Here is a 230686-nt window from a genome sequence, read left to right as displayed (position 1 = left end):
GGTCGGTGCCCACAAGGGCCGGCAGCATTTCCCTCATCCATAGGGAAGCCCTCTCTAAATTCCGATTCAGTAGTGTGGTATTTCCTCAAATGAAAGTGTTGAAAAGTCAGGACATCCTGGCGTTGGGCTTCATGACTTTTGCCCTGTTTGTAGGGGCCGGCAACATCATCTTCCCGCCTATCGTTGGTTTGCAGTCCGGGCCCCATGTCTGGATGGCGGCGTTGGGTTTCCTGATCACCGCAGTCGGGCTCCCGGTGGTCACCGTGATCGCCCTGGCCAAGGTCGGTGGTGGTATGGATGCGTTAAGCAGCCCGATCGGTAAGATCGCCGGTGGCCTGCTGGCGGCGGCAGCGTATCTGGCGGTAGGGCCGCTGTTCGCCACCCCGCGTACTGCGACCGTGTCCTTTGAAGTGGGCCTGGCGCCGTTGACCGGTGAAAGCCCGCTGGCGCTGTTCCTCTACAGCTCGGTGTACTTTCTGGTGGTGTTTTTCGTCTCCCTGTACCCGGGCCGTCTGTTGGACACCGTGGGCCGTTTCCTGGCACCGCTGAAAATCATCGCGCTGTCCATCCTTGGTATCGCCGCGTTTGCCTTGCCGGCCGGTGACGTGGGCGTCGCCAACCCGGAATACGTGGCCGCGCCGTTCTCCCAAGGCTTTATCAATGGTTACCTGACCATGGATACCCTGGGCGCGCTGGTGTTCGGTATCGTGATCGTCAACGCGATCCGTTCCCGTGGTGTCGAATCGCCTAAATTGATCACCCGCTACGCGATCATTGCCGGGCTGATTGCCGGCGTCGGCCTGGCGTTGGTGTATGTCAGCCTGTTCCGCCTCGGGGCGGGCAGCCATGAGATCGCCGCCGGTGCCGCCAATGGCGCCGCTGTCCTGCATGCCTACGTGCAACACACCTTTGGTTCCCTGGGCAGTGGCTTCCTGGCCGTGCTGATCTCCCTGGCCTGCCTGGTCACCGCCGTCGGCCTGACCTGTGCCTGCGCCGAGTACTTCAGCCGGATCCTGCCGCTGTCCTACAAGACCCTGGTGGTGATCCTGGCGCTGTTCTCGCTGTTCGTGTCCAACCTGGGCCTGACCAAACTGATCGCGTTTTCGATCCCGGTGCTCACTGCGATCTACCCGCCATGCATCGTGCTGGTGGCTTTGAGCTTCTGCAAAGACTTCTGGCAGGAGCAGAGCCGCATCGTTGGCCCGGTGATGTTGGTGTCGTTCATCTTCGGCTGCATCGATGCGCTCAAGGGCGCCGGCCTGGCGGGCTGGATGCCGTCGCAATTGGCCAACCTGCCGTTGAGCGAGCAGGGCCTGGCGTGGCTGGTGCCATCGGTGATGATGCTGGTGGCCGCGGTGGTGGTTGACCGCATGCTGGGCAAGCGCAGCGAAGCGGTCGCGTAACCCCCGGCTTCAGGCTGTATTGAAATGCCCCGTATCGATTGATACGGGGCATTTTTTATGGGCGGCGGGCAGTGTCTTTTTCCGTGGGCTAACGTCGAAGGAGTAACGCAAAGCTCAAGCTGGAACTCGGCGCCCACACTTAACCGGGTTCATGAAATCTTTCGTGTATAAGGACCCGCATGCCGTTTATCGAAGCCAACCTGATCCACTTGCTTGCCGCCCTCTGGTTCGTCCTCTGTTGGGGCGGCTACACCCGTTATGCCACCTGGAAAGCCCGCGACACTGCCTGTCTGGCCAGCGTGCTGCACCTGTATCGCGAAGACTGGATGCGTCGCATGCTGCTGCGTGACAACCGCATCGCCGACGCCAGTGTGATTGGCAATCTTGAGCGCAACGCCTCGTTCTTCGCCTCCAGCACCTTGATCATCCTTGCGGGTATTCTCACCGTGTTGGGCGCCTCGGAGCGGGCGGTTTCATTGCTGGCCGATATTCCCCTGGTGCAGCAGGCATCCCAGGGTATGTCGGAGATCAAGCTGCTGTGCCTGGCACTGGTGTTCGTCTACGCGTTCTTCACGTTCAGCTGGTGCATGCGCCAGTACAACTTTGCCGCGGTGCTGGTGGGGTCGGCGCCGATGATCGGTGAGCGGCACGTGTCGGAGCAGGAGCGCAAGGCGTTTGCCCTGCGGGCGGCGCGGGTGATTTCGATGGCGGCTAACCAGTTCAACTTTGGCCTGCGCGCTTATTACTTCGGGATGACCATGCTGGCATGGTTTGTCAGTCCCTGGCTGTTCATGTCGATGAGCGCCGGGGTGGTATTGGTGCTGTATCGCCGAGAGTTTCATTCCGACGTACTGCAAGTGATGGTGTATACGCAGACCGATACGTCGCTGCCGGACGTGGCCAAAGACCCGGTGGCGTAAAGCGCTGCAGGCATAGCGCCGGTTTATCGCACTGCGCGACAACAGCAGACAAAGTAAAGCCCGCTATCTAAGCGGGCTTTCTTTTTGCAGCCAAGCTATTTCAAGCCCCGGTATCAAGAACCGGTTGCTGGGGTAGCAGGTGCTGCTTCTTGTGCTGCGGCTTTGTTCGATTCGGCCTGAGCTTTGGCAGCATCGCCGTTTTCTTTCGCAGCTTCGTTCACTTTATCCTGTGCTGCAGCCATATCTTTCTGAGCTTGCTCAGAGTGCGCGGCGGCATCTTGGGCTTTGTTTTCGGATTTCTTGTCGCAGGCAGCGAGACCGAGGGCAGCGGCCAGCATCATGGAAATAGCTAAAGTCTTGCGCATTGGGTGTTTCTCCTTAGTGAAGATATCTACTGGCCTTTCGAGCACATGGGGCCAGCATTAGTTCCTTATATCCCACAGATATATAAAGCATTTTCCCAAGGAACTTTTTCCGACGGTCCATACTGCGCCGGACCCACATTCATCAGAGTCTGAACCGAATGACCGAAAATCCCTTGTTAGAGCGTGCCAAGCGCTTTATTTCAGCGTTGCGCCATTGCCAGGTGCTGGGCATTACCGTTCATCAAGCCAGCGAGGAGGGGATTACCCTGGTTTTGCCCTACAGCCCGATGATCGTGGGTGATCCCCAGACGGGCGTGATCCATGGTGGCGCGTTGACCTCGCTGATGGACACCGCCTGCGGCATGGCCACCCTGTGCGTGTTGCCGGAGTTCGAGGTGTGCCCGACCCTCGACCTGCGCATCGACTACATGCATCCCGCCGAACCGCACAAGCCGGTGTATGGTTTTGCCCAGTGCTACCGGGTGACCGCCGACGTGATTTTCACCCGTGGTTTCGCTTATCAGGACGACCCGCAACAACCCGTCGCCCACACGGTGGGGACGTTCATGCGTATGGGCAAGCGCCTCAAGGGTGCGCAGGGGCTGGGCAGTACAGTCACGGGAGAACAGGTATGACACATCACTTCAAGACACGTCTGGAGCAGGCCCATGAGCACGGTAACTACAAGGCGCTGCTCGATCTGATCCCCTATGCCAAGCTGATCGGCATCGAATGCACGCGGATAGGCGATGAGCTGCTGTTCCGCCTGCCGGCCAACAAGGACAACATTGGTAACCCGATATTACCGGCACTGCACGGCGGTGTGATTGCAGGCTTTATGGAACTCTGCGCCGCGTTGCACCTGCTGGTGTTCACCGGCGCACCGGGCCTGCCGAAAATTATCGACTTTTCCCTGGATTACCTGCGCGCCGGCCAGTTTCGCGACACTTACGCCAAGTGCCAGGTCTGGCGCCAGGGTCGACGGGTGGCGAACGTGTCGATCACCGCCTGGCAAAGCACCGCGGCCGAACCCATCGCCACCGCCCGCGCGCATTTCAAGATCGGAGAAGTGTCCCGCCCTTGAAATCCTGGTCTTAGCCCCCAACTTTGATGACAACCCGCCGCCAACCCTTCAGGGCGCGGCCACTGCCATCCAATTGGAGTTTGATGACCATGAGTGTGGAAACTCAAAAGGAAACCCTGGGCTTCCAGACCGAGGTGAAGCAACTGCTGCACCTCATGATCCATTCGCTGTATTCCAACAAGGAAATTTTCCTTCGCGAGTTGATCTCGAACGCCTCTGACGCTGTCGACAAATTACGTTTCGAAGCCCTGTCCAAGCCGGAGTTGCTGGAAGGTGGCGCCGAACTGAAAATCCGCGTGAGCTTCGACAAAGACGCCAAGACCGTCACCCTCGAAGATAACGGTATCGGCATGAGCCGTGAGGATGCGATCACCCACCTGGGGACCATCGCCAAATCCGGCACTGCCGATTTCATGAAGCACCTTTCGGGCGACCAGAAGAAAGATTCGCACCTGATCGGCCAGTTCGGCGTGGGCTTCTACTCGGCCTTCATCGTCGCCGACAAGGTTGAAGTGTTCAGCCGCCGCGCCGGCCTTGACGCCAGCGAAGGCGTGCATTGGTCTTCGAAAGGCGAGGGCGAGTTTGAAGTCGCCACCCTCGACAAGGCTGATCGCGGTACGCGCATCGTGCTGCACCTGAAACCCGGTGAAGACGAATTTGCCGATGGCTGGCGCCTGCGCAACATCATCAAGAAGTATTCCGACCACATCGCCCTGCCGATTGAATTGCCGAAAGAGCAGGCCGCCGCCGAAGGCGAAGAAGCACCGGCCGTTGAGTGGGAAACCGTCAACCGCGCCAGCGCCCTGTGGACCCGTCCGCGTACCGAGATCAAGGACGAGGAATACCAGGAGTTCTACAAGCACATCGGGCACGACTACGAAAACCCGCTGAGCTGGAGCCACAACAAGGTCGAAGGCAAGCTGGAATACAGCTCGCTGCTCTACGTACCGGCCCGCGCGCCGTTCGACCTGTACCAGCGCGAAGCGCCAAAGGGCCTGAAGCTCTACGTGCAGCGCGTGTTCGTGATGGACCAGGCGGAATCGTTCCTGCCGCTGTACCTGCGCTTTATCAAAGGCGTGGTCGACTCCAACGACCTGTCGCTGAACGTGTCGCGGGAAATCCTGCAGAAAGACCCGATCATCGACTCCATGAAGTCGGCGCTGACCAAGCGCGTCCTCGACATGCTGGAAAAACTGGCGAAGAACGAGCCTGAGCAATACAAAGGCTTCTGGAAGAACTTCGGCCAGGTCATGAAAGAAGGCCCGGCGGAAGATTTCGCCAACAAGGAAAAAATCGCCGGCCTGCTGCGTTTTGCCTCCACCCAGGGCGAAGACGGCGAGCAGGTGGTGTCCCTGGCCGAGTACCTGGCACGCGCCAAGGAAGGTCAGGACAAGATCTACTACCTGACCGGCGAGACCTACGCTCAGGTCAAGAACAGCCCGCACCTGGAAGTCTTCCGCAAGAAAGGCATCGAAGTGCTGCTGCTGACCGACCGTATCGATGAGTGGCTGATGAGCTACCTCAGCGAATTCGACGGTAAGACCTTTGTCGACGTGGCGCGTGGCGACCTGGACCTGGGCAACCTGGATTCCGAAGAAGACAAAAAAGCCGCTGAAGAAGTGGCCAAGTCCAAGGAAGGCCTGGTTGAGCGGATCAAGGCCTCCCTGGGCGACGCCGTCAGCGAAGTGCGGGTTTCCCACCGTCTGACCGACTCCCCGGCGATCCTGGCCATCGGCGAGCAGGACCTGGGCATGCAGATGCGTCAGATCCTCGAAGCCAGCGGTCAGAAGGTGCCGGACTCCAAGCCGATCTTCGAATTCAACCCGGCTCACCCGCTGATCGAGAAACTCGACGGCGAACAGAGCGAAGAGCGTTTTGGCGACCTGTCGCACATCCTCTTCGACCAGGCAGCCCTGGCTGCCGGCGACAGCCTGAAAGACCCGGCCGCCTATGTGCGCCGACTGAACAAGCTGTTGGTTGAACTGTCGGTTTAACCCCGTTGTAGAAAAACCCGCTTCGGCGGGTTTTTTCGTTCTTGTGCAACCTCAACTGGAGTAAATGATGAGCCAAGTCACTGTGCGTTCCGTGGTCTATCAGATTGATGGCCAGTCTTATGAAAGCCGCCTGGCCTTCGATGCCAGCCAAACCGGCCCGCTGCCGGGCCTGTTGATGGCACCGAACTGGATGGGCGTGAGTGCAGGGGCCGAAGAGATTGCCAAGCGCGTCGCCAGCAAAGGCTACGTGGTGCTGATCGCCGACCTGTACGGGCAAACCGTGCGCCCGTCGAATAACGATGAAGCCGGTGCGGCGATGATGCCGTTGAAGAATGACCGCCCGTTGCTGAACAAGCGCATGCAGGCCGCGTTAGCGCAACTGCAAGGCCAGAGCGAAGCTGCGGTGGATACGTCCAGGTTGGCCACCTTCGGTTTCTGCTTCGGCGGTTGCTGTGCGCTGGAGCTGGCGCGCACCGGCGCAGCGTTGAAGGCTGCGGTGTCGTTCCACGGCACCCTCGACACGCCAAACCCGGCGGATGCGAAGAACATCAAGGGTTCCGTGCTGGTGTTGCATGGTGCTTCCGACCCGCTGGTGCCGAAAGCGCAACTGCCGGCGTTCGAAGATGAGATGAACGCGGCCGGTGTGGATTGGCAACTGCTGAGCTATGGCGGTGCGGTGCATTCCTTCACCGACCCGCACGCCAACGTGCCGGGCATGATGATGTACGACGCGAAGACCGCTGCGCGGGCGTTCCAGTCGATGCATAACTTGTTGGATGAAGTGTTCAAGGGCTAAGTCTCTGGCGTCTGTCCTGGCCTCATCGCGAGCAAGCCAGCTCCCACATTCGAGCGCATTCCTACAGGGTAAACGCGGTTATATGTGGGAGCAGGCGGCTATCTCATCGGCAACTCAATTCTTTCGGTTTCACCGGGCACCGTTGGCCAATCCCCAGCCGCCCAACGCTGCCGGGCCTGCTCGATCACGGCCGGGTCGCTCGCGACAAAATTCCAGTTGATCCGGCGTGGCCCATCCAGCGGCGCGCCACCGAACACCACCAGGTGACAATCGCTGTCGGCAGACAGGGTCATCGCCTGTCCGCTCGGCAACACCACCAGGCTGTGTGCCTCAAGCGGCTCACCGTCCAACTGTACGTCACCCTCCAGCACATACACCGCGCGTTCTTCATGCTCGTCGGGGATCAGCAGGGTGGTGGCCGTCTGCATCTGCACATCGGCGTACAGCGTGGGCGACAGCACCGGCACCGGTGATTTGAGGCAGAAGCCATTGCCGGCGATCAGGCGGATCTGCACGCCCAGGTTGTCGCTGGTGGGCAAGCTGGCTGCCGGATGGTGGCTGTAATGCCCCGGGCCGCTCTCGTGGTCCTTGGGGGAGGCGAGCCACACTTGCAGCCCATGCAGGCTGAACCCCTTGCTCTTGATTGCTTCGGGCGTGCGCTCGACGTGGGCAATCGCGCTGCCGGCGGTCATCCAGCTCACATCGCCGGCCTGCACCATTTGGTCCGAACCGAGGCTGTCCTTGTGCTGCAAGGTGCCTTCGAACAGGTAGGTGAGGGTCGACAGGCCGATGTGCGGATGCTGGCGGATATTCATGCCGCTGCCCGGTGCATAGCGGGTCGCCAGCATATGGTCGAAAAACACGAACGGCCCGACGCTACGGCATTCTCGCGATGGCAGCGGGCGCAGGATGGGCTGGCCTTCGACATCTTCGAGGCGAGGGCGGATCACGGTGAGGGTGGTCATGGTGCGTCCCTGTCGGAGCGGGTTGGATAGCCCTGAGCATAACCCGCTCGACCGGAGGTTGCCGCTATTGGCTGAAGGCACCTTCCGACAATTTCGTCTCGATACTCACCTCGGCGGTGGTCATCAACTTGTGTATCGGGCAGCGGTCGGCGATGCGGTGCAGTTCGTCGCGTTGCTGATCGGTGAGCACGCCCTTGAGCGTCAGCTTGACGTTGAGGTGGTACTTGCCCTTTTGCTCTTCGCTGTCGTCGTGGGTGATTTCCACGGTTACGCCGGTCAGCGGGATGCCCTTTCTCTGCGCATACAGCTTCAGGGTCAGGGCCTTGCACGACGCCAGGGCTGCGTCGAAATAGTCGTGGGGCGAGGGCGCGGTGTCGTCACCGCCCAGGCTTTTGGGCAGATCGGTGAACAACTCGTGGTTATCGATGTTGAGGCTGTGGCGGAAGTTGTCGGCATTCAGGGTGTTGACGGTAACAGGCATGGCGAACCTCTCAAGCGTGGCAGGAAGAAAGTCATGCAGTTATAGAACATGCTGGCACTCAAGTGTTCCAGGATTTTTTCCAGGTAGCGGCGAGCAGGATTCCCAGCATCAGTTCGAGGCAGCGGAACAACACCCGCGTACAAGCGAGGCGACCCCGAATTCAAGCGCAAAAAAAACGCCCCGAACCAGTCGGGGCGTTTTCATCTGATCAAGCTGCGGGGCTTACTTGCCCTGCCAGCGTTTCAGCACCAGGGTGGCGTTAGTGCCACCGAAGCCGAAGCTGTTGCTCATCACGGTGTCGACTTTTACGTTTTCGACGGTCTTGGTCAGGATCGGCATATCGGCCACGACCGGGTCCATCTCTTCGATGTTGGCCGAGCCGGCCATGAAGTTGCCTTCCATCATCAGCAGGCAGTAGATCGTTTCGTGAACGCCGGCGGCGCCCAGGGAGTGACCCGACAGGCTCTTGGTGGAGCTGATGGCCGGTGCCTTGTCGCCGAATACCGCGCGCACGCCTTCCATTTCCTTGGCGTCGCCGACCGGAGTCGAGGTGCCGTGGGTGTTCAGGTAGTCGATCGGGGTATCCACGGTGGACATGGCCATCTGCATGCAGCGGATGGCGCCTTCACCGCTTGGCGCAACCATGTCGTAGCCGTCGGAAGTGGCGCCGTAGCCGACGATTTCCGCGTAGATCTTCGCGCCACGGGCCAGAGCGTGTTCCAGCTCCTCGACCACCACCATGCCGCCGCCGCCGGCGATGACGAAACCGTCACGCTTGGCGTCGTAGGCGCGGGAGGCCTTTTCCGGGGTGTCGTTGTACTGGGTGGACAGCGCGCCCATGGCGTCGAACAGGAACGATTGGCTCCAATGTTCTTCTTCGCCGCCGCCGGCGAACACGATGTCCTGCTTGCCCAGCTGGATCTGCTCAACCGCGTTACCGATGCAGTGAGCACTGGTGGCGCAAGCGGAGGAGATCGAGTAGTTCACGCCCTTGATCTGGAACGGCGTGGCCAGGCAGGCGGAAACGGTGCTGCCCATGGTCCGCGTGACACGGTACGGGCCAACGCGCTTCACGCCTTTCTCGCGCAGGATGTCCAGCGCTTCCATCTGGTTCAGGGTGGATGCGCCGCCGGAACCGGCGATCAGGCCGGTACGCACGTTCGAGACCTGATCGTGGCTCAGGCCGGAATCGGCGATGGCGTCCTTCATGGCCAGGTAGGCGTAGGCGGCAGCGTGGCCGACGAAGCGGTAGATCTTGCGATCGATCAACTCTTCGAGGGGCAGGTCGATGGAGCCGGAAACCTGGCTACGCAGACCCATTTCGGCATATTCCGGGTTGAAGCGGATGCCAGGGCGACTTGCACGCAGGTTAGCGGTGACGGTCTCTTTGTCATTGCCCAGGCAAGAAACGATGCCCAGACCAGTGATAACGACGCGGCGCATGCGGATAACCCTTAAAAGTTGTCAGTGGAAGTGAATACGCCGACCCGAAGGCCTTCGGCAGTATAGATCTCGCGACCGTCGACAGTCACCGAACCGTCGGCGATCGCCAGGTTCAGCTTGCCCTTGAGGACGCGCTTGATTTGAATGTTGTAGGTGACTTTCTTGGCGCTCGGCAGAACCTGGCCAAAGAACTTCACTTCGCCCGAACCCAGGGCGCGACCGCGGCCCGGCAAGCCTTGCCAGCCGAGGTAGAAACCGACCAGTTGCCACATGGCGTCGAGGCCCAGGCAGCCCGGCATGACAGGGTCGCCTTCGAAATGGCAGGCGAAGAACCACAGGTCCGGGGTGATATCCAGCTCGGCGACCAATTCACCTTTGCCGTACTTGCCACCCTCTTCACTGATATGGGTGATGCGATCCACCATCAGCATGTTCGGGGCGGGCAGTTGCGCGTTACCTGGGCCGAACAGCTCACCGCGACTGCAGCGCAGCAGGTCTTCCCGAGTAAAGGCGTTTTGTTTGGTCATGCGAGCTCCTCAATAATCCCATGCGGCAGGGTAGGGCAAATCTTCCCGAACCGACTGAAGCGTTCATGCCTCACATCGGCAGCCTACACATAGACTATTGCGTTGTAGTGAAAGTCACAGCGTCAAGGCACTGAATGTACACTTGTTCACTGAAATTTTAAACCGGGCCTGTTTATCGGTCCGTTCGGGTGCCTAAGACTGCCGCACTTTCGTCTTTCACGCCAGTCGCAGTTGGCTGATGGCGCGGCGCTATTGCACCCAACGCTGCAGGATTTGCTGCAAATCCGTGCGTTTGAACGGCTTGGCCAGGTAATCGTTCATTCCGGCGGCCAGGCAGAGTTCCCGATCGCCCTGCAAGGCGTTGGCGGTGAGGGCGATGATTGGCAGCTCGGCGCAGCCCGGCAGTTGGCGAATCTGGCGGGTGGCTTCGTAGCCGTCGATCAGCGGTAGCCGGCAATCCATCAGGATCGCGGTGAAAATCAGGCTCTCGGCGCTGCGGATCGCTTCGGCGCCGTCGGTGGCCAGGCTGACTTCAAAGCCCAGGCTGCGCAGCATGGCTTCGACCACGGTGCGGTTGACCGGGTTGTCTTCCACCAGCAGCACATGGCGGCCGTCGCCCGCGCTGGCTTTGCCTTCGGCGTTGGCGGCGATGGCCGGCACGCTGTGCTGGTCGATGGCCAGCGGGATTTCCAGGGTGAATACCGAACCGCGACCTTCTTCGCTCTGCGCGCGCAGGGTGCCGCCCATGCGTTCGGCCAGGGTGCGGGCGATGGGCAGGCCCAGGCCGGTGCCGCCGTAACGTCTTGAAATGGAACTGTCGGCCTGCTGGAACGCATCGAACATCAGTTCCAGGCGCTCGGCGGAAATGCCAATGCCGCTGTCGCGCACGGTGCAGGTGAACCACACCAGTTCATGGTCGAGGGGTTGCCAATGGGGCTCGACGCTGACGCTGCCGTGCTCGGTGAACTTGAGCGCGTTGCCGATCAGGTTCACCAGAATCTGGCGGATACGCGTCGGGTCGCCCTGCACGCGCAACGTGTCCAAGCCCGGCGGGATCGGCAGCTCGAGGCTCAGCCCGCGCTGCTGGGCGCTGTGCTGGAAGGCCTGGGCGCAGCTGTTGATCAGGTCCGCGAGGTTGAACGGAATGTGTTCCAGCTCCAGGGCCGCGCGTTCGATGCGCGAGAAGTCGAGGATGTCATTGATGACCTTGAGCAAATGTTCCGTGGACTCGGAGGCCAGTGCCGCATATTCGGTCTGCTCTTCGGTCATCTCGGTGGTTTCCAGCAACTGCAGCATGCCCAGCACGCCGTTCATCGGCGTGCGCAGCTCGTGGCTCATCATCGCCAGGAAGTCCGACTTGGCGTTGTTCGCCCGTTCGGCTTCCTCGCGGGTCTGGATCAGTTGCGCCATGGCCTGCTGCTGTTCGCGGCTGGCCTGGTTGAGGCCTTCGGCAAGGTTGTTGATGTGCCGCGAGAGGTCGCCCAGTTCGGAGTCATCGACAATCGGCAGCGGGGTCTTGTAGTCGCCTTGCTGGATCGCCTTGACTGCATTGCCCATCGCGCTGATCGGCTGCGACAGGCTGGCGGCCAGGCGCCGCGCGAGCAAAAAGGTGAACAGCAGGGCAAACAGCGCGAGTACGCCGGCCTTGAACAGAATCTCCTGTTGGCGCTGGCTGAAGGCATCGTTGGACATGCCGACGATCACCCGGCCCAGGTAGTCGGCACGCGGCGCCTTGGGTTCGTTGAGGTTGTCCTGGAAAAAGTCATTGCCCAATTGAATATGTTGCAGGCGGATCGGGGCCTGGAACACTTTGACCGACAGCGAGCGGTCGTGGTTTTCCGACGGTTGCTCGACGTACACCAGGATGTTCTCGGCGCTGTCCTGGATCTCCAGGAAGCGCACATGGGGCGTGGCCAGCGTCGCGCGCAGCAGGCTGTCGAGCACGTCGTTGTTGCCGGAGATCACCCCGTATTCGGTGGCCGGGGCCAATTGGTTGGCGATCAACTGGCCGGTGTGGTCGAGTTCCTGGCGCAGGTCCTGGATCCGCACGAAGGTGAAGAAGCTGATCAACAGCAACGTCAGCAACAGCGCCGGCCCCAGGGTGATGAGCTGGGTGCGGGTGTTGATGTCCCAACGACGACGTAAGGTCATGGGCGTTGTTCTCCTTCGGCCAGGCGGGCGGCGACGTTGGCTTCGTCGACCTGTTCGATGCCCAGTGAGCGTGCGACTTGCGGGTTGCCCACGACTTTGAAACGCTCCGGGTACACGGCGCGCGGCCAGCCGGCCGGCGGGTGATCGAGCAGGCGGTCGAGCACGGCCAGCCAGTCGGTCTGGTCGCTGTAAGTACTGGCCAGGCTGCCGGCCTTGACGAAGCCGGCATTGGGCCCCACCAGCGGCAGTTGCCGGGCATAGCTGCTCAGCAGCAGGTTCTTCGCGGTTTTCGGGTTGTATAACTGCGGGTCGTCAAGGCCGAGCAGCACATCGCTGTTTCTGAACAAATGCTGCAGCGGGCGACTGTCGTTAATGTCGTCCCAGCGCTGGGGCACGATCTCCAGGCCCATCGGCGCGGCGTACTGGCGCAATTCGCGGAGCAGGAATTCACTGTCGGCGCCGTAGAGCACGCCGATGCGGCGGGCCTGGGGCAGGATTGTGGCGATCAGCCGCAGCTGGCGCTCCAGCGGCGGGTCACTCCACAGCAGGCTGATTTTGCCCGGCACGCCCTGGCCCATGCGCTGGTGGGCCTGCAGGCGGCTGATGCGCAACACCAGGGTCGACGGCCCCTGGGCGTCCTGCAGGCGCCAGTCTAGGCTGGGCAGGTCCAACAGGATCAGGCGCGTATTGGCCGGTAGGCGGCTGGGCACGGGCAGGTTGGCGAGGGGGGTGAAGGTCACACGGTCGTCGGGGCGCTGCTGGGTGAGCGCCTGGACGAAGGCCTGCACCCCGGCGCCGTCTTCGGCGGCGGTCAGCAGGATATCGGCGCTCCAGGCCGGTACGCTGAGCAGCAGGCACAGCAGCAGCAGGCCGCGTTGCCAGCGTCTGGGGAGAGAGAGGAGGGTCATCCGTGACTGAGCGCCCATGTCAGAACTCTAACTCCGCGCTGAAGTAGAGCACTTGGCGATGGTCGTAGTTGTTGTCGGCCCAGGTGGTGGGCTGGTTGTCCAGGCGTTGTTGCAACATGCCGGCCAGTTCCACGTTGGCGTTGCCCAGGGCCATGCGCTTGGCGACCCGCAGGTCGACCCGTTCGAAGCGATAGCGGTTAAGGGCGTCGTCGCCATAGTAGAACAGGGCGCTGGACCAGCCTTGCCCCCATTCGCGCAACCAGCCGGCCGAACCGCTGTTGCGTGCGGTTTGCGCCTTGTCCAGCGGGTTGCTGGTGCTGGCGTCGACGTAAGCGTAGGTCAGCCGCAGGCGGTCGGCGTTGCTCATGCGCCAGTCGAATTGGGATTCCGCGCCGGTAAAGCGCGAGCTGTTGGCGTTGCTGGCAATGTACTGATTGTTGCGCAGCGGCGAACTGATCATGTCGGTGATTTCGTCGTAGAACAGTTTCACGTCCATGTTCAGCCCGATGTCGGCAAAAAAGCCGTTATAGCCCAATTCGCGGGATTTCATCAGTTCTTTGTCGAGGTTGCCCGGACCGCGCGTGACCACGAAGTACTGCCCGGAATTCTGCCCGTAGGCCGGCGAGTCGAGGTTGGTGACGCGATAGCTCCAGTTGACGTTGTTCTCGAACATGTCCGGGGAACGGATCGCCTCGGAGTACACCGCGCGCAGGCCGTGGCGCGGGTTGATCAGGTAGTTGACCGCCACCCGCGGCGTCAGCGAGTTGCCGCTCAGGTGGGTGTCTTCGTACATGGCGCCGCCCTGCAGCAACCAGTGCTCGCTGGCGCGCCATTCAAGCTGGCCGAACAGGCGCCAGGTGGTGTCATCCAGAGTGCCGTTGAAATAGGTGTCGGAGTCGGCGCGGTCATAGCGATAGTTCATACCGCTGACCAGGCGCAGGCTGTCGGACAGGCTCAGGGTGTCCTGGATCTCCAGGTCGTAGCGGCTTTCGCGGGTGCTTTGGTCGATGTCGCCGCATACGCTCTGGCTGGCGCCGTTGCGCCATTGGTCCAATACTTGGTTGCCCAGTGCTTGTTCGTCGGCGCTGCCGGGAGGCGCAACACCTTGGCTGTAGGTGTCCATATGCCGGGCCAATCGCTCGGCATAATTGGGGTTGAGCTGCCACAGCCGGGTCAATTCCGGGCTGAACGACACCTTGGCGTCACAGGCTTTCCAGATCTGCCGGCGGTCCCATTGTTGGGCCGAGCCCTGGATATACAGGCTGTGTTCGGGATTGAAATCGAAATTCCAGCGCAGGGAACCGGCATAGTCCTTGGCGGTAACGTCGGAATTGTTGCCGCCCTCGGTAATCCCGGCGAATACCGGCGTGTAGGTATAAGGACGCTGGTTGGTCCCTTCCTTGGCATTCAGTTGCCAGTCGATGCTCTGTTGTGTGTTCAGCGTCTGGCTCACCGCCAGGCTGAAGCGGTTGAGACGCCGGCCGTCACGACGGTCGGCGCCCACCGCGTTGCTGTCAAAGCCATCGTCCTGCTGCCCGGACATCGACAGGCGCAGGTCGCCGGTTTCCCAGCCTACGCCCTGGCTGGCATAGAAGTCGTTGATCCCGCGTTCGCCGCGTACCACTTTTACCCTTGAACCGTGGCTGTCGGCCGGTGAGCGCGTGAGGATATTCACCACAGCCATCAACGCATTGGCGCCGTAGCTGACGGTGTTGGGCCCGCGGAACACTTCGATGCGCTCGATGTCTTCCATGGCCACCGGAATATCGCTCCAGTCCACCGTGGCCAGGCCTGCGCGGTACACCGAGCGGCCGTCGATCAAGACCTGCATGCGTCGCGCATCGCTGGCATTGGTGCCGTGGTAGTTCACCGCCGCCTGGTTGCCGCTGGTGTAGCCGACCATCATGCCCGGCACCAGCCGCAGCAACTCAGCGATGTCCCGCGCGCCGCTGGCCTTGATCAGTTCGCTGTCGATCACGGTCATGCTGCCGGGCACGGCGGCGGCCGATTGTTTGAGGCGAGTGGCAGTCAGCACCTGTGGCAGCGGTTGGTTGTCGAGGAACAGGTCGTCGGCGAACACCGCGCCGCTGCACAACAGCATCAACCACAACGATGAACGGGGAGGAGGGCCCAAATACACGGCACGGCCTTGATAATTACGGATAGCCGACCATGTTAACCGAGGCCGGGCCATTTGCCAGTCGTCGCCTTTGCAATTACCCCGCGTCGCTATGGCATTTTCCGACAGGCGTGTGAATTGATACGGGGGCTGGCCGCAAGCGGGGGGCTCCGTATAATGCGGCCATCGCCACTGGTATGGATTAACGGATTGCATATGACTGAACAGCGCCCTATTGCGGTCCTGGGAGGCGGAAGTTTTGGTACCGCCGTGGCTAACCTGCTGGCTGAGAACGGTCATGCGGTGCGCCAGTGGATGCGCGATCCCGAACAGGCCGAGGCCATTCGCGTCCATCGAGAAAACCCTCGTTACCTTAAAGGCATCAAGATTCATCCGGCGGTCGAGCCGGTCACCGACTTGCAGGCGACCCTGGAGGCCTGCGAGCTGTGTTTCGTCGCGCTGCCTTCGAGTGCGTTGCGTTCGGTACTCGCGCCTCACGCCGAACGCCTGGCGGGCAAGCTGCTGGTCAGTTTGACCAAGGGCATCGAGGCGCACACCTTCAAGCTGATGAGCGAAATCCTCGAAGAGATCGCCCCGCAGGCGCGCATCGGCGTGCTGTCCGGGCCGAACCTGGCGCGGGAAGTGGCCGAACATGCGCTGACCGCCACCGTGATCGCCAGTGAAGATGAAGCACTGTGTGAGCGGGTCCAGGCCGTGCTGCATGGGCGCACCTTCCGCGTGTACGCCAGTGGCGATCGTTTCGGCGTCGAGCTGGGCGGTGCGCTGAAAAACGTCTACGCGATCATTGCCGGGATGGCGGTGGCGCTGGGCATGGGCGAGAACACCAAGAGCATGCTGATCACCCGCGCGCTGGCGGAAATGACCCGCTTCGCGGTGAGCCAGGGCGCCAACCCGATGACGTTCCTGGGCCTGGCGGGCGTGGGCGACCTGATCGTCACCTGCTCGTCGCCGAAAAGCCGTAACTATCAGGTCGGTTTCGCCCTCGGCCAGGGCCTGAGCCTGGAGGACGCCGTGGCGCGCCTGGGCGAAGTGGCCGAAGGGGTCAATACCCTCAAGGTGCTCAAGGCCAAGGCCCAGGAGGCCGGCGTGTACATGCCGCTGGTCGCCGGGTTGCACGCGATCCTGTTTGAAGGGCGCACCCTGAATCAGGTCATCGAATTGCTGATGCGCGCCGAGCCGAAAACCGATGTCGACTTTATTTCCACCAGTGGTTTCAACTGAGGAACGCGTCATGAACGATCCGAAAGCAGCTCCCAAGTACGAGTCCATCGCCCTGCGCATCTTGTGGATGCTGGTGTTTGCCCTGGTGTGGCAAGTGGCGCAATTCCTGCTCGGTGCGTTGGTGGTGGTGCAACTGATTTACCGGCTGGTCTACGGCGCGCCGAACCTGGGCCTGATGAATTTTGGCGACAGCCTGAGCCAGTTCCTCGCGCAGATCGGCCGCTTCGGCAGTTTCCACACCGAGCAAAAGCCCTGGCCATTCGCCGACTGGCCGACGCCGCGTGCGCCGGAAGGCGAAGCCGCCCACAGCGTGCCGCCAGCACCGCACCCGGTGCGCGATGAAGAGCCAAAACTGTGAAACTGTGGATTTTGCGGCACGGTGAGGCCCAAGCGCATGCCCGCACCGATGCCGAGCGCGAGCTGACCGAGCATGGCCGCGCCGAAGTCTTGCGCAGCGCGGCGCACCTGATCGGCCAGCCCATCAGCGCGATCATTGCCAGCCCGTATGTACGGGCGCAGCAGACCGCGCAGTTGGTGCGTGAAGCGCTGGGCTTCGTGCCGGACATCCGCACCGTGCCCTGGCTGACACCGGACGGCAATCCGCAGCAGGTGCTGGAAAAGCTCGACACGGATGAGAATGTGCTGCTGGTCAGCCATCAGCCGCTGGTCGGCAGCCTGATCAGCTTTTTGCAGCATGGTCATCAGCGTCAACCGCTGCCGATGTACACCGCCAGCCTGGCGGAGTTGGAGGGGGAATGCCCGCTGGCGGGGCTGATGAGCCTGGTCAGTGTGAAACATCCGTAGGCGCTTTCACTGCTTTGTGTGTGCTATATAGTCAGCCGAGCAAGTGCTTGGTTGGCTATCATCGGACCACAAAGGAGCGCGTCCCATGCCCGTCGCTTTTCGTTTGCCGTTGCAGGTCTTCTTCGAACGTGAAGCGCGGCATCCGCGCAAACCCTTCCTGGTGCAGCCCGTCGGCGGCGACGAGGTACAGACCCTCACTTGGGCCGAGGTCGGCCACCAGGCCCGCTGCGCCGCGCATTGGCTGCGTGCGAGGGAACTGCCCCAGGGTTCGCACGTAGCCCTGATCTCGAAAAATTGCGCGCACTGGATCATCGCCGACCTGGCCATCTGGATGGCCGGGCATGTCTCGGTGCCGCTCTATCCCAACCTCACCGCCGATTCCGTCGCCCATGTGCTGAAGCACTCCGAGGCGGCGCTGGTGTTCATCGGCAAGCTCGATGACTGGCCCGCCATGGCGCCCGGGGTTCCGGCCGACGTGCCCACCATCGGCCTGCCGCTGTGTCCGGCGGGTGACTTGGATTTCAGCTGGACCGAGCTGCAAGCCTGTTCACCGATCCAGGATCAGCCGCTACCTGCCGCGTCGGATCTGGCCACCATCATCTACACCTCCGGCACCACCGGCCTGCCCAAGGGCGTGATGCACAGCTTCGGCGCCCTGGGCTTTGCCGCCACCGGTGGCACCGAATTGTTCGGCCTGGGGGAGGGTGACCGGCTGCTGTCGTACCTGCCCTTGTGCCATGTGGCGGAGCGGATGTTTGTGGAATTGGCGGCGATCTATACCGGGCAAACCGTGTATTTCGCCGAAAGCCTTGAGACTTTTCTGAGGGACCTGCGTCGGGCACGGCCGACGGCGCTGTTCGGGGTGCCGCGTATCTGGACCAAATTCCAGATGGGCGTCTACGGCAAGATCCCGGCGACGCGCCTGGAGCGCCTGTTGCGGCTGCCCTTCATCGGCAAACGCGTGGGCCGCAAGGTGCTGGCCGGCCTGGGCCTGGACGCGTTACGCATTGCGCTGTCCGGCGCGGCGCCGGTGCCCGAAGCCTTGTTGCGCTGGTATCAGCGCCTGGGCCTGGATGTGCTGGAGGTGTACGGCATGACCGAGAGTTGCGGCTATTCCCATGTGTGTCGCCCCGGCCAGCAGACAATCGGCTGGATCGGCCTGCCATGCCCGGGCGTTGAAGTGCGTATCGACCCGCTCGGCGAAGTGCAGGTGCGCAGTGGCGCGACCATGCTCGGTTACTTCAAGGACCCGGAAAAAACCGCCGAAACCCTCACCCCGGACGGCTTCCTGCGCACCGGCGACAAGGGCGAGCAGGACGCCGAGGGCCGTCTGCGCCTGACCGGGCGCCTCAAGGAAATCTTCAAGACCAGCAAGGGCAAGTACGTGGCCCCGGCGCCAATCGAAAACCGCCTGGCCGAACATGCACGGATCGAACAGGTGTGTGTGGTCGGCGACGGCCTGCCTGCGCCGATGGGCCTGTGCGTGCTGTCGGCGGCGGGCCCGGCGGATGCGCGCCAGGCCTTGCACGGCAGCCTTGAACGCTGGCTGGAGCAGGTCAACGCGGCGTTGGACAAGCATGAGCGCCTGCGTCAATTGGTGGTGGTGAAAGACAGTTGGGCGGTGGAAAACGGCTTCCTGACACCGACCTTGAAGATCAGGCGCAATGTCATCGAATCGACCTACGGCCCACAGTTTCAGGTGTGGAGCGAGCGCACCGAAGTCATTCTGTGGCAGGATTAGGGCCATCATATAACCAATAGGGACAACGGTATGAGCCTGTGGCGCACCCAACCCAATATCGAACAACTCAACGCTCTGCAGAAAAACACCATCGGTGAAGTGCTGGACATTCGCTTCGAAAGTTTCGACGAAGAATCCCTGACCGCCAGCATGGTGGTCGATCAGCGTACCCATCAGCCCTACGGCCTGCTGCACGGCGGCGCGTCGGTCGTGCTGGCCGAAAGCGTCGGCTCCATGGCGGCCTACCTGTGCATCGATGCGAGCAAGTTCTATTGCGTCGGCCTCGAGGTCAATGCCAACCACCTGCGCGGGGTGCGCAGCGGGCGGGTGACGGCGGTGGCGAGGGCGATTCATATCGGCCGCACCACCCAGGTGTGGGACATCCGCCTGACCAACGATGATGGCAAGTCCAGCTGCGTCTCGCGCCTGACCATGGCCGTAGTGCCCCTGGGCGAGAACCCGCCGGCGCGATAGGCGTGGCGTGAGTGTCATCATTCCTGGCGGTTACGGTCATTGCCGGAACGGTCGGGCGTGGTGACAATCAATGTCTGTTTTTATAGATGGAACCGGTATGTCGCAGCACGTGTTTTTTGCCCACGCCAATGGCTTCCCTTCGGCTACCTACGGCAAGTTGTTTGCCGGCCTGGCCCCGGAATATACCGTCGCGCACCTGCCGCAGCACGGCCACGATCCACGGTTTCCGGTGGACGACAACTGGCAGAACCTGGTGGACGAACTGATCCACCATCTGCAACAGCAGCCCGAGCCGGTGTGGGGCGTGGGCCATTCCCTGGGCGGCGTGTTGCATTTGCACGCGGCCATGCGCTGCCCGCAGTTGTATCGCGGCGTGGTGATGCTCGACTCGCCGGTGCTGACCCGTGCCGACCGCTGGGTGATCCGCGCCGCCAAGCGCTTTGGTTTTATCGACCGCCTCACCCCGGCCGGGCGCACCCTGGGCCGCCGTGAAGAATTCGCCGACCTGGACGCCGCGCGCAGTTACTTCGCCGGCAAGACCCTGTTTCGCGGCTTCGACCCGGAATGCTTCGACGCTTACCTGCAACATGGCCTGTATCAGGTCGGCGATCGCCTGCGCCTGCGTTTCGATCCGGCCACTGAAATCAGTATCTACCGGGGCGTGCCCCATACCAGCCCGGGCCAGGTGCGCCAGTTGAAAGTGCCGCTGGCGGTGGTGCGCGGGCGCCAGAGCCGGGTGGTGATGCGCCACCACGCCAGCGGCGTCGGGCGCCTGCCCATGGGAGAAATGCTCACCATGCCCGGCGGCCACATGTTCCCCCTCGAACGCCCCCAGGACACCGCGATCTTGCTCAAGCAACTGTTCGCCCGTTGGGAAGCCCGCGAGCGCAGTTGCGCATGAGTACGCCGGTCGAAGAAGTGCGCCTGAGCCTGCCGCATATCGAATTGGCCGCGCATCTGTTCGGTCCCGAAGACGGTCTGCCGGTGATCGCCTTGCATGGCTGGCTGGACAACGCCAACAGCTTCGCGCGGTTGGCGCCGAAACTGCAGGGCATGCGTATCGTCGCCCTCGACATGGCCGGCCACGGGCATTCGGCGCATCGTCCGACGGGGGCCGGTTATGCCTTGTGGGATTACGTCCACGATGTGCTGCAGGTCGCCGAACAACTGGGCTGGAAACGTTTTGCATTACTTGGCCATTCCCTCGGCGCCATCGTCTCTCTGGTATTGGCCGGTGCCTTGCCGGAGCGGGTGACGCACCTGGGTTTGATCGACGGTGTGATCCCGCCGACCGCCTCCGGCGAGAACGCCGCCGAACGCCTGGGCATGGCGTTGCAGGCGCAATTGAACCTGCAGGGCAAGCGCAAGCCGGTCTACAGCAACCTTGATCGCGCCGTCGAAGCGCGGATGAAAGGGCTGGTGGCCGTCAGCCGCGAAGCTGCTGAACTGCTGGCCCAGCGCGGGTTGATGCCGGTGCCGGGCGGTTACACCTGGCGAACGGACAGCCGCTTGACCCTGGCATCGCCGATGCGTCTGACCGACGAGCAAGCCATGGCTTTCGTGCGCCGCGTAGGTTGTCCTACTCAACTGGTGGTCGCCGCTGACGGCATGCTGGCGAGACATCCCGAATTGCTTTCCCAGCTACCGTTTACCGTGACGACCCTGCCCGGTGGCCATCATTTGCACTTGAATGACGAGGCGGGCGCGGTCCTTGTTGCAGACTGTTTCAATCGGTTCTTCTCTGCACCTTGACTTGGCGCGGTCAACTGCCGAGGCTGGGCGGATTGAAAGGGAGTCAACCATGAACGATCTCAACACCGATCTTGAAACTGCTGCGACCTCCGATGGCCAGGGCTCAACTATCCGATGAGCGTGCGTAAAGGCTGTATCCGTGCCCTCGGGCTGTGTGTGTTCAGCCCGTTGGTGTTCGCCGCCGATGTGCCGGGTAGCCAGGACTTGCCCGCCGTGGCCCGTCAGGTCGACGCGCAAATCGTCGATTATCGTCCCGCCGAAGAAAAAGAGCGCATCTACCCCATGGGCGCGATCCGCAAGATCAGCGGCCAGTTGCGTTACGAAGCCCAGGCCACCGCGCGCGGCCAGGCCACCGCCATCACCTATGAACTGCCCGCCGAGCACACCTCCAGCGCTGCGTTCACCGCCACGCGCGAAGCGCTGCAGCAGCAGGGCGCGCAGCTGTTGTTCTGGTGCCAGGCCCGTGACTGCGGTGAAAGCAGCCTGTGGGCCAATGAAGTGTTCGGTAATGCCAAGTTGGTCGGCGCCGATGGCCAGCAGGAATACCTGCTGTTGCGTCTGGCCGCCCCGCAGGACAATTCCCTGGTGGCGTTGTACGGCATCACCCGCGGCAATCGCCGGGCTTACCTGCATGTCGAACAGATCGATGCCGACGCCCCGCTCGGGGAACTGCTGCCGACCTCCGCCACGCTGTTGCGCGAACTCAAAAGCACCGGTGAGCTGGATTTCCCGGCTTTGGGTGCAGACCCCGATGCCACCTGGTTGACCCTGATTTCTCGCGGTTTGAACCTCGACACCACCCTGCGTGTCAGTTTGACCGGCCCCCATGCCGAAGCGTGGCGCCAGGCCCTGATTGACAAGGGCGTGCGGGCCGCACGCTTGGAAACCGGTACCGAGCCAGCCAAAGGCCTGCACCTGCATCTGATACGCTGACCGAAACAGGGCGAACGGACCCGCGCCGTTCGCCTAAACTGACTGCCTTCAGCCTTTTCCTAGAGAAACTCCATGCTCAATAACGATCGCCTGCTGGTGCAAATCCTGCTGCTGGTGCTGTTCGGTGCCAGCTTCTGGGTGATGGCGCCGTTCTGGTCGGCGCTGTTCTGGGGGGCGGTGCTGGCGTTTGCCAGTTGGCCGCTGATGGTGTTGCTGACCCGCTGGCTGGGCGGCCGCGAATCCCTGGCCGCTGGCATCCTGACCTTGGGCTGGATGCTGCTGGTGGCGGTGCCGCTGGTATGGCTGGGGTTCAACCTCGCGGACCATGTGCGCGACGCGGTGACGTTGATCAAGGATATTCAGGTCGACGGTTTGCCGGCGGCACCGGCCTGGTTGGGGTCGATTCCCTTTGTCGGAGAACGGCTGGTGGCGATGTGGGACAGCATCGACCAGCAGGGCGCGGCGCTGATGGTCAGCCTCAAGCCGTACCTGGGGCAGGTGGGCAACTGGCTGCTGGCGCGCAGCGCGCAGATCGGCGGCGGCATCCTGGAACTGACCCTCAGCCTGGTGTTCGTGTTCTTTTTCTACCGTGACGGGCCGCGCCTGGCGATGTTCGTCCACCGCCTGCTGGAGCGCTTGATCGGCGAACGTGCCGGTTACTACATCGAACTGGTGGCCGGCACCGTGCAGCGCGTGGTCAATGGCGTGATCGGTACGGCCGCCGCCCAGGCCGTGCTCGCGCTGATCGGCTTCCTGATCGCCGGGGTGCCGGGCGCGCTGGTGCTGGGTATCGTCACGTTCCTGCTCAGCCTGATCCCCATGGGGCCGCCGCTGGTGTGGATTCCGGCCACGGCCTGGCTGGCGTGGAAGGGCGATTACACCTACGCAGTGTTCCTCGGCGTGTGGGGCACGTTCATCATCAGCGGCGTGGACAACGTGCTCAAGCCGTACCTGATCAGCCGTGGCGGCAACCTGCCGCTGGTGATCGTGTTGCTCGGGGTATTCGGCGGCCTGATCGCGTTTGGCTTCATCGGCCTGTTTATCGGCCCGACCTTGCTCGCCGTGGCGTACAGCCTGCTGATGGATTGGAGCGCGACCCAGGCCCAGAGCCGCCGCGAAGACGAACCGCTGTAGCTGATTGACCAAGATTTATGGGGGGGCTGGCGGGCGTTGGCCGTCAGGCGCGGGGCAACCACATCACGGCGGTCAACCCGCCGCCCGGGGTTTCCTCCAGGCTCAACCGCCCGCCCAGGCGTTCCACCGCGTCCTTGGCGATGGTCATGCCCAGGCCCACGCCGCCGGAGTTGCGGTTGCGCGAGCCTTCCAGCCGATAGAACGGTTCGAACACCGCCTCGCGCTTGTCGGCGGCAATCCCGGGGCCGTGGTCAATCACGCGGATGGTCAGGGCCTCGCGGCTGTCCTCCAGTTCCACGCGCGCGCTGCCGGCGTAGCGCAAGGCGTTGTCGATCAGGTTGTTGAGGCATGAACGCAACGCCATCGGCTGCACCTGCAAAGGCGCACAGGTGCCGGCACATTGCACATTGGAACCTTGGTCCTGGGCGTTCTCACTGATCGACTCCACCAGCGCCTGCACATCCAGCCAGTGCCGGCTTTCGCTGGTGCGTTGTTCGTGCAGGTAGCTCAAGGTGGCGTCGAGCATGCCGATCATGTCGTTCAGGTCCTGGCGCATCTGGCCTTGCAGCTTGGCGTCTTCGATCTGCTCCAGGCGCAGCTTGAGGCGCGACAGCGGGGTGCGCAGGTCATGGGAGACCGCGCCGAGCATGCGCGCGCGCTGGCCGACTTGTTCGCGAATACGTTTTTGCATCAGGTTGAAGGTTGACGCGGCCTGCTGGGCTTCGCGGGGGCCCGATTCGTCGAGAGGCGGGCTGTCGAGGTCCAGGCTCAAGCGCTCGGCGGCCTCACTCAGGCGCTGGATCGGCCGGCTCAACAATTTGGCGCCATACCAGGCGGCGATGATCAACGAGAAAAACTGAAACGTCAGCGGCACCACCGGGCCGCCAAACCATGGGCGAGGGCGTTTAGGCAGCGGCCTCATCGTGCCGTCCGGTTGCTCGACGAAGGTGTCCTTGCGCGGTGGCGGAGGCGGGTCATAGTGGTGGAACCAGAAAAATGCCAACGCATGGGCCAGTACAATCGCCAACAGCAACACTCCGAACAAGCGGCCGAACAGCGTGTTGAGGGCGTTGCGCATCAGCCGATATCCCGTGCGTCGAACAGATAGCCTTCACCGCGCACGGTCTTGATCAACTGCGGTGCTTTGGGGTCATCGCCCAGCTTCTGGCGCAGGCGCGAGACCAGCAGGTCAATGCTGCGATCGAAGGCCTCGATGGAACGACCGCGGGCCGCATCCAGCAACTGTTCGCGGCTCAACACCCGGCGCGGCCGCTCGATAAACACCCACAGCAGGCGGAACTCGGCGTTGGACAGCGGCACCACCAGGCCATCGTCGGCCACCAATTGGCGCAACACGCTGTTGAGCCGCCAGTTATCGAAGCGGATATTGGCGCGCTGCTCGGTGCGGTCGTCGCGCACCCGGCGCAGGATGGTCTGGATGCGCGCCACCAATTCACGCGGCTCGAACGGCTTGGACATGTAGTCGTCGGCGCCCAGTTCCAGGCCGATGATGCGGTCGGTGGGTTCGCAGCGGGCGGTGAGCATCAGGATCGGAATGTCCGACTCGGCGCGTAGCCAGCGGCACAGTGACAGGCCGTCTTCGCCCGGCAGCATCAGGTCGAGCACCACCACATCAAAGGTTTCGGCTTGCATCGCCACGCGCATCGCGGTGCCGTCGGTGACGCCGGTGGCGAGAATATTGAAGCGCGCCAGGTAGTCGATCAGCAGTTCGCGGATCGGCACATCGTCGTCGACAATCAGCGCGCGGGTGTTCCAGCGCTTTTCATCGGCGCTCACCGCGTTTTTTTGCTCGTCGTTCAGCGGGACGGAAGTATGCATAGTGCGATCATCTGCCTGGTGGTAGCGGTCAGCATAGGCGCCCAGCCCCATGGCTGGTAGTGCTGGTCGGTGGGTCGTGCGGGCGAGGCTAGCGGTAGGGCGTGTTGAGGGCATGTCGTGAATGTATCTGCTTTGATACAAATAGCCGAAAGGTCCGCCTGAGTGCGCTTGGTCAGTATTTACCGATCATCGGATCCCGCAACGGCGTCGCTTGCGCTACAATCCGCGCCGATTTCGACTTGCCTGAGAGCCCATTCCAATGTCCGTCTGCCAGACTCCTATCATCGTCGCCCTGGATTACCCCACCCGTGACGCCGCACTGAAGCTGGCTGACCAGTTGGACCCGAAGCTGTGTCGGGTCAAGGTCGGCAAGGAACTGTTCACCAGTTGCGCCGCGGACATCGTCGGCACGCTGCGTGACAAAGGTTTCGAGGTGTTCCTCGACCTGAAATTCCACGACATCCCCAACACCACCGCGATGGCGGTCAAGGCTGCCGCCGAAATGGGCGTGTGGATGGTCAATGTACACTGCTCCGGCGGCCTGCGCATGATGGCCGCCTGCCGTGAAGTGTTGGAACAGCGCAGCGGCCCTAAACCCTTGCTGATCGGTGTGACCGTGCTGACCAGCATGGAGCGCGAAGACCTGGCCGCGATCGGCCTGGATATCGAACCTCAGGAGCAAGTGCTGCGCTTGGCGGCCCTGGCGCAAAAAGCCGGCCTCGATGGCCTGGTCTGTTCGGCGCTGGAAGCCCGGGCGCTCAAGACCGCCCACCCGTCGCTGCAATTGGTCACCCCGGGGATTCGCCCGGCGGGCAGCGCCCAGGATGACCAGCGCCGTATCCTCACGCCGCGTCAGGCCCTGGACGCCGGCTCGGACTACCTGGTGATCGGCCGCCCGATCAGCCAGGCGGCGGACCCGGCCAAGGCATTGGCGGCAGTCGTCGCCGAGATCGCCTGATCGATCACCGATCAACCATGTGGGAGGGAGCAAGCCCCCTCCCACATTGACATCTGCTGTGTATCAGCTGACTTTGAGCACCAGCTTGCCGAAGTTCTCCCCGTTGAACAGCTTCATCAGCGTCTCCGGGAACGTCTCCAGTCCCTCCACAATGTCTTCCTTGCTCTTGAGCTTGCCCTGCGCCATCCAGCCGGCCATTTCCTGCCCGGCGGCGGCAAAGTTCGCCGCGTGATCCATCACCACGAAGCCTTCCATGCGTGCGCGATTGACCAGCAATGACAGGTAGTTGGCCGGGCCTTTTACCGCGTCCTTGTTGTTGTACTGGCTGATCGCACCGCAGATCACTACGCGGGCTTTCAACGCCAGGCGGCTGAGCACGGCGTCGAGAATGTCGCCGCCGACGTTATCGAAATACACATCCACGCCCTTGGGGCACTCGCGCTTGAGCGCGGTGGGCAGGTCTTCGTGTTTGTAATCGATGGCGGCGTCGAAGCCCAGTTCATCCACCAGGAATTTGCACTTGTCGGCGCCACCGGCAATGCCCACCACGCGGCAGCCTTTGATCTTGGCGATCTGCCCGGCAATGCTGCCCACCGCCCCGGCCGCGCCGGAGATCACCACGGTTTCGCCGGCCTTGGGTGCGCCGGTCTCGAGCAGGGCGAAGTAGGCGGTCATGCCGGTCATGCCCAGCGCCGACAGGTAGCGCGGCAGGGGCGCAAGCGTGGGGTCGACCTTGTAGAAACCACGCGGCTCGCCGAGGAAGTAATCCTGCACCCCCAGGGCGCCGTTCACGTAGTCCCCGACGGCGAATTTAGGGGTGTTCGAGGCGATCACCTTGCCTACACCCAGCGCCCGCATCACTTCGCCGATGCCGACGGGCGGAATGTAGGATTTGCCCTCATTCATCCAGCCGCGCATGGCCGGGTCGAGGGACAGGTATTCGTTGCGCACCAGCACCTGCCCGTCCTGTGGCGTGCCCACCGGCACTTCCTGGTAGGTGAAGGTCTCCCGCGTGGCCGCGCCGACCGGGCGTTTGGCGAGCAGGAACTGGCGGTTGGTCTGGGCAGTCATGGCAAGGACTCTTGAGAAATGAAGCCTGATTGATAGACCCATACTGGCCTGCGGGCAAGGTCGGCCGAGGGCTGCGAATGCTTGGCGATAGGCTTCGATGATAGTCAGCCGGGCGGTCTTATCATTGTGATTCATGCAGCGCCAACCGGCCTTCTGATAGTGCTGACGCGCCCGTGTCGGGCTTGGCTAGACTCGGCCCACGGCTATTTCTCCCATAGGACATCCCCCATGAGCATGACGTTTTCCGGCCAGGTTGCCCTGGTCACCGGCGCCGCCGCCGGTATTGGCCGCGCCACCGCGCTGGCGTTTGCCGCCGAAGGTTTGAAGGTAGTGGTTGCCGACCTCGACGTAGCGGGCGGCGAAGGCACTGTCGCGCTGATCCGCGAGGCCGGTGGCGAGGCGCAGTTCGTGCGCTGCAACGTCACCCTGGAAGCCGATGTGCAGCAATTGATGGCGCAGACCGTCGCCGCGTATGGCCGCCTGGACTACGCCTTTAACAACGCCGGGATCGAGATCGAGAAAGGCAAGTTGGCGGACGGCACCCTCGATGAGTTCGACGCGATCATGGGCGTCAACGTCAAGGGCGTGTGGTTGTGCATGAAGTACCAATTGCCGTTGCTGCTGGCCCAGGGCGCTGGTGCGATCGTCAACACCGCGTCGGTGGCGGGGCTGGGCGCCGCGCCGAAGATGAGCATCTATGCCGCGTCCAAGCACGCGGTGATCGGCCTGACCAAATCGGCGGCCATCGAGTACGCGAAAAAGAACATCCGCGTCAACGCGGTATGCCCGGCCGTGATCGACACCGACATGTTCCGCCGTGCCTATGAAGCTGACCCGCGCAAAGCCGAATTCGCCGCGGCCATGCACCCGGTCGGGCGCATCGGCAAGGTCGAGGAAATCGCCAGTGCGGTGTTGTACCTGTGCAGTGACGGTGCGGCGTTCACCACCGGCCACGCCCTGGCGGTGGACGGCGGCGCCACCGCGATCTAGGACTCCAAGCCGCACCTCATTCGAAAAAGTTTGAGGTGCTGTGGGGCATTTCCATAGCTGGCAAAACGCCGTGATCCAATGTGTATCAGGAGGTAAATAAGTCAATAAAATCAATACTTTAGTTACTGTTGGCGACCGGTTGGAGCGGGCTTCTGTGCTTAACTGTTTTGGGTTGAATAACAGATAGTTAAGTGAGTGGCTCATGGATTTAGGGATCGATCGACAAGCCCTTGTACCGGTGGTGCAGCAAATCGTCAGCGCGGTGGCGGAATGGATTCGCAAGAGCGGGGTCAGCCCCGGTACACGCTTGCCGTCCATCCGCCAACTGGCCCTCGACAACCTGCTCAGCCAGTCCAGCGTGATCGAGGCATTCGAGCGCATGGAGGCCCAGGGCCTGCTGACCTCGAAGCAGGGCTCCGGGTTTGTGGTGGCGCAGCCGCCAGTGGCTCAGGAACGCCACTGGTATGAAGGCGCGGAGCGAGAGTGGGGCGCTTTCACCGACAGCCCGTTGGGCGAGTTGAAACTCGGCTGCGGTTGGCTGCCGGACGCCTGGCGCGAAAGCGATGACATCAGCTACGCGATCCGCGAAGTCAGCCGCATCGATACCGGCGGCCTGTTCAACTACAGCACGCCACTGGGGCTGCCGGCGCTGCGCGAGCAACTGCTCAAGCGCCTGACCCAGATTCACGTGGCCACCAGCCTCGACCGCATTCTCACCACCCATGGCGCCAGCCATGCCCAGGACCTGCTGATCCGCACCTTGCTCAAGGCCGGCGACACGGTGGTCGTGGAAACCCCCGGTTATGGCAACCTCTTTCGTCAGTTGGCCTTCCACGGCGTCACGCTGCTGGAAGTGCCGCGTACCCAGGGCGGCCCGGACGTCCCGGCGCTGGAAGCCCTGCTGCGTCGCCATCGTCCCAAGTGCCTGTTTATCAACAGCCTGTATCACAACCCCACCGGCACCAGCCTGTGCCGCAAGGTGGCCGAGCGTTTGCTGGCGCTGGCGCACAGCGAAGACTTTCTGATCATCGAAGAAGATGTCTACGCCGACCTGCAACACGCCAGTTGCACGCGGCTCTCGGCGCTGCCCCATGATGACCGGGTGATCTATGTCTCGAGTTTTTCCAAGACCCTCAGCAGTGCCCTGCGCGTCGGCTACCTCAGCGCCAGTTCGCCGATCATTGCGCAATTGGTACACCTCAAGACACTCACCGGCATCGGCACCTCGCGTTTTGCCGAAGCGGTGATGGCCACGTTGCTGGCCAACGGCACCTATCGCAAATGGGTGCAGCGCCTGCGCAAACGCCTGAACGCGCAAATGGCCGCGACCTTGCAGGTGCTGGAGGATGAGGAATGGCAGGTGTTCGCCGTGCCCGCCGGCGGCATGTTTGTCTGGGCGCGGCCTCGCATGGCCGACCGTTCACGCTTGCAGGCGTGTGCGCGGCAACTCGGCGTGTTGATGTCGCCGGGGGCGCTGTTCAGCCCCACGGGTGAACACAGCGAGTGGCAGCGCATCAATGTGGCCTATGCTGCTGATCAGCGGGCCCTGGCGTTGTTCCGCGCCGCGGGGCCTGCCAGATCGACCTCGACCATTCTGAAAACGACGAGTGTGTAGCTTTTTGCCATTATTGTGGCGCCAACGACTTGTGTTCAGGGCCTTGGGGTTGCGAATCTCGCTACTGGGAAACCGGACTTGATGGCATCCGCCATTGCAAGAGGATTCAAGTGCAATGATTTCGGCCGTGCAACGACGTTTCGCCAACCTCGGTATGGCGAAAAAACTGGGTTTGGGCTTCAGCCTGGTGCTGCTGTTGACTGCGTTGGTCGCAGCGATTGGCGTGTGGTCCCTGCAAACCGTTGGCCTGCGTTTCGAGGGCCTCAAGAGCATGTCTTCGCTCAACAGCGGGCTGCTCAAGGTGCGTTTGATCGAGCAGGACTATGCGCTGCACGCCGACCCCAAGTCCGTCGACGCCCTGCATGAGCAAGTCGACGCCTTGGCCGCCCTGGCCGCCAGCCTCAAGGCCGAGTCTGCGACCAACGTGCCGCTGATGACCGAGGTCGAACAGGCCCTGGCGGCTTACCGCAAGGCGTTCGATGAGTTCGTCGAACTGACCCAGACCAAGGACCTGGCACTGGAAATGGCCAGTTGGTCGGTGTCCAGCGTGGCCAATAACCTCGATGTGTTGCAGGCCGGCCTGGCCGACGATGGCGCCTATGGCCTCAAGGAAAGCCAGGGCAAGGAGGGCGCCGAGTTTATCGAGCAGGCGGGGCAGGTCAGCCAGGTTTCGCGGTTGATGCTGCAAGCCATGAACGAGGCCCATGTGCGCCTCGATCAGAGCCGCAAAGGGCAGGAAGACAACGCCGAACAAGGCAAGATCGAACAGGCCGAGCAGGCGCTGGCCCAGGTCGAGTTACTGAAGACCTCGGTCAAGGACGCCGGTTACCAGACGGTGCTCAATGAGGTCGGCGGGCATATCGCTGCGTTCAATGAAAAGCTCGGCGAATACACCGGCCTGCTGGCCCAGGAAAAAGTGGTCTACAAACAATTGCATGATCGCGCCGACCAAGTGGTCGGCCGCGTCGACCAGGCGTATGCCGCCGAAGATCAGTCGATGCAGGCGCAGTTGAAGAAAAGCGCGCTGCTGATTATCGGCTCCTCGGCCCTGGCGCTGTTGATGGGCTTGATTGCGGCCTGGGTGATTACCCGGTTGATCGTCGCGCCGCTGCGCCGGGTGATCGCGGTGGCCCAGCAGATCGCAGCCGGCGATTTGAGTGGGCGCATGGACGTCAGCCGCCGCGATGAAATCGGCCAGTTGATGCAGGCGATGCAACAGATGGGCAGCGGCTTGAGCGATATGGTCAGCAGGCTGCAAGCGGGCATCGAGCAATTGGCCAGTTCGGCGCATTCGCTGTCCAGCGTCACCGAGCAGACCAACATCGAGGTCAGCAGCCAGAAGGAAGAAACCGAGCAGGTCGCCACGGCGATGAACCAGATGACCGCCACGGTCCACGATGTGGCGCGCAACGCCGAAGAGGCCGCACAGGCTGCGCAGACCGCCGATGACAAAGTCGACAGCGGCCAGCAGGTGGTGCGCCAGAGTTTGCAGCGCATCGAACAGCTGGCCACGTCCAGCACCAGCGCGAGCGCCAGCATCGACAGCCTCAGCAGCGAAATCCAGAACATCGGCAGCGTGTTGAGCGTGATCAAAAGCGTGGCCGAACAGACCAACCTGCTGGCGCTCAACGCAGCCATCGAGGCCGCGCGCGCCGGTGAGCAAGGCCGTGGTTTTGCGGTGGTGGCCGATGAGGTGCGGGCGCTGGCCAAGCGCACCCAGCAATCGACCGAGGAGATCGAGCGCCTGGTCGGCACCTTGCGCAGCGCGGCGCAAGCGTCGGTGCAGCAGATCCAGCAGAGCGGCGAGTTGGTGAAGCTGGCCGTCAGCGATGCGCTGGAAACCGAAAGCGCGCTGGGCAGCATTGCGGTCGCGGTGTCATTGATCCAACAAATGAATCAGCAGATTGCGGCGGCGGCCGAGCAACAGAGTTCGGTGGCCGAAGAGATCAACCGCAGCGTCACCAGCATTCGCGCGAGTGCCGATCAATCGGCGTTGAGCATGCAGGGCAATGCCGCGTCGAGTATTGCGCTGGCGCGGTTGGGCGCGGAACTCAAGGGCATGGTGGGGCACTTCCGCCTTTGATCGCCGCCGCCGGGCCGCGATCAAAGGGCCGGGGCGCGATCAGGCGTGGTTGGCGAGGAAGGTCAGCAGCGCTTCATTGACGAAGTCCGGGTTCTCGCGGCTGGAGATATGCCCGGCGTCGGGAATCAGGCTCAGGCCGCAGCCGATCAGGCTGGCCATCTGCTCGGACTCGGCGGGTGGGCGAGGCGTGTCCTGTTCGCCGCACAGCACCAGGGTGGTGTCGGCGTCCAGGCGTGACAACTGCTCCAGCACATCTGCGCGGCTGAAGATCAGCCGACCCAGGGGCACGATGCTGTCCAGCAGGCGCGCCGTGGGGTAGCCCTGCAAGACTTTGCGGAAATCCTGGTACAGCGCCGATGCGCGGTCGATACCCGGGCGGAAAAAGATCGGCGCGACCACATCCAGCAGCGGCTCGGGGATGGCGCCGGCGTCTTCGATCATCTTGAACAGCGAAAAGTAGTGCTGGCGCGTGGCCTCGGGTTCGGCGCCGAGGTAGGTGTCCATCAGCACCAGGCTGTTGACCCGCTCGGGCGCCAGCAGGGCCAGGCGTGCGCCCCACATGCCGCCGACCGACAAACCCACCAGATTGACCTGGGCAATCTGCAACTGGTCGAGCAGTGCCAGGGCCTGGCGCGCCAGGTCGTCCAGGGAGCGCGTGTGCGCCGGCAGCGGCCCGGACTCGCCGTGGCCCCACAGTTCGGGGACGATCACGCGGTATTGCTGCGACAGCGCTTCGATCTGCGGTGCCCACATGGCGCGGTCCCACAGGTAACTCGAACCCAGCAGGACGACCGGGCCGCGGCCCTGGTCAACATAGTGCAGCGGTTGTCCATCAATCACGGCGACAGGCATAGCGGGCCTCTAACTTCACGGAGTGAGGGGGACTTTTGTACGCGAGTCGACGGCGAGGGGATAGATGCTAAATGATGGCATGTGGCGAGGAGCGCTCGCCACATGGGGTGGGGGAGGTCAGTCGTAGATGACTTTTTTCTTCCACTCGGCGTCGGTGTCGGCGACTTTCAGGCCTTCGGTCAGTTCGTTGACTTCATCTTCCGCCGGTTTGCTGTTGGTCAGCACCGTGGAGTTGGCGCGCGCCAATTGACTCTCCAGCAATTGCAGTTGCTCTCTGTAGATCGCCGGCTCAGGCTGTTTGCGCAGGTACTGCACGCCGCGCTCGAAGGCCAGGCGCGCCTGGCCCGGCTGGTTCTGTTGCAGGGCATGCTGGCCAAGGTTGTTGAAGAACTCGATGTGCAGCAGGACCAGGATGTGGCGAATCTCCCTGATCCAGTGCTTGGCTTCATTGGCCGGCAGGAAACCGTCCTGGGCGGCGCGGGTGACCTGACCGTGCAGGGCTTCGAGCAGGAAGCGCACGTCCTTGGCCTTGGCTTCGGTCTGGATCGGGCCGGGCGGGTTGTTGACCGGGATCGATTCGCCCTGGGCCACCAGCGCATTCAGTTCGGCGATCCGCGCCTTGAGCGGTGCGCTGGACTTGTTGAGGTGCAACAAGCGCTGGTTGACGTTGAGTTCCAGGCGGGTCAGCAGCAGCTTGAGTGCCGGAGTCATCAACTGGCCGGGGAAGGTCTCGGTGATTTCACCACAGCGACGCAGCCGGTCATTAAGCTCGATCACGGTGCGTTGCTTTTCCAGTTTGTTGTTTTCCACCACATGGTTCATATAGCCAATGGCGATCAGTATTGCGATCCCGGCTATTACCAGCAGGGTGATCATGAGTGGTGTCACCGGTGCGACCTCTTTATAGGGTTTGCTGTTGAGTGTAGTGACTGAGACATCTGCCGGATAGGACTGTTCGACCAGTTGCCCAGGTAGTTTCTTCTATATACGTAAGCATTCCCTGCGTAGATGCACAATGCCATCAGTTGCTGAGCGAACTATAGCGTCTTGTCGGGCGCCAGAATATAGGCGTCAAGGCGCGGACGCGCAGAATGCCCGCACGGGCCTGGAAAGGGGGGCGAAGTCATTGATTTAAATAAATTTATCCTGGGGGGTTGACGACCTTTCAATCCATCCATAGAATGCGCGCCACTTGCAGCGTAAAGCACACAGCGAAACGCGGCAGGGAGTGAATGTTGTACGTGTGTCCCCTTCGTCTAGTGGCCTAGGACACCGCCCTTTCACGGCGGTAACAGGGGTTCGAGTCCCCTAGGGGACGCCAATGCGGGAATAGCTCAGTTGGTAGAGCACGACCTTGCCAAGGTCGGGGTCGCGAGTTCGAGTCTCGTTTCCCGCTCCAAATTATGATCTACAGAGTTCCGTGGAATTATGTAGGTCTCTGAAATCAGGACCTTAGGGTCCTTTTTTCGTTCCAGCGAGTTCCACTGGAAACCACCGACAGCCACGACTTTTAAGTCCATTTTTAAGTCCATCAATACGGGTGTCACGGTTTCCGGATTGTTGCTGGAGGAGCGAGGCCTGCGCGACAAGTATCTAGTTCTGACCAAGAGTTCAGGAGCTAGAGCATGGCACTCTCGGATCTGGCTGTCCGGCAAGCAAAAGCAACCGGAAAGCCCTACACCCTCGGCGACCTTGATGGGCTGTCCCTGGCGGTGGCGCCTGAAGGCGGAAAGTCGTGGCACTACCGCTACTACTGGGCCGGTAAGCAGAAACGCATGTCGCTGGGCACTTACCCTGAGGTCAGTCTCCGGGAAGCGCGTGCCCTACGCGACGAAGCTCGAGCTCTTTTGGCCAAGGGCATCAACCCCCGAGCACACCGTAAGCAGAAGCGGCAGTCCGTCCGCCTCGCGGACGAGAACACATTCAAGGCCGTGTTTGACAAGTGGGTCGAGCATCGTAGGCTCGTTCTCAAGGAAGGACGGCAGAGCACGCTTTCACAGATCCAGCGCATCTTTGCCAAAGACGTTCTTCCTGTTCTTGGGAAGCGGTCAATCTATGAGATCCAGCGCCCCGACCTGTTGGAAGTCGTTGCAAGGATCGAGCGTAGAAAGGCGCTCACTACCGCCGAAAAGGTCCGTACCTGGTTCCGGCAGATGTTCCGTTACGCACTGATCATCGTCCCTGGGTTACCGCTGAACCCAGCGTTCGATCTGGATGTCGTCGCGTTGCCTCAGCCGCCTGTGCGTCACAATCCATTTCTGCGCATGCCTGAACTTCCGGTCATGCTCCAGATACTACGCAAGTATCCCGGTAAGCTGCAGACCCAGCTTGGCCTTCGGTTGCTACTTTTGACAGGGGTTCGCACTGGGGAGTTGCGACTGGCGACGCCGGATCAGTTTCGCCTTGATAAGGGCCTCTGGATCATCCCCCCTGAAGTGGTAAAACAGCTGCAGCTTGAACTGCGCAAGGAAGGCAAGCGTTCCGGTGATATCCCGCCCTACATCGTGCCGCTCTCTGTGCAGGCGATGGAGGTCGTTCGCCACCTGCTCGATCAAGTGAAGCCGGCGCAGCGATACCTGTTTACTCACTACAGTGATCTGAAAAAGCGCATCAGCGAAAACACACTCAACGCCGCGCTGAAACGGATCGGGTACAAGGATCAACTGACAGGTCATGGCATCAGGGGGACCATTTCCACCGCTCTCAACGAAATTGGCTACCCTAAGGCCTGGGTCGATGCGCAGCTCTCGCACTCTGATCCTGACAAAGTGAGCTCGGCGTACAACCATGCCGAATACGTGGAGCAACGGCGGCGCATGATGCAGGACTGGGCCGACCGGCTGAACCTGTTCGAGCAAAACCAGATCGAGTCAGCCAGCATGCACCTCACGGTTCATCTAGAAAGTGTTCCGCAATTGGCGGATGGTATTGACGAAGTGATCCCGGCAATGACGCCTGCGCCCATCCTGCTGGTGACGAAGTCAGGGAGCACGATGCCAACTCTGCCAGCGACTGTTCAGCGCATATCGGCTGTTTCGGGACCAATGCCTGAGTTTTCGGATATTCAGCGTGAGCGGCTGGAAATGCTGGAGATGTTCAATGCCCCGCATAACCTGCCGGCTGCGGTGTTCGCTGAGATGGCCGGTAAATCACGCCGGAGGATCAGTTACGAGATTCAGGCCAGAAAAGTGCTTGCGCTGAGCCTGGGTAACCAGGGGCAGCGCGTTCCAGATTGGCACCTAGATCCCCTGAAACATAGGTTGGTGCAGGCTGTTCTGAAGCATTCGCAGGACGCTGATTCCTGGGAGATTTACCGAGCATTACTGAATCCTCACCGAATGCTGGAAGACCGCACGCCGATCGGGGCCGTTACGTCAGCGAATTTCCATGAGGCTGTCATGGCTGCGTGTTTTACCTTGAAGAGTGGCGAGAGCTCCTCTCCTCAACGAGCATAGAAAAGGATCGGTCACGAGTTCCGGGCCTTAAGGGAATGGCTGGGAAACTAAATGCAGAACCCGTGGCTTCTTAGCTGAAATTTGTAATCGAAACGATATCGTGGCTGAGAATCTCGACATTTAATCGTTAGCTTGCTATCATAATTATACATTCCGCCATGTTGAGATGCTTGAGAAATTAGAAGCCCTGACGGCCATGAACCGTCAGGGCTTTACTTTGTCAGCTAAATGCTCAACTGGAAGATGGCCTCGGAGCAGAGGGTGGATGTCCAGTGAAATCCATAAGTTAATGGCATGGGGTGCTAGGGGTAGAGTGTTCGAATCACTCCGTACCGACCATATTTTTCAATGACTTAGCCCAATCTTCATCGGTTGGGTGCTTTTTCATGATGCACCAGGCATGGCGCGTTGCGCGCAAGCGCAACCAGCTTGGCTGGCGCAATAGCCCTGCTGTTCGGAGCGCTGATGCCATTGCCGGATCGGCTGACCGCGCGACTGCTGAGCAAAACCGTCAAGGGCAAGGTGTGTCAGATCCTGACGTCGATGGCCGATCCGCTGCGCTTTCCATCCGACGAAATCGTCGATCTGTACAGCCAGCGATGGGAGATTGAACTCGGATTTCGGGAGATGAAACAGACGCTGCTCAACAGCAGTTATACGCTGCGCAGCAAGACGCCAGAGATGATCGAGCAAGAGTTGTGGGGCGTGTTGTTGGGCTACAACTTGTTGCGCTATCAGATGGTGGAAATGAGTCGCCACTGTCCTGGCATTTACCCGTGCGAAATGAGCTTTACCGCCTGCACTTGGGCGATTCTCGGGTTTATCAACAGCGTCTCCGCCGACCGTTCCGGGAACATTCCCAAGTATTTGGCCGAGCTTCATGCTTCAGCGCCGCACTACGTGCTGCCGCATCGACGTGAGGAGCGCGTTTATCCTCGGGCGATTCGGCTGAAATCACCGAAGTATCCGATCAGAAATAAAAATGCCAGTCAGCTTAACTGACTGGCATTAGGCACACGGGTGCCGTCTTTAGACACAGCGAAATACTGCTCGACGACCTCATTGCTGGAATCAAAAAACGTCGGCATGGTTTTCAGCGCTTCTGGCGACTTTCCGATCTCGGCCAGAAACAATGTGGTAGGCGTCAGGTAGTCGGCAGAAGCCAGCCAGAGTTCATGGCTGTACGCGGGGGCTCCGTCGTTCATCGGCCCACTGAGCAATGGACCCAGGGCCCAGTAGACTCTGGGCAACACGGCACCTGCAAGGCAGGCGATGCTCAGTTGGAACAAGCCTCTGAATGGTTGGGCTCAATGTTCGAACAATTTGCCTTCGAACATCAGCAACCCGGGCCATTGCTTGCGGGCCTGCGGCGAAGTGCTCAGCGAAACAATCGCATCCTGGCGCCCCAAACGCTGGATCACCTCGTACTGCGAGCCTTTTTTCAGCGGCATCAGCCAGTGGCGTTCGACGCCTGCTTGCTGCCATTGATGCAATAAACCTAACGAGTAAAAACCACGATCAAACAGCGTCAGCGAGTGATCGGGGGTGGTTTCGATCAGTTGCTCGGCCAGTTTCATTTCGTTGCTGCGGTAGCCGTCAAACGCACTTCCAATCAGCAAATGGCTGGTCAACTCCATTTGGCAGACCATGCGCACCTGAGGAAAACCGGTGTCGCCATGCTGGTTGCTGGCGGAGTCATAGCGCGCCCGATTTTCCGGCGTGTCGGGCGTGCGCCAGACAACGCCATCGACGCCCAACAAACGCAGACCGGCCCAAGTCGGATGGCCGGCCGCCTCATGCCAACTTTTCTGGGTCAAATCGAAGACTTGTCGTACAGCTTCGCTGCCCAATCTCTGACGGGCCTGAACTACGGCGCTGGGGGCCACCAACGGGCGCTGGCCCGGCAACATGATGTTCATGCGACTGACCACATCCCAGGCAGACATGCGCCGGAAGAACGCCATGGAAATCACGCACCAGAGCATCATTTCCAGCGGCAAACGACGCTTGCGCAGCGTCGCCACACCCGCTTGTTCAAGCGCCTGTTCGACCAAAGAAGGATCGATCAAGGCATCCAATCCCTCGATGGCGTTGGGGGTAGAGGCGATGTTGTGGGTCAGTTCCAGTGCCCGAGCGAGACGCATAAAAAAATCCGATGCCAGTGTAGGCATCGGATTTTGATTTTTTGCGGCCAAAGGTCAAGCGAGAAGGCTTAACTGATCGGCATTACCCCTAGGGGCGCCCTTTCTTACGACTGCGCCGAATCAACCTTTCACGGTCTTCGGCGCCTTGCCTTCCTTCATCTGCTGCAACAACGGCGCGCACTGATTGGGCACGTCGCCGCTCGGCGCGACCAGTGCCAGCAACCCGGCAGCCGGGCCGGCGATCACGCCCAGCGCGACCATGCCGGCGCCACGCAGTGCCAGGGGGATGGCTTTCACGCCGGCATTCGGTTTGATGAACGGACCGTTCACATACAGTGGTGAGCGCAGCGAGAACAGGCGGAAGCCTTTCGATTCCGGGGTGATGGTCAGGTCGAGCTGCTCCGAGGCCATGTTCGCCGTGCCATCGATATAGACGATGGCGTTCTCGGTATCGAACACAAACAAGCGCGTGGTCGCGAGCCCGGTCTTGATGCCGAAGTCGGCCGCCGCGCAGTTGATCTTCACTTCCTTGTCGCCAAACAGGCGCCCGACGACGTAGTTGCCTACGTTGAGCCCGACGATTTCCATCAGGCCCCGGCTGATGGCGCCGTCGTTGATCAGCATCTTCAGGTCACCGTTGGCCGAGCCCAGCAACGCCGCCACCGAGTTACCACGCCCGGCAATATCGGCATCGCCGTTGAGTTCGCCAAAGCTGGTTTTCATCGGCTCGAAGGTCGGGAACAACTGTTTGAGCTTGAAGTTGCGCGCGGTCAATTTGGCGCGGCCTTCCATCGGCGTGATGCGCCCGTTCAGGCGGATCTGTGCATCGAGCTTGCCGCCGGCCACGCCGAACCGCAGGGGTTGCAGGCTCAGTTCGCCATCCGTCAGCACCAAGTGCGTATAGAGATCGGTGAAGGGCAAGTCGGTGCTGTGGACGATGCGTTTGCCGGTGAATTCCACGTCGGCATCCATGTCACGCCAGCGCTCGGTGCGGAACGCTTCCACCGGCAGCACTTTGGTCGCCGGTTGCTTGCTCATCCCGCCACGGGCTTTTTGCTTGGCGTTGGAGTCGGCACCGATCAAGGGCGCAAGGTCAGCCATCAGCAGTTGGTTGGACACCAGCGTGCCGCTGAGTTTGGGCCGCGGCTGGCTGGCGACGTAGGCCAGGTTGCCGTGGATGTCGCTGTCGCCGATCTTGCCGTTGAAGTTGTCGTAGCGGAACGTCGCGCCGCTGGCTTGATGCAGTTGCGCGATCAGGCGCCCATCGGTGGAATAGGCCGGCGAGTCCGGCAGGGTGACGCCGGTCAGCGGGTACAGGTTGCCCAGGCTGGCGCCGGCGAGTTTCAGGCGCAGGTCCAGGGCACCGAGGTTGAGCGGGTCGGTCAGGGTGCCGGCCACGGCGATGCGGGTGTCGGCGACGCTCACCTGGGCTTGCAGCGGAAACGGCTTGGCCGCGTCCTGCAAGGCGAGCAGGCCGCCGATCTTGCCGCTGCCGTCGAGTGTCTGCCCGTGGTAACGGCCTTTGACCTTGAGGCCGAACGCATAGTCCTGGGGGGCCGCGCCTTTTTCCAAGACCTTTTTGGCATCCGCATCGCCGACGATTTCGCCAAACGGAATGGGTTTGCCCAGCGGGTCGATGATCACGTCCAGTTGGGTTTTGAGGGTCTGGTCGTCGAGGGTCACGTGACCCTTGTCGAAGCCGATGGCACCGATGTCCACCACCCAGGCGGAGGGTTCGGCGTTAGGGTCCTTGGGATCGAATGTGAACACCCAGTTGGCGCGCCCATCGGCCAGGCGCTGCAACTCGGCGCTCGGTTCGACGAGGTCGATACGCGGGATCACCACGCGTTGCACCAGCAAGGCCAATGGCGAGATACGCAGCTCCACACGCTTGAGCGTGACCATCTGCGGGGTTTTCGACCAGTCGGGGTTGCCCAGGCTCAGGTCTTCGGCAATGACATGGGGCCAGGGCACCCAGGCACGCCAGCCGCCCTCGTCCAGTTCACGGCGCCACACCACCGCCAGGTTGCCATTGATGGCGAACGGACGATGCAGTTCTTCGGAAACCTTGGCATTGAGCGGCGGTTTGATGCGGTTCCAGTCGAAGAACAGCAAAAACAACACCACCACGGCGATTGATAGAACGATGCTGGCGCAGCACCAAGCGACGATTTTACGAGTGCGCGTCATTGCACAGAGCTCCTGAATACGACTGGCTGAGTCACAGCCCTTGAGACAGCTTATACAGCTAGGACTGGCAAACCCTCCCGGGGTTTAACCCAATCAACGTTTTGCCGGAAAAAATCCATTTTTCTGACCACTTCGACAGATTTATCCCACGCCAGCGCACCATTGTTACCCAAGCGCGTGTCGAAAATACCCAGCACGGTGCAAAACCGCGGGCTTGAGAGGCTCGACTTAGAGCCTCCCATGGGAACAATCAATTCCGTTGATTATTACCATTGGGTTTATGAACTTTTATATCGACTTATCGAGAGTAGCATTAGCCCCGTACCCACTTAATCGCCCTCCCAAGGAGCAACCCATCATGAAACGCCAAGTACTCGCTACCGTGCTGCTGTCCGTCCTGGCATCCAGTGCCTTTGCCCTGCCGGCCGCTGAACAAGCGATCCCACAAGCCAAAGCCGATGCCGTTCAATTCAGCCAAACCCTCGCCCGTAGCGGGTCGCAAGAACAAGAGAACCGTGACTACGCCAAAGGCGCCGTTGCTGAAAATGGTTCGGAACAAGCCAACAAACGCGCTTACACCGAAGGCGTGACCGAAAACGGCCACAACCGCCTGGAAGAAAAAGGCCTGGTTGAAGGTGGTGCTGAACACGCCAACAAACGTGCCTATACAGAAGGTGTTGCTGAAGGCGGTGCCGACCGTCTGCAAGACCTGCATCAAGCTCAGAGCTAAGCCTGTGGTGGCCCGGAAAAAAGCCCGATCCCTGGATCGGGCTTTTGACTTTCTGCACAACGTGTCACGTATCCACGCCGCAATGCCCTGCCAAGTTCGACGTCTATGAAGCGGTTTTGCTAGAGTGCGTCGCTGTACTTGCCGACAAAGCCCGCCCGCCATGCTGCCCCGTGCCGAACAGAAGCAACAGACCCGCCTCGCCCTGATGGACGCTGCCCGCCATCTGATGGAGTGTGGCCGCGGGTTCGGCAGCCTGAGCCTGCGGGAAGTGGCCAAGACAGCCGGGATCGTGCCCACCGGGTTCTATCGTCACTTTGCCGACATGGACCAACTGGGCCTGGTGCTGGTCAGCGAAGTCGGCCAGACCTTCCGTGCCACGATCCGCCTGGTGCGCCACAACGAATTCATGATGGGCGGCATTATCGATGCATCCGTGCGGATCTTCCTCGATGTGGTCGCGGCCAATCGCTCGCAATTCCTGTTCCTGGCCCGCGAACAGTACGGTGGCTGCCTGGCTGTGCGCCAAGCCATCGGCGCGCTGCGCGAAGACATCACCAGTGACCTGGCCGCCGACCTGACCCTGATGCCCAAGCTCCAGCACCTGGACGCCGACGGCCTGCACGTGATGGCCGACCTGATCGTCAAAAGTGTGTTCGCCACCCTGCCCGACATCATCGACCCGCCCGCCCACGCGCTGCCCGCCCACCTCACGCCCCAGGCGAAAATCACCCAACAGTTGCGCTTCATCTTCATTGGCCTTAAGCACTGGCAGGGCCTCGGCAGCACCGAGTAAGCCGTCAACCCGCCGTGTGGAAACGCTTGGCGCCGGTGTAGTTCTTGTTCCAGTAGTTGTTGCTCAGCGAATCGATCCGCACATTCTTGCCGGCCCGCGGCGAATGAATGAATTTCCCTTCGCCGATATACAGCCCCACATGGCTGACCTGACCGCGCCCGTTGCCTTTGAAAAACACCGCGTCCCCCGGCTTGAGCTCGTTGCGCTTGACGGTCGCAGCCGTTGAACGGTGCATCGCCGCCGTCGTGCGCGGGATGTGAATGTTGGCTTCGGTCTTGAACAGGTAGACCAGGAAACTACTGCAATCAAACCCTTGCTCGGCCGAGGTGCCCCCCCATTTGTACGGGGTGCCCAGCAGGGCATGGGCGCGGTCGACCACATTCGCCACCGAAGACGTTGGAACACCAGGCAGCGAAGAGCCGAATGTCGATTGGGGTTTCAGGTTGGCCGAGGCCGATGAGATGACGCAGGAAAGACTGAAAAGGATTAAAAAGAAAAGTGACTTGAACATTGATGAATCGCCGTGGTGTTAAGACGGCGCAAATCCTAAAGAAACAGCGCGTAACTTTTTGAACGCGGAATCCGGATGCTGCGTAGGAGAAATCTGAAAAAACACCAGTGCGAATTAGATGAGAGAAATTTCATGCAAAACCGCACACCACATCCACACACAACGCCCCCATCCAGTGCTACACCTCCAGACTCGCACCAAATTGAGGCATAAAGGCACTGACTGACGCCCTATTCGGTGGCATCGCTGCGCTCGCCTTCAGGGAATTCCTACTCCTGCGCGGGATTGGCAAGCCCCTTGCTCTAGCTCTCTTATCGCTCATAGCTGGAAGCCTTCTGATGCTGGTGATCCACCGCCGAATCGCCCCGCAAGCCCTCTGGGCCGCCGAGTTGCTGCTGAACTTCGAAGCACGCAGCAAAAGCCGCCTGCGCTGTTTCAGTGCCGACGGCGAAGACGTCGGCCTGTTCCTGGAGCGTGGCCAGCCGCCGCTGCACGATGGCGAGTTCCTACAGGCTGAAGACGGACGTGTAGTACGTGTCTGCGCGCGCCCTGAACAACTGCTGCACGTCACCTGTCGCAATGCATTTGAACTGACCCGCGCCGCGTATCACCTGGGCAATCGCCACGTGGCCTTGCAAGTAGGCGACGGCTGGTTGCGCCTGCTGGATGATTACGTGCTCAAGGCCATGCTTGAACAGCTGGGCGCGCGGACCGAAACCCTCGAAGCGCCATTCCAGCCGGAACACGGGGCCTACGGCGGCGGTCACCACCATTCACGCCATGGCGATGAAGATTTCAACTACCCGCCGAAGCTGCATCAGTTCGGCGTGCGTTTATGAACCCAGCCTGGGCGCTGCTGCGTCTGGCCAGTCCGCAATTGCCGATTGGCGGCTACAGCTATTCCCAGGGCCTGGAAATGGCCGTGGAGAATGGCCGCGTCTTTGACGCGGCCGGCGCCCGCCGCTGGATCAGCGACCAGTTGCTGCTCAACCTCGCCCGCTTCGAAGCGCCGCTGTTGCTCGCGCATTGCCGCGCCGCCGTGACCGGCGATTGGTCGCAGCTGGCGCAACTGTGCGAGGAACACCGCGCCAGTCGCGAGACCCGCGAGCTGTATCAGGAGAGCCGGCAGATGGGGTACTCCCTGCAGCAACTGCTCAACGGCCTGCCGGAACTGGACGACGCGGCCCGTGATTTTCTCGCACAACACGCCGAGCCGCATCTGGCGCTGGGCTGGGCCCTGGCCGCACGCGCCTGGGGCATCAGCCCCGACGACGCCCTCGCCGCCTGGCTGTGGAGCTGGCTGGAAAACCAGCTGGCCGTGCTGATGAAAACCCTGCCGCTCGGCCAGCAGGCCGCCCAACGCCTGACCAGTGAACTGCTGCCCCTGCTGCAACACGCCCAGCAGGACGCCAGCCACATCGACCCCAACCATTTCGGCAGCGCCGCGTTCGGCCTGTCCCTGGCGTGCATGGCCCACGAGCGCCAGTACAGCCGCCTGTTCCGTTCCTAGGAGAAGCACATGAACACACAACCTCTGCGTGTCGGCATCGGCGGCCCGGTGGGCTCCGGCAAGACCGCCCTGACCCTGGCCCTGTGCCTGGCCTTGCGTGATCGCTACAACCTGGCGGTGGTCACCAACGACATCTATACCCGCGAAGATGCCGACTTCCTGGTGCGCAACCAGGCCCTGGCGCCCGAGCGCATCATCGGTGTGGAAACCGGCGGCTGCCCGCACACGGCGATCCGTGAAGACGCCTCGATCAACCTGGAAGCGGTGGACCAACTCAACCGGCGCTTTCCCGGCCTGGACCTGATCCTGGTGGAGTCGGGCGGCGATAACCTGTCGGCGACGTTCAGCCCGGAACTGTCGGACCTGACCATCTATGTGATCGATGTGTCCGCCGGCGATAAACTGCCGCGCAAGGGCGGTCCCGGCATCTGCAAATCCGACCTGCTGGTGATCAACAAGATCGACCTGGCGCCCTTGGTCGGCGCCTCGCTGGAACTGATGAACAGCGACACCCAACGCATGCGCAACGGTAAACCCTTTGTGTTCAGCAACCAGAAAACCGGCGTCGGCCTGGATGAGATCGTCGCCTTCATCGAACGCCAGGGCCTGCTGACTGCGGCCTGATCACCCCATAAGGAACCTGTCCATGCGCCTGAAAAAACTCTTCGCTGCCGCCGCCCTGCTGCTCGCACCCGCCTTGGCCTTCGCCCACCCGGGTCACGGCGACAACGGCCTGGTGGCGGGTATCAGCCATCCATTGGGCGGTCTCGACCATTTGCTGGCCATGCTGGCGGTCGGCTTGTGGGCCGCCCAGCAAAAAGGCGCGGCGCGTTGGGCGCTGCCCTGTACCTTCGTGGCCACCCTGTTGCTCGGCGGCCTGTTGGGCTTTGAAGGCCTGGCGTTGCCGGCGCTGGAAAGCGGGATTGCCGCGTCGGTGCTGGCCCTGGGCCTGGCGGTGGCGCTGGCGGTGCGCCCGCCGTTGTTCATGGCGCTGGGGGCGACGGCCTTGTTCGCGCTGTTCCACGGCGTGGCCCATGGCTTGGAGCTGCCGGACATGTCCAGCCCTTGGGCGTATGCCGCCGGATTTGTCGGCGCCACCGCTGCGTTGCACGCTGCCGGTTATGCCGTGGTGCGCTGGCTGCCGACTGCGGCGGCGCCGTTGGTGCGGGTTGCCGGGGCGGCTTCGGCGGCGACCGGGGTTTGGTTGCTGGCTGGCTGATTTGCGGCGCGATTAAGCGCCTCATCGGTGGCGCAGACACCACTGATCCCAAGCCTGCTACCATGCGCGCCTACACCCCTGCCGTGACGACGCCAGCCGATGCCCATCGCTCCAAGCTCCGCCCTTCAGCCTTCCTTGAATGCCGTGCTCACGCACTTCCATGACCTGATCGTGCCGCTCTGGCAGGGCCCGGGCTGGAACGCCGAGCTGGCGCTGCCCTACGAGGCGCTGGACGCCGACCACCGGCCGCTGCCGCCGCAACGCTACCGCGCCATGGCCTGTGCCCGGCAGTTGTACCTGTTCGCCAGCCTGATCGGCGAACCCGGCGCAGCCTTTGCCGAAGAACGCGCCGCCGTGTTGTTCCGCTCGCTGCAACGGCATTTCCACGACGCCGAGCACGGCGGCTGGTTCTACAGCATCGACCCCGCCGGCCAGCCGCTGGACAAGCGCAAGGATCTGTACACCCACGCGTTCATCATCTTCGCCTGCGCCCATTACTGGGCCAAGGTACGCGAACCGCTGGTGGAGTCGGTGTTGAATGCGGCGCTGGAAGTGGTCGCCCAACGTTTCGCCAGCGGCGATGGCCTGTACGAGGCGGTGCTGGAGCGTAATTGGTCGTCCCTCAAGTCCGGCCCATTGCAAAACCCGCTGATGCACCTGGCGGAAGGCTTCCTCGCCACCCTGGCGGTGCGTGAAGACGCCGCGGTGCAAACCGCATTGCTGGCCTTGGCGACGGCCATGCAGCAGCGTTTCATCGAGCGCCAGCACGGCGTGATGATGGAAAAACCGCTGGGCGCTGTGGATAACTGGTTTGAGCCGGGGCACCAGTTCGAGTGGTTCTTCTTGCTTGAGTCTTCCGACGTGCTGCGCGGCACGCCGCTGCATGCTTCGCTGACGCGGGCCTTTGCCTATGCCGAGCAAACGGGTGTGGATAACCGGACCGGCGCGGTCAGCGGCATGCTTGCCCTGGACGGCAGCGTGCGCGACGGCACCCAACGCATCTGGGCCCAGGCGGAATACCTGCGCGCACTGACCTTGCGGCCGGGCAGCGAAGCCGTGCTGCAGCGCCAGTTGCTCGCGTTGCAGCAGCACTTCCTGCATGCCAAGGGCTGGAATGAATGCCTGGATGCCCAGGGCAGCGTGAGCCGACGGGATATGCCGTCGACCACGCCGTATCATCTGGCGACCTGTTATCAGGGGTTGGTCAAGGTTCTCGGCTGACCTCAGGGCCTCATCGGGGGCAAGCCCCCTCCCACCTTTGAAGGTGGTTCACAGATATTGATGTGTGAACCCAATTCAGTGTGGGAGGGGCGGTGCGACGATTCGACTTGCCCCCGATGCAGGCGACTCGGTCTAACGCCTTACTTGGCCCCACGCTCAATCGCAAACCCGGCCCAGCTCTGGCTCACCGGCATCAGCTCAAGACGGTTGATGTTGACGTGCGCCGGGGTGTTGAGCACCCAGAAGATGGTGTCGGCGATGTCCTGCGGCTGGATCGGCTCGGCGCCGGCATAGGTGGCGTCGTAGCGCGCCTGGTCGCCGCCGAAGCGCACCAGGGAGAACTCGCTTTCACACAGCCCTGGCTCGATGTTGGTCACACGCACGCCGGTGCCTTGCAGGTCGCAGCGCAGGTTCAGCGAGAATTGCTTCACGAACGCTTTGGAGCCGCCATACACGTGGCTGCCCGGGTACGGGTAGCTGCCGGCGATGGAGCCCAGGTTGATGATCCCGGCACCGCGGCCATAGGCGATCAGGCGCGGCAACAGCAGGTGGGTGGTGGTCAGCAGGCCCTTGATGTTGGTGTCGACCATGGTTTCCCAGTCGTCGAGGTTGCACTTGGGCGCGGGATCGGTGCCCACGGCCAGTCCGGCGTTGTTGATCAGCCCGCGCAGCTTGGCGAACGCGGGCGGCAGGCCGGTAATCGCCGCTTCCATGCCTTGGCGGTCGCGCACGTCCACCACCAGGCCGTGTACTTCGGTCTGCTTGGAAAGCTCTTCGACCAGCGCGTTCAGACGCTCGGCACGACGACCGGTGAGCACCAGTTTCCAGCCAGCTTCGGCAAACCGACGGGCGCAGGCTTCGCCGAAACCTGAAGTTGCGCCAGTAATAAACAGCGTGTTGGACATGGTGTTCTCCTTGCGGGCATCGGAAAAAATAAGCCAGCAGAATGCCCTTACACCGTCGTCGCGGCAACCGCTATGCACATCACGCCATGCACGCCTGATCAGTTTTTAACCAAACCACGCAAAGCCTTACACACCGTGGCCTGCAGCCATATGCGCGCAGGTTATCCACAATTGCGCCCACAGTCTTTGGGGGCAAGTGCAAAAAGCCCAGAGCCGCTGTGTACAAGGCTTTCAGGCGGTTTTGCAAAGTTTTTTGCTTGACCTGGACGAGGCGGTATGTAGGCCCATGCACGAGAGGAAAAACCGAACGATGGCTCCAGGCCAGTCATTCCGGCCTCTGCGGGCGTCTTTCCAGAGTTTAACCACAGACTTATCCACAGGTTGGACAGACATAATCCGGTCATATACCTGTGTCTTTAAACAGGTTGACAAACCCCTCGGCAGGTCGCCAAAAAGCCACTGATCAAAAAACAACCATCACGCTGCAGGCCACGTAATCAAAGGCTTTCAGCCAGCTACTCCCACGTTACCCACAGCCGGTTCCACAGCGGATGGGGACAAGTCAAAACTGTGACAAAACAGCGATTTGCGGCGGCTATCTGTCGCGCTTTGGAAGGTGGCCGGATTTGTTTTCCACAATTTGGGATCGCACTTGTGAACACCACAAAAACAAATGTGGGAGGGGGCTTGCCCCCGATGGCGGTGGGTCAGTATCAGGTGTTCTGACTGATACACCGCCATCGGGGGCAAGCCCCCTCCCACAGGGGGACTGCGTTGTGATTTAGGTCAGTGGCCGCCGAGGTAGGCGTTGCGCACTTCCTCGTTCACCAGCAGCTCCTTGCCGGTGCCTGTCAGGCGAATCTCGCCGTTGACCATCACATACGCCCGGTCTGACAGACGCAGCGCATGGTTGGCGTTCTGCTCCACCAGGAAGATGGTCATCCCGGTGGCCGCCAGTTCGCGCAGGGTGGAAAAGATCTGCTTCACCACAATCGGCGCCAGGCCCAGGCTCGGTTCGTCGAGCAACAACAACTTGGGCCGGCTCATCAGTGCGCGGGCGATGGCGAGCATTTGCTGCTCGCCACCGGACATGGTCATCGCCCGTTGGTTACGCCGCTCTTTGAGCCGTGGGAACAGCTCGAACATGCGCTGCATATCTTCCTGGGCGAACTTGTCACCGATGGGGATGGTGCCCATCAGCAGGTTTTCCTCGACGGTCATGTCGGGGAACACCCGCCGCCCTTCCGGCGACTGCGCAATGCCGTTGGACGCGATGTAGTGGGACGACTTGTGGGTGATGTCGACGCCGTTGTAGAGGATCTGCCCCGACTCCGCCCGTGGCTGGCCGAAGATCGACATCAGCAGCGTGGATTTCCCCGCGCCGTTGGAGCCGATCAGGCTGACCGTTTCGCCTTCGTTGATGTGCAGCGAGACTTTCTTCAGCGCCTGGATCGGCCCGTAGAACACGTCCAGGTCCTTCATTTCGAGGATAGGCCCGTTCATACAAGCTCCTCTTCATCCGCGCCCAGGTAGGCCGCGATCACTTTCGGGTCGTTGCGGATCGCATCCGGCCCGCCCTCGGCAATCACGTTGCCGTGGTCGAGCACCACGATGTGGTCGGAAATACTCATCACCATGCCCATGTCGTGTTCGATCAGCACCACTGTGAGGTCGTGTTCGTCGCGCAGCAGGCGAATCATCGCGCTGAGGGCTTCGGTTTCCTGGGGGTTGAGGCCCGCAGCCGGTTCGTCGAGACAGATGATCTGCGGCCGGGTACACATGGCGCGGGCGATTTCCAGGCGGCGCTGCTGGCCGTAGGAAAGCTCACCGGCCAGGCGGTTGGCGCAGTCCACCAGGTCGACCACTTCCAGCCAGTAGAAGGCGTGGTCGAGGGCGTCGCTTTCAGCCTTGCGGTAGCCCTTGGTGTTGAGGATGCCCGCGAGCATGTTGCGGTTGACCCACATGTGCTGGGCGACCAGCAGGTTTTCCAGCACCGACATTTCCTTGAACAGGCGAATGTTCTGGAAGGTCCGCGCCAGGCCGGCGCGGTTCACCAGGTGGGTGCCGCCGAACATCTTGTAGTACACGCGGCTGAAGAAGCTTTTCGGCGACACGAAGTCGATGGCCTCGAAGCGCTCGCCGAGCAGTTGGATCACGTTGGTCTGCTTGCCGCGCACGTTGAGTTCGATCTTGCCGCCACTGGCTTTGTAGAAGCCGGTGAGGCAGTTGAACACCGTGGTCTTGCCGGCGCCGTTGGGGCCGATCAGGGCGAAGATCGAGTTGCGTTCGACCTTGAGGCTCACGTCGCTCAAGGCCTTGATGCCACCGAAGTGCATCATCAGATGTTCCACGGACAGGACGACTTCCTTGCTCATGGCGCCACTCCTTTACGTGGGGTCACACCGGTACGGCTGATCCGGATCAGGCCGCGTGGCCGCCAGATCATCATCACCACCATCAACACGCCAAACAGCAGCACGCGGTACTCAGAGAAGCTGCGCAGCAGTTCCGGCGCGACGGTCAACACGAACGCCGCGATCACCACGCCCACCGTCGAGCCCATGCCGCCCAACACCACGATGGCCAGGATCAGCGCCGACTCGAAGAAGGTGAACGACGACGGGTTGACGAAGCCTTGGTAACTGGCGAAGAACACCCCGGCCAGACCGGCCGTGGAGGCGCCGATGGTGAACGCCGAGAGCTTGACCAGCACGTGGTTCAGGCCCATGGAGCGACAGGCGATTTCATCTTCGCGCAAGGCTTCCCAGGCGCGGCCGACCGGCATGCGGGTCAGGCGATGCTTGATGTACAGCACGGCCAGCACCACCAGGAACAGCACGATGTAGATGAACATGAACTTGATGTTGGGGTTGTAATCGAGGCCGAAGAACTCATGGAACGGAATCCCGCCGTCCTTCGCTTTGCGCCCGAATTCCAGGCCGAGGAAGGTCGGCGAAGGCACCGGCATGCCGTTTGGCCCGCCGGTGAACGACAGCCAGTTGTTCAGCACCAGGCGGATGATTTCACCAAACCCCAGGGTCACGATCGCCAGGTAGTCGCCGTGCATGCGCAGCACCGGGAAGCCGAGTATGCACCCCGCCAGCGCCGCCGCGATGGCCGCCAGCGGCAGCACCGTCCAGAAACCCAGGCCGAGGTATTGATACCCCAGCGCGAGGCCGTAGGCACCGATGGCGTAGAACGCCACGTAACCCAGGTCGAGCAAGCCGGCCAGGCCGACCACGATGTTCAGGCCCAGGCCGAGCAGTACGTAGATCAGCCCGAGGATCACCACGGTGAGCAGGTACTTGTTGGCGAAGATCGGGAACACGATGGCGATCACGATCAGCGCCGGGATGATCCAGCGCAGCCGCGACTTGTAGTCCGGCGCCAGCACATGGACGCCCGAACCGCTGCTCTCGAAGCCCTGCAGAATCTTCACGCCCTTGGGCGTTTGCAGGAACAGGCTGAGGGCAAAGCGGCCGGCCATCACGATGGCGACCAGGATCGCCACGCGCGCGGGTTGCAGGTTGAAGCTGTAGCCGTCGAGCACCACGCCGACGATCGGACCGAACACGATCAACGCAATCAGCCCGGCGAGGATCGTATCGACCACACTTTTTTTGATATCAATCGATTTGGCAGCAGACATGTTTATACCTTAGCCACGAGTGGGCGACCAAGCAGGCCCTGGGGACGGAAAATCAGAATCACCACCAACAGGGAGAAACTGAACACGTCTTTGTAGTCAGAGTTGATCAACCCCGAGAACAGCGACTCCGAAATACCGAGGATGATCCCGCCCAGCATCGCCCCAGGCAGGGAACCGATGCCGCCGAGTACCGCCGCGGTGAAGGCCTTGATGCCGATGATGAAGCCGGCGTAGAAGTCGAACGTGCCGTAGTTGAGGGTGATCAACACGCCGGCCAGGGCCGCCATGGCGGCACCGATGACAAACACGTAGGAAATCACGCGGTCGGTGTTGATGCCGAGGATCGAGGCCATCTTGCGGTCTTGCTGGGTAGCGCGGCACATGCGGCCGAGCTTGGTGTACTTGATGATGTAGGTCAGCAAGGCCATGCCGGCGAAGGCAGCGACCAGGATGAAGACCTTGGTGTACGTCAACTGGACGAAACCGCTGCCGATATCGACGCGCCAGGCGCCGGCCAGCAGGGTCGGAATGCCTTGTTGCTTGGCGCCCTGGGCGATCTGTGCGTAGTTCTGCAGGATCAGGGAGATACCGATGGCGCTGATCAGCGGTGCCAGTCGGGTGGAGTTGCGCAGCGGTTTGTAGGCGACCCGTTCGATGACCCAACCGTAAACGCCGGTGACGACCACGGTGAAGATCAGGGTGCCAAGAATGAGCAGCGGGAAGGATTCGATGCCGAAATAAGCCAGCAGTGCCAGACTGATCGCCGCGAGGTAAGCGGAAATCATATAAACCTCGCCATGGGCGAAGTTGATCATGCCAATGATGCCATAGACCATTGTGTAGCCGATGGCGATCAGGCCATAGACCGACCCGAGGGTCAGGCCGTTGACCAGTTGCTGCAGGAAAATACCATCCATAACGCAATCTCACGCGGTGAGCACCTGCACACCGGTAGGTGTGCGGCGCTTCTGGAGGAAAAGACAGATCTCAATCACAACCCAGTCCCCCTGTGGAAGGGGGCTTGGCCCCGATTGCGGAGGGTCAGCTATACATCGGGTGGCTGATACACCGTCATCGGGGGCAAGCCCCCTCCCACATTAGGTCTGTGGTACTCAGCCTTACTTCTGCTTTTCCAGCTGGTGGTATTTGCCGTCTTTGTCCCACTGGTAAACCACGTAGTCGGAGACTTTCAGGTCGCCCTTGCCATCCCAGGCTTTTTCACCCATCACGGTTTTTACCGGGTGAGCCTTGAGCCACTTGGCGGCGTCTTCACCCTTGTTGGACTTGGCACCGTTGAAGCCGGCAGCCAGGGCCTGGACCGACGCGTAGGCATACAGGGTGTAGCCTTCTGGCTCGGTGCCGTTTTTACGGAACTCTTCAACCACCGTCTTGCTGTCCGGCAGCAGACGCGGGTCGGCGCCGAAGGTCATGTACACGCCATCCACATATTGCTTGCCACCGGCGGTCGCCACCAGTTCGTCGGTCACGATGCCGTCGTCGGACATGAATTTCACGTCCTTGAGGCCTGCTTCACGAATCTGGCGAACCAGCGGACCGGCTTCCGGGTGCAGGCCGCCGAAGTACACGACGTCGGCGCCCAAGGAGCGGATTTTGGTGACCAGGGCACTGAAGTCTTTCTCGCCCCGGGTCAGGCCTTCTTCCAGCACCGGTTTCACGCCGCGCTTGGTCAACTGGGCAGCGGTGGCGTCGGCCAGGCCTTTGCCGTAGGTGTCCTTGTCGTTGATGACCGCGACTTTCTTGCCCTTGAGCACGTCGACGATGTAGTCGCCGGCCACGATGCCTTGCTGGTCGTCACGCCCGCACATACGGAACATGGCGCCCAGGCCGCGTTCGGTGACCTGCGGGTTGGTCGAGCCCGGGGTGATGGCGATGATGCCGGCTTCGTCGTAGACCTCGGACGCCGGGATGGTGTTGGACGAGCAGAAGTGCCCGACCACGCCGATCACTTTGTCCTGGTCGGCCAGGCGGTTGGCCACGGCCACGGCCTGCTTGGGTTCACAGGCATCGTCACCGGCGACCAGCTTGATCTGCTCACCGTTGATGCCGCCAGCCTTGTTGATGACATCGGCTGCCGCCTGGGCGCCCTTCATGTACTGCTCACCGAAAGCGGCGTTGGCGCCCGTCATCGGCCCCGCTACGCCAATCTTCACATCAGCTTGAACAAACGTAGAAACACCCAGCGCCGCTGCAACGGCGAGGGCCAGAAAACCTTTCTTGTAAAACGTCTGGGACATGAGTGGTGCTCCGAGGTTTTTGTTTATTGGCACTAAGTATTCACTGCAAACCTTCAACTAAAACTTTCACTGAAAGCCCAGAGCAAGCCGCGTGCCATTACGTTTTTATTCTTCAAAAAGACACGGTGTCATTGTTATTGCAGGTGTTTCGGCTCCGTTCGTCGGGACGTGCAACCCTCTAACTTCAATAGGTGCAACCCATGGATCAAAAAAGTACAACCTTCATGGGTCGCACCTGCAACCAGACCGCCAAACGACACTTCCTACAGCTGTAACAATGCACGTAACGGAACTGCACATTTACAGTGCGTGATTGCTACAACTTGCACCAATACAGATTAGTCGTCGGCGAAGAACGTGCCGGCTTCTGAAGGCTATTTCGCTGATCAGATCACGATCCGCAAGCATTGGCCGGCGTGATACAGCGAGAATCCGGCTTCATACAGGCAACTGCGCAGGCCCACCCCGGCCAGCGGTTGCATCGGCGCGAACGGAATCGGCAGAGCCTGGGGATTCTGGTGACACAAGTAGTCGGCAAAGGCCTTGCCGACCACGCTGCCGGTGGTCACGCCGCGGCCGTTGTAGCCGGTCACGGCCACCAGGCCGGGCGCGGGTTCGAACAAGCGCATCAAGTGGTCCGGGGTGAACGCGATGCAGCCGGTCCAGGTGCATTCCCACTGCACCGATTTGAGGTACGGGAAGTAGTGCTGCTGCACCCGATCGGCCCACGCCTTGAGAAACCACGTCGGTTTCTGGTTGCCGTTGCCCAGACTGCCGAGCAACAGGCGGCCATCGGCGTCGCGGCGGATGCTGCTGAGCACCTGGCGCGTGTCCCACGAACCCTGGCCACCGGGAAGGATTTGCCGGGCCGCGTCGTCGGTCAGCGGCGCGGAGGCGACCTGGTAGTAATAGCCTGGGAAGAAATTGCGCCGCAGTTCGGTCCATTCGCCTTCGGTGTAGGCATTCGAGGCGATCACCACTTGTGCAGCCTGCACCGCACCGTTCGCGGTCTGCACCGACCACTCCGCACCTTGGCGTTCCAGGCGCGCAACCGGGGAATGGTCGAAAAGCTGCCCGCCCAACCCCACGGCCGCATTGGCCAGGCCGCTGGTGTAGGCCATCGGGTTCAAGGTGCCGGCACGTCTATCCAGCAGTGCGGCGGAGATCTTTTGAGTGCCGGTGGCTTGCTCGCAGGCCGAACCGGTGAGCAGTTCGACCGGCGCGCCGCGGCGCTTCCATTGTTCTTCACGACTGCGCAAATCCGCCTCGCCCCGGGCGTTGTGCGCCATGTGCAAAGTGCCCTCGCGGCGCAATTGGCAATCGATGTTGTATTTGTCGACCAGGCTGAACACCAGCGACGGCGCCGCGCCCAGCATGCGGTTGAGCTGGCTGCCCACCGCCTCGCCGAAACCGGCTTCGATCTCGTCCGGCGGAATCCACAAGCCGGCGTTGACCAGCCCGACATTGCGCCCCGAGCCGCCATGGCCGGTGCGATGGGCTTCCAGCACGGCGACAGTCTTGCCTTGTTCCAGCAAGTGAATGGCCGCCGACAAACCGGTAATCCCGGCGCCGATCACGCACACATCCACCTTCACTTCGCCCTTGAGCGCAGCGCGATCCGGCCGGCCAGGGGTGAGTTGTTCCCACAAACATGTTTCGCGTAGTGCCATTGCCAGACTCCGATGAGACCTAACAAACATCTATTCCGAACTGCATATAGCTCAACTGTGGGAGGGGGCTTGCTCCCGATGGCAGTGGATCAGCTGGACATCTGTTGACTGACACACCGCCATCGGGGGCAAGCCCCCTCCCACATTTTGACCGCACTTCGACTTAAGGTAATCAGTCGAAGGTAATGCCCTGGGCCAGCGGCAGTTCCAGCGAGTAGTTCACGGTATTGGTCTGGCGACGCATGTACCCGCGCCACGCATCCGAGCCCGACTCACGCCCACCGCCCGTCTCTTTCTCACCGCCAAACGCGCCGCCGATTTCCGCGCCGCTCGGGCCGATGTTGACGTTGGCAATGCCGCAGTCGCTGCCCACCGCCGACATGAACTGCTCGGCCTCGCGCACATCGGTGGTGAAGATGCATGACGACAGGCCTTGCGGCACGGCGTTGTTCAGGCGCAGGGCTTCGGCGAAGTCGCTGTAGCCGACCACGTACAGGATCGGCGCGAAGGTCTCAGTGCAGACCACGTCGCTTTGCTCCGGCATTTCCACAATCGCCGGCGACACGTAATAGGCATTCGGGAATTTGTCTTCCAGTTGGCGCTTGCCGCCGAACACCTTGCCGCCTTCGCTCAGGGCCTGCTCCAGCGCATCCTGCATCGCGTCGAAGCCGTGCTTGTCGATCAGCGGGCCGATCAGGTTGCCTTCCAGCGGGTGGCCGATGCGTACCTTGGAATAGGCGGCCTTGAGGCGCGTGACGATTTCTTCCTTGACCGACTCATGGGCGATCAGCCGGCGCAGCGTGGTGCAACGCTGCCCGGCGGTGCCGACGGCGCTGAACAGGATGGCGCGCACCGCCATGTCCAGGTCGGCGCTTGGGCCGAGGATCATCGCGTTGTTGCCGCCCAGCTCGAGGATGCTGCGGGCAAAGCGCGCGGCGACTTTCGGCGCCACTTCACGGCCCATGCGCGTACTGCCGGTGGCGCTGATCAGTGCGACCCGCGGGTCATCCACCAACGCGGCACCGGCATCGCGGCCACCGATGATCACCTGGCTCAGGTATTGCGGCGCATCGTTGAATTTTTTCAGCACGCGCTCGAACAGCGCCTGGCAGGCCAGGGCGGTGAGCGGGGTCTTTTCCGACGGCTTCCAGATCACGGCGTTGCCGCACACCAGGGCCAGGGTGGTGTTCCACGCCCACACGGCCACCGGGAAGTTGAACGCGCTGATCACACCGACCACGCCCAGCGGGTGCCAGGTTTCACGCATGTGGTGGCCCGGGCGCTCGGAGGCGATGGTCAAGCCATACAACTGGCGCGACAGGCCGACGGCGAAGTCGCAGATGTCGATCATTTCCTGCACTTCACCCAGGCCTTCCTGAGTGATCTTGCCGGCTTCCCAGGAGACCAACTCGCCCAGGTCTGTCTTGTATTCGCGCAACACGTCGCCGAACTGGCGCACCAACTCGCCGCGACGCGGTGCCGGCACCTTGCGCCAGGCCTCGAATGCATGCTCGGCGCGACTGACCTGTTGCTCCACCTCGGCGGCGCCTTCCCAGTTCACACTGCCGATACGGCTGCCATCGATCGGCGAATGCACGGGTTGTTTCCCCGCTTGGTACAGCGCCGGGTTTACCCCGAGACGATCAAGCAATGCGGCAACCATGGGTCACTCCTTCAATCTATACAGAAAAAATTGCGCCGCGGCCCACACGACGATCCAGGGCTTATTTGTAGCTGGCCCAAGACTTGCCAACAAACGACGATTAGGCGAGATATCATTCCGTTTATTCATGCAAAGCATAAAAAGAGGCATGCCGTGCTGAACAAAAGACATTTGCCCTCGATCACTGCCCTGCAGTGTTTCGAAGCCGCCACCCGCCACCTGAGCTTCACCCGCGCCGCCGAGGAGCTGAACCTCACGCAAAGCGCGGTGAGCAAACAGGTGGCGCAACTGGAAGAACTGCTGCAGCACCTGCTGTTTCGCCGGGTACGCCGACGCTTGCAGATGACCCCGGCGGGCGATTTGTATTTGGTGGAAGTGCGCAAAATCCTCACCCAGGTGGAGATGTCCACCCATTACCTGCGCTCCTACGGTGGCGAGACCGAAGTATTACGCGTGTCTACGCCCTACACCTTCGGCGCACGCTGGCTGGTGCCGCGCCTCAAGGGCTGGCGCTTGCGTCATCCGCAAATCCACCTGGACCTGTGCAACGAACAGGAACCGGACGAGCTGCTGCAAGGCAAGGCCGACATGGCGTTCTACTTCGGCCAAGGCTCACGCCCCGGCACCGAGAGCCTGAAACTGTTCAGTGAAGAACTGATCCCGGTGTGCGCCCCGGAAAGCCTGCCCGCGCAGCCGTTCACCGACCCCACGCAACTGAGCAACCTGGTCCTGCTGCAAAACGCCTCGCGCCCCCAGGGCTGGCATGACTGGTTCGCCGACCAGGGGTTTCACACCGAGCACAGCTATCACGGGCCGCGTTTCGACACGTTCTATATGTGCATTCGGGCGGCGCAGGTGGGCTGTGGCGTGGCGTTGCTACCGCGCTTCCTGGTGGAGGAGGAACTGGCCGACGGCAAGCTGGTGATCCCTTGGCAGCATGCAATGCCGAGCCAGGATGCGTATTACCTGGCGTACCCCGAGCATTCGGCGGAGGTGCCCAAGGTGCGGGAGTTTGTGAAGTGGATGATGGAGCAGGTTATTTAGTGCCTGGAATACCGCTATCGGGGGCAAGCCCCCTCCCACATTTGAAACGCATTCCAAGTGTGGGAGGGGGCTTGCCCCCGATAGGGCCAGTGGCCTCACTGAAAAAATCACTGGCAAAACCCCACAGGTCTATGCGCCACTAGCCCCCTTCCTTTCTTGTGCGTAAAGGCCGGCGCCCATCGCCGTCCTGTCTGGAGATTCCCGTTATGAGCGAGAGTGTGTTTGCCGATCGCATCGTGCAGAACCTGCTCGACACCGACTTCTACAAGCTGACCATGATGCAGGCGGTGCTGCACAACTACCCCAATGTGGAAGTTGAATGGGAGTTTCGTTGCCGCAACAGTGAAGACCTGCGCCCGTACCTGGCGGAGATCCGTTACCAGTTCGAGCGCCTCGCCGAGTTGAGCCTGAGCGCGGACCAACTGAGTTTCCTGGAGCGCATCAGCTTCATGAAGCCGGATTTTTTGCGCTTTCTCGGCTTGTTCCGCTTCAACCTGCGCTATGTCCACACCGGCATCGAAAACGGCGAGCTGTTTATCCGCCTGCGCGGGCCGTGGCTGCATGTGATCCTGTTTGAAGTGCCGATGCTCGCCATCATCAGCGAAGTGCGCAACCGCTATCGCTACCAGACCGTGGTCCTCGAACAGGCCCGCGAGCAGTTGTACCGCAAGTTCGACTGGCTGATCGCAAACGCCAGCAGCGACGAGCTCGCCGAGCTGCAGGTGGCGGACTTCGGCACTCGCCGACGCTTCTCCTACCGCGTGCAGGAAGAAGTGGTGAGCGTGCTCAAGCACGACTTCCCCGGCCGGTTTGTCGGCACCAGCAACGTCCACCTGGCTCGCGAGTTCGATATGAAACCGCTGGGCACCATGGCCCATGAATGGATCATGGCCCACCAGCAACTCGGCCCGCGCCTGATCGACAGCCAGATCGCCGCCCTCGACTGCTGGGTCCGCGAATACCGCGGCCTGCTGGGTATCGCCCTGACCGATTGCATCACCACCGACGCCTTCCTCAGCGACTTCGACTTGTACTTCGCCAAGCTGTTCGACGGCCTGCGCCACGATTCCGGTGACCCGGTGCTGTGGGCGGAAAAAGCCATCGCCCACTATCACAAGCTGGGCATCGAGCCGATGAGCAAGACCCTGGTGTTCTCCGACAGCCTGTCGCTGCCCAAGGCCCTGGAGATATTCCGGGCGCTGCGCGGTCGGATCAATGTGAGCTTTGGCATCGGCACCAACCTGACCTGCGATATTCCAGGTGTGGAACCGATGAGCATTGTGCTTAAAATGACGGCCTGCAATGGCCAGCCCGTCGCGAAGATCTCCGATGAAGCGGGCAAGACCCACTGCACGGACCCGAATTTCGTCGCCTATTTGCGACACGTTTTCAAAGTACCTGCCCTTTCCAGCAAGGAGTGAATCATGCAAGCCGTACAGCGTGAGATTGCGCAGCAGCTCAAGGTTCAAGCGCCGTTCAAAGACCAGGCCGCCCTTGAGGCCGAAATCGCCCGGCGCGTGACCTTTATCCAGGACTGCCTGCGCAATTCAGGGCTCAAGACATTGGTGTTGGGCATCAGCGGTGGCGTCGACTCCCTGACCGCAGGCCTGCTCGCCCAACGCGCCACGCAGGAGCTGCGCTCCAGCACCGGCGACGAGGCCTATCGTTTTATCGCGGTGCGCCTGCCCTACGAAACCCAGTTCGATGAAATCGACGCCCAGGCCGCGGTGGACTTTATCGAGCCGGATGAGCGCCACACCGTAAACATCGGCCCAGCGGTGAAATCCCTGGCCAATGAAGTGGCGGCATTTGAAGGCAAGGCGGCGGTGTCCCGCGATTTCGTGCTGGGCAACACCAAGGCGCGCATGCGGATGGTCGCGCAGTACACCATCGCCGGCGCGGCCAGCGGCCTGGTGATCGGCACCGACCATGCGGCGGAAGCGGTGATGGGCTTTTTCACCAAATTCGGTGATGGCGCCTGCGATCTGGCACCGTTGAGCGGGCTGGTGAAGAACCAGGTGCGATCGATTGCGCGGCACTTCGGTGCGCCGGAGTCGCTGGTGGAGAAAATCCCGACCGCCGACCTGGAAGACCTCTCGCCGGGTAAGCCGGACGAGGCGTCACATGGCGTGACCTATGCCGAGATCGATGCGTTCCTGCACGGCGAGCCGGTGCGGGAAGAAGCGTTCAGGATCATTTGCGAGACGTATCGCAAGACCGAGCACAAGCGGGTCATGCCGTTTGCGCCGTGAGGTGAACCAGATAGTGTTGTGTTGATTGTGAGGTAGCCATCGGGGGCAAGCCCCCTCCCACAGTTGACCGAGTTCCCATATGAGAATGCGGTCGAATGTGGGAGGGGGCTTGCCCCCGATGAACGATAATGCGGTCTTACTTGACGACCACAGTACCTTTCATCATCGAGATGTGGCCTGGGAACGAGCAGAAGAACGCATAGTCAGTGCCCGCTTTCAGCTTGGACACATCAAAGGTCACCGCGTCTTTCTCGCCAGCGCCAATGACTTTGGTGTGAGCGATGATGCGCTCGTCGCCGTCTTTCAGGTAGTTCTTGTCGAGGCCGGCAGCCATGCCATCGGTCGCGACCGCTTGCGTGTCGGCTGCGCTGGTCAGCACCCAGTTATGGCCCATGACGTTTTTCGGCAAGCTGCCGGAGTGAGTCAACTCGACGGTGAACGTCTTGCAGCTCTTGTCGATCACGATTTCCTTGGTGTTGTAGGACATCTGGTCGGTAGAGTCGACGGTGACCTTGCACTCTGCAGCAAGCAACTGGCCACTTGCCAGAGTCAGCAGGGAAACAGCAACGAGTTTGGCAAACATGTGATTCTCCAAGGCAGGGTTTAAACAACGCATAGTGCGACAAGGGTGCCCGAGGCAGGCAGAAAGTCTTATGACCTGAATCAACAAATTGTATACAACTTTAGGCTATCAGACTTATCGATACAATCAACCAGCCAAAGTGCCACGCCCCGCCTATGATCGGTCCATCACCCACTGGAGTCCGGACCATGCACCTCAATCATCTGTTCAGCGGTCTGTTGGCCGCATACGCCTGCGGTAAGTGAAGGCCAAGCGCGCCGCTAAGCTGCTACCATAGCGACCCAAGGCAGCTGCGCGCCGCCCACCCTCACCTTCGACCCTAGAGGATCGCCCATGGCCAAACCTAATTACTCCTTCGCCAAACGTCAAAGAGACTTGGCCAAGGAACAGAAGAAAGAGGAAAAGCTGCAACGCAAGAAAGCCGCTGCAGACGAAGAGACCGGCGCACTGAACCCGGATGCGGAAGGCGAAGTGGCAACCGACGACACCGAGACACCGAAAGACCCGGCCGAGTAAGCATCACTGTAGGAGCGAGCGTGCTCGCGAAGTGCGTTAACGATAACGCGGGGTGCCTGGTTCAACGCGGCGCCCTCGGTTTTTTCGCGAGCAAGCTCGCTCCTACAAGAGCGGCATCACCGTCACCCGCACTTCCGGGTCATGGCTGCCTCCCCCCAGAATCACCCCACGCAACGGCGAAACATCGGAGAAATCCCGGCCCCAGGCCAGGGTGATGTGTTCCAGTGCTGGCTGCACATTGTTGGTCGGATCAAAATCCACCCAGCCCGACATCGGGCAGTACACCGAAATCCACGCATGGGACGCATCGGCGCCGATCAGCCGTGGCTGGCCGGGCGGCGGCTGGGTCAGCAGGTAGCCGCTGATATAGCGCGCCGCCAGGCCCCGTGAGCGCAGGCAGGCGAGCATCAGGTGAGCGAAGTCCTGGCACACCCCGCGACGGCGCTCCAGCACCTCCACCAGCGGCGTGGCGACTTGGGTGGCTTCGGCATCGAAGGTGAATTCGCCGAAGATTTTTTCCATCAGGGCCTGAGCGCCCAGCAACAGCGGACGCCCGGGCGGGAAACAGCTTTCGGAGAACTCGACGAAGGTTTTCTTCAGATGCACGTAGGGCGATTCGAAGCGAAAGCGACAGGCTTCGATCAACGCCGGTGACAGCGGTTGGCTGCTGTAGGTCAGGCTGTCGCGAGTCTGGTCCCAGGCCGGCGACTGTTGGAAATCCAGCAGCGGCCGCGCCAGCACTTCCACGGTCAGCCCGGCATTCACCAACAATTCATCATGGGGCCGCTCGAACGCCAGGCGGGTGATCGGGTTGCCGAACACGTCCAGCTCATCGCGGCGCGAGGACGGCAACGGGCTGATATCCAGTTGCTGCGAGGTGCAGCGCTGCCAGGCACATGGCCGTGGCCACAGATGCGCCAACTGCTGGGCCAGGGACACCGGGCTGTCGTAGTGGTAATGGGTATCGTGAAAAATCTGATAGCGCGCACTCATCACACCGACACCGTTTGTTGGCTGACATCATCCACATGGGCAAAATGGCGCAAGGCCAGGCGATCCGACACTTGCCCGCTCTCATCGGCGACCGCTTGCAGCAGGTCGGCCAGGCCGTCCAGCGCGGCACGCACGCTGGCCTCGCCAAACAGCGGGTTCTCCAGGCAACCCAGGTCGAACCGCGCGAGGCGCTCGACCAACGGCGCCAGACCGGTTTCCCGGGGCACCGCGAAATCATCGTTGAGACGACGCAAGGTGCGGCTCACCAGCTTCAACTGGAACAACACGGCGTGGGGGTTCTGCTCATCCAGCAGCAACAGGTCGAGTACCGGAATCAGTTGCGGCACCGCCAGGTAGCGCGAGCGGTAGGTGATGCTGCTGTTGCCCAGTTCCAGCAACCATTCCAGCCCGGCCTGATCGAACACCGCCACGCCGCGCAGGAACGCCGCGAGGCTGCTGCTGAGAAACTGCAGGCGCTCGATGCGCCGGCCCATCATCAGAAAGCGCCAGCCTTCGTCGCGGGTCATGTCGTCCAGGGCAAACCCGGACAGCGCCGCCAGGGACATCACCAGGCGGTTGAGGAAGTCCAGCAACTCGCCAAAGTCGGGGCTTTCGCTCTCCAGTTCCAGCGCTTCGCGTTGCAGCTCCACCAGGGCCTGCCAGTTCTCTCGGGACAACTTGCCGCGCACCTGGGACGCCGCCCACTGCAAGCGCTGCAGGTTGGCGCGCAGGCTCGACGGCCAGTCGTCGCCAAGCAAGGCCGCGAGCAGGCGTTCGGGCAACTCGCCCTCCTCCGGCAACAGGCGCAGGTTTTCGCCCAGTTCGACCGCCGCTTGCAACGCCAGCGGATCGTCGCCGTCGACATAGCGCGCCAACACGATGCGCAGCCAGCGCGCGCTGTTATCGCAGCGTTCACAGTAACGGCCAAACCAAAACAGGTTTTCCACCACCCGCGACGGCAGATAAGGGTCGCGGCGCACCAGGTCATGGGCGCCGATCGGCCGCTGCGCGCGCCACTGCTCGCCGCCGGCGGCGCGTTCGCCGAGCACCCAGGTGTCCTTGCTCGCGCCGCCGCGTTGCATCGACACCACCTCGGCATCGGCCTCGGCAGCCACGCGGGTCAGGCCGCCGGGCAATACCCGGTAACCGTCGGCGCTGGCCACGGCGTAGACGCGCATGCCGATGGCGCGGTGTTGCAGGTGGTCTTCGACGGTGTGCCACACCGGCGCCTGGGACAGCTGCGCCAGCTCCTGGGCGACATACGCGTAAGGCCGCGCGCGCATGCGCTCGGCCAGGGCCTCGCGTTGTGCGTCGTTCAAGTCACGGCCGAAGACCGGGTTGAAGCTCTGTGACGGAAATGCCGGTTTGATCAGCAGCTCGGGCAGTTTCTCCAGCGCTTCGGCAAGCACCGGCGCTTCGCCGCACCACCACGTCGCAATGGACGGCAGGAGCAGTTCTTCGCCAAACAAAAATTCGTTGATCTTCGGCAGAAAGCCCAGCAGGCCGGGGGATTCCAGTACACCGCTGCCCAGGGCATTGGCCACCAGCACGTTGCCTTGGCGCGCGGCGTCGAGCAGGCCGGGCACGCCGAGGGCCGAGTCGGTGCGCAGTTCGAGGGGGTCGCAGAAGTCGTCGTCAAGGCGGCGCATGATCGCGTGTACCCGACGCAGGCCACTGAGGGTTTTCAGGAACACCGTGCTGTCGCGCACCGTGAGGTCGCCGCCTTCCACCAGCGGGTAGCCGAGCTGACGGGCGAGGTACAGGTGTTCGAAATAGCTTTCGTTGAAACGCCCAGGCGTGAGCAGCACGATCAACGGCGGCTGACTATCGCTGGGCGCCTGGCGCGCCAGGGTTTCCTGCAGGGTGCGAAAGAAACCGGTGAGGTGCTGCACCTGCAGGTCGCGGTACAGATCCGGAAAGGCGCGGGACACGATGGTGCGGTTTTCCAGCGCATAACCGGCGCCCGAAGGGGCCTGGGTGCGGTCGGCAGTAACCCACCAGCGGCCATCCGGGGTGCGCGCCAGATCGACGGCGTACAGGTGCAGGAACGTACCGTCGGGCGGCTGGATGCCCTGGCACGGCCACAGAAAATTGTTATGCCCGAACACCAGTTCGGCCGGCAGCAGGCCTTCCTTGATCAAGCGTTGCGGGCCGTAGAGGTCCGCCAGTACCGCGTTGAGCAGCCGCGCACGCTGGGCGATGCCGGCCGACAGGTGCTGCCATTCATCGGCCGCCAGCACATGGGGCAGCAGGTCCAGTTCCCACGGGCGATCAGCGCCCTTGGGGTCGGCGTAGACGTTGTAGGTCACGCCGTTTTCCTGGATCTGCCGGGTCAGCAACGCCTGGCGCTGGGCCAGTTGCGCGGGGGTGCTGCGTTGCAGATGGTCGAGCAGGCGCCGCCAATGGGCACGCACCGCGCCACTGTCGTCCAGCAGTTCGTGATAAGTGCCCGCGGTCAGCGGGTAACGGTCGAGCAAGTCGGACATGGAACGCTCGGCAGGGGCAAGGGGGCTCAGATTAACCTAACAAACACTGCAAATCCTTTGTGGGAGGGGGCTTGCTCCCGATTGCGGTGGGTCAGTCAACTCATGTATCGGCTGATTTACCGCAATCGGGAGCAAGCTCCCTCCCACATTTTGGCTTGCATTCAGTCATTTTTATTGGGGAAACGTCGCAGATCCAGGGTCATCGGTAATTCATCGTTCACCACTACGGTCGGAACCGGCTGCTTGCCCGGGGTATGACCCAGGCGGAAGAACCGCGCCATGCGCCGGCTCTCGGCTTCATTGGCATTCACCGGCAGGCTGTCGTAGTTACGCCCGCCCGGATGCGCCACATGATACTGGCAACCGCCCAGGGAGCGCTGCATCCAGGTGTCCAGCAGGTCGAACACCAACGGCGCGTGGACCGCGATGGTCGGCTGCAGGCAGTTGGCCGGTTGCCAGGCGCGATACCGCACGCCGGCGACGAACTCGCCGATGCGCCCGGTCGCTTGCAGCGGCACCGGGATGCCATTGCAGGTGAGCAAATAGCGTTGCGGTGGCAGCCCGCTCAACTTCACCTGCAGGCGCTCCAGGGACGAATCCACATAACGCACCGTGCCGCCCACCGCGCCCTCCTCGCCCAGCACATGCCAGGGTTCCAGGGCCTGGCGCAGTTCGAGCTCGATACCGCTGACGGCGTAGTCGCCGACTTTGGGAAAGCGGAATTCCAGGTGCGCGGCAAACCATTCGGCGCGCAGCGGGTAGCCGGCGGCGTTGAGTTCGACGATCACGTCGGCAAAATCCTGCTCGATGAAGTGCGGCAACAGGAAACGGTCATGCAGCTCAGTGCCCCAGCGCGCCAGTTTCGGGGGCGCATAGGGTTCGCGCCAGAAGCGCGCTACCAGCGCGCGCAGCAGCAGTTGCTGGGTCAGGCTCATGCGCGCATGGGGCGGCATTTCAAAGGCGCGCAACTCCAGCAGGCCCAGGCGCCCGGTGGCGCCATCGGGCGAGTAGAGCTTATCGATACAGAATTCGGCGCGGTGGGTGTTGCCCGTCACGTCGATCAGCAGATTGCGCAGCAGGCGGTCGACCAACCACGGCGGGCATTCTTCGCCTGGCGCGGGCATTTGCGCGAAGGCGATTTCCAGCTCATACAGCGCATCGTTACGCGCTTCATCGACCCGGGGCGCCTGGGACGTCGGGCCGATGAACAAGCCGGAAAACAGGTAGGACAATGACGGATGGTTGTGCCAGTAGCTGATCAAACTGCGCAGCAGATCGGGACGCCGCAGGAACGGTGAGTCCTTGGGTGTCGCGCCGCCCAGCACGAAGTGGTTACCGCCACCGGTGCCAGTGTGGCGCCCGTCGATCATGAATTTTTCTGTGGTCAGGCGGGTTTGTCGCGCCTCTTCGTAGAGGAATTCGGTGCGTTCCACCAACTCGTCCCAGGTGGCGGACGGCTGCACGTTGACCTCGATCACACCCGGGTCGGGCGTGACCCGGAAGTTGCTCAGACGGTAATCCGCCGGCGGCTCGTAGCCCTCCAGCAGCACCGGGCAGTGCAGCTCTTCGGCGGTGGCTTCGATGGCGGCCACCAGCTCCAGGTAGTCCTCGACGCGCTCCAGCGGTGGCATGAACAGATACAGGCGGCCTTCGCGCGCTTCGGCGCACAGTGCGGTGCGGGTCAGCCAGTCGGCGGACTCGTCGATCTTCGGCAGGCGCTCAACGCTCGGCGCCGCTTCGCCATGGCGTTGCAATTGCGCCGTGCTCGGCAGCTCGGGCAAGTCCTGGTTGGGGTCGGTCGGGTGGACAAACGGGTACTCTGCCGCCGTCACCCAGGGCTGCGAGGCCAGCGGCAGGCGATAACCCAGCGGCGAATCCCCCGGCACCAGTCGGCAGTGATTGTCGCGTAGGTACCAGCGCCCACTCTGCCAGCGGTCATTGGCAGCGGTGCGCGCCAGCGGCAGCACTTGGCCGATGACCTTGTCCAGGCCCTGGCTGAACACTTTGCGCAGACGCTCGCGTTCCAGCTCATCGCTCAGGCGCGGGTCAAGGGCGGTGACGTTTTGCGGCAGCGCGCCTTCGCGCCACAGGTAATAGAAGTTGTCTTCAAAGGCCGGAAACACAAAGCGCGCCGGCAGCTTCAGGCGCTCGGCAACACTGCCCAGGAAACGCCCGGCCAGCACGCCGTCGGCGCCGTAGTCCTGTTGCTCATCGGCGATCAGCGCGCTGTTGTGCCAAATCGGCTCGCCATCGCGGCGCCAGTAACAGTTGAGCGACCAGCGCGGCAGTTGCTCGCCGGGGTACCACTTGCCCTGGCCGAAATGCACCAGGCCCTTGGGCGCGTAGTGCTTGCGCATGCGCTGGAACAGTTCGGCCGACAGGCGACGCTTGTCCGGCCCCAGGGCAGCGGTGTTCCACTCGGCGCCGTCGGGGTCGTCGATGGAGACGAAGGTCGGTTCGCCGCCCATGGTCAGGCGCACGTCGTCCGCCAGCAGGTCGCCATCGATCTGCCGCCCCAGGGCCTGGATCGCCAGCCACTGTTCTTCGGTGTAGGGCTTGGTTACCCGTGGCGCTTCCCAGATGCGCTCTACCGACATCTCGTGGGTGAATTCGCACTCGCACGGCTCCACCAGGCCACTGATCGGCGCGGCAGACGATGGATCGGGACTACAGGCCAACGGAATATGGCCTTCACCGGCGAATAACCCGGAGGTGGCATCCAGGCCGATCCAGCCGGCGCCGGGCAAATACACTTCGCACCAGGCGTGCAGGTCGGTGAAGTCCACCTCGGTGCCGGACGGGCCATCGAGGGCTTTGACGTCGGCGGTGAGCTGGATCAGATAGCCGGACACAAACCGCGCCGCCAGCCCCAGGTTGCGCAGCAATTGCACCAGCAGCCAAGCCGAATCGCGGCACGAGCCGGAGGCATTTTCCAGGGTGAATTCCGGGGTCTGCACGCCGGGTTCCATGCGGATCAGGTAACCGATATCGGCGGCCAGGCGTTGGTTGAGGCCCACCAGGAAATCCACGGCCGGCAGCGGCGTGCGGTCGATACCCGCCAGGTAAGCGGCGAACCTCGGCGTCAGCGGCAAGGTTTCCAGGTACGGCGCCAGCTCGCGCTGCTCGTCGGCGGCGTAGCGAAACGGGATTTTTTCCGCGTAGGGTTCAAGGAAAAAATCGAACGGGTTGAACACCGCCATCTCGGCGACCAGGTCGACTTCGATACGCAGTTCGTCAGTCTTTTCCGGGAACACCAGGCGCGCCAGGTAATTACCCTGAGGGTCCTGCTGCCAATTGATGAAGTGCTGCTCGGGCAGCACTTTCAGTGCGTAGGACAAAATCCGCGTGCGGCTATGGGCCGCCGGGCGCAAACGCACGATCTGTGGGCCGAGTTCGACAGCGCGGTCGTAGCGGTAATGCGTAACGTGGTGCAACGCGACATGAATCGACACGGCGGCCTCCTGCAAGCCAGGGCATGGACACAACGCGCGCAAGACTTATGCCAGAGCGGCAGTCATTGCGCTTTATCGTAAGACCCGGTGCAGTACAGCACCAAAACGGCGCCAACGTTGGTGCAATGGTGCAAGAGCTGCACATATATGTGGCGGGGAGTGGGTGGGGCGGTATCGGTTTTGGGGGCGGGGTGGGGAATTACCTCGATTTCTTTATTCTGATTATTGCGCGCTCGTGTTTGCGCCGCTTTTCAATGGCCACCCTTACCTTCCCGCGCATATGGCGAAGTTCTACGCATTTGGCACGCAGTTCCCGGTGGCGTTTGCTGCGAAGCAGCAGCAGGCCGAGTACCGGCCAAAAGAAGCATTCCGCGTAAATGAATGGGTTCGGTGAAAAATGAAAACCTGGTACAGCGACCAACAGGCAGGCGATGAAAAGGCCATACATGCCCCAGACCCACTTAGGTCGCCCGTAGGCAATCATGAAATTGCAGTGGGTGATAAACCAGGCCAAGAGCACGCATGCACTTTCAGCAGCAGCGTTCGATAACGATGGTAAATAATAGTTTTCCACCAGCACAACAACAGAAGAACTGCCGAAGATGCCCGCTAAAATTACGCCGATAAACACGGGAAAGTAGCGCAAAAGAAAAGGGCGCACCGGTATGAGAGGTTTCCGTCCGAAAAGTCTCACTCTGATATATCCTCATACAGCCCAACCGCGACGATCCGGATGTTCCCGAACAGTAAGTTGTCGGGAATGAGGCAACGCTCCCAATTAATCAAAGCAAAATCACCTTTTTTGTAGCCTGTCAGCAATTTTCTGTATCCGTTTTCGCCTAAAACGAAGTTCAACAAGCTTCCCACGCATCTCACGATGACGCTTGCTGTTGAGAATCAGCAGACCAAGCAATGGCCAAAACAAACTTTCGGCATAGATGAACAGATGAGCGGAATAACGAATGGCCGGAAGAGCGGTAACCAGGCAGGCTCCAAAATAGACAACCATGACCCACACCCAGTCTCGTCGCCCACGGACAATCATAATGTTGCTAAGACTCAAGGCGCATGCCAGAACGACACATGCCCACCACGCTACTTGTGCCGAAATAGCTAAAGAAATGGCTTTGAGATAGTAATTTTGCACTACCACCACTACGGAAGATCCAGCAAAAATGCTTGAAAAAATCCCCCCGAGAAACACGGGTAAATAACGCTTGAGAAAAGGGCGAAGGGGCAGCAGCAATATCACTCGGTCATCTCCTCATAAATTCCGACCGCGACAGTGCGAATATTCCCAGACATCGAACTGCTAGCAACCCCTAAGGCAGCACCTAGAGCGTCTTGAATCTGCAAAACAGTGCCCTGTTTTACTTCTGCGGGCGTAAAACGCTTTGGCATTTTTCCAGCGAGTTGCTTCAACCTGATCATTTTCCGGGTCATTTCCGGGTGCCGAATACTCAACAACTCCTGGGTCAACTTTGCTCGCTCTTGACGACTCAGTCCTTTCAACACCTGCGGCAAAGTTTTTCCGGTAGATTTTCTTGTCGCATTAACCAGTCGTATAGTTGCCAGTGCCGAGACACTAGCGCCCAGTAGCGAAACAGCGTCCAAACCAATCGTCACAGCCTGATACCATGGCTCGCTATCCAGAGCATCGTTAAGAGCCGGGTCAATAATTTCGTTGCGAGTCCTCTGGCCGCCAACTAAGCACTGAATTGAACTGGCTGTTGCTGATGTAAAGCTTATCGCAGCTACCACCCCAGTAACCCCAAAGCTGAACGGACTGAGCGCCGATCCACTCAGTACCACGATCCAACTGATTACCGCAGAAGTACACGCCAAAGCTGTATTCACCGCCTCAAACGCCACCTGCGACTCTCGCGGCTCATTCGCCAGTTGCCGAGCGAACTCCACCCGCCCGACATAGCTGGGCGCCTCGCGCAAAATCACATTCTTCGGCGCGATACTGCAAATCGGCTGAAATTCACGCAGCACAACCATCCGTAGCTGCGCGTCGATGTACACCACGCCGGCACCGACGATGGCCGGATCAGCATCAATCGCCGCAAATAACTTGCGCAGATCAATACTGCTTTCCAGCCGCTGCCGCGTCATGTAATTGGGACTGAGGAAACTGTCTCTGAATACGCTGGAAGTCATCCCTATACTCCTGAGGTTCACAAGAGCGCAGAGGGTAAAGACTGCCTATCCCCGAAAAATGTCAGAAGCTTCGCTTTATCCGGACAGGCACTTCCTGATCGTGATGCCGCACCTTGTAAGCCATATCCCGAATAAGAAAAAGTACGCCCCGCGCCACTACCGGCGCACACCAAAACAGGGAGTGACAATGGCAACTGATATGTTTTTGAAGCTGGGGGACATCAAGGGCGAGTCCAAAGACCAGGCCCATCGCGACGAAATCGAGATCAGCCGATGGGGCTGGGGCATGTCCCAGACCGGTTCGATGCATACCGGCAGCGGCGGCGGTGCCGGCAAGGTCAATATTGAAAACCTGTCTGTCTCCAAGGTCATGGACAAGTCTTCACCCAACCTGATGATGGCCTGCTCCACCGGCAAGCATTACCCGGAGGCACGGTTGGTGGTGCGCAAGGCCGGTGGCAGCAATGCCGTGGAGTATCTGGTGATCACGCTGAAGGAAGTGATGGTCACGTCTTACCAAACCGACGCGGTGACCAGCAGCGATGTGCTGACTGAGGTGATAGCCCTGAACTTCGCCACGGTCGAAGTCAGCTACCAGCCGCAAAAATCCGACGGCGGCAAGGACGGCGGCGCCGTCAAATACGGCTGGAACATTCGCCAGAACGTCAAAATCTGAAACCACGTGCCGAGGCTACAGCCCCGCCTTGGCCGCCTCCCGCAACCGCCGCACTTCAACCAACTTCTTGACCATCGACCGATAGCCCTTGCTGTTGATCAGCAACAACCCCAGCAATGGCCAGAACAGGCTTTCACTGTAGATAAACCAGTGCGGCCGGTAGAGCAGTGTCGGCAGCACGACCAACAGGCACACCGCAAAAAACGCCACCATCGCCCACACGGCCCAGGCTCGGCCGCGCACCACCAGGAAGTTGCTGTTGGCCACGAACAGTGCGGCGGCTATCACCACGAACCAGGACACAGTGGCATTGGTTGCCATGGGCACGTCGGAAAAATAGGTGCTGGCCGCCAGGGAAATCGCCGCCGAACCGCCGAGGCAACCAGCGAGAATCACGCCGATGAATGCGGGAAAATGCTCCAGCAAAAACGGTTTAAGCGAAGGAACACCACCCATCACTCGGCCTCTTCGTACAAGCCAATCGCGAAGGTCTTGGCCTGTTTGTAGTTATCCGAACGCTTCAAGCCCCAGACGCTCAGCCCCGCACTGAAGGCATCGCCCAATTGGACATAGGTGGCGTGCTTGAGCTGGGTCGGCGTAAAGCGTTTGGGCAACTCGCCGCTCAGTTGCAGCAGCTTGCGCATCTTGTTCGACATTTGCGGATCGGCCACTTTCAGCAGCTCTTTGGTGAGTTTCTCCCGCTCCTGCCCGTTCAGGCCTTTGAGCACCTGACGCAGGCTTTTACCCGTGGCCGCACGAGTGACGTTGACCAGCTTAACTGTCGTCAGCGCCGAGGCGCCCACGCCGACCAAGGCGGCACCGTCGAGGACTTTGGTCGCCGTCTGGTACCACTCTTCGTTATCCAGGTAATCATTCATCGACGGGTTGACGATTTCGTTGCGCGTGCGGAACCCACCAACCAGGCACGACACGGTGCTGGCCGAGGCGGCGGTATAGCCGATGGCCGTCACGACCGTGCTGGCGCCGGCGGTGAACGGGATAGCGATGGTGCCGCTCAACACCACCAGCCAGCCAATGACCGCGCCGCCGCAGGACAACGTGGTGTTGAAGGCTTCACTCACCAGTCGCGACTCGCGCGGGTTGTTCAGCACTTGGTCGGCGAACTGCGCCGGGGCGATGTATTTCTGCGCCTCGCGCACAATGATGCGCTTGGGTCGAATGCTGCAGATCGGCTTGAACTCGCGCAGAGTCACGACGTTGAAGTCGGCGTCGATATACACCACGCCCGCGCCGACGATGCCGGGGTCGGCGTCGATGATGGCAAACAGCCGAGGCAGGTCGACTTCACTCTCGATGCGCTGGCGCGCCATGAACTGCGAGCGGTTGGAGTCCATGCCGATGTTGAGCAGGGGGTTGCTCATGGGGGGTTCTTCCTTGAAAAGTTGGGGACTGGACTGACGCCATCGGGGGCAAGCCCCCTCCCACATTTGAAGTGTGAATACATTCAAAATGTGGGAGGGCCGGTGCGACGATTCGGCTTGCTCCCGATAGCGATTTAATGGCCGCCACCTTAACAAACAGACTCCCCTCCGGCTAGAAAGCAAAACGCCAGCACGAGGCTGGCGTTTGGCATATTCAGGCAACGATCAACGCGGTACCACCGGCTTGCGGGCTGGCTTGCCACCCTTGCCCTTGGCCGCATCCGCGCGTTCCTTGGCGGCCTGCTTGTTGCGCGCCATGGCCGCGGCCTTGGCTTGCTCGCGCTTGTCCCACGGGTTGCTGCCGTCGCTGCCACGGGGCGGCAGGCCGGTGTGCTGGGTGAGAATCCTGGTGGTGGTTTCCTTGGCGACCTTGTGGCTGCCGGCCGGCGTCGAGTTCTTGCGACGCGCGCTCTGGTAGCTGTCGGTGGCCGGCTGGTGCAACGGGATCAGTTGATCCTTGCCCGGCCCGATCAGGTCGGCGCGGCCCATGCGGGTCAGTGCTTCGCGCAGCATCGGCCAGCCTTTCGGGTCGTGGTAGCGCAGGAACGCCTTGTGCAGACGGCGCTGTTCTTCGCTCTTGACGATGGTCACCGCGTCGCTCTTGTAGGTGACCTTGCGCAGCGGGTTCTTGCCCGAGTGGTACATCGCGGTGGCGGTGGCCATCGGCGACGGGTAGAACGCCTGCACCTGGTCGGCGCGGAAGCCGTTGCCCTTGAGCCACAGGGCCAGGTTCATCATGTCTTCATCGGTGGTGCCGGGGTGGGCGGCGATGAAGTACGGGATCAGGTACTGCTCCTTGCCCGCTTCCTTGGTGTACTTCTCGAACATGCGCTTGAACTTGTCATAGCTGCCGATGCCCGGTTTCATCATCTGGTTGAGCGGACCTTCCTCGGTGTGTTCCGGGGCGATCTTCAGGTAACCACCGACGTGGTGGGTGACCAGTTCCTTCACATACTCCGGCGACTCAACGGCCAGGTCGTAGCGCAGGCCGGAGGCGATCAGGATCTTCTTCACACCCGGCAACGCACGGGCGCTGCGATACAACTGGATCAGCGACGAGTGGTCGGTGTTCAGGTTCGGGCAGATGCCAGGGAACACGCACGACGGCTTGCGGCACGCGGATTCGATTTCCGGGCTCTTGCAGGCGATGCGGTACATGTTCGCGGTCGGGCCGCCGAGGTCGGAAATCACGCCGGTGAAACCCGGAACCTTGTCGCGGATTTCTTCGATCTCGCGAATGATCGACTCTTCGGAACGGTTCTGGATGATGCGGCCTTCGTGCTCGGTGATCGAGCAGAAGGTACAGCCGCCGAAGCAGCCGCGCATGATGTTCACCGAGAAACGGATCATGTCGTAGGCCGGGATTTTTTCCTTGCCATACGCCGGGTGCGGGACACGTGCGTAAGGCATGCCAAACACGTAGTCCATTTCTTCGGTGGTCATCGGAATGGGCGGCGGGTTGAACCACACGTCCACTTCGCCGTGTTTCTGCACCAGGGCACGGGCGTTGCCTGGGTTGGTTTCCAGGTGCAACACGCGGTTGGCGTGGGCATAAAGCACCGCATCACCACGGACTTTTTCCACCGATGGCAGGCGGATCACGGTCTTCTCACGGGTCATGCGCGGGCTGGCCAGGATCTGCACGACCTTGGCTTCCTGCGGATCTTCAACCGGCCCCTTTTCCTGCTCGATGGCGCAGGCCTGGGTGTCCTGGGTATTCACGTATGGGTTGATGATCTTGTCGACCTTGCCCGGACGGTCGATACGGGTGGAGTCCACCTCATACCAGCCTTCGGGCGTATCACGGCGAATGAACGCAGTGCCGCGCACATCGGTGATGTCTTCGATCTTGTGGCCCCACGACAGGCGCTGGGCCACTTCGACGATGGCCCGCTCGGCGTTGCCGTACAGCAGGATGTCGGCGGTGGCGTCGATCAGGATCGAATTGCGCACCCGGTCCTGCCAGTAGTCGTAGTGGGCGATGCGGCGCAGGGACGCTTCGATGCCACCGAGCACGATCGGCACGTTCTTGTAGGCTTCCTTGCACCGCTGGCTGTACACCAGGCTCGCGCGGTCCGGGCGTTTGCCGGCCATGCCGCCAGGGGTGTAGGCGTCGTCGGAGCGGATTTTCTTGTCAGCGGTGTAGCGGTTGATCATCGAGTCCATGTTGCCGGCCGCGACGCCGAAGAACAGGTTCGGCTCGCCGAGCTTCATGAAGTCGTCTTTGGACTGCCAGTTCGGCTGGGCAATGATCCCGACGCGGAAGCCCTGGGACTCCAGCAGCCGGCCGATGATCGCCATGCCGAACGACGGATGGTCAACGTAGGCATCACCGGTGACGATGATGATGTCGCAGGAATCCCAGCCAAGCTGATCCATCTCCTCCCTGCTCATCGGCAGGAATGGCGCAGGACCGAAACATTCGGCCCAGTACTTGGGATAGTCAAATAACGGCTTGGCTGTTTGCATGACGGTGACCGGTGTTGAGATGAAAAATCGCGGGCGCGGAATATAGCACAAATTTTGACCAATTCCGACGATAACAGTAGGAATTGAACAGAAGGATTATTCGTCGTCGTCGAAGTTGTAACTGCCCGGCGCAAGGTTCTCGAAACGCGTGTATTTGCCGATGAACGCCAGGCGGATAAAGCCGATCGGGCCGTTCCGCTGCTTGCCGATGATGATTTCGGCAATGCCTTTGTGCTCGGTCTCCGGGTGATACACCTCGTCGCGGTAGACGAACATGATCACGTCGGCATCCTGCTCGATCGCTCCGGATTCACGCAAGTCGGAGTTCACCGGGCGCTTGTTGGGGCGTTGTTCCAGGGAACGGTTGAGCTGCGACAGCGCCACCACCGGGCAGTTGAATTCCTTGGCCAGGGCTTTCAAGGACCGGGAGATCTCGGAAATCTCGTTGGTCCGGTTGTCGCCGCTGGAACCCGGGATCTGCATCAGTTGCAGGTAGTCGATCATGATCAGGGCGATATCGCCGTGTTCACGCACCAGGCGGCGGGTACGCGCGCGCATCTCCGACGGGCTGATGCCCGCGGTGTCATCGATGAACAGCTTGCGGTCGTTGAGCAGGTTGACCGCCGAGGTCAGGCGCGGCCAATCGTCGTCTTCCAGGCGACCGGCACGCACTTTGGTCTGGTCGATACGGCCCAGGGACGAGAGCATCCGCATGATCAGCGATTCGCCTGGCATCTCCAGGGAGTACACCAGCACGGTCTTGTCACTGCGCAACACGGCGTTTTCCACCAGGTTCATCGCAAAGGTGGTTTTACCCATGGATGGACGGCCGGCGACGATGATCAGGTCGGACGGCTGCAGGCCGCTGGTCTTCTCGTCGAGGTCGGTGTAGCCGGTGGAGATGCCGGTGATGGCATTGTCGGTGTTGAACAGCGTATCGATACGGTCGATGGCCTTGGTCAGCAGGTCGTTGACGCTGACCGGGCCGCCGGTTTTCGGCCGGGCTTCGGCGATCTGGAAGATCTGGCGCTCGGCCTCGTCAAGGATCTCGGCGGCGCTGCGACCTTCGGGGTTGAAGGCGCTATCGGCGATTTCGGTGCTGATGCCGATCAACTGGCGCAAGGTGGCGCGCTCGCGAACGATCTGGGCATATGCCTTGATGTTGGCGACGGACGGCGTGTTTTTGGCCAACTCACCGAGGTAGCCCAGGCCGCCGACCTGGGAGGTCTGGCCTTCCTTGTCCAGTTGCTCGGCCAGGGTCACCACGTCGATCGGTGAGTTCTGGTCGGCCAGCTTGGCGATGGCGCGGAAGATCAGGCGATGGTCATGACGATAGAAATCACCGTCCGAGACTTGATCCAGCACGCGTTCCCAGGCGTTGTTGTCCAGCATCAAGCCACCGAGCACGGCCTGTTCGGCCTCGATGGAATGCGGCGGCACCTTCAGGGCAGCGGTTTGCAGATCGTATTGCTCAGGAGCTGAAATATCGTTCATGGCCACTTGGAATTAGGGGGTGTGTAAAAAACAAAAGGCACGACCTGTAAACAGGATCGTGCCCGATGTTAACCGCCTGGCACGCGAGGTGCCAGTCAGTTAGGTGCGACTTAAGCTGCTACCACGACAACGCGTACAGTGGCTTCAACTTCAGCGTGCAAGTGCACGGCTACGTCGAATTCACCTACGTTGCGGATGGTGCCGTTCGGCAGACGAACTTCGCTTTTCGCAACTTCAACGCCAGAGGCGGTCAGTGCGTCAGCGATGTCGTGGGTGCCGATCGAACCGAACAGCTTGCCTTCGTCACCGGCGGTGGCAGTGATAGTCACTTCCAGCTCAGCCAGTTGGGCAGCGCGAGTTTCGGCCGAAGCTTTTTTGTCTGCTGCTGCTTTTTCCAGCTCAGCACGACGCTCTTCAAACGCAGCCAGGTTGGCAGCGGTTGCAGCGGTGGCTTTGCCGTATGGCAGCAGGTAGTTACGACCGTAGCCGGCCTTAACGTTCACTTTGTCGCCCAGGTTGCCCAGGTTGGCGACTTTTTCCAGAAGGATCAGTTGCATGTGAAAATCCTCTAACTTTTAACCTTCACCGTTCGCGTTATCGGCGTCTTTCGGCGCCAGACGACCGCGAAAATCAATCAGGCCGTCGACAATGGCCAAAACCACGAGTAACGGATAGATCAGCTGCATGAACAGCATCAGCGTGACGTACAACCCCACCAGCCAGAACCTGGCCAGGCGCTTCTGCGCCACCAGCCCGTGAATCAGGGCCAGCCCGGAGAACACCAGCGGTACGCTGCAAAACAGCAATAACAAGGCCGCCTCTGGACCGAAGTTCGGTCCGACCACCATGCATGCCAGCAGCAACATCGCCGGGCCCGCGGGGATTCTGATACTGCGAAACTCGCGACCAAAACCACCCGGGTTGTACAACAACGCCTGCCAGTAACGCCCAAGCATCAGGCTCAGCACACTGACAATCTGCAACACCACCGCCATCAGGCCGATCAGGGCCGGTGCTATCAGCGCCGCAAGGCGCGCTCGCTCGTCTACCGACAATTGCTGGTAGAGCTCCCCGAGAGCCAGCGGCAGGACCTTGACGATCTCTTGCGCCAGCGCCTCGATTTGCGGGTGGAAAGCCGCGCCGAGCAACACTGAAAACACCAACCCCAATGCCACGCTGACCAGCAGCGTGCGGACCCAGGACTCACTTGCGCGTAAAACCAACGCAAGGCTCGACGACCCCAGCAGCACCATAAGCACTTTGGGTTCGCCCAATTGCAGCCACCAGATCAAGGCGGCCAGCAACCCCAGGGCCAGGACGCCAACGGCATCCTGCAAACCGCGCCGCAGAAGCACAAGGCATCCCGCGGCAGCACCCAACCAATACAACAACGGCAATGCTGCACATCCAGCCACTACCAGAGTGGCCTGCACGCGACCGCGCATGATGAACTCAGCTAAGGCGCGCATGCATTCAATCCCTTACTACTTGTCGACTGCCCGGTCTCAGCGGCCGTGGCTGTCGGTGTAGGCCAGCAGGGCCAGGAAGCGGGCGCGCTTGATAGCGGTGGCCAGCTGACGCTGATAACGTGCTTTGGTACCGGTGATACGGCTTGGAACGATTTTGCCGGTCTCGGATACGTAGGCTTTCAGAGTGTTGAGATCTTTGTAATCGATCTCTTTCACGTCTTCAGCGGTGAAGCGGCAGAATTTACGACGACGGAAGAAACGTGCCATTTGATAGGCTCCTTAAAAGGTCCGTGGATTACTCGTCAGCGTTATCGCTGTTGTCGCTGTCATCACTATCAGCGCTTTCAGCGCCTTCGTGCTCAGGACGGTCGCGACGCTCACGGCGCTCACTGCGGTTTTCTTCAGCCTTGAGCATCTCGGATTGGCCGGTAACGGCTTCTTCGCGACGGATGACCAGGTTACGGATCACAGCATCGTTGTAGCGGAAGTTGTCTTCCAGCTCGGCCAGGGCCTTGCCAGTGCATTCAACGTTCAGCATCACGTAGTGAGCCTTGTGAACATTGTTGATTGCGTAGGCCAGTTGACGACGGCCCCAATCTTCCAGACGGTGGATTTTGCCGCCGTCTTCTTCGATCAGCTTGGTGTAACGCTCTACCATGCCGCCGACTTGCTCGCTTTGATCCGGGTGGACCAAAAAGATGATTTCGTAATGACGCATGAATGCTCCTTACGGGTTGTAGCCTGCCGCTCAAAAACGGTCAGACAAGGAGTGAATGACACTTATGGATCTTGCCGCAGGGAGGCACATCGGTGCCTGCCAGGAAGGCAAGGGGCGCAATTGTAGAGAAGGGGGAGGAAGGGCGCAAGGTAATTGGTGATTATTTGAACAATCTTCCAGGCACCACAAAACAAAAGTGGGAGAGGGCTTGCTCCCTCCCACATTTTGCATCTATGCCAGGCCCGACATTACTTCTTGGTCTTGGCCTTCGCACCGCGCTGGCGCTGGGCTTCGAACAGGCACACGCCGGTAGCGACCGACACGTTGAGACTGCTGACGCTGCCAGCCATCGGCAGATGAACCAGATAATCGCAATGCTCGCGAGTCAGGCGACGCATGCCCTTGCCTTCGGCGCCCATGATCAGGATGGTCGGGCCGGTGAGGTCCTGGTCATAAATGCTGACCTCGGCCTCCCCCGCCGTGCCCACGACCCACAGGCCGCGCTGCTGGAGTTTCTCCAGGGTGCGCGCGAGGTTGGTCACGGCCACCAACGGAATCACTTCCGCCGCGCCGCATGCGACTTTACGCACAACTGGCGTCAACGTGGCCGACTTGTCCTTGGGCACGATCACCGCCAGCGCACCGGCAGCATCCGCAGAACGCAGGCAGGCGCCGAGGTTGTGCGGGTCGGTCACGCCGTCCAGCACCAGCAACAGCGGTGCGCCTTCGGTGCGGTCGAGCAGCTCGTCGAGCATCGCCTCGCCCCATACCTGGCTCGGGCTGACATCCGCGACGACGCCTTGGTGGACGCCTTCAACCCACACGTCCATTTCGCGACGCTCGGCCTGGCCGATCGCCACGCGGTTTTCGTTGGCCAGCTCGACCAGCGCCTGCACGCGCGGCTCGCTGCGACCTTCGGCCAGCCAAACCTGTTTGACGCGTTTAGGGTGATGACGCAGCAGTGCTTCTACGGCGTGGACGCCGTAGATTTTTTCCAGACTCATGACTTGGCCTTAGGTTTACGCGACCCGCCGCTTTTCGCGGGGGCCGAACCCGCTTTTGGCGGGCCTTTACGGTGTTTACTGGGCTTGCTCGACGGCTTTTCCGCCGTGTGGGGCTTTCCCCCAGACGCCGCTTTACCACCGCTTTTGGCTTCGTTGAGCAACTGCTGCTTCAACTCACGGCTTCTGCGCAGTTCGGCGTTTTTCGCCGCTGCGTCGCTTGGGCGGTAGGCCTCGGGAACCTTGTCCTTGGCCGCCGGACGACGACCGGCCTTGGCCGGCGCAGGCTCGGCAACCGCTGCTTTCGCAGGAGCGCCCTTGCCTTGGGTGGCCGGCGCGGCGGTTTCGCTGCCACGTTTTTTACGGCCGATCGGCGCGGCGATGGTTTTTTCAGCCATCTCGAAGTCGATCTTGCGTTCGTCCAGGTCGACGCGCATGACGCGCACTTCGACCGTGTCGCCCAGGCGGAAACTGCGACCGGTACGCTCGCCCGCCAGGCGGTGATGCACAGGATCGAAGTGGTAGTAGTCACCCGGCAAGGCGGTGACATGCACCAGGCCCTCGACGTAGATATCGGTCAGTTCGACAAACAGACCAAAGCCGGTCACGGCCGTGATCACGCCAGGGAACGACTCGCCCACGCGGTCCTTCATGAACTCGCACTTGAGCCAGTTCACGACGTCGCGGGTGGCTTCGTCGGCACGGCGCTCGCTCATGGAGCACTGCTCGCCGAGCTGTTCCAGGGCCGCTTCGTCGTAAGGATAGATCCGCGCCTTCGGAATGGTCATGGCACCGGCGCGCTTGACGTGCGGGGTGTCTTGCTTGGAGTGGATCACGCTGCGGATCGCGCGGTGCGTGAGCAAGTCCGGGTAACGACGGATCGGTGAGGTGAAGTGGGTGTACGCCTCGTAATTCAGGCCGAAGTGGCCCTGATTGTCGGCGCTGTACACCGCCTGGCTCAGCGAACGCAGCATCACGGTCTGGATCAGGTGGAAATCCGGACGGTCCTTGATGCTGGCCAGCAGTGCCTGGTAATCCTTCGGCGACGGGCCGTCCTTGCCTTTATGCAGGGACAGGCCGAGCTCGCCGAGGAAGGCGCGCAGTTTTTCCAGACGCTCCGGCGGCGGGCCGTCGTGTACCCGGTACAACGCAGGAATTTCGTGCTTCTTCAGGAATTCAGCGGTGGCCACGTTGGCCGCCAGCATGCATTCCTCGATCAGCTTGTGCGCGTCGTTGCGGGTGGTCGGGGTGATCTCGGCGATCTTGCGCTCGGAACCGAAGATGATCCGGGTTTCCTGGGTTTCAAAATCGATCGCGCCACGCACGTGACGTGCGCCCAGCAGCACCTTGTACAGCGCATACAGCTGCTTGAGATGCGGCACCACACCGGCGTATTCGGTACGCAGGGCCTTGGCTTCGCTGGTCTTCGGCGTTTCCAGGATGGTGCTGACCTTGTTGTAGGTCAGGCGCGCCTGAGAGTGGATCACCGCTTCGTAGAACTGGTAGTCGGTCATTTCGCCGGTTTTCGAGAGGGTCATCTCGCACACCATGGCCAAACGGTCGACTTTCGGGTTCAGCGAGCACAGGCCGTTGGACAGCTGCTCAGGCAGCATCGGGATCACGCGCTCAGGGAAATACACGGAGTTGCCGCGCACCTGGGCTTCGTTATCCAGCGCCGAACCGATCTTCACGTAGCTGGAGACGTCGGCAATCGCCACGTACAACTTCCAGCCGCCGGAGAACAGGCGCAACTTGCCAGGCTTGGCTTCGCAATACACCGCATCGTCGAAGTCGCGGGCGTCTTCGCCGTCGATGGTGACGAACGGCAGATGGCGCAGGTCGATGCGCTTTTCCTTGTCCTTCTCTTCGACTTCCGGCTTGAGCTTGGCGGCTTCCTTGAGCACGGCTTCGGGCCAGACGTGAGGAATATCGTAGGTGCGCAGCGCGACGTCGATTTCCATGCCCGGCGCCATGTAGTTGCCGACCACTTCGATGATATCGCCCTGAGGCTGGAAGCGCGGGGTCGGCCAGTGGGTGATTTTCACCTCCACGAACTGACCGACCTTGGCCGCGCCATTGCGGCCCGGGGTCACCAGCACTTCCTGCTGGACCTTCGGGTTGTCCGGAATGACGAAGCCGATGCCGCCTTCTTCGAAGTAACGCCCGACGATGGACTCATGGGCACGGGACACCACTTCGACGATCACGCCTTCACGGCGGCCGCGACGGTCCAGGCCCGACACGCGCGCCAGCGCACGGTCGCCATCGAACACCAGGCGCATTTGCGCCGGGCTCATGAACAGGTCGTCGCTGCCGTCATCCGGGATCAGGAAGCCGAAGCCATCACGGTGGCCGGCAATGCGACCCAGGATCAGGTCGAGCTTGTCCACGGGCGCATAGGTGCCACGGCGGGTGTAGATCAACTGAGCATCGCGCTCCATGGCACGCAGACGGCGGCGCAGGGCTTCGAGCTGGTCTTCGGTGGTCAGACCGAATTCTTCAACCAGCTGCTCGCGGCTAGCAGGCGAACCACGATCGGCGAGATGCGCCAGGATCAGTTCGCGGCTAGGAATAGGGTTTTCATATTTTTCCGCTTCACGAGCGGCCTCGGGATCGAGGGACTGCCAATCGGCCATTAGAGAGTTTTCACCTTGTCTATATGCGGGTTAGTTTGGCATACGCGTATTGAAACGGGAAATTTCAGGCGTCAACAAGCGTTTTAAAGCACTTTGTGACCCCCAACACGCACCTTGTACGACCATTGGCGAAATTTTCCAGGCTTTTTTCATGGCAGGGGTTTACAGTTCAAAAGCCACTCCGTATAGTGCGCGCCATCGACGACAGCAACGTTGAAGATACTGCCCAGATGGTGAAATTGGTAGACACGCCAGCTTCAGGTGCTGGTGACCGCAAGGTCGTGGAAGTTCGAGTCTTCTTCTGGGCACCAATTCAAAACTCGAGGTCAGCCTTGAGTTATCCAGAAACCCGCGAAAGCGGGTTTTTGCGTTACAGTCCTTTGATTCTTAACGAAAAACTGATTTATATTTTCGAATCAGGGGTTTACAGATCAAAAAGCGCTCCGTATAGTTCGCTCCATCAACAGCGGCAACGTTGCTTGATAATGCCCAGGTGGTGAAATTGGTAGACACGCCAGCTTCAGGTGCTGGTGATCGCAAGGTCGTGGAAGTTCGAGTCTTCTCCTGGGCACCAAATTCAGATCAAACCCGCGAAAGCGGGTTTTTTCGTTTCCGGGGTGTGAAAACCGCCCCATGGATTTCTCCTTCATCCGCACTTGAGAAGCTTTATCGTTTATCCTTGCAACGATTTGTTGCACTCAAGCGAGGAAACTTCCGGATGATGATCCGTGGCACCCATCTCAAGACATCCCTTCTGCGTGGCCTTAGCCTCACTCTGCTCGGCCTGACCCTGCTCTCGCCCACCGCCTATTGCGCCGACAAGGTTGCCCTGACCCTGTACAACGGCCAACACAAAGAAGTCGGCGATGAACTCGCCAAAGCCTTCGAAGCCAAGACCGGCATTCACGTCAACGTGCGCAAAGGCAGCAGCAACCAGCTGGCCAGCCAGGTCGTCGAAGAAGGCGCGCGCTCCCCGGCCGATGTGATCTACACCGAAGAATCGCCGCCGTTGAACAAACTCGGCGAGCAAGGCCTGCTGGCGAAAATCGACGCTGGCACCCTCGATGTATTGCCCAAGGATTACATCGGCAGCCAGGGCGACTGGATGGGCGTGACCGCACGCACCCGCGTCGTGGCCTTCAACCCGAAACTGATCGCCGAGAAAGACCTGCCCAAGTCGGTCCTGGATTTCGCCCGCCCCGAATGGCAAGGCAAGGTCGGCTTCGTGCCCACCAGCGGCGCGTTCCAGGAACAAGCCGTGGCGATCATCAAGCTGCACGGTCGCGAAGCCGCCGAAGAATGGCTGACCGGCCTGCGCGCCTTCGGCAAGGTGTACAGCAACAATATGGTCGCCCTCAAAGCCGTGGAAAACGGCGAAATCGCCAGCGTGCTGGTGAACAACTACTACTGGTTTGCCCTGAAGAAGGAAAAAACCAACCTGGACTCGCAACTGCACTACTTCACCAATGGCGATGCCGGCGGCCTGATCACCGTGTCTTCCGCTGCCGCTCTGAAATCCAGCAAGCACCCGCAAGAAGCCCAGCAACTGCTGGCGTTCATGGTCAGCGAAGAAGGCCAGCGCGTGATCACCAACACCTCGGCCGAATACCCGCTGCGCAAGGGCATGGAGTCCAGTCGCGGCCTGAAGCCGTTCAGCGAGCTGCAACCGCCGAAAGTCACCCCCGCCGACCTGGGTAACGCGCAAGAAGCCCTGGACCTGGAACGTGACGTTGGCCTGAACTGATGAACCCATCGCTCCGCGCTCCCGCCCTGCGCGGGGGCTACAGCCCGCGACGCAAGCGCCCGTCGATCTGGCTGTTGCTGCCTGTGCTGCTCCTGGTGGGCTTGAGCCTGTTGCCGCTGGCGTATGTCGGGCTCAAGGCCTGGCAAGCGGGCTGGGCGGAGGCCGTGCATCTGCTGTGGCGCCCGTATGTGTTCGGGCTGCTGCGCAACACCCTGGCGCTGATGGTCGGGGTCACACTGGCGTGCGGCGTGATCGGCCTATCCCTCGCCTGGCTGCTGGAGCGCAGCAACCTGCCGGGGCGCCGCCTCTGGGGCGTGATCCTGTGCCTGCCGTTTGCGGTGCCGGCGTTTGTCAGCAGCTTCACCTGGGTGTCGCTGAGCGCCAACTTCGAAGGGCTCGGCGGGGCGATCCTGGTGATGACCCTGTCGAAATACCCGCTGGTGTTTCTGCCGGTGGCGGCGACCCTGCGCAATCTCGACCCCTCCCTCGAAGAGTCCGCGCGCACCCTGGGGCTGAATCGCTGGGGCGTGTTCCGGCGCATCACCCTGCCCTTGCTGTGGCCGTCGCTGTTGGCCGGGGCATTGTTGATCGCGCTGCATATGCTGGTGGAATTCGGCGCGCTGTCGATCATCGGCCTGCAGACCTTTACTACAGCGATCTATCAGCAATTCGAACTGGAATTCAGCAACGCCAATGCAGCGATGCTGTCGGCGGTGTTGCTGGCAATGTGCCTGACACTGCTGTGGCTGGAACTGCGCGTGCGCGGCAAGGGCCGACATGTGCGGATCGGCCAGGGCGCGGCGCGGCATGCGGAACAGGTCCGACTGGGCAAGTGGGCGCCATTGGGGCAGCTGTATTGCCTGGCGCTGGCGATCATCGGCAGCGGCATTCCGCTGGGGATGCTCGGCTATTGGCTGGCGGTGGGCTCGTCGGCCGCGTTCCCGGTGGCCGAGATTGGTGAGGCGCTGCTGTCCTCCCTGGCGCTGTCGCTGGGCGGCGCGGCGCTGTGCCTGGTACTCGCGGTGCCGGTGGGGTTGCTGGTGGTGCGCTACAAAGGCCCGCTGGCGCTCTGGGCCGAGCGCCTGCCGTACTTGCTGCACGCCCTGCCCGGCCTGGTGATTGCGCTGACGCTGGTGTACTTCGCCTTGCACTACGTGCCGGCGCTGTACCAGACGTCGGCACTGCTGCTGATTGCCTATGCGCTGCTGTTTCTGCCGCTGGCCCAGGCGCCGATCCGGACAGCCTTGAACAAGGCGGCACCGCAGCTGGAAGAAGCTGCACGCACGCTGGGTGCGTCGTCGTTCAGTGCCTTTTGCCGAGTGACCCTGCCGATTATTTTCCCGGCTTTGGGGGCGGCATTCGCGCTGGTATTTCTCGATGCGATGAAGGAATTGACCGCCACATTACTGCTCAGCCCGACCGGGCTGAATACCCTGGCGACGGCGGTGTGGGCGCATACCTCGAATATCGAATTCGCGGCGGCGGCGCCGTATGCGGCGTTGTTGATTCTGGTGTCGGGGTTGCCGGTTTATTTGCTCACGACGCGGATGTATCTGAGTCGCTGAAACCGCTATCGGGGGCAAGCCCCCTCCCACAGTTGACTGGGCTCCAGCTTTGGAATGCAGTCGAATGTGGGAGGGAGCTTGCTCCCGATAGCGACGGCACAGACCACACTAAGCCCGGAACTGCCCCAGGCTCGCCTTCAACTGCGCCGCCAAGCCATCCAGCACCTTGCCGCTGGCCGTGGTTTCCACCACAGCCTGTGCGGCACGCTCGGCCTGGGCATGGATCACCTCGACCCGCCCACGCACCGCATGCGCGCCCTGGGCCTGATGCTCGGCCGCACGAGTGGCCAGGCCAATCGCCGCATGCACCTGCTCCACCGAGGCCTGCACCGTCTGCTGCAAGCGCACACTGTCGCGCAGCACCAGCAAGCCTTCGTTGGCCTGGCGCCCGGCCTTGCCAATGGTTTCGACCGCCTCGCGCGCGCCCTGCTGCAACGCCACGATATGTGCCTGGATATCGCCGGTGGAGCTTTGGGTTTTACTCGCCAGCGCACGCACCTCGTCCGCCACCACCGCAAAGCCACGCCCGGTCTCACCGGCACGCGCCGCTTCGATGGCCGCGTTGAGCGCCAGCAGGTTGGTCTGCTCGGCGATGCCATGGATCACCGTCAATACCACTTCGATCTGCTCGCTTTGCGCGGCGAGGCGCTCGATGACCTTGGAACCGGCCTGCACCTGGCCCGCCAGCGCTTCGATCAAGCTGCCGACTTCAGCCGAAGTGCGTGAGTTTTCATCCGTGGCCTGGCGTATATCCACCACCTGCTGCAGCGCGGCCTGCATCGCATGGCTTTCGGCCTGCGCCTCATCCGCCATCTGCGACAACGCGCGCAGGCTCTCGGCCACTTCGTCGCGCTGCAAACCGGCAGCCGCGTCGGCGCCGGCATTGCGCAAGGTCATCGCGCCGATTTCCACACCGGTACGCTGCGCCACATCGCCGGCCTCGCGCACGATGGGCTGCAACTTATCCACAAAGCGATTGACCGCCGACGCCATGTCGCCGATCTCATCTTTGCTGTTGATCTGCACACGCTTGGTCAGGTCGCCCTCGCCCGCCGCCAGATCATCCATGGCCGCGATCAACAGTTTCAGGCGATTGACCACCCGCCGCCCGAGCACCACCGCGATCAACAGCAGCACACCGAAGCCGACCGCCGCGAGCCCCATGCCGATGCGCCAGCGCAAGGTGCCCGCCGCGTCCTGCACGGCATTGGTGGTGTTGGCGGTCATCTGGGTAGCGGTCGCCTGCGCCGACTGCAGCCTTGCGCCCATGGCGGCCGCGCTATCGGCCGCCGCACCTTTGAGGCTATCGCCCACCAACTGATCGCCGCTGGCGATCAGTGTCGCAAAGCGCTTATCCAGCGCCTGCAGGTTGGCTTCCACCGACGCGGTCGAGACCCCCATGCGAACCTTGCCGATCTCGACGCCGTTGGGGCTGATGGACGCTTCGACGTAGTACACAGAAGGGTCCGCCTTGGCGGCGTCCAGCACTTTATCCAGGGCGCGGTCGCCCTTGCCCTTTTCCAGCAGCGCCTGGTTGATCGGGTTTTCCCGGTTCAGATAGCGGGTCAGATGCTCACCGGCGGCGTCGTCGTAGACCACGAACAACACGTTGGGATTGCGCTGGGCCCGTCGGGCGAACTCCGACAGCGTCGGCACATCGTTGTCCCACATGGCGCGAGGCGCCACGGAGGCCAGCAGTTGCGCCATGTCGTTAGCGGAGTCTTGCAGGTCTTTTTCCAGGGTCGCACGCAGTTGCTTCTGCTCTTCCTGCAGGCGCGTGGAAAGCCCGACGGTCAGACGCTGACGGGTACTGCTGGACAAACTGTCCAGGCTGGATGTGACTTCCTTGCCGGCCTGGGCCAATTCGCCGGACAGTTTCTGACTGTCGACCCCGAGGCGATTGCCCAAATCAGCTTCCAGCGCCGTGACTGTGCTCCGAGTAAGAGCGACCGCCACCAGCACTTGCACCAAAAGAGCGATACCTAGGGTAACGAACACCGGCCGCAACAGACGACTTTGTAACAATGAGAGAACGGCAGACATCGGGAATCCCTCCACCACGGGTGCCATTAATTTGATAGCACCGCGAAAGAAGGAAACACAGCAAGGGTCGTGCCGCTTGGCGAACTTAAACGACAAAGGGCTCCCTGAGGAGCCCTTTGCGTTTTACATCAACAGCTTATTAAGCGAACGGGTGACGCAGAACGATGGTCTCGTTGCGGTCCGGGCCCGTCGAAATAATGTCGATCGGTGCGCCGATCAGCTCTTCAACGCGCTTGATGTACGCACGAGCGTTGGCGGGCAGCTCTTCCAGGGTCTTGGCACCCACGGTCGATTCGACCCAGCCCGGTACTTCTTCGTACACCGGCTGCAGACCCACGTAGCTGTCTGCGTCAGTCGGGGCAACGACCTTACCTTCTGCATCTTTGTAGCCGACACAGATGTTGATGGTTTCCAGACCGTCGAGCACGTCCAGCTTGGTCAGGCAGATACCCGAGATGCTGTTCACATCGATAGCGCGACGCAGGATAACGGCATCGAACCAGCCACAACGACGAGCACGGCCAGTAGTCGCGCCAAACTCGTGACCTTGTTTAGCCAGGTGCGCGCCCACTTCGTCGAACAGTTCAGTCGGGAATGGACCCGAACCGACCCGCGTGGTGTAAGCCTTGGTGATGCCCAGGATGTAGTCCAGGAACATCGGGCCAACACCCGAACCGGTAGCGACGCCGCCAGCGGTGGTGTTAGAGCTGGTCACGTAGGGGTAGGTACCGTGGTCGATGTCCAGCAACGAACCTTGGGCGCCCTCGAACATGATGTCTTTGCCAGCGCGACGCAGGTCGTGCAGCTCGGCCGTCACGTCCAGCATCAGCGGCTTGAGCAGCTCAGCGTATTCCTTGCATTCGGCCAGGGTCTTGTCGAATTCGATGGCTGGCTCTTTGTAGTAACCCACCAGCATGAAGTTGTGGTAATCCACCAGTTCACGCAGTTTGTCTTCAAAGCGCGGCATGTTGAGCAGGTCGCCAACACGCAGGCCACGACGCGCAACCTTGTCTTCGTAGGCTGGGCCGATACCGCGACCGGTAGTACCGATCTTCAGCTCGCCACGGGCCTTTTCACGGGCCTGGTCCAGCGCGACGTGGAAGGACAGGATCAGCGGGCAGGCCGGGCTGATACGCAGGCGCTCGCGCACCGGTACGCCTTTCTCTTCCAGCTTGGTGATTTCCCGCATCAGGGCGTCGGGTGCAACCACCACGCCGTTGCCGATCAGGCACTGCACGCCTTCGCGCAGGACGCCCGACGGGATCAGGTGCAAGACGGTTTTTTCGCCATCGATGACCAGGGTGTGGCCAGCGTTGTGGCCACCTTGGTAGCGCACTACGGCGGCAGCATGTTCGGTCAGCAGATCAACGATCTTGCCTTTGCCCTCATCACCCCATTGGGTGCCCAGGACTACGACATTCTTACCCATAACACTTGTCCTCATTCGCGCAAACTTGGTGCCGGCGATGGCCGGCAGGAAAACTCAAGAAGCCAGTGGCGATACTTGCCAAAGCCCGTTCTGCAGAATCAATTGCCGGTCGCAGTCCGCTTCACGGGCGGCGGCCAATGGCTGCCCAGGCAACGCCTGGACGACACGCTGACCCTCACCGCGCAACTGACAAACCTGCTGCCAGAGTGCTGCGTCCGTACTGTCGGGCATCCAGATGCCACCAGACGGCAGCTCGACCTCAGCACGCCCCAGGGTCACCAGGGTTTTCAAATCGGTGGAAAAGCCGGTGGCCGGACGCGCACGACCGAAGTCGGCGCCGATATCGTCATAACGACCGCCCTGGGCGATGGCCTGGCCAACACCCGGCACAAACACAGCGAACACCACACCGGTGTGGTAGTGGTAGCCGCGCAACTCGCCCAGGTCGAAATACAGCGGCAGTTGCGGGAACCTCGCCGACAACTGCGCGGCAATCGCCAGCACGTCATCCAGTGCCGCCAATACTGGCGCCGGCGCATTGGCCAGGCGCTCACGGGCAGCGTCCAGGACTTCGCGGCCGCCGCACAGGTTCACCAGCGCACGCAGCATGTCAGCCAGTTCGGCCGGCACGCCTTCGGTCAAGGCGACGACTTCATCGATTGCCTTGCGCTGCAGGGCATCGAACAACTGTTGCTCCACTTCACCGGACAAACCGGCCGCACGCGCCAGGCCACGGTAGATACCGACGTGGCCCAGATCCATGTGGACATCCGGCACGTCAGCCAGTTGCAGCATGGCCAGCATCAGGCTGATGACTTCCACGTCGCTGCTCGGGCTGGCATCGCCATACAACTCGGCGCCCAACTGAATCGGGCTGCGCGACGACGACAACGCCCGCGGCTTTGCATGCAGCACACTGCCGGCATAGCACAGGCGGCTCGGGCCTTCGCGACGCAGGGTGTGTGCATCAATGCGCGCCACTTGCGGCGTGATGTCGGCACGGAACCCCATTTGCCGGCCCGATTGCGGGTCAATGACCTTGAACGTGCGCAGATCGAGGTCCTGGCCCGCGCCGGTCAGCAGGGATTCCAGGTACTCGATATGCGGGGTCACGACAAACTCGTAACCCCAGCTCTGGAACAGATCCAACACCTGGCGACGCGCTACTTCAATGCGCGCAGCTTCTGGTGGCAGTACTTCTTCGATGCCATCTGGCAGCAGCCAGCGGTCTACCGTTGCCATTACGCCATTCCCCTATGATCCGGGCGGCCAGCCCTCGGCCGAGCCTTGAGTGAAGCAGAAAATGCCCGCCCCCGGCATAAACCACGCGCAAGAGCGACGTGACGAACGGCCTGCAAACGGCCTCGTCGGGCACTTTCCTCGAAAAACCTGTCGCGTCTGCCGAATCAAACATGCAGACGCAAAAAAGCCGGGAATTTCCCGGCTGCCGCATCATACACCCGTTTTCTCAAAGGATCACCCCGCCAGGCGTTTTAGCCGCCCGACGGGAGTGAACAATGAGTTACTTGGACTTTTCCAGGTAGCGGAAGAAGTCGCTGCTCGGGTCCAGCACCATGACGTCGGTTTTGTTCGCAAAGCTTTCACGGTAGGCACGCAGGCTACGGTAGAACGCGTAGAACTCCTGGTCCTGGCCGTAGGCTTTGGCGTAGATCGACGCGGCTTGCGCATCACCGTCACCACGCGCCTCTTCAGACTCGCGATAGGCCTCGGCCAGCAGTACGCGACGCTGACGGTCGGCATCCGCACGGATACCCTCGGCCAGTTCGTTACCTTTGGCGCGGTGCTCACGCGCTTCACGCTCACGCTCGGTACTCATGCGCTCGAACACGCTGCGGTTCACTTCCTTCGGCAGATCGATGGCCTTGACCCGGACATCGACAACTTCGATCCCCAGCTCTTTTTCCGCCATTGTATTCAGCGAACGGGTGATATCCGCCATCAGCGCATCACGCTCACCGGACACCACCTCGTGCAGGGTGCGTTTACCGAACTGGTCACGCAGGCCCGATTCCAGACGACGCGACAAACGCTCGTCGGCAATCTGCTTGAGACCGGAGGTCGCGGTGTAGAAGCGCTCGGCATCCTTGACGCGCCACTTGGCGTAGGCGTCAACCATCACGGCTTTCTTTTCCAGGGTCAGGAAACGCTGTGTCGGTGCATCCAGGGTCATCAGGCGCGCGTCGAACTTGCGCACCTGGTTGACGTAGGGGACTTTCACATGCAGGCCCGGCTGGACGTCTGCCTGGACCACGCGACCGAATTGCAGCAGCACCGCACGCTCGGTCTGAGCGACGATGTAGAAGCAGTTCCAGGCAGCGATGACCACGACGACGCCCACAATCAGGGCGGTCAGCGATTTATTGTTCATCAACGACTCTCCCTGGTACGTGTTTGCTGTTGCAGCAAGTCAGCAGCCGCACGGGCGCTCGCTTCGTTGGCAGCGGCATTCGAACCGGTGGCCGGTGCGCTGGCGCCACTACGTCCACCTTCGATCATCTTGTCCAACGGCAGGTACAGCAGGTTGTTCTGCCCACCCTTGCCGCCGGTCACGAGAACCTTGCTGGTGTTGCTGAAGACTTCCTGCATGGTGTCCAGGTACAGACGCTCACGCGTGACTTCCGGTGCCTTGCGGTACTCGGCGACCAGCTTGGTAAAGCGATCCGCCTCACCCTTGGCGCGGGAGACCACTTCATCGCGGTAACCGTTGGCATCTTCAAGGATGCGCTGGGCCTGACCACGGGCTTCCGGCACGACGCCGTTGGCGTAGGTTTCAGCCTGGTTGCGCGAACGCTGCTCGTCTTCACGGGCGCGGATCACGTCATCGAAGGCTTCCTGCACTTCACGCGGTGCCGCTGCGCTCTGTATGTTGACCTGGGTGACGGTGATACCGGTGCGATAGGTGTCGAGGAACCGTTGCAGGCGCTCCTTGATCTCGCTGGCCATCAATTCACGACCCTCGGTGAGCACCTGATCCATCGCGGTGGAACCCACCACATGGCGCAGGGCGCTCTCAGTCGCCTGTTGCAGACTGATCTCAGGTTGATCGACGTTCAGCACGAAGTCCTGCAGGTTGCTGATCTTGTACTGCACGGTCAGCGGCACTTCGACGATGTTCTCGTCTTCGGTCAGCATCTGGCCCTGCTTGGTGTAGGCACGCTCACGCGTGACGTTCTCCATGTACTTCTTGTCGATCGGCGGGAAGTAGATGTTCAGGCCCGGGCCGACAGTCTCGTAGTATTTGCCGAAGCGCAGCACCACGGCTTGCTCCTGCTCGTCCACCACGTAGACCGCGCTGTACAGCCACACGGCCGCGAGCACGACAAGCCCAAGGCCCAGCAGGCCATAGCCGCCGCCCTTGCTTGTGCGACCGCCATCGTCACCACCGCGTTTTTTTCCACCACCGAACAACCCATTCAGGCTTTCCTGCAGCTTTCGGAAGGCCTCGTCGAGATCCGGCGGCCCCTTGCGGTCGCCATTATTGCGGCGCTTACCACCCCAAGGATCCTGATTATTCGAGTTGCCACCCGGCTCATTCCAAGCCATAGCGCTCTCCATCTGATAAAGCAAAGACGCACCCACGGCGCGCCGACCAATGCTACAGAATGCCTGCTACTGCGGCACAACCGCTTTCTCAGGCTTTTATTGCAAAGTGTGTTGCTCGATGAACTCTGTCGGTACAACGCCTTCGCGACTGACCAGCCGATTCAGCTCCGAGCGCGGCAATCGAACGGCCAGCAAGCTGACGCCATCTTCATCGTGTTCTTCTTTCTGTACCGCGCCCAGCTCGAAAAACTGTGCACGCAGTCGAGCAAAACGCTGAGGCAAGCGCAAGGTGCCGACGAACAAATCGTTGCCGAGCAACTCGGCAATCGCTTGCTCGAGCAAGTCCAGGCCCCGGCCATCACGCGCCGACAGCCAGACCCGCTGGGGCTTGCCGTCCTCGTCGCGCTGAATTTGTGGCTCAACGCCTTCAAGCAAATCGAGTTTGTTATAGACCTCGAGGATGGGCAAGTCCTGGGCACCAATCTCGCCCAGCACCACCATCACCTGTTCAATCTGCAACATGCGATCCGGCTCGGCCGCATCGATCACGTGCAACAGCAGGTCGGAGTTGCTCGACTCTTCGAGCGTAGACCGAAACGCCTCGACCAGCTTGTGCGGCAAGTGCCGAATGAAGCCCACGGTGTCGGCCAGCACGATCGGCCCCAGGTCGGCCAGTTCCAGGCGACGCAGGGTCGGGTCGAGGGTCGCGAACAGTTGGTCGGCCGCGTACACGTCCGACTTGGTCAAGTTGTTGAACAGCGTGGACTTGCCGGCGTTGGTGTAACCCACCAGGGAAACGGTCGGGATATCCGCACGGCTGCGGCCACGTCGCGATTGTTCGCGCTGGCTGCGGACTTTTTCCAGCCGGCCCTTGATCTGACGCAGGCGAACCCGCAACAGTCGCCGGTCGGTTTCCAGCTGGGTCTCGCCCGGGCCACGCATGCCGATACCGCCACCCTGACGCTCAAGGTGAGTCCAGCCGCGCACCAGCCGGGTGCTCATGTGGTCAAGCTGGGCCAGTTCAACCTGGAGCTTGCCCTCATGGGTACGCGCGCGTTGGGCGAAAATATCGAGAATCAGGCCGGTACGGTCGATCACGCGACACTCGAAAACACGTTCGAGGTTACGTTCCTGACTGGGCGTGAGGATGTGATTGAAGATCACCAGATCGGCCTGTTCGGCATGGACCAGGTCGCGCAGTTCCTCGACCTTGCCGCTGCCAATCAGGTATTTGGCGGTTGGCCGATGACGCGGCACGTTAAAAAACGCAACGGTCTCGGCGCCGGCCGAATTAGCCAACTCCTGAAACTCCTGCGGATCTTCGCGCGCCTCAGGGTCCTGTCCATCCAAGTGAACGAGGATCACTCGCTCACCACCACCGTGGCGCTCAAAGAACAAAGGAGACTCCTATCAGGCGTTACCTGGCTCAGCGTCACCCTGTTCGCCATCAGTCGCGCTAGGCAGACGGATTGGACGGACGGGAACGACTGTCGAGATAGCGTGCTTGTAAACCATTTGGCTGACGGTGTTTTTCAGCAGGATAACGAACTGGTCGAACGATTCGATCGTACCTTGCAGTTTGATACCGTTGACCAGGTAGATGGAAACCCCCACTTTCTCTTTACGTAAAGTATTCAAGTAAGGGTCTTGTAGCGAATGCCCTTTTGACATGTGCCGCACTCCTTTAAGGATCAATAATAAAAAATCGGAAAATAAATAGCTTATGGCCGTCACACCCCCAAGGATAGACGGCAATTGCAAGGACTCAGCTCAATATGGAGACCGTTCCCAAGTATTTCAAGGCGCGTGACAGATTGTCGCTGTCCAGGCTGTCCAGCCAGTGCAAATCGCTCCAGCTGCGCAGCCAGGTGAACTGGCGCTTCGCCAATTGGCGCGTGGCAATGATGCCGCGCTCCTGCATTTCGGCTGACGTCAGCTTGCCATCCAGATGATCCCAGACTTGGCGATAGCCTACAGCACGTATCGAAGGCAACCCCGGATGCAGGTCACCTCTTGAACGCAGTGCTACGACCTCCTCCACGAACCCCTGTTCCAACATAATTGTGAATCTTTGTGCAATTCGTTCATGCAGCACCTGGCGATTTGCCGGAGCAATCGCCAGATTCGCCACAGTATAGGGCAATTGTGACCGCCCCGATGCGCCTGCGTCAGCACTTTGCGCAGATTGTCGCTGCCGATGCTCGGTCATGGTCTGACCACTTACCCGCCAGACTTCCAGAGCTCGACTCAGGCGCTGCGGATCGTTGGGGTGGATGCGCGCAGCGGACACCGGATCGACCGCCGCCAGTTGCTCGTGCAGGGCTTGCCAGCCAAGGCGCGCCGCTTCTTCTTCGAGCTCGGCGCGCACCTGGGCGTCGGCCGGCGGCATATCCGCCAGGCCTTCCTGCAAAGCCTTGTAGTAGAGCATCGTGCCGCCCACCAGCAGCGGGATGTTGCCGCGCGCGGTGATATCGGCCATGGCCGCCAGGGCATCGCTGCGGAAATCCGCCGCCGAATAGCTCATCGCAGGGTCGATGATGTCGATCAAGCGGTGCGGATACTGCGCCAGCAACTCCTTCGAAGGCTTGGCCGTGCCGATGTCCATGCCGCGATAAACCAGGGCCGAGTCGACGCTGATCAGCTCGCAGGGCAGCACTTTGCTCAGCTCGATGGCCAGGTCGGTCTTGCCGGCGGCCGTGGGGCCCATCAGGAAGATCGCGGGGGGCAAGGCACTCATCAGCGGCCGCGCAAGAACAGTTTGTCCAGATCGTCCAGGCCCATTTGGGTCCAGGTCGGTCGGCCATGGTTGCATTGTCCGCTGCGCTCGGTGTTTTCCATGTCGCGCAGCAGGCCGTTCATTTCCGGCAAGGCCAGGCGGCGATTGGCGCGGATCGCGCCGTGGCAGGCCATGGTGCCGAGCAGCTCGTTGATGTGCGCCTGGATACGGTCACTGGTGCCGTATTCCATCAGGTCCGCCAAGACGTCGGCCACCAACCGGTTGGCCTCGGCTTGCTTGAGCAACGCGGGAATCTGGCGGATCGCCAGCGTTTCCGGGCCCAGGCGTTGCAGTTCAAAACCGAGTTTCTGGAACACGCTGGCGTGCTCTTCGGCACAATCGGCTTCGCGCTGGCTGACCGCCAGGGATTCCGGCACCAACAGCGGCTGACCGCTCAGGCCTTCGCTGGCCATGGCAATTTTCAGACGCTCGTACATGATCCGTTCGTGGGCCGCGTGCATGTCCACCAGCACTAGGCCGTGGGCGTTTTCCGCGAGGATGTAGATACCCTTGAGCTGCGCCAATGCATAACCCAGTGGCGGAATATCCCCGCCACCTTCGGGCAACGCGACCGCGCTCGGCTCGGCGCCCGGCAGCGGCGCAAAGAATTCACGATAGGCCGCCTGGGCCTCGGCCGCCGGCACCGCCGATTGCGGACGCGGGGTGTATTGATACTGATAGCCCGCCCCCGAACCCGAACCCGGCGCCGTGTAGCTCGGCTGGGGTTGCGGCGACTGCAGCAGGTTGCCCGCCAGGCTCATTTCGCCCTGCGGGCCGAACTCGCCGGCTTGCGGGCCGCTCGGACGAACCACCGCCGTCACGATCGGCGCGGACAGTTGGTCATCCGGGCGCACATCGCCCAGCGCGCGGTGCAAGGTGCCGTAGAGAAAGTCATGCACCATGCGCCCGTCACGGAAGCGCACTTCATGCTTGGTCGGGTGTACGTTGACGTCGACCACCGATGGGTCGACCTCGAAAAACAGCACAAACGTCGGGTGCCGCCCATTGAACAGCACGTCGCGATACGCCTGGCGCACCGCGTGGGCCACCAGCTTGTCGCGCACCGCCCGGCCGTTCACAAAGAAATACTGCAAGTCCGCCTGGCTGCGGGAGAACGTCGGCAGCCCCACCCAACCCCATAGGCGCAGGCCATTGCGTTCGATTTCAATCGGCAGCGCCTGCTCCAAGAACCCCGCGCCGCACACCGCCGCCACCCGCCGAGCGCGCGCGGCGTCGTCGTTGGCTTCGTGCAGGCTGAGGATGGTCTTGCCGTTGTGGCGCAGGTGGAATGCCACGTCGAAGCGCGCCAGGGCCAGGCGCTTGATGACTTCCTGCAGGTGATCGAATTCGGTTTTCTCGGCCTTGAGGAATTTGCGCCGCGCCGGGGTGTTGAAGAACAGGTCGCGCACCTCCACCGAAGTGCCCACCGGATGCGCAGCCGGCTGGACCCGAGGCGCCATGTCGCGGCCTTCGGTTTCCACTTGCCAGGCCTGGTCGGCGCTGCGCGTGCGGGAGGTCAGCGTCAGGCGCGCCACGGAACTGATCGAGGCCAGGGCCTCACCGCGAAAGCCCAGGCTCATCACCCGTTCAAGGTCTTCCAGGTCGCGAATCTTGCTGGTGGCGTGCCGCGCCAGGGCCAGCGGCAGGTCATCGGAGGAGATGCCGCTGCCGTCGTCACGCACCCGCAGCAGCTTGACGCCGCCTTGCTCCACGTCGACATCGATGCGCTTGGCGCCGGAGTCGATGCTGTTTTCCAGCAACTCCTTGATCACCGACGCCGGCCGCTCGACCACCTCGCCCGCCGCAATCTGGTTGGCAAGGCGCGGGCTGAGCAGTTCGATGCGCGAGCCGCTGTTGAGGATCGATTCGCTCATTACTGTGCCGCCAATTCAGTGCCGGGGATGGTCAACACCTGGCCGACTTTCAGCTCATCGGTTTTCAGGTTGTTGGCGCTGCGCAACGTCGCAGGCGACACCTGGAAACGCACCGCCAGCATCGCCAGGGTGTCGCCCGGCTGGACGCGATGGTCACGCGGGCCCTGGGCAATTTTCCCGGAGTCGCGCAGCCAGGCGATATACGTGCCCGGCGGCGGGTTCTGCTGGAAGAACTGGCGCACGCCGGCGCTGATGGAACGCGCCAATGCCTGCTGGTGGCTGGCGCTGGCCAGTTTCGAGGCTTCGTTGGAGTTGGAGATAAACCCGGTTTCCACCAGGATCGACGGGATGTCCGGCGATTTCAACACCATGAACCCGGCCTGCTCCACGCGTTGTTTGTGCAGCGATGTCACACGGCCGATGTTGCTCAGGACTTTCTGCCCGACGTTCAAGCTGGAGGTCAGCGAGGCGGTCATCGACAAGTCGAGCAGTACACCGGCGAGCATCTTGTCTTTGTCGTCGAGGGACACGTTGCCGGCCCCGCCGATCAAGTCGGAACGGTTTTCACTGTCGGCCAGCCAGCGGGCCGTCTCGGACGTGGCGCCGCGATCCGACAGGGCAAACACCGAGGCGCCGAAGGCGGCGGCCGACGGCGCGGCGTCGGCGTGGATCGAGACGAACAAGTCGGCGCCCTTCTTGCGCGCGATTTCGGTGCGGCCACGCAACGGGATGAAGTAGTCGCCGGTACGGGTCAGCTCGGCGCGATAGCCTTTCATACCGCTGACCTGGCGCTGCAGTTCACGGGCGATGGCCAACACCACGTCTTTTTCATGCTGGCCACGCGAACCGGAAGCGCCCGGGTCTTCACCGCCGTGACCGGCGTCGATCACCACGATGATGTCGCGTTTACCCGCTGGCGCCGGCGGCGGCGGTGGCAACTTGACCTGCGGTTGCGACGGGTTGACCGGCACGGCCGGTACGGTCGCCACGCTCGGCGTCGGCGCGGGCGGCGGTGCGGCATCGGCGGCGTTGTCGAACAGGTCGACCACCAGGCGGTTGCCGTACTGGGCGTTGGGCGCCAGGGAGAAGCTCTTCGGGGTCACGGCCTTTTTCAGGTCGATGACCACGCGCAGATCGGTCGGCGTGCGCTGGGCCGAACGCATGCTGGTAATCGGCGTGTTGGCAGTGGAGATTTTCAGCGGCGCGGCCAGGGTCGCACCGTTGATGTCGATCACCAGGCGATCAGGCGCCGTCAGGGTAAAGACGCTGTGCTGGACCGGGCCAGACAGGTCGAACACCAGTCGCGTGTTATCCGGCGCTCGCCACAGGCGAACACTCTTCACCTGTGAAGCAGCCAGAGCATTGACAGTCATTGCCGCAAGCAACACCCCTACGACAGCAACCAACGCGCGAAAGCGCATACCTAACCCCACCAATTATTTGAATTCCAATGCCAGAGCAACGCACCACGACTCACCGCGCGCACCCTGGGGCAACAACTTCAGCCGACGTCCGTGCTCATGCGGCGTAATGGTAATGGTCAGGTCCGGCTTTGGCAAAAAGCCTGTGCCTTTATCTGGCCACTCGATCAGGCACAGCGCGTCATCCTCGAAATAATCCCGAATCCCCATGTACTCCAGCTCTTCGGGGTCCACCAGACGATAGAGATCAAAGTGGAAGGCCCTTGTCGCCCCGATCTCATAAGGCTCGACCAGCGTAAAGGTCGGACTTTTCACCGCCCCAGCATGGCCCAACCCGCGAATGATGCCCCGCGACAGCGTGGTCTTGCCCGCCCCCAGGTCGCCCTCGAGAAAGATCAGCCCCGCGCCGCCTGTCACCTGGGCAATCCGATGACCGAAGGCGACCATTGCCGCTTCATCCGCCAGGAAAAGGTTTACTTCAGACACGGCGACTGTTCCTCGAGCAATTGACGGATGGCAGGTATCAGGTCACTGGCCGCCAGGCCGCGGCCAAAGGTGCCCTGCCGGGCTCCGGCCGTGGCGTGCAGCCACACGGCCAGGCAGCCGGCTTCATAAGCGGGCATGCCTTGTGCCAGTAACGCGCCCACCAGGCCGGCCAATACGTCGCCGAGCCCCGCGGTCGCCATGGCCGGATGGCCTTGGTCACATCGCGCGACGCGACCGTCCGGGCAGGCGATCAGACTGCCCGCCCCCTTGAGAATAGCCACTGCATTGAATTTCTGGCTCAACGCGCGCGCCACGTTAAGACGATCCGCCTGAACCTCAGCTGTCGAAATACCCATCAAGCGCGCCGCTTCGCCCGGATGCGGGGTGATCACGCAGTTGGCGGGAAGGCTGACGCTGCCGGTCGCCAGCTGGTTCAAGGCATCGGCGTCCCAGACTTGCGGCTGCTTGGCGTTGGCGGCGACGGACAGCAGGCTCTTGCCCCAGGCGGCATGGCCCAGGCCCGGGCCAATGACGATAACCGAGATCTTTTCGAGCAAACCCATCAATTGGTTGGCCGAACTCACGCCGACGCTCATGACTTCCGGCAGGCGCGCCAGCGCGGCGGGCACATGTTCAAGGCGAGTCGCCAGGGACACCATGCCCGCCCCGCTGCGCAGCGCACTTTCGGCACTGAGCAACGCAGCGCCGCCAAAGCCTCGGTCGCCGCCGATGACCAGCAGATGACCGAAACGGCCTTTATGGGCGTCCAGGGAACGCGCAGCCAGTTGCGGCAAATTGCCGGGCAACAGGGACTGAACGTCGGTTATTGCGTGTTTTGTCTGCGGCATGCGTCTTCAAGCTCCGATGTCTGGCAGAATTATACTCATCTAACCTGTGGTTTCCCGTGTCTCATGCCTGCTATTACTTCCGATCTGCCCGCGCTCGCCCAATCGATCAAAGACTGGGGCCGCGAGCTGGGCTTTCAACAAGTCGGCATCAGCGGCCTGGACCTGGCCGAGCATGAACAGCACCTGCAACGCTGGCTCGACGCGGGCTACCACGGCGAGATGGAATACATGGGCGCCCACGGCAGCAAACGCTCGCACCCCGACGAGTTGGTGCCGGGCACCTTGCGCGTGGTCTCACTGCGCATGGATTACCTGCCCGGCGACACGCACATGGCGCAACGGTTGGCCCAACCGGAAAAAGCCTACATCTCCCGTTACGCCCTGGGCCGCGACTACCACAAACTGATCCGCAAGCGCGTGCAGCAACTGGCCGAACGCATCCAGGCACAAATCGGCCCCTTCGGCTTTCGCGCCTTTGTCGACAGCGCGCCGGTGCTGGAGAAAGCCATCGCCGAGAAAGCCGGGCTGGGCTGGATCGGCAAAAACACCCTGGTCCTCAATCGCAAGGCCGGCAGCTACTTCTTCCTCAGCGAGTTGTTTGTCGACTTGCCGCTGCCGGTCGATCCGCCCCACGCCACCGAGCACTGCGGCCGCTGTACCGCCTGTCTGGATATCTGCCCGACCAACGCGTTCGTCGGGCCCTACGTGCTGGACGCGCGGCGCTGCATTTCCTATCTGACCATCGAACTCAAGAGCGCGATCCCTGAAGACTTGCGCCCGCTGATCGGCAACCGGGTTTTCGGTTGCGATGACTGTCAGATCGTTTGCCCATGGAATCGTTTCGCCCGCACCACCGCCGAAAGCGATTTCAAGCCACGGCACAACCTGGATAACGCACAACTGGCCGAACTGTTCATGTGGGACGAGGAAAAATTCCTCAGCAGCACCGAAGGCTCGCCCCTACGCCGCGCAGGTTACGAGCGCTGGCTGCGCAACCTGGCGGTAGGCCTGGGCAATGCGCCATCGAGCATTCCGGTGCTGGAAGCCTTGAAGGCGCGCCGGGACTATCCGTCGGAGCTGGTGCGCGAACATGTGGAATGGGCGCTGAAGCAGCACGCCGAGCGTCAGTGAACGTCGTCGTTGTAGATGAACTTGGGCATTTCCCAGTGAAAACGGATCGCCAGCAGGCGCAGGAGAAAGCCGCTGAACAGGGTGAGCATAATCGCCTGCTCGCCCGGCAATTGCAGGTAAAGGCACAGCAAGTAGAACCAAGCGGCGAGGAATGACACGCTGGCGTACAGCTCACGGCGAAAGATCAGCGGGATGTCGTTGCAGAAAATATCCCGCAGGATCCCACCGAACACCCCGGTGATCACGCCGCTGACCGACGCCACCAACATACCGTGACCCATTTCCAGGGCGGTCATGCAGCCGATCAGGGTAAAGGCGACCAACCCCACGGCATCCAGCGCCAGAAACAGCGAGCGCAGGCGGCGCATCAGCGGCGCGATAAAGATCGTCACCAGCGCGGCGACGGAGGTCAGCACCAGGTATTCCGGGTGCTTGACCCAGGTCAGCGGGTAATGCCCGAGCAGCACATCGCGCACCGAACCGCCACCCAACGCCGTCACGCAGGCGATCAGCACCACGCCAAACCAATCCATGCCGCGCCGACCGGCAGACAAGGCGCCAGTCATAGCTTCGGCGGTGATGGCGACGAGGTAGAGCATCAGCAGCATGATGGCGATCCTTACAAAGAGGCGCGCAGTCTAATCATTTGCTGACGGCACCAAAAGAGGGCGCTTGGCGAAAGACCGAGGCGCCCCCAGCATCAAGCCTTGATGAAGTGCTTGCGGTAGTGCTGCAACTCGGCGATCGACTCACGAATGTCATCCAGCGCCAAATGAGTGCTGCCTTTATGGAAGCTGTCTTTGACTTCCGGCGCCCAGCGCGCGGCCAGTTCCTTGAGCGTGGACACATCCAGGTTGCGGTAGTGGAAGTAGCTTTCCAGCGCCTTCATGTGGTTATAAAGAAAGCGGCGGTCCTGGCAGATGCTGTTACCGCAGATCGGCGACTTGCCCTTGGGCACCCACTTTTCCAGGAAGGCGATGGTTTCGGCTTCGGCTTCGGCCATGCTGACACGGCTGTCGCGCACGCGCTGGGTCAGGCCGGAGTTGCCGTGGGTGCGGGTGTTCCACTCGTCCATGGTGGCGAGGACGGCGTCGCTGTGGTGGATGGCGATCACCGGACCTTCGGCCAAGGTGTTGAGGTTGCTGTCGGTGACAATGGTCGCCATCTCGATGATGACGTCGGTGTCGGGGTTCAGACCGGTCATTTCCAGATCGATCCAAATCAGATTCTGTGGGTTTTGCATGGCTTGATTCTCTTGGCACCTTGGCGTAGCTGCGCAGTTTAGCAGGCGGGGCCGTGCTAGACTCGCGACCGTTTCACCCAACCTTTGCATTATCGACACGGAACACCAATGGCCAAACGCCAGCTCAACCGTCGCCAAAACTGGCGCATCGAAAAGATTCAGGGCGAACGCGCCGCACGCGCCGCCAAACGTGAATCCTCCGCCGTGGAAGCGCTCGAGGGCGGCGACCTGGGCCCCGAACAAACGGGCTTGGTGATCGCGCACTTTGGTGTGCAGGTCGAGGTCGAGGCGCTCGAAGGCGAACTCGCCGGCCAGGTCTTCCGCTGCCACCTGCGCGCCAACCTGCCGGCGCTGGTGACCGGCGACCGAGTGGTGTGGCGTGCCGGCAACCAAGGCATCGGCGTGATCGTCGCGCAACTGCCCCGCACCACCGAACTGCGCCGTCCCGACAGCCGCGGCCAGTTGAAGCCGGTGGCGGCCAACGTCGACATGATCGTCATCGTCTTCGCACCGCTGCCCGAGCCTCATGCCAACCTGATCGACCGTTACCTGGTCGCCGCCGAGCATGCCGGCATTCGCCCGCTGTTGCTGCTGAACAAATTCGACTTGATCGACGAACAGAACGCCCCGGCGCTCAACGCGTTGCTGGCGGTCTACCGCACCCTGGGTTACCCGGTGCTGGAAGTGTCGGCCCATCACGGCAATGGCATGGAACAGCTGCAACACCAGTTGGACGGGCGCATCAGCGTGTTCGTCGGCCAGTCTGGCGTGGGCAAGTCCTCGCTGGTCAACAGCCTGCTGCCGGAAGTCGACACCCGTGTCGGCCCGCTGTCGGAGCTGTCCGGCCAGGGCACCCATACCACCACCACCGCGCGGTTGTTCCACTTCCCCGGCGGCGGTGAGCTGATCGACTCCCCGGGCATTCGTGAATTCGGCCTCGGCCATGTCAGCCGCAGCGACGTGGAAGCCGGCTTCATCGAATTCAACGACCTGATCGGCACCTGCCGCTTCCGCGACTGCAAACACGACCGCGAACCCGGTTGTGCCCTGCTCAAGGCGTTGGAAGATGGCCGCGTGCAGCAGCAACGGATGAACAGCTATCGGTCGATTATTGCGAGTTTGCCCGAGAGCAGTTACTAAACAGCACATACGACAAGGCCGCGTTTATCGCGGCCTTGTCGTATACAGCTTACGATCCCGTACCCGGCACCGTAGGGTCTTTCATCCCGCCACCTTCGAACAGGTTCAGCTTCTGCCGCAGCTCATGCGCCGGCAACGGCTCCTGCCCCGGAGGGATCGCGTTCGGGTCGGCCGGTGCACCGCCCTGCGTGCCCGTATCTGGGGGCGGTGGCGGCTGATCACCTTCAATCGCGCGCTGGGCCTTTTTGGTCAGCACGACGATATCGATCCGACGGTTGATCGGGTTGAACGGGTCCTTCGGATCAAACAGCTGCGACGAGGCGAAACCCACCACCCGCGCCACCTGCGAGTCCGGGTAGCTGCCGGCCACCAGCGCACGTCGGGCGGCGTTGGCGCGGTTGGCCGAAAGCTCCCAGTTGCCGAAGTCGCCCTGCCCCGAATACGGCTTGGCATCGGTGTGGCCGCTGATGCTGATCTTGTTCGGCACCGCCTTGATGGTGTCGGCCATGGCCAGCAGGATGTCTTCAAAGTACGGCTTCAACCGCGCACTGCCAGAGTCGAACATCGGTCGGTTGGCGGCGTCGGTGATCTGGATGCGCAAGCCATCCGGCGTGATTTCGAAGGAAATCTGATCCTTGAATTTCAGCAACTGCGGGTTTTCTTCGACCTTGGTCTGCAATTCCTTCAGCAACAATTCGAGGCGTTCCTGCTCGACCTGTTCGGCCAGGCTCTCGACGGTGTCGCGCTCGATCGGAATTTTTTCCTGCGGCGCCTCGGTCTTGACCTCAGGGTTGATGGTGCGCTCCGGCGCCAACTGCGGCGAACCGCCCAGGTCGATCACGAAGGGTGTGCCGCTTTCCGAGAAGCCGATCGGGTCTTTGAAGTAACCGGCGATGGCGATCTTCTGTTCGGGGGTCGCGGTGGACATCAGCCACAGCACCAGGAAGAACGCCATCATCGCCGTTGCAAAGTCGGCGAAGGCGATTTTCCAGGCGCCACCATGGTGCCCCGCAGCGAAGCGCTTGACGCGCTTGATGATTATCGGCTGGTTGTTTTCCATGGCTTAGCGACCGCGAACCGCTTGTTCCAACTCGGCAAAGCTCGGGCGATGTTTCGGGTACAGCACCTTGCGACCGAATTCCACCGCCAGCGAAGGCGGCATGCCGGAGGCCGAAGCCACCAGGCTGGCCTTGATCGCTTCATACAGATTGACTTCTTCCTTGGCATCGTGGGCCAGGGAGGTGGCGAGCGGACCGAAGAAACCGTAGGCCGCGAGAATACCGAAGAACGTACCCACCAGCGCCGCACCTACGTGCATGCCGATGGCCGCCTGGTCGCCCTCGCCGAGGGAGGCCATGGTCACCACGATACCGAGTACCGCCGCAACGATACCGAAGCCGGGCATGCCGTCGGCAATACCGGTGACGGCGTGGGACGGGTGCTCCAGCTCTTCCTTGAGGCTGAACAGTTCCATGTCGAACAGGCCTTCCAGCTCGTGGGGGGCCATGTTGCCGGAGGACATGATGCGCAGGTAATCGCAGATGTAGGCGGTCATGCGCTCGTCTTTGAGCACTGCCGGGTATTTGGCGAAAATCGGGCTCGCTGCAGCGTCTTCGATGTCCGCTTCGATGGCCATCATGCCTTCACGGCGACTCTTGTTGAGGATCTCATAAACCAGGCCCAGCACTTCCATGTAGAAGGTGTGGGAGAAGCGCGAGCTGAACATGCCCAGCGACTTCTTGATCACGTGCATGGTCATGTAGCCGGGGTTGGCCTGCAAGAATGCGCCGAATGCCGCGCCGCCAATAATCATCACTTCGAAGGGCTGGATCAACGCAGCAATCTTGCCGTGAGACAGGACATAGCCACCGAGCACACTTGCAAGGACGACGATGATGCCGATTATTTTAGCCATAGGGGTTTTGTACTTGCGCCGTCGGGTTCATGGACATATTTGGGGTAACTGAAAAACTCTTGTTCTACTTATCGGCAAAACTGCGCCAGACTATAGGCCGTCAAGGCGAAAAGCCAGTTCGGCCCGTTCAGGGCGTGTTGAAGTAAGTGATGATCGCGCCCCAATCATGGCCAATGAAAAGACAGCCCCATCTGTAAGACCCATCTCTCTCGCCGCTTGGATCAAGTGCCTGGACGAAGTCCGGTTGCCCGTCCCCCAGGCCAGCCACGAGCGCGTGTGCAAAGCCATCCGCGATAGCCGCAGTTCTTTGCGAGATATTGCCGAGCTGATGCAGAACAGCCCGTCGCTGGTACTCAGCGTAATGCGCGAGGCCAACAGCCACACCCATGGCAGCATGGCGGAACCGGCAGAAAACCTTGAGGTGGCGCTTAACCGTCTCGGCCTCAAACGCGCCGAGGACCTGCTGGAACGACTGCCGTCGGTGCCGATGAATGAAATCCCCGTCGCCTTTCGCCAACTGGTGCTGGTCAGCCGCCACGCGTCGCAGCAAGCCAGCGGCTTGTTCGCCAGCCGCCTGGCGCGGTTGTGGCAAGACATTCATTGGGGCAGCCTGCTGTTCCTGGCGCCGTTGTGGCCAATGGCGGTGGCCTACCCCAAGCTCCTGGAAGAATGGGAACTGCGGGTGATCCACAAAGGCCAATCGGCGCGTCAGGTCGAACAGGAATTGTTCGGCGTGCGCCTGCTCGACCTGTGCCTTGGCCTGACCGAAACCTGGCACCTGCCGATCTGGGTATCCCAGGGCTATCACCTGCTGCTGACCGAGCAACGCTTGCTGGTCAAGGCATTGCGCATCGCCCGGGAAGACGACCCACTGCGCCAGCAACAACTGCTGGATGCCGAGCCCAGTTTGCGGCGCTGGCTGAACCAGCCGGCCAATACGGTGTTGCTGGCCAACGGCCTGGCGATGTCGGCCCAGGAATCCTGGACCTGCCCGCATACCGAGCGCTGGCAATACCTCACCGCGCTGTACCTGCAACAGCCGTTGAGCGAGGTGCAGCAACAGGTTCACCAGCAAGCGGTGATCAGCGCTCGCGCAACCCTGATGCCCGACCTCTGGCACCCGGCGCTGTCGCTGATCTGGCCGTGGAATGTACAGAAAATCCATCGCGGCCTGCTGCCCGCACCGCCGCCGACCGCCGAGGCCCTGGCCGTCTGGCGCAGCCGTTGCACCGAACTGCTGATGGAGCCAAGCCGCTTCGCCAACGCCATGCACCTGACCACCTGCGCCAAGGAAGCCCTGGAGGCCAGCGGCATGCAGCGCGTCTTGCTGTTCATGGCCGATCGCGCCCTGAGCACCCTGCGCGTCCACCAGGCCGCCGGCCTGCCGAAGGACGCCGCCAACTTGAGCCTGGACGTGGTCAACAGCACGCTGTTGCAACGCATCCTGGAAAAATCCGCCCAGGTGCGCCTCACGCCCGACAATCACGCGCAATTTGCCGCCCTGTTGCCGCCGATCCTGCGTCGCCTGTTCAACGGTGAACACCTGCTGTTGCGCTCACTGAGCTGCAACGGCCGGGTGGTCATGCTGATGATCGCCGACCAGGGCGGCGGGCCGTTCTCGGAAACCACCGTGCAGGCCTTCGGCAAAACCGCTCAATGCATCGAGAAAGCCCTGCACAGCTTTACCAACCGCACCGGCTGATGCTTGCGCTACAATCGCCCTCTTTTATCGCCAACATTTGTGCCCAGGAGACCTCACATGCCTGACTTCTCTGGCTTGCCGCTGGTGATCGAACCCAGCGACCTGCTTGGCCGCCTTGATGCCGACCAACTGATTCTGGTGGACCTCACCAGCGCCGCCCGCTACGCCGAAGGGCATATCCCCGGCGCGCATTTCGTTGACCCCAAGCGCACCCAACTGGGTCAGCCGCCAGCCCCCGGCCTGTTGCCGAACAAGGCAGACCTGGAAAAACTGTTCGGCGAGCTGGGCCACACCCCGGACGCGACCTACGTGGTCTACGACGACGAAGGCGGTGGCTGGGCCGGACGTTTCATCTGGTTGCTCGACGTGATCGGCCACACGAAATACCACTACCTCGACGGCGGCCTGCTGGCGTGGCTGGCAGACCCGCTCCCGCTGTCCACCGAGGTGCCGGCCCCGGCTGGCGGGCCTGTCAGCCTCACCCTGCATGACGGCCCCACCGCGACCCGCGAATACCTGCAAAGCCGTCTCGGCGCCGCCGACCTGGGCATCTGGGACGCACGCGGCCCGCTGGAATATTCCGGCGAAAAGGTCCTGGCAGCCAAGGGCGGTCACATCCCCGGCGCCGTGAACTTCGAGTGGACTGCCGGCATGGACAAGGCGCGCAACCTGCGCATCCGCCGCGACATGCCGCAGATCCTCGAAAACCTCGGGCTGACCCGCGACAAAGAAATCATCACCCACTGCCAGACTCACCACCGCTCTGGCTTCACCTACCTGGTGGCCAAGGCGCTCGGTTATCCGCGAGTCAAAGGTTATGCCGGTTCCTGGGGCGAATGGGGCAACCACCCCGACACCCCCGTCGAGATTTAAGGTTTAAGGACAGTTAATGAAAAAGCAGTTGTTCATCCTCAGCCAGTACTTGCTGCCGCACCACTTGCTGTCGCGCCTGGCCGGCTGCATTGCCGAGTGCCGCGTGCGCTGGTTCAAGAACGCCTTCACCGCCTGGTTCGCCAAGCGCTATCAAGTGGACATGTCCCAGGCCCTGGTTGAAGACCTGAGCGCCTACGAACACTTCAACGCGTTCTTCACCCGCGCCCTGAAAGACGGCGCGCGCCCACTCGATCAAACCCCGGGCGCCGTGCTGAGCCCAGCCGATGGCGCAGTCAGCCAGCTCGGCCCGATCGAGCATGGTCGCGTGTTCCAGGCCAAGGGCCACAGTTTCAGCGTGCTGGAATTGCTGGGCGGCGATGCGGCCATGGCTGCGCCGTTCATGGGCGGCGATTTCGCCACCATTTACCTGTCGCCGAAAGACTACCACCGGGTGCATATGCCACTGGCGGGCACCTTGCGCGAGATGGTCTACGTGCCAGGGCGGATTTTCTCGGTCAACCAGACCACCGCCGAAAACGTGCCGGAGCTGTTTGCGCGTAACGAGCGGGTTGTCTGCCTGTTCGACACCGAACGCGGCCCGATGGCCGTGGTGTTGGTGGGCGCGATGATTGTGGCGTCGATCGAAACCGTGTGGGCCGGCCTGGTCACGCCGCCCAAGCGCGAGCTGAAAACCTTCCGCTACGACGAAGCCGCGCGTGCGCCGATTCACCTGGAGAAAGGAGCAGAGCTGGGTCGCTTCAAGCTGGGTTCGACCGCGATCGTGCTGTTCGGGCCGGATCAGGTGCAGTGGGCAGAAACACTGGTGGCGGGTTCGCCGGTGCAGATGGGCCAGGGCATCGCGTTACCGAAAGCCTGATCCGAAACCTGCAAAAATCCAATGTGGGAGGGGGCTTGCCCCCGATAGCGGTGGGTCAGTCACTTATTTGTAGCTGAGCCACTGCCATCGGGGGCAAGCCCCCTCCCACATTTTTAAGCGCATTGTTTCAGTTAGAGCTGCCCGTCGCGGTCGCGAAAGCCCAGCAAATACAACACACCGTCCAACCCAAGGGTCGAAATCGCCTGCTTGGCCGATTGCTTGACCAGCGGCTTGGCGCGGAACGCCACGCCCAACCCGGCAATCGCCAGCATCGGCAAGTCATTCGCACCGTCGCCGACCGCAATGGTCTGCTCCAGACGCAAACCTTCCTTGTGAGCCAATTCCCGCAGCAAGTCGGCCTTGCGCTGCGCGTCGACGATCGGCTCCACGGCCACGCCGGTCACCTTGCCATCCACCACTTCCAGCTCATTGGCGAACACATAGTCGATGCCCAGCTTGGCCTGCAATTGCTTGGCGAAGTAGCTGAAGCCGCCGGACAGGATCGCAGTCTTGTAGCCCAGGCGCTTGAGTTCGGCGAACAGGGTTTCGGCGCCTTCGGTCAGGCGCAGGGAGGCACCGATCGAATCCAGCACGCTGACATCCAGGCCCTTAAGCAACGCCAGGCGCTCCTTGAAGCTGGCGCGGAAATCCAGCTCGCCGGCCATGGCGCGCTCGGTGATCGCGGAGACTTGCTCACCCACACCGGCAGCCTTGGCCAGTTCGTCGATGACTTCGGCTTCGATCAGCGTGGAGTCCATGTCGAACACCGCCAGGCGGCGGTTGCGTCGGAACAGCGAATCCTCCTGGAAGGCGATATCGACATTCAGCTCTTGGGCCACGCTCAGGAAGTCGGCACGCAAGGCTTGGGGATCGGCCGGTTCGCCGCGCACGGAAAACTCGATGCAGCCCTTGCCCTGGTCATCTGGCGTGTCCAATGGCATGCGGCCCGACAGACGGTCGATATGGTCGATATTCAAGCCATATTGCGCGGTGATCGAGCTGACGCGCTGCAACTGCTCGGCCGTCACCTTGCGGGTCAGCAAGGTCACGATATGGCGTTTTTTGCCCTGGCCGGACACCCAATGCCGGTAATCCTCTTCGGACACCGGGGTGAAACGCACCTGCTGATCCAGCTTGTACGCGGTAAACAGGATGTCCTTGAGGACAGACGACGCCTGCTCGGTGCTGGGGATTTCCACCAGAATCCCGAAGGACAGGGTGTCGTGGATCACCGCCTGGCCGATGTCGAGAATGTTCACACCACCCTGGGCCAGAACACCGGTAATGGCGGCGGTCAGACCTGGCCGGTCTTCCCCCGTGATGTTAATCAGGACAATTTCGCGCAAAGCGCACCCCCAGGCTGGAAAAAAACCGCATTCTACCCACTTTCAGTGACCATCGGGCACAGCCAGCGCTTTGCCGGTCTTGGGCCTGTCGCTATACTGCGCGTCAACTTCACGGACTAAAGAGCCGAGCTCAAGTGAACCGGCCCACGCCAGTAAAAACCGACAACTTCTTCCTGCTGATCTTCCGGGCACTGCGCCACCGCCGTGTACCGATCGCATTACGCATCGCCAGCCATAACGTGATCCTGGTCGCCCTGGCCCTGGTGATCTACGCCTGCGTGATGGGTTTGCAGTTCAAACAGGCCATGCACGAACAAGCCGATGCCCTGGGCGAGAGCTTGACCACCCAGACCGCCACCTCGGCGACCGAGCTGCTGGTGTCCAACGACATCCTCAGCCTCAACGTGCTGCTCAACAACCTGACCAAGAACCCGCTGGTGGCCCACGCCGCCATCTACAGCGTGGACAACCGGATCATGGCCGAAGCCGGGCAACGCCCGAAAAACGGCCTGCTGGGAGAGGCCGAAGGCCTGTACCAGAGCAATATCACGTTTCAGGATGTGAAAGCCGGCCAATTGCGCATCAGCCTGGACATGCAGCAATTCCAGCAGCCGATGACCATCAGCCTGCAAAGCATGGGCATCCTCAGCGCGATCCTGCTGGCGCTGGCCCTGGCCTTGAGCCTGCGCCTGGGGCGGCATATCTCCACGCCGTTGATGCAACTGCGCATCTGGCTGCGGGATATCGACGAGCACACCCCGGCCACCGATCGTCAGGACGAGATCGGCGACCTTGCGCGCCAGCTTCACGCCAGCTTCGCCCCGGAACCGGTGGTACACGAGGTTGAACCCGAGCCCGAGCCCGAGTTCGACGACAGCGATTACGACGAACCTGCCTTTGAAGTGCGCAACCTGCGTGACCCGGGCTTTGACGAAAGCGCGCCGGTCGCGGGCCTGAAGCCTGCGCCACGCCATGTAATCAAGGCCGAAGAAGACGAGCTGGACGACGAAGACCCGTTCGCCGACCTGCGCGACACCTCAGCCAGCAGCCCGGCCATCGCGCCGAAGCCCGTGCCCGCAAAGAACGCCGAACCCCAACACAGTGCGGTCCTGGCCGTGCAACTGGGTGCCCAGGACCAACTGCGCCGCCTGCCCCGCGCCCGCCTGACGGAATTGCTGGAACGCTACCGCGACTGCCTCGACCAGGCCGCCTCGCTCTACCAGAGCGAGCTGCACACCCTGAACGATGGCAGCACACTGATGCTGTTCCACAGCGAAGACAGCGGCGAAGACTACCTGACCAACGCCATCTGCTGCGGCGAACTGCTGCGCGCCCTGGGCCATGAGTTGCAGATCGAAGTGGCCGACAGCGGCATCACGCTGCAACTGCAACTGGGCCTGACCGTTGGCGACGACCTGTTCGGCATGAGCCAGATCGACCTGCTGCTGACCGAAATCGCACAGGACGCCTTGGCCCTGTCCCAACACAGCCGCAACCTGCTGCTGGTGGAGCGCAAGATCAGCGAAGACACGCTGATCCGCCAACGCGCGCGCATCCGTCCGATTGCCAGCCCCGAGGGCGCCAGTTGCGTAGAGCGCTTGATGGAGCCGTATCCGTCGATGCTGGAGCGGCAATTGGCGCGGATGCACGAGTCCCGTGCCAAGCCCTGACTGACATGTGAGAGGGGGCTTGCCCCCGATGACGGCGCGTCAGTCAAAACGGCGGCAACTGACACATCGCTATCGGGGGCAAGCCCCCTCCCACATTTGGACTCCACAAGCCTCAAGTAAATCGCGCACAAACAAAAAGGCCCGCTGAATAAGCGGGCCTTTTGGGTTGGAGCCATTCAGATCAGAACCTGAACACTTCCATATCCGTGCGGATCGGCGTAGCCATCGGCATTTTCGGTTTCCCCGGAGCCGCCGGCTTGGCCTGTACCGGCGCTTGCTTGCGCGGCGCCTCGGCGACTGGTTGCTGGTTGGCCAATGGCTTGAGGGCCACCGACAACTGCTGCGCCAGATGCTGCAACAGCACACCCTGGGCCTGGACCTGGGACGCCGTGGTGCCGGCATGCTCTTCCTGCAGATGCACGATGCGGCTATCACGCACCTGGCCGCGGCGGTCGATCAAGCGCCATTGCGCATCGAGGATCGCCGGTTGCGAGGTGCCGGAGTCGAGTCGGGTAATGGTCAGCAACACCTGCACATCCGGGGAAAAACCGGCGGGCGCAGGCGCCAGGACCACACGCTGACTGTCCAACTGACCCGCCACCTGGCGCAACATCAACTGATTGATGTCGGACGACAAACTACCCGCCCAACGACCATCGGTGGAACCTTGCAGGCTGCCGTCGTTCTGACGTTGCAGCAATGTTTCGCGTTGCAGGTAGTCAGCGACGACGACCGGGCCCAGCAAGACGGCCATGCCGGCCGATTGAGCTGGCTGAGCGGGACTTCCGCTGTCCAGCTGGTACAGCGACACCGGCTGGTGCGTGCTGCAACCCGCCAACCCCAGAAGGCCAGCGAGCATAAAAATAAAAGGAAGGCGTGGAGCAGTCATCATCCCATCCAGGCGGCTGCCACAAGGCAAACCACAATGTAATACTAAAAATAACCTAAACACGCTCGGCCACGCCGGCGCTGGAAAGGCCATATCATCCGTGAATATGCGCCATGACTCCAGCGCGAAAGCGTCGATCTACGCGTTAAATCGTAGATCAAGAGCTCTAATCCGCGCTAAACCGGCGTTTCCACCAGTAAAGCATCCACGCGCTGGAAGCCACGAGGCAGTTTATTACCGCGTCGGCCACGCTCGCCCTTGTAGTGCTCAAGGTCGTCAGGGCGCAGCGACAACGTGCGCTTGCCGGCCTGTAGCACCAGGGTAGAGCCTTCCGGGATCACTGCGATGTCTGTCACGTACTCTTCGCGACTGGCCACCCGCTCGCCGGGAATACCAATGATCTTGTTGCCTTTGCCTTTGCCCAACTGCGGCAGGTCGCTGATCTTGAACACCAGCAAACGCCCTTCTGTGGTCACCGACGCCAGCCAATTACCCTCGCGATCGTCCACCGGCCGCGGCAGGATCACCTTGGCGTTATTCGGCAGGCTCAACAGTGCTTTACCGGCTTTGTTCTTGGCCTGCAGGTCTTCACCCTTGACCACAAAGCCGTAACCCGCGTCGGAGGCGATCACATACAGCGAGTCGTCGTCCGGCAGCAGCACGCATTCGAAACTCGCCCCCGGTGGCGGCGTCAGGCGCCCGGTCAACGGCTCGCCCTGCCCGCGCGCAGACGGCAAGGTGTGGGCCGGCACCGAGTAACTGCGCCCGGTGGAGTCGATAAACACCGCAAACTGGTTGGACCGCCCGGCGGCGGCGGTTTTGAAGCCGTCGCCAGCCTTGTACGACAAGCCGGTCGCATCGATATCATGCCCCTTGGCGGAACGGACCCAACCCTTTTCCGACAGAACGACAGTAATTTTCTCGTTTGGCAGCAGCTCGGTTTCTGTCAGCGCTTTCGCTTCGGCGCGCTCAACGATCGGCGAACGGCGGTCGTCGCCATAGGTCTCGGCGTCTTTGATCAGCTCGCTGCGCACCAGCTTCTTGAGCTTGGTTTCGCTGCCCAGCAGGGCTTGCAGCTTGGCTTGCTCCTTGAGCAACGCGTCCTGTTCGTCGCGCAGCTTCATTTCTTCCAGTCGCGCCAACTGACGCAAGCGGGTGTCGAGGATGTAGTCGGCCTGGATCTCGCTCAGCTCGAAACGCGCGATCAGCTCGGCTTTCGGGTGCTCGGCGGTACGGATGATGTGGATCACTTCATCCAGGTTGAGGTAGGCAATCAGCAAGCCGTCCAACAGGTGCAGGCGGCGCTCGACCTTGTCCAGGCGGAACTGCAGGCGACGACGCACGGTCTGGACGCGGAACTCCAGCCACTCCACCAGCAGATTGCGCAGGTTCTTCAGCTGCGGCTTGCCGTCCAGGCCGATGATGTTGATGTTGACCCGGTAGCTGGACTCCAAGTCGGTGCTGGCGAACAGATGCTGCATCAGCACTTCATGGTCGACCCGGCTGTTGGTCGGAATAATCACGATGCGGCACGGGTTTTCGTGGTCGGACTCGTCGCGCAGGTCAGCGACCTGCGGCAATTTCGACGGTTTGGCCTGCATCAGCGCGGCGATCTGTTCCAGCACCTTGGCGCCGGACACCTGATGCGGCAACGCGGTGACGATGATGTCGCCGTCTTCGACGTGGTACACGGCGCGCATACGCACCGAGCCCTTGCCGGTTTCGTACATTTTCAGCAGGTCGGCACGCGGCGTGATGATTTCCGCTTCGGTCGGGTAATCCGGGCCCTGGATGTGCTCGCAGAGCTGCTCGACCGTGGCTTTGGGTTCATCGAGCAAGCGCACGCAGGCCGTGGCGACTTCCCGCAGGTTGTGCGGCGGTACGTCGGTGGCCATGCCGACGGCAATGCCGGTGGTGCCATTGAGCAGGATGTTCGGCAAACGTGCCGGCAACACCAGGGGCTCGTCGAGGGTGCCGTCGAAGTTCGGGCCCCAGTTCGCGGTGCCCTGGCCCAGTTCGCTGAGCAGCACTTCCGAATAACGCGACAGGCGCGCCTCGGTGTAACGCATGGCCGCGAAAGACTTGGGATCATCCGGCGCACCCCAGTTCCCCTGGCCATCCACCAGCGTGTAGCGGTAGCTGAACGGCTGGGCCATCAGCACCATGGCTTCATAGCAGGCCGAGTCGCCGTGGGGGTGGAACTTACCGAGCACGTCACCGACGGTACGCGCCGACTTCTTGTGCTTGGAATCTGCGTCCAGGCCCAACTCACTCATGGCGTAGATGATGCGCCGTTGTACGGGCTTCAGGCCGTCGCCGATATGCGGCAAGGCACGGTCCATGATCACGTACATGGAGTAGTTGAGGTAGGCATTTTCGGTGAAGTCAGCCAGCGACCGGCGTTCTACGCCGTCTAAGCTGTCTGCGAGGATGTCACTCATGCGGGCCTCATCATTGTTTGGTAAGGCGCAGCGGAAATGCCGCGGCGCCGGGTCAATTCAAAACAGGGGTGGCTCATGGCTGGGCGCTCCAGCCACCGGCGGGGGCGGCGAAACGATAGACCACCGGGCGTTTTTCGCCATCGGCGCGGGCGCCGAAATTATTGTCGATGCCCAACCAGGCACCGTCTGCGTCCAGCACCAGGGCTTCGGCCAGGCCATAAGGCTGGGCGTAGCGCCGTTCGGGCGTCAGGGTCTCGTCGGCGAACGACCAGCACAGCTCGACCTTGGCCGTGACCGCATCGCGCCGACAAATCTGGAACGCATTGCGCGCCAGGGTAAACAACTTACCGTTGAACAGCGCCAGGTCGGAAAAGTCCTTGGACACCGCCTTGGCACTGGGAAACTGTGCCGGCTGCACTTCCTGGCCGGCCTCGCTCAACAGCACGCACGCGCCCGCGCAATCCCACACGCTTTGCTGGCGCTTGATGGAAATCAGCCCGCGCCGTTCACGCTCCGCCGCCAGCCAGATCTGATTGCCCTCGGGGTTCACCGCGAGGCCTTCGAACAACGCATTGAAATGCAGCAACATGCCGCTGGCGCGGGCCTCACGCACCATGCCGGGGGCGATCTTCAACCACTCGGGCGCACCGCTCGCCGGCACTTTCAGCACCGCCGCATGGGCTTCGCTGACCACGTAGCGGTTACCCGCGGCATCGCAGCCGATGCCTTCAAAATCCAGGTCGCCGCCGCGAATCAGCGACGCCGCCTTGGTGCGCGAACGCAGCCCCCAGGGCAGGCCGGAGTCAGGCACGGGCGGCACGTCGAGCTTGACCGTTTCGGCCTGCCAGGTCGGCGCGCTGATATCCAGGCGGTAGATCTGGTCGTCGTCGCGGTCGGAAACCGTCCACAACGCGTTGCCACACAAAGCCAGGCCCGACAGGTTACCGCCGCGCATGCCGTCCACCGGGTGTTCGGACACCAGCTTGAGCTCAGCCACGGGCGCGGCGACCGCCTGGGTGGCCGCCAACCCGCTCAACATCAGGATCGCCAGGGCGAAACCTGTACGCATCAGCCCAGGACCTCGGCGAGGTTGCCCTTGGACTCCAGCCAGGACTTGCGGTCCGGCGCGCGTTTCTTCGCCAGCAGCATGTCCATCATTTCCGAGGTGGCAGCGAAGTCGTCCAGGGTCAACTGCACCAGGCGCCGCGTGTTCGGGTCCATGGTGGTTTCGCGCAGTTGCGGCGGGTTCATCTCACCCAGGCCTTTGAATCGCGTGACCTGCGGCTTGCCGCGTTTCTTCTCGGCGATCAGGCGGTCGAGGATGCCATCGCGCTCGCCTTCGTCGAGGGCGTAGAAAATCTCCTTGCCCAGGTCGATACGGTACAGCGGCGGCATCGCGACGTAGACGTGACCGGCGTCCACCAACGGGCGGAAGTGCTGCACGAACAGCGCGCACAGCAAGGTGGCGATGTGCAGACCGTCGGAGTCGGCGTCGGCGAGGATGCAGATCTTGCCGTAGCGCAACTGGCTCATGTCCGCCGCGCCGGGGTCGACGCCGATGGCCACGGCGATGTTGTGCACTTCCTGGCTGGCCAGGACTTCGCTGCCGTCGACTTCCCAGGTGTTGAGGATCTTGCCGCGCAACGGCAGGATCGCCTGGAATTCCTTGTCCCGCGCTTGCTTGGCGGAACCGCCAGCGGAGTCACCTTCCACCAGGAACAGCTCGGAGCGCATCGGGTCCTGCCCGGCGCAATCGGCCAGCTTGCCCGGCAGTGCCGGGCCCGCCGTGATGCGTTTGCGCTCGACCTTCTTGCTGGCCTTGAGGCGACGGCCGGCGTTGTTGATCGCCAGTTCCGCCAGGGCCAGGCCCAATTCCGGGTGCTCGTTGAGCCACAGGCTGAACGCATCCTTGACCACACCGGAGACAAACGCCGCCGCCTCGCGGGACGACAAACGCTCTTTGGTCTGGCCGGAGAATTGCGGCTCCTGCATTTTCATCGACAGCACGAACGCGATGCGCTCCCACACGTCTTCCGGCGCCAGCTTCACGCCGCGCGGCAGCAGGCTGCGGTATTCGCAGAACTCGCGCATGGCGTCGAGCAGGCCCTGGCGCAAGCCGTTGACGTGGGTGCCGCCCTGGGCGGTAGGGATCAGGTTGACGTAGCTTTCCTGCACGCTGTCGCCGCCTTCAGGCAACCACAGCAGCGCCCAGTCGACGGCTTCTTTGTTCCCGGCCAGGCTGCCGCAGAACGGCTCGTTGGGCAGGCGTTCGAAATCGCTGACGGCGTCTTCCAGGTAGGAGCGCAGGCCGTCTTCGTAGTGCCACTCGACCTTTTCGCCGCTGCCTTTGTCTTCAAAGGTGACCAGCAGGCCCGGGCACAACACGGCCTTGGCCTTGAGCACATGCTTGAGGCGGCTGATGGAGAATTTCGGCGAATCGAAGTATTTCGGGTCCGGGGCGAAGTACACGCTGGTGCCGGTGTTGCGCTTGCCAACGGTGCCGATCACCTGCAGGTCGGTGGCTTTGTAGCCATCGGCGAAGGTCATCTCGTATTCGTTGCCGTCGCGCTTGACCCGCACCCGCACCAACGTCGACAGGGCGTTGACCACGGAAATACCGACACCGTGCAAGCCGCCGGAGAACTGGTAGTTCTTGTTGGAGAACTTGCCGCCGGCGTGCAGCTTGGTGAGGATCAACTCGACGCCCGACACCCCCTCTTCCGGGTGAATGTCCACCGGCATGCCGCGACCGTCGTCGGACACTTCCAGGGAATGGTCAGCGTGGAGAATGACATGCACCGACTTGGCGTGCCCGGCCAAGGCTTCGTCGACGCTGTTGTCGATGACTTCCTGGGCAAGGTGGTTCGGCCGACTGGTGTCGGTGTACATGCCGGGGCGTTTGCGCACCGGGTCGAGGCCCGAGAGGACTTCGATGGCGTCGGCGTTATAAGAGCTAGCGCTGGGAGTGGCCATGGGGTCTCGTCGTGAGTCGTTCGATTAAAAAGTGACCTGCGGTTTCCAAGGCAATTACAGTGCCGAGAAATCGAAGGATTGATACTGATCCGCGCCAATGCCGGCAAAGCTCAACAACGCCGGCAACTGCCGGGCAAACCCCTGGTAACCGTGGTCGCCACCGGCCTGGATGCGCAAGGCACAGGCCCGGTAATACTGCTGGGCGAGGCGATAATCCAGGGTTTCGTCCCCGGTCTGCAACCACACCTGATAACGCGCGGCATCCTGGGGCGCCGGGACTTCCAGCTCGGCCAGCGCCGTGACGTGATCGTGGGTCAGTTCCCAGGTTTCATCGGTATAGAGGTTCTTCTGGGTGCCCAGGTAACCGTCGAACATCCGATGGGGGCTGACCGCCGGGTTGACCAGCAGCGCCTTGAGGCCATGGCGCTCGGCAAGACAGGTTGCATAGTAGCCGCCGAGCGAGCTGCCGACCAGCAGCGGCCGCCCCAGTTCTGCGATGGCCGCCTCCAATTGAGGAATCGCCTGGCGAGGGTGGTGATGCAGGGCCGGCACGCGCAGTTGGTCGGCCAGGCCGAGGGTGTCCATCACGCGGATCAACTGGCTGGCCTTGTTCGACGCAGGCGCGCTGTTGAAACCGTGGATATACAGGATCGAAGCGGACATGCCGGGCTCTCCGTGCTTGCGCCAAAAAGGCGCAGTTTACAGGGATCGGAGTGGTGAGTCCCCTGTCTTCCCCTCCCACCTTCAGTAGCCGTTGCTGGCGTAATCCACGGTAAAGGCAAAGCCTTTGACCCGTTCCACCCCGGTCTCCAACCGCCCGTCGGTATGCAGACGCAGCCAGCGATAGCCCGGCGCCTCGGTGCTGACGTTGAAGTCCTCGCTGCCCGGCGTGAACTGGATGCAGGTGGACGGCGACGCCAGCAGACGCACGCCGTTGCGCTCGCGGTCGATCTCCTGGTGTACATGCCCCCAGAGCAAGGCCCGGACCTGAGGGAAACGGTCCAGCACGGCAAACAGTGCCTCGGGGTTGCGCAGGCCGATGGGTTCCATCCACGCACAGCCGACGGGCACCGGATGATGGTGGAAACACACCAGATGATGGCGGTGCGGCGCTTCGCTCAAGGCTTGGGCCAGCAGTTGCAGCTGGCTGTCCTGCAGATAACCCGGCACCGAACCGGGTACGGCGGAGTCGAGCAGGGTAATGCGCCAATTGCCGACGTCGACCACCGGTTCCAGCAGGTCGCTGTGCAGGGCGGCGTGGGCCATGATCTGCGGCTCATCGTGGTTGCCGGGAATCCAGCGCGCCGGCACGCCAAAGGGTGCGGTCATCTCCCTGAAGTGCTGATAGGACGCCAACGTACCGTCCTGGGACAAGTCCCCCGTGGCCAGCAGCAAGTCGATCCGGGGCTGCTGCTCGCGCACCAGGCCGATCACCCGTTGCAAGCTCTCGCGGGTGTTCATGCCCACCAGCGTGGCGTCGGCCTCGGCAAACAGATGGCTGTCGGACAGTTGCACCAGCACTGCCGGTGCATCGGGGGTCACGGTGGGTACGCGGGGCAAGGTGCTCTCCCAAGGCAATCACAGGAATGGACGTATGGCGCGATTATGCTGGGGCAGGACACAAAGAGGAAACCCAGGGAAGCAGATGCAGTTCACATCTACCGCACGACTTCGAACTCGTGGCCCAGGGCCAGACAGTGACTCAACCATTCACCGAGGAACACATTGAGCTGTGCTTTCTCATCGGGCTGGTGCATGAACACATTGGGGTAAGGATAGATGCTGCGAAAGCGTCGCGCATGTTCGGCGCTGATGACTTCGGCCATTCGCGCATCGTGGTACACCTGCACTTCCAGTTGCGGCACCGGCAGCCATGGCAGGCTGTGCTCCTGGCGCACGCGCAGGGTGGTGGTGTACGGGCAATTGACGATGACTTCCAGGGTCAGCACGCCGAGCATCTGGTCGCCATGGGTCACGGCGATGCGCCGTGCCTCGGGCGTGTGGCGCATGTCCGGCAGCAGGCGCATCAGCCGCGCATAGTTGGCCTCGCAGGCGGCTTGCAGCCCGATCAGGTCAACCCGGTATCGTTCCCGTGCCTTTACTGCCATAACCCCCTCACTTCCGCGCGATTGAGCGCTAGCCATTGCAAGGCAATAATGCTGGGCGCATTGGATATCCGACCATCACGCACCGCTTGCAAGGCATCTTCGAAAGCCCAGGTGCTGACGCGGATATCTTCTGCCTCTTCTTCCAGTCCATGGACGCCACCGGCGCCCGAGCTGTCGCAACGGCCCAGGTACAAGTGGACGAATTCGGTACTGCCGCCGGGCGAAGGGAAATATTGGGTGATCGGCCACAGTGCGGAGAATGTCAGTCCAGCTTCCTCCTCGGCTTCGCGGTGTGCAACCTCCTCCGGTTGTTCGTCCTTGTCGATCAGGCCGGCGACCATTTCCACCAGCCACGGGTTGGCGGCGCGGCCCATGGCGCCTACGCGAAACTGCTCGATCAGCACCACTTCATCGCGCTGCGGGTCGTAGGGCAGCACGCACACGGCGTCATGCCGCACGAAGACCTCGCGGTTGATCACCCGGCTCATGCCGCCGTCGAATTTTTCGTGGCGCAGTTGCACGCGATCGAGCTTGTAGAAACCCTGATAGGCATTGTCGCGCTGAACAATCTCGATCGTGCTCGGCGTCGATTTCGCGATGTCCGTCATATCCTTCCTCGTTATGCCCGTGCAATTGGCGCCATCCTAACGCGCTCCTGCCCGTTGGCGCAGCCCCTTTACGGTTGCCGGGATAGACGGCGGGCGTCAAACTCACTCTAATGAGCTTAGTGGCGAACTGACTGCCATGCCGGTAGTCGAAGCTCCACGAATTTCGCTCTTATCGACGGACGAAGACCCTACATGTCACTTTTAAAAATCGCCTCCGTGGCGTGTATCGCCTTGACGCTCGGCGCCTGCCAGAGCCTGTTCCAACCGAACTACAGCACCCCGCTGGAAGCCACCCGCGACGCCAGCGAGCAAAGCAAGCCGGACTGCGCCAACGCCGATTGCCCGCTGGTGAATATCGACACCGTGCATTTTGCCAAGGAGCCCAAGCTCGACGCACTGATCGAACAACGCCTGCTGGAAATGACCCGCACCCGGTCGAGCGACCCGTTGCCGTCGAGCCTGGCGACGTATCGCGAGCAGTTCCTGAGCACCGCCGCGCCACGCAACAGCATGTACTTGCAGGCCAAGGTACGCGAGCAGCATGACGGCTTGGTGATCATCGAACTGTCCAGCTACCTGGACCAGGGCGCCACCCACGGCGAACCGGGCCGCGCCTTCATCAACTATTCGCGCCCGCAGCAAAAAGCCCTGTCGCTGAGCGACATGCTGCTGCCCGGCAAGGAAGAAGCATTCTGGAAGGCCGCCCAGGTGGCGCACAACAGCTGGCTGATCAGCACCCGCCTGAGCCTGGAGCCGGAGTTCGTCAAGCGCTACCCGTTCCAGAAAACCCCGAACGTGGCGCTGACCTCAGGCAGCGTGACCCTCAAGTACCCCACCACCACGATCGCTCCGTATGCCCTGGGCCACATCGAGTTGCAGATTCCTTACTCGCGCCTGGAAGGCATCATCAAGCCTGAGCTGGTGCCCGCGCGCCGCTGAAGACGCACCCGAGGATGAACTGCAACAGCCCTGCCAGCGCCAGTGCCGGCAGGGTCGCGCCGATATCCGGATACAGGTTGGCCAGCAAGTGGTAGGTGCCGATGCCGCCCAGCCAGGCCAGCAACGCCGTCCAGCGTAGCGTGGCAAGCGCGCCCTGGCCGCGGCGGCGCAGGATGAAATGATCGACCAGCACCACGCCAAACAGCGGCGCGAATACCGAACCGATCAACAGCAGAAAGTTCTGGTACTGCGCCAACGGAGCAAAGCAGGCGATCAACGTGCAGAGCACACCGATGGCCAAGGCCAGGTGCTCGACCTTCAGGCGCAACAGAATCCCGCTGGAGACGGCCGCCGAGTGAATATCGGCAAAGGCGTTTTCCGACTCATCCAACAGGATCAGCAACAACGGAATCCCCAGCCCCGCGCCGGCCAGCGCCAGCAACAGCGCGTTGACTTCACCGCTCGGCGCAAACGCCAGGGTGTAGGCCACGCCCAGGCTCATCAGCCAGAAATTGCCGATAAAAAAGCCCAGCGCCGTGCCGCCGAACACGCTTTTCGCGCGTTTGCCGAAGCGCGAATAATCGGCGATCAGCGGCAGCCACGACAGCGGCATGGCGATGGCGATGTCAAACCCCACCGCGAAGGGCATCGAACCGTCACCGGCCTGGGCCCATAGCGTGGCGAGATCGGCTTTGGCGAACAGGTTCCAGGTCAGCCACAGGCAGGCCGCGAGCAGCAGCCAGATGCCCCATTTACGCAGGATCTGGCGCACGAACGTCAGCGGGCCACTGACCGCCAGCAAGGTCGCCAGGCCACCGAAAAACAGGGTCCACAGCATCGGGCTGGCCAACAGGCTGGCGTCGCTGAAGGCCCGCGCGCCCAACAGGCTGGCGGCATCGCGCATGACGATGATTTCAAACGCGCCCCAACCGATCAGTTGCAGCAGGTTCAACAATGCCGGCAGGCTCGCGCCTTTGGCGCCGAGGCTGAGCTTGAGCGCGGCCATGGCGGACAGCCCGGTGTCGCTGCCGATCACGCCGACAGCGGCGAGCAGCAGCACGCCGACCAGGGTGCCGAGGAAAATCGCCAGCAACCCACCGGCCAGGCCCAGGCCGGGCGCGAGCAGCGCGCCGGTTTGCAGGACCATCAGGCCGATGCCGAGGGAGAACCACAGGGAAAACAGATCGCGGGCGCCGAAAACGCGTTTGCCGGTCGGTACTGCGATGTCGGGGGAATAGGTGCTGGGTTGAATGCTCAAGGATGGAATCTCTGAGGGGCATTTGTTGTTTGAAAGATTGTTATCGGGGGCAAGCCCCCTCCCACACTTGAATGTGTTCACAATTCAAATGTGGGAGGGGGCTTGCCCCCGATAAGGCCCTTGAAAGCGCCTACAACCTCGGATCAGACCTTCTTGTAGAGCTGGCTGCCTTCCTGCTTGAACCGCTCAGCCTGCTCGGCCAAGCCCTTGGCCACCTCCACATCCACCGCATCGATGCGCTGGTTGGCCGCGTACTCACGCACTTCCTGGGTGATTTTCATCGAGCAGAACTTCGGCCCGCACATCGAGCAGAAATGCGCGACCTTGGCCGAGTCCTTCGGCAGGGTTTCGTCGTGATACGAACGCGCGGTGTCCGGGTCGAGGCCGAGGTTGAACTGGTCTTCCCAACGGAACTCGAAGCGTGCCTTGCTCAGTGCGTTATCGCGGATCTGCGCGCCCGGATGACCTTTCGCGAGATCGGCTGCATGGGCGGCGATCTTGTAAGTGATGATCCCGGTCTTCACGTCATCCTTGTTCGGCAGGCCCAGGTGTTCCTTGGGTGTGACGTAGCAGAGCATGGCGCAACCGAACCAACCGATCATCGCCGCACCGATGCCGGAGGTGATGTGGTCGTAGCCCGGCGCGATGTCGGTGGTCAGCGGGCCGAGGGTGTAGAACGGCGCCTCGTCGCAGCATTCGAGCTGCTTGTCCATGTTCTCCTTGATCAGTTGCATCGGCACGTGGCCGGGGCCTTCGATCATGGTTTGCACGTCGTGCTTCCAGGCGATCTTGGTCAGCTCGCCGAGGGTTTCCAGCTCGCCGAATTGCGCGGCATCGTTGGCGTCGGCGATCGAACCCGGGCGCAGACCGTCGCCTAAGGAGAAGCTGACGTCATAGGCCTTCATGATTTCGCAGATTTCGTCGAAATGCGTGTAGGTGAAGTTCTCTTTGTGGTGCGCCAGGCACCACTTGGCCATGATCGAGCCGCCGCGGGAGACGATGCCGGTAACGCGCTTGGCGGTCAGCGGCACGTAGCGCAGCAGCACGCCGGCGTGGATGGTGAAGTAGTCGACGCCCTGCTCGGCCTGTTCGATCAGGGTGTCGCGGAACAGCTCCCAGGTCAGGTCTTCAGCGGCGCCGCCGACTTTCTCCAGGGCCTGGTAGATCGGCACTGTGCCGATCGGCACCGGCGAGTTGCGGATGATCCACTCGCGGGTTTCGTGGATGTGCTTGCCGGTGGACAGGTCCATCACCGTGTCCGAGCCCCAGCGAATGCCCCAGGTCAGTTTCGCCACTTCTTCTTCGATGGACGAGCCCAGGGCGCTGTTGCCGATGTTGCCGTTGATCTTCACCAGGAAGTTACGGCCGATGATCATCGGTTCCAGTTCGGTGTGGTTGATGTTGGCCGGGATGATCGCGCGGCCGCGGGCGATTTCTTCGCGCACGAATTCCGGGGTGATGATCTTCGGCACGCTGGCGCCGAAGCTGTAGCCGGCGTGTTGCTGGTCGAGCAGGCCGCTGGCGCGGGCTTCTTCGAGCTTCATGTTTTCGCGGATGGCGACGTATTCCATCTCGGCGGTGATGATGCCTTTGCGCGCATAGTGCATCTGCGTGACGTTGGCACCGGCCTTGGCGCGGCGCGGGTTCTTCACATGGGCGAAGCGCAGCGCAGTCAGTTCGGCATCGGTCAGGCGTTGCTGGCCGAAGTGCGAGCTCAGGCCCGACAGGCGTTCGGTGTCGCCACGCGACTCGATCCACGGCGAGCGCACATCGCCCAGGCCCTTGCGCACATCGATGATGACGTTGGGGTCGGTGTAGGGGCCGGAGGTGTCGTAGACCACCACGGGGGCGTTGATCTCACCACCGAAATCGGTGGGGGTGACGTCGAGGCTGATTTCACGCATCGGCACGCGGATGTCCGGACGGGTGCCTTGCACGTAGATTTTCTGCGAGCGGGTAAACGGTTGCACGGAGCCGGAGTCGACCTTGGCCGATTCACTCAAATGCACGGTATTTTTTGGTTTTGTACTCATCACGGGCTCTCCAACTATCCAGGCGGTGGATTTTTGTCGGAGCGAACCTGTGGCGGATGGACGCACTGGAAGCAGTGCTGTGCTGGGTACTCGAGGGTTGTTCGAAGGTCGAACAACATCCCGGACAAAGCACAAGAGGACTCGCCGGGTGACGAGAAATCTTGTTCCCTACGCAGGCGTTAACCTGATCAGGTTCAACGGGATCCGGTATTTACCGATCTCAGCCTTCCAACAAGGCACCCCGACAAGAACCCGGCCAGTCTAGACAGGGTGAGGGCAAATTGCCAATAACGGAGCATTCAGCGTGATGAATGGCGCAATTGCAGGATTGTTGCGCCGTGTAACCACCACTACACTCGGTGACTGCCCCGACGCTTGACGCCAGGAATGGCCAACCGTAGCCTTGGGCGTTAAATTATCATCGTAATATTAAAACTAGGGATCAATTCATGCTGCGCAAACTCTCACTGGCTCTCGCCGTGTCTTGTGCGACCAACGGAATGGTCTGGGCAGCTGAAGCGCCCTTGTCCGCCCGAACCGACCTGGTCAGCGTCTACCAGGAAGCGGTGGACAACAACGCCGACCTGGCCGCCGCCCGCGCCCAGTACGGTGCGCAGAAAGAAGTGGTGCCCCAGGCCCGCGCCGGTTTGCTGCCCAACCTGTCGGCCGGTGCCGATATCAACAATTCGCGCACCCAGATCGACACCCCGGCCGCCACCGCCAACCGCGACGCGCATTCCTGGCGTGCGACCTTGAGCCAGCCGCTGTTCCGCGCCGACCGCTGGTTCCAACTGCAAGCCGCCGAAGCCGTCAACGAACAGGCTGCGCTGCAACTTTCAGCCACCGAACAGAACCTGATCCTGCAAAGCGCCGAGAACTACTTCGCCGTGCTGCGCGCCCAGGACAACCTGGCCTCCACCAAGGCCGAAGAAAACGCCTTCAAGCGCCAACTGGACCAGTCCAACGAACGCTTCGACGTGGGCCTGTCGGACAAGACCGACGTGCTGCAATCCCAGGCCAGCTACGACACCGCGCGGGCCAACCGGATCGTCGCGCAACGCCAGGTGGACGACGCCTTCGAAGCACTGATCGCGCTGACCAACCGTCAATACAATTCGATCCAGGGCATTGTGCATACACTGCCGGTGCTGCCGCCGCTGCCGAACGACGCCAAGGCCTGGGTCGAAACCGCCGGCCGCCAGAACCTGAACCTGCTCGCCAGCAACTACGCCGTCACCGCCGCCGAGGAAACCCTCAAGCAGCGCAAGGCCGGGCACGCGCCGACCCTGGACGCCGTGGCGCAGTATGAAAAGGGCGATAACGACGCGCTCGGCTTCAGCAACCCGAATGCCTTCGGCACGCCTTATGGCGGCGATGTCTCGCAACGCACCATTGGCCTGCGCCTGAATATCCCGCTGTACAGCGGTGGCCTGACCAGCTCGCAAGTGCGCGAATCGTACTCGCGCCTGGGCCAGACCGAGCAGCAACGCGAAGGCCTGCGCCGCCAGGTGGTGGAAAACACGCGCAACCTGCACCGCGCGGTCAACACCGACGTGGAGCAGGTGCAGGCACGCCGCCAGTCGATCATCTCCAACCAGAGCGCGGTGGAAGCCACGGAAATCGGTTATCAGGTGGGTACGCGCAATATCGTCGACGTGCTCGACGCCCAGCGCCAGCTCTATGCGTCGGTGCGCAACTACAACAACAGCCGCTACGACTACATCCTCGACAACCTGCGCTTGAAGCAGGCAGCCGGCACGTTGAACCCTGGGGACCTGCAAGACCTGACGCGCTATCTCAAGGCCGACTACAACCCGGACCGCGACTTCCTGCCGCCGGACCTGGCCAAGGCCGCCGCCGAGCAGCTCAAGGCCCGCCCGGGTTATTGATCGCACCACAGAACCAATGTGAGAAGGGGCTTGCTCCCTTCCACATTTGGATCGGTATTGCGTCAGTGAGTTATCAGGCGATCAAGGCCATCCAACAGTCGCTTCAAAGCGCCCTGGTTGGCCTGCATCACCTTAAGCCCCGCCTGCGCCATCCGCTGGGCATCCTGCGGTAGCTCGAACAGCTGCCGCACGGCCTCGGCCAAACCTTCGGCATCATCCACCTCACGCAACGCCCCGGCGTCGCGCAGCATTGCGCTGATTTCGAGGAAGTTGAACCGGTGCGGCCCCATGATCACTGGCTTGCCCAACGCCGCCGGTTCCAGTGGGTTGTGCCCGCCGGTCGCGACCAGGCTGCCACCCACCAACGCGCTGTCGGCCAAGGCATACAAAAACAGCAACTCGCCCATGGTGTCGCCGAGCAACACGGCGGTGTGCGCGGTGACCGGCTCGCCGCTGGAACGACGCACCGTGGCGAACCCTTGTCGCTCGCACAGCTCAAACATCGGGCCGAAGCGTTCCAGATGACGCGGCACCAGAATCAGCAGCGCATTGGGATAGCTGGCGAGCAGTTGGCGATGGGCCGCCAGCACCACCTCATCTTCGCCTTCGTGGGTACTGGCGGCGATCCACACCGGGCGCTCGCCGGCGCCCCACTGTTCGCGCAACGCGGCCGCGCGCGCCAGCAGTTGCGGGTCGATGGTCAGGTCGAACTTGATCGAGCCGGTCACTTGCACCGTGTCCGCACGCGCACCCAGGCTGCGGAAACGCTCGGCCTCAGTCTCGGTCTGCACGGCGATCAGACTCATTTCTGCCAGCATCGGCGCCGTCAGTCTGGCAAAACGTGCGTAGCCCTTGGCCGAACGCGCCGACAAGCGTGCATTGGCCAGCGCCACCGGAATCCCGCGCTGGGCGCAGGCGTGGATGTGGTTGGGCCACAGCTCGGTCTCCATGATCACGGCCAGTTTGGGCTGGACACGGTCGAGAAAACGCTTGGCCGCGCAGGGCAAGTCATAGGGCAAGTAGCAATGCTGGACGCGCGGTTCATCGGCGAACAATGCCTGGATACGCTCGGAGCCGGTGGGTGTCATGCAGGTGACCGTCATCGGCAACTGCGGATAACGCGCCAGCAGGCCACGGATCATCGGCGCGGCGGCGATGCTTTCGCCCACCGACACCGCATGCACCCAGATCCCGCCCGGTTGCATCCGCGGCAAGCCGTAGGAAAAGCGCTCGCCCACGCGCTTGGCGTAGGCCGGCGCCTTGCGCGCGCGCAGCCATAGACGTAAAGCCACCAACGGCAGCGCCAGGTAAAACAGACAGCTGTAGAGAGTTCTATTCATGGCGGCGGAGTTTATCGGCTTTTTCAATCGATCGCCTGCAAGCACTCGGCAAAACGCTCGGCGAGAAAGCGTGCGGCAGGGCCCAGGGGTTCATCGCGGCGCCACACCAGCTCGACCACAAGGGCCGGCGGGGTCCATTCGCTGTCGAGTTCGACCATTTGGTTCTGGTACGCGGGGTATTGCACCACATGCCGGGGCAACCAGGCCCAACCCAGGCCACGGATAAGCCATTCGGCCAGCACGTAGAAGCTGTCGGCGCGCCACACCTGCGGGCTGGCGGCCTCGCTGCCGGGGTAGACGCTGGTCTGGGTCGACATCAGCAACTGGCGATACTGCGCCAACCCCTGGCAGTCCACGGTTTGCTGCGCCGCCAGCGGATGGCGACGCCCGCACACCGTGACCATTTCCACACTGCCGACGACCCGCCGCTCCAACGCTTCGGGGATTTGATCGTGATAGAACAACATGCCCAGGTCGGCCCTGCGCTCCACCAGTTTGCGTGCGACATCGCCCTGGGCAGCGCTGGAAAGCTGCACCTCGAGGTTGGGAAACTGGCCGGCCAAGGCGTCGAGACTGTCGAGGACCGGCTGGTACAGCATCGCTTCATCCTGGGCCAGGCGCAGGCAGGCTTCTTCGCCGCGCACCAACGACAGTGCGCGGCCATTGAGGCGTTCGCACTGGCGCAGCACTTCCCGAGCCTCTTCGAGCAGCACCGTGCCGGCTTCGGTCAAGCGCGGCTGGCGGCCGCTGCTTCGTTCGAACAGGCTGACGCCCAGGTCCGCTTCCAGCAAGGCGATCCCGTTGCTGACCGCCGACTGAGCCTTGCGCTGCTGACGCGCTACCGCCGAAAAAGAACGCTGCTCGGCGACGCTGACGAACAGGCGCATCTGTTCCAGGTTCCACTGCACATTCATGGCACAACCCATCTTTAATTCGGATAGGTAATGACTTTACCCCATCTGACGAGCCTCTAGAATGCCGACCTTATCCAGCGCGCTACACACCGAGGACCGCACCATGACCCCTGCCTACTACTACCTGGCCATCGCCATCTGCTCGGAAGTCATCGCCACCGTTTCCATGAAAGCCATCAAGGGCTGGAGCACACCGATCCCACTGCTGCTGGTGATCGTCGGCTACGGTGTGGCGTTCTGGATGCTGACCCTGGTGGTGCGTACAGTGCCGGTCGGCGTGGCGTATGCCGTGTGGGCTGGGATGGGCATCGTGATGGTCAGCGTCGCGGCGCTGTTCATCTATGGGCAGAAGCTCGATCTGCCGGCAATGCTGGGGATGGGCTTGATTGTGTTGGGCGTGGTGGTGATTCAACTGTTCTCGAAAACGGCGGGGCACTGACCTCACGCGTCAATATTGATCCCGCGCAAAGATCCATTCGTTGAGTCTGTATACTTGGCACCTTGATTTGAACACTGAGGTTGCCCATGCCATCCGTTATTTCCACCGACGTTCTGATTGTCGGCGCCGGAGTTGCCGGCCTCTGGCTGAATGCGCGCCTGCGCCGCCAGGGGTTTTCCACGGTGGTGGTGGAAAACGCCACCCTGGGAGGCGGGCAAAGCGTGAAGTCCCAAGGCATCATTCATGGCGGTGCGAAATACGCGCTGCACGGTGCACTCACCGGCGCCTCCGAAGCGATTGCCGATATGCCGCGGCGCTGGCGTGAGGCCCTGGCCGGTCACGGCGAACTGGACCTGACCGGCGTGCGCCTGCTCTCCGAAGCCCATTACCTGTGGTCCCCTGGCACGCTCGCCGGCAACCTCACCAGCTTCTTCGCCAGCAAGGCCGTGCGCGGCCGCGTCGATCAGGTCAAGGGCGACGCCCTGCCGCCAGCCCTGCAAGACCGCCGCTTCAAGGGCAAGGTCTATCGCCTGTCGGAATTGGTGGTCGACGTGCCGAGCCTGATCGGACGCCTGGCGCAGTTGGCCGGCGATGGTTTGCTCGCCGGACAACACATCGAACCGCTGCGGGAAAACGACGCATTGGTCGGTCTGAAAGTCGACGGCCGCGAGATCCGCGCCCAGCGCATCGTCTTGAGCGCCGGCGGCGGCACTGCCGATCTGCTCGCCGCCCTGGGCCTGAGCGAGCCGGCCATGCAAAAGCGCGCGCTGCACATGATCATCGCCAAAGGCCCAGGCCTGAAACCGCTGTACGCCCACTGCCTGGGCGGCGGCACCAAACCGCGCCTCACCGTGACCACGCACCCGGCCGCCGATGGCAACTGGGTGTGGTACATGGGCGGCGACATCGCCGAGGCCGACGGCGTAGCACGCACGCCACAGGAACAGATCGCCACCGCGCAGCACGAGTTGGCGCTTCTGCTGCCGTGGATCGACATGAGCCACACCGAATGGGCCACCCTGCGCGTCGAACGTGCCGAGCCGCTGCAATCGGGCCTGACTCGCCCCGACAACGCCTTCCTCGCCGAACAGGGCCGCCTGCTCGTGGGCTGGCCGACCAAGCTGGCCCTGGCACCGGACTTCGCCGACCGGGTGCTCCACGCCCTCGAACGCGATGGCATCCAACCCGGCCCCGCCACCCCGCTGCCCGAGCTGCCCAAACCCGCCATCGGCCAACCGGCCTGGGAGCAACTGTTGCCATGAGCCTGCCCACCCTGCACGACCTGCACCGCCCGCTGGGCAGTACCGGCCTGCTGGTGTCGCCGCTGGGCCTGGGCACCGTCAAGCTCGGTCGCGACCAAGGGGTGAAATACCCCAGCGGCTTCCAGATTCCCGATGACGACGAAGCGCGCCTGCTGCTGCGCCAGGCCCGTCAGTTGGGCATCAACCTGATCGATACCGCGCCGGCCTATGGCCGCAGCGAAGAACGCCTGGGGCCGCTGTTGCGGGGCCAGCGCAACGAGTGGGTGATTGTCAGCAAGGTCGGCGAAGAATTCGACAATGGCGTGTCCCGTCACGACTTCAGCGCGGCCCATACCCGGATGTCGATCGAACGCAGCCTGAAACGACTGGAAACCGACTTTATCGACCTGGTGCTGGTGCATTCCGACGGCAACGACCTGCACATTCTCAACGACTGCGAGGTGTACCAGACCCTCGCAGACTTGAAACGAGAAGGCAAAATCCGCGGTTTCGGCTTCTCCGGCAAAACCGTCGAAGGCGGCGTGAAGGCTCTGGAACAGGGCGATTGCGCAATGGTCACCTACAATCTGAACGAACAGGCCGAGAAAGCCGTCATTGATTATGCGGCCGCCCATGGCAAAGGCATCCTGGTGAAAAAAGCCCTCGCCAGCGGCCACGTCTGCCTGGAACCGGGAATGGACCCCATACGTGCCAGTTTCATGTTGTTGTTTGCGCAAACGGGTGTCGCCAGTGCTATTGTCGGGACCATTAATCCGCTGCACCTGGCTCACAACGTGGCGACCGCTGCCCAGGTCATTCGTCAACTCTGATGCCGCCGACGCGGCCGCCCCGACGTAAGAAGGAGCCGACATGTCGCGAACGCTCATAAGAAAAAACCCCAGCAACTTCAAGACTCTGCCACTGCATGTCGAAGCCACCCCCGAAGGCCTGAGCTACCAGAGCGTCGGCATGCCGCTCAACTTTGCCCAGACCCTGCAACGGCGCAAGCCGGTAGAAGTGACAGACCCGGAGCGTTTCGCCCTCGAGCTGGCCAACCTCGGCGTGTCGGTGCGTTTGACCCTGCATTGGCAAAACAAGGATTACTGGGTGCTGGTGCGCCAACGCCGCCAGGACCGTGGCGACGTGGTGCTCAAGCTGATTTCCGGCTACGTCCCCGCCCATGAGCTGAACCTGCCGCTGCACACCGCCATCCAGGAAATCGCCGAAGAGTGCCTGCTGGAGACGCCCGAAGGCTGGCTCAGCGGGCGCTTCAACGACACCTGGCTGCCGGCGCCCTACTCCGCCGCGCTGCACTACCGCGAAGCCTTGCCGTTTCGCTTGAGCCCCTTGTCCGGCGCGGCCCGCCCGGTGCGCTGCGCGACCACGCAACTGATCGAGCGCCCACGGGCCTACGTCCACTTGCCTACGGCCTCGCTGCAATTGATTTATGACTTGCGCCTGGAGGTGCCCAAGGAAGCCAAATCCTTGAGCCTGTTCCATGTGGATGAGCGACTCGAAGGCGATCAACTGGTCGCGCGCCTGGACCGCCAGCGCCCGGACCTGTACCTGATGCCCTTGAAGGACGGGCAGCCGCTCGCCGAGCTGTATACGGTCAAGAAAGATCAGCTGTACCCGGCGAGCACGCGGGGTTTGTACCTGGCGGAGAGCTTCGCCCAGCAGGACGGCTGGGTGGTGCGCGACGAGCGGATTCGTTGGAAGGATTGGCTCAGGCAGCAAGGCCTGGCCGTCCCGGAGAAAGAGTCGAAGCTCAAGCGCCTGACCGGCAAGGCCCGGCAGATGTTGCGCAAGATCGTGCCAAAGAAGGCCAGACCGTAGGAGCGAGCAGGCCCGCGCCTACGGCCGCAAGCCTTATTCGTGATTGCGGATTTTTTCCACGATCGCGGTCGTCGAGCTGTTCTCAACCAACCCCAGCACTTTGACCTTGCCGCCGTAGGCGCTGACGATGTCGGCGCCGACCACCTGGTCGACGGAATAGTCGCCGCCCTTGACCAGCACATCGGGCTTGACCTGGGCCAGCAGGTTTTCCGGGGTGGCTTCGGGGAAGCTGATCACCCAGTCCACCGCACCCAGGCCGGCCAGGACCGCCATGCGTCGGTCGACACTGTTGATCGGGCGGCCCGGACCTTTCAGGCGGCTGACCGACGCATCGTCATTGACCGCGACGATCAGGCGATCGCCTTGGGCGCGCGCCTGTTCCAGGTACGTCACATGACCGGCATGCAGGATGTCGAAACAGCCATTGGTGAACACAATGCTTTCGTTGTGGGCGCGCGCGTCGTCAATCGCCAGCAGCAATTGCTCGAGACTCAACACCCCACGCTCGGAGCCTTCGGAACGCTGGATCGCACGGCGCAGTTCGGGCGCGCTGATCGCGGCGGTGCCGAGCTTGCCGACCACGATGCCCGCTGCCAGGTTGGCCAGGGCCACGGCGTGGGGCAATTCCTCGCCGGCCGCGATGGAGGCGGCCAGGGTGGAAATCACGGTGTCGCCGGCGCCGGTGACGTCGAACACTTCACGCGCACGCGCCGGCAGGTGCATCGCCGCATAGCCCGGGCGCAGCAAGGTCATGCCGTGCTCGCCACGGGTCACCAGCAAGGCGCCCAGGTCCAGTTCGGCCATCAGCGTCGCGCCCTTGCTCACCAATTCGTGCTCATCGGCGCAACCGCCGACGATGGCTTCGAACTCGCTGAGGTTCGGCGTGATCAGGCTGGCGCCGCGATAAATCGAGAAGTCCTTGCCCTTGGGATCGGCCAGCACCGGAATATTGCGGGCCTTGGCGGCCTGGATCAGCATCTGGTGGTTCTTCAGTGCGCCTTTGCCGTAGTCGGACAACACCAGCACCTTGATGCCTTCGAGCAACTCATCGACCTGCGCGCTGAGGGCCAGGGCGTCGGTGGCGAAGGGTTCTTCGAAATCGATGCGCAGCAATTGCTGGTGACGGCTCATGACCCGCAGCTTGACGATGGTCGGCTGATGGGCGATGCGCTGGAACAGCGCGCGCACGCCGGCACCGCGCAGGCTGTTGGCCAGGCTGTCGGCGGCTTCGTCGTCGCCGGTCACGCCCACCAGAGAGGCTGGGGCGCCGAGGGCGGCAATATTGAGGGCAACGTTGGCAGCGCCGCCTGGACGGTCTTCGATTTGCTCGACCTTGACTACCGGTACCGGCGCCTCAGGGGAAATCCGTGAGGTTCCGCCATGCCAGTAACGGTCGAGCATGACATCGCCGACCACCAAGACAGGGGCTTGATCGAATCGCGGCATGGACAACTTCATGGAGCAACCCACATACAAAATGAACAGGGGCGCGATATTAGCACAGGGTTACAGAAGGCTTGTGGGGGTGTGACAGAAGATGTTGCAGGAACGTTGGTGAGGCGGATTGCCCGCCCCACCAAGGGTATCAGGTGATATCCGCCGACACCGGGGCATCCAGGCCCATGGCATGCAGGCGGGCGTAGTAGCCGTTCTGTGCAAGCAATTGACCGTGGGTGCCGCGCTCGACAATACGCCCGTCGTCCATCACCAGGATCAGGTCGGCCTTCTCGATGGTGGACAGGCGGTGCGCGATCACCAGGGTCGTGCGGCCTTGCATGACCTTGTCCAGCGCCGCCTGAATGTGGCGCTCGGACTCAGTGTCGAGGGCCGAGGTGGCCTCGTCGAGAATCAGCAGCGGCGCATTCTTGAGCAGGGCGCGGGCAATTGCCAGGCGCTGGCGTTGACCGCCGGACAGCAGCACGCCGTTTTCGCCGACCTGGGTGTCGAAGCCTTTAGGCAACTGGTCAATGAAGTCCTTGGCGTTGGCATCCATCGCGGCGGCTTCGACGTCGGCCCGTGGTGCGCCGGCCAGGTCGCCGTAGGCGATGTTGTTGGTCACCGTGTCGCTGAACAGGGTCACGTGCTGGGTCACCTGGGCGATGTGCTTGCGCAGGTTGAGCAGTTTGTAGTCTTCGATCTCGACGCCATCGAGCAGGATTTCACCGCTTGCATGGTGGTAGAAGCGCGGGATCAGGCTGGCCAGGGTCGACTTGCCGCTGCCCGAGCGCCCCACCAGGGCGATCATCTGCCCAGGCTCGGCGGTAAAGCTGATGTCCTTGAGCACAGGGCGTTCGGTGCCGGGATAGGTGAAGTTGAGGTGACGCACCTCCAGATGGCCGCTGACCTTGTCGCGCTCGATCGTGCCGTTGTCGACTTCAGCCTCTTCGTCCAGCTGTTCGAAAATGCTCTCGGCGCCCGCCACACCCTTCTGGATGGTCGAACTGACTTCCGACAACTGGCGGATCGGCTTAGGCAGCAGACCGGCCAAAGTGATGTAGGCCACCATGTCGCCCGCCGATGCGTCGCCGCGCAGGTAAAGCACCAGGAACATCAGCACGGCCATGGCGGTGTAGATCACCAGTTGCAGCGCCGGGGTGTAGATCGCCCCGGTGCGGGTCATGCGCAGTTGCTTGTTGGTGTTGCTCTGGCTGGCCTTGAGGAAGCGTTTTTCCTCGTAGATCTCGCCGCCGAAGCTGCGCACGACGCGGTAACCCTGGATGGTTTCAGACGCCACGTGGGTCACGTCGCCCATGGCCACCTGGATCTTCTTGCTCTGTTTGCGGAATTTCTTGCTGGCCGTGCTGACCATCACCGCAATCAACGGCAGGATGGCGATCATCACCAGCGTCAGGCGCCAGTTCATGAACAGCAGCGAAGCGAACAGGAAGATCACGGTCATGCCTTCGCGAATCACCACCTTGATCGCATCGGTCGCCGCCCCCGTGACCATGGTCACGTTGAAGGTGATGCGGGAAATCAGGTGCCCGGAGTTGTGATTGTCGAAGTAGCGGTTGGGCAGCGTCAGCAGGTTGTTGAACAGTTGCACCCGCAGGTCGTGGACCAGGCCCAGGGAAACCTTGGCCAGCAGGTAGTTACCGAGGAACGAACCCAGGCCCTGCCAGGCGGCGATCAGGATGATCAGCAGCGGCACGGCCTGCAGCAATTGCAGGTCGCGCAGGAACGGCACGCTGGGGAACAACACGGCTTGCGGGTTCGAAAGGCCGTCGACAAAGTACTTGAGGATGTACCCCAGCATCGGCTGGGTCGACGCGAAAATCAGAAATCCGACAATACTCAGCGCGAACAAACCCGCATAGGGCCTGACGTAACTGAGCAGGCGGAAGTATATTTTCAAGCTCGAAGGGCTTGCGCTCGGACTGGAGTCGGTCATATCACGCGGCGTTTTAAAAAAGGAGGCTGACTTTAGCACAGCTTCTCTGTTGTACTTGCACCCCACATGACCCGCGGGCCGGCGAAATCCAACCGGCGACATTATATAGCCACTACTTTAAGATGGTCGGCTTTCTATTTCTGAAATGGCTTTTACCGTATGCAGTGCAAGCGTCTTACCTATGGCTCAAATCGCGTCTTCGACTTCCTGGTCCTATGGATTTTGCCCATTGGCTTGTTGCTTCTGCTGAGTTCGCTGTTCTTCGTCACCAATCGCAACGTGCTGCACAGGTTCTACTACGTCCTGTTCAGCGCGCCGACCTTGTTGCTGTTGTGCCTGCGCCCCAGGGAATTCATGGAGTTGCTGCGTGAGCCGCTGGCCATCGCATTCCTGGTCTTCTCCGCCTGGGCCCTGACCAGCCTGTTCTGGAGCCCGGAGTTTCATCCCGACACCGACCTGTTCAAGCGACCGCTGCACACGTTCATGTTGTTTGCCGGCTGCGGGCTGTTGCTGCATTACCGCAACGACCTGTTCAAGCCCGTGTTCTTCAGTGCGGCAGTGATCGCACTGGTGGCGACCCTGTGTGACCTGGTGGCCTTCGCCAAGGGGTTTGAGCCGGGCCTTGAAATACGCATGATCGGCGGCCGCGGCGCCCTCGACAACCCGCTGCTCAGCTCCCACGTGTTCGGTTTTTTCAGCGTCTACTGGTTGTATGTCTGCATGACCAGCCAGCGCTTTCAGGTGCTGTGGTTCAGCGTACCGGCCCTGGCAATCATGACCCTCGCGGTGCTGGCCACCGGTTCCCGCACGCCGCTGGTGGCACTGACCCTGGCCATCCTGTGGATGAGTTTTGTCAGCCGCAACCGCCGCTCGGTCTTGATGATCACGGGCCTGGTCCTGGGCGCCGCCGCGCTCTTGCTGTTCTACCCTGAACTGATCACCAACCGTGGCAGCTCGTTCCGCCTCGAACTGTGGAGCATGACGCTGCAGCGCATCGCCGACCATCCGTGGATCGGCCACAGCTACGACTCCGAGCTGTACCTGACCCTGGCTCAGATCGACGGCTACCAACTGCGCGAACCCCACAGCTTTGCCCTGGGCGTCCTGTATTACGTCGGCATCATCGGCTTTATCCCGTGGATCTTCATGCTCGGCTGGGGCCTGTACAAAAGCCTCAAAGAGCGGGCGCAACCGCTGTTCATCCTTGCGTCCTCCCTGCTGGCCTACGGCATCGGCGCCGGCCTGACCGAGGGCGGCGGCATCCTGTCGCGGCCCAAGGAACACTGGTTCCTGCTGTGGATTCCTTTGGCGATCATCGCCGGCCTGAGCATCGCCCAGCGCCGCCACAGCCTGCTGCGCATGCCGGTGCAAACCCTCAAGGCCGAGGCCTTCGATCAACTGTGCCACGACGCCCATGTGATTGAAGCCGACGGCCTGGGCCCGAAAGTCCTGCGCCTGGAAGACGGCAGTTTCCTCAAGGTCTTCCGCGCACGCCGCTGGTACACCTCGGGCAGCTTCAACCCTTATTCCGAGCGGTTTGCCAACAACGCCGAACAATTACGCAGCCTGGGCATTCCCACCCCGCAGATCCTCGGCGTGTACAGCCTGCGCGACGCCAGCAGTGCCGTCACCTACTCGCCACTGCCCGGCCTGACCCTGCGCCAGGCCCTGCAAAGCCTGGACAGTAGCCTGCGCGAATCGCTGATCGAGCGCTTCGGTCGATTCATGGCCCAATTGCATGAGCGTGGTGTGTACTTCCGCTCGCTGCACCTGGGCAACGTGCTGCTGATGGATGACGGCGAGTTCGCGCTGATCGATATCGCCGACCTGCGCATCTTCCCGTCGGCCCTGCGCAATGCCTTGCGCCAACGCAACCTGCGCCATATGCAACGTTACCCGCAGGACCGCAACTGGCTGTTCGAAGCGCACTTCGAGCAACTGGCCAAGGGTTACGCCAGCATCGCCAGCCCAAAAGCCACGGCAAAAATCCGCGAGCAGGTCCAGGGCCTGGCTAGCCCGGCCGCCTGATAAAAAAGGCGACTATCACTGCTGATAGTCGCCTTTTTCACTGCCACCGCCGCCTCAGCTTCTGAGGGGCGCCAGGTACAACCGCACCAGCCCGCGCAGGGTCTTGCGCCCCCAGAACTTCAACGGGATCTGCTTGAGGATCTCCCGCGCCAACGGCCGGTCACGGTCGGCGGTCTTGAGGAACATCGAGTTGAGGAAGTTGTAGCGCACCGCGTCATACGACGGGTGTTCGCTGAACAATCCATAAGTCTTGAGGATGTTCTGAATCATGTAGCGATGGTTCTTGTACGTGTTGGTGGCGTGCTGGCGATAGCGCGCCATGACCATGTTCAACACGTCGATGGTGTAGCCGGCGTGGGTGATCTTCAATTCGATCAGCAAGTCTTCCAGCGGAATCAGCGGATCGAAGCCCCCCACCTGCTCCAGCGCTTCGCGGCGGATCAACAGGGTCGGTGCTGGTGGGAACGGCTTGCGGCCCAGGAACAGGTCATCGAAGTCCAGGCTGCGAAACGGCAGGTCCCGGTGCTGCTTCTTGTCGGGATAGGGCTGGCCATCGCCATCGATCAACTCAATGTTGCCCGCGCAGATGCCGACCTTGGGCTTGCCTTCCATATAGGCGACCTGGGCCGCAATGCGCTCGGGCAACATGATGTCGTCGGAACCGAACGGCGCGATCAGCGTGCCTTTGGCACGGGCGATCGCGCCGTTGAGCGTATTGGTCAGCCCCTGGTTCTGCTGGACCTGGAAATCAAAGCCGTGTTCGGCCTGCAAGCGCCGGATGCGCTCGACGCTGTCGTCCTTGGAGCCATCGTCGACCACCAACAGTTCGATGTTCGCGTAGGTCTGCCCCAGCACGCTGAGGATGCTCTGCTCGATGTACGGGCCATGGTTGTAGGACGCGATGATCACCGAGACCAGGGGTTGTGGCTGATTCATGCTCTACCTACTTCACGCAAACCGGTTTCAATCAGGGTCAGGTACTTGTGCTTGAACTCGTCCAGGGTGTGGTTGGCTACCAGGTAACGGAACACCTCCTCCCCTTTGGCACGCAATTGCTCATCGCTCAGTGCCAGGTAGGTATCCAGCGCCGCGGCCAGTTGCTCGACGTTGCCCGGATCGTGAGACAGCCCGCCCGCGCCCTGCACCAGCGGCAGCATCGCCGGGCCGTTGGAGGCGATCACCGGCAAATGCCCGCTCATGCCTTCCAGCAGCGCCAGGCCCAGGCCTTCGAACAGCGACGGCATGGTCCAGATATCGAAACCGCGCACGTACTTCATGCCGTCTTCACGGAACCCCAACAGGTGCGCGCGACCGGTCAGGCCGAGGCGCTCGATGTCGGCACGCAGGTCGGCTTCGGCGCGGCCGGAACCGATGATCCCCACCTGTGCCTGCGGGTATTTGTCCTTGAGCGTGGCAAACGCCTGCAGCAGATGCGTGTGGCCCTTGATCGGCACCAGGCGGCCCAGGGCGCCGATCATCCGCGCGTCCAGCGGCAAGCCCAGGGCTTTGCGTGCTTCATCGCGCGGCAACTGCAAGGCTTCTGCCTGCGGGATGTCGATGGCGTTGGTGACATAGGTGGTGTTTTCACGGGTGAACCCGCAATTGAGCGCCACCAGGTACTCCTGCACCGCCTCCGACACGCCGACGAAGCGCCACGCCGGGCTCACCCAGCGCTGGGTCTGACGCCGGCGGTAGCCACGGGCGTACTCGCCGAAACCATGGGAGATGCCGATGCACAGCGGGATCTTCAACCAGCGGTTGAGGGACAGCATCATGTTCACCGACTTGAAGCGGTTGCAGATGACCACATCGAACTTCTGCTCGCGGCAATACTTGTAGATCTGCCACATGGCGCCAAAGCGGATGCCCTTGAGGGACTTCTCCGGCAGTTCGAAATAGTGGGAGTGCTCGGCCACGCTCAGCGGCTGGCCCGGTAACGGGCGGCCACTGAGATACCCCGATGTCACCTCGAAGCGTTCAACCGGCAACGATTTGACGATCTGCTCACCCAGGTCGGCGAAGTCATTGGTCTTGACGTTGTAGTCCGGCTGTAACTGCAAAACCTTGAAACGAGGCTTCATAACTCTCCATGCAGCGATCTGGCTGCGGGCGCGCAGCCCGGCAAAAAATGGTGCGGCAAACGGATGCGGTCTGCCGTAAATAAGGTCTCAGTCCTGTTTCAGGACCCACAGCAATTCATGCCGACGCACAGCCTTGCGGAAGAATTCGTTCTCTCCGTATGGCGATGGGCTACGCCCGGCCAGCACCTGTTGCAACCAGCGACGCACACGGCGCTTGAGCGGCGCGCGCGGTTGCAGGTCGTGCATCATGCCCAGGGCCATGGCCTTGTCCTGCTGCTGGCTCAAGGCAAGCGTGAAACTGCAGGGGACCAGTTCGTCCGCGGTGTCGAAACGCGGCGGCAGGGCCACGCCGGCGCCCGAGTCGCCCATGGGCCAGCGGTCGTTATCATGCAAGTGATTGGCGTAACCGAGCAATGTGTCGGGCTGCCACGCCAGGCCCTCCAGGGCTTCCAGTATCGCCGCGTGCGCGCAGATATGGTCGGCGTGCGGGTCGAGCAACGGCGTCGGCAGCACGATCACCTGCGGCCGCGCCTTGAGCAGCAGCGCGCGCAGGTCGGCGATCAGGTTGTGCCAGGTCGGCGCGCCGTCCACGTCGCCGGGCAGCGCAAAGGCATTGAACTGACGAAACAGCCGCGTATCGCTCAATTGCGCCTCGCGGGAGGCTTGAGCCTGGTCCGGCGCGGCCTGCATGGCCGCCAACTGCATGCAGAAGTAGCCCAATTGCACGCACTGCGCTTCGGGAACGCCGGCCCAGCGCGGCACGGCAATGCTGTCCCAGGCCCGCAGGCGCCCTTTGAGTTGCGCCGCTTGCGCCTTGGGCAGGCCCATCTGTTGATAATGCTCGGCTTCGATTTCACCGGCGGTCAACGTGACGATCCAACTTTCGGCCGCCTGGCTGTACAGGCTGAAGGCCGCCAGTTCGGCGTCGTCGGCATGGGGCGCAATCACCATCACACGTTGCTGGCGATAATCCGGCTGACGGAAACGCCACAGCGTCGGCTGGCCGTTGATCCGGCAAAAACGCCCGCGCACCCGCAGTTTGCCGGCGGCCAATGCCTCGGCGGCGCCGGTCAGGTTGAGGTAACGGCGCCCGCCGACACCGCGCTCGAACACCTGCCGGTCCGGCGTTTGCAGGCCCAGCAGTTCCACCGCCGGGTCGATGAAACGCCCGAGCCACGAGCTGCGCAGCTCGATACCGACGATCAGGGTGTCGTCCGCCGCCAGCGGCGCGTCCAGCAGCAGCCGCCCCGCGTCCAGGCGCAGGCCTGGCACTTCACTGCCGTGAGGGAATGCGTAGGCATAATCCTCGTTGGGCGAATAGAACAGATGATCGGCAAACCAGGCTTCATGGCCCGCCCACAGCACCACCGCCAGAATCAACGGCAGCCACCAGGCCACGAGCACACCGGCCGCGATCAGCACCAGCAAGCCAATCAGCAGCGCGATGCGCTTGGTGCGCCGATGACGCTTGAGCAGTTGCTGCTTGCGGCTCATAGGCTGAACACCGGCACCGGGTTGCACCAGCGCTCCTTGTATTCACGGTCGGCGCGCCCGAAGGAAAAGCGCAGCGGTTTATCCACGGCCCGCGCCTGTTCCCAGGCGCTTTGCGTATTGAGGAAACTCAACACGCTGCCGGGGCTGAATTCACGAGTCTGGGGGTCGACACCGCCGTTGACGTATTCGATGCTGACCCACTCGGGCGCCTCGACGCGATACACCAGTTGCACGGCAATCGGCGCATCGTTGAGAAACAGTACCGAGCCCACCAGGAACTCCTTGAGCAAGCCCAGCACCTGCGCCAGATGCTCGGCGCCGGTGGCCGGGAAGCCCCAGCGGCGCTGGAACAGGTCGCAGTAGATCGCCGCCAGCTCGCCGCTGGAAAACTCACTCACCGCCCGCACCACGCCGCCGGCTTCTTCGAGCAACCGCAATTCGCGGCGCTGGTTGTAGCGAAACTTCTTCGACAGGTCTTCCGGGGTGCGCGCCATGGCCAACTGCTCGGCCTGGGGCTTGAGGGTGCTGACGCGCCCCTCGTTCAACGCCGACAGGTAGCGCCCACGGTGGCGTACCGGCAACTGCGCGTCGGCGGCGATCGGCAGGATGATTTCGGCATTGCCCAGATCGAACACGCCTTTCTTGCCGCGCCGCTTGAGCACGTCCTTGGACAAGGCCAGGTCGCGCCCCCAAGTGGCAATCGCGCCCTTGAGTTCGCCGTCCTGCTCCCAGCCCAGGTAGCGCACCGGAATCTGCGCCAGGTCCGCCAACCGTTCGACGATCAGCGGATGCGTCGCCACGCTGCCGCCAAACCGCTGCCAGGCCTGGGCGTAGATCTCGGCCTCGACAGGTACCCAGCCGCGTTCACGCCAACCCTGGAAGCGATTCAGCATTTAAACCACAGCGTCATAAGGGTCCACGCCGTCCTTGACCACCAGGATGTCTTCCATGATCAGGTACTGCAGGTCGGAACCGAAGAACATGTTCAGCGCATCGGTCGGCGAGCAGATCATCGCTTCGCCACGACGGTTGAGCGAAGTGTTCAGGGACACGCCGTTGCCGGTCAGCACTTCGAGCTCTTTCATCATGTCGTAGTAGCGCGGGTTGTATTCGCGCTTGAGCACCTGGGCGCGGGACGTGCCATCCTCATGAACCACTTCCGGCACGCGGATTTTCCACTCTTCCGACACTTCAAAGGTGAAGGTCATGAACGGCGCCGGGTGATCGACCTTGATCATCAGCGGGGCCACGGTGTCGAGCATCGACGGGCAGAAAGGCCTCCAGCGCTCGCGGAACTTGATCTGATGGTTGATGCGGTCCGCCACGCCGGTAGCGCTCGGGCAGCCAATGATCGAACGACCGCCCAAGGCACGCGGGCCAAACTCCATGCGCCCCTGGAACCAGGCCACCGGGTTGCCGTCGACCATGATCTTGGCGATGCGTTTAGGCATGCTGTCGATCTTGCGCCAGTCCGGCTTGCTCGGGTGCTTGGCGCAAGCGGCGATCACGTCTTCGTTGCTGTAGGACGGGCCGAGGTAGACGTGTTCCATCTTCTCCACCGGCACACCACGGGCGTTGGACACGTAAGCGGCGGCGCCCACGGCGGTGCCGGCATCGCCGGACGCCGGTTGCACGAACAGCTCTTTCACGTCGTCACGGGCAATGATCTTCTGGTTCAGCTTGACGTTCAGCGCACAGCCGCCGGCGAAGGCCAGCTTGCCGGTTTCCTTGAGGATGTCGCCCAGGTAGTAGTCGATCATCTGCAGGGACAGCTTCTCGAACAGCGCCTGCATGCTGGCCGCGTAGTGGATGTACGGCTCGTCGGCGATGTCGCCTTCGCGCTTGGGCCCCAGCCACTCGATCAGTTTGGGCGAGAAGTAGAAACCCTTGCCCTTCTCTTTATAACGACGCAGGCCGATGACGTTGGCGTAGTCGGTGTTGATCACCAGCTCGCCGTTTTCAAAGGAGGCCAGGCGCGAGAAATCGTACTTGCTGGCATCGCCATAAGGCGCCATGCCCATGACCTTGAACTCGCCGTCGAGCATCTCGAAACCGAGAAACTCGGTGACCGCGCCGTACAGGCCGCCGAGGGAGTCCGGATCGTAGAATTCCTTGATCTTGTGGATCTTGCCGTTTTCGCCGTAGCCGAAGAACGTGGTGGCGTACTCACCCTTGCCGTCGATCCCCAGGATCGCGGTTTTCTCCTTGAAGCCGGAGCAGTGGTAGGCACTGGAGGCGTGGGCCAAGTGGTGTTCAACCGGCTCGATCTTGATTTTCTTCGGATCGAAGCCCAGCTGTTCCAGGCACCAGACGATCTTGTTGCGGTAGCGCTTGTAGCGCCGGTTGCCCATCAGGATCGCATCGAGAGCGCGGTCCGGGGCGTACCAGTAACGCTTGGCATAGTGCCAGCGCGCTTCGCCGAACAGGCTGATCGGGGCGAACGGGATCGCGACCACATCAACGTCGGAGGGCTTGATGCCGGCCTGTTCCAGGCAGAATTTCGCCGATTCGTAGGGCATGCGGTGCTTTGCATGCTTGTCGCGCACGAAGCGTTCTTCTTCGGCGGCCGCGATCAGCTTGCCGTCGATATACAGGGCTGCGGAAGGATCATGGCTAAGGGCGCCGGACAGGCCAAGAATCGTCAATGCCACAGGGGTCTAGCCTCTTTTAGTCTGCATGCAGGCGCGTTACGCCTGAAAAAAGTGTGCCTCTCGCCTGGGCGAGAAACAGCTAAAGGGCGGGATTATAGCTCAAAAGCAGGAGGAAGCTGTTAGCGGCGAGCGTCGAGGAGGTTCAGCGGAAGATCTCGATGCTGCCGTCCTTGTTCTGACGGTAGATCGTGTAGGGCAGGACCAGGGTGTCCAGCACGCCAGAGCCGATGAACTCGATGGCGATGATCGGGAAAGCATTGTTCTCGTGGTCCGACAGGGCTCGGTCATTCAGGCTTTTTTCTGGGGCGGGCTCAGCATTGAGCGTACAAAACCCGTAGATCACCCCACTGTAGATGCGCGGGATATTTTCGCAGTAGCTGCGCGACTCCTTGAGGTTCTGGCTGGCGACAGCGTCCGGGCGAAAGACGGTGTTGATGGTCCCGCAACCGGAGATTGCCAGGAGAGCAGCAAGCAACACAGGGTACATACGGATCATGAACGACACCGTTCAGCATAGAGGGTCGACCACACTAACATCGCCAGCGAAGATAGCCTACACCGGCACACCGATACGTCATGTGAGAAAGTTCCGATAAGACAATACAGGATTAGTTGCTTCGCGCCGCGAACACACCGGAGCAAAGAGCACTGACGGGCAAATTAATACGCTTGGTTAACGTTCAAACCAACCCTTCCTTTAAACCGCACCTGCAACTATCAACATGATCAACGGCATAAAACCCATTACCCAAAAAACGCAATAACAACGAGACGACATGAATGCTGCGCATACCCATGCAGCAGCATTCTTTTCGACGTTACACGCCCACGGGCGCCTTAATAGTGCAGCGACCGCGGAGGCTCCGCACCATCAAAGTCAATTTGATGCCCCGCTCCAACGTTGATGCTTCCTAACCCCGGTTCACCATTACCCGGCTGCCCCCTGCCCGTACCCGGCTGATAGAAACCACCGTTACCGTCGGATTGAATCTCATGATCAATCGGCTGATTTTGCGCACCCAAATACTCAGCATCTTCCCCGGCCGCCTGATCCAGCGGATTGTTTTGCCCCTTCTCATTAAAGTTATTACTTTCGTACCTCTGATAATCAGCAGCCACGTTTGAGTTAGCATTGATAGACGACATAAAAACCCCCTATAAATAATTGAACAACCTCATCGGCTGTAGAACAAATTTATAGAACGATAAAAGAATGCTCAACCCGCAACATGCGCCACACATGTATCCGTTTAAAACAAGAAGCACAATACAACCAAACAAATACCTTGCCCCAATAAATTGCTCTAGGACAAGTCTGATATAAACCAGCACACTTCGCGCTATCCGCCGAATCCGTTTCAACTTCTAACTTACTTAAAGCCCGCAACCCGTATCAAGACAGCCTCGCAACCGGGCATTGTATAAAATGATACATAATTGCCAGATTCGAGCAGTTCGTGCAGGCCAACTGGCTGCTGGGGGACAGGCCCCTGCAAGCCCGCCCCCGCACTTGACCGCGTCCTACCTGAAAACCCCGCTCGACCGTCAGCCGGCGCCGCCGACTTCCTTCGGCAAACGCTGATCGATGACCTGATACAGCGCACTGCCTTGCGGCCAATTACGCATGAAGCGTGCGCGGTCCTTGGCAAACGCCGTGGCGAAGCTGGCGTCGGAGCGGTGCTGGCGCATCGCATCCAGGTCGATCAAGGCCCAGCGGCCTTCGTGCCAGAACAGGTTATGGCCCTTGAAATCGCCATGGCTGATGCGCTCGCGTATCAGCTCGGCGAACAGGTGGTCCAGCGCCAGCAGTTCGTTTTCAGGCGCGTCGCCCTGCTCCACATACGGTGCGAAGCGCTCGATGATGTCCGGCCCCGGCAGGTATTCAGTGACCAGGTAAGCGCGGCTGCGCAGCCAGAAAAAGCGCTTTTCCAGCACGGCCAGCGGCTTGGGTGTGGCAATGCCGAGGAACGCCAGGCGATTGCCTTCGCGCCAGGAATGCCAGGCGCGGCTCGGGCGCCAGAAACGCTTGAGCCAATGGGCGAAGCCCTTGATGTTGTAGCGTTTGATCACCAGCGGCCGGCCGGCCACTTCGACCTTGGCCACGCTGGCCGCACCGCCGGTCTTGTACAAATGCCCCTGGTCGAGCAAGGCATCGGCCCGCTCCAGCACCGGCAGCATCGCGCTCTCCTCCTCGCGACGGATCGCCCGCAAGCCAAACGCGCCGCGCACCACGCTGAACAGCGTGCATTCGCGGCCGACCTTGTCGAGGAAGTCCTTCAGGCGCCAGGCGCTGACCTTGCGCACCTGCTTCTCCAGGGCTTCGAGCGGTAACGCATGCTCGCCGTTGCTCAGCAGGTAATACACCAGCAACTCTTCGGTAAACGGCGCGAGGTTTTTCGGCAACTGGGCGAAAAACACCCCGAGGTTTTCCAGCACCCGGTTGCGCGACAGCGGCTGGCCCGCCTGTTCCACGCAGATCCCGGCACCATCGATCAGGTACAGCTTGCCGCCCTGGCGCAGCAGGTTATCCAGGTGCAGGTCTTCCTGCCACAGGCCCTTGGCGTGCATGCGGGCAATCGCGTCCAGCGCTTCGGCGAGCACAGCGGTCTGCTCATCGGCCAACGGCGGCAGGCCTTCGACCGCTTGCCAGGCATCGGCCAGGCTTTCGGCGCCGTCGATAAACTCAAACAGCAGCCAGCCGCCCTCGCCTTCCTGCAAACCGTCGGCCAGCAGCAGCGGCGTGGTCAGGCCCTGTTCGGCCAGCAGGCGCACGCCGTTGAGCTCACGCTGAAAATGCCGCGCCGCCTTGCTGCCCACCAACAACTTGGCCAACACCGCGCGACCGCGCCAGACACCGGCACCTACATAGCGCTGGCCCGGCAACACGCGCAACAGGCTGAGCAATTGCAATTGACCAGGGCCTGCGGCGTCCGCCAGTTCGATGGTCAGCGGCAGGCTTGGGCTGCGGCCGGCCTGCTTCAGCGCGGATAAACGCATTAACGGTGCTCCTTGTGGCTGCGGCGAGCGGTCAGGCGCTGCTGCCAGGTGGCGACCAGCGGGCTGTCTTCAGGTTGTTCCAGATACGCCGCCAGCAGGTGATGCGTTTGCGCATCCGACCACTGCGGCGCACGGCGCAACAGCGGCTCCAGGTCCTTGACCCGGTCACGCCAGCCAAACAGCAGCGGGCGGGTTTTCTCCAGGTCGATCAACTGCGCGGCATAACCGTCGCCGGTGGCCTGCAGGAAAATATGCTTGGGGTAAAAACACCCGTGGACCTGTCCCACGCCGTGCAGGCGGCGCGCCAATTGGCCGCAGGCCAACAGTATCGCACGGTGCTGGGCGTCGCTCAGTTGCGGCCACTGTTCGAGCAACGACTCCAGGTCATTCCAGCCGTCCAGGGCGCGGGTCAACAGCATCGCGCGGTGCTCGCCAGCGACTTTGCGCTCACCGTAGAACGCCGCCTGCAAGGCCGGGATACCCAACGCGCGATAACGGCTGATGTTACGAAACTCGCGGGAAAAACTCGGCTCGCCAAACGGTCGGTGCAAGCTGCGCGTGAGGTAGTTGCTCTGGCGCTTGAGGTAGTAACCGTGGCCGTCGAGCTCCAGGCGGAACACGCTGCTCCAGCCGCCACGGCTGGTGTTCGGCTCGTCCACCGCGTCCAGTTGCTTGGCCCACAGGGCATCGAAACTGGCCAGACCGTTGCGCTCCAGCAGAGCGCGGTCTTCGGCCGCCAGGAAATCACTCATTCGCGTCCCTCGAAAAACTTCACCACATGGCGAATTCGCTGTTTGTCCGACGCACTCAGGTGCGCGCGCTGGCGGTATTGCAGGTAGAAGCGCAGGCGCTGGGTGGCCGACAGGTGATACTTGGCCACCTTGTCCAGGCAGGCCAGGTCTTTGGTGATGCGGTATTTGAGCCAGAACCCGCGCCAGAAATCGCCGTTGGGGCAATCGATCAGGTACAGGGTGTGCTGGTCGTCGATCAGCAGGTTGCGCCACTTCAAGTCGTTATGGGTGAAGTGATGATCGTGCATGGTACGCGTGTATTCGGCGAGCTGGCGGCTGACCGCATCGACCCATTTGGGGTCTTTGAGGCGCACGTCGCTGCGCTCGGCCAGCACCGACAAGTCTTCGGTCTTGGGCAACTCACGGGTGATCAGCGCGCCCCGGGCGTAGGCCAGGCCATTGCGCTCCAGGCCCCAGGCGACCACGTCGGCGGTGGGAATGCCCCACTTGGCGAAACGCTTGAGGTTCTGCCACTCGGACTTCACCCGCGGCTTGCCCAGGTAGCGGCGCAGGCCCTTGCCGGCACCGACGTAGCGCTTGACGTAGTAATTGACCCCGCCGCGCGCCACCCGGATCACTTCCGACAGCGGGTCGCGGGTCAGCCGCTCGCCTTGCAGGGCGAACACCGCTTCAAGGCTTCCAAAATCATCCGCGAGGCCGGCGTAAGCGGGTTCCAGGTTCCAACCCGCCATCAGAGCGCATCCCCGTAACGTTGTTTGCGCGCGTAGAGCTTGGCCGCCTTGTGCTCCAGCCACTGCAGCAGTGCGGCCTCTTCGGCGAGAATCTGGCGCAACGGCTGTTGGAAGTAGCCCTTGAGAAAACGCAGCTTGTCACGCTGGGTCAGGCCGATATCCAGCGCCGAAAAATACAGCGCCGCCAGGTCCTTGTTGCGCCAGCGCAGCGGGATCTTCGAGCGTACCTGCGCACGGTGCAGATCGATCACCGACAACTTGAAATCATCGGCCACCAGCGGCTTGTCCGTGTGCAGCAGGAAATGGCAGATATAGCAGTCGCGATGGTTGACCCCGGCGCGGTGCATCATGCCGGTCATGCGCGCCACTTCGGCGATCAGCGCATGCTTGATGACTGACGATGGCGGTTGCTTGAGCCAGTCCATGCTCAGGTCTTCGAGGCTGACGGTGGGCGCCAGCTCTTCGGTGACGATAAACGAATGCTGGTCGGCCGGGTTGCTGCCCTTTTCGCCATAAGCCACGGCGGTCATGGTCGGCACGCCGACTTGCTGCAAGCGCTGGATCGCCCGCCATTCCTGGCCGGCGCCCAATACCGGCAACTTCGCGGTGATCAGGTTCTTGAGGATTTCGGCCCAGCCGATACCACGGTGAATCTTCACGAAATAACCGCGGCCCTCGACCTCTGTACGCAAGGTACGACGGGCATCGAGTTCGCGGTACACCAGGCCGTCCAGCTTCTCGACTTCGGCGAACGCATCGCGTCCGGCCCAAAGGGTCTTGAACGGTTCGGCAAGCATCAACTTCATCGGTTCGGCTCCGCCAGGATCAGGTCCGCAGCGTACTGCGGCATGCTATAGAGGTCGGCCGTCTCGGCGAAGGCCAGACCATTGCGACTCATGGTCGCGCGCGCTTGTGGATCGTCGAGCATATCGACCAGGTATTGATTGAGTTGAGCCTGTTCGAACGGCTCGTCCAACACCCGGCCATTGCCGGCCTTGTCGATATAGAAGGCATAACCGCAGACCTTGCTCACCAGCACCGGCAGGCCGGCGACAACCGCCTCGATCAGCACCATGCCGGCCGCTTCGTTGTAGGCCGGGTGGATCAACAGGTCGGCCCCCAGCAGAAAGCGCGGAATATCGCTGCGCCCCTTGAAAAAATGCACTTGCTCGCCCAGGCCCAGTGCGGCGCTCTGTAATTGGAATACTTTGGGGTCGTCCTGGCCGATTACAAACAGCCGGGTACGTTTCTTCAGCGCCGACGGCAATGCGGCCACAGCCTTGAGGCTGCGGTCGACGCCCTTGGTCTTGAAGCCGGAACCGATCTGCACCAACAGCAAATCGTCCTCGGCCAGGCCGAACTCATCGCGAAACTGTGCGCGGATCTGCGCGGCATTCGGCGGCGCGCGCCGGTCACGGGCGATGCCCGGCGGCAGCAAATGAAAACGCTGCGCCTGGGTGCCGTAGTAACGCGTGAACAATTCCTGCTGATGGGCCGAGAGCACCATGATCTGGGTCTTGGCGCTCTGTTCGAAGACGGCGCGCTCGTACTCGGCAAAGTGTTTGTAGCGGCCGAACCAGCGATACATCGGGTTGCGCAGGGTTTGTGCCTTGTCTTCAAACACGCCATCGGCGGCGAAGTACAGGTCCAGCCCGGGCATTTTATTGAACCCGACCACGCGGTCCACCGGGCGCTTGGCCAGGTCGGCCTGAATCCAGGCGTAGAGTTTTTCGTTGCGGCGATGGTTGAACAGCGCCTTGACCGGCGCCACCAGCACTTCGAAACCGGGCGGTACATCGCCTTCCCAGATCAGGGTGTAGACACGGATCTGATGACCGCGCTGCTGGCACTCCAGGGCGATACGCATGAAGTCGCGCTGCAAGCCACCGAACGGAAAATACTTGTACAGAACAAACGCCAGTTGCATCAGCGCATCTCCTCGGCCAGTAACAACGTGCTCAGCCGGCTCGCCACACGCTCAGGGTTCAGCCGCGTGAAGCACAGGGGCGATTCGCGCTTGATGTCGAACCGACGCAGATCGTCGGCCGTGGGTTGATACGTACACTGTTTCAGCAGGCAGGGCGCACACGGGAAGTCGCTGGCCAGGTGAATCTGGCTCTTGCCGTAGGCGCCGGTCAGGCCGGGGTTGGTGGGGCCGAACAGCGAAATGGTCGGCACGTCCAGGGCTGCAGCCAGGTGCCCGAGGCCGGTGTCCACCGCAACGCAGGCGCGGGCGCCGGCGAGCACGCGGGCGACGCCGGCCAGGTTCAGTTTGGGCAGCACCTCGGCGTTGTCCAGGCCCAGGGCCAGGCGTTCGGCGCGGGCCTTTTCGGCGGCATTGCCCCATGGCAACTTCACGTCCACGCCCAGGCGGCCCATGCGCTCGGCCAGCTCGCGCCAGTAGGCTTCGGGCCAGTGCTTGGTGTCCCAGGTGGTGCCGTGCAGCAACAATACAAACGGCTTTTTCGGCGGCAGGCCGAGCAGCTTGTCGACGCTCAGGCCGTAGTCGCCCAGGGCCTTGGGCAAGTCATAGCCGAGGGCCACGGCGAACAGCTGGCGCAGGCGCTCCACCGCGTGCTGCCCGCGGGCCACGGCCAGGCGCCGCGAATAAAAGCGCGCCGCGATCGGTTCACGCGCCGAGTTTTTGTCAAACCCGGCCACCGGGGCGCGCACGTAGCGGGTCAGCCAGGCGCTTTTGAGCAGGCCCTGGGCGTCGATCACCAAGTCGTATTTGGTTGACTGGATACGCTGCTTGAAGCGCCGCCATTCGCCACTTTTGAAGGTTTGCCAGAGGTTCTTGCGCCAGCGGCGAATCGCCACCGGGATCACCTTGTCCACCGCCGGGTGCCAGGTGGGGATCTCGGCAAAGCCTTCTTCCACCACCCAGTCGAATCGAATGCCCGGGATCGCCCGCGCCGCATCGGTCAGTGCCGGCAACGCATGAATCACGTCGCCCAGGGATGAGGTCTTGATTACCAGTACCCGCAACTCAGTGAACCTCGACCACAGTGCCCTGCAACCGCTGCAAGGCTTCGTTGACCGGTTGCGGCAACAACTGGCGCAGGCAGTTGTAGTGGCCGAAACGGCAGGTGCGGTCAAAACACGGGCTGCATTCCAGGCCCAGGCGCACCACTTCGACCTTATCGGCCAACGGCGGGGTAAACCCTGGGGAGGTCGAGCCGTACACCGCGACCAGCGGGCGGTTCAGCGCCGCCGCGACGTGCATCAGCCCGGAGTCGTTGGACACCACCGCATCCGCGCAGGACAGCAAGTCGATGGCCTCGGCCAGCGAGGTGTCGCCACTGAGGTTCACCGCTTCTTCGCGCAGGCCGGGGATCAGGCGCTGGCGGATGTCTTCACCCACCGCATGATCGTTCTTCGAGCCGAACAGCCACACCTGCCAGCCTTCGCGGATCTTCGTCTCCGCGACTTTGGCGTAATGCTCCGACGGCCAGCGCTTGGACTCGCCAAACTCGGCACCGGGGCACAGCGCGAGCACCGGACGGTCGAGGGCCAGGTCGAACTTGGCCAGGGCCGCGTCGCGGGTGATCGGGTCGATCTGCAGGCTCGGGCGCGGATACGGCGTCGGCAACTCGGCACCCGGCGCGTAGGCCAGGGCCATGAAGCGTTCGATCATCAGCGGGTAGCGCGCCTTGTCGAGCTTGCGCACGTCGTTGAGCAGACCGTAGCGAAACTCGCCGCGCCAACCGGTGCGCTTGGGAATGCCGGCGAAAAACGGCACCAGCGCCGACTTCATCGAGTTGGGCAGCAAGATCGCCTGGTCGTACTGCCCGGCCAGGGATTTGCCGATGCGACGGCGGGTCGCCAGTTCGAGGGCGCCATGGCCGAGCGGGAAGCTCAAGGCCTGGCGCACTTGCGGCATGCGCTCAAGGATCGGCCGGCTCCACTCAGGGGCGAGCACGTCGATTTGGCAGTCGGGATGACGTTGTTTGAGGCACTGGAACAGTGTCTGCGCCATCACCATGTCACCGACCCAGCTGGGCCCAACGATCAGAATATTCATGTAGTTTCCACAAACGATGCGGGGAGGCTTACGCCTCCCCGCCTCGATGATTACTGTAGATCGCACTTTGTGTGGCAGCGGGCTCGCTCGCGATAGCATCACCGCGGTCCGCTAGACAGACCGCAGCGCCTGCATCACGAGCAAGCCTGCTCCCACATGAAGCCGGTTTCCACATTAGATTGGCGTCGCTCATTTAATCGAGTGTCAGCTTAACCCCAGCGCCTGCCAGATTCGCATCACCTGGCGCCGTTCGTCGGCGAACTGATCCCCGGCCACCGTACCGGCTTCGTTCTGCAAAGCCTGGCGGTGCGCCGCGGAACGGTAGGCCTTATATACCTCGCGCAGTAAATGGGCATCGGCGGCGGGCATCAGCCCGACCTGCTCCAGGCCCTCCAGAATGCGGATATTGTCGGTGTAGCGCAGCAACGATGGATGTTGCGCAGACCATGCCAAAGCGGCGTATTGCACCATAAATTCAATATCGACGATACCTCCGGCGTCCTGCTTGAGGTCGAACGCCACCGTCGGTTCGAAGGCATTCGCGCCGGTACCGGCCGCCGTGGCCCGGGTCCCGAGGTTATCGCGCATCTTGGCGCGCATCTCGCTGACCTCCTGGCGCAGCTTCGTCAAGTCGCGTTCACGGCCCAACACCTTGGCCCGCACCTGTTCGAAGGCGCGGCCCACGTCCTGGCTGCCCACCAACACCCGCGCGCGGATCAGCGCCTGATGTTCCCAGGTCCAGGCTTCGTTTTCCTGATAGCGCGCAAAGGCGCCGAGGGAGCTCACCAGCAAACCGGATGCGCCCGACGGTCGCAGGCGCATGTCCACTTCATACAATTGCCCCGAGTTGGTCTGGGTGGTCAGCAAGTGAATGATCCGCTGGCCCAGGCGCGTGAAGAACTGCGCGCCGTCGATCGGCTTGGCGCCATCGGTTTCGGCCTGCGGGTCGCCGTCATGGATAAACACCAAGTCCAGGTCCGAACCATGCCCCAATTCGATGCCGCCGACTTTCCCATAACCGACAATGATGAACCCAGGATCGCACACGCTGCCATCCAACCGCTGCGGCGCGCCGTGGCGGGCGACGGTCTGGCGCCAGGCCAGGGCCAGCACTTGTTCGAGGATGGCTTCGGCGAGCCAGGTCAGGTAATCGCTGACTTTCATCAGCGGCAGGCTGCCGGCGATTTCCGAGGCGGCCACGCGCAAGCGGTGAGCCAGCTTGAAGTGCCGCAGCGCTTCCATCTGCTGCTCAAGGTCGTCTTCGGGGATACGCGTAAGGCGTTCGCGCAGTTCGGCGGCGAGTTCCGGCGCCAACGGCGGCTTGAACAAGCGGCCTTCGTTGAGCAATTCGTCAAGCAGCAGCGGGAAGCGGGTGATCTGTTCGGCGATCCACGGGCTGGCAGCGCACAAGGTCAACAGGCGCCGCAGGGCGTCAGGGTTTTCCGTGAGCAACACCAGGTAGGCGGACCGGCGGGCGACGGCTTCCACCAGCGGCAAGACGCGCTCCAGCACCAGGTCCGGGTTGGCGTGCTCGACGGCCTGCGCCAGCAGACGCGGGATAAACGCATCCAGGCGCTCGCGACCGAGGCGCTGCATGGCGCGCAATTGCGGGCTGCCGCGCAGGCCGGCCAAGGCTTTGAGCGCTTTGGGCGCGTCAGTGAAGCCACCTTCGGCCAGTTGGCGGCAGGCAGCGTCTTCGTCCTGGGACTCCTCCCACAGTGGCAACCATTCCCCACCGACGACCAGTTCGCTTTCTTCGCCGTCTTCTTCATCCGGATCAGCGATCACCTGGCGGAAGTGCCAGTCTACCCGCCCACGCCAGTACATCAGGCGCTCATGGAACGCGGCCCAATCGGCGAAGCCGAGCATAAAGGCAATGCGCGCCTGATCTTCGGGGCTGTCCGGCAGCATCTGGGTCTGGCGGTCGGCAATCGCCTGGATCGCATGCTCGGTGTAACGCAGGAATTCGTAGCCATCGCGCAACTCGGCGATCACCGCCGGCGGCAGGTAGCCCTGGCCTTCCAGGGTGCCCAGCACCTTGAGCAACGGCCGTTGCTGCAGGCTGAGGTCGCGCCCGCCATGGATCAGCTGGAACGCCTGGGCGATAAATTCCACTTCGCGGATGCCGCCCGAACCGAGCTTGATGTTGTCGGCCATGCCCTTGCGCCGCACTTCCTGCTGGATCAACTGCTTCATGGTGCGCAGCGCTTCGATGGCGGAGAAGTCCAAATAGCGGCGGTAGACGAACGGTCGCAGCATGTCGAGCAGTTGCGCACCGGCCACCTGATCGCCGGCTACCACGCGCGCCTTGATCATCGCGTAGCGCTCCCAGTCGCGGCCCTGGTCCTGGTAATACTGTTCCAACGCATTGAAGCTGAGCACCAGCGCGCCCGACGAACCGTAAGGCCGCAGGCGCATGTCGACACGGAAGACAAAACCGTCGACGGTCATCGGGTCGAGGGCCTTGATCAGTTTTTGCCCCAGGCGAATGAAGAACTCCTGGTTATCCAGGGCGCGCTTCACCCCCACCGTCTCGCCGCCTTCGGGGTAGGCGAAGATCAAGTCGATGTCGGATGACAGGTTCAGCTCCACCGCGCCGAGCTTGCCCATGCCGAGGATCACCATCTGCTGCGGCTCACCGCTGCGGCGCCCGGTCGGCGTGCCGAACTGCGCGCAATGGCGCTGGTACAGCCACTGGTAGGCCTGGTCGATGCTGGCGTCGGCCATGTCGGAGAGGTCGCGACAGGTTTGCACCAGATCCGCCTGGCGGGTCAGGTCGCGCCAGATGATGCGGACTTGCTGGCGGGTACGCTGGCGGCGCAGCACGCGGCCCAACTCATCTTCTGTTTCAGCCTGTTGCACGGCACCGGCAATCTGCCCGCACAGCTCGCCCGGTGCAAAACCACGGTCCAACTCGCCCCAGGCGACCAATTCGAGCAACATCAACGGGTCACGAACACTCTGTTCAATCACGAAATCACTGGCCGCGCACACCCGCGCGAAATCGGCCCAGCGTTGCGGCGTCCATTCAGAAAGGCCATGATCGTCGTCCAGCGCGGCCACTGCGTCACGGAATGACTGTTCGGCCCGAATGGCGAACGGCAAGAGAACGGCCGGCAGCTCGGCCAGCGTTGGAAGGCTCATGGTCTATCCTTGAACGGCGCGTAAAGGGCTTGTTGCGGTGAACGCAGGAGGCAGGCGCGATGAATGACTGTCGAACAAAAGTTAGAAATAGCTGAAAATTCATAAATTTTGGCAGGTAACATTAAATTTCTACCTTTTCTTCTTCGCAAAAGATCAACAATAACGATTATGCTCACCTAACGGACCGAGCAATCCGCTCAGTCTTGTGTAGTTTTACTACTCGTATATACATTCGAAAGGCTGAAATGGCCGACGATTTGTAGTAAAACTACAGGACGCCGGAGCAACCTCCGGCCATCCAAGAATTTATGTCGTCTGCCCACAAGGCCAGTCGCAAACTTCAGGCAACCGATTCTGGTAGCCTTTCCGCCCTGGAGCAAGCCATGCAAGACCTCGATCCCGTCGAAACCCAGGAATGGCTGGACGCCCTGGAATCGGTTCTCGACAAAGAAGGCGAAGACCGTGCTCACTATCTGATGACCCGTATGGGCGAACTCGCGACCCGCAGCGGCTCGCAACTGCCCTACGCCATCACCACGCCATATCGCAATACCATCCCTGTTACCCACGAAGCACGCATGCCTGGCGACCTGTTCATGGAACGCCGCATTCGCTCGCTGGTACGTTGGAACGCCATGGCGATGGTAATGCGTACGAACTTGAAAGATTCTGACCTGGGCGGTCACATCTCCAGCTTCGCTTCCAGCGCAACGCTCTATGACATCGGCTTCAACTACTTCTTCCAGGCCCCGACCGACGAACACGGCGGCGACCTGATCTACTTCCAGGGCCACACCTCGCCAGGCGTCTACGCCCGTGCGTTCATGGAAGGTCGCATCAGCGAAGAACAGATGAACAACTTCCGCCAGGAAGTCGACGGTCAGGGCCTGTCGTCCTACCCGCACCCTTGGCTGATGCCTGATTTCTGGCAGTTCCCGACCGTTTCCATGGGTCTGGGCCCGATCCAGGCGATCTACCAGGCGCGCTTCATGAAGTACATGGAAGCCCGTGGTTTCATCCCCGAAGGCAAGCAGAAAGTCTGGTGCTTCCTGGGCGACGGCGAGTGCGACGAGCCGGAATCCCTGGGTGCCATCTCCCTGGCCGGCCGCGAGAAGCTGGACAACCTGATCTTCGTCATCAACTGCAACCTGCAGCGCCTCGACGGCCCGGTTCGCGGCAACGGCAAGATCATCCAGGAACTCGAAGGCGTGTTCCGCGGTGCTCAGTGGAACGTGACCAAAGTCATCTGGGGCCGTTTCTGGGACCCACTGCTGGCCAAGGACGTCGACGGTATCCTGCAACGTCGCATGGACGAAGTCATCGACGGCGAGTACCAGAACTACAAGGCCAAAGACGGCGCGTTCGTGCGTGAACACTTCTTCAACACGCCTGAACTCAAGGCGATGGTTGCCGACCTGTCCGACGACGAGATCTGGAAACTCAACCGTGGCGGCCACGACCCGTACAAGGTCTACGCGGCGTACCACGAAGCGGTCAACCACAAAGAACAACCGACCGTCATCCTGGCCAAGACCATCAAGGGTTATGGCACCGGTGCCGGCGAAGCGAAGAACACTGCGCACAACACCAAGAAAGTCGATGTCGGCAGCCTGAAGCTGTTCCGCGACCGCTTCGACATCCCGGTCAAGGACGAAGAGCTGGAAAACCTGCCGTTCTTCAAGCCAGAGCCGAACAGCGCCGAAGCCCGCTACCTGAGCGAGCGTCGTGCCGCACTGGGCGGTTTCGTGCCACAGCGCCGTGCCAAGAGCGTCAACATCCCAACACCGGCGCTGGATACCCTCAAGGCCATCCTCGACGGCTCGGGCGACCGTGAAATCTCCACCACCATGGCCTTCGTGCGGATCCTCGCGCAGCTGGTCAAGGATAAGGAAGTCGGTTCGCGCATCGTGCCGATCATCCCGGACGAAGCCCGTACCTTCGGTATGGAAGGCATGTTCCGTCAGTTGGGCATCTACTCCTCCGTCGGCCAGCTCTACGAGCCAGTCGATAAAGACCAGGTGATGTTCTACAAGGAAGACAAGAAGGGCCAGATCCTCGAAGAAGGCATCAACGAAGCGGGCGCCATGAGCTCCTTCATCGCTGCCGGTACGTCGTACTCCTGCCACAACCAGCCGATGCTGCCGTTCTACATCTTCTACTCGATGTTCGGCTTCCAGCGTATCGGCGACCTGGCCTGGGCAGCAGGCGACAGCCGTACCCGTGGTTTCCTGATCGGCGGCACCGCCGGTCGCACCACGCTGAACGGCGAAGGCCTGCAACACGAAGACGGTCACAGCCACATCCTGGCGGCCACCATTCCGAACTGCCGCACCTTTGATCCAACCTACGGCTATGAGCTGGCGGTGATCATCCAGGACGGCATGAAGAAGATGACCCAGGAGCAGCAGGACGTTTTCTACTACATCACCGTGATGAACGAGTCCTACCAGCAACCTGCCATGCCGGCCGGTGTCGAGGAAGGCATCATCAAGGGCATGTACCTGCTCGAAGAAGACACCAAGGAAGCAGCGCATCACGTGCAACTGATGGGCTCCGGCACCATCCTGCGCGAAGTGCGTGAAGCGGCGAAGATCCTGCGTGACGAATTCAACGTCGGCGCCGACGTGTGGAGCGTGACCAGCTTCAACGAACTGCGTCGCGACGGCCTGGCCGTAGAACGCAACAACCGCCTGCACCCAGGTCAGAAGCCTGAGCTGAGCTACGTCGAAGAATGCCTGACTGGCCGTAAAGGTCCGGTGATCGCATCCACCGACTACATGAAACTGTTTGCTGAACAAATTCGCCAGTGGGTCCCGTCCAAGGAATTCAAAGTCCTGGGCACCGACGGTTTCGGCCGCAGTGACAGCCGCAAGAAGCTGCGTCACTTCTTCGAAGTCGACCGTCACTTCGTGGTGTTGGCAGCCCTGGAAGCCTTGGCTGACCGCGGTGAGATCGAACCCAAGGTGGTGGCTGACGCCATCGTCAAGTTCGGGATCAACCCGGAAAAACGCAACCCACTGGACTGCTGAGGAGACTTTTTGTGAGCGAACTCATTCGCGTACCTGACATCGGCAGCGGTGAAGGTGAAGTAATCGAGCTGTTTGTGAAGGTCGGCGACACCGTCGAAGCCGACCAGAGCATCCTGACCCTGGAATCGGACAAGGCGAGCATGGAAATCCCTGCTCCCAAGGCCGGCGTGGTCAAGAGCCTGAAAGTGAAGCTGGGCGATCGCCTGAAAGAAGGCGACGAACTGCTGGAGCTGGAAATCGAGGGCGCCGCCGCTGCGGCCCCTGCTCCAGCTGCTGCGGCAGCACCGGCGCCAGCGCCGGCTGAAAAACCTGCTGCTGCCGAGGCCCCTGCGGCCCCGGCTGCCGCACCGGCCGCAGCCACCATCCAGGACATTCATGTCCCGGACATCGGCTCGTCGGGCAAGGCCAAGATCATCGAACTGCTGGTCAAGGTCGGCGACACCGTCGAAGCCGACCAGTCGCTGATCACCCTGGAGTCCGACAAGGCCTCCATGGAAATCCCTTCGCCGGCTGCCGGCGTGGTGGAAAGCATCGCGGTCAAGCTGGAAGACGAAGTCGGCACTGGCGACTTCATCCTCAAGCTGAAAGTCCAAGGCGCTGCGTCGGCTGCTGCCCCGGCACCGGCCGCTGCGCCGGCTGCCAAGGCTGAAGCCGCACCGGCCGCCGCGGCTCCAGCTCCAGCTCCAGCGCCTGCCGCAAACGCCGAGGCCGCACCGGCCCCGGCGGTGGCACCGGCACGAAGCGGTGCCAAGGTTCACGCCGGCCCTGCCGTGCGCCAACTGGCCCGCGAGTTCGGCGTCGAGCTGAACGCCGTCACGGCCACCGGCCCGCACGGTCGCGTGCTCAAGGAAGACGTACAGGTTTACGTCAAATCCATGATGCAGAAAGCCAAGGAAGCCCCGGCTGCCGGCAATGCTACCGGTGGTGCGGGCATTCCGCCGATCCCGGTCGTAGACTTCAGCCGCTTCGGCGAAACCGAAGAAGTGCAGATGACCCGCCTGATGCAAATCGGCGCGTCGAGCCTGCACCGCAGCTGGCTGAACATCCCGCACGTGACCCAGTTCGACCAGGCCGACATCACCGACCTGGAAGCTTTCCGCGTTGCGCAGAAAGCCGTGGCCGAGAAGGCCGGCGTGAAACTGACCGTGCTGCCACTGTTGCTCAAGGCCTGCGCGCACCTGCTCAAGGAGCTGCCGGACTTCAACAGTTCGCTGGCGCCAAGCGGCAAGGCGATCATTCGCAAGAAGTACGTTCACATCGGCTTTGCCGTCGACACCCCGGATGGCCTGCTGGTACCGGTCATCAAGAACGTCGACCAGAAGAGCCTGCTGCAACTGGCTGCCGAAGCCGCTGCGCTGGCTGCCAAGGCCCGCGACAAGAAGCTCACCGCGGACGACATGCAGGGCGCATGCTTCACCATCTCCAGCCTCGGTCACATTGGCGGCACTGGCTTCACGCCAATCGTCAATGCGCCGGAAGTGGCGATCCTGGGCGTTTCCAAGGCGACCATCCAGCCGGTATGGGACGGTAAAGCCTTCCAGCCGAAGCTGATGCTGCCACTGTCGCTGTCCTACGATCACCGCGTGATCAACGGCGCCGCGGCGGCACGCTTCACCCAGCGCCTGAGCCAACTGCTGAACGACATCCGCACCATCTTGCTGTAAGCCGCGACGGGCCTCCCTTGCACGAGGGAGGCCCGATTGCATCGATTTCCGAGCGCCACGCTCGTACCTCAACCCCGCCACTTGGCGGGGCTTTTTTTGCGCGTTTCTTGGACAGTAAAAACAGGGTTGTACACCACCTATCACCCCGATTGCAGAAATCGACCGCGTAGCCGATATAACCCTTATAGCACTTAGCCTTCATCCTCTCTTGTCAGCCTGGGCTGCATGATGCAACCTTGCTGCAGGCAACAGTAAAGAGGGCGTGAGCCCGGCGCCGAGTGCGTTTTTTCAAGTGAGCTTCCCCATGAAAAGCCAACCCGATGTCGCCCGGACGGCGGCCGAGGTAGTGACGCAATTACCGGTGCCTTCGCGCCTCGGTATGCTGCGTTTCGAGCGGCTGAATGAGGCAAGCTGGGCCCTGCTCTACCTAGACCCCAATTGCGAGCGCCAATTCGGCCTGCCGGCGGTTGAACTGTGCGCGCTGATCGGCTCGCCCTACGCCAGCCTGATGGAGCCACAGGCGCGCTATCAACTGCACGATGCCATCCAGCAGCAACTGGCCGAGAGCCCTCATTACCTGGTGCGCTACACCCTGCACACCAACGACGGCCCTCTAAGCCTGCTGGAACTGGGCGAAGCCTACAAACAACACAATCGCCACCTGCTGCGGGGCTACCTGATGGTGGTCGACGGCCTGTTCAGCGAGATCCCGTCGACAGCGCCGACAGCAGACCTGGAAAGCCAGAACAGCCGGCTGCAGATCGCCCTGGAACTCAACCAGCGCGCGCAACAGGAACAGTTGCTGCACCTGGAACGGGTACGCGCCCAGCAAGAGCTGATCCTGCTGCTCGCACGCCAGCGCTACACCACGAATAATTCGCTGCAGGAAGCCGCCGAGCTGATTACCCGCAGCGCCTGCGATATCTATCAGATCGATTGCGCCAGCATCTGGAACCTCGAAGGCCAGCGCCTGGTACCGATTTCGGCGTACCAGCGCGCCGATCAGCGCCACCACTTGCCTGAGCCAATTGACGCCAGTGGCTTTCCGGACTATCTCGAAGCCCTGCAAACCAGCCGGGCGATCGATGCTACCAATGTCATGCGCGACCCACGCACCCGCGAAATGGCCGAATCGCTGCAGGCCAACGACGTGTATGCAATGCTCGACGCGAGCATCCGTGTCGATGGCCAGGTCGTGGGTGTGCTGTGCCTGGAACAAAGCGGCTGCACACGCGTCTGGCAGTCCGACGAGATCGCCTTTGCCGGCGAGCTGGCGGATCAGTTCGCGCAAGTGATCAACAATCACAACCGTCGTACCGCCACCAGCGCCCTGCACCTGTTTCAGCGCGCGGTGGAACAAAGCGCCAACGCCTTCCTGCTGGTCAATTGCGATGGCGTGGTGGAGTACGTCAACCCCAGTTTTACCGCGATCACCCAGTACAGTACCGAAGAGGTCCACGGCCATCGCCTGGCGCAATTGCCCGCGCTGGAAAACCTCAGCGAATTGCTGTTCGACGCGCCGTCGAGCCTGGCCAAGAGCAACAGCTGGCAGGGCGAGTTCAAGAGCCGACGCAAGAACCTGGAACCCTATTGGGGCCAGCTGTCGATCTCCAAGGTCTATGGCGACAATCGCGAGCTGACCCACTACATCGGCATCTACGAAGACATCACCCAGACCAAGCTGGCCCAGCAGCGCATCGAGCGCCTGGCCTATACCGACAACCTGACCAACCTGGGCAACCGTCCGGCGTTTATCCGCAACCTCGACGAACGCTTTGCCCGCGACAGCGACAGCCCGATCTGTCTGTTGCTGGTGGACATCGACAACTTCAAGCGGATCAACGACAGCCTCGGCCACCAGACCGGCGACAAGCTGCTGATCAGCCTGGCCCGGCGCCTGCGCAACAGCCTCAGCGCCGGTGGCAGCCTGGCGCGCTTTGCCAGTAACGAATTTGCGGTATTGCTCGACGACACCGACCTGGAGAGCGGCCAGCTCGTTGCCAGCCAACTGCTGGCGACCCTCGACAAGCCGATGTTCGTCGACAACCAATTGATCAGCGTCACCGGCTCCGTGGGCCTGGCCTGCGCGCCGCTGCATGGCCGCGACCCGCAAACCCTGATGCGCAACGCCGGCTTGGCCCTGCACAAGGCCAAAGCCAACGGCAAACACCAGGTACAAGTGTTTACCGAAGCGCTGAACGCCGAGGCCAGCTACAAACTGTTCGTGGAAAACAACCTGCGCCGCGCCCTGACCCAGAACGAGCTGGACGTGTTCTACCAGCCCAAGCTGTGCCTGCGCAGTGGCCGCTTGCTGGGCATGGAGGCGCTGCTGCGTTGGAACCACCCGGAAAAGGGCATGATCCGCCCCGACCAGTTCATCAGCGTGGCCGAAGAAACCGGCCTGATCATCCCCATCGGCAAATGGATCGCCCGCCAGGCCTGCCGCATGAGCAAGCAACTGAGCGCCGCCGGCCTGGGCAACCTGCAGGTGGCGATCAACCTGTCGCCCAAACAGTTCTCCGACCCGGACCTGGTGGCCTCGATTGCCTCGATCCTCAAGGAAGAAGAACTGCCGGCCAACCTGCTCGAACTTGAGTTGACCGAAGGCCTGCTGCTGGAGGCCACCGAGGATACCCGCCTGCAACTGGACCAGTTGAAAAGCCTGGGCCTGACCCTGGCCATGGACGATTTCGGCACCGGTTACTCGTCGCTGAGCTACTTGAAAAAATTCCCGATCGACATCATCAAGATCGATCGCAGCTTTATCCACGAAATCCCGGACAACCAGGACGACATGGAAATCACCTCCGCCGTGATCGCCATGGCCCACAACCTCAAGCTCAAGGTCGTGGCCGAAGGCATCGAGACCGCCGAGCAGTTGGCGTTCCTGCGTCGGCACCGTTGCGACGTCGGCCAGGGCTATCTGTTCGACCGGCCCATCCCCGGTTCAGAGCTGCTCGAGAAGCTTAAACGCTACCCTCGCGGGCCAATCGCCTGACAGCGCTGTAACACTCGGGCACACTGGCTGTCTGATTCTTTACTGTTAACTCAACCTGACGAGAGGACTGCTCATGGTCTTGCGCTCGGAAATTCTGGTGAACAAAAACGTGCTTCCTACTGCAGAACAAGCTTTGCCTGGCCGCGAAACCCCGATGACGTTGCCGGAGACGCACTTCGTCAACGGCAACCCGCTGCTCGGCCCGTTCCTCGACGACGTCGGCTTCGCGATCTTCGGCCTGGGCTGCTTCTGGGGCGCAGAACGCAAATTCTGGCAGCGCGATGGCGTGGTCAGTACCGTGGTCGGTTATGCCGGCGGCTACACGCCGAACCCGACTTACGAAGAAGTCTGCTCGGGCCTGACCGGCCATAGCGAAGTGGTGCTGGTGGTGTATGACCAGGCCAAGGTGAAATACGAAGACTTGCTGAAGATGTTCTGGGAACTGCACAACCCGACCCAGGGCATGCGCCAGGGCAACGACATCGGCAGCCAGTACCGTTCAGTGATCTACGCCACCACGCCGGAGCAATTGGCGGCGGCGCAGGCCAGTGCGCAGGCGTATCAGCAAGAGCTGACCAAGGCTGGCCTGGGCCCCATCACCACGGAAATCGACGAGGCCCCGACGGTGTACTTCGCCGAGGCGTATCACCAGCAGTACCTGGCGAAGAATCCGCAGGGCTATTGCGGGATTGGCGGTACAGGCGTGACCTGCCCGATCTAAAAAAATGTGGGAGGGGCGGTGCGACGGTTCGACTTGCCCCCGATAGCAATGTATCAGGTACAGATGTATGGACTGATACACCGTTATCGGGGGCAAGCCCCCTCCCACATGGGCCTGCGCCAGACTCGGTTACTCAGCAATCAGCCAATCCATCTGCCACCCGCCCTGGGTCTGGCCCAGTTGCTTGGACAGCCACGGCAGCAGCTCACGCAACTCCTCCTCCAAGCCCCACGGCGGGTTGGCAATCGCCAGGCCCGAGCCGGTCAGGGTGTTGGGCGTGTCCAACGGATGCACCAGCAATTCGACGCGCAGCAGCTTCGGCGCACCGGTGCCGGCCAGGTCCTGGTAGAAACGGCGCAACATGCGCTGGTCCTTCACCGGGTACCAGATCGCTGCGACCGTCTGGCGCATGCGGCCGACCGCCTCTTTGAGCGACGCCGCGCAGCGCTGCATTTCGTCGAGCTGTTCAAACGGCGGGTCGATCAGCATCAGCGCACGCTTTTCCGGCACCGGCAGCAACGCGCGTGGCACATGCCAGCCTTCGCCCAGGTGAACCTTGACGCGACGATCGCCCTTCATGTTGTCCTTGAGCAGCACGCCGTCTTCCGGGTGCTTTTCATTGAGCAGCACGCGGTCCTGGGGGCGGGTCAGGCGGCGTGCCAGTTCCGGCGAACCGGGGTAGTAGCGCAACTGGCCATCCGGGTTCATCTCGTGCAGCACGCGCATGTAGTCGGCGGTCAATGGCGGCAGATCGCTCTTGCCCCACAGACGGGCGATGCCTTCCAGGTATTCACCGGTACGGTTGGCCTGATCGCCCTGCAGGTCGTACAGACCGATCCCGGCATGGGTATCGAGGTAGGCGAACGGCTGCTCCTTGCGCGACATCAAGGCGATGAGGCGGGTCAAGGTCAGGTGTTTGAAGACATCGGCGTGGTTGCCGGCGTGAAAGGCGTGACGATAATTCATGGTTGCTCCTGCGCAGGGGGCGAAGTTTACCTGCTACACGGGCAAAGGTGCAGGGCCGCATGCCGGGCGGTGCTTATGCCGCAAAGACAGGCGTCCTTGTGAAAACAATCTAATCCTTACAGCATGTGCGGGCTTGCCCGCGACACAAGCGACGCGGTATTACCTGCACTCCGCGATGATGCCATCGCAGCCAAGCCAGCTCCCACCCTGCCCGGGGGCGCCCTTAAAAACCAAGGAGGTCAACAATAACCATGAAAGACGCCACCATCGCCCTGCACCACGGCTTCAAGTCCGACCCGACCACCAAGGCCGTCGCGGTGCCGATCTACCAGAACGTCGCCTTCGAATTCGATAACGCCCAGCACGGCGCCGACCTGTTCAACCTGGACGTACCCGGCAATATCTACACGCGGATCATGAACCCGACCAACGATGTGCTGGAGCAACGCATGGCCGCGCTCGAAGGCGGTATCGCCGCGCTGGCCGTGTCCGCCGGCAGCGCAGCGATCCACTATGCGATCCAGACCCTGACCCGCGCCGGTGACAACATCGTCACCACGCCGCAGCTCTATGGCGGCACCTACACCCTGTTCGCCCACCTGCTGCCGAGCTTTGGCGTCGATGTGCGCTTCGCCCGCGACGATTCCGCCGCCGCCATCGCCGAACTGATCGATGACAACACCAAACTGGTCTACTGCGAGAGCATCGGCAACCCGGCGGGCAACATCATCGACCTGCAAGCCCTCGCCGACGTGGCCCACGCCCGTGGCGTACCGCTGATGGTGGACAACACCGTGGCCACGCCGATCCTGTGCAAACCGATCCAGTTCGGTGCCGATATCGTGGTGCATTCGGTGACCAAATACGTTGGCGGCCATGGCAACTCCCTGGGCGGCGTGATTGTCGACAGCGGCACGTTCCCGTGGGCGAAATACGCGGAAAAATTCCCCGGCCTCAACCAGCCCGAACCGGCTTACCACGGCGTGGTCTACACCGAAAAATTCGGCCCCGCCGCCTTCATCGCCCGCGCCCGCACCGTACCGCTGCGCAACACCGGCGCAGCGCTGGCGCCGATGAACGCCTTCCTGCTGCTGCAAGGCCTGGAAACCCTGGCCCTGCGCATGGAACGCCACACCGAGAATGCCTTGAAGGTCGCGCGGTTCCTGCAAGATCACGCCGAAGTCGAGTGGGTCAGCTACGCCGGGCTGCCCGATCATCCGCACCACGCACTCGCGCAGAAATACATGCAGGGCAAACCGTCGGCGATCCTGTCGTTTGGTCTGAAGGGCGGTTACGAAGCCGGTGTACGCTTCTACGACGCCCTGCAAATCTTCAAACGCCTGGTGAACATCGGCGACGCCAAATCCCTGGCCTGCCACCCGGCGTCCACCACCCATCGCCAGATGAACGAGCAGGAACAGGCCAAGGCCGGCGTGAAGCCGGAGATGATTCGCCTGTCGGTGGGGATCGAGGCGATTGAAGACTTGATCGAGGATCTGCAACAGGCGCTGGCTGCGACGCACGCCTGAGGCCAGGTAAGCGACCCGCGCGCCATGGCTAACATCTGCATGGCGCGTGAAGCAGGCGACCTTGTGCCGCAAGGTCGTCGGCGTAAAGGCAGTGAACATTCACGCCGCTGTCGGAAACCTGGCGCAACTCAGTAGCCCTTTTCCCAAAAGCAAAAAACCACCGAAAAATCCCCCGCCAAAACCACGACACCGCTCGAATCGCTATTTAAATTGCGCAGCCATGCTCATTCAAAAAGGACTGTTTTCATGGCAAGCAGCGACCGCCCTTCGAACCGATCACCATGGCTGGGGAGTCGCTAATGCCTCAGCCCTATGCCTTCATCAATGACCGCCAACAAACCTCGGTGGAGCTCAAGGCAAGTTTGCACTTGAACCCATACGCCGAAGCCAAGTTCGACACCCTCAATACTCACATCCGCAATGTTGTCGTACTGCCGGGACAGTTAGTGATCATCGGTGACGAAAGCACTGCGATCTGCACCCCGCAAGAGTCACACTTGATGCGAGCTGCCTGGGATATTCGGCATAGCGTGATGGCCGAAGGCGGGGATGCTTTTGCACTGCACAACTATGACTTGCTGAAAAAACTGCTGGGCTACGCTTCGCTGGGGATAGGCACGGCGGGTGATGCCTGGAGTCGACACTTGCAAAACATTGCAAAGACTCTCGAAGAAATTGATGCACTGCACAAACAATTCCTGCGCCGGGGAGGCGGTGCTACGCGAGATGAGTTCCTCGCTCGACGCCAAACCCTGTTTGCCAAACTGGACGCGCAAATGCGTAGTTTTGCGCGCTACGGCACAGGGCTACGCAATGAAGGTTCGATCAAAAAAATGCTGGGAATCTCGACCAAGAGCTATTTGCACAGCGGAGAGATAAAGAGGTACAGCGAAACGATTGCGCGGGTTTCGAAGACGGCAAAGCTGCTGAAAAAAGGCACGCCGCTGGGCATCGCGTTGAGTACGACTGCAACGGCGTTGGAGATCAAGGAGGCGTGTTCCACTGGAAGAGAGGAGCACTGCAGGAAAGCGAAGTATGTAGAGGCAGGTAAATTGACCTTCGGTGTAGCAGGAGGAATCCTTGGAGGTCAGATCGGAATGGGCTTGTGTGTCGCCGTAATGGCTCCTACAACCGGGCCATTCGCCTTGAGCTGTCTTTTGATAGCCGGCGGAGTCGGAGGCGCTGTTTTCGGGCACTGGGGTGGTGAAATTGGCGCTACGGCTGGAGAGGTTCTGTATGAATATTGAGTACTTCCTCAATCTCCCCACGAAAGACCAAATAGCACTTGGGTCAGCGGCCGCAATGCTCATAGCGGTTATTCTCGATCTATTTCTGGCCTATCGGAAATTAGAGGTGATGGAGCGCTATTTGGATCAGTGCAGCCTCTTGAGCACGTACAAACATCTTTTGAGCAACTCCTTACGTGGAAGATTGGGCAGGCTATGCGTGGTCTACGTGGCAATCGCTCTGCCGCGATGGAATGCAAAACGTGGCGTCGTTGATTTACAGCAGGTGGAGGCGTTTCCGAGCTGCCTAAAACTTGCTCTTCACGGGACAGCCCTGATCGGACTAGTCGGAGTTGCAGGCGCGACGATCTTTCATTTCCGTGATCAATTGAACGTATAAGCACCCGATTGCAGGGGCCAGATTTTGTTTGGTCGCTATCTACTTTGCTTAAGCACCAGAAGGAAAAACGGCCCGCTATCCAAAAGATAGCGAGCCGTTTTCTTCAACACATCAGGCGCATAACGCCCGAGGTTTTATTTGTTGAGGTTGTAGTCTTTCTCGGCAGCATCAAAGCGCTCAACCATACCCGCAGTCGGCGCGCCCAGCTTGCTGACGATGTAGATCGCCAGGCTGGCGAAGATGAAGCCTGGGATGATTTCGTACAGGCCCAACAATTCGAAATGCTTCCACACGATCACGGTGATCGCGCCGACCAGAATGCCAGCCAGTGCGCCGTTGCGGGTCATCTGCTTCCAGATCACCGAGATCAGTACCACAGGGCCGAACGCGGCGCCGAAGCCGGCCCAGGCGTAGCTCACCAGGCCCAATACGCGGTTATTCGGGTTGGCGGCCAGGCCGATGGCGATCACGGCCACCAGCAGCACCATGGCGCGGCCGACCCACACTAGCTCAACCTGGGAAGCGTTCTTGCGCAGGAAGGTCTTGTAGAAGTCCTCGGTCAGGGCGCTGGAGCACACCAGCAATTGGCAGCTCAAAGTGCTCATGACCGCCGCCAGAATCGCCGACAGCAGAACGCCAGCAATCCATGGGTTGAACAGCAGCTTGGCCAGCTCGATAAACACGCGCTCGTGGTTCTCGGTCACGGGGCCGGCCACTTCCGGGTGCGCCGAGAAGTAGGCGATGCCGAAGAAGCCCACGGCCACGGTGCCGCCCAGGCACAGGATCATCCAGGTCATGGAGATGCGACGCGCCTTGGCGATCGACTTCACCGAATCCGCCGCCATGAAACGCGCGAGGATGTGCGGCTGGCCGAAGTAACCCAGGCCCCAGCCCATCAGCGAGATGATGCCGATGAAGCTGGTGTTTTTCAGCATGTTGAAGTTGTCGGGGTTCTTCGCTTCGATCGCCAGGAACGTGGTATCGATACCGCCGGTGGCCAGCAGCACGATGATCGGCGTCAGGATCAGCGCGAAGATCATCAGGGTGGCTTGTACGGTGTCGGTCCAGCTCACGGCCAGGAAACCACCGACAAAGGTGTAGGCAATCGTCGCCGCCGCGCCGGCCCACAGCGCAGTCTCGTAGGACATGCCGAAGGTGCTTTCGAACAGACGGGCACCGGCCACGATGCCGGAAGCGCAATAGATGGTGAAGAACACCAGGATCACTACTGCGGAGATGATCCGCAGCAGGCCGCTTTTATCTTCGAAACGGCTGGAAAAGTAATCCGGCAGCGTCAGGGCGTCGCCGTTGTGCTCGGTCTGCACGCGCAGGCGACCGGCCACGAACAGCCAGTTGAGGTACGCACCGACGATCAGGCCGATGGCGATCCAGCTTTCCGACAGGCCGGACATGTAGATCGCGCCCGGCAGGCCCATCAACAACCAGCCGCTCATGTCGGAAGCACCGGCTGACAAGGCAGTCACCACGCTACCGAGGCTGCGACCGCCCAGGATGTAATCGGAAAGGTTGTTGGTGGAGCGATAGGCCATGAAGCCGATCAGCACCATTGCTGCGATGTAGATCACGAACGTGATCAGGGTTGGATTACTAACGCTCATAGAAGTGACGCCCTGGCTTTGTTTTTATGTAGCGGCGGTCTGTCAGACGGCCACCCACTGATCCAGTGAGTAAACGTAGCTGCATCGCGCGCATTTATGACTGACGTTTCCCCAGGAAAGCCGTCAGCCGATGAACCACACCATACGGGTGGTTGCACCTTGGCCGCGAATGCTATTCAACAAAGCAAATAAGGTGCAACCAGTTTCTCGCGAATAAGTTGCACCTCGATGTGTTTTACAGAAAACACCGCGTTTTTGCTCCTTTTCGGAGCAAGAACAGCCGATCTCAGAAGCAAATGCACCAAAGTGCAGCGGATTCGGTCGAGTGTCGGTTTTTTCCCGATGGAACGGCGAAAAATTCATGCATAAAAAGGGTTGCACCCGGTTGCACCTCTTCCAGACCGAAGCTAATCTTGCCGCCAGCTGATGCCACTCGGTAGTGGCACCCATGAGGATAAGAAAATGGCTACAACCACCCTTGGGGTCAAACTCGACGACCCGACCCGCGAGCGCCTGAAGGCGGCCGCGACCTCCATTGATCGCACGCCGCACTGGCTGATCAAGCAGGCGATTTTCAATTACCTGGAGAAACTCGAGGGTGGTGCAACCCTGACCGAGCTCAATGGCTTGAGCAGCAAGGAGGCCGATGACGCCGGCGAGGTCCAGGCCGACCACGCCCATCAGTGCTTCCTCGAGTTCGCCGAGAGCATCCTGCCGCAATCCGTACTGCGCGCCTCGATCACCGCCGCTTACCGCCGCCCGGAGCCGGAAGTGGTGCCGATGCTGATCGAACAGGCTCGCCTGCCGGCCCAGATGGCCGAAGCCACGAATAAGCTGGCCGCGTCGATTGCAGAAAAACTGCGCAATCAGAAGAGCGCCGGCGGCCGTGCCGGCATCGTCCAGGGTTTGCTGCAGGAATTCTCCCTGTCGTCCCAGGAAGGCGTGGCACTGATGTGCCTGGCCGAAGCGCTGCTGCGCATCCCCGACAAAGGCACCCGCGACGCACTGATCCGCGACAAGATCAGCACCGGTAACTGGCAACCGCACCTGGGCAACAGCCCGTCGCTGTTCGTCAACGCGGCCACCTGGGGCCTGCTGCTGACCGGCAAACTGGTCGCCACCCACAACGAAGCAGGCCTGACCTCATCCCTGAGCCGCATCATCGGCAAGAGCGGCGAGCCGATGATCCGCAAGGGCGTCGACATGGCCATGCGCCTGATGGGCGAGCAGTTCGTCACCGGCGAAACCATCGCCGAAGCCCTGGCCAATGCGAGCAAGTTCGAAGCCAAGGGTTTCCGCTATTCCTACGACATGCTCGGTGAAGCCGCACTCACCGAACACGATGCACAGAAGTACCTCGCCTCTTACGAACAAGCCATTCATTCCATCGGCAAAGCCTCGAACGGCCGTGGGATTTATGAAGGCCCGGGCATTTCCATCAAGCTGTCGGCCCTGCACCCACGTTACAGCCGTGCCCAGTACGAACGGGTGATGGACGAGCTGTACCCGCGCTTGCTGTCCCTGACCCTGCTGGCCAAGCAATACGACATCGGCCTGAACATCGATGCCGAAGAAGCCGACCGCCTGGAACTGTCCCTGGATCTGCTCGAACGCCTGTGCTTCGAGCCGCAACTGAGCGGCTGGAACGGCATCGGTTTCGTGATCCAGGCCTACCAGAAGCGCTGCCCGTATGTGACCGACTACGTCATCGACCTGGCGCGCCGCAGCCGCCACCGCCTGATGATCCGCCTGGTAAAAGGCGCGTACTGGGACAGCGAAATCAAGCGCGCCCAAGTTGAAGGCCTGGAAGGCTACCCGGTCTATACCCGCAAGGTGTACACCGACGTGTCCTACATCGCCTGCGCACGCAAACTGCTGTCGGTGCCGGAAGTCATCTACCCGCAGTTCGCCACGCATAACGCCCACACCCTGTCGGCTATCTACCATATCGCCGGTCAGAACTATTACCCCGGCCAGTACGAGTTCCAATGCCTGCACGGCATGGGCGAACCGCTCTACGAACAGGTCGTCGGCAAAGTGGCCGAGGGCAAGCTGAACCGTCCGTGCCGCGTGTACGCCCCGGTCGGCACCCACGAAACCCTGCTGGCCTACCTGGTACGTCGCCTGTTGGAAAACGGCGCCAACACCTCGTTCGTCAACCGTATCGCCGACCAGTCCATCTCGATCCAGGAGCTGGTGGCCGATCCAGTGGCCAGCATCGAGCAAATGGCGACGCTGGAAGGCGGCTTCGGCCTGCCGCACCCGCGCATTCCATTGCCACGCGATCTGTACGGCAGCGACCGCGCCAACTCGGCCGGTATCGACCTGGCCAACGAACACCGTTTGGCGTCGTTGTCCTGCGCCCTGCTGGCCACCGCGCACAATCACTGGAAAGCCGCGCCGATGTTGGGTTGCGCCGCCAGTAATGAAGCTGCGACGCCGGTGCTGAACCCGTCCGACCTGCGTGATGTGGTCGGCCACGTACAGGAAGCGACCGTCGATGACGTCGACAACGCGATCCAGTGCGCCATCAACGCCGGCCCGATCTGGCAGGCGACCCCGCCCGCCGAGCGCGCCGCGATCCTTGAACGCGCCGCCGACCTGATGGAAGGCGAGATCCAGCCGCTGATGGGCCTGCTGGCCCGCGAAGCCGGCAAGACCTTCGCCAACGCCATCGCCGAAGTGCGCGAAGCTGTGGACTTCCTGCGTTACTACGCGGTGCAGGCGCGTCACGATTTCACCAACGACGCCCACCGCCCATTGGGCCCGGTGGTCTGCATCAGCCCGTGGAACTTCCCGCTGGCGATTTTCAGTGGGCAAGTCGCCGCCGCACTGGCCGCCGGCAACCCGGTATTGGCCAAGCCTGCCGAGCAAACCCCGCTGGTGGCCGCACAAGCGGTACGTATCCTGCTCGAAGCCGGTATTCCGGAAGGCGTGCTGCAACTGCTGCCGGGCCAGGGCGAAACCGTTGGTGCGCGCCTGGTCGGCGATGATCGCGTCAAAGGCGTGATGTTCACCGGCTCCACCGAAGTCGCGCGCCTGCTGCAACGCAATGTCGCCGGACGCCTGGATGCCCAGGGCCGACCGATCCCGCTGATCGCCGAAACCGGTGGCCAGAACGCAATGATCGTCGACTCTTCGGCCCTGACCGAACAAGTGGTCATCGACGTGGTGTCGTCGGCCTTCGACAGCGCCGGCCAGCGTTGCTCGGCCCTGCGTGTACTGTGCCTGCAGGAAGATTCTGCAGACCGCGTCATCGAAATGCTCAAGGGCGCCATGGCTGAATGCCGTTTGGGCAACCCGGAGCGCCTGTCGGTGGATATCGGCCCGGTGATCGACGCCGAAGCCAAGGCCGGCATCGAGAAACACATCCAGGCCATGCGCGACAAAGGCCGCGCGGTGTACCAAGTGGCGATCGCCGACGGCGAAGAGATCAAGCGCGGCACCTTCGTGATGCCCACCCTGATCGAGCTGGAAAGCTTCGACGAGCTGCAACGGGAGATCTTCGGCCCGGTGCTGCACGTGGTGCGCTACAAGCGCAAGGAGATCGACCAGTTGATCGGCCAGATCAACGCTTCCGGCTACGGCCTGACCCTGGGCGTACACACGCGCATCGACGAGACCATCGCCAAGGTGATCGACAACGTTCATGCCGGCAACGTCTACGTCAACCGCAACATTGTCGGGGCGGTGGTCGGCGTGCAGCCGTTTGGCGGCGAAGGTTTGTCGGGCACCGGCCCGAAAGCCGGTGGTCCGCTGTACCTGTACCGCCTGCTGTCGACGCGTCCTACCGATGCGATCGAGCAGTCCTTCGTTCGCGGCGATGCATTGTCCGCACCGGACGTGCGCCTGCGCGACGCCATGAGCCAACCGCTGACCGCCTTGAAAGCCTGGGCCGACAGCCACACGCTCAGCGACCTGAGCGCCCTGTGCAGCCGGTTCGCCACGCAATCGCAAAGCGGTATCACCCGCCTGTTGGCCGGCCCGACCGGCGAGCGCAACAGCTACGCCATCCTGCCCCGCGAGCACGTACTGTGCCTGGCAGAAGTAGAAGGTGACCTGCTGACCCAACTGGCGGCGGTATTGGCCGTCGGCGGTTCGGCGGTATGGCCGGAAACCGAGCTGACCAAAGCCTTGTTCCCACGCCTGCCGAAAGAGATTCAGGCGAAGATCAAGCGCGTGGCCGACTGGACCAAGGACGATGTGCTGTTTGACGCAGTCCTGCACCACGGCGATTCCGATCAACTGCGCGCGGTTTGCCAGCAAGTGGCCCAGCGTGGCGGGGCGATTGTCGGGGTACATGGTTTGTCCCAAGGCGAGACGGCAATTGCCCTGGAGCGTCTGGTGATCGAGCGTGCGCTGAGCGTCAACACCGCAGCGGCGGGCGGTAACGCCAGCCTGATGACCATCGGCTAACTGCCGGAACGCGGTAAAAAATGTGGGAGGGGCAAGCCCCCTCCCACATTTTGGCTGTATTTCAATTCCTCGTCCGCGTTCTGCCCCTCCATCACCCAGATCAATCTTGCTATCCAGCCTTTATTCGCGCACTTAGACTCAGGCTCCTTCCCACACAGGTAAGCCGCCATGTCCGAGACGCTCCTCAGTTCCCGCAATCTGGCTTTCGAGCTGTACGAAGTCCTCGATGCCGAGGGCCTGACCCAGCGCGAGCGGTTTGCCGAACATAATCGCGAAACCTTCGACGCGGCCATCAGTACCGCCCGCACCATTGCCGAAAAGTACTTCGCACCGCATAACCGCAAAAACGACGAAAACGAACCGCGCTACGAGGACGGCAAGGCCATCCTGATCCCGGAAGTCAAACCGGCCGTGGACGCCTTCCTGGAAGCCGGCTTCCTCAATGCCGCGCGCAGTTTCGAAGCCGGCGGCATGCAGTTGCCGACATTGCTGTCCCAGGCCTGCTTCGCGCACTTCCAGGCGGCCAACGCGGCGTCAACGTCCTACCCGTTCCTGACCATGGGCGCCGCCAACCTGATCGAAAGTTTCGGCACCGAGGAGCAGAAGCAACGCTTCCTGCAGCCGATGATCGAGGGGCGCTTCTTCGGCACCATGGCCCTGACCGAGCCGCATGCCGGCTCGTCGCTGTCGGACATTCGTACCCGCGCAGAGCCTGCGGCGGACGGCAGCTATCGGCTCAAGGGCAACAAGATCTTTATCTCCGGCGGCGACCACCCGCTGTCGGAAAACATCGTGCATATGGTGCTGGCCAAACTGCCGGACGCGCCGGCCGGGGTGAAGGGCATTTCGCTGTTTATCGTGCCCAAATTCCTGGTCAACGACGATGGCAGCCTGGGTGCGCGCAACGATGTGTTGCTGGCCGGGCTGTTTCACAAGATGGGTTGGCGTGGCACCACGTCCACGGCGCTGAATTTCGGCGATAACGGGCACTGTGTCGGCTATCTGGTGGGCAAACCGCACCAGGGCCTGAGCTGCATGTTCCAGATGATGAACGAAGCGCGCATCGGCGTCGGCATGGGCGCGGTGATGCTCGGTTACGCCGGCTACCTGTATTCCCTGGAATACGCCCGCGAACGCCCGCAAGGCCGCCTGCCGGACAGCAAAGACCCGAGTACCGCGCCGGTGTCGATCATCCAGCACGCCGATATCAAGCGCATGTTGCTGACCCAGAAAGCCTACGTCGAAGGCGCCTTCGACCTCGGCCTGTTTGCCGCGCGCCTGTTCGACGACACCACCACCCTGGCAACCGACGTCGAACGCAAGCACGCTCACGAACTGCTCGACCTGCTGACGCCAATCGTCAAATCCTGGCCCTCGGAGTTCTGCCTCAAGGCCAACGAGCTGGCGATCCAGATCCTCGGCGGCCACGGCTACACCCGCGAATACCCGGTGGAACAGTATTACCGCGACAACCGCCTCAACCCGATCCATGAAGGCACCCACGGTATCCAGTCCCTCGACCTGCTGGGGCGCAAGCTCGCGCAGAACGGCGGCGCGGGCCTGAAGCAACTGATTCGGTTGATCGCCGAAACAGGCGCGCGGGCGCAGCAATATCCATCGCTGAAGGCCATGAGAGAACCGCTGGAACAGTTGGTGGCGCGCCTGCAAAGCGTGACGATCGGCCTGCTGACGGATCTCGCCCAAGGCAAGGTCAACAGCAGCCTGGCGAATTCGGCGCTGTACCTGAAGGTATTCGGGCACACGGTGATTGGCTGGCGCTGGCTGGAGCAGGCGATTCGCGCCGAAGAAGGCCTGGCCAAGGGCAATGCGGCGGACACCGCGTTCTATAAAGGCAAGCTCCAGGCGGCCCGCTACTTCCTGACCTGGGAAGTACCGGGCTGCCATCATGAACTGGCAATACTGGAGGCCCGCGACGATACGTGCCTCGGCATGCAGGATGAGTGGTTCTAAGGCTGTCCGATAGCCTTGGAAATCACCTCGACCGTGGCGCTGACTTGCTCTTGGTAACGGTCGAGTTCCTGCTGGTGACGCTGTTGCATTTCGATCTGCTCGGCGCACAGGTTCAGCGCGGCCAGTACCAATAGCTTGTCACCGATCAGGGTCGGGTACTTTTTCTTGGTGGTGGCCAGGGAGGCCTTGAGCAGGGTCACGGCGTGCATCAGGGTTTGATCTTCCCCGGCCGGAGCCTTGATCGAGTAATCCTCTCCGAGAATCGAAACGACCTTTATCCCTTCGTTCATGCGCTGACAGGCCCTGCGCTCACACGCTCAACCAACGCCTGGATACGCGCAGCGGTGGCGCCGTTCTTTTCTTCCTGTTCCATCAGGTTCAATTGCAGGCTGTCGTTCTCATCCTTGGCGCGGGCCAATTGCGCCTTGAGGGATTCATTGGTGCCCAACAGGTCTTGATTCTGCTGTACCAGGTCGCTGACCAGTTGTTCCAGCTGGCTGAGGGATGCTTCTAACATTTTGATTTCCTGGGCTTTTTAAAAGGGCGGTGACGATAAAGAAAATTCACCTCGGATGCCAGGGTTATCCCCGGCGCGCAGCCCGATTGTTAAGGGCCGGGCCGCACTTTCGAGCCTTAGTGACTGCATTTCCCCCATCTGGTTCCTGAATCGGCCCGGCCCCTCGTCAGATGCGATAAAAACACACGCCACTTTAGACTTTAGTCGTACTGCCGATAGGTAATACTCACCCTGTCTCATAGCCGCATGGATCGCGCTTCTTCCCAGGACTCCCGCATGTCTCTTCGTAATATGAATATCGCGCCGCGCGCGTTCCTAGGCTTCGCGTTGATTGGTGCACTCATGTTGTTTCTCGGTGTGTTCGCCCTGAACCAAATGAGCAAAATCCGCGCGGCGGCAGAAGACATCACGCTGTCCAGCGTGCCGAGTATTCGCGCCCTCGATGAGTTCACCCAGCTGACATTGCGCCTGCGGGTGCTGTCATACCGATTGCTGACCAACCGCGGGCCAGACGTGCAGCAAAAAACCCTGGAAACCATCGAACAGCGCAACCAGCAGATTCGGACCGCCCAGGGCATCTACGAAAAACTCATCGACAGCAGCGAAGAACGCGCGGCCTACGACGAATACGTGCGCCTGCTAGCCCAGTACCATCAGATCGAAGAGCGCATGAAGAGCATGTCGCGGGCCAATCAGGTCGACGAGCTGCGCGAGTTGCTCAACAGCGAGTTGCTGAGCAACGCCGAGCAGACCAACGCCGTGCTGGCGCGCCTGGCGGACATCAACAACAAGATGGCCCTGACCACCAATCAGCAGGCCAAAGACCAATACAACCTGGCCTTCGACCTTGTGGTTGGGCTGCTGGTCATCGCCACGACGCTGACCCTGTTGTTCGCCTGGCTGCTGACCCGCAGCATCACCCTGCCGATCGCCCAGGCCCTGGACGCGGCTGAAGAAATCGCCGAAGGCAACCTGACACGCCCGATCAAGGTCGATGGCCACGACGAAGCCGGCCGCCTGCTGGCTGCCATGGCCAAGATGCAGGACAAGCTGCGCGACACCCTGCAACGCATCGCCGGCTCGGCCACTCAGTTGGCTTCTGCCGCCGAAGAGCTTAACGCCGTGACCGACGAAAGCGCCCGTGGCCTGACCCAACAAAACAACGAAATCGAACAGGCCGCCACCGCGGTCAACGAGATGACCAGCGCCGTCGAGGAAGTCGCGCGCAATGCGGTGAGCACCTCCGAGGCCTCGCGCAACGCCACCACCTCCGCCGGTGACGGCCGCGACCTGGTGCAGGAAACCGTCAGCGCCATCGAGCGCATGAGCGGCGACGTGCAAGCCACCGCGACGCTGATCGGCGACCTGGCCAATGAGTCGCGCGACATCGGCAAGGTGCTCGACGTGATTCGCGGTCTCGCCGACCAGACCAACCTGCTGGCCCTGAACGCGGCGATTGAAGCCGCACGCGCCGGGGAAGCCGGCCGTGGCTTTGCCGTAGTGGCCGACGAAGTGCGTGCGCTGGCGCATCGCACCCAGCAGTCGACCAGCGAGATCGAACGGATGATCGGCAGTATCCAGGCCGGCACCGAGCATGCCGTGGATTCGATGCGCAACAGCACCGAGCGCGCGGAATCGACGCTGAACATCGCCAAAGGCGCGGGGATGTCGCTGGATACGATCAACACGGCGATTGTCGAGATCAATGAACGCAACCTGGTGATCGCCAGCGCGGCGGAGGAACAGGCGCAGGTGGCACGGGAAGTGGACCGCAACCTGGTGAACATTCGTGATCTGTCGGTGCAATCGGCAACCGGCGCCGGCCAGACCAGTGCTGCGAGCAGCGAGTTGTCGCGCCTGGCGGTGGACTTGAACGGGATGGTCGGGCGGTTTCGCCTCTAAGAATGTGGGAGGGGCGGTGCGACGATTCGACTTGCCCCCGATAGCGGTGGGTCAGCTGTAGATAAGCTAGCTGACAAATCGCAATCGGGGGCAAGCCCCCTCCCACATTTAGATCGGCGCCCGCCGCTAAAAGCTTTTTGACAGCGCGGCAATTCAACAGGTTAGAATCGCTGGCACGCAGACTGCATGGTCAGAATGCGTCCGTCTTATTTTGCCCATGGAGTACTGCCTTTGAATGCGACCACCATCAACAGCCTGTTCTTGATCGGCGCGTTGCTGGTGAGTGCGAGCATTCTGGTGAGTTCTCTTTCGTCCCGCCTGGGCATTCCGATCCTGGTGATCATCCTGGCCGTGGGCATGGTCGCCGGCGTCGACGGCGGCGGCATCATCTTCGATAACTACCCGACCGCCTACCTGGTGGGCAACCTCGCCCTGGCCGTGATCCTGCTCGACGGCGGCTTGCGCACCCGGGTGGCGAGTTTTCGCGTGGCACTCTGGCCGGCGTTGTCGCTGGCCACGGTGGGGGTGTTGATTACCACCGGCCTCACTGGCATGGCCGCGGCCTGGCTGTTTGACCTCAACATCATTCAAGGCTTGCTGATCGGCGCGATTGTCGGCTCCACCGACGCCGCCGCGGTGTTCTCGCTGCTCGGCGGCAAGGGGCTCAACGAACGGGTCTCCGCCAGCCTGGAAATCGAATCCGGCAGCAACGACCCGATGGCAGTGTTCCTCACCGTCACCCTGATCGACATGCTCGCCAGCGGCCAGACCGGCCTGCACTGGAACCTGCTGTTGCACCTGGTGCGCGAGTTCGGCATCGGCGGCCTCATCGGCCTGGGCGGCGGCTGGCTGATGCTGCAGATGGTCAACCGCATCAACCTGGCCAACGGCCTGTACCCGATCCTGGTGATCGCCGGCGGCCTGTTCGTCTTCGCCCTGACCAACGCCCTGCACGGCAGCGGCTTCCTCGCCGTGTACCTGTGCGGCCTGGTGATCGGCAACCGCCCGGTGCGCAGCCGTCATGGCATTTTGCATATGCTCGACGGCATGGCCTGGCTCGCCCAGATCGGCATGTTCCTGGTGCTGGGCCTGCTGGTCACGCCCCACGACCTGCTGCCGATTGCGCTGCCCGCCCTGGGCCTGGCGCTGTGGATGATCCTGTTTGCGCGGCCGCTGTCGGTGATGGTCGGCCTGCTGCCGTTCAAGGCGTTCCACGGCCGCGAAAAAGCCTTTATCGCCTGGGTCGGCCTGCGCGGCGCGGTGCCGATCATTCTTGCGGTGTTCCCGCTGATGGCCGGCCTGCCCCATGCACAGCTGTACTTCAACCTGGCGTTCTTTATCGTGCTGGTCTCGCTGCTGGTGCAAGGCACCAGCCTGCCGTGGGTGGCCAAGCTGCTGAAAGTGACCGTGCCACCGGAGCCGGCGCCGATTTCCCGCGCCGCCCTGGAAGTTCACGTCACCAGTGAGTGGGAGCTGTTCGTCTACCGCCTGGGCGCGGAAAAATGGTGCATCGGCGCAGCCCTGCGCGAGCTGAAAATGCCCGAAGGCACGCGTATCGCTGCACTGTTCCGTGGCCAGCAACTGCTCCATCCGTCGGGTAGTACGGTGCTGGAAGCCGACGATCTGCTCTGCGTGATCGGTCACGAACACAACCTGCCAGCCCTGGGCAAACTGTTCAGCCAGGCGCCGCAACGCGGCTTGGATTTGCGCTTCTTCGGCGACTTCATCCTCGAAGGCGACGCCCAACTGGGCGCAGTCTCGGCGCTGTACGGCCTGCAACTCGAAGGCATCGACCCGGACATGCCATTGAGCCACTTCATCACCCAGAAAGTCGGCGGCGCGCCGGTGGTCGGCGACCAGGTGGAGTGGAACAACACGATCTGGACCGTCGCCGTCATGGACGGGAACAAGATTGGCAAAGTCGGCGTCAGATTCCCCGAAGGAAGTCGCCCGGGCCCCGGACTCTTCCTCTAAACTGCGGGGCAATACTGCCCCGATTCTTCACCTTGCTCGACCGGTCTCTATGCCAACCCTGCGCACTTTTCTCGCCACTGCCCTGCTGGGCCTGACCCTTTGTGTCGGCAGCGTATACGCCGCCGACCCGCCCAGCGCCGACGCTATCCAGCAAACCCTGGACAAGCTGCCCGACCGCAAGCTGCCCGACGCCGACATGAAGGCGCTGCAGGCGATCCTGCAGCAGACGCTGACTCACCTGGGCAACAAGCAGGATTACGAGCAGCGCCTGGTCGATCTCAAGCGCCAGTTGCAAGACGCCCCGCGCCAGACCAGCGAAAACCAGCGCGAACTGACCCGGCTCAAGGCCACCAAAGTCGTCCCGGTGGCCCAGCGCTACGCCACCTTGCCGGTGCCGCAACTGGAACAACTGCTGGTGCAGCGCACCACCCAGCAAGGCGACCTGCAAAAAGACCTGGCCGACGCCAACAGCCTGACCATCGCCGCCCAGACCCGCCCCGAGCGCGCGCAGACCGAAATCAGCAGCAGCCAGACGCGCATCCAGCAGATCAACGCGACCCTCAAGGCCGGCAAGGACAATGGCAAAACCCTCAGCGCCGACCAACGCAACCAGTTGAACGCCGAACTGGCGTCGCTCAATGCCCTGATCCCACTGCGCCGCCAGGAACTGGCCGGCAACAGCCAACTGCAAGACCTGGGCAACAGCCAGCATGACCTGGTGGTGGAAAAAACCGCGCGCCTGGAACAAGAGATCCAGGACCTGCAAACCCTGATCAACCAGAAACGCCTGGCCCAGTCCCAACAGACGGTGACCCAACAGTCCATCGAAGCGCAGAAAGCCGGCAGCAGCAGCCTGTTGGCCACGGAAAGCGCGGCCAACCTGAAGCTGTCCGACTACCTGCTCAAAAGCACCGACCGCCTCAACGACCTGACCCAGAAGAACCTGCAGACCAAGCAGCAACTGGACACCGTGACCCAGAGCGACTCGGCGCTGGACGAACAGATCAACGTGCTCAAGGGCAGCCTGCTGCTGTCGAAGATTCTGTACAAACAGAAACAGGCCTTGCCGCGCCTCACGGTCGACCGCAACCTCGCCGACGACATCGCCAACATTCGCCTGTACCAGTTCGAGGTCAACCAGCAGCGCGAACTGATCAGCTCGCCCAGCACCTATGTGGATAACCTGCTGGCCAACCAGCCGCCGGATGAGGTCACCCCGCAATTGCGGCGCACTCTGCTGGAACTGGCGATCACCCGCAGCGACCTGCTCGAGCGCCTGAGCCGCGAGCTGAGCGCGCTGCTCAATGAATCGATCACCCTGCAACTGAACCAGAAACAACTGCTGAGCACCGCCACCACCCTGCGTGCGACCCTCGATGAGCAGATGTTCTGGATTCCCAGCAACAAGCCGCTGGACACCGAGTGGCTGGAAACCGTCCCGGACCACCTGAGCAAGCAAGTCACCTCCCTGCCCTGGGCCTCCAGCGTCAGCGAACTGTACGACGGCCTGACCCAGCGCCCGCTGCTGTTCCTGCCGTTGCTGCTGTTGATCGGCGCACTGTTGTGGCGGCGCAATGCCTTGTACGCGCGGCTGAAAAAGGTGCACATGGACATCGGCCACTTCAAGCGTGACAGCCAATGGCACACGCCTCAGGCGATCCTGGTGAATATCCTGCTGGCCATGCCCGTGGCCTTGGGCCTGGCGTTATGCGGTTATGCGTTGCAGATCGACGCCCGCGGGCAAAACGCCAACCTGGGTGCCGCGCTGTTGCAGATCGCCCAGGCGTGGTTGGTGTTCTACACCGCCTACCGAATCCTCGCGCCAGGCGGCGTCGCCGAATTGCACTTCCGCTGGGAACGACCGCAGGTCGCATTCCTGCAAGGTTGGGTACGCAAGCTCGGGCTGGTGGTGCTGGCGCTGGTGGCCGTGGTGGCCATTGCCGAGCACCAGCCGGCAGCCCTGGCCGACGACGTGCTGGGCATCGGCGTGGTGCTGACCTGCTATGCGCTGATGGCCTGGCTGCTGGGTCGCCTGCTGTTGCACAGCACGACCCACGAGAAAGCCTCACTGTTCCGCAAAACCGCGGGTCTGTTGTTTACCGCGCTGCCCATCGCACTGTTTATCGCCGTGTGCTTCGGCTATTACTACACCGCGCTGAAGCTCAGCGACCGGTTGATCAACACCCTGTACCTGTTGATGTTCTGGCTGGTGATCGAAGCCACGTTCGCCCGCGGCCTGGGCGTCGCCGCCCGGCGCCTGGCCTATTCGCGGGCATTGGCAAAACGCCAGGCCGCCAAGGAAGCCGGCGAAGGCGAAGCGGTGATCGAAGAGCCGACCCTGGACATCGAACAGGTCAACGAACAATCCATGCGCCTGATCCGCCTGGCCCTGCTCGGCGGCTTCATCGCGGCGCTGTACTGGGTGTGGTCGGACCTGATCTCGGTGTTCTCCTACCTCGACAACGTCACCCTCTACGAATACACCAGCGGCACCGGGGCCAATATCAGCATGGTGCCGATCAGCATCGGCGACATGCTCGGCGCGCTGATCATCATCGGCATCACCTTCGCCCTGGCGCGCAACCTGCCCGGCTTGCTGGAAGTGCTGGTGCTGTCCAAGCTGGACCTGGCCCAGGGCAGCGCCTACGCCACCACCACGTTGCTATCCTACGTGATTGCCGGCGTGGGGTTTGTGGCGACCCTATCGACCCTCGGCGTGAGCTGGGACAAGTTGCAATGGCTGGTGGCGGCGCTGTCGGTGGGCCTGGGCTTCGGTATGCAGGAGATCTTCGCCAACTTTATCTCCGGCATCATGATCCTGTTCGAGCGCCCGGTGCGGATCGGCGACACCATCACCATCGGCAACCTGTCGGGCACGGTGAGCAAGATCCGCATCCGCGCCACCACCATCACCGACTTCGACCGCAAGGACATCATTGTCCCGAACAAGACGTTCATCACCGGGCAACTGATCAACTGGTCGCTGACCGACACCATCACCCGGGTCACCCTCAAGCTCGGCGTGGACTACGGCTCCGACCTCGACCTGGTGAAAGCCCTGTTGCTCCAGGCCGCGCGCGAAAACCCGCGGGTGCTGAAAGAACCCGAACCCCACGTGTACTTCCTCAACTTCGGCGAAAGCACCCTCGACCACGAACTGCGCATGCACGTGCGCGACCTCGGTGACCGCAACCCGGTGATCGACGAGGTGAACCGTTTTATCAACCGCGAGTTCAAGAACAACCACATCAACATCTCGTTCCGGCAGATGGAGGTTTACCTGAAGAACCTGCACGGCCAGGAGTACAAGCTGGTGCCGGTAGAAGACGAAAAACGCACCATCGCCAACCCGGCCGAGACGCACGACGCACCGGAACCGCCGCCGGGCAAAGTGGTGGACGCCCCCGAGCCGCCACCCTCCAAGCTCGACTAAAACGCCTATCCCCAGCAGAATGCTCGGACATTCTGCTGGAGATGGCCGGTGAAAGCCCTCGACGAACTGACCTTCGACAATCGCTTCGCACGCCTGGGCGACGCGTTCTCAACCCACGTCCTGCCCGAGCCACTCGACGAACCGCGCCTGGTCGTGGCGAGCGACGCCGCCATGGCCCTGCTCGACCTCGACCCAGCCGTGGCCGAAACGCCAGTGTTCGCCGAACTGTTCGGCGGCCACAAGCTGTGGGCCGAAGCCGAACCGCGGGCGATGGTGTATTCCGGGCATCAGTTCGGCTCCTACAACCCGCAGTTGGGCGATGGCCGTGGCTTGCTGCTCGGCGAGGTGTATAACCGCGCCGGCGAACACTGGGACTTGCACCTCAAGGGCGCCGGGCAGACGCCGTACTCGCGGATGGGCGATGGCCGCGCCGTGCTGCGCTCTTCGATTCGGGAGTTTCTGGCATCAGAAGCCCTGCATGCATTGAACATCCCTAGCAGCCGGGCGCTGTGTGTGATCGGCTCGAGCACGCCGGTTTGGCGCGAGAAGCAGGAACGCGGGGCGATGGTGTTGCGCCTGGCCCGTAGCCATGTGCGCTTCGGTCATTTCGAATACTTCTACTACACCCAGAAGACCGAGCAGCAGGCGGCACTGGCCGAGCACGTGTTGAAGCTGCACTTCCCCGAGTGCCGGGAACAGCCCGAACCGTACCTGGCGATGTTCCGCGAAGTCGTCGAACGCAACGCCGCACTGATCGCCAAATGGCAGGCCTATGGCTTCTGCCATGGGGTGATGAACACCGACAACATGTCGATCCTCGGCATCACCTTCGATTTCGGGCCGTTTGCGTTTCTCGACGATTTTGACGCGCACTTCGTCTGCAACCACTCCGATCATGAAGGGCGCTACTCCTTCAGCAATCAGGTGCCGATCGGGCAGTGGAACCTCAGCGCGCTGGCGCAGGCGCTCACACCGTTTATCAGCGTCGACGCCTTGAAGGAAACCCTCGGCCTGTACCTGCCGCTGTACCAGGCGCACTACCTGGACCTGATGCGCCGCCGGCTGGGGCTGACCAGCGCCGAAGACGATGACCAGAAACTGCTGGAGCGCCTGCTGCAATTGATGCAGAACAGCGGCGTGGACTACACGCTGTTCTTCCGCCGCCTGGGCGATGAACCGGCCGCGCTCGCAGTGGCGCGGTTGCGCGACGAGTTTGTCGACAGGAACGGCTTCGATGCCTGGGCGGATGCGTACAAGGCCCGCGTGGCGCGTGATGGCGAGTACAGCGAAGAACAGCGCCGAGCACGGATGCATGCGGTCAACCCGCTGTACATCCTGCGCAACTACCTCGCACAGAACGCTATCACCGCCGCCGAGTCTGGGGATTACAGCGAAGTGCGGCGGCTGCATGAGGTGTTGCGCAAACCGTTCGAGGAGCAGGCCGGGATGGAGCAGTACGCGCAGCGGCCGCCGGATTGGGGCAAGCATTTGGAGATCAGTTGTTCTTCGTAGAGTCGGCTAGATGAACGTCTCCACGGAAACCCCAAAGCGTTCGGCCAACCATTTAATCTGTCGCAGATTGAGCTTACGCTTACCGCTCAGAATCTCGGAAACGACTGACTGTTTGCCTAAGCCTGGCAGATCACTTTGATTCAAGCCGTGTTCGCGCATCATCGCGCGCAACACGTCAACACCACTGACGATGGGCATCGGACGATGCTCGTGATCGTAGGCTTCGATCCAGTCACTGAGAATATCCACCAAACTCATAAGCGGATTTGATTCGTCCTCCCCGACCAAATCCAGCAACTCGTCGAGGGCAGCAACCAGTGCATCGTAATCCGCCTCGTTTTTTGGCTTGCGCAGTAATGGTGAAACAAATTGCCAATGTTCAGCGGCGAGCTGAATGAGTGCGCTCATCTGATTGTCTCCTTCCACTTGTCTTGTTCGTATTCGCGGTGATCGAGCAGATGCTTGATGTAAATTCGTTGTGCTGGGTACCGCACGAAAGCAATTAACCTCAGTTTATTGCCACCGATGTCGAACACATGGAACTGCCCGACTTTATCCGTCGCAGGAAAAATGCCTTTCATTGACGCGAAATCTCCTGGGCTATTGCGCTTTATCCGTCGGTACCACTCATCCAAAGCACTCGCTGAGCGCGGCCACTTTTCCTTTGCTTCCCAGATCCTTTTCTCACTAATCACTCGCATGCAACATCCTTATCGCATCTTGCTATGAAGGTTAAACCCGAACTCAAACTATCGCAATTTGCTATAACCGCAAACAGACAGATGGCGGGAAACAGAACGCGCTCCAACAGCCTAGATAAGCGGCTTCACATCGACATGGCAGAAACTGTGAACGGATGAGTCACCGCTCCCACGCCTTGATAAACCCCAGACCTGACTCCAAATAGGATCTATTGGCCAGTCTCAAAGGAGCGCCACCATGTCCAACCCTCTCGTCATTCCCTGCCCGCACTGCAACGGCCTCAATCGCATCCCCGGCGAACGCCTGGGCGATGCGCCGAAGTGCGGGCGCTGCAAGCAGCCGGTGCTGCTGAACAAACCTTTTGAACTGAAACAGGGCGACTACGCCAGCCAGATCAAGGGCGACCTGCCGTTGCTGGTGGATGTGTGGGCCGATTGGTGTGGGCCGTGCAAGTCGTTCGCACCCATCTTCGAGCAGGCCGCTGCGCAGTTGGAAGGCAAGTGCCGGTTGGCCAAGCTGGACAGCGAGGCCAATCAGCAGTTGTCGGCGCAGTTGGGGATTCGCTCGATTCCCAGCTTGATTCTGTTCAAGAACGGCCGCGAAGTGGCGCGTCAGAGTGGGGCGTTTCCGTTACCGCAGTTGATGAGCTGGTTGCGTAGCCAAGGGGTGTAACTCGACCTTGAGCACAACGCAGGCCAGTGTGGTGCTTTGGGTCAGGCGTTTTCCAGCAGGTTATGCAACTCCACAAACTGCTGCGTCAGCTTGTGCCGTGGGTCCAGGTGGATCAGCGGTTTGTTCTGCTGGTGCGACTCACGCATGCGTACCGAACTCGCCAGGTACACCGGCAGCACCGGCAAGCCTTCGGCAATCAACTCATCGAGCATCTGCTGCGGCAAGCTCGCTCGCGCCTGGAACTGGTTGACCACGATGCCTTCGACTTCCAGGCCTTCGTTGTGGTCTTCCTTCAATTCTTCGATTTCCGCCAGCAGGCCATACAACGCCTGGCGCGAGAAACTGTCGCAATCGAAGGGGATCAACACACGATCAGCAGCAATCAGCGCCGAAACCGCATAAAAATTCAACGCTGGCGGGGTATCCAGGTATATCCGGTCGTAGTCTTCGCTCAGTTCATCCAGCAGCTTTCGCAGCTTGTTGATTTTGTGCTTGGCTTCGAGCTTGGGCTGCAAGTCCGCCAGCTCAGCGGTGGCGGTGATCACGTGAAGGTTGTCGAAGGGCGTTTCGTAGATATCCACCCGGTTTTTCTTGGCGAACGGCCCCGAAGACAGGGTTTGCTTGAAGAACTCGGCAATACCCATCGGTATATCGTCGCCGGTCAGCCCGGTGAGGTACTGAGTAGAGTTGGCTTGTGCATCGAGGTCCACCAACAGGGTTCGGTAACCTTCACTGGCGCTGACCGCCGCCAGGTTGCAGGCGATGCTGGACTTGCCAACCCCGCCTTTTTGATTGAACACCACGCGCCGCATGGAAAAACCTCCGTGTACCAATGAATGCCCGAGTGTAGAGGGCAAAAGCGCCGGTTAGCTACCTCGTTCATCCATGCACTGCTGCATTAATGGTCCGGGCTAGCATCTAACGTACAAATGAAAAGGAACAGTCCGACAATCCAGCTCGGTTCTCAGTAAAGGACAATCTGTAAATCTTCCCCAGCAAATTGTAATCGGCCGTGAACAAATATTTACCAAAGTTTGCTAGAACCCCACAGCACCGGGATAATGCGCGCCATTCGGCTGCTGCTCCCTGTCCCGGTATTCGGGGCCAGTGGCCGCGCATGGAAGCCCGCAGGGGCGGGATATCTTCTCAGTGATCAATTTCAATATCAGCCAATGGCGCGCCTGGGCTCCGGGCCTCGAAAGTGCGGACGACTGGCGCGCCTGGTGCCAGGCGCCAGTGTTGCTACCCGCCAGCGAAGCCTCCCCCGACGTCTCGTTTTTACCGGCCATGCAGCGCCGCCGCCTGAGCCGTCTGGCGCGCATGGCTTTCAGCGTGGGCTGGCCGCTGGCCGAGGGCCTGCAAGACCTGCCGCTGGTGTTCGTTTCCCGCCACGGCGAAACCCCGCGCACCCTCGACATCCTCAGCGACCTGGCCAACGATCAGCCGCTGTCGCCGACTCAGTTCAGCCTGTCGGTGCATAACGCGGTGATTGGCCTGTGGTCGATCCTGCGCAATGAAACCAGCGAAATGACCGCCCTCGCCGCCGCCGGCGATGGCCTGGAACACGGCATGCTCGAAGCAGCGGCCCTGCTCAACGAAGGCGCCCCGGCGGTATTGCTGGTGATCAGCGAGGAACAGCCCCCCGAGGCCTACGCCAACTGGATCCACGACGTGCCCTTCCCCTACGCCCTCGGCCTGTTACTGACGCCGGGCGACGAGTGGCAACTGGAACTGCGCACCGGCACGGTCCAACACACTCACACCCAGTGGCCTCATGCCCTGAACCTGCTACGCACCCTGTTGACCGAACAGGGCGCCTGCCAACACGCCTGGAAGAACCGCGTATGGAACTGGCAACGCAAGCCCTGAACGACAAGCCACGGGACGCCTACTACTGGCGCCTGTTCGCCACCGCCGCCAGCTTCGCGCTGTTTGGCGTCGGCGGGCTGTGCCTGCGCTTACTGGTGTTTCCGTTGCTCAATTGCCTGCCGGGGACTGCCAAGCAGCACCAACGGCGCGCGCGGCATACCATCAGTCGCCTGTTCTGGTTGTTCATTCGGTGGATGCAGCGCCTGGGCATTCTCACGTTCAGCGTCGACGGTGCCGACAAACTCGGGCGCCCCGGCCAGATGATCGTCGCCAACCACCCGTCACTGATCGACGTGGTGTTCCTGATCGGCCTGATGCGCCAGACCAACTGCGTGGTCAAGCAGAGCCTGTTTCAAAACCCGTTCACCCGTGGGCCGGTGCGCGATGCCGGCTACATCAGCAATGACGGCAGCGCGGACATGCTCGACGCCGCCGCCGATGCGCTGCGCGAAGGTCAGACCCTGATCATCTTTCCAGAAGGCACCCGCACCACACCCGGTGCGGCGCCTGCCTTTCATCGCGGCGGCGCCGCGATTGCGTTGCGTGGTGCGACAATCATCACCCCCGTGGTAATCAAGGTCAGCCCGACCACCCTGACCAAGGCCGAACCCTGGTATCGCATTCCCAAACGCCGCTTTCACTTCAGTTTACGGGTGGGTGCCGATATAGAACCACAAGCGTTCGCCGCACTCGGCCCCGCGCCCCAGGCCTCACGCAAGCTCAACGATTACCTGCATCACTATTTTATTAAGGAGCTCGCCGAAGATGAGCAACTCAAACAGCCTTGAGCACGACATAAAGACGCTGATCATCGAGGCCCTGGGCCTGGAAGACATCAGCGTCGACGACATCAACAGCGACCAAACCCTGTTCGGCGAAGGCCTGGGCCTGGACTCAGTCGACGCCCTGGAACTGGGCCTGGCGATCCAGAAAAAGTACGGCTTCAAGATCGATGCCGACGCCAAGGACACCCGCAATCACTTCACCAACGTGGCCAGCCTTGCGGCGTTCGTCACGGCCAAACAGGCAGCTTGAGACCGTACCATGCAAACTCGTGACGATATTTTCAACACCCTGCGCGCTGCCTTGGTGGAACTGTTTGAACTGGAACCTGAACGCATCACCCTCGAAGCCAACCTGTACCAGGACCTGGAAATCGACAGCATCGACGCCGTGGACCTGATCGACCACATCAAACGCCAGACCGGCAAAAAAATCGCCGCCGAAGAGTTCAAGGCTGTGCGTACCGTGAACGACGTGGTTGAGGCGGTGTACCGTCTGGTCCAACCGGCCGCATGAGCCGGCTGATCGGCCTTGGCCTGTTGCTGGCGGGGTTGCTGTACCCTTTCGCGGTGTATTACGGCACCGAGCACTTTGCACCGTGGCAATTCGGCCTGCTGCTCGGCAGCCTGTGGTTGCTGCGTGCGCTCACGGGTGCGCGGCGCCCCGGCAGCCGCTGGATGGCGGTGGCGATCATCCTGTTCTGCTTGGCCCTGGCCTGGTTCGACAACCCGCACCTGCTGCGCTGGTACCCGAGCCTGGTCAGCGCGTTCATGTTGGCGCTGTTCGGCCTGAGCCTGAAATACGGCCCGCCGATGGTCGAGCGCCTGGCACGCATGACCGACCCGCAACTGCCGCCGAAAGCCATTGTGTATACGCGCCAGGTCACCGTGGTGTGGAGCGTGTTTTTTCTGTGTAATGGCCTGCTGGCCGCCGCCCTCACCCTGTGGGCGCCGCTGAGCTGGTGGACGTTGTACAACGGCCTGATCGCCTACGGGCTGATGGGGCTGTTGTTTGCCGTGGAATGGCTGGTACGACAAAGGGTTCGAGGCCGCGTATGAATGGGTTGAAACTTGAGCACCTGCTGCTTGAGCCGTTGGAACAGCGCTTGGTCACCACCGAGCCTGCGATGAATCACGCCCAGCTGTGGGAGCAATCCCTGCGCCTGGCGGCAGGCCTGCACGCGCGCGGTATCCAGCGCGTGGCGGTGCATCTGGAAGACGCCGGCCTGCTGGCGATCGCCCTGCTGGGAGCCTGGCGCGCCGGGGTCGGCGTGTTGCTGCCCGCCGACCTGCAACCGCAGACTCGCCAACGCTGGGCCGACGCCGTCGACACCTGGCTGACCGACGCCGCGGACCTGGACGCGTTGTATCAGGCGCCGTTGAGCCCGGCCGCCCTCGACCTGGATGCGTGCCAATTGAGCCTGTGTACCTCCGGCTCCAGCGGCGAACCCAAGCGCATCGACAAGACCCTGCGCCAGCTGGCCAACGAGGTGCAGGCCCTGGAAACGCTGTGGGGCGCGGACCTCAACGACGCCTGCATCATCGGCAGCGTCGCCACCCAACACATCTACGGCCTGTTGTTCCGCGTGCTGTGGCCGTTGTGCGCCGGCCGCAGCTTCGTGCGCCGCCAGTTGGCCTTCCCGGAGGATTTGCAGCGCGCCAGCCGCGAGCACCCACGGTTCGCCTGGGTCGCCAGCCCGGCGCTGCTCAAGCGGATGGGCGACAACCTCGACTGGCCGGCCCTGAGCCGAGTGTCGCGGGTGTTCTCCTCCGGCGGCGCCCTGCCCATCGACGCGGCCGCCAGCCTGTACGAACGCTTGCAACAATGGCCGACGGAAATCCTCGGCAGCTCGGAAACCGGCGGCATTGCCTGGCGCCAAGGCGCGCAGCCGTGGCAGCCGTTCGCCGGGGTAGAACTGAGCCAGGACGCCGACGGTGCCCTGCGTATTGCCTCGCCGTACCTGCCCGCCGGGCATATCGAACAGACCGCCGACGCCGCCCGCCTGCATGCCGACGGCCGCTTCGAGCTGCTCGGGCGCCTGGATCGCATCGTCAAACTGGAAGAAAAACGTATCTCCCTGCCCATGCTCGAACAGGCCCTGATGGCGCACCCCTGGGTCGCCGAAACGCGCCTGGGCGTGGTCCAGGAAAACCGCGCCAGCCTCGGCGCCCTCGTGGTGCTGAGCGCCGACGGCCTGCATGCCCTGCGCAACCAGGGCCGGCGTACCGTCACGCAAACCCTGCGCCAACACTTGAGCCAGCACTGCGAAGCCCTGGCCTTGCCGCGTCGCTGGCGCTTACTGCGACAGTTGCCGCTGAACAGCCAAGGCAAGCTGCCCCAGGCCGAGATCGAAGCGCTGCTGCTGGCGCCCCGGCCGAAAGCCCCGGAGGTGCTGGAGCAAGTCGAAGCCGATGGCGAATGGACCTTGCAACTGAGCATCCCGCCGGACCTGGCCTACTTCAGCGGCCACTTCCCGGTGACGCCGGTGCTGCCGGGCGTGGTGCAGGTCGAGTGGGCGTTCAACCTCGGCCAGCAACTGCTCGACCTGCCGGCGACCTTTGCCGGCATGGAAGTGCTCAAGTTCCAGCAACTGGTGCGCCCCGGCGACCACGTCGAACTGCACCTGCGCTTCGACCCGCAACGCGGCAAGCTGTATTTCGCCTACCGCAACGGCGTCGCGGCCTGCTCCAGTGGCCGGATTCAACTGGAGCCTGCGCATGCATAACCCCTGCGCCCTGATCCCGGTCTACAACCATGAAACCGCCGTGCCGGCCGTGGTCCACAGCCTGCTCGACAGCGGCCTGCCATGCCTGTTGGTGGACGATGGCAGCAGCCCGGCGTGCGCGGCGGTGCTGGCGCAATTGGCGACCCTCGACAACGTCAGCCTGCTCACCCTGCCGAACAACCAAGGCAAGGGCAGCGCGGTGATGGCCGGCTTTCGCGAAGCGGCGCGCCTGGGCTTCACCCATGCCCTGCAAGTGGACGCCGACGGCCAACATGACCTGCGCGAAGTCGAGAGCTTCATCGACACCTCGCGCCGACACCCCACGGCGGTGATCTGCGGCTACCCCGAATACGACGACAGCGTGCCCAAGGGCCGCCTGTACGCACGCTACCTGACCCACGTGTGGGTGTGGATCAACACCCTGTCGCTGCAGATTCGCGATTCGATGTGCGGCTTTCGCGTGTACCCGCTGGTGCCGACCCTGGCCCTGATGGACTCGGCCTACATCGGCACCCACATGGATTTCGACTCGGACATCCTGGTGCGCCTGGCCTGGCGCAACCAGCCGATGCGCTGGCTGCCGACAAAGGTGCATTACCCCGCCGACGGCCTGTCGCACTTCCGCCTGTTCCGCGACAACGTGCGTATCTCGGCCATGCACACCCGGCTGTTCTTCGGCATGTTGGTGCGCGCACCGATGATTCTGTGGCGACGGTGGCAGGCATGAGCGACAGCAGCAAACACTGGGCCGACCGCGAAGAGCGTGGCAGTTTCTGGTTGATGAAACTCACCGCAGTCGCCGCCAGGCTGCTCGGGCGCCGGCTGTTGAGCCCGCTGCTGTACGGCATCGTGCTGTACTTCTTCCTGTTCGGCCGCACCGCGCGCCAGAGCACCTGGCAATACCAGCAGCGTCTGGCGCAATGGAGCGGCCGCGATGAACTGCGCCCGACCCGGCGCAAAGTCTTCGGCCAGTTCATGGCATTTGCCGATGCGCTGCTGGACAAGCTCGACGTGTGGAACGGCAAGCTGCGCATCGAGCAGATCGAAATCCACGACCCGGCGCAATTGCGCGGCCAACTGCGCGGCGAACGCGGGCAGATGCTGGTGGGCGCGCACCTGGGCAACCTCGAAGTGTGCCGCGCGCTCGCGGAGATCGGCGAAAAAGTCACCATGAACGTGCTGGTCCACACCAAGCACGCCGAACGCTTCAACCGCCTGCTGGGCGAAGCCGGCGCGACCCATTTGCGCCTGATCCAGGTCAGCGAGCTGGACCCGGCGACCATGCTGCTGCTCAGCCAGCGCCTGGACGACGGCGAATGGCTGGCGATTGCCGGCGACCGCGTGCCACTGCACGGCGGGCGCACGGTGCGCGTGGACTTCCTCGGCCATGACGCTGCCTTCCCCCAGGGCCCGTGGCTGCTGGCCGGCCTGCTGAAATGCCCGGTCAACCTGCTGATGTGCCTCAAGCACCAGGGCCGCTATCGCCTGAGCATCGAACCGTTTGCCCAACTGATCGAATGGAAACGCAGCACCCGCGAGCAGGTCATCGCCCTGTGGACCGCACGCTACGCCGCACGCCTGGGCCAGTTCTGCCTGGAAGCGCCCCAACAATGGTTCAACTTTTACCCTTTCTGGAAGACCGATGACGACGCATCTTGAGCCGGTAACGTTTGGCGAACGCGCTTTGCGCATTGAAGACGTATTGGCCCTGGCCAATCGTCAGGCGCCCACGCACTTGCAGGATGATGCCGCGTATCGCCAGCGCATCGCCAAGGGCGCGCAGTTCCTCGACTCGCTGCTGGACAAGGAAGGCGTGATCTACGGCGTGACCACCGGCTATGGCGACTCGTGCGTGGTGGCGGTGCCGTTGCAGCACGTCGAAGCCCTGCCGCGGCACCTGTACACCTTCCACGGTTGCGGCCTGGGCAAGTTGCTCGACGCGCAAGCCACCCGCGCCGTGCTCGCGGCGCGTTTGCAGTCGCTGTGCCACGGCGTGTCCGGGGTGCGCGTGGAACTGCTCGAACGCCTGCACGCGTTCCTCGAACACGACGTGCTGCCGCTGATCCCGGAAGAAGGCTCGGTGGGCGCCAGCGGCGACCTGACGCCGCTGTCCTACGTGGCCGCGACGCTCTCCGGCGAACGCGACGTGCTGTTCCGTGGCGAACGCCGCCAGGCCATCGACGTCCACCGCGAACTGGGCTGGGCGCCGCTGGTCCTGCGGCCCAAGGAAGCCCTCGCACTGATGAACGGCACCGCCGTGATGACCGGCCTCGCCTGCCTGGCCTTCGCCCGCGCCGATTACCTGCTGCAATTGGCCACGCGCATCACCGCGCTGAACGTGGTGGCGCTGCAAGGCAACCCGGAACACTTCGACGAGCGCCTGTTCGCCGCCAAGCCGCACCCGGGGCAGATGCAAGTCGCCGCGTGGTTGCGCCAAGACCTGGCCATCGATGCGCCGACTGCGCCGCTGCACCGTTTGCAGGACCGCTACTCGCTGCGTTGCGCGCCCCATGTTCTCGGCGTGCTGGCCGACAGCCTGAACTGGCTGCGCTCGTTCATCGAGATCGAACTCAACAGCGCCAACGACAACCCGATCATCGACGCCGAAGAAGAGCGCGTGCTGCACGGCGGGCACTTCTACGGCGGGCACATCGCCTTCGCCATGGACAGCCTCAAGACCCTGGTGGCCAACGTCGCCGACCTGCTCGACCGCCAGCTCGCCCTGCTGGTGGACGTGCGTTACAACCACGGCCTGCCGAGCAACCTGTCCGGCGCCCCGGCCGACCGCGCGATGATCAACCACGGCTTCAAGGCAGTGCAGATCGGCACCAGCGCCTGGACCGCCGAAGCGCTGAAGAACACCATGCCGGCCAGCGTGTTTTCACGCTCCACCGAGTGCCACAACCAGGACAAAGTGAGCATGGGCACCATCGCCGCCCGCGATGCGATCCGTGTGCTGGAGCTGACCGAACAGGTCGCCGCCGCCACCCTGCTCGCCGCCAACCAGGGCGTGTGGCTGCGCGCCCAGGCCGCCGAGGCGCGCCCATTGCCGCCGGCGTTGGCAGCGATGCACAGCGAGCTGGCCAAGGACTTCCCGCCGGTGATCGAAGACCGCGCCCTCGAAGGCGAGCTGCGCCTGTGCCTCAAACGCATCGCCGAGCAACACTGGAGGCTGCATGCGTAGCCCGGGCGTGTTGCATTGCGACACTGAAATCCTCGTGCCGTTTTTCGACATCGACACCATGAACGTGGTCTGGCACGGGCACTACGTGAAGTACCTGGAAATCGCCCGCTGCGCCCTGCTCGACAAGATCGGCCATAACTACGCAGCGATGCTCGAGTCGGGCTACGCCTGGCCGGTGATCGACATGCAACTGCGCTATGTGCGCGGCGCCACCTTCGGCCAGACGCTCAACGTGCGCGCCAGCCTGGTGGAGTGGGAGAACCGCTTGAAGGTCAATTACCTGATCACCGACCGTACCAGCGGCGAGCGCCTGACCCGTGCCAGCACGGTACAAGTAGCGGTACAAATCGCCAGCCGCGAGATGCAACTGGCGTCCCCTACCGTCTTCATCGACGCGATCGAAAAGGCCCTGAAATGCTGACCCCTGTAGGAGCGAGCTTGCTCGCGAAGATCGTCAACGATAACGCTGGCCACCTGACACCCCGCGGTGCCCTCAGGTTTTTCGCGAGCAAGCTCGCTCCTACAGTGTTCGCGTTGTTTGGTTTTTCGGCGGCGGCCCATGGGTTCGACTTACAGCAACTGAGTGATCAGTTGGCCAAACCCAGCGTGATCCACGGCAGCTTCATCCAGGAAAAACACCTGCGCGCCCTGCCGCAGCCCTTGGTCAGCAAAGGCACCTTCGTCCTGGCCAAAGACCACGGCCTGCTGTGGCTGCTCAAAACCCCGCTGCAACAGGATTACCGCATCAGTACCCAAGGCATTGCGCGGCGTGACGCCAACGGCTGGCAGACGCTGCCGAACAAGAGCGCCGGGGCCGAGCAGAACCGCCTGTTCCTCGCCGTGCTGCAGGGCGACAGCAGCGGCTTGCAGCGTGACTTCGACCTGCAACTGCAGGGCGAAGCCGAGCAGTGGCAGTTGACGCTGACCCCGCGCTCGCTGCTGCTCAAGCAAGTGTTCAAGCAGATCAATATCGACGGCGGCACGCTGGTCCACAGCATCGAACTGCTGGAAACCCAGGGCGACAGCACCGTGCTGCGCATGCAGGACAGCAGCGCCGACCTTCCCCTGAGCGATGCGGAGCAACACGACTTTGCCCAGTGAGCGTTTATTGCCGCGCCTGTTCCTGACCCTGCTGGTGGCCGTGCTGGCCCTGGCCGGCTGGCAATGGCGCCATGGCGCGCCGTTGTCGGCCAACCTGATGGAACTGGTGCCGGGCAACACGCCGGACGCCCTCGAACTGCAAGCCGAACAGCGCATGCAGGAACCGTTGAACCGCGAAATCCTGGTCCTCGTGGGGCACGCCGACCGCCAGCAAGCGGTCAACGTGGCCGAGCAACTGGGCGCGCGCTGGCAAGCCAGCGGCCTGTTTGAAAAGGTCCAATGGAACCTGCAAGCCGACCTGCCGGCACTGCGCGCGCAATTGTTGCGCGGGCGTTTGTCGATGCTCGCGGCCAAGGACCGCGAGCAACTGATCGACCACCCCGACGCCTTCATCCAGCAGCGCGTGCAAGCGCTGTTCGACCCGTTCACCGGGTTCAGCCTGGTGCCGAGCCAGGACGACTGGCTGGGCCTGACCGGACGCATTCAGAACAGCCAGCCGCAGAGCGGCGCGGTGCAATTGGATATCGGCAGCGGCGCATTGATTGCCGATGCCGACGGCAAGAGCTGGGTGCTGTTGCGTGCGCGCACCACCGGCAATGCCTTCGATATGAAACTGCCGCTGCAGGTCGCGGACCTGCTCCAGGCCAGTCGCGCCCAGGCCACCGAGCACGGTGCGCAACTGCTCGCGGCCAGCGGTTTGCTCTACGCTGCCAGCGGGCAACAGCAAGCCAGCCGCGAAATCACCTGGGTCGGCGGCGGCGCCACCCTCGGCATTCTGCTGCTGTTGCTCCTGGCGTTCCGCCGCTGGCGCGTGCTGCTGGCCTTCGTGCCGGTGCTGGTGGGCATGCTGTTCGGCGCGGTGGCCTGTGTGGCGCTGTTCGGGCATATGCATGTGATGACGCTGGTGCTCGGTTCCAGCCTGATCGGCGTGGCGGTGGACTACCCGCTGCACTATTTGTCGAAAAGCTGGAGCCTGCAGCCGTGGCGCAGTTGGCCGGCGTTGCGCCTGACCCTGCCGGGCCTGAGCCTGAGCCTGGCGACCAGTTGCATCGGTTACCTGGCGCTGGCCTGGACGCCGTTCCCGGCGCTGACCCAGATCGCCGTATTCTCCGCTGCCGGCCTGGTCGGTGCGTACCTGTCGGCCGTGTGCCTGTTGCCGGCGCTGCTCAAGGGTGTCGACCTGCGCCCGGCGCAATGGCCGTTGCACATCGCCGAGCGCCTGTGGCTGATGCGTTCCGGGTTGATCAAGCGCGTGCCGAGCGCGGTGCTGCTGGTGTGGGTGCTGCTGTTTTGCGCCGGCGGCTTGTGGCAGTTGAACAGTAAAAACGATCTGCGCCAGTGGATCGGCGCCCCGCCGCAATTACTGCAGGAAGCCCAGGCCGTGGCGCGGATCACCGGGTTCCAACCCACCAGCCAGTTCTTCCTGGTGCGCGCCGACAATCAGCAGCAGTTGCTGGAACGCCAGGCCGCCCTGGGCCAGCGCCTGGAACAGCTGGTGAATATGGACAAGCTCCAGGGTTATCTGGCGCTGAACCAACTGGTCAACCTGCCCGCCGAGCAACAACAGCTGCGCGAGGCGCTGAATGCACTTCCCGCGCACTGGCAACCGCTGCTCGACCTCGGCGTGCCCGTCGGCGCGCTGCAAGCCGAAGTCGCTCAACTGCAAGCGCTGCCCACCCAAGACATCGACGCTGCACTGCTCGGGCCGCTGGCCGAACCCTGGCGCACGCTGTGGCTGGGCCCGGTCGACGGCGGTGTGGCAGCCATGATCAGCCTGCAAGGCTTGAGCGACCCGGCGCTGCTGCAGGTGCAGGCCGCGGATTTGCCGGGGGTGCAACTGGTGGATCGCCTGGGGGAGTTGAACCGGGTGTTCGCCGCCACGCAGATCAGCGCGGCTGAATTGAAGTTGATGTCGTGCGGGCTGATCGTGCTGTTGCTGATCGTGCCCTTCGGCTTTGGCGGCGCGCTGCGCATCGTCGCCCTGCCGTTGCTGGCCGCGCTGTGCAGCCTGGCCAGCCTCGGTTGGCTGGGCCAGCCGCTGACGCTGTTCAGCCTGTTCGGCCTGCTGCTGGTCACCGCCATCAGCGTCGACTACGCGATCCTGATGCGTGAACAGATCGGCGGGCCTGCGGTCAGCCTATTAGGAACACTGCTGGCGGCACTGACGACCTGGTTGTCGTTCGGCCTGCTGGCGCTGTCGAGTACACCCGCGGTGAGTAATTTCGGCCTGTCGGTCAGCCTGGGCCTGGCCTTCAGCTTTATGCTGGCGCCCTGGGCCGGCCGACAGAAGCACGCCTCATGAATGTGATTATCGCCAAAGCGGCAAGGAGCCCTCGTGCCCATAGTTGAAATGGAACGTCGCCAGGTGGTGGTGATCGGTGCCGGCCCGTCCGGTGCCATCGCTGCAGCGCTGTTAAAGCGTAAAGGGCATGATGTATTGATTATCGAGCGCCAGCATTTCCCACGCTTTTCGATCGGTGAAAGCCTGCTGTCGCACTGCATCGACTTTATCGAAGAGGCCGGCATGCTCGACGCCGTGCAGGCGGCGGGTTTCCAGGTGAAAACCGGTGCCGCATTCGCTTGGGGCGAGCGCTACAGTGCGTTTGATTTCGGCGATACGTTCAGCCACGGCAAGCCGACCACCTTCCAGGTGCAGCGCGGCGAGTTCGACAAGTTGCTGGCCGATCAGGCGGCGCTGCAAGGCGTCGACATCCGTTACGGCGAAACCATCGTCGGCGTGGATTTCAGCGGTGAAACCCACTACCTGCATGTGCGCCGGGAGAACGGCAGCGAGTACCACATCAAAGCCAAGTTCGTGCTCGACGCCAGCGGCTACGGCCGCGTCCTGCCGCGCCTGCTGGACCTGGAAGCGCCGTCGGATTTCCCGTTGCGCCAGGCGGTGTTCAGCCATGTCGAGGACCGCATCGAACACCCAGGCTTCGACCGCACCAAGATCCTCGTGACGACCCACCCGACCCAGCGCGACATCTGGTTCTGGACCATCCCGTTCAGCAACGGCCGTTGCTCCGTGGGCGTAGTGGCGGCCAAGGAACATTTTGCCGGCCGCGACAACGACCTGGACGCGTGCCTGCGCGGGTTCATCGACGAAACCCCAAGCCTCAGCAGCGTGCTGCAGAACGCCGTGTGGGACACCCCCGCGCGTACCATCGGCGGCTACTCGGCCAACGTCAAAACCTTGCACGGCCCGGGCTTTGCGCTGCTGGGCAACGCGGCAGAATTCCTCGACCCGGTGTTCTCCTCCGGCGTGACCATCGCCATGCGTTCGGCGAGCATGGCCGCGGGCGTGCTGCATCGTCAGCTCAACGGCGAAACCGTGGACTGGCAGCGCGAGTTTGCCGAGCCGTTGAAGCGCGGCGTCGACACCTTCCGCTGCTACGTCGAAGGCTGGTACGCCGGGACGTTCCAGGATGTTATTTTTCACGCTGGCAGCTCGCCGGAGATTCGCCGGATGATCAGTTCGATCCTCGCCGGCTACGCCTGGGACGAGCGCAACCCGTTTGTCAGCGAGCCCAAGCGGCGGTTACGGATGTTGTCGGAAATTTGTGCAGGGGATGCCGTGTGAGCAGTCAGTACTTGAGTAAGAACTACGTCGAAGAAACCAAGTTCGGCTTCTGGTTCCTGCGCAGCCACACCTGGCAGCACCATGTGTTGCGCGTGGCGATCAACGACCTGCGCAGCCTGTTCAGCGAACCGCTGCCGGTGGCGCCGGTACTGCTGGACGCCGGCTGCGGCCAGGGCAAATCCTTCAAGCTGTTGCAGCAAGTGTTTGCGCCGTCCCGCCTGATCGGGCTGGATGCCGACCCGCACAGCCTTGAGCTGAGCAAGGCGGAAGCCGCGCACCAGGGGCTGGACGTCGAGCTGATCGGCAGCGACTGCGCCACCCTCGACGTCGCCGACGCCAGCGTCGATATCCTGTTCTGCCACCAGACCTTCCATCATCTGGTTGAGCAGCACCGTGCATTGAAAGAGTTCTACCGGGTCCTCAAGCCCGGCGGCTATCTGCTGTTTGCCGAGTCCACCGAAGCCTATATCGACACCTGGGTGATTCGCTGGTTGTTCCGCCACCCCATGCAGGTGCAGAAAAGCGCCGAAGAGTACCTGCAGATGCTGCACGAGCAGGGCTTTGAATTCGGCGCGCAGAACGTCTCCTACCCATACCTGTGGTGGAGCCGGGCCAGCGATTTCGGCCTGCTGGAACGCTGGGGCCTGTGCAAGGCACCGCCGGTGGGCCAGCGCGAAGAAACCCTGGTCAACTGCGTGGCGCGCAAACCCTTGGCGAGCGCGGCACCATGATGCGTGCGCTGCTGATCGGCTGCCTGTTGCTGCTGAGCGCCTGCGCCAGCCAACCGCCCTTGCCGGCAAAAAACCCGGCCCTGGCCCTGCCGATGCAACTGCACGTGCAGCGCCTGGCGGACGGCCAGAGCCAGGACTGGTTGCTGGTGATCCAGCGCGAAGGCAACGCGATCCGCTGGTCGATGATGGACCCGCTGGGCATCCCTCAGGCCCGACAGAAGCTGATCGACGGCCAGTGGCAGGCCGACGGGTTGCTGCCGCCCAATCCCCAGGCGCGCGAGCTGTTCGCCGCGTTGCTGTTTGCACTGACTTCGGCGGATGACCTCCGCGCGCTGTACCCGAACGCCCAAGCGATGGACCTGACACGCACCCTGCCGGGCCATTGGCAAATCGTCTATCAGTCATCCGAGGTGTTCAGCGTGAACATGCGCGGGCAACCGCTGAGCTATCGCATCACCCCGCTGGGAATGGCGCGATGACCGCGTATCTGAATGCCCTCGGCGTGATCTGCGCTCTCGGGCGCGGCCAGGCCGACGTCAGCCGCAGCCTGTTTGCCGGCGACTGCTCCGGCATGCGCGCCGAAAGCGACTGGGTGCCGGAGTGCGTGTTGCCGGTTGCCGGCGTACCGGGCGCACTGGCGACCATCCCGCCCGAGCTGGGCCAGCAAAGCAGCCGCAATAACCAGTTGCTGCTCGAAGCCGCGTTGCAGATCGACAGCGAGATCCGCCAGGCGATCCAACGCTACGGCGCGGCGCGGGTCGGCATTGTGCTCGGCACCAGCACCTCGGGCATCGACGAAGCCAGTCGCGGCATTGCCCGTTACCTGAGCGATCATCGGTTCCCCGACGACTACGACTACCAGCAACAGGAACTCAGCGCCCCGGCGAACTTCCTCGCCGACTGGCTGCAACTGAGCGGCCCGGCCTATGTGATTTCCACCGCCTGCACCTCCAGCGCCCGCGCGTTGATGAGTGCCCGGCGCCTGCTGGAGCTGGGCCTGTGCGATGCGGTGATCTGCGGCGGCGTCGACAGCCTGTGCAAGCTGACGCTTAACGGCTTTACCGCGCTGGAGGCGGTCTCGAGCGAGCGTTGCAACCCGTTTTCGGTGAACCGCAACGGCATCAACATCGGCGAAGCGGCGGTGTTGTTTTTGATGACTCGCGAGCCCGCCCCCATCGCGCTGCTAGGCAGTGGCGCGAGTTGCGATGCACACCATATTTCCGCGCCGGAGCCCACTGGCAAAGGCGCGTTGCTGGCGATGCGCAAGGCCCTGGCCAGCGCGCGCTTGAAGCCGGAGCAGATCGGCTACCTGAACCTGCACGGCACCGCCACCCAACACAACGACGCCATGGAAAGCCTGGCCGTCGCCAACCTGTTCCCCGACGGCGTGGCCTGTTCATCGACCAAACCGATGAGCGGCCACACCCTGGGCGCGGCCGGCGCGCTGGAAGCGGCGTTCTGCTGGCTGAGCCTGGCCCACGGCCGGCTGCCGCCCCACGTATGGGACGGCCAGGCCGACCCGGCGCTGCCCGCCTTGCAGTGGGCACGCCGAGGTGACACCTTGAAAAAACGCTGCCTGATGAGCAACTCGTTTGCCTTCGGCGGCAATAATGTCAGCCTGATTATCGCAGAGGCCCCATGATCGATTGGCCACTCGCCGCACTGCTGCCCCACGCGGGCGACATGATCCTGATCGACCAGGTGCTGTCGTTCGACGAAGAGCAGATTCACACCCGCCTCACCGTCAAGCCCGGTGGCTTGTTCAACCGCCCCGACGGCAGCCTGCCGGCCTGGGTCGGCATCGAGCTGATGGCGCAAAGCGTCGCCGCCTATGCCGGTTGCCGCGCGCGCCAGAACGGCCAGGCGGTGGAGCTGGGCTTCCTGTTGGGCACGCGTAAGTTCGAGTGCAACGTGGAGCACTTCCCGGCCGGTGCCGAGTTGACCATCCACGGCCTGCGCTCCCTGGAAGACGACAACGGCATGGGTGTGTTCGAATGCCACCTGACCGGCGACGGTATCCACGCCAGCGCCCGCTTGAACGTATTTCGACCGCCCCAGGCGGCCACCTATTTAGATGAATCGAAGGACGAAACGCCATGACTGAATCCGTACTGGTCACCGGCTCCAGCCGTGGCATCGGCCGCGCCATTGCCCTGCGCCTGGCGCAGGCCGGGCACGACATCGTGTTGCATTGCCGCAGCGGTCGAGCAGAAGCCGACGCGGTGCAGGTCGAGATCGAAGCTCTGGGCCGCAAGGCGCGGGTGCTGCAATTCGACGTTTCCGAGCGGGCCGAGTGCAAGGCAATCCTCGAAGCCGACGTGGAACAACACGGCGCGTATTACGGCGTGGTGCTCAACGCCGGCCTGACCCGCGACGGCGCGTTCCCGGCCTTGTCGGAAGACGACTGGGACGTGGTGATGCGTACCAACCTCGACGGTTTCTACAACGTGCTGCACCCGGTGATGATGCCGATGATCCGCCGTCGCGCCGCCGGGCGTATCGTGTGCATCACCTCGGTGTCCGGGCTGATCGGCAATCGCGGCCAGGTCAACTACAGCGCCTCCAAGGCCGGCCTGATCGGCGCGGCCAAGGCCCTGGCCATCGAGCTGGGCAAGCGCAAGATCACCGTCAACTGCGTCGCACCGGGCCTGATCGACACCGCGATGCTCGATGAAAACGTGCCGGTCGAAGAGCTGATGAAAATGATCCCGGCGCAGCGCATGGGCACGCCGGAAGAAGTGGCCGGCGCGGTGAATTTCCTGATGTCGGCCGAAGCCGGCTATATCACCCGCCAGGTCTTGGCCGTGAACGGAGGTCTGTGTTGATGAAGCGCGTGGTCGTAACCGGCATGGCCGGCATCACCTCCCTGGGCAGCGACTGGAACACCATCGCCGCCAACTTTCGCGCCAACCGCAGCGGCATCCGGCGCATGGACGAGTGGGACCGTTTCAGCGAATTGAACACGCGCCTGGCCGGGCCGATCGACGACTTCGTCGTGCCCGCGCACTGGACCCGCAAGCAACTGCGCAGCATGGGCCGCGTATCGCGCCTGGCGGTGTGGGCGGCGGAGCAGGCGCTGAAAGACGCCGGCTTGCTCGGTGACGAGTCGATCAAGGACGGGCGCATGGGCGTGGCCTGCGGCTCGTCCACCGGCAGCACCGACGAGATCAAGGCGTTCGGCAACATGCTGCTCAACTCGGTGGCCGAGGGGCTGAACGCCAACTCCTATGTCCGCATGATGCCCCACACCACGGCGGCGAATATCAGCATCTTCTTTGGCCTCACCGGGCGCTTGATTCCCACGTCCAGCGCTTGCACCAGCGGCAGCCAGGGCATCGGCTATGCCTATGAGGCGATCAAGTTCGGACGCCTGCCGCTGATGCTCGCCGGCGGCGCCGAAGAGCTGTGCCCCACCGAAGCCATGGTGTTTGACGCGCTCTACGCCACCAGCCTGAAGAACGATGCGCCACAGACCAGCCCGCGCCCCTACGACAGCGGCCGCGACGGCCTGGTGATCGGCGAAGGCGGCGGCATGCTGGTGCTCGAAGAACTGGAACATGCCCTGGCCCGTGGCGCACACATCCACGCCGAAATTGTCGGTTTCGGCAGCAACGCCGACGGCCAGCACACCACGCGCCCGGAACAGAAAACCATGCGCCGCGCCATGGAGCTGGCCCTGGAAGACGCCGGGCTCGAGCCCTCGGTCATCGGCTACGTGAACGGCCATGGCACCGCCACCGACCAGGGCGACATCGCCGAAACCCTGGCCACCAACAGCCTGTTCGGCAGCCGCATGCCCATCAGCTCGCAGAAGAGTTTCCTCGGCCACACCCTGGGCGCGTGCGGGGCGCTGGAGTCGTGGTTCAGCATCGAGATGATGAACCGCGACCAGTACGTACACACCTTCAACCTGGATTCCGTCGACCCGCAGTGCGGCGAGCTGGATTACCTGCAAGGTGAGTTTCGCGAGATGCACCACGACTACGTGATGAACAACAACTTTGCCTTCGGCGGCGTCAACACCTCGTTGATCTTCCGCCGCTGGTCCTGACTTTTTACATCAACTGGAGAAAACGGAATGTCTTCCTTGCTACGCGCCACCCTGATCACCCTGGCCCTGCTGACCGGCGCCGGTTGCACCAGCAAACCGGTGCTCAACACCCAGCACGACTTGCCGGCGGGTGCCCAGGTCAGCGAAGAACAAGTCAAACAGGTGATCGTCACCGCCCTGCAAAAACGCGAATGGACCGTGCAACGCCTGAGCCCGCAACTGGTGCAGGCTGAGATCACCGTGCGCAATCAGTTCTACGCCGCCATCGACATCCGCTACACCCGCAACAGCTACGCCATCACTTACCGCGACAGCCGCGACCTGGGCTACAAGGACGGCAAGATCCATCGCAACTACAACCGTTGGGTGAGCATGCTGGATCGGGACATCATGGCGGGGTTGCGTTCGGCGGGGATGCAGTAACCCCGGAAACGACAAAGGGCGCCGTTCGGCGCCCTCTTCACAAACCGGTGGGCTTGTCATCGCCGCGTCCTGCCTGGCTCTGCAAGCGCTGGCAAAACACAGCTGAACTCACCGCCCCCCAAGCGCGCTGCGAACCGCCGCCTTACGCGTCAACAACTCCACAAACGCCTGCGCCATCGGCGTTTGCGCGCCCTTGCGCTGCACCAGCCATACCGCCGTCACCGCCTCCTGGTCGAGCAGGGTGCGATAGACCACGCCATCGATTCGGATGCGCTGGTAGGACGCCGGCAGCACCGACACGCCCAACCCCGCCGCGACCAACCCGATGATCGTCATCGCCTCCCCGGCTTCCTGGGCAAAGCGCGGGCTGAAGCCGGCGTCGCGGGCCAGGTTGAGCAGTTGCGCGTAGAGGCCGCTGCCGTAGCTGCGCGGGAAAAACACGAACGGCTCCTCGGCCAACTGCACCAGGTGCAAGCCCCGCTCGCTGCCTTGCACCAAGGGATGATCGGCGTTGAGCACCGCCACCAGAGGTTCGCGCATCAACTCCACCACACTCAGCGAGTCTGGCAACGGCAGCGGCCGCATCAAGCCGACCTGGATCGACTCATCCACCAGCGACTCGGCTACCTCGGTGCTGCTCATTTCCTGCAAACTCAGGTGGACCGCCGGGAACGCCTGGCGAAACGCAAAGATCGCCTGGGGGATGCTCGAATTGAACGGCGCCGACGACGTGAAGCCGATCTTCAGTTCGCCCAGCTCACCCAACTGCGCCCGGCGTGCCACATCCGCGGCCTTATCGACTTGCGCCAGCACCAGTCGCGCCTCGTGCAGGAACAAGCGCCCGGCTTCGCTCAGTTCGACCCGACGGTTGGTCCGCTCGAACAAACGCGCCCCCACCTCGTGCTCCAGCGCCTGGATCTGCTGGCTCAGAGGCGGTTGCGAGATGCCCAGCACCTGCGCGGCCCGGCCAAAATGCAGCTCTTCGGCGACGGCGATGAAGTACCGCAGGTGACGTAATTCCATAGCAGCCTCATTAGGTCGTTAAAGCTATCAAACAGGTCGAACAATATATTGGAAAGAATCATTAGGCAGCTATATTCTTTTTTGCATTGCCGGTCCTGGCAGGCTTTTCCTCCCCGAGGTCCCCGTGAAATCTGCTGTCGCTCCATTCGCTCAAGAAGTCCCGTTGACTGCCCTGGATAAGAGGGTGGAGCAGCTCACTGACACGTACATCGAAAAAGGTACACCGATGTTCATGCGGACCGTGCTGGCGCTGTTCTGCGGCGGCTTCGCGACGTTTGCCCTGCTGTATTGCGTGCAGCCGATGATGCCGGCGTTGTCCCACGAATTTTCCATCAACGCGGCGCAAAGCAGCCTGGTGCTGTCGGTGTCCACGGCGATGCTCGCCCTGGGCCTGCTGATCACCGGGCCGATTTCCGACACCCTGGGGCGCAAGCCGGTGATGGTCGCCGCGTTGTTCTGTGCCGCCCTATCCACCATCGCCAGCGGCCTGATGCCGAGTTGGGAAGGGATTCTGCTGATGCGCGCGCTGCTGGGGCTGTCGCTGAGTGGCCTGGCTGCCGTGGCGATGACTTACCTGAGCGAAGAGATCCACCCGCAGCACATCGGCCTGGCCATGGGCCTGTACATCGGCGGTAACGCCATCGGCGGCATGAGCGGGCGCCTGATCATCGGCGTATTGATCGACTTCGTCAGCTGGCACACCGCCGTGCTGATCATCGGCGCCCTGGCCCTGATCGCCGCGACGGTGTTCTGGAAAATCCTCCCCGAATCGCGCAACTTCCGCGCCAGCAGCCTCAAGCCGCGCAGCCTGGTGGACGGCTTCGTCATGCACTTCAAGGACGCGGGCCTGCCGTGGTTGTTCCTCGAAGCCTTCCTGCTGATGGGCGCGTTTGTGACGATGTTCAACTACATCGGCTATCGCCTGCTGGCCGCCCCGTATGACCTGAGCCAGGCCGTGGTCGGCCTGCTGTCGCTGGTGTACCTCTCGGGCATCTACAGCTCGGCGAAAATCGGCGCGCTGGCCGACCGCCTCGGCCGCCGCCGTGTGCTGTGGGCCACCATCGTGTCGATGCTTGGCGGCATCGGCCTGACCCTGTTCACTCCGCTGTGGCTGGTGATACCCGGCATGCTGGTGTTCACCTTCGGCTTCTTCGGCGCGCACTCGGTGGCCAGCAGCTGGATCGGCCGTCGCGCGGTGAAAGCCAAGGGGCAAGCGTCGTCGCTGTACCTGTTCTGCTACTACGCGGGGTCAAGCGTCGCCGGCACCACGGGGGGGTTCTTCTGGCATTTGGCCGGGTGGAACGGGATTGGCGGGTTTATCGTCGCGCTGTTGCTCGGCGCGTTGCTGGTGGCGTTGAAGTTGGCGAAGTTGCCGCCGCTGGCCTCCGCTTGAGGCGCAGCGCCCTAGAACGACATCCGCACCATCACCCGCTTGCCCCGGCGCTCGTGCATAACCACGGCGCCGATGTGCATCACCAGCATCAGCAACAAGGCCACGCAGGACAGCACATGCACGCGGGAGTACCAGACGATGCTGGCCAGGTCACCGTGAAACGGTGCGAAGGAGACCAGGTTAAAGAGGTTGATCGGGCGATCCATCATCAGTACCCCTGTTGCCAGCACCATTGCCAACACCACATACATGGTCTTATGCACCCATAGCGCCAGGTATTCCCGCGGTGAACGCCTGACGGAAAAATCCAGGCCGTGGGTAAAGGAGCAATAAACCCGCACGACAAACACCGGGATGTACAGGGTGGTCAATGACACATTGAAAAAAAACACCCACGCTTTGACCGAGGCCGGCACGGCGAATATCGCCACGACAGAACCTGACAATAGCGCCCACACGATGATGACGGCCGAAACCCAATGCAGCAGTTTCTGGCACGTTGAATAGTCAGCGGTATTCATCCAGCGATCACCTGACAACGGACGCCAATCACTGGCGAGTGGAAAAGTTGGGCAGGATTTTTTCTTGGGCGGACAACGGCAGCCGTAGGATAAGTCCTAAAGACCACAGACTACCAAGGCAGGACTTAACAAGAGCTGAAGCGCAACGAGCCCCCGCCTGCCGGGCAGACGGGGGCTCGATTCAGGCGGGGACGCTGGTTACTCGTGATACTGCGCCGACAACTCATGCACCGCGCGCAAGAACGCGCCGGCATGTTCCGGGTTCACTTCCGGCGTAATGCCGTGACCCAGGTTGAACACATGCCCGCTGCCCTTGCCGTAGCTGGCCAGGATGCGCCCGACTTCGGTGCAGATGGCTTCTGGCTTGGCGTACAGCACGGTCGGGTCCATGTTGCCTTGCAGCGCAACCTGGTTGCCGACGCGACGGCGGGCGTCGCCGATGTCGCAGGTCCAGTCCAGGCCCAGGGCATCCGCACCGGCATCGGCGATGCTTTCCAGCCACAGGCCGCCGCCCTTGGTGAACAGGATCACCGGCACTTTACGGCCTTCGTGTTCGCGGATCAGGCCGCTGACGATCTTGCGCATGTAGGCCAGGGAGAACTCCTGGTACGCCGCCGCCGACAGGTTGCCGCCCCAGGTGTCGAAGATCTGCACCGCTTGCGCGCCGGCCATGATCTGGCCGTTGAGGTACGAGGTGACCGACTGCGCCAGCTTGTCCAGCAGCAGGTGCATGGCCTGCGGGTTGTCGTAGAGCATGGCCTTGGTCTTGCGGAAGTCTTTCGACGAGCCGCCTTCGACCATGTAGGTGGCCAGGGTCCAGGGGCTGCCGGAGAAGCCGATCAGCGGCACGCGGCCATTGAGCTCGCGGCGGATGGTGCTGACGGCGTCCATCACGTAACCGAGGTCTTTGTGCGGGTCCGGGATCGGCAGCGCTTCGATGTCGGCCAGGGTGCTGATGACTTTCTTGAAACGCGGGCCTTCGCCGGTCTCGAAGTACAGGCCTTGGCCCATGGCGTCAGGAATGGTGAGGATATCGGAGAAGAGGATGGCCGCATCCAGCTCCGGGTAGCGGTCCAACGGCTGCAGGGTGACTTCGCAGGCGAACTCCGGGTTCATGCACAGGCTCATGAAATCGCCGGCCTGGGCGCGGCTGGCGCGGTATTCCGGCAGGTAGCGACCGGCTTGACGCATCATCCACACAGGGGTGACGTCTACGGGCTGCTTGAGCAGGGCACGAAGGAAACGGTCGTTCTTGAGGGCAGTCATGTCGGCATCCGCAAAAAAAGTACGGGCATTTTCTCAGAGCGCGACGCAAAAGGCACGGGATGAGCCGTGCCTTTTATCTATCGGGTTGATTTACGACAATCTCTTGGGCACATCAAAACCAAATGTGGGAGGGGGCTTGCCCCCGATTGCAGTGTGTCAGTCTCAGTATCTTTAACTGGACTACCGCTATCGGGGGCAAGCCCCCTCCCACATGTTGATCCCATTTCAACTCGGGATCGGGTCAGACCTGCAGGTAGTCCAGGATACCTTCGGCGGCGTTGCGGCCTTCGAAGATCGCCGTCACTACCAGGTCAGAGCCGCGCACCATGTCGCCACCGGCGAAGATCTTCGGGTTGCTGGTCTGGTGCTTGTACTGGCCTTGTTCCGGGGCGACGACGCGGCCCTGGCTGTCGGTCTGGATCTGGAACTGCTCGAACCACGGCGCCGGGCTTGGGCGGAAGCCGAAGGCGATGACCACGGCGTCGGCCGGGATGATCTCTTCGGAACCCGGGATCGGCTCGGGGCTGCGACGGCCACGGGCGTCCGGTTCGCCGAGACGGGTCTCGACCACCTTCACGCCTTCGACGCGGTCTTCACCGACAATCGCGATCGGCTGGCGGTTATAGAGGAATTTCACGCCTTCTTCCTTGGCGTTCTTCACCTCTTTGCGCGAGCCTGGCATGTTCGCTTCGTCACGACGATAGGCACAGGTCACCGACTTGGCGCCCTGGCGGATCGAGGTACGGTTACAGTCCATCGCGGTGTCGCCACCGCCCAGCACCACGACCTTCTTGCCTTTCATGTCGATGAAGTCTTCCGGCGACTTTTCAAAGCCCAGGTTGCGGTTGACGTTGGCGATCAGGAAGTCGAGCGCGTCGTACACGCCCGGCAGGTCCTCGCCGGCAAAGCCGCCCTTCATGTAGGTGTAGGTGCCCATGCCCATGAACACCGCATCGTATTCGGCGAGCAGTTGTTCCATGGTCACGTCTTTGCCGACTTCGGTGTTCAGGCGGAACTCGATGCCCATGCCAGTGAACACTTCACGACGATTGCTCAGCACGGTTTTTTCCAGCTTGAACTCGGGGATGCCGAAGGTCAGCAGGCCGCCGATTTCCGGGTTCTTGTCGAACACCACCGGGGTCACGCCGCCACGCACCAGCACGTCGGCACAGCCCAGGCCCGCCGGGCCCGCGCCGATGATCGCGACGCGCTTGCCGTTCGGCTTGACCTTGGACATGTCCGGGCGCCAGCCCATGGCGAAGGCGGTGTCGGTGATGTACTTCTCCACCGAACCGATGGTCACCGCGCCGAAACCGTCGTTGAGGGTGCAGGCACCCTCGCACAGACGGTCCTGCGGGCACACCCGGCCGCAGACTTCCGGCAGGGTGTTGGTCTGGTGCGACAGCTCGGCGGCGGCGAGGATGTTGCCCTCGGCCACCAGTTTCAGCCAGTTGGGAATGAAGTTGTGTACCGGACACTTCCATTCGCAATACGGGTTACCGCACCCCAGGCAGCGGTGGGCCTGGTCGGCCGACTGCTGGGGTTTGAAGGGTTCGTAGATTTCCACGAACTCTTTCTTGCGTTGACGCAACAGTTTCTTCTTCGGATCTTTGCGCCCGACATCGATGAACTGGAAGTCGTTATTCAGACGTTCAGCCATGTTAAAACCTCATCAAACTCTTCAGGCGCATATCACTGCGGGTTGGCACGGATGCTGGAAAGCAACGATTTCAGGTTGGCAGCCTTGGGCTTGACCAGCCAGAAACGACGCAGGAAATCATCAAGGTTCTCGGCGAGGTTACGACCCCATTCGCTGCCGGTTTCCTCGACGTACTCGTCCAGCACGTGCTGCAAGTGGTTACGGTGGGATTCCATCGCTTCGCCGCTGATCCGCTGGATCTCGACCAACTCGTGGTTGACCCGGTCGACGAAGGTGTTGTCCTGGTCGAGCACGTAGGCGAAACCGCCGGTCATGCCCGAACCGAAGTTGTAACCGGTCTTGCCCAGTACCGCGACAAAGCCCCCGGTCATGTACTCGCAGCAGTGATCGCCAGTGCCTTCCACCACGGTGTGGGCACCGGAGTTACGCACGGCGAAACGCTCACCAGCGGTCCCCGCGGCGAACAGCTTGCCGCCGGTGGCGCCGTACAAGCAGGTGTTGCCGATGATGGCACTGTCCTGGGTCTTGTAGACGCTGCCTTTAGGCGGAACGATCACCAGCTTGCCGCCGGTCATGCCCTTGCCCACGTAGTCGTTGGCGTCACCTTCCAGGTACATGTGCAGGCCACCGGCGTTCCACACGCCGAAGCTCTGGCCCGCGGTGCCCATGAAGCGGAAGGTGATCGGCGCCTTGGCCATGCCCTGGTTGCCGTGCTTGCGCGCGATTTCGCCGGAGATGCGTGCGCCGATGGAACGGTCGCAGTTGCAAATGTCCAGGCTGAATTCGCCGCCGCTGGCGTCGTTGATCGACGAAGCGGCCATCTCGACCATCTTCTCGGCCAGCAGGCCCTTGTCGAACGGTGGGTTGCGGTCCACCTGGCAGAATTGCGGCTTGTCGGCCGGGATGTGATCGCTGCCCAACAGCGGCGTCAGGTCCAGGTGTTGTTGCTTGGCGGTCTGGCCTTCGAGGATGTCCAGCAGATCGGTGCGGCCGATCAGCTCTTCGAGGGAGCGCACGCCCAGCTTGGCCAGCCACTCACGGGTTTCTTCGGCGACGTAGGTGAAGAAATTCACCACCATGTCGACGGTGCCGATGTAGTGATCCTTGCGCAGCTTCTCGTTCTGAGTGGCGACGCCGGTGGCGCAGTTGTTCAGGTGGCAGATGCGCAGGTATTTGCAGCCCAGGGCGATCATCGGCGCGGTGCCGAAGCCGAAGCTTTCGGCGCCGAGGATCGCGGCCTTGATCACGTCGAGGCCGGTTTTCAGGCCGCCGTCGGTTTGCACCCGGACTTTGCCGCGCAGGTCGTTGCCGCGCAGGGTCTGGTGCGTCTCGGCCAGGCCCAGCTCCCACGGAGCGCCGGCGTACTTGATCGAGGTCAGCGGCGAAGCGCCGGTGCCGCCGTCGTAGCCGGAGATGGTGATCAGGTCGGCATAGGCCTTGGCCACACCGGCGGCGATGGTGCCCACGCCGGCTTCCGCCACCAGTTTCACCGAGACCAGGGCCTGCGGGTTGACTTGTTTGAGGTCGAAAATCAGCTGCGACAAGTCTTCGATCGAGTAGATGTCGTGGTGCGGCGGTGGCGAGATCAGGGTCACGCCCGGCACCGCATAACGCAGCTTGGCGATCAGACCGTTGACCTTGCCGCCTGGCAGCTGGCCGCCTTCACCGGGCTTGGCGCCCTGGGCGACTTTGATCTGCAGCACTTCGGCGTTGACCAGGTATTCCGGGGTTACACCGAAACGGCCAGTCGCCACTTGCTTGATTTTCGAGCTCTTGATGGTGCCATAGCGCGCCGGGTCTTCGCCGCCTTCGCCGGAGTTGGAACGCGCACCCAGGCGGTTCATGGCTTCGGCCAGGGCTTCGTGCGCCTCGGGCGACAAGGCGCCCAGGGAAATACCGGCGGAGTCGAAGCGCTTGAGGACCGATTCGAGCGGTTCGATTTCGCTGAGGGCCAGCGGCGTATCCAGGGTTTTCACCTTGAACAGGTCGCGGATCATCGACACCGGGCGGTTATCCACCAGCGCGGTGTATTCCTTGAACTTGGCGTAGTCGCCCTGCTGCACAGCGGCTTGCAGGGTGCTGACCACGTCCGGGTTGTAGGCGTGATACTCGCCACCGTGTACGAACTTGAGCAGGCCGCCTTGCTGGATCGGCTTGCGCGCACTCCAGGCTTCGGCCGCCAGGGCTTTCTGCTCGGCTTCGATGTCGACGAAACGCGCACCCTTGATGCGGCTCGGCACGCCACGGAAGCTCAGCTCGCAGACTTCTTCCGACAGGCCAATGGCCTCGAACAACTGCGCGCCACGGTAGGAAGTGACGGTGGAGATGCCCATCTTCGACAGGATCTTCAGCAGGCCCTTGGTGATGCCTTTGCGGTAGTTCTTGAACACCTCGTAGAGGTCGCCCAGCACTTCACCGGTACGGATCAGGTCACCGAGCACTTCGTAGGCGAGGAACGGGTACACCGCCGAGGCGCCGAAACCGATCAGCACCGCGAAGTGATGCGGGTCGCGGGCGGTGGCGGTTTCCACGAGGATGTTGGAGTCGCAGCGCAGGCCTTTTTCGGTCAGGCGGTGATGGACCGCGCCGGTGGCCAGGGAGGCGTGGATCGGCAGCTTGCCCGGTGCGATGTGACGGTCGGTCAGCACGATCTGGGTACGCCCGGCGCGCACGGCTTCTTCGGCCTGGTCCGCGACATTGCGCACCGCGGCTTCAAGGCCGAGGCTCTCGTCGTAGTTCAGGTCGATGATCTGGCGGTCGAAGCCCGGACGCTCCAGGGTCATCAGCGAACGCCACTTGGCCGGGGAAATGACCGGCGAGCTGAGGATCACACGGGAGGCGTGCTCAGGCGATTCCTGGAAGATGTTGCGCTCGGCACCGAGACACACTTCCAGGGACATCACGATGGCTTCACGCAGCGGGTCGATCGGTGGGTTGGTCACCTGGGCGAACTGCTGGCGGAAATAGTCGTATGGCGTGCGAACGCGCTGGGACAGCACGGCCATCGGCGTGTCGTCGCCCATCGAGCCGACCGCCTCGTAGCCTTGCTCGCCGAGCGGACGCAGCACCTGGTCGCGCTCTTCGAACGTGACCTGGTACATCTTCATGTACTGCTTGAGCTGGTCGATGTCGTAGAACGCCGAACCGTGGTCGTTGTCTTCCATGGTCGCCTGGATGCGCAGGGCATTCTTGCGCAGCCATTGCTTGTACGGGTGACGGGACTTCAAGCGGTTGTCGATCGCATCGGTGTCGAGGATCTGCCCGGTTTCGGTGTCCACGGCGAGGATCTGGCCAGGGCCGACGCGGCCTTTGGCGATCACATCTTCCGGCTGGTAGTTCCACACGCCGATTTCCGACGCGAGGGTGATGAAACCGTTGGTGGTGGTCACCCAACGCGCCGGGCGCAGACCGTTACGGTCGAGCAGGCACACCGCGTAGCGGCCGTCGGTCATGACCACGCCGGCCGGGCCGTCCCACGGTTCCATGTGCATCGAGTTGTACTCATAGAACGCCCGCAGATCGGGGTCCATGGTCTCGACGTTCTGCCACGCAGGCGGAATGATCATCCGCACGCCACGGAACAGGTCGATGCCGCCGGTGACCATCAGTTCGAGCATGTTGTCCATGCTGGAGGAGTCGGAGCCGACGCGGTTGACCAGCGGACCGAGCTCTTCCAGGTCCATCAAATCGTTGGCGAACTTGGTGCGACGGGCCACGGCCCAGTTGCGGTTGCCGGTGATGGTGTTGATCTCGCCGTTGTGGGCGAGGAAGCGGAATGGCTGGGCCAGCGGCCATTTCGGCAGGGTGTTGGTGGAGAAGCGCTGGTGGAACACGCAGATCGCGGTTTGCAGGCGCTCATCGCTCAGGTCCGGATAGAAGGCGGTCAAGTCCGCCGGCATCATCAGGCCTTTATAAATGATGGTCTTGTGCGAAAAGCTGCAGATGTAGTGGTCGGTGTCGGCGGCATTCGACACGGACGAGCGACGACGCGAGGTGAACAGCTTGATCGCCATGTCCTGGTCGCTCAGGCCGTCGCCCGCGATGAACACCTGTTCGATCTGCGGCAGGCGCTCCAGGGCCAGGCGGCCGAGCACACTGGTGTCGATCGGCACTTTGCGCCAGCCGACGAGTTGCAGGCCGGCCGCGAGGATTTCGCGGTTCATGTTCTCGCGAGCGGCTTCGGCTTTGACCGGGTCCTGGTTGAAAAACACCATGCCCACGGCGTACTGCTTGGGCAGCTCGACCGCGAAATGCTGTTTGGCGATGGCGCGCAGGAACAAGTCGGGCTTTTGAATGAGCAAGCCACAACCGTCACCGGTCTTGCCGTCGGCGTTGATCCCACCGCGGTGGGTCATGCAGGTCAGGGCCTCGATGGCCGTTTGCAAAAGGGTATGACTGGGCTCGCCCTGCATATGGGCAATCAGGCCGAAACCGCAGTTATCCTTGAATTCATCGGGTTGGTACAGACCTGCTTTCATAGACACTTTCTCACCAGGCTGCCTCTTATATCGAGGCAAATTTCTTTTCAATTCAACCAGTTACCTTCCACGCCGAACGTTCGCCGGCTTTGCAGGGGCAAAAGGGAGGTCATTGTACACACCGACACAGACGCTCACAAATTTAGCGACGAGATGTCGCAAATCTATGTCGCATTTATGAAAGGTTTAAAGCGATATGCTGTGCTAGTCAAAACTTTTTTAATTTTGACCGCTACGACTCAAAAGCCACTGTGACGCAGACACCACAATGCGCGCGGCCTTGAGGGCTGCACGCACTTGCGGTTTTTTTTGAGGTGCCGGGAGGGCGGCCTGGGTAAGGCCGCCGAATCTTCAGCGAGTTGCTGCCAGTTCTTGTTGAACGCTGGCAACAGTGCGAGGCCAAGGTTTACCAGCCTGAACCTTCGCTGGCAAGGCTTTGATAGCGGTATCGGCGGCGGCACGGCTGGAGAAGCTGCCGTAAGTGATCACGTAAAGCGGCTTGCCGTTGAGCACCTTCTTGAAATAACGGTACTCGCCGCCCTGCTCTTTGACGAAGGCTTGAGCATTGGCTTCGGAGCTGGTGCCGAGGATCTGCACCACGAAGTTACCGCTGGGCTGGCTGGTGTACCAGCTGCTGCCGGTGGCGCCGGCCTTGGCGACAGTCACCGGTTTTTCCGCCGGTTTGGCGGCCGGGGCCGGAGCTGGCTTGGCGACAGGCGCTGGCGCGACCGGCTTGGCGACGGGCGCCGGTTTGGCGGTCGCGACCGTAGGCGCAGGTACAGGCACAGGCGTTGGTTTTGCCGCCGGTTGACCGGCAGGCACGCCCACTGGCGGCGCGGTGGTGGTCACGGTCGGCGGTGTGCTGCTGGAGCCTTCCACTGGCACGCCGTCGTCGCCTTCGGAGATACCGCCGGCCGCTTCGGCGAGCGGGCCGCGCATGACGGGCTGGCCGACCATCGGCAGGTTGGTCGGTTGGCCGGAGTTGGCGAACTCGACATTCGGCGTGGGTTTACCCAGTGGTAACTGCGCCTGTTCGGTTGGCGCGCCGGCAGGCGTCGGTGCCTTGCTGCGACCTGGGATCAACCAGGCGGCGGCGACAGCGACCACGACAACGGCGGAAATAGCCAATACGTGCTTTTTAGGCATAGTGAACCCCATCTTTGGACGCTTGACCGCAGAGCGGCTGGCAATCATGGCTTCAATCATCGCATCGCGGGCAACCTGGTTGATGGTGCCAGGCCAGCCGTCGGAGCTTTCGTGAATATCAGAGATCTGCTGAGCGGAGAAAAGTTCGATGCCCTGCCCGGCGCCTTCGAGGCGTTGTGCCAGATATTCGCGGGTTTCTTCCTCTTCATACGGCTGCAATTCGATGACGTGGAACAGCTCCTGCTCGCCGCTGATCTGCTCCAGAGCGGCGATCAGGGACGATTCACCGAACAGGAACACATGCGGACGACCTTCCGGCGTACCCGCCGCCAGCGCCAGCAGCGCTTCGAGGGCCGACTCGTCAAGCTGCTCGGCGTCGTCCACCAGCAGGTAGACTTCCTGGCCGGTCAGGCCCAGTTGCACCACTTGCTTGAGAATCGCATTCGGCTCGGCGCTGGCAACGTCCAGGGCCTGGGCCACCTGACGCAGCACGCCCGCCGCATCGCCGGCGCCACGCGCCGACACCACTACGCTTTGCACCGATTGCTTGTTGGTGCTGGCGACCAGCGCCTGGCGCAGCAAGGTCTTGCCGCTGCCCAGCGGGCCGGTGACGACCAGCAACAACTGGCTGTAGCGCGCCAGGTGATGCAACTGCCCGAGCACCGGCTTGCGCTGCGCAGGGAAGAATTTGAAACCAGGCACCCGTGGAGCGAAGGGGTCGTGGCTTAACTGGTAATGGCCGAGGAACGCCTCGTCGGCATGCAAACTAGTCATCGGGCTCTTATTAACCTTTAAGCTGGGCCAGGGCGCGGTAATCCGCTCCCAGCGTGGCCTGTAGAATCTCTTTCGGATAATCGTCGGTCACCACCGCTTCGCCCATGCGGCGCAGCAGCACCAGTCGCAGTCGACCGTCGATCACTTTCTTGTCTATCGCCATATGTTCGAGGAAATCCGCCTCGCTCATTTCCTCGGGCGGGATCACCGGCAACCCGGCGCGCTGGAACAGGCGGATGCCCCGATCCCGCTCCTGGGCGCTGATCCAGCCCAGGCGTTGCGACATCTCCAATGCCATCACTGTGCCAGCCGCTACGGCTTCCCCATGCAACCACACACCATAGCCCATGTGCGTTTCGATCGCATGGCCGAAGGTGTGGCCCAGGTTCAAGGTGGCCCGTACACCGGACTCCCGTTCGTCGGCATTCACCACCAGCGCCTTGGCCGCACAGGAACGGGAGATCGCTTCGGTCAGCGCCACCTGGTCCAGCGCGCGCAGGGCGTCGACATGTTCTTCCAGCCAGGTCAGGAACGGCTCGTCGCAGATCAGCCCGTACTTGATGACTTCCGCCAGGCCCGCCGACAGCTCGCGCGGGGGCAAGGTGTTGAGGGTCGCGGTGTCGATCAGCACAGCCTGGGGCTGGTAGAACGCGCCCACCATGTTTTTGCCCAGCGGATGGTTGATGCCGGTCTTGCCGCCCACCGACGAATCGACCTGGGACAGCAAGGTGGTCGGCACCTGGATGAAATCCACGCCGCGCTGGTAACAGGCGGCCGCAAAACCGGCCATGTCACCAATCACGCCGCCACCGAGGGCGACCACGGTGGTGCGCCGGTCATGGCGTGCGGTCAGCAGGCCATCGAAGATCAGTTGCAGGGTTTCCCAGTTCTTGTGGGCTTCGCCGTCGGGCAGCACCACGGAGATCACCGAGTACGCCGCCAGGCTGCGGCTCAGACGCTCAAGATACAGCGGCGCGACCGTTTCGTTGGAGATGATCGCCACTTGCCGCCCGGCAATATGCGGTGCGAGCAACTCGGGCTGGTCGAGCAGACCTTCGCCAATATGGATCGGGTAGCTGCGCTCGCCTAGATCGACCTTAAGTGTCTGCATGTGTCCCCGCGTTGAAGATGTATTAACGACCGGCAACGTCGTGATCCGACGTCGCCTGATGGCTCTACGCCACACCCCACAGGGTGATGACGCGCCGCCGAGAATAGCGCATTTCGGGCCTGGCTTTAACGGGGTGGCAGCCGTTGCAGGCGCTCGAGAATGTCGAGCACCACCATCCGAGGTGGCCGCTCATCGGTTTCCACCACCAGATCGGCGATTTCCCGATACAGCGGATCGCGCAGCGCCAGCAGATCCCGCAGGGTCTTCGCCGGGTCGGCGGTGCGCAGCAGTGGGCGATTGCGATCACGCGCGGTGCGCCCCACCTGCTGCTCGACCGACGCATGCAGATAGACCACCCGACCACCGGCATGCAATGCCCGGCGGTTCTCCTCGCGCATCACGGCACCGCCGCCGGTCGCCAGGACCACGCCATCGCAAGCGCACAGCTCGGCAATCATCGCCTGCTCACGGTCACGAAAGCCCAGTTCGCCTTCCTTATCGAAGATCCACGGGATATTGGCACCCGAGCGCACTTCAATTTCCTTATCGGAGTCTTTGAATGGCAGGCGCAGCTCTTTGGCCAGCAAACGGCCGATGGTGCTTTTTCCAGCCCCCATCGGTCCTACAAGAATCAAATTTCGCACAGAATCAACGACTCACAGCAATCGCCTGGTTATTCATAATACGCGGAGTCAGGAATACCAGCAGCTCGGATTTTTTTTCTGCCAGCACATCGCGCCGGAAAAGGCGGCCAAGATACGGCACATCGCCCAAAAATGGCACTTTATCTAGCACTTTGCTTTGGGTATTGGAGAAAACTCCGCCGATGACGATGGTCTCGCCGTCCCTGACCAGCACCTTGGCGTTGACCTCATTTTTCTTGATCGGCGGTACGTCGTTGAGCTTGTTCAGGTAATCCGGCTCATCCTTGGTGACTTTGACCTCCATGATCACGCGGTCGTCGGGGGTGATTTGCGGGGTGACTTCCAGGGACAGCGAAGCCTCCTTGAACGACACCGAGGTGGCGCCGCTGGAGCTGGACTCCTGGTAGGGAATCTCGGTGCCCTTGAGGATGCGCGCGGTCTCCTTGTCGGACGTGACCACCTTGGGCTGCGAGACAATCTCGCCGTTGCCGGTTTTTTCCATCGCGGTCAGTTCCAGGTCCAGCAGCAGGTTGTCGGTGATAAACGCGATCCCCAGGCCAGAAGTGTTGGTGAGCGCCCCCAAGTCGACAAAGGGCGAGCCGGACGGGTTTTCCACAGGCTCGGTGCCTGGCTCCGGAGGTTTCTCGACACCGCCGGCGCCCCAGTTGCCGCGATTGATCCGCCCTCCCCAGCGCACGCCCAGGCTTTTGTCGTAGTCGACATTGGCCTCGACAATCCGCGCCTCGATCATCACCTGGCGCACCGGAATATCCAGCTGCGCCACGATGCGTCGCAGCTCTTCCAGGCGTTCGCCGGTCTGGTAGGCGATGATGTTATTGGTGCGGTCATCCACCGCCACCGAGCCGCGTTCGTCGGTGGTGCCTTCCAGGCCGGTCACCGATTGGAACAACTTGGCCAGGTCCGCAGCCTTGGCGTAATTGACCTGCAACAGTTCGCGCCGCAATGGCGCCAGTTCAGCCATCTGCTTGCGCGACTCCAGCGTCAGCAGCTCGCGCGCGGCCAACTCGTCGGCGGGCGCCACCAACAGCACCCCGGCCTTTATCCGCTGGTCCAGCCCCTTGCTTTGCAACACTAGGTCCAGCGCCTGGTCCCAAGGCACGTCCTTGAGCCGCAGGGTGATCGAACCTTGCACATCGTCGCTGGCGACCAGATTCAGGCCCGCCACATCGGCAATCTGCTGCAACACGGCGCGCAGCTCGATGTTCTGGAAGTTGAGGTTCAGCTTGTCGCCGGTATAGGTACCTGATGCCGCACCGCCGGGAGGCGGCAGCTGGATCAGATCCACACGATTGGGCACAGCAGCAGCCATCGGTGCCGTGAACGCTATCCATAGCGCCACACCGAAGGACGAGAAAGTCCTTTTCATTGTTTGATTCCGTTATGAGTTGACGTTCAGCACGAGGGTCCGCGGGCGTTCCAGCCACGCGCCCTGTTCATCGGGAAACAGTTCGAGCAATTCCACATGGCCCTCATCAATAGCCGTGACCCGACCGTGGTCCGGCCCCAGGTAATCGCCGACCGCCAGCCTGTGGACGCTGGCAGCGGCACGCAGCAGAGCGAAGGTCTGCGCGCCTCGGGACAGCGTGCCGACCATTTCGAACTGGTCGACGGCGATACCTTCCAGGGCACCGCGGGCACGCCCGAGGTCCGGTGCGAGCGCGGGCCGGCCGGGTACGTGACCGACCTGCAAGGCGCGCGGCTGGAACGGATCACGCAAGGCCAGCGCGTCATAGACAAAGCGCGGCCCCGGCTCGACGGCCGGGGTCGACTGACCGCCCGACGACGGATTGCGATAGGTCTTGGCCACCAACTCCAGGCGCAACCCGGCCGCATCAGCCCGAAGCGCCACATCATGCACCGTGACGATGCGCGGTAAGCCGCCCAAAGCGCTCACAAACATCGCCAGGTCGTGATAAGCCCCGGTGACGCCCAGGCGTAACGGCTGCTCAATATAGAGTGGCCGGGGCTGCTCATCCAACACCACGATAGCGTCGACGAGCACCCCATTGACCGCCCCCAGCCGGGCGATATCTTCGAGCAATGCGGGTACCCCGAACGCACCGGGCAACTGCTGCATCAGCCCGGCAAAACGCGCCTGCATCGCCTGAAGCTGCTGGCTGCGCGCCTCCAGGCTGGCGGCAAGGCCAGCCTTCTGGGCCACCTGTCGCTGCAAGACGACGCCCTGCGCCTCGACCGCCTGCAACCGTTGCCGCGAGGGGCTCAGGTACGTCCCATCGCCCACCCACAGCACCAGGCCGGCGAGCGCGCAGCCGAGCACGACCTTGGCGGGCAAGGGCCATTTCGCAGCGTTGTGGGTGAGAGCGGAAAAGTCGAGCCTGGGCAGGCTCACGGTTGAGCCTCGGCGGACTCTCCCTGGCGCACCATCAATTGAAACTCGTTGCTGCCCTGGCCATCTTCCATCCGCACATGTTGCAGCCGAGTGGCATGGGCGCCTTCGGAGGCTTGCAGGCGACGCATCAGTTGGGCGATGTCCTGGCTGGAATCGGCGCTGCCACGGATGCTGACCGTATCACCCTTCGCCACGACCTCGTGCAAATGCACGCCGTCTGGCACCGCGCGGGCCAACTGATCCAAGAGCTGGGCACCGGCCGAGCGGGCTTCGTTCAAGTCCTGCACGACCTTCATGCGCTCCGCCAATTGCTGGCTTTGTTCCTGCAGGTCATCGATGGTCTTGATGCGCGAGTCGAGGACGGCAGCGTCCTTGTCCAGGTGGCTATTGCGCGTCACCTGTCGATCAATCGCCCGGTCGATCACCTGATCGGCCAACCACACGGTTGCGAACGCCACGCAGGCAAACGCCAGCAGCAACCCCAGAAAGAATTTGCGCCGCCGTTCCGCCAGCGCCTGGCGCCAGGGCAAAAGGTTGATTAGTGTCTTCAAGCGAAACTCCTCAGGGCCAACCCGCAAGCAATTCCCATCCCGCGGGCATCCGCGGCCCATTGTGCGCCATCGACTCGATGGCCCGGCGTGAAGCTGGCGAAATCCTGACTGCAAGCGCGTGCGAATGCAAATGCTTCCACATCCACCACCTTCGGCACCAGCCCAGCCAGGGTCAAAACCGCGACCCGAGCCTCTACCTGGGCCTTATGGCACGCCGCGAGCAATACATCAACCCGCGCCAGGTTCTGGGCCGATGGCCCGCGAACCTGGAAATCCAGGGCCATCTCATCCAGCGGATAAGGGATGTACTGGTCGGCCTCCATCTGGATCATCCAGGTCATTTCTTCCTCACTGAGCCCCGCGTCCAACTCGATCACCCGGGTAATCACCGAAGCTCCCGCCACGGCCACGGCCGCGTGGCGGGCCGAGGTGCGCGAGCGGGCCAATGCCTGGGACAACGTCTGCCCCACGCCGTCGAGGTCGAGCACGCTGCTGTCGACCACCGCCTGGGGCGGTAGCGCCTGTGTGGCGTAGCTTTGCACGCTGTAACCGGCGGGTGAGCGGCCGAGTTCGATCAATCGGATGCCGGTGTCCTGGATGTCGACGCCCAGGACGGTATCGACTTTTCGCCTGAAAAATCCCTTTTCCATAAAACTCCCTAAAACTTTCCCTGTCATACCGCCTGATTGGCGCGTGGCAGCGTGCATTCGGTCGCCTTGTTTGCGAGGCGCGAATGACGCCCCAAGCCGAAAATGCTTTAATGCCCAGCGTTTTTTCCCGCTTTTTATCTGCAGCCAGGGTCGATTCATCGTTTGCCATGCATGCCCCGGCGCCTAACCCATTCTTTTCTCTGGAAATCCAAAAGCCTTGATTCGTCTGCTGAAGTTTTTCGGGTACTCCATTGTCGCCATCGTTTGCGGGCTGCTGCTCGTCCTCAGCGGCGCCTACCTCTACCTTAGTCCGGGTTTGCCCTCCGTAGAGGCCCTGAGAAGCATCCAGTTGCAGATTCCTTTGCGGGTCTACAGCAGCGATGAAAAACTGATCGCGGAGTTCGGCGAAATGCGCCGTACCCCGATTCGTTTCGCGGATATTCCACCCAATTTCATCAACGCCCTGCTGTCGGCCGAGGACGATAATTTCGCCAACCACTACGGCGTCGACCCCAGCAGCCTGGTGCGGGCCGCCACGCAATTGGTAAAAAGCGGACACATTCAATCCGGCGGCAGCACGATCACCATGCAGGTGGCGAAGAACTTCTTCCTCACCAGCGAACGCAGCTTTTCACGCAAAGCCACCGAGATCCTGCTGGCACTGCAGATCGAGCGACAGCTGACCAAGGACGAGATCCTTGAGCTGTACGTCAATAAAATCTACCTGGGCAACCGCGCCTACGGCATCGAAGCCGCGTCCCAGGTCTACTACGGCAAGTCGATTCGCGACGCCAGCCTGGCGCAGATGGCCATGATTGCCGGCCTGCCCAAGGCCCCCTCGCGCTTCAACCCGTTGGCCAACCCGGCACGCAGCAAAGAGCGGCGCGACTGGATTCTGGGGCGCATGTACAAGCTGGGCAAAATCAGCCAGAGCGCCTATGAAAGCGCAGTGGCCGAGCCGCTGAACGCCAGCTACCACGTACCGACCCCGGAAGTGAACGCCCCTTATATCGCGGAGATGGCACGGGCTGAGATGGTCGGCCGTTATGGCAGCGAGGCCTACACCGAAGGCTTCCGTGTGACCACGACCGTTCCGAGCGACTTGCAGGAAATCGCCAACAACGCGGTGCATGAAGGCCTGATCACCTACGACCAGCGCCATGGCTACCGCGGCCCCGAATCGCGCCTGCCGGGCAAGACCCTGAGCGCCTGGACCACCGAACTCGGCAAACAGCGCACGATCAGCGGCCTGGAACCGGCCATCGTCACCCAGGTGAAGAAGGACGGCGTGCAGGTACTGACCCGCACCGGCGAAGCGCATGTGGCGTGGGACAGCATGAAATGGGCGCGCCCATTCCTGAACACCAACAGCATGGGGCCGATGCCCAAGCAGCCGTCGGACGTGGCGCAGGTGGGTGATTTGATCCGCGTGCAACGCCAGAAGGACGACAGCCTGAAATTCAGCCAGGTGCCGGTCGCCCAAGGCGCTCTGGTCTCCCTCGACCCGCAGAACGGCGCGATCCGTGCCCTGGTCGGCGGCTTCGCGTTCGAGCAGAGCAACTACAACCGTGCCACCCAGGCCAAGCGCCAGCCGGGTTCGAGCTTCAAGCCGTTCGTCTACAGTGCCGCCCTGGACAACGGCTACACCGCCGCCAGCCTGGTCAACGATGCACCGATCGTGTTTGTCGACGAGTACCTGGACAAGGTCTGGCGTCCGAAGAACGACACCAACACCTTCCTCGGCCCGATCCGCATCCGCGAGGCGCTGTACAAGTCGCGTAACCTGGTGTCGATCCGCTTGCTGCAGGCGATGGGCGTGGGCAAGACCATCGACTACATCACCCGCTTTGGTTTCAACAAGGCGGACCTGCCGCCGAACCTGTCCCTGGCCCTGGGGACGGCGACCCTCACGCCGATGGAAATCGCCACCGGCTGGAGCACGTTTGCCAACGGCGGCTACAAGATCACGCCGTACCTGATCGACAAGATCGAAAGCCGCAATGGCGACACCCTGTTCACCGCCAACCCGCCACGGGTGCCGGGTGATGTGGTCAACGGCGTGGCCGCCAGCGATGGCCTGGCCGCACCGAGCAACGGCGGTATCACCATCGAGCCGACCCCAGGCGTCACGCCGGCGGCGAACCCGAGCGCCGCGCCTGAACCGCAGGCGCCGGCAGTGGCCGAACGCGTGGTGGATGGCCGCACCACCTACATCCTCAACAGCATCCTGGAAGACGTGATCAAGAAAGGCACCGGCCGCCGTGCGCTGGCCCTGGGCCGCGCGGACATCGCGGGCAAGACCGGTACCACCAACGAATCCAAGGACGCCTGGTTCTCCGGCTACAACGCCGACTACGTGACCACCGTATGGACCGGCTACGACCAGCCGGAAAGCCTCGGCCGCCGCGAGTTCGGCGGTACCGTCGCGCTGCCGATCTGGATGAGCTACATGGGCGCCGCCTTGAAGGACAAGCCGCTGCATACCCAGCCGGAACCGGAAGGCATCCTCAGCCTGCGGATCGACCCGGTCAGTGGCCGCGCAGCATCGCCGAGCACGCCGAATGCGTACTTCGAGCTGTTCAAGAGCGAGGACACTCCGCCGTCGATCAACGAGCTGGGCAATGGCGTGGCGCCGGGCAGCCCGCTGCCGGCGGATGAGGCGGCACCGATCGATCTGTTCTAAACCAATGCGGTCAACCCTGTGGGAGGGAGCTTGCTCCCGATGGCGGTGTGTCAGTCACCAGATTCATTGACTGACAGTCCGCCATCGGGGGCAAGCCCCCTCCCACATTTGGTTCTGCGCAGGCCTTGGGTTTATAGCCAGACAGCAAAAAGCCCCGACTCGCAAGAGCCGGGGCTTTTTGTTGGTGCGCTACAACGGCTTAGCCGTTGAACACATCATCCACGCTTTGCAGCGGGTAGTTTTTCGGATACGGCAGGGTGGCCACACCGGTCTCGATCGCAGCTTTGGCCACAGCGTCGGAGATCACGGTGATCAGGCGCTTGTCCATTGGTTTCGGAATGATGTACTCACGACCGAATTCCAGCTTGGCGCCACCGTAGGCATCGCACACGTCCTGAGGCACCGGCAGCTTGGCCAGTTCACGCAGGGCGTTGGCGGCCGCCACTTTCATTTCTTCGTTGATGCGCTTGGCGCGAACGTCCAGGGCACCGCGGAAGATGAACGGGAAGCCCAGCACGTTGTTGACCTGGTTCGGGTAGTCCGAACGGCCGGTCGCCATGATCACGTCGTCGCGGGTGGCGTGTGCCAGTTCCGGCGCGATTTCTGGGTCCGGGTTGGAGCAGGCGAACACGATCGGGTTGGCTGCCATGGCCTTCAGGCCTTCAGCGCTCAGCAGGTTCGGACCGGACAGGCCGACGAATACGTCGGCACCGTCGAGGGCCTCAGCCAGGGTGCGCTTGGAGGACGGATGCGCAAACATCGCCTTGTACTGGTTCAGGTCGGTACGCTCGGACTGGATCACGCCCTTGCTGTCGACCATGTAGATGTTTTCCAGCTTGGCGCCCATGCTGACGATCAGCTTCATGCACGAGATGGCCGCAGCGCCAGCGCCCAGGCAGACGATCTTGGCGTCAGCCAGGGTTTTGCCAGCGATTTCCAGGGCGTTGATCATGCCGGCCGCGGTAACGATCGCGGTGCCGTGCTGGTCATCGTGGAATACCGGAATGTCGCACTGTTCGATCAGAGCCTTTTCGATCTCGAAGCACTCAGGTGCCTTGATGTCTTCCAGGTTGATGCCACCGAAGGTGATGGAAATGCGCTTGACGGTGTCGATGAAAGCCTGCGGGCTCTCGGAATCGACTTCGATGTCGAACACATCGATGCCGGCAAAGCGCTTGAACAGCACGCCTTTACCTTCCATGACTGGCTTGGAAGCCAATGGGCCGAGGTTACCCAGGCCAAGAATCGCGGTGCCATCGGAAATCACTGCAACCAGGTTGCCTTTGCCGGTGTATTTGTACGCCAACTCAGGGTCACGGGCGATTTCACGGACGGGCTCGGCAACGCCAGGGCTGTAGGCCAGCGACAGGTCGCGAGCGGTGGCAGTGGCTTTGGTGAGCTCTACACTCAGCTTTCCTGGACGAGGAAGGGCATGATATTCGAGAGCGGCAGTTTTCAAATCAGACATATCGGCATTCCGCTTTTACTGTTGGTCGACGGACCGCCGAGGATACTCGTGTCGTAAAGCCCCTACAAGACTGGGCAGTCACCGGTGTCAAGCGCCGTACACTACGACTTTCGGCCAAGAGCCACGGGACACAAGGGCTCAACTGTTCACAATCGACTTGAAAAATGTCTACAATTTTTCCTCGAGTGTCGATTTCAACCACTGCAACTGCGCTGGAGTGCCTGCTTAGCCGAGCGAAGCCTGATGGTCGAGGCGGGCCTGGGCTGCCGCCAGCCAAATCGCGGGCACAAAAAAGGCGCCCGCAAGGGGCGCCTTTTTCAACAGCTGGCAAAAGCCCATAGGGCCTTTGAGCCTTACTCTGCTGGAGTAGCAGGCTTCTTGCCGAAAGCACCAAAGCGATCTGCGAAGCGCTGTACACGGCCGCCAGTGTCCAGAGTTTTCTGCTTACCGGTGTAGAACGGGTGGCACTCGTTGCATACGTCAGTGCCCAGTGGCTTGCACAGGTTCGAACGGGTTTCGAACTTGTTGCCGCAGCTGCAGGTGACTTCGATGGTTTCGTACGCTGGATGGATACCGGCTTTCATGGTGACTTCCTCAGGCTAGCGTGCCGCCACTCGACACCATTGTCGAATACCGCACGTAATTAGGCCGCGGATTCTACCAGACCTTTTTAAACGCGCAAGCGCCGCTCTGCATCGATTCAGCACACCAAAGCCCCTTTCATCCGAAAACCGCGGCATACCCAACGCATCCCTCGTCTGCTAGGCTCCCGCCCTTCGTCATCACCCTCCTTTATAGAGAACCCCTGCGTGCCCGACGCCATTTTGCGCCTAGCCCTGCCCTCGCCCCTGCGCCGCCTGTTCGACTACCGGGCCCCGGCCGGCGTGCTGCGGGCGCAGTTGCAGCCAGGCATGCGGGTGCGGGTGCCGTTCGGGCGCAGGGAAATGATCGGCATCCTGGTGGAGGTAGCCGATCACAGTGAAGTGCCGGCGGAAAAGCTCAAGCCGGCCGTGGCCATCCTCGACACCACGCCGCCGCTGCCGCCGGCGTTGTTCAAGCTGTGCCTGTGGACCGCCCAGTATTACCAGCACAGCCTGGGCGACACCTTGAGCTGGGCGCTGCCGGTGCTGCTGCGCCAGGGCGAACTGGCCGAAGCGCGCCAGGAACGCTTCTGGTCGACGGTGCCCGGCGCGCGCCTCGACGACCCGCGCATCGCCCGCGCCCCGCGTCAGCGTGACGCCCTGGCGACACTGGCGCAGCATCCCCATGGCGTGGCCCACCAGCTCTTGAGCAAGCTGATGCTGAGCAAAGACAGCCTCGACCTGCTGCTCGCCAAAGGCCTGGTGCAGGTCGAGATCCGCAAGCACGCGCCGGACCCGCGCCATGAACACTGGCTGGCCCAACCGGAATTGCCGCTGAACCCCGAGCAACGTGCGGCCTATGAAGCCATTCGCGCAGGTTTTGACTGCTTTCACGCGTTCCTGCTGGCCGGCGTGACCGGCAGCGGCAAGACCGAAGTCTATCTGCAGTTGATCCGCGAAACCCTGCAAGCGGGCAAACAGGCGCTGGTACTCATCCCCGAGATCAACCTCGGCCCGCAGACCCTGGCGCGTTTCGAGCAGCGTTTCAACGCACGCATCGCCCTGGTGCATTCGGCGGTCAACGACCGTGAACGCCTGGAATCGTGGCTGGCGGCGCGGGACGGCGAGGCCGACATTATTATCGGCACCCGCTCGGCGCTGTTCACCCCGATGAAAAACCCCGGGCTGATCATCATCGACGAAGAACACGACGGTTCGTACAAACAGCAGGAAGGCCTGCGCTACCACGCCCGCGACCTAGCCCTGGTGCGGGCGCGTCAGGAAGACATTCCGATCGTGCTGGGTTCGGCCACGCCGTCCCTGGAAAGCCTGCATAACGCCTACACCGGCCGCTATGGCCTGCTGCGCCTGAATGAGCGCGCAGGCGGCGCCAAGCAACCGCGCTTCCTACGCCTGGATGTAAAAAGCCGGCCATTGGACAGCGGTATTTCCGGGCCGATGCAACAAGCCATCGGCCAGACCCTCGCCGCCGGCCAGCAAGTCCTGGTGTTTCTCAACCGTCGCGGCTTCGCGCCGACCTTGCTGTGCCATGACTGCGGCTGGATGTCCGAATGCGAACGCTGCGATGCGCGCATGACCGTGCACCAGCGCCATGGCGAGTTGCGCTGCCATCACTGCGGCCATGTGGAACGTGTACCGCGCCATTGCCCGCAATGCGGCAAAGTCGACCTGCGACCGGTCGGCGCGGGCACCGAACGCGCCGAAGAACGCCTGGGCATCCTGTTCCCGGACTACCCGGTGCTGCGGGTCGATCGCGACAGCACCTCGCGCAAGGACGCGATGAACCAGCTGTTCGCCACCATCCAGAAGGGCCAGCCGTGCATCCTGGTAGGCACGCAGATGCTTGCCAAGGGGCATCACTTCCCACGGGTGACCCTGGTGTCGATCCTGGATGCCGACGGTGGCTTGTTCTCCGGCGACTTCCGCGCCAGCGAGCGCATGGCGCAGTTGATCGTGCAGGTCGCTGGCCGTGCCGGGCGCGCCGAGGAGCCGGGCAAGGTGATCATCCAGACCCACCTGGCCGACCATCCGCTGCTGATCCAACTGACCGAACAAGGTTATTTCGCGTTTGCCGAGCAGGCCTTGAGCGAACGCCGCGCCGCCGGCCTGCCGCCTTTTGCCCACCTCGCGCTGCTGCGCGCCGAGGCGCACAAGCCGGGGCAGGCGGAAGGTTTTCTCGATGAAGCCTGCAGCGCCGCCGAGCGCCTGCTCGGCGAGTTGGGCCTGAGCGGCATCGAATTGCTCGGCCCGGTGCCCGCGCCCATGGAACGCCGCGCCGGACGCTACCGCGCTCAGCTACTCTTGCAGGCAACGTCCCGCGCACCGCTGCACCGGCTGTTAAGTAGCTGGTTACTTGCGCTGGAGCAAATGCCCAGCGGTCGCCAGGTGCGATGGTCGTTGGATGTGGACCCGGTCGATTTGTACTAGCCCTGTAGGAGCGAGCTTGCTCGCGAAAACCCCGAGAGCGCCACGTAAACCCGAATATCCGCGTTATCGTTGACGATTTTCGCGAGCAAGCTCGCTCCTACAAGTGGGCAGGATGCCCTTAAAAAGCCCCGCAGGTCTGGAACGGTTGGCAAGCCCGCCCTCGCCACGGATAATGCCCAGTTTTTCCACCTGCGCATCGCGCGCCACCGCTTGCGGTCGAAAGAGAACACCATGAAAGACACCATTCGCCAGCTGATCCAACAAGCCCTCACCCAACTCGTCAACGAAGGTGTGTTGCCTGAAGGCCTGACGCCGGCGATCCAGGTGGAAAACACCCGCGACAAGACCCACGGTGACTTCGCCAGCAACATCGCGATGATGCTGGCCAAGCCGGCCGGCATGAAGCCGCGCGACCT

General features: G+C 62.1%; 194 protein-coding genes, 4 tRNA genes, 5 pseudogenes and 1 riboswitch (1 of these 204 running past the window's edge). Of the genes and pseudogenes, 92 read left to right on the top strand and 111 right to left on the bottom strand.

The window, feature by feature from the left end:
* Window positions 1-89 precede the first annotated feature (89 nt).
* A complete protein-coding gene (gene brnQ / locus TU80_RS01475) occupies window positions 90-1403 on the top strand; it encodes a branched-chain amino acid transport system II carrier protein (RefSeq protein WP_057003705.1) in 1314 nt (437 codons plus the stop codon).
* A gap of 179 nt (window positions 1404-1582) precedes the next feature.
* Window positions 1583-2323, top strand: a complete 741-nt coding sequence (locus TU80_RS01470; protein WP_017846772.1) for a DUF599 domain-containing protein — start codon at window positions 1583-1585, stop codon at window positions 2321-2323.
* 113 nt (window positions 2324-2436) lie between these two features.
* On the opposite strand, the gene TU80_RS01465 is transcribed toward TU80_RS01470, so the two are convergent.
* A complete protein-coding gene (locus TU80_RS01465) occupies window positions 2437-2688 on the bottom strand; it encodes a hypothetical protein (protein WP_017846773.1) in 252 nt (83 codons plus the stop codon).
* A 158-nt stretch (window positions 2689-2846) separates the two neighbouring features.
* Between TU80_RS01465 and TU80_RS01460 the strand changes: the two genes are divergently transcribed.
* From TU80_RS01460 to TU80_RS01445, 4 genes are all read left to right on the top strand, one after another.
* Complete coding sequence (locus TU80_RS01460; protein ID WP_046384194.1) at window positions 2847-3323, top strand: PaaI family thioesterase; 477 nt, start codon at window positions 2847-2849, stop codon at window positions 3321-3323.
* Window positions 3320-3772, top strand: coding sequence for a PaaI family thioesterase (locus TU80_RS01455; protein WP_017846775.1), 453 nt, complete (start codon window positions 3320-3322; stop codon window positions 3770-3772). The genes TU80_RS01460 and TU80_RS01455 overlap by 4 nt, the downstream gene beginning before the upstream one ends.
* An 89-nt stretch (window positions 3773-3861) precedes the next feature.
* Entirely contained in the window at window positions 3862-5766 is a 1905-nt protein-coding gene (gene htpG, locus TU80_RS01450; RefSeq protein ID WP_017846776.1) for a molecular chaperone HtpG, read from the top strand.
* A 67-nt stretch (window positions 5767-5833) separates the two neighbouring features.
* The gene (locus TU80_RS01445) at window positions 5834-6562 is read left to right on the top strand and encodes a dienelactone hydrolase family protein (RefSeq protein ID WP_046384193.1); all 729 of its coding nucleotides are present in this window, start codon (window positions 5834-5836) and stop codon (window positions 6560-6562) included.
* 98 nt (window positions 6563-6660) lie between these two features.
* Here TU80_RS01445 and TU80_RS01440 read toward each other — a convergent pair whose 3' ends face one another.
* The 7 genes from TU80_RS01440 to TU80_RS01410 all read right to left on the bottom strand — a co-directional run bounded on the left by TU80_RS01440 (window position 6661) and on the right by TU80_RS01410 (window position 15177).
* Complete coding sequence (locus TU80_RS01440) at window positions 6661-7527, bottom strand: pirin family protein (protein WP_057003704.1); 867 nt, start codon at window positions 7525-7527, stop codon at window positions 6661-6663.
* A 64-nt stretch (window positions 7528-7591) separates the two neighbouring features.
* Window positions 7592-8008, bottom strand: a complete 417-nt coding sequence (locus TU80_RS01435; RefSeq protein WP_046384191.1) for an OsmC family protein — start codon at window positions 8006-8008, stop codon at window positions 7592-7594.
* Window positions 8009-8230: 222 nt separating this feature from the next.
* Window positions 8231-9451, bottom strand: coding sequence for a beta-ketoacyl-ACP synthase I (gene fabB, locus TU80_RS01430; protein ID WP_017846780.1), 1221 nt, complete (start codon window positions 9449-9451; stop codon window positions 8231-8233).
* Window positions 9452-9462: 11 nt separating this feature from the next.
* Complete coding sequence (fabA, locus tag TU80_RS01425) at window positions 9463-9978, bottom strand: 3-hydroxyacyl-[acyl-carrier-protein] dehydratase FabA (protein WP_003190035.1); 516 nt, start codon at window positions 9976-9978, stop codon at window positions 9463-9465.
* A 249-nt stretch (window positions 9979-10227) separates the two neighbouring features.
* Window positions 10228-12129, bottom strand: coding sequence for an ATP-binding protein (locus TU80_RS01420; protein ID WP_057003703.1), 1902 nt, complete (start codon window positions 12127-12129; stop codon window positions 10228-10230).
* On the bottom strand, window positions 12126-13055 hold the full coding sequence (locus TU80_RS01415; protein WP_046384189.1) for an ABC transporter substrate-binding protein: 930 nt from the start codon (window positions 13053-13055) through the stop codon (window positions 12126-12128). Before TU80_RS01415 ends, TU80_RS01420 begins: the two co-directional genes overlap by 4 nt.
* A gap of 1 nt (window position 13056) precedes the next feature.
* Window positions 13057-15177, bottom strand: a complete 2121-nt coding sequence (locus TU80_RS01410; RefSeq protein ID WP_318533470.1) for a TonB-dependent receptor plug domain-containing protein — start codon at window positions 15175-15177, stop codon at window positions 13057-13059.
* A 195-nt stretch (window positions 15178-15372) separates the two neighbouring features.
* Between TU80_RS01410 and TU80_RS01405 the strand changes: the two genes are divergently transcribed.
* The 9 genes from TU80_RS01405 to TU80_RS01365 all read left to right on the top strand — a co-directional run bounded on the left by TU80_RS01405 (window position 15373) and on the right by TU80_RS01365 (window position 23236).
* Complete coding sequence (locus tag TU80_RS01405) at window positions 15373-16398, top strand: NAD(P)H-dependent glycerol-3-phosphate dehydrogenase (protein ID WP_017846784.1); 1026 nt, start codon at window positions 15373-15375, stop codon at window positions 16396-16398.
* Window positions 16399-16408: 10 nt separating this feature from the next.
* Window positions 16409-16756, top strand: coding sequence for a DUF4389 domain-containing protein (locus tag TU80_RS01400; RefSeq protein WP_017846785.1), 348 nt, complete (start codon window positions 16409-16411; stop codon window positions 16754-16756).
* Complete coding sequence (gene sixA / locus TU80_RS01395) at window positions 16753-17202, top strand: phosphohistidine phosphatase SixA (protein ID WP_057003702.1); 450 nt, start codon at window positions 16753-16755, stop codon at window positions 17200-17202. Before TU80_RS01400 ends, sixA begins: the two co-directional genes overlap by 4 nt.
* A gap of 85 nt (window positions 17203-17287) precedes the next feature.
* Window positions 17288-18943, top strand: coding sequence for an AMP-binding protein (locus TU80_RS01390; protein ID WP_046384186.1), 1656 nt, complete (start codon window positions 17288-17290; stop codon window positions 18941-18943).
* Between the two features lie 30 nt (window positions 18944-18973).
* Window positions 18974-19417, top strand: coding sequence for a hotdog fold thioesterase (locus TU80_RS01385; protein ID WP_017846788.1), 444 nt, complete (start codon window positions 18974-18976; stop codon window positions 19415-19417).
* Window positions 19418-19514: 97 nt separating this feature from the next.
* Complete coding sequence (locus TU80_RS01380; RefSeq protein WP_057003701.1) at window positions 19515-20318, top strand: alpha/beta fold hydrolase; 804 nt, start codon at window positions 19515-19517, stop codon at window positions 20316-20318.
* Window positions 20315-21169, top strand: coding sequence for an alpha/beta hydrolase (locus TU80_RS01375; RefSeq protein WP_057003700.1), 855 nt, complete (start codon window positions 20315-20317; stop codon window positions 21167-21169). The genes TU80_RS01380 and TU80_RS01375 overlap by 4 nt, the downstream gene beginning before the upstream one ends.
* Before the next feature lie 114 nt (window positions 21170-21283).
* Entirely contained in the window at window positions 21284-22102 is an 819-nt protein-coding gene (locus TU80_RS01370) for a DUF4892 domain-containing protein (protein ID WP_057003699.1), read from the top strand.
* Between the two features lie 72 nt (window positions 22103-22174).
* A complete protein-coding gene (locus TU80_RS01365; RefSeq protein ID WP_046384183.1) occupies window positions 22175-23236 on the top strand; it encodes an AI-2E family transporter in 1062 nt (353 codons plus the stop codon).
* A 43-nt stretch (window positions 23237-23279) separates the two neighbouring features.
* Here the strand turns inward: TU80_RS01365 and TU80_RS01360 are convergent, their stop codons facing one another.
* The gene (locus tag TU80_RS01360) at window positions 23280-24314 is read right to left on the bottom strand and encodes a sensor histidine kinase (protein WP_046384182.1); all 1035 of its coding nucleotides are present in this window, start codon (window positions 24312-24314) and stop codon (window positions 23280-23282) included.
* Entirely contained in the window at window positions 24314-25075 is a 762-nt protein-coding gene (locus TU80_RS01355; protein ID WP_046385333.1) for a response regulator, read from the bottom strand. The genes TU80_RS01360 and TU80_RS01355 overlap by 1 nt, the downstream gene beginning before the upstream one ends.
* Window positions 25076-25334: 259 nt before the next feature.
* On the opposite strand from TU80_RS01355, the gene pyrF reads away from it, so the two are divergent.
* The gene (pyrF, locus tag TU80_RS01350; RefSeq protein WP_017846795.1) at window positions 25335-26033 is read left to right on the top strand and encodes an orotidine-5'-phosphate decarboxylase; all 699 of its coding nucleotides are present in this window, start codon (window positions 25335-25337) and stop codon (window positions 26031-26033) included.
* Window positions 26034-26096: 63 nt separating this feature from the next.
* Here pyrF and TU80_RS01345 read toward each other — a convergent pair whose 3' ends face one another.
* Window positions 26097-27104, bottom strand: a complete 1008-nt coding sequence (locus TU80_RS01345) for an NADP-dependent oxidoreductase (protein WP_057003698.1) — start codon at window positions 27102-27104, stop codon at window positions 26097-26099.
* Between the two features lie 228 nt (window positions 27105-27332).
* On the opposite strand from TU80_RS01345, the gene TU80_RS01340 reads away from it, so the two are divergent.
* The 4 genes and pseudogenes from TU80_RS01340 (at window position 27333) to TU80_RS33875 (ending at window position 31792) form a co-directional block, all read left to right on the top strand.
* Entirely contained in the window at window positions 27333-28094 is a 762-nt protein-coding gene (locus tag TU80_RS01340) for an SDR family oxidoreductase (protein ID WP_057003697.1), read from the top strand.
* Window positions 28095-28296: 202 nt separating this feature from the next.
* The gene (locus TU80_RS01335) at window positions 28297-29709 is read left to right on the top strand and encodes an aminotransferase-like domain-containing protein (RefSeq protein WP_057003696.1); all 1413 of its coding nucleotides are present in this window, start codon (window positions 28297-28299) and stop codon (window positions 29707-29709) included.
* 115 nt (window positions 29710-29824) lie between these two features.
* Window positions 29825-30931, top strand: a pseudogene (locus tag TU80_RS33880) (HAMP domain-containing protein); the annotation flags it as partial.
* Window positions 30911-31792, top strand: a complete 882-nt coding sequence (locus TU80_RS33875; protein ID WP_370737521.1) for a methyl-accepting chemotaxis protein — start codon at window positions 30911-30913, stop codon at window positions 31790-31792. The pseudogene TU80_RS33880 and the gene TU80_RS33875, both read left to right, overlap by 21 nt.
* A gap of 39 nt (window positions 31793-31831) precedes the next feature.
* Here the strand turns inward: TU80_RS33875 and TU80_RS01325 are convergent, their stop codons facing one another.
* Window positions 31832-32644, bottom strand: coding sequence for an alpha/beta fold hydrolase (locus tag TU80_RS01325; RefSeq protein WP_057003694.1), 813 nt, complete (start codon window positions 32642-32644; stop codon window positions 31832-31834).
* Between the two features lie 117 nt (window positions 32645-32761).
* Window positions 32762-33532, bottom strand: a complete 771-nt coding sequence (locus TU80_RS01320) for a hypothetical protein (protein ID WP_046384177.1) — start codon at window positions 33530-33532, stop codon at window positions 32762-32764.
* Between the two features lie 357 nt (window positions 33533-33889).
* On the opposite strand from TU80_RS01320, the gene TU80_RS01315 reads away from it, so the two are divergent.
* The 4 genes and pseudogenes from TU80_RS01315 to TU80_RS01300 all read left to right on the top strand — a co-directional run.
* Window positions 33890-33965 (top strand) — tRNA-Glu (locus TU80_RS01315).
* 2 nt (window positions 33966-33967) lie between these two features.
* Window positions 33968-34043 (top strand) — tRNA-Gly (locus TU80_RS01310).
* A gap of 226 nt (window positions 34044-34269) precedes the next feature.
* On the top strand, window positions 34270-36099 hold the full coding sequence (locus tag TU80_RS01305) for a tyrosine-type recombinase/integrase (protein ID WP_057003693.1): 1830 nt from the start codon (window positions 34270-34272) through the stop codon (window positions 36097-36099).
* 471 nt (window positions 36100-36570) lie between these two features.
* Window positions 36571-37101: pseudogene (locus TU80_RS01300) on the top strand (transposase); the annotation flags it as partial.
* Here TU80_RS01300 and TU80_RS32995 read toward each other — a convergent pair.
* The 3 genes from TU80_RS32995 to TU80_RS01285 all read right to left on the bottom strand — a co-directional run bounded on the left by TU80_RS32995 (window position 37089) and on the right by TU80_RS01285 (window position 40433).
* Window positions 37089-37304 carry a hypothetical protein gene (locus TU80_RS32995; RefSeq protein WP_169796375.1) on the bottom strand — a complete coding sequence of 72 codons (216 nt, stop codon included), beginning with the start codon at window positions 37302-37304 and terminating at the stop codon, window positions 37089-37091. The pseudogene TU80_RS01300 and the gene TU80_RS32995 sit on opposite strands and share 13 nt — an antisense overlap.
* A gap of 102 nt (window positions 37305-37406) precedes the next feature.
* Window positions 37407-38243 carry an IS4 family transposase gene (locus tag TU80_RS01290; protein ID WP_282956010.1) on the bottom strand — a complete coding sequence of 279 codons (837 nt, stop codon included), beginning with the start codon at window positions 38241-38243 and terminating at the stop codon, window positions 37407-37409.
* A 120-nt stretch (window positions 38244-38363) separates the two neighbouring features.
* Window positions 38364-40433, bottom strand: a complete 2070-nt coding sequence (locus TU80_RS01285) for an AsmA family protein (RefSeq protein WP_057003691.1) — start codon at window positions 40431-40433, stop codon at window positions 38364-38366.
* A gap of 358 nt (window positions 40434-40791) precedes the next feature.
* Between TU80_RS01285 and TU80_RS01280 the strand changes: the two genes are divergently transcribed.
* The gene (locus tag TU80_RS01280) at window positions 40792-41163 is read left to right on the top strand and encodes a hypothetical protein (RefSeq protein WP_046384877.1); all 372 of its coding nucleotides are present in this window, start codon (window positions 40792-40794) and stop codon (window positions 41161-41163) included.
* Window positions 41164-41323: 160 nt separating this feature from the next.
* Window positions 41324-41956 carry a TetR family transcriptional regulator gene (locus TU80_RS01275; RefSeq protein WP_046384878.1) on the top strand — a complete coding sequence of 211 codons (633 nt, stop codon included), beginning with the start codon at window positions 41324-41326 and terminating at the stop codon, window positions 41954-41956.
* A gap of 4 nt (window positions 41957-41960) precedes the next feature.
* Here TU80_RS01275 and TU80_RS01270 read toward each other — a convergent pair whose 3' ends face one another.
* Window positions 41961-42467, bottom strand: a complete 507-nt coding sequence (locus tag TU80_RS01270; protein ID WP_026140377.1) for a C40 family peptidase — start codon at window positions 42465-42467, stop codon at window positions 41961-41963.
* 338 nt (window positions 42468-42805) lie between these two features.
* Here TU80_RS01270 and ureE point away from each other — a divergent pair, with 338 nt between their 5' ends.
* The 5 genes from ureE (at window position 42806) to TU80_RS01245 (ending at window position 46417) form a co-directional block, all read left to right on the top strand.
* Window positions 42806-43306, top strand: a complete 501-nt coding sequence (ureE, locus tag TU80_RS01265) for an urease accessory protein UreE (protein ID WP_017849717.1) — start codon at window positions 42806-42808, stop codon at window positions 43304-43306.
* Complete coding sequence (locus TU80_RS01260) at window positions 43303-43977, top strand: urease accessory protein UreF (RefSeq protein WP_057003690.1); 675 nt, start codon at window positions 43303-43305, stop codon at window positions 43975-43977. The genes ureE and TU80_RS01260 overlap by 4 nt, the downstream gene beginning before the upstream one ends.
* A 9-nt stretch (window positions 43978-43986) precedes the next feature.
* On the top strand, window positions 43987-44601 hold the full coding sequence (ureG, locus tag TU80_RS01255) for an urease accessory protein UreG (protein ID WP_017849719.1): 615 nt from the start codon (window positions 43987-43989) through the stop codon (window positions 44599-44601).
* A gap of 22 nt (window positions 44602-44623) precedes the next feature.
* Entirely contained in the window at window positions 44624-45196 is a 573-nt protein-coding gene (locus tag TU80_RS01250) for a HupE/UreJ family protein (protein ID WP_057003689.1), read from the top strand.
* A 99-nt stretch (window positions 45197-45295) separates the two neighbouring features.
* The gene (locus TU80_RS01245; RefSeq protein ID WP_026140378.1) at window positions 45296-46417 is read left to right on the top strand and encodes an AGE family epimerase/isomerase; all 1122 of its coding nucleotides are present in this window, start codon (window positions 45296-45298) and stop codon (window positions 46415-46417) included.
* A gap of 140 nt (window positions 46418-46557) precedes the next feature.
* On the opposite strand, the gene TU80_RS01240 is transcribed toward TU80_RS01245, so the two are convergent.
* From TU80_RS01240 to amaB, 8 genes are all read right to left on the bottom strand, one after another.
* Complete coding sequence (locus TU80_RS01240) at window positions 46558-47322, bottom strand: SDR family oxidoreductase (RefSeq protein WP_057003688.1); 765 nt, start codon at window positions 47320-47322, stop codon at window positions 46558-46560.
* Between the two features lie 786 nt (window positions 47323-48108).
* On the bottom strand, window positions 48109-48825 hold the full coding sequence (locus tag TU80_RS01235; RefSeq protein ID WP_017849723.1) for an ABC transporter ATP-binding protein: 717 nt from the start codon (window positions 48823-48825) through the stop codon (window positions 48109-48111).
* Entirely contained in the window at window positions 48822-49697 is an 876-nt protein-coding gene (locus tag TU80_RS01230) for an ABC transporter ATP-binding protein (RefSeq protein WP_057003687.1), read from the bottom strand. Before TU80_RS01230 ends, TU80_RS01235 begins: the two co-directional genes overlap by 4 nt.
* The gene (gene livM, locus TU80_RS01225) at window positions 49694-50971 is read right to left on the bottom strand and encodes a high-affinity branched-chain amino acid ABC transporter permease LivM (protein WP_017849725.1); all 1278 of its coding nucleotides are present in this window, start codon (window positions 50969-50971) and stop codon (window positions 49694-49696) included. The genes TU80_RS01230 and livM overlap by 4 nt, the downstream gene beginning before the upstream one ends.
* A 2-nt stretch (window positions 50972-50973) precedes the next feature.
* Entirely contained in the window at window positions 50974-51888 is a 915-nt protein-coding gene (locus tag TU80_RS01220; RefSeq protein WP_003236186.1) for an ABC transporter permease subunit, read from the bottom strand.
* A gap of 201 nt (window positions 51889-52089) precedes the next feature.
* Window positions 52090-53226: a branched-chain amino acid ABC transporter substrate-binding protein gene (locus TU80_RS01215; RefSeq protein ID WP_057003686.1), complete on the bottom strand. Its 1137-nt coding sequence runs from the start codon at window positions 53224-53226 to the stop codon at window positions 52090-52092.
* A gap of 386 nt (window positions 53227-53612) precedes the next feature.
* Window positions 53613-54896: an L-pipecolate oxidase gene (amaA, locus tag TU80_RS01210; RefSeq protein ID WP_057003685.1), complete on the bottom strand. Its 1284-nt coding sequence runs from the start codon at window positions 54894-54896 to the stop codon at window positions 53613-53615.
* A gap of 172 nt (window positions 54897-55068) precedes the next feature.
* Window positions 55069-56559, bottom strand: a complete 1491-nt coding sequence (amaB, locus tag TU80_RS01205; protein WP_057003684.1) for an L-piperidine-6-carboxylate dehydrogenase — start codon at window positions 56557-56559, stop codon at window positions 55069-55071.
* Between the two features lie 153 nt (window positions 56560-56712).
* Between amaB and TU80_RS01200 the strand changes: the two genes are divergently transcribed.
* The 3 genes from TU80_RS01200 (at window position 56713) to nadE (ending at window position 59855) form a co-directional block, all read left to right on the top strand.
* Window positions 56713-57603, top strand: a complete 891-nt coding sequence (locus TU80_RS01200; protein ID WP_057003683.1) for a LysR family transcriptional regulator — start codon at window positions 56713-56715, stop codon at window positions 57601-57603.
* Between the two features lie 206 nt (window positions 57604-57809).
* Window positions 57810-59024 carry a nicotinate phosphoribosyltransferase gene (pncB, locus tag TU80_RS01195; RefSeq protein ID WP_017849730.1) on the top strand — a complete coding sequence of 405 codons (1215 nt, stop codon included), beginning with the start codon at window positions 57810-57812 and terminating at the stop codon, window positions 59022-59024.
* A gap of 3 nt (window positions 59025-59027) precedes the next feature.
* On the top strand, window positions 59028-59855 hold the full coding sequence (nadE, locus tag TU80_RS01190; RefSeq protein WP_057003682.1) for an NAD(+) synthase: 828 nt from the start codon (window positions 59028-59030) through the stop codon (window positions 59853-59855).
* A gap of 136 nt (window positions 59856-59991) precedes the next feature.
* On the opposite strand, the gene azu is transcribed toward nadE, so the two are convergent.
* Window positions 59992-60438, bottom strand: a complete 447-nt coding sequence (gene azu / locus TU80_RS01185; protein WP_057003681.1) for an azurin — start codon at window positions 60436-60438, stop codon at window positions 59992-59994.
* Window positions 60439-60771: 333 nt separating this feature from the next.
* Between azu and TU80_RS01180 the strand changes: the two genes are divergently transcribed.
* Window positions 60772-60954 carry a hypothetical protein gene (locus tag TU80_RS01180; protein ID WP_017849733.1) on the top strand — a complete coding sequence of 61 codons (183 nt, stop codon included), beginning with the start codon at window positions 60772-60774 and terminating at the stop codon, window positions 60952-60954.
* Between the two features lie 102 nt (window positions 60955-61056).
* Here TU80_RS01180 and TU80_RS01175 read toward each other — a convergent pair whose 3' ends face one another.
* From TU80_RS01175 to ssp4 (TU80_RS01155), 6 genes are all read right to left on the bottom strand, one after another.
* Entirely contained in the window at window positions 61057-61947 is an 891-nt protein-coding gene (locus tag TU80_RS01175; protein WP_046384888.1) for a transglutaminase family protein, read from the bottom strand.
* Complete coding sequence (locus TU80_RS01170; protein ID WP_046384889.1) at window positions 61947-64433, bottom strand: circularly permuted type 2 ATP-grasp protein; 2487 nt, start codon at window positions 64431-64433, stop codon at window positions 61947-61949. The genes TU80_RS01175 and TU80_RS01170 overlap by 1 nt, the downstream gene beginning before the upstream one ends.
* A gap of 161 nt (window positions 64434-64594) precedes the next feature.
* Complete coding sequence (locus TU80_RS01165; protein ID WP_046384890.1) at window positions 64595-67885, bottom strand: transglutaminase family protein; 3291 nt, start codon at window positions 67883-67885, stop codon at window positions 64595-64597.
* Window positions 67886-68084: 199 nt separating this feature from the next.
* Window positions 68085-68579: a hypothetical protein gene (locus TU80_RS01160; protein WP_057003680.1), complete on the bottom strand. Its 495-nt coding sequence runs from the start codon at window positions 68577-68579 to the stop codon at window positions 68085-68087.
* 99 nt (window positions 68580-68678) lie between these two features.
* Window positions 68679-69137, bottom strand: a complete 459-nt coding sequence (locus tag TU80_RS31230) for a hypothetical protein (RefSeq protein WP_082643793.1) — start codon at window positions 69135-69137, stop codon at window positions 68679-68681.
* Window positions 69134-70048 (bottom strand): Ssp4 family T6SS effector, encoded by a 915-nt coding sequence (ssp4, locus tag TU80_RS01155; RefSeq protein WP_017849739.1) that lies wholly within the window; start codon window positions 70046-70048, stop codon window positions 69134-69136. Before ssp4 (TU80_RS01155) ends, TU80_RS31230 begins: the two co-directional genes overlap by 4 nt.
* A gap of 187 nt (window positions 70049-70235) precedes the next feature.
* Between ssp4 (TU80_RS01155) and TU80_RS01150 the strand changes: the two genes are divergently transcribed.
* A complete protein-coding gene (locus TU80_RS01150) occupies window positions 70236-70724 on the top strand; it encodes an Hcp family type VI secretion system effector (protein ID WP_046384893.1) in 489 nt (162 codons plus the stop codon).
* A gap of 15 nt (window positions 70725-70739) precedes the next feature.
* Here the strand turns inward: TU80_RS01150 and TU80_RS01145 are convergent, their stop codons facing one another.
* The 10 genes from TU80_RS01145 to rnr form a co-directional block, all read right to left on the bottom strand.
* Window positions 70740-71180 carry a hypothetical protein gene (locus TU80_RS01145; protein WP_057003679.1) on the bottom strand — a complete coding sequence of 147 codons (441 nt, stop codon included), beginning with the start codon at window positions 71178-71180 and terminating at the stop codon, window positions 70740-70742.
* Window positions 71180-72106 (bottom strand): Ssp4 family T6SS effector, encoded by a 927-nt coding sequence (gene ssp4, locus TU80_RS01140; protein ID WP_046384895.1) that lies wholly within the window; start codon window positions 72104-72106, stop codon window positions 71180-71182. The genes TU80_RS01145 and ssp4 (TU80_RS01140) overlap by 1 nt, the downstream gene beginning before the upstream one ends.
* 225 nt (window positions 72107-72331) lie before the next feature.
* On the bottom strand, window positions 72332-74635 hold the full coding sequence (locus TU80_RS01135) for a YgiQ family radical SAM protein (protein ID WP_026140380.1): 2304 nt from the start codon (window positions 74633-74635) through the stop codon (window positions 72332-72334).
* 96 nt (window positions 74636-74731) lie between these two features.
* Window positions 74732-76129: a replicative DNA helicase gene (gene dnaB / locus TU80_RS01130; protein ID WP_017849744.1), complete on the bottom strand. Its 1398-nt coding sequence runs from the start codon at window positions 76127-76129 to the stop codon at window positions 74732-74734.
* 110 nt (window positions 76130-76239) lie between these two features.
* The gene (gene rplI / locus TU80_RS01125) at window positions 76240-76686 is read right to left on the bottom strand and encodes a 50S ribosomal protein L9 (RefSeq protein WP_010563337.1); all 447 of its coding nucleotides are present in this window, start codon (window positions 76684-76686) and stop codon (window positions 76240-76242) included.
* An 18-nt stretch (window positions 76687-76704) separates the two neighbouring features.
* Window positions 76705-77598: a YybS family protein gene (locus tag TU80_RS01120; RefSeq protein WP_057003678.1), complete on the bottom strand. Its 894-nt coding sequence runs from the start codon at window positions 77596-77598 to the stop codon at window positions 76705-76707.
* Between the two features lie 36 nt (window positions 77599-77634).
* Window positions 77635-77865 carry a 30S ribosomal protein S18 gene (gene rpsR / locus TU80_RS01115; RefSeq protein ID WP_002551829.1) on the bottom strand — a complete coding sequence of 77 codons (231 nt, stop codon included), beginning with the start codon at window positions 77863-77865 and terminating at the stop codon, window positions 77635-77637.
* A gap of 28 nt (window positions 77866-77893) precedes the next feature.
* The gene (gene rpsF, locus TU80_RS01110; RefSeq protein ID WP_003217491.1) at window positions 77894-78316 is read right to left on the bottom strand and encodes a 30S ribosomal protein S6; all 423 of its coding nucleotides are present in this window, start codon (window positions 78314-78316) and stop codon (window positions 77894-77896) included.
* A gap of 248 nt (window positions 78317-78564) precedes the next feature.
* Window positions 78565-79320: a 23S rRNA (guanosine(2251)-2'-O)-methyltransferase RlmB gene (gene rlmB, locus TU80_RS01105; protein ID WP_046384896.1), complete on the bottom strand. Its 756-nt coding sequence runs from the start codon at window positions 79318-79320 to the stop codon at window positions 78565-78567.
* On the bottom strand, window positions 79317-81953 hold the full coding sequence (rnr, locus tag TU80_RS01100; RefSeq protein ID WP_017849747.1) for a ribonuclease R: 2637 nt from the start codon (window positions 81951-81953) through the stop codon (window positions 79317-79319). Before rnr ends, rlmB begins: the two co-directional genes overlap by 4 nt.
* A 224-nt stretch (window positions 81954-82177) precedes the next feature.
* Here rnr and TU80_RS01095 point away from each other — a divergent pair.
* The 4 genes from TU80_RS01095 to TU80_RS01080 all read left to right on the top strand — a co-directional run bounded on the left by TU80_RS01095 (window position 82178) and on the right by TU80_RS01080 (window position 85262).
* Window positions 82178-82264, top strand: a tRNA-Leu gene (locus TU80_RS01095).
* A gap of 176 nt (window positions 82265-82440) precedes the next feature.
* Window positions 82441-82527, top strand: a tRNA-Leu gene (locus TU80_RS01090).
* Window positions 82528-82671: 144 nt separating this feature from the next.
* Window positions 82672-83697, top strand: coding sequence for an extracellular solute-binding protein (locus TU80_RS01085; protein ID WP_057003677.1), 1026 nt, complete (start codon window positions 82672-82674; stop codon window positions 83695-83697).
* Entirely contained in the window at window positions 83697-85262 is a 1566-nt protein-coding gene (locus TU80_RS01080; RefSeq protein WP_057003676.1) for an ABC transporter permease, read from the top strand. Before TU80_RS01085 ends, TU80_RS01080 begins: the two co-directional genes overlap by 1 nt.
* A gap of 108 nt (window positions 85263-85370) precedes the next feature.
* Here TU80_RS01080 and TU80_RS01075 read toward each other — a convergent pair whose 3' ends face one another.
* From TU80_RS01075 to TU80_RS01020, 12 genes are all read right to left on the bottom strand, one after another.
* On the bottom strand, window positions 85371-87305 hold the full coding sequence (locus TU80_RS01075) for a methyl-accepting chemotaxis protein (protein ID WP_057003675.1): 1935 nt from the start codon (window positions 87303-87305) through the stop codon (window positions 85371-85373).
* 139 nt (window positions 87306-87444) lie between these two features.
* Window positions 87445-88734, bottom strand: coding sequence for an adenylosuccinate synthase (locus TU80_RS01070; RefSeq protein ID WP_017849751.1), 1290 nt, complete (start codon window positions 88732-88734; stop codon window positions 87445-87447).
* 54 nt (window positions 88735-88788) lie between these two features.
* A complete protein-coding gene (locus tag TU80_RS01065) occupies window positions 88789-89976 on the bottom strand; it encodes an ATP phosphoribosyltransferase regulatory subunit (RefSeq protein ID WP_017849752.1) in 1188 nt (395 codons plus the stop codon).
* A 280-nt stretch (window positions 89977-90256) separates the two neighbouring features.
* Window positions 90257-91123 (bottom strand): protease modulator HflC, encoded by an 867-nt coding sequence (gene hflC, locus TU80_RS01060; RefSeq protein WP_046384902.1) that lies wholly within the window; start codon window positions 91121-91123, stop codon window positions 90257-90259.
* On the bottom strand, window positions 91123-92298 hold the full coding sequence (hflK, locus tag TU80_RS01055; RefSeq protein WP_017849754.1) for an FtsH protease activity modulator HflK: 1176 nt from the start codon (window positions 92296-92298) through the stop codon (window positions 91123-91125). Before hflK ends, hflC begins: the two co-directional genes overlap by 1 nt.
* 96 nt (window positions 92299-92394) lie before the next feature.
* The gene (gene hflX / locus TU80_RS01050) at window positions 92395-93696 is read right to left on the bottom strand and encodes a ribosome rescue GTPase HflX (RefSeq protein WP_046384903.1); all 1302 of its coding nucleotides are present in this window, start codon (window positions 93694-93696) and stop codon (window positions 92395-92397) included.
* Window positions 93697-93708: 12 nt separating this feature from the next.
* Window positions 93709-93969 carry an RNA chaperone Hfq gene (gene hfq, locus TU80_RS01045; protein WP_017849756.1) on the bottom strand — a complete coding sequence of 87 codons (261 nt, stop codon included), beginning with the start codon at window positions 93967-93969 and terminating at the stop codon, window positions 93709-93711.
* Between the two features lie 94 nt (window positions 93970-94063).
* Window positions 94064-95035, bottom strand: a complete 972-nt coding sequence (gene miaA, locus TU80_RS01040; protein ID WP_017849757.1) for a tRNA (adenosine(37)-N6)-dimethylallyltransferase MiaA — start codon at window positions 95033-95035, stop codon at window positions 94064-94066.
* Window positions 95035-96948 carry a DNA mismatch repair endonuclease MutL gene (mutL, locus tag TU80_RS01035; RefSeq protein WP_017849758.1) on the bottom strand — a complete coding sequence of 638 codons (1914 nt, stop codon included), beginning with the start codon at window positions 96946-96948 and terminating at the stop codon, window positions 95035-95037. Before mutL ends, miaA begins: the two co-directional genes overlap by 1 nt.
* Window positions 96948-98369 carry an N-acetylmuramoyl-L-alanine amidase gene (locus TU80_RS01030; protein WP_057003674.1) on the bottom strand — a complete coding sequence of 474 codons (1422 nt, stop codon included), beginning with the start codon at window positions 98367-98369 and terminating at the stop codon, window positions 96948-96950. The genes mutL and TU80_RS01030 overlap by 1 nt, the downstream gene beginning before the upstream one ends.
* Before the next feature lie 15 nt (window positions 98370-98384).
* Window positions 98385-98855 (bottom strand): tRNA (adenosine(37)-N6)-threonylcarbamoyltransferase complex ATPase subunit type 1 TsaE, encoded by a 471-nt coding sequence (gene tsaE / locus TU80_RS01025; RefSeq protein WP_046384907.1) that lies wholly within the window; start codon window positions 98853-98855, stop codon window positions 98385-98387.
* Window positions 98843-99703, bottom strand: coding sequence for an NAD(P)H-hydrate dehydratase (locus tag TU80_RS01020; protein WP_057003673.1), 861 nt, complete (start codon window positions 99701-99703; stop codon window positions 98843-98845). Before TU80_RS01020 ends, tsaE begins: the two co-directional genes overlap by 13 nt.
* A 63-nt stretch (window positions 99704-99766) precedes the next feature.
* Between TU80_RS01020 and queG the strand changes: the two genes are divergently transcribed.
* On the top strand, window positions 99767-100834 hold the full coding sequence (gene queG, locus TU80_RS01015) for a tRNA epoxyqueuosine(34) reductase QueG (RefSeq protein WP_046490718.1): 1068 nt from the start codon (window positions 99767-99769) through the stop codon (window positions 100832-100834).
* Here queG and TU80_RS01010 read toward each other — a convergent pair.
* Together TU80_RS01010 and orn are read right to left on the bottom strand one after the other, a co-directional pair.
* Window positions 100828-101445: a trimeric intracellular cation channel family protein gene (locus tag TU80_RS01010; RefSeq protein WP_169850564.1), complete on the bottom strand. Its 618-nt coding sequence runs from the start codon at window positions 101443-101445 to the stop codon at window positions 100828-100830. The two genes, queG and TU80_RS01010, sit on opposite strands and share 7 nt — an antisense overlap.
* A gap of 89 nt (window positions 101446-101534) precedes the next feature.
* Entirely contained in the window at window positions 101535-102077 is a 543-nt protein-coding gene (orn, locus tag TU80_RS01005) for an oligoribonuclease (RefSeq protein WP_017849764.1), read from the bottom strand.
* 108 nt (window positions 102078-102185) lie between these two features.
* Here orn and rsgA point away from each other — a divergent pair, with 108 nt between their 5' ends.
* Window positions 102186-103217 carry a small ribosomal subunit biogenesis GTPase RsgA gene (gene rsgA, locus TU80_RS01000; RefSeq protein WP_017849765.1) on the top strand — a complete coding sequence of 344 codons (1032 nt, stop codon included), beginning with the start codon at window positions 102186-102188 and terminating at the stop codon, window positions 103215-103217.
* A 49-nt stretch (window positions 103218-103266) separates the two neighbouring features.
* Here the strand turns inward: rsgA and motB are convergent, their stop codons facing one another.
* Together motB and motA are read right to left on the bottom strand one after the other, a co-directional pair.
* On the bottom strand, window positions 103267-104277 hold the full coding sequence (gene motB, locus TU80_RS00995; RefSeq protein WP_046384910.1) for a flagellar motor protein MotB: 1011 nt from the start codon (window positions 104275-104277) through the stop codon (window positions 103267-103269).
* A 3-nt stretch (window positions 104278-104280) separates the two neighbouring features.
* A complete protein-coding gene (gene motA, locus TU80_RS00990; RefSeq protein WP_046384911.1) occupies window positions 104281-105132 on the bottom strand; it encodes a flagellar motor stator protein MotA in 852 nt (283 codons plus the stop codon).
* A 166-nt stretch (window positions 105133-105298) separates the two neighbouring features.
* On the opposite strand from motA, the gene TU80_RS00985 reads away from it, so the two are divergent.
* The 3 genes from TU80_RS00985 to asd are packed head-to-tail and all read left to right on the top strand — an operon-like array spanning window position 105299 to window position 108584.
* On the top strand, window positions 105299-106834 hold the full coding sequence (locus TU80_RS00985) for an HDOD domain-containing protein (protein WP_057003672.1): 1536 nt from the start codon (window positions 105299-105301) through the stop codon (window positions 106832-106834).
* A 57-nt stretch (window positions 106835-106891) separates the two neighbouring features.
* Window positions 106892-107707 (top strand): thiosulfate sulfurtransferase, encoded by an 816-nt coding sequence (gene rhdA / locus TU80_RS00980; RefSeq protein WP_017849769.1) that lies wholly within the window; start codon window positions 106892-106894, stop codon window positions 107705-107707.
* Window positions 107708-107723: 16 nt separating this feature from the next.
* Window positions 107724-108584: an archaetidylserine decarboxylase gene (asd, locus tag TU80_RS00975; protein WP_017849770.1), complete on the top strand. Its 861-nt coding sequence runs from the start codon at window positions 107724-107726 to the stop codon at window positions 108582-108584.
* A 131-nt stretch (window positions 108585-108715) separates the two neighbouring features.
* Here the strand turns inward: asd and serB are convergent, their stop codons facing one another.
* Window positions 108716-109930: a phosphoserine phosphatase SerB gene (serB, locus tag TU80_RS00970; protein ID WP_017849771.1), complete on the bottom strand. Its 1215-nt coding sequence runs from the start codon at window positions 109928-109930 to the stop codon at window positions 108716-108718.
* Window positions 109931-110064: 134 nt separating this feature from the next.
* Here serB and TU80_RS00965 point away from each other — a divergent pair, with 134 nt between their 5' ends.
* On the top strand, window positions 110065-111600 hold the full coding sequence (locus tag TU80_RS00965; RefSeq protein WP_057003671.1) for an AhpA/YtjB family protein: 1536 nt from the start codon (window positions 110065-110067) through the stop codon (window positions 111598-111600).
* 181 nt (window positions 111601-111781) lie between these two features.
* Here TU80_RS00965 and TU80_RS00960 read toward each other — a convergent pair whose 3' ends face one another.
* The 8 genes from TU80_RS00960 to TU80_RS00925 form a co-directional block, all read right to left on the bottom strand.
* Window positions 111782-112492 carry a PqiC family protein gene (locus tag TU80_RS00960; RefSeq protein WP_057003670.1) on the bottom strand — a complete coding sequence of 237 codons (711 nt, stop codon included), beginning with the start codon at window positions 112490-112492 and terminating at the stop codon, window positions 111782-111784.
* Window positions 112493-112665: 173 nt separating this feature from the next.
* The gene (parC, locus tag TU80_RS00955) at window positions 112666-114930 is read right to left on the bottom strand and encodes a DNA topoisomerase IV subunit A (protein WP_017849774.1); all 2265 of its coding nucleotides are present in this window, start codon (window positions 114928-114930) and stop codon (window positions 112666-112668) included.
* A 73-nt stretch (window positions 114931-115003) separates the two neighbouring features.
* The gene (locus tag TU80_RS00950) at window positions 115004-115999 is read right to left on the bottom strand and encodes an esterase-like activity of phytase family protein (protein WP_057003669.1); all 996 of its coding nucleotides are present in this window, start codon (window positions 115997-115999) and stop codon (window positions 115004-115006) included.
* Window positions 115999-117903, bottom strand: coding sequence for a DNA topoisomerase IV subunit B (gene parE, locus TU80_RS00945; protein WP_057003668.1), 1905 nt, complete (start codon window positions 117901-117903; stop codon window positions 115999-116001). Before parE ends, TU80_RS00950 begins: the two co-directional genes overlap by 1 nt.
* Window positions 117904-117957: 54 nt before the next feature.
* Window positions 117958-118566 carry a YqiA/YcfP family alpha/beta fold hydrolase gene (locus TU80_RS00940; RefSeq protein ID WP_017849777.1) on the bottom strand — a complete coding sequence of 203 codons (609 nt, stop codon included), beginning with the start codon at window positions 118564-118566 and terminating at the stop codon, window positions 117958-117960.
* A gap of 81 nt (window positions 118567-118647) precedes the next feature.
* Window positions 118648-119463, bottom strand: coding sequence for a 3',5'-cyclic-AMP phosphodiesterase (cpdA, locus tag TU80_RS00935; RefSeq protein WP_057003667.1), 816 nt, complete (start codon window positions 119461-119463; stop codon window positions 118648-118650).
* A gap of 98 nt (window positions 119464-119561) precedes the next feature.
* Window positions 119562-120011: a DUF1249 domain-containing protein gene (locus tag TU80_RS00930; protein WP_003209507.1), complete on the bottom strand. Its 450-nt coding sequence runs from the start codon at window positions 120009-120011 to the stop codon at window positions 119562-119564.
* Complete coding sequence (locus TU80_RS00925) at window positions 120002-120619, bottom strand: NUDIX domain-containing protein (RefSeq protein WP_017849779.1); 618 nt, start codon at window positions 120617-120619, stop codon at window positions 120002-120004. Before TU80_RS00925 ends, TU80_RS00930 begins: the two co-directional genes overlap by 10 nt.
* Before the next feature lie 192 nt (window positions 120620-120811).
* On the opposite strand from TU80_RS00925, the gene TU80_RS00920 reads away from it, so the two are divergent.
* Window positions 120812-121558, top strand: a complete 747-nt coding sequence (locus TU80_RS00920; protein ID WP_017849780.1) for an RsiV family protein — start codon at window positions 120812-120814, stop codon at window positions 121556-121558.
* Here the strand turns inward: TU80_RS00920 and cytX are convergent.
* Window positions 121527-122816 carry a putative hydroxymethylpyrimidine transporter CytX gene (gene cytX, locus TU80_RS00915; protein WP_057003666.1) on the bottom strand — a complete coding sequence of 430 codons (1290 nt, stop codon included), beginning with the start codon at window positions 122814-122816 and terminating at the stop codon, window positions 121527-121529. The genes TU80_RS00920 and cytX overlap by 32 nt on opposite strands.
* 143 nt (window positions 122817-122959) lie before the next feature.
* Window positions 122960-124849 (bottom strand): phosphomethylpyrimidine synthase ThiC, encoded by a 1890-nt coding sequence (gene thiC, locus TU80_RS00910; RefSeq protein ID WP_046384919.1) that lies wholly within the window; start codon window positions 124847-124849, stop codon window positions 122960-122962.
* A 148-nt stretch (window positions 124850-124997) separates the two neighbouring features.
* Window positions 124998-125103, bottom strand: a riboswitch (TPP riboswitch).
* A gap of 195 nt (window positions 125104-125298) precedes the next feature.
* Between thiC and TU80_RS00905 the strand changes: the two genes are divergently transcribed.
* A complete protein-coding gene (locus tag TU80_RS00905; protein WP_057003665.1) occupies window positions 125299-126738 on the top strand; it encodes a TolC family outer membrane protein in 1440 nt (479 codons plus the stop codon).
* A gap of 62 nt (window positions 126739-126800) precedes the next feature.
* Here TU80_RS00905 and waaA read toward each other — a convergent pair whose 3' ends face one another.
* Window positions 126801-128078 (bottom strand): lipid IV(A) 3-deoxy-D-manno-octulosonic acid transferase, encoded by a 1278-nt coding sequence (gene waaA / locus TU80_RS00900; protein ID WP_057003664.1) that lies wholly within the window; start codon window positions 128076-128078, stop codon window positions 126801-126803.
* A gap of 23 nt (window positions 128079-128101) precedes the next feature.
* Window positions 128102-128992, bottom strand: coding sequence for a LysR family transcriptional regulator (locus tag TU80_RS00895; protein ID WP_017849785.1), 891 nt, complete (start codon window positions 128990-128992; stop codon window positions 128102-128104).
* A gap of 103 nt (window positions 128993-129095) precedes the next feature.
* Between TU80_RS00895 and TU80_RS00890 the strand changes: the two genes are divergently transcribed.
* The 4 genes from TU80_RS00890 to TU80_RS00875 all read left to right on the top strand — a co-directional run bounded on the left by TU80_RS00890 (window position 129096) and on the right by TU80_RS00875 (window position 132508).
* Window positions 129096-129431, top strand: coding sequence for a DMT family transporter (locus TU80_RS00890; protein WP_026140385.1), 336 nt, complete (start codon window positions 129096-129098; stop codon window positions 129429-129431).
* 86 nt (window positions 129432-129517) lie between these two features.
* The gene (locus TU80_RS00885) at window positions 129518-130693 is read left to right on the top strand and encodes an NAD(P)/FAD-dependent oxidoreductase (RefSeq protein ID WP_046384922.1); all 1176 of its coding nucleotides are present in this window, start codon (window positions 129518-129520) and stop codon (window positions 130691-130693) included.
* Window positions 130690-131502 carry an aldo/keto reductase gene (locus TU80_RS00880; protein ID WP_017849788.1) on the top strand — a complete coding sequence of 271 codons (813 nt, stop codon included), beginning with the start codon at window positions 130690-130692 and terminating at the stop codon, window positions 131500-131502. Before TU80_RS00885 ends, TU80_RS00880 begins: the two co-directional genes overlap by 4 nt.
* A gap of 40 nt (window positions 131503-131542) precedes the next feature.
* Window positions 131543-132508, top strand: coding sequence for a hypothetical protein (locus tag TU80_RS00875; protein WP_017849789.1), 966 nt, complete (start codon window positions 131543-131545; stop codon window positions 132506-132508).
* 33 nt (window positions 132509-132541) lie between these two features.
* Here the strand turns inward: TU80_RS00875 and hldE are convergent, their stop codons facing one another.
* Entirely contained in the window at window positions 132542-133966 is a 1425-nt protein-coding gene (hldE, locus tag TU80_RS00870; RefSeq protein WP_026140386.1) for a bifunctional D-glycero-beta-D-manno-heptose-7-phosphate kinase/D-glycero-beta-D-manno-heptose 1-phosphate adenylyltransferase HldE, read from the bottom strand.
* A 127-nt stretch (window positions 133967-134093) separates the two neighbouring features.
* Window positions 134094-135899: a lipid A export permease/ATP-binding protein MsbA gene (gene msbA, locus TU80_RS00865; protein WP_046384924.1), complete on the bottom strand. Its 1806-nt coding sequence runs from the start codon at window positions 135897-135899 to the stop codon at window positions 134094-134096.
* A 159-nt stretch (window positions 135900-136058) separates the two neighbouring features.
* On the opposite strand from msbA, the gene TU80_RS00860 reads away from it, so the two are divergent.
* Window positions 136059-137927, top strand: a complete 1869-nt coding sequence (locus tag TU80_RS00860) for a bifunctional O-antigen ligase/aminoglycoside phosphotransferase family protein (RefSeq protein ID WP_057003663.1) — start codon at window positions 136059-136061, stop codon at window positions 137925-137927.
* Window positions 137928-137981: 54 nt separating this feature from the next.
* Here the strand turns inward: TU80_RS00860 and TU80_RS00855 are convergent, their stop codons facing one another.
* The 15 genes from TU80_RS00855 to glnE all read right to left on the bottom strand — a co-directional run bounded on the left by TU80_RS00855 (window position 137982) and on the right by glnE (window position 155801).
* Window positions 137982-138863, bottom strand: coding sequence for a glycosyltransferase (locus TU80_RS00855; RefSeq protein WP_057003662.1), 882 nt, complete (start codon window positions 138861-138863; stop codon window positions 137982-137984).
* A complete protein-coding gene (locus TU80_RS00850; RefSeq protein WP_017849794.1) occupies window positions 138860-140008 on the bottom strand; it encodes a glycosyltransferase family 4 protein in 1149 nt (382 codons plus the stop codon). The genes TU80_RS00855 and TU80_RS00850 overlap by 4 nt, the downstream gene beginning before the upstream one ends.
* An 87-nt stretch (window positions 140009-140095) precedes the next feature.
* On the bottom strand, window positions 140096-141502 hold the full coding sequence (locus TU80_RS00845; RefSeq protein ID WP_057003661.1) for a PIG-L deacetylase family protein: 1407 nt from the start codon (window positions 141500-141502) through the stop codon (window positions 140096-140098).
* Complete coding sequence (locus TU80_RS00840; protein ID WP_057003660.1) at window positions 141499-142395, bottom strand: antimicrobial resistance protein Mig-14; 897 nt, start codon at window positions 142393-142395, stop codon at window positions 141499-141501. Before TU80_RS00840 ends, TU80_RS00845 begins: the two co-directional genes overlap by 4 nt.
* Window positions 142396-144153, bottom strand: coding sequence for a carbamoyltransferase family protein (locus TU80_RS00835; protein ID WP_057003659.1), 1758 nt, complete (start codon window positions 144151-144153; stop codon window positions 142396-142398).
* A gap of 142 nt (window positions 144154-144295) precedes the next feature.
* Window positions 144296-144649 carry a YceK/YidQ family lipoprotein gene (locus TU80_RS00830; RefSeq protein ID WP_057003658.1) on the bottom strand — a complete coding sequence of 118 codons (354 nt, stop codon included), beginning with the start codon at window positions 144647-144649 and terminating at the stop codon, window positions 144296-144298.
* A gap of 341 nt (window positions 144650-144990) precedes the next feature.
* Window positions 144991-145299 carry a hypothetical protein gene (locus TU80_RS32575; protein WP_134939406.1) on the bottom strand — a complete coding sequence of 103 codons (309 nt, stop codon included), beginning with the start codon at window positions 145297-145299 and terminating at the stop codon, window positions 144991-144993.
* 399 nt (window positions 145300-145698) lie between these two features.
* Window positions 145699-147150 carry a lipopolysaccharide kinase InaA family protein gene (locus tag TU80_RS00825; RefSeq protein WP_057003657.1) on the bottom strand — a complete coding sequence of 484 codons (1452 nt, stop codon included), beginning with the start codon at window positions 147148-147150 and terminating at the stop codon, window positions 145699-145701.
* A complete protein-coding gene (locus TU80_RS00820; protein WP_057003656.1) occupies window positions 147150-147902 on the bottom strand; it encodes a lipopolysaccharide kinase InaA family protein in 753 nt (250 codons plus the stop codon). Before TU80_RS00820 ends, TU80_RS00825 begins: the two co-directional genes overlap by 1 nt.
* Window positions 147899-148633: a lipopolysaccharide kinase InaA family protein gene (locus tag TU80_RS00815; protein WP_046384933.1), complete on the bottom strand. Its 735-nt coding sequence runs from the start codon at window positions 148631-148633 to the stop codon at window positions 147899-147901. Before TU80_RS00815 ends, TU80_RS00820 begins: the two co-directional genes overlap by 4 nt.
* Window positions 148633-149439 (bottom strand): lipopolysaccharide core heptose(I) kinase RfaP, encoded by an 807-nt coding sequence (gene rfaP, locus TU80_RS00810; protein WP_057003655.1) that lies wholly within the window; start codon window positions 149437-149439, stop codon window positions 148633-148635. The genes TU80_RS00815 and rfaP overlap by 1 nt, the downstream gene beginning before the upstream one ends.
* On the bottom strand, window positions 149436-150560 hold the full coding sequence (locus TU80_RS00805) for a glycosyltransferase family 4 protein (protein WP_046384935.1): 1125 nt from the start codon (window positions 150558-150560) through the stop codon (window positions 149436-149438). Before TU80_RS00805 ends, rfaP begins: the two co-directional genes overlap by 4 nt.
* A complete protein-coding gene (waaC, locus tag TU80_RS00800; RefSeq protein ID WP_057003654.1) occupies window positions 150560-151621 on the bottom strand; it encodes a lipopolysaccharide heptosyltransferase I in 1062 nt (353 codons plus the stop codon). Before waaC ends, TU80_RS00805 begins: the two co-directional genes overlap by 1 nt.
* 1 nt (window position 151622) lies before the next feature.
* Complete coding sequence (gene waaF / locus TU80_RS00795) at window positions 151623-152657, bottom strand: lipopolysaccharide heptosyltransferase II (protein WP_046384937.1); 1035 nt, start codon at window positions 152655-152657, stop codon at window positions 151623-151625.
* A 204-nt stretch (window positions 152658-152861) separates the two neighbouring features.
* Window positions 152862-155801: a bifunctional [glutamate--ammonia ligase]-adenylyl-L-tyrosine phosphorylase/[glutamate--ammonia-ligase] adenylyltransferase gene (gene glnE / locus TU80_RS00790; protein WP_057003653.1), complete on the bottom strand. Its 2940-nt coding sequence runs from the start codon at window positions 155799-155801 to the stop codon at window positions 152862-152864.
* A 383-nt stretch (window positions 155802-156184) separates the two neighbouring features.
* On the opposite strand from glnE, the gene aceE reads away from it, so the two are divergent.
* The 4 genes from aceE to msrA all read left to right on the top strand — a co-directional run bounded on the left by aceE (window position 156185) and on the right by msrA (window position 164213).
* On the top strand, window positions 156185-158830 hold the full coding sequence (gene aceE / locus TU80_RS00785) for a pyruvate dehydrogenase (acetyl-transferring), homodimeric type (RefSeq protein WP_046384939.1): 2646 nt from the start codon (window positions 156185-156187) through the stop codon (window positions 158828-158830).
* 11 nt (window positions 158831-158841) lie between these two features.
* Window positions 158842-160494, top strand: coding sequence for a dihydrolipoyllysine-residue acetyltransferase (gene aceF / locus TU80_RS00780; RefSeq protein ID WP_057003652.1), 1653 nt, complete (start codon window positions 158842-158844; stop codon window positions 160492-160494).
* A gap of 304 nt (window positions 160495-160798) precedes the next feature.
* On the top strand, window positions 160799-163492 hold the full coding sequence (locus TU80_RS00775) for a putative bifunctional diguanylate cyclase/phosphodiesterase (RefSeq protein WP_046384941.1): 2694 nt from the start codon (window positions 160799-160801) through the stop codon (window positions 163490-163492).
* A gap of 73 nt (window positions 163493-163565) precedes the next feature.
* On the top strand, window positions 163566-164213 hold the full coding sequence (msrA, locus tag TU80_RS00770) for a peptide-methionine (S)-S-oxide reductase MsrA (protein ID WP_017849811.1): 648 nt from the start codon (window positions 163566-163568) through the stop codon (window positions 164211-164213).
* 129 nt (window positions 164214-164342) lie between these two features.
* Here msrA and TU80_RS00765 read toward each other — a convergent pair whose 3' ends face one another.
* Window positions 164343-165179 (bottom strand): 23S rRNA (adenine(2030)-N(6))-methyltransferase RlmJ, encoded by an 837-nt coding sequence (locus TU80_RS00765; protein ID WP_017849812.1) that lies wholly within the window; start codon window positions 165177-165179, stop codon window positions 164343-164345.
* Window positions 165180-165430: 251 nt separating this feature from the next.
* On the opposite strand from TU80_RS00765, the gene TU80_RS00760 reads away from it, so the two are divergent.
* From TU80_RS00760 to TU80_RS00750, 3 genes are all read left to right on the top strand, one after another.
* A complete protein-coding gene (locus tag TU80_RS00760) occupies window positions 165431-166708 on the top strand; it encodes an O-acetylhomoserine aminocarboxypropyltransferase/cysteine synthase family protein (RefSeq protein WP_057003651.1) in 1278 nt (425 codons plus the stop codon).
* Between the two features lie 299 nt (window positions 166709-167007).
* A complete protein-coding gene (locus TU80_RS00755) occupies window positions 167008-167955 on the top strand; it encodes a hypothetical protein (RefSeq protein WP_057003784.1) in 948 nt (315 codons plus the stop codon).
* Window positions 167945-168334 (top strand): hypothetical protein, encoded by a 390-nt coding sequence (locus tag TU80_RS00750; RefSeq protein ID WP_057003650.1) that lies wholly within the window; start codon window positions 167945-167947, stop codon window positions 168332-168334. Before TU80_RS00755 ends, TU80_RS00750 begins: the two co-directional genes overlap by 11 nt.
* A 134-nt stretch (window positions 168335-168468) precedes the next feature.
* Here the strand turns inward: TU80_RS00750 and putP are convergent, their stop codons facing one another.
* Together putP and TU80_RS32990 are read right to left on the bottom strand one after the other, a co-directional pair.
* Window positions 168469-169953, bottom strand: coding sequence for a sodium/proline symporter PutP (gene putP, locus TU80_RS00745; RefSeq protein ID WP_046384943.1), 1485 nt, complete (start codon window positions 169951-169953; stop codon window positions 168469-168471).
* 123 nt (window positions 169954-170076) lie between these two features.
* Complete coding sequence (locus TU80_RS32990) at window positions 170077-170334, bottom strand: hypothetical protein (protein WP_126588441.1); 258 nt, start codon at window positions 170332-170334, stop codon at window positions 170077-170079.
* An 81-nt stretch (window positions 170335-170415) separates the two neighbouring features.
* Between TU80_RS32990 and putA the strand changes: the two genes are divergently transcribed.
* Window positions 170416-174369, top strand: a complete 3954-nt coding sequence (gene putA / locus TU80_RS00740) for a trifunctional transcriptional regulator/proline dehydrogenase/L-glutamate gamma-semialdehyde dehydrogenase (RefSeq protein WP_057003649.1) — start codon at window positions 170416-170418, stop codon at window positions 174367-174369.
* Between the two features lie 168 nt (window positions 174370-174537).
* Window positions 174538-176340 (top strand): acyl-CoA dehydrogenase, encoded by a 1803-nt coding sequence (locus tag TU80_RS00735; protein ID WP_057003648.1) that lies wholly within the window; start codon window positions 174538-174540, stop codon window positions 176338-176340.
* Here the strand turns inward: TU80_RS00735 and TU80_RS00730 are convergent.
* Both TU80_RS00730 and TU80_RS00725 read right to left on the bottom strand, forming a co-directional pair.
* Window positions 176337-176630 (bottom strand): cell division protein ZapA, encoded by a 294-nt coding sequence (locus tag TU80_RS00730; RefSeq protein WP_017849820.1) that lies wholly within the window; start codon window positions 176628-176630, stop codon window positions 176337-176339. The two genes, TU80_RS00735 and TU80_RS00730, sit on opposite strands and share 4 nt — an antisense overlap.
* On the bottom strand, window positions 176627-176857 hold the full coding sequence (locus TU80_RS00725; protein WP_017849821.1) for a hypothetical protein: 231 nt from the start codon (window positions 176855-176857) through the stop codon (window positions 176627-176629). The genes TU80_RS00730 and TU80_RS00725 overlap by 4 nt, the downstream gene beginning before the upstream one ends.
* Before the next feature lie 246 nt (window positions 176858-177103).
* On the opposite strand from TU80_RS00725, the pseudogene TU80_RS33870 reads away from it, so the two are divergent.
* The 5 genes and pseudogenes from TU80_RS33870 to selO form a co-directional block, all read left to right on the top strand.
* A pseudogene (locus TU80_RS33870) lies at window positions 177104-177856 on the top strand (MCP four helix bundle domain-containing protein); the annotation flags it as partial.
* Window positions 177857-177886: 30 nt separating this feature from the next.
* Window positions 177887-178759: a methyl-accepting chemotaxis protein gene (locus tag TU80_RS33865; RefSeq protein ID WP_371928164.1), complete on the top strand. Its 873-nt coding sequence runs from the start codon at window positions 177887-177889 to the stop codon at window positions 178757-178759.
* Window positions 178760-178990: 231 nt separating this feature from the next.
* Window positions 178991-180733 (top strand): potassium/proton antiporter, encoded by a 1743-nt coding sequence (locus TU80_RS00715; RefSeq protein WP_046384946.1) that lies wholly within the window; start codon window positions 178991-178993, stop codon window positions 180731-180733.
* A 49-nt stretch (window positions 180734-180782) separates the two neighbouring features.
* Window positions 180783-184166, top strand: a complete 3384-nt coding sequence (gene mscK / locus TU80_RS00710; protein WP_046384947.1) for a mechanosensitive channel MscK — start codon at window positions 180783-180785, stop codon at window positions 184164-184166.
* Window positions 184167-184214: 48 nt separating this feature from the next.
* Window positions 184215-185678 carry a protein adenylyltransferase SelO gene (gene selO / locus TU80_RS00705; RefSeq protein ID WP_057003646.1) on the top strand — a complete coding sequence of 488 codons (1464 nt, stop codon included), beginning with the start codon at window positions 184215-184217 and terminating at the stop codon, window positions 185676-185678.
* Window positions 185679-185684: 6 nt separating this feature from the next.
* On the opposite strand, the gene TU80_RS00700 is transcribed toward selO, so the two are convergent.
* Window positions 185685-186086: a helix-turn-helix domain-containing protein gene (locus tag TU80_RS00700; RefSeq protein WP_046384949.1), complete on the bottom strand. Its 402-nt coding sequence runs from the start codon at window positions 186084-186086 to the stop codon at window positions 185685-185687.
* Window positions 186083-186379, bottom strand: a complete 297-nt coding sequence (locus TU80_RS00695; protein ID WP_017849827.1) for a type II toxin-antitoxin system HigB family toxin — start codon at window positions 186377-186379, stop codon at window positions 186083-186085. Before TU80_RS00695 ends, TU80_RS00700 begins: the two co-directional genes overlap by 4 nt.
* 238 nt (window positions 186380-186617) lie before the next feature.
* On the opposite strand from TU80_RS00695, the gene trxC reads away from it, so the two are divergent.
* A complete protein-coding gene (trxC, locus tag TU80_RS00690) occupies window positions 186618-187052 on the top strand; it encodes a thioredoxin TrxC (RefSeq protein ID WP_017849828.1) in 435 nt (144 codons plus the stop codon).
* A gap of 41 nt (window positions 187053-187093) precedes the next feature.
* Here trxC and TU80_RS00685 read toward each other — a convergent pair whose 3' ends face one another.
* Window positions 187094-187864 carry a ParA family protein gene (locus TU80_RS00685; protein WP_017849829.1) on the bottom strand — a complete coding sequence of 257 codons (771 nt, stop codon included), beginning with the start codon at window positions 187862-187864 and terminating at the stop codon, window positions 187094-187096.
* Between the two features lie 337 nt (window positions 187865-188201).
* Here TU80_RS00685 and TU80_RS00680 point away from each other — a divergent pair, with 337 nt between their 5' ends.
* From TU80_RS00680 to TU80_RS00585, 20 genes are read left to right on the top strand one after another with little or no spacing between them, the layout of a single operon-like run.
* Complete coding sequence (locus tag TU80_RS00680) at window positions 188202-188921, top strand: beta-ketoacyl synthase chain length factor (protein WP_046384950.1); 720 nt, start codon at window positions 188202-188204, stop codon at window positions 188919-188921.
* Window positions 188897-189709 (top strand): lysophospholipid acyltransferase family protein, encoded by an 813-nt coding sequence (locus tag TU80_RS00675; protein WP_017849831.1) that lies wholly within the window; start codon window positions 188897-188899, stop codon window positions 189707-189709. Before TU80_RS00680 ends, TU80_RS00675 begins: the two co-directional genes overlap by 25 nt.
* The gene (locus tag TU80_RS00670) at window positions 189687-189956 is read left to right on the top strand and encodes a phosphopantetheine-binding protein (protein WP_046384951.1); all 270 of its coding nucleotides are present in this window, start codon (window positions 189687-189689) and stop codon (window positions 189954-189956) included. The genes TU80_RS00675 and TU80_RS00670 overlap by 23 nt, the downstream gene beginning before the upstream one ends.
* Window positions 189957-189965: 9 nt before the next feature.
* On the top strand, window positions 189966-190220 hold the full coding sequence (locus TU80_RS00665) for an acyl carrier protein (protein ID WP_017849833.1): 255 nt from the start codon (window positions 189966-189968) through the stop codon (window positions 190218-190220).
* Window positions 190217-190762 (top strand): COG4648 family protein, encoded by a 546-nt coding sequence (locus TU80_RS00660; RefSeq protein WP_017849834.1) that lies wholly within the window; start codon window positions 190217-190219, stop codon window positions 190760-190762. The genes TU80_RS00665 and TU80_RS00660 overlap by 4 nt, the downstream gene beginning before the upstream one ends.
* Window positions 190759-192429: an acyl-CoA synthetase family protein gene (locus TU80_RS00655; protein WP_057003645.1), complete on the top strand. Its 1671-nt coding sequence runs from the start codon at window positions 190759-190761 to the stop codon at window positions 192427-192429. Before TU80_RS00660 ends, TU80_RS00655 begins: the two co-directional genes overlap by 4 nt.
* Window positions 192422-193156, top strand: a complete 735-nt coding sequence (locus TU80_RS00650; RefSeq protein ID WP_046384953.1) for a glycosyltransferase family 2 protein — start codon at window positions 192422-192424, stop codon at window positions 193154-193156. Before TU80_RS00655 ends, TU80_RS00650 begins: the two co-directional genes overlap by 8 nt.
* The gene (locus tag TU80_RS00645; protein ID WP_057003644.1) at window positions 193153-194088 is read left to right on the top strand and encodes a lysophospholipid acyltransferase family protein; all 936 of its coding nucleotides are present in this window, start codon (window positions 193153-193155) and stop codon (window positions 194086-194088) included. Before TU80_RS00650 ends, TU80_RS00645 begins: the two co-directional genes overlap by 4 nt.
* Window positions 194072-195613 (top strand): HAL/PAL/TAL family ammonia-lyase, encoded by a 1542-nt coding sequence (locus TU80_RS00640; RefSeq protein ID WP_057003643.1) that lies wholly within the window; start codon window positions 194072-194074, stop codon window positions 195611-195613. The genes TU80_RS00645 and TU80_RS00640 overlap by 17 nt, the downstream gene beginning before the upstream one ends.
* Window positions 195606-196034, top strand: coding sequence for an acyl-CoA thioesterase (locus tag TU80_RS00635; protein WP_057003642.1), 429 nt, complete (start codon window positions 195606-195608; stop codon window positions 196032-196034). The genes TU80_RS00640 and TU80_RS00635 overlap by 8 nt, the downstream gene beginning before the upstream one ends.
* Window positions 196028-196714, top strand: coding sequence for an outer membrane lipoprotein carrier protein LolA (locus tag TU80_RS00630; RefSeq protein ID WP_046490798.1), 687 nt, complete (start codon window positions 196028-196030; stop codon window positions 196712-196714). Before TU80_RS00635 ends, TU80_RS00630 begins: the two co-directional genes overlap by 7 nt.
* Complete coding sequence (locus TU80_RS00625; protein WP_046384957.1) at window positions 196686-199016, top strand: MMPL family transporter; 2331 nt, start codon at window positions 196686-196688, stop codon at window positions 199014-199016. Before TU80_RS00630 ends, TU80_RS00625 begins: the two co-directional genes overlap by 29 nt.
* A 33-nt stretch (window positions 199017-199049) precedes the next feature.
* Complete coding sequence (locus TU80_RS00620) at window positions 199050-200297, top strand: NAD(P)/FAD-dependent oxidoreductase (protein ID WP_026140390.1); 1248 nt, start codon at window positions 199050-199052, stop codon at window positions 200295-200297.
* Window positions 200294-201028: a class I SAM-dependent methyltransferase gene (locus TU80_RS00615; protein ID WP_057003641.1), complete on the top strand. Its 735-nt coding sequence runs from the start codon at window positions 200294-200296 to the stop codon at window positions 201026-201028. The genes TU80_RS00620 and TU80_RS00615 overlap by 4 nt, the downstream gene beginning before the upstream one ends.
* Complete coding sequence (locus TU80_RS00610) at window positions 201025-201507, top strand: hypothetical protein (protein WP_046490803.1); 483 nt, start codon at window positions 201025-201027, stop codon at window positions 201505-201507. Before TU80_RS00615 ends, TU80_RS00610 begins: the two co-directional genes overlap by 4 nt.
* A complete protein-coding gene (locus TU80_RS00605; RefSeq protein ID WP_057003640.1) occupies window positions 201504-202670 on the top strand; it encodes a beta-ketoacyl-[acyl-carrier-protein] synthase family protein in 1167 nt (388 codons plus the stop codon). The genes TU80_RS00610 and TU80_RS00605 overlap by 4 nt, the downstream gene beginning before the upstream one ends.
* On the top strand, window positions 202667-203128 hold the full coding sequence (locus TU80_RS00600; RefSeq protein WP_017849846.1) for a hotdog family protein: 462 nt from the start codon (window positions 202667-202669) through the stop codon (window positions 203126-203128). The genes TU80_RS00605 and TU80_RS00600 overlap by 4 nt, the downstream gene beginning before the upstream one ends.
* Complete coding sequence (fabG, locus tag TU80_RS00595) at window positions 203125-203853, top strand: 3-oxoacyl-ACP reductase FabG (protein WP_057003639.1); 729 nt, start codon at window positions 203125-203127, stop codon at window positions 203851-203853. The genes TU80_RS00600 and fabG overlap by 4 nt, the downstream gene beginning before the upstream one ends.
* A complete protein-coding gene (locus tag TU80_RS00590; protein WP_046384962.1) occupies window positions 203853-205079 on the top strand; it encodes a beta-ketoacyl-ACP synthase in 1227 nt (408 codons plus the stop codon). Before fabG ends, TU80_RS00590 begins: the two co-directional genes overlap by 1 nt.
* A 27-nt stretch (window positions 205080-205106) precedes the next feature.
* On the top strand, window positions 205107-205502 hold the full coding sequence (locus TU80_RS00585) for a hypothetical protein (RefSeq protein ID WP_017849849.1): 396 nt from the start codon (window positions 205107-205109) through the stop codon (window positions 205500-205502).
* Between the two features lie 108 nt (window positions 205503-205610).
* Here the strand turns inward: TU80_RS00585 and TU80_RS00580 are convergent, their stop codons facing one another.
* On the bottom strand, window positions 205611-206525 hold the full coding sequence (locus TU80_RS00580; RefSeq protein ID WP_057003638.1) for a LysR family transcriptional regulator: 915 nt from the start codon (window positions 206523-206525) through the stop codon (window positions 205611-205613).
* 124 nt (window positions 206526-206649) lie between these two features.
* Between TU80_RS00580 and TU80_RS00575 the strand changes: the two genes are divergently transcribed.
* The gene (locus tag TU80_RS00575) at window positions 206650-207918 is read left to right on the top strand and encodes an MFS transporter (RefSeq protein WP_082643792.1); all 1269 of its coding nucleotides are present in this window, start codon (window positions 206650-206652) and stop codon (window positions 207916-207918) included.
* 11 nt (window positions 207919-207929) lie between these two features.
* Here the strand turns inward: TU80_RS00575 and TU80_RS00570 are convergent, their stop codons facing one another.
* The 11 genes and pseudogenes from TU80_RS00570 to pilM all read right to left on the bottom strand — a co-directional run bounded on the left by TU80_RS00570 (window position 207930) and on the right by pilM (window position 223090).
* Window positions 207930-208439: a cytochrome b/b6 domain-containing protein gene (locus tag TU80_RS00570; RefSeq protein WP_057003637.1), complete on the bottom strand. Its 510-nt coding sequence runs from the start codon at window positions 208437-208439 to the stop codon at window positions 207930-207932.
* Between the two features lie 198 nt (window positions 208440-208637).
* Window positions 208638-209705 carry a uroporphyrinogen decarboxylase gene (hemE, locus tag TU80_RS00565; protein ID WP_017849853.1) on the bottom strand — a complete coding sequence of 356 codons (1068 nt, stop codon included), beginning with the start codon at window positions 209703-209705 and terminating at the stop codon, window positions 208638-208640.
* A gap of 241 nt (window positions 209706-209946) precedes the next feature.
* The gene (locus TU80_RS00560) at window positions 209947-211365 is read right to left on the bottom strand and encodes an FAD-dependent oxidoreductase (RefSeq protein WP_017849854.1); all 1419 of its coding nucleotides are present in this window, start codon (window positions 211363-211365) and stop codon (window positions 209947-209949) included.
* A 32-nt stretch (window positions 211366-211397) separates the two neighbouring features.
* The gene (gene gltB, locus TU80_RS00555) at window positions 211398-215843 is read right to left on the bottom strand and encodes a glutamate synthase large subunit (RefSeq protein ID WP_057003636.1); all 4446 of its coding nucleotides are present in this window, start codon (window positions 215841-215843) and stop codon (window positions 211398-211400) included.
* 351 nt (window positions 215844-216194) lie between these two features.
* Window positions 216195-217763: an SPOR domain-containing protein gene (locus TU80_RS00550; protein WP_057003635.1), complete on the bottom strand. Its 1569-nt coding sequence runs from the start codon at window positions 217761-217763 to the stop codon at window positions 216195-216197.
* Between the two features lie 10 nt (window positions 217764-217773).
* Window positions 217774-218874 carry a 3-dehydroquinate synthase gene (gene aroB, locus TU80_RS00545; RefSeq protein ID WP_017849857.1) on the bottom strand — a complete coding sequence of 367 codons (1101 nt, stop codon included), beginning with the start codon at window positions 218872-218874 and terminating at the stop codon, window positions 217774-217776.
* A 125-nt stretch (window positions 218875-218999) separates the two neighbouring features.
* Window positions 219000-219518 carry a shikimate kinase AroK gene (gene aroK / locus TU80_RS00540; protein WP_026140392.1) on the bottom strand — a complete coding sequence of 173 codons (519 nt, stop codon included), beginning with the start codon at window positions 219516-219518 and terminating at the stop codon, window positions 219000-219002.
* 4 nt (window positions 219519-219522) lie between these two features.
* Window positions 219523-220776 (bottom strand): annotated as a pseudogene (locus TU80_RS00535) (type IV pilus secretin PilQ); the annotation flags it as partial.
* A 141-nt stretch (window positions 220777-220917) separates the two neighbouring features.
* Window positions 220918-221889: a pilus assembly protein PilP gene (locus TU80_RS00530; RefSeq protein ID WP_057003634.1), complete on the bottom strand. Its 972-nt coding sequence runs from the start codon at window positions 221887-221889 to the stop codon at window positions 220918-220920.
* Window positions 221886-222440 (bottom strand): PilN domain-containing protein, encoded by a 555-nt coding sequence (locus TU80_RS00525; protein WP_046384969.1) that lies wholly within the window; start codon window positions 222438-222440, stop codon window positions 221886-221888. The genes TU80_RS00530 and TU80_RS00525 overlap by 4 nt, the downstream gene beginning before the upstream one ends.
* The gene (gene pilM, locus TU80_RS00520; protein ID WP_057003783.1) at window positions 222437-223090 is read right to left on the bottom strand and encodes a type IV pilus biogenesis protein PilM; all 654 of its coding nucleotides are present in this window, start codon (window positions 223088-223090) and stop codon (window positions 222437-222439) included. The genes TU80_RS00525 and pilM overlap by 4 nt, the downstream gene beginning before the upstream one ends.
* A 220-nt stretch (window positions 223091-223310) precedes the next feature.
* On the opposite strand from pilM, the gene TU80_RS00515 reads away from it, so the two are divergent.
* Window positions 223311-225773, top strand: a complete 2463-nt coding sequence (locus TU80_RS00515; protein ID WP_371920078.1) for a penicillin-binding protein 1A — start codon at window positions 223311-223313, stop codon at window positions 225771-225773.
* Window positions 225774-225972: 199 nt separating this feature from the next.
* Here TU80_RS00515 and TU80_RS00510 read toward each other — a convergent pair whose 3' ends face one another.
* The 3 genes and pseudogenes from TU80_RS00510 to rpmE form a co-directional block, all read right to left on the bottom strand.
* Window positions 225973-227241 carry a malic enzyme-like NAD(P)-binding protein gene (locus tag TU80_RS00510; protein ID WP_017849864.1) on the bottom strand — a complete coding sequence of 423 codons (1269 nt, stop codon included), beginning with the start codon at window positions 227239-227241 and terminating at the stop codon, window positions 225973-225975.
* Window positions 227242-227493: 252 nt separating this feature from the next.
* Window positions 227494-227580: pseudogene (locus tag TU80_RS33285) on the bottom strand (thermonuclease family protein); the annotation flags it as partial.
* Window positions 227581-227594: 14 nt separating this feature from the next.
* On the bottom strand, window positions 227595-227825 hold the full coding sequence (gene rpmE / locus TU80_RS00505) for a 50S ribosomal protein L31 (protein WP_017849866.1): 231 nt from the start codon (window positions 227823-227825) through the stop codon (window positions 227595-227597).
* A gap of 225 nt (window positions 227826-228050) precedes the next feature.
* Here rpmE and TU80_RS00500 point away from each other — a divergent pair, with 225 nt between their 5' ends.
* Window positions 228051-230270: a primosomal protein N' gene (locus tag TU80_RS00500; protein ID WP_017849867.1), complete on the top strand. Its 2220-nt coding sequence runs from the start codon at window positions 228051-228053 to the stop codon at window positions 230268-230270.
* Between the two features lie 231 nt (window positions 230271-230501).
* Window positions 230502-230686 carry the beginning of an arginine--tRNA ligase gene (argS, locus tag TU80_RS00490; RefSeq protein ID WP_057003632.1) on the top strand. 1552 nt of this gene lie beyond the right edge of the window, so 185 of the gene's 1737 nt are visible here — the first part of the coding sequence; its start codon is at window positions 230502-230504; its stop codon lies beyond the right edge, outside the window.

The sequence above is a fragment of the Pseudomonas veronii genome (assembly GCF_001439695.1).
In the GTDB taxonomy this organism is placed as follows: domain Bacteria; phylum Pseudomonadota; class Gammaproteobacteria; order Pseudomonadales; family Pseudomonadaceae; genus Aquipseudomonas; species Aquipseudomonas veronii.
Note: the sequence above shows the minus strand (reverse complement) of the source record. Positions and strands in the feature narration are given on the sequence as shown.

Bases quoted from the DNA above. Each gene is read 5' to 3' on its own strand.
- brnQ (WP_057003705.1), top strand. From the start codon at position 90: ATGAAAGTGTTGAAAAGTCAGGACATCCTGGCGTTGGGCTTCATGACT.
- TU80_RS01470 (WP_017846772.1), top strand. From the start codon at position 1,583: ATGCCGTTTATCGAAGCCAACCTGATCCACTTGCTTGCCGCCCTCTGG.
- TU80_RS01465 (WP_017846773.1), bottom strand. From the start codon at position 2,688: ATGCGCAAGACTTTAGCTATTTCCATGATGCTGGCCGCTGCCCTCGGT.
- TU80_RS01460 (WP_046384194.1), top strand. From the start codon at position 2,847: ATGACCGAAAATCCCTTGTTAGAGCGTGCCAAGCGCTTTATTTCAGCG.
- TU80_RS01455 (WP_017846775.1), top strand. From the start codon at position 3,320: ATGACACATCACTTCAAGACACGTCTGGAGCAGGCCCATGAGCACGGT.
- htpG (WP_017846776.1), top strand. From the start codon at position 3,862: ATGAGTGTGGAAACTCAAAAGGAAACCCTGGGCTTCCAGACCGAGGTG.
- TU80_RS01445 (WP_046384193.1), top strand. From the start codon at position 5,834: ATGAGCCAAGTCACTGTGCGTTCCGTGGTCTATCAGATTGATGGCCAG.
- TU80_RS01440 (WP_057003704.1), bottom strand. From the start codon at position 7,527: ATGACCACCCTCACCGTGATCCGCCCTCGCCTCGAAGATGTCGAAGGC.
- TU80_RS01435 (WP_046384191.1), bottom strand. From the start codon at position 8,008: ATGCCTGTTACCGTCAACACCCTGAATGCCGACAACTTCCGCCACAGC.
- fabB (WP_017846780.1), bottom strand. From the start codon at position 9,451: ATGCGCCGCGTCGTTATCACTGGTCTGGGCATCGTTTCTTGCCTGGGC.
- fabA (WP_003190035.1), bottom strand. From the start codon at position 9,978: ATGACCAAACAAAACGCCTTTACTCGGGAAGACCTGCTGCGCTGCAGT.
- TU80_RS01420 (WP_057003703.1), bottom strand. From the start codon at position 12,129: ATGACCTTACGTCGTCGTTGGGACATCAACACCCGCACCCAGCTCATC.
- TU80_RS01415 (WP_046384189.1), bottom strand. From the start codon at position 13,055: ATGGGCGCTCAGTCACGGATGACCCTCCTCTCTCTCCCCAGACGCTGG.
- TU80_RS01405 (WP_017846784.1), top strand. From the start codon at position 15,373: ATGACTGAACAGCGCCCTATTGCGGTCCTGGGAGGCGGAAGTTTTGGT.
- TU80_RS01400 (WP_017846785.1), top strand. From the start codon at position 16,409: ATGAACGATCCGAAAGCAGCTCCCAAGTACGAGTCCATCGCCCTGCGC.
- TU80_RS01390 (WP_046384186.1), top strand. From the start codon at position 17,288: ATGCCCGTCGCTTTTCGTTTGCCGTTGCAGGTCTTCTTCGAACGTGAA.
- TU80_RS01385 (WP_017846788.1), top strand. From the start codon at position 18,974: ATGAGCCTGTGGCGCACCCAACCCAATATCGAACAACTCAACGCTCTG.
- TU80_RS01380 (WP_057003701.1), top strand. From the start codon at position 19,515: ATGTCGCAGCACGTGTTTTTTGCCCACGCCAATGGCTTCCCTTCGGCT.
- TU80_RS01375 (WP_057003700.1), top strand. From the start codon at position 20,315: ATGAGTACGCCGGTCGAAGAAGTGCGCCTGAGCCTGCCGCATATCGAA.
- TU80_RS01370 (WP_057003699.1), top strand. From the start codon at position 21,284: ATGAGCGTGCGTAAAGGCTGTATCCGTGCCCTCGGGCTGTGTGTGTTC.
- TU80_RS01365 (WP_046384183.1), top strand. From the start codon at position 22,175: ATGCTCAATAACGATCGCCTGCTGGTGCAAATCCTGCTGCTGGTGCTG.
- TU80_RS01360 (WP_046384182.1), bottom strand. From the start codon at position 24,314: ATGCGCAACGCCCTCAACACGCTGTTCGGCCGCTTGTTCGGAGTGTTG.
- TU80_RS01355 (WP_046385333.1), bottom strand. From the start codon at position 25,075: ATGCATACTTCCGTCCCGCTGAACGACGAGCAAAAAAACGCGGTGAGC.
- pyrF (WP_017846795.1), top strand. From the start codon at position 25,335: ATGTCCGTCTGCCAGACTCCTATCATCGTCGCCCTGGATTACCCCACC.
- TU80_RS01345 (WP_057003698.1), bottom strand. From the start codon at position 27,104: ATGACTGCCCAGACCAACCGCCAGTTCCTGCTCGCCAAACGCCCGGTC.
- TU80_RS01340 (WP_057003697.1), top strand. From the start codon at position 27,333: ATGAGCATGACGTTTTCCGGCCAGGTTGCCCTGGTCACCGGCGCCGCC.
- TU80_RS01335 (WP_057003696.1), top strand. From the start codon at position 28,297: ATGGATTTAGGGATCGATCGACAAGCCCTTGTACCGGTGGTGCAGCAA.
- TU80_RS33875 (WP_370737521.1), top strand. From the start codon at position 30,911: ATGCAGGCGATGCAACAGATGGGCAGCGGCTTGAGCGATATGGTCAGC.
- TU80_RS01325 (WP_057003694.1), bottom strand. From the start codon at position 32,644: ATGCCTGTCGCCGTGATTGATGGACAACCGCTGCACTATGTTGACCAG.
- TU80_RS01305 (WP_057003693.1), top strand. From the start codon at position 34,270: ATGGCACTCTCGGATCTGGCTGTCCGGCAAGCAAAAGCAACCGGAAAG.
- TU80_RS32995 (WP_169796375.1), bottom strand. From the start codon at position 37,304: ATGAACGACGGAGCCCCCGCGTACAGCCATGAACTCTGGCTGGCTTCT.
- TU80_RS01290 (WP_282956010.1), bottom strand. From the start codon at position 38,243: ATGCGTCTCGCTCGGGCACTGGAACTGACCCACAACATCGCCTCTACC.
- TU80_RS01285 (WP_057003691.1), bottom strand. From the start codon at position 40,433: ATGACGCGCACTCGTAAAATCGTCGCTTGGTGCTGCGCCAGCATCGTT.
- TU80_RS01280 (WP_046384877.1), top strand. From the start codon at position 40,792: ATGAAACGCCAAGTACTCGCTACCGTGCTGCTGTCCGTCCTGGCATCC.
- TU80_RS01275 (WP_046384878.1), top strand. From the start codon at position 41,324: ATGCTGCCCCGTGCCGAACAGAAGCAACAGACCCGCCTCGCCCTGATG.
- TU80_RS01270 (WP_026140377.1), bottom strand. From the start codon at position 42,467: ATGTTCAAGTCACTTTTCTTTTTAATCCTTTTCAGTCTTTCCTGCGTC.
- ureE (WP_017849717.1), top strand. From the start codon at position 42,806: ATGCTGGTGATCCACCGCCGAATCGCCCCGCAAGCCCTCTGGGCCGCC.
- TU80_RS01260 (WP_057003690.1), top strand. From the start codon at position 43,303: ATGAACCCAGCCTGGGCGCTGCTGCGTCTGGCCAGTCCGCAATTGCCG.
- ureG (WP_017849719.1), top strand. From the start codon at position 43,987: ATGAACACACAACCTCTGCGTGTCGGCATCGGCGGCCCGGTGGGCTCC.
- TU80_RS01250 (WP_057003689.1), top strand. From the start codon at position 44,624: ATGCGCCTGAAAAAACTCTTCGCTGCCGCCGCCCTGCTGCTCGCACCC.
- TU80_RS01245 (WP_026140378.1), top strand. From the start codon at position 45,296: ATGCCCATCGCTCCAAGCTCCGCCCTTCAGCCTTCCTTGAATGCCGTG.
- TU80_RS01240 (WP_057003688.1), bottom strand. From the start codon at position 47,322: ATGTCCAACACGCTGTTTATTACTGGCGCAACTTCAGGTTTCGGCGAA.
- TU80_RS01235 (WP_017849723.1), bottom strand. From the start codon at position 48,825: ATGAACGGGCCTATCCTCGAAATGAAGGACCTGGACGTGTTCTACGGG.
- TU80_RS01230 (WP_057003687.1), bottom strand. From the start codon at position 49,697: ATGAGCAAGGAAGTCGTCCTGTCCGTGGAACATCTGATGATGCACTTC.
- livM (WP_017849725.1), bottom strand. From the start codon at position 50,971: ATGTCTGCTGCCAAATCGATTGATATCAAAAAAAGTGTGGTCGATACG.
- TU80_RS01220 (WP_003236186.1), bottom strand. From the start codon at position 51,888: ATGGATGGTATTTTCCTGCAGCAACTGGTCAACGGCCTGACCCTCGGG.
- TU80_RS01215 (WP_057003686.1), bottom strand. From the start codon at position 53,226: ATGTCCCAGACGTTTTACAAGAAAGGTTTTCTGGCCCTCGCCGTTGCA.
- amaA (WP_057003685.1), bottom strand. From the start codon at position 54,896: ATGGCACTACGCGAAACATGTTTGTGGGAACAACTCACCCCTGGCCGG.
- amaB (WP_057003684.1), bottom strand. From the start codon at position 56,559: ATGGTTGCCGCATTGCTTGATCGTCTCGGGGTAAACCCGGCGCTGTAC.
- pncB (WP_017849730.1), top strand. From the start codon at position 57,810: ATGAGCGAGAGTGTGTTTGCCGATCGCATCGTGCAGAACCTGCTCGAC.
- nadE (WP_057003682.1), top strand. From the start codon at position 59,028: ATGCAAGCCGTACAGCGTGAGATTGCGCAGCAGCTCAAGGTTCAAGCG.
- azu (WP_057003681.1), bottom strand. From the start codon at position 60,438: ATGTTTGCCAAACTCGTTGCTGTTTCCCTGCTGACTCTGGCAAGTGGC.
- TU80_RS01180 (WP_017849733.1), top strand. From the start codon at position 60,772: ATGGCCAAACCTAATTACTCCTTCGCCAAACGTCAAAGAGACTTGGCC.
- TU80_RS01175 (WP_046384888.1), bottom strand. From the start codon at position 61,947: ATGAGTGCGCGCTATCAGATTTTTCACGATACCCATTACCACTACGAC.
- TU80_RS01170 (WP_046384889.1), bottom strand. From the start codon at position 64,433: ATGTCCGACTTGCTCGACCGTTACCCGCTGACCGCGGGCACTTATCAC.
- ssp4 (WP_017849739.1), bottom strand. From the start codon at position 70,048: ATGACTTCCAGCGTATTCAGAGACAGTTTCCTCAGTCCCAATTACATG.
- TU80_RS01150 (WP_046384893.1), top strand. From the start codon at position 70,236: ATGGCAACTGATATGTTTTTGAAGCTGGGGGACATCAAGGGCGAGTCC.
- TU80_RS01145 (WP_057003679.1), bottom strand. From the start codon at position 71,180: ATGGGTGGTGTTCCTTCGCTTAAACCGTTTTTGCTGGAGCATTTTCCC.
- ssp4 (WP_046384895.1), bottom strand. From the start codon at position 72,106: ATGAGCAACCCCCTGCTCAACATCGGCATGGACTCCAACCGCTCGCAG.
- TU80_RS01135 (WP_026140380.1), bottom strand. From the start codon at position 74,635: ATGCAAACAGCCAAGCCGTTATTTGACTATCCCAAGTACTGGGCCGAA.
- dnaB (WP_017849744.1), bottom strand. From the start codon at position 76,129: ATGAACGATATTTCAGCTCCTGAGCAATACGATCTGCAAACCGCTGCC.
- rplI (WP_010563337.1), bottom strand. From the start codon at position 76,686: ATGCAACTGATCCTTCTGGAAAAAGTCGCCAACCTGGGCAACCTGGGC.
- TU80_RS01120 (WP_057003678.1), bottom strand. From the start codon at position 77,598: ATGCGCGCCTTAGCTGAGTTCATCATGCGCGGTCGCGTGCAGGCCACT.
- rpsR (WP_002551829.1), bottom strand. From the start codon at position 77,865: ATGGCACGTTTCTTCCGTCGTCGTAAATTCTGCCGCTTCACCGCTGAA.
- rpsF (WP_003217491.1), bottom strand. From the start codon at position 78,316: ATGCGTCATTACGAAATCATCTTTTTGGTCCACCCGGATCAAAGCGAG.
- rlmB (WP_046384896.1), bottom strand. From the start codon at position 79,320: ATGAGTCTGGAAAAAATCTACGGCGTCCACGCCGTAGAAGCACTGCTG.
- rnr (WP_017849747.1), bottom strand. From the start codon at position 81,953: ATGGCCGATTGGCAGTCCCTCGATCCCGAGGCCGCTCGTGAAGCGGAA.
- TU80_RS01085 (WP_057003677.1), top strand. From the start codon at position 82,672: ATGATGATCCGTGGCACCCATCTCAAGACATCCCTTCTGCGTGGCCTT.
- TU80_RS01080 (WP_057003676.1), top strand. From the start codon at position 83,697: ATGAACCCATCGCTCCGCGCTCCCGCCCTGCGCGGGGGCTACAGCCCG.
- TU80_RS01075 (WP_057003675.1), bottom strand. From the start codon at position 87,305: ATGTCTGCCGTTCTCTCATTGTTACAAAGTCGTCTGTTGCGGCCGGTG.
- TU80_RS01070 (WP_017849751.1), bottom strand. From the start codon at position 88,734: ATGGGTAAGAATGTCGTAGTCCTGGGCACCCAATGGGGTGATGAGGGC.
- TU80_RS01065 (WP_017849752.1), bottom strand. From the start codon at position 89,976: ATGGCAACGGTAGACCGCTGGCTGCTGCCAGATGGCATCGAAGAAGTA.
- hflC (WP_046384902.1), bottom strand. From the start codon at position 91,123: ATGAACAATAAATCGCTGACCGCCCTGATTGTGGGCGTCGTCGTGGTC.
- hflK (WP_017849754.1), bottom strand. From the start codon at position 92,298: ATGGCTTGGAATGAGCCGGGTGGCAACTCGAATAATCAGGATCCTTGG.
- hfq (WP_017849756.1), bottom strand. From the start codon at position 93,969: ATGTCAAAAGGGCATTCGCTACAAGACCCTTACTTGAATACTTTACGT.
- miaA (WP_017849757.1), bottom strand. From the start codon at position 95,035: ATGAGTGCCTTGCCCCCCGCGATCTTCCTGATGGGCCCCACGGCCGCC.
- mutL (WP_017849758.1), bottom strand. From the start codon at position 96,948: ATGAGCGAATCGATCCTCAACAGCGGCTCGCGCATCGAACTGCTCAGC.
- TU80_RS01030 (WP_057003674.1), bottom strand. From the start codon at position 98,369: ATGCGCTTTCGCGCGTTGGTTGCTGTCGTAGGGGTGTTGCTTGCGGCA.
- TU80_RS01020 (WP_057003673.1), bottom strand. From the start codon at position 99,703: ATGCCGCAGACAAAACACGCAATAACCGACGTTCAGTCCCTGTTGCCC.
- queG (WP_046490718.1), top strand. From the start codon at position 99,767: ATGCCTGCTATTACTTCCGATCTGCCCGCGCTCGCCCAATCGATCAAA.
- orn (WP_017849764.1), bottom strand. From the start codon at position 102,077: ATGCAAAACCCACAGAATCTGATTTGGATCGATCTGGAAATGACCGGT.
- rsgA (WP_017849765.1), top strand. From the start codon at position 102,186: ATGGCCAAACGCCAGCTCAACCGTCGCCAAAACTGGCGCATCGAAAAG.
- motB (WP_046384910.1), bottom strand. From the start codon at position 104,277: ATGGAAAACAACCAGCCGATAATCATCAAGCGCGTCAAGCGCTTCGCT.
- motA (WP_046384911.1), bottom strand. From the start codon at position 105,132: ATGGCTAAAATAATCGGCATCATCGTCGTCCTTGCAAGTGTGCTCGGT.
- TU80_RS00985 (WP_057003672.1), top strand. From the start codon at position 105,299: ATGGCCAATGAAAAGACAGCCCCATCTGTAAGACCCATCTCTCTCGCC.
- rhdA (WP_017849769.1), top strand. From the start codon at position 106,892: ATGCCTGACTTCTCTGGCTTGCCGCTGGTGATCGAACCCAGCGACCTG.
- asd (WP_017849770.1), top strand. From the start codon at position 107,724: ATGAAAAAGCAGTTGTTCATCCTCAGCCAGTACTTGCTGCCGCACCAC.
- TU80_RS00960 (WP_057003670.1), bottom strand. From the start codon at position 112,492: ATGATGACTGCTCCACGCCTTCCTTTTATTTTTATGCTCGCTGGCCTT.
- parC (WP_017849774.1), bottom strand. From the start codon at position 114,930: ATGAGTGACATCCTCGCAGACAGCTTAGACGGCGTAGAACGCCGGTCG.
- TU80_RS00950 (WP_057003669.1), bottom strand. From the start codon at position 115,999: ATGCGTACAGGTTTCGCCCTGGCGATCCTGATGTTGAGCGGGTTGGCG.
- parE (WP_057003668.1), bottom strand. From the start codon at position 117,903: ATGGCCACTCCCAGCGCTAGCTCTTATAACGCCGACGCCATCGAAGTC.
- TU80_RS00940 (WP_017849777.1), bottom strand. From the start codon at position 118,566: ATGTCCGCTTCGATCCTGTATATCCACGGTTTCAACAGCGCGCCTGCG.
- TU80_RS00930 (WP_003209507.1), bottom strand. From the start codon at position 120,011: ATGGCAGTAAAGGCACGGGAACGATACCGGGTTGACCTGATCGGGCTG.
- TU80_RS00925 (WP_017849779.1), bottom strand. From the start codon at position 120,619: ATGACGGACATCGCGAAATCGACGCCGAGCACGATCGAGATTGTTCAG.
- TU80_RS00920 (WP_017849780.1), top strand. From the start codon at position 120,812: ATGTCACTTTTAAAAATCGCCTCCGTGGCGTGTATCGCCTTGACGCTC.
- thiC (WP_046384919.1), bottom strand. From the start codon at position 124,849: ATGAGTACAAAACCAAAAAATACCGTGCATTTGAGTGAATCGGCCAAG.
- TU80_RS00905 (WP_057003665.1), top strand. From the start codon at position 125,299: ATGCTGCGCAAACTCTCACTGGCTCTCGCCGTGTCTTGTGCGACCAAC.
- waaA (WP_057003664.1), bottom strand. From the start codon at position 128,078: ATGAATAGAACTCTCTACAGCTGTCTGTTTTACCTGGCGCTGCCGTTG.
- TU80_RS00895 (WP_017849785.1), bottom strand. From the start codon at position 128,992: ATGAATGTGCAGTGGAACCTGGAACAGATGCGCCTGTTCGTCAGCGTC.
- TU80_RS00890 (WP_026140385.1), top strand. From the start codon at position 129,096: ATGACCCCTGCCTACTACTACCTGGCCATCGCCATCTGCTCGGAAGTC.
- TU80_RS00885 (WP_046384922.1), top strand. From the start codon at position 129,518: ATGCCATCCGTTATTTCCACCGACGTTCTGATTGTCGGCGCCGGAGTT.
- TU80_RS00880 (WP_017849788.1), top strand. From the start codon at position 130,690: ATGAGCCTGCCCACCCTGCACGACCTGCACCGCCCGCTGGGCAGTACC.
- TU80_RS00875 (WP_017849789.1), top strand. From the start codon at position 131,543: ATGTCGCGAACGCTCATAAGAAAAAACCCCAGCAACTTCAAGACTCTG.
- hldE (WP_026140386.1), bottom strand. From the start codon at position 133,966: ATGAAGTTGTCCATGCCGCGATTCGATCAAGCCCCTGTCTTGGTGGTC.
- msbA (WP_046384924.1), bottom strand. From the start codon at position 135,899: ATGACCGACTCCAGTCCGAGCGCAAGCCCTTCGAGCTTGAAAATATAC.
- TU80_RS00860 (WP_057003663.1), top strand. From the start codon at position 136,059: ATGCAGTGCAAGCGTCTTACCTATGGCTCAAATCGCGTCTTCGACTTC.
- TU80_RS00855 (WP_057003662.1), bottom strand. From the start codon at position 138,863: ATGAATCAGCCACAACCCCTGGTCTCGGTGATCATCGCGTCCTACAAC.
- TU80_RS00850 (WP_017849794.1), bottom strand. From the start codon at position 140,008: ATGAAGCCTCGTTTCAAGGTTTTGCAGTTACAGCCGGACTACAACGTC.
- TU80_RS00845 (WP_057003661.1), bottom strand. From the start codon at position 141,502: ATGAGCCGCAAGCAGCAACTGCTCAAGCGTCATCGGCGCACCAAGCGC.
- TU80_RS00840 (WP_057003660.1), bottom strand. From the start codon at position 142,395: ATGCTGAATCGCTTCCAGGGTTGGCGTGAACGCGGCTGGGTACCTGTC.
- TU80_RS00830 (WP_057003658.1), bottom strand. From the start codon at position 144,649: ATGATCCGTATGTACCCTGTGTTGCTTGCTGCTCTCCTGGCAATCTCC.
- TU80_RS32575 (WP_134939406.1), bottom strand. From the start codon at position 145,299: ATGTCGTCTATCAATGCTAACTCAAACGTGGCTGCTGATTATCAGAGG.
- TU80_RS00825 (WP_057003657.1), bottom strand. From the start codon at position 147,150: ATGCGTTTATCCGCGCTGAAGCAGGCCGGCCGCAGCCCAAGCCTGCCG.
- TU80_RS00820 (WP_057003656.1), bottom strand. From the start codon at position 147,902: ATGAGTGATTTCCTGGCGGCCGAAGACCGCGCTCTGCTGGAGCGCAAC.
- TU80_RS00815 (WP_046384933.1), bottom strand. From the start codon at position 148,633: ATGGCGGGTTGGAACCTGGAACCCGCTTACGCCGGCCTCGCGGATGAT.
- rfaP (WP_057003655.1), bottom strand. From the start codon at position 149,439: ATGAAGTTGATGCTTGCCGAACCGTTCAAGACCCTTTGGGCCGGACGC.
- TU80_RS00805 (WP_046384935.1), bottom strand. From the start codon at position 150,560: ATGCAACTGGCGTTTGTTCTGTACAAGTATTTTCCGTTCGGTGGCTTG.
- waaF (WP_046384937.1), bottom strand. From the start codon at position 152,657: ATGAATATTCTGATCGTTGGGCCCAGCTGGGTCGGTGACATGGTGATG.
- glnE (WP_057003653.1), bottom strand. From the start codon at position 155,801: ATGAGCCTTCCAACGCTGGCCGAGCTGCCGGCCGTTCTCTTGCCGTTC.
- aceE (WP_046384939.1), top strand. From the start codon at position 156,185: ATGCAAGACCTCGATCCCGTCGAAACCCAGGAATGGCTGGACGCCCTG.
- TU80_RS00775 (WP_046384941.1), top strand. From the start codon at position 160,799: ATGAAAAGCCAACCCGATGTCGCCCGGACGGCGGCCGAGGTAGTGACG.
- msrA (WP_017849811.1), top strand. From the start codon at position 163,566: ATGGTCTTGCGCTCGGAAATTCTGGTGAACAAAAACGTGCTTCCTACT.
- TU80_RS00765 (WP_017849812.1), bottom strand. From the start codon at position 165,179: ATGAATTATCGTCACGCCTTTCACGCCGGCAACCACGCCGATGTCTTC.
- TU80_RS00760 (WP_057003651.1), top strand. From the start codon at position 165,431: ATGAAAGACGCCACCATCGCCCTGCACCACGGCTTCAAGTCCGACCCG.
- TU80_RS00755 (WP_057003784.1), top strand. From the start codon at position 167,008: ATGCCTCAGCCCTATGCCTTCATCAATGACCGCCAACAAACCTCGGTG.
- TU80_RS00750 (WP_057003650.1), top strand. From the start codon at position 167,945: ATGAATATTGAGTACTTCCTCAATCTCCCCACGAAAGACCAAATAGCA.
- putP (WP_046384943.1), bottom strand. From the start codon at position 169,953: ATGAGCGTTAGTAATCCAACCCTGATCACGTTCGTGATCTACATCGCA.
- putA (WP_057003649.1), top strand. From the start codon at position 170,416: ATGGCTACAACCACCCTTGGGGTCAAACTCGACGACCCGACCCGCGAG.
- TU80_RS00735 (WP_057003648.1), top strand. From the start codon at position 174,538: ATGTCCGAGACGCTCCTCAGTTCCCGCAATCTGGCTTTCGAGCTGTAC.
- TU80_RS00730 (WP_017849820.1), bottom strand. From the start codon at position 176,630: ATGAACGAAGGGATAAAGGTCGTTTCGATTCTCGGAGAGGATTACTCG.
- TU80_RS00725 (WP_017849821.1), bottom strand. From the start codon at position 176,857: ATGTTAGAAGCATCCCTCAGCCAGCTGGAACAACTGGTCAGCGACCTG.
- TU80_RS33865 (WP_371928164.1), top strand. From the start codon at position 177,887: ATGGCCAAGATGCAGGACAAGCTGCGCGACACCCTGCAACGCATCGCC.
- mscK (WP_046384947.1), top strand. From the start codon at position 180,783: ATGCCAACCCTGCGCACTTTTCTCGCCACTGCCCTGCTGGGCCTGACC.
- TU80_RS00700 (WP_046384949.1), bottom strand. From the start codon at position 186,086: ATGAGCGCACTCATTCAGCTCGCCGCTGAACATTGGCAATTTGTTTCA.
- TU80_RS00695 (WP_017849827.1), bottom strand. From the start codon at position 186,379: ATGCGAGTGATTAGTGAGAAAAGGATCTGGGAAGCAAAGGAAAAGTGG.
- trxC (WP_017849828.1), top strand. From the start codon at position 186,618: ATGTCCAACCCTCTCGTCATTCCCTGCCCGCACTGCAACGGCCTCAAT.
- TU80_RS00685 (WP_017849829.1), bottom strand. From the start codon at position 187,864: ATGCGGCGCGTGGTGTTCAATCAAAAAGGCGGGGTTGGCAAGTCCAGC.
- TU80_RS00675 (WP_017849831.1), top strand. From the start codon at position 188,897: ATGGAACTGGCAACGCAAGCCCTGAACGACAAGCCACGGGACGCCTAC.
- TU80_RS00670 (WP_046384951.1), top strand. From the start codon at position 189,687: ATGAGCAACTCAAACAGCCTTGAGCACGACATAAAGACGCTGATCATC.
- TU80_RS00665 (WP_017849833.1), top strand. From the start codon at position 189,966: ATGCAAACTCGTGACGATATTTTCAACACCCTGCGCGCTGCCTTGGTG.
- TU80_RS00660 (WP_017849834.1), top strand. From the start codon at position 190,217: ATGAGCCGGCTGATCGGCCTTGGCCTGTTGCTGGCGGGGTTGCTGTAC.
- TU80_RS00655 (WP_057003645.1), top strand. From the start codon at position 190,759: ATGAATGGGTTGAAACTTGAGCACCTGCTGCTTGAGCCGTTGGAACAG.
- TU80_RS00650 (WP_046384953.1), top strand. From the start codon at position 192,422: ATGCATAACCCCTGCGCCCTGATCCCGGTCTACAACCATGAAACCGCC.
- TU80_RS00645 (WP_057003644.1), top strand. From the start codon at position 193,153: ATGAGCGACAGCAGCAAACACTGGGCCGACCGCGAAGAGCGTGGCAGT.
- TU80_RS00640 (WP_057003643.1), top strand. From the start codon at position 194,072: ATGACGACGCATCTTGAGCCGGTAACGTTTGGCGAACGCGCTTTGCGC.
- TU80_RS00635 (WP_057003642.1), top strand. From the start codon at position 195,606: ATGCGTAGCCCGGGCGTGTTGCATTGCGACACTGAAATCCTCGTGCCG.
- TU80_RS00630 (WP_046490798.1), top strand. From the start codon at position 196,028: ATGCTGACCCCTGTAGGAGCGAGCTTGCTCGCGAAGATCGTCAACGAT.
- TU80_RS00625 (WP_046384957.1), top strand. From the start codon at position 196,686: ATGCGGAGCAACACGACTTTGCCCAGTGAGCGTTTATTGCCGCGCCTG.
- TU80_RS00610 (WP_046490803.1), top strand. From the start codon at position 201,025: ATGATGCGTGCGCTGCTGATCGGCTGCCTGTTGCTGCTGAGCGCCTGC.
- TU80_RS00605 (WP_057003640.1), top strand. From the start codon at position 201,504: ATGACCGCGTATCTGAATGCCCTCGGCGTGATCTGCGCTCTCGGGCGC.
- TU80_RS00600 (WP_017849846.1), top strand. From the start codon at position 202,667: ATGATCGATTGGCCACTCGCCGCACTGCTGCCCCACGCGGGCGACATG.
- fabG (WP_057003639.1), top strand. From the start codon at position 203,125: ATGACTGAATCCGTACTGGTCACCGGCTCCAGCCGTGGCATCGGCCGC.
- TU80_RS00590 (WP_046384962.1), top strand. From the start codon at position 203,853: ATGAAGCGCGTGGTCGTAACCGGCATGGCCGGCATCACCTCCCTGGGC.
- TU80_RS00585 (WP_017849849.1), top strand. From the start codon at position 205,107: ATGTCTTCCTTGCTACGCGCCACCCTGATCACCCTGGCCCTGCTGACC.
- TU80_RS00580 (WP_057003638.1), bottom strand. From the start codon at position 206,525: ATGGAATTACGTCACCTGCGGTACTTCATCGCCGTCGCCGAAGAGCTG.
- TU80_RS00570 (WP_057003637.1), bottom strand. From the start codon at position 208,439: ATGAATACCGCTGACTATTCAACGTGCCAGAAACTGCTGCATTGGGTT.
- hemE (WP_017849853.1), bottom strand. From the start codon at position 209,705: ATGACTGCCCTCAAGAACGACCGTTTCCTTCGTGCCCTGCTCAAGCAG.
- TU80_RS00560 (WP_017849854.1), bottom strand. From the start codon at position 211,365: ATGGCTGAACGTCTGAATAACGACTTCCAGTTCATCGATGTCGGGCGC.
- gltB (WP_057003636.1), bottom strand. From the start codon at position 215,843: ATGAAAGCAGGTCTGTACCAACCCGATGAATTCAAGGATAACTGCGGT.
- TU80_RS00550 (WP_057003635.1), bottom strand. From the start codon at position 217,763: ATGACTAGTTTGCATGCCGACGAGGCGTTCCTCGGCCATTACCAGTTA.
- aroB (WP_017849857.1), bottom strand. From the start codon at position 218,874: ATGCAGACACTTAAGGTCGATCTAGGCGAGCGCAGCTACCCGATCCAT.
- pilM (WP_057003783.1), bottom strand. From the start codon at position 223,090: ATGGAAAAGGGATTTTTCAGGCGAAAAGTCGATACCGTCCTGGGCGTC.
- TU80_RS00510 (WP_017849864.1), bottom strand. From the start codon at position 227,241: ATGTCTGATTTGAAAACTGCCGCTCTCGAATATCATGCCCTTCCTCGT.
- rpmE (WP_017849866.1), bottom strand. From the start codon at position 227,825: ATGAAAGCCGGTATCCATCCAGCGTACGAAACCATCGAAGTCACCTGC.